The 168,639-nt window shown below is 68.5% G+C and carries 164 protein-coding genes, 2 tRNA genes, 1 pseudogene and 1 riboswitch (1 of these 168 cut by a window edge); of the genes and pseudogenes, 77 read left to right on the forward strand and 90 right to left on the reverse strand.

The window, feature by feature from the left end; translation table 11 throughout:
* From NDR87_RS16135 to NDR87_RS16145, 3 genes are all read right to left on the reverse strand, one after another.
* Positions 1-707 carry the 5' end (the start) of a hypothetical protein gene (locus NDR87_RS16135; RefSeq protein ID WP_251913611.1) on the reverse strand. 4,351 nt of this gene lie to the left of the window's left edge, so only the first 707 of its 5,058 coding nucleotides appear in the window; the start codon lies at positions 705-707; its stop codon lies beyond the left edge, outside the window.
* A 91-nt stretch (positions 708-798) separates the two neighbouring features.
* A complete protein-coding gene (locus NDR87_RS16140; protein WP_251913608.1) occupies positions 799-1,095 on the reverse strand; it encodes a hypothetical protein in 297 nt (98 codons plus the stop codon).
* A 197-nt stretch (positions 1,096-1,292) separates the two neighbouring features.
* Positions 1,293-1,853 (reverse strand): DM13 domain-containing protein, encoded by a 561-nt coding sequence (locus NDR87_RS16145; protein ID WP_251913606.1) that lies wholly within the window; start codon positions 1,851-1,853, stop codon positions 1,293-1,295.
* Positions 1,854-2,082: 229 nt separating this feature from the next.
* Here NDR87_RS16145 and NDR87_RS16150 point away from each other — a divergent pair, with 229 nt between their 5' ends.
* Positions 2,083-2,979: a universal stress protein gene (locus NDR87_RS16150; protein WP_251913604.1), complete on the forward strand. Its 897-nt coding sequence runs from the start codon at positions 2,083-2,085 to the stop codon at positions 2,977-2,979.
* Between the two features lie 6 nt (positions 2,980-2,985).
* Here the strand turns inward: NDR87_RS16150 and NDR87_RS16155 are convergent, their stop codons facing one another.
* The gene (locus NDR87_RS16155; protein WP_251913601.1) at positions 2,986-4,548 is read right to left on the reverse strand and encodes a PQQ-binding-like beta-propeller repeat protein; all 1,563 of its coding nucleotides are present in this window, start codon (positions 4,546-4,548) and stop codon (positions 2,986-2,988) included.
* A gap of 173 nt (positions 4,549-4,721) precedes the next feature.
* Positions 4,722-5,909 carry a lipase family protein gene (locus tag NDR87_RS16160; RefSeq protein WP_251913599.1) on the reverse strand — a complete coding sequence of 396 codons (1,188 nt, stop codon included), beginning with the start codon at positions 5,907-5,909 and terminating at the stop codon, positions 4,722-4,724.
* A gap of 86 nt (positions 5,910-5,995) precedes the next feature.
* Between NDR87_RS16160 and NDR87_RS16165 the strand changes: the two genes are divergently transcribed.
* Positions 5,996-6,619, forward strand: a complete 624-nt coding sequence (locus NDR87_RS16165) for a TetR/AcrR family transcriptional regulator (protein WP_251913597.1) — start codon at positions 5,996-5,998, stop codon at positions 6,617-6,619.
* Between the two features lie 21 nt (positions 6,620-6,640).
* Here the strand turns inward: NDR87_RS16165 and NDR87_RS16170 are convergent, their stop codons facing one another.
* The 5 genes from NDR87_RS16170 to NDR87_RS16190 form a co-directional block, all read right to left on the reverse strand.
* Positions 6,641-7,507, reverse strand: a complete 867-nt coding sequence (locus NDR87_RS16170) for a response regulator transcription factor (RefSeq protein ID WP_251913596.1) — start codon at positions 7,505-7,507, stop codon at positions 6,641-6,643.
* 83 nt (positions 7,508-7,590) lie between these two features.
* A complete protein-coding gene (locus tag NDR87_RS16175; protein WP_251913595.1) occupies positions 7,591-11,250 on the reverse strand; it encodes a hypothetical protein in 3,660 nt (1,219 codons plus the stop codon).
* A gap of 90 nt (positions 11,251-11,340) precedes the next feature.
* A complete protein-coding gene (locus NDR87_RS16180) occupies positions 11,341-12,228 on the reverse strand; it encodes a serine/threonine-protein kinase (protein ID WP_251913594.1) in 888 nt (295 codons plus the stop codon).
* 21 nt (positions 12,229-12,249) lie between these two features.
* Entirely contained in the window at positions 12,250-14,805 is a 2,556-nt protein-coding gene (locus NDR87_RS16185) for a lanthionine synthetase LanC family protein (RefSeq protein WP_251913593.1), read from the reverse strand.
* 21 nt (positions 14,806-14,826) lie between these two features.
* Positions 14,827-15,003, reverse strand: coding sequence for a hypothetical protein (locus NDR87_RS16190; protein WP_251913592.1), 177 nt, complete (start codon positions 15,001-15,003; stop codon positions 14,827-14,829).
* Between the two features lie 223 nt (positions 15,004-15,226).
* Here NDR87_RS16190 and NDR87_RS16195 point away from each other — a divergent pair, with 223 nt between their 5' ends.
* Genes NDR87_RS16195 through NDR87_RS16205 form a run of 3 tightly spaced genes read left to right on the forward strand, consistent with a single transcriptional unit; the run spans position 15,227 to position 18,767 of the window.
* On the forward strand, positions 15,227-15,751 hold the full coding sequence (locus tag NDR87_RS16195) for a PadR family transcriptional regulator (protein WP_251913591.1): 525 nt from the start codon (positions 15,227-15,229) through the stop codon (positions 15,749-15,751).
* The gene (locus NDR87_RS16200) at positions 15,748-16,440 is read left to right on the forward strand and encodes an ABC transporter ATP-binding protein (RefSeq protein WP_251913590.1); all 693 of its coding nucleotides are present in this window, start codon (positions 15,748-15,750) and stop codon (positions 16,438-16,440) included. The genes NDR87_RS16195 and NDR87_RS16200 overlap by 4 nt, the downstream gene beginning before the upstream one ends.
* On the forward strand, positions 16,437-18,767 hold the full coding sequence (locus tag NDR87_RS16205; RefSeq protein ID WP_251913587.1) for an FtsX-like permease family protein: 2,331 nt from the start codon (positions 16,437-16,439) through the stop codon (positions 18,765-18,767). The genes NDR87_RS16200 and NDR87_RS16205 overlap by 4 nt, the downstream gene beginning before the upstream one ends.
* A 5-nt stretch (positions 18,768-18,772) precedes the next feature.
* Here the strand turns inward: NDR87_RS16205 and NDR87_RS16210 are convergent, their stop codons facing one another.
* Positions 18,773-19,255, reverse strand: coding sequence for a hypothetical protein (locus NDR87_RS16210; protein ID WP_251913585.1), 483 nt, complete (start codon positions 19,253-19,255; stop codon positions 18,773-18,775).
* A gap of 436 nt (positions 19,256-19,691) precedes the next feature.
* On the opposite strand from NDR87_RS16210, the gene NDR87_RS16215 reads away from it, so the two are divergent.
* Genes NDR87_RS16215 through NDR87_RS16225 form a run of 3 tightly spaced genes read left to right on the forward strand, consistent with a single transcriptional unit; the run spans position 19,692 to position 23,690 of the window.
* A complete protein-coding gene (locus tag NDR87_RS16215; protein WP_251913583.1) occupies positions 19,692-21,152 on the forward strand; it encodes a Y4yA family PLP-dependent enzyme in 1,461 nt (486 codons plus the stop codon).
* Positions 21,149-22,468, forward strand: a complete 1,320-nt coding sequence (locus NDR87_RS16220; RefSeq protein WP_251913582.1) for a pyridoxal-phosphate dependent enzyme — start codon at positions 21,149-21,151, stop codon at positions 22,466-22,468. Before NDR87_RS16215 ends, NDR87_RS16220 begins: the two co-directional genes overlap by 4 nt.
* 4 nt (positions 22,469-22,472) lie before the next feature.
* On the forward strand, positions 22,473-23,690 hold the full coding sequence (locus tag NDR87_RS16225; RefSeq protein ID WP_251913580.1) for an aminotransferase class V-fold PLP-dependent enzyme: 1,218 nt from the start codon (positions 22,473-22,475) through the stop codon (positions 23,688-23,690).
* Here the strand turns inward: NDR87_RS16225 and NDR87_RS16230 are convergent, their stop codons facing one another.
* Complete coding sequence (locus NDR87_RS16230; RefSeq protein ID WP_251913578.1) at positions 23,691-24,560, reverse strand: class I SAM-dependent methyltransferase; 870 nt, start codon at positions 24,558-24,560, stop codon at positions 23,691-23,693.
* 453 nt (positions 24,561-25,013) lie between these two features.
* On the opposite strand from NDR87_RS16230, the gene NDR87_RS16235 reads away from it, so the two are divergent.
* Positions 25,014-26,009 (forward strand): helix-turn-helix domain-containing protein, encoded by a 996-nt coding sequence (locus NDR87_RS16235; RefSeq protein WP_251913575.1) that lies wholly within the window; start codon positions 25,014-25,016, stop codon positions 26,007-26,009.
* Positions 26,010-26,384: 375 nt separating this feature from the next.
* Here the strand turns inward: NDR87_RS16235 and NDR87_RS16240 are convergent, their stop codons facing one another.
* Positions 26,385-26,783, reverse strand: a complete 399-nt coding sequence (locus tag NDR87_RS16240; protein WP_251913573.1) for a nuclear transport factor 2 family protein — start codon at positions 26,781-26,783, stop codon at positions 26,385-26,387.
* A gap of 409 nt (positions 26,784-27,192) precedes the next feature.
* Between NDR87_RS16240 and NDR87_RS16245 the strand changes: the two genes are divergently transcribed.
* Complete coding sequence (locus NDR87_RS16245) at positions 27,193-27,873, forward strand: NADPH-dependent F420 reductase (RefSeq protein ID WP_251913570.1); 681 nt, start codon at positions 27,193-27,195, stop codon at positions 27,871-27,873.
* A 521-nt stretch (positions 27,874-28,394) separates the two neighbouring features.
* Positions 28,395-28,742, forward strand: a complete 348-nt coding sequence (locus NDR87_RS16250; protein ID WP_251913567.1) for a hypothetical protein — start codon at positions 28,395-28,397, stop codon at positions 28,740-28,742.
* Positions 28,743-28,750: 8 nt separating this feature from the next.
* Here NDR87_RS16250 and NDR87_RS16255 read toward each other — a convergent pair whose 3' ends face one another.
* The 6 genes from NDR87_RS16255 to NDR87_RS16280 form a co-directional block, all read right to left on the reverse strand.
* A complete protein-coding gene (locus tag NDR87_RS16255; protein ID WP_286013589.1) occupies positions 28,751-29,224 on the reverse strand; it encodes a nuclear transport factor 2 family protein in 474 nt (157 codons plus the stop codon).
* Between the two features lie 330 nt (positions 29,225-29,554).
* Positions 29,555-29,875, reverse strand: coding sequence for a hypothetical protein (locus NDR87_RS16260; protein ID WP_251913565.1), 321 nt, complete (start codon positions 29,873-29,875; stop codon positions 29,555-29,557).
* Between the two features lie 72 nt (positions 29,876-29,947).
* The gene (locus NDR87_RS16265) at positions 29,948-31,132 is read right to left on the reverse strand and encodes a Dyp-type peroxidase (protein ID WP_251913564.1); all 1,185 of its coding nucleotides are present in this window, start codon (positions 31,130-31,132) and stop codon (positions 29,948-29,950) included.
* Positions 31,125-31,646 carry a copper chaperone PCu(A)C gene (locus NDR87_RS16270; protein ID WP_251913562.1) on the reverse strand — a complete coding sequence of 174 codons (522 nt, stop codon included), beginning with the start codon at positions 31,644-31,646 and terminating at the stop codon, positions 31,125-31,127. Before NDR87_RS16270 ends, NDR87_RS16265 begins: the two co-directional genes overlap by 8 nt.
* 384 nt (positions 31,647-32,030) lie before the next feature.
* Positions 32,031-32,576: a hypothetical protein gene (locus NDR87_RS16275; protein WP_251913560.1), complete on the reverse strand. Its 546-nt coding sequence runs from the start codon at positions 32,574-32,576 to the stop codon at positions 32,031-32,033.
* A 244-nt stretch (positions 32,577-32,820) separates the two neighbouring features.
* The gene (locus NDR87_RS16280) at positions 32,821-33,702 is read right to left on the reverse strand and encodes an SGNH/GDSL hydrolase family protein (protein WP_251913558.1); all 882 of its coding nucleotides are present in this window, start codon (positions 33,700-33,702) and stop codon (positions 32,821-32,823) included.
* A 59-nt stretch (positions 33,703-33,761) separates the two neighbouring features.
* Between NDR87_RS16280 and NDR87_RS16285 the strand changes: the two genes are divergently transcribed.
* From NDR87_RS16285 to NDR87_RS37745, 3 genes are all read left to right on the forward strand, one after another.
* Positions 33,762-34,454, forward strand: a complete 693-nt coding sequence (locus NDR87_RS16285) for a response regulator transcription factor (RefSeq protein ID WP_251913557.1) — start codon at positions 33,762-33,764, stop codon at positions 34,452-34,454.
* Positions 34,451-35,461 (forward strand): ATP-binding protein, encoded by a 1,011-nt coding sequence (locus tag NDR87_RS16290; protein ID WP_251913555.1) that lies wholly within the window; start codon positions 34,451-34,453, stop codon positions 35,459-35,461. The genes NDR87_RS16285 and NDR87_RS16290 overlap by 4 nt, the downstream gene beginning before the upstream one ends.
* Before the next feature lie 415 nt (positions 35,462-35,876).
* Positions 35,877-37,511 carry a DUF4173 domain-containing protein gene (locus NDR87_RS37745; protein ID WP_251913554.1) on the forward strand — a complete coding sequence of 545 codons (1,635 nt, stop codon included), beginning with the start codon at positions 35,877-35,879 and terminating at the stop codon, positions 37,509-37,511.
* A gap of 4 nt (positions 37,512-37,515) precedes the next feature.
* Here NDR87_RS37745 and NDR87_RS16300 read toward each other — a convergent pair whose 3' ends face one another.
* The 17 genes from NDR87_RS16300 to NDR87_RS16385 form a co-directional block, all read right to left on the reverse strand.
* On the reverse strand, positions 37,516-38,412 hold the full coding sequence (locus NDR87_RS16300) for a TIGR03619 family F420-dependent LLM class oxidoreductase (protein ID WP_251913552.1): 897 nt from the start codon (positions 38,410-38,412) through the stop codon (positions 37,516-37,518).
* Positions 38,413-38,440: 28 nt separating this feature from the next.
* Complete coding sequence (locus tag NDR87_RS16305) at positions 38,441-38,950, reverse strand: GtrA family protein (protein ID WP_251913550.1); 510 nt, start codon at positions 38,948-38,950, stop codon at positions 38,441-38,443.
* A 53-nt stretch (positions 38,951-39,003) separates the two neighbouring features.
* Positions 39,004-39,975 (reverse strand): prolyl aminopeptidase, encoded by a 972-nt coding sequence (gene pip / locus NDR87_RS16310; protein ID WP_251913549.1) that lies wholly within the window; start codon positions 39,973-39,975, stop codon positions 39,004-39,006.
* A gap of 80 nt (positions 39,976-40,055) precedes the next feature.
* Entirely contained in the window at positions 40,056-41,675 is a 1,620-nt protein-coding gene (nuoN, locus tag NDR87_RS16315; protein ID WP_308212100.1) for an NADH-quinone oxidoreductase subunit NuoN, read from the reverse strand.
* Positions 41,672-43,285: an NADH-quinone oxidoreductase subunit M gene (locus NDR87_RS16320; RefSeq protein ID WP_251913548.1), complete on the reverse strand. Its 1,614-nt coding sequence runs from the start codon at positions 43,283-43,285 to the stop codon at positions 41,672-41,674. Before NDR87_RS16320 ends, nuoN begins: the two co-directional genes overlap by 4 nt.
* The gene (nuoL, locus tag NDR87_RS16325) at positions 43,282-45,159 is read right to left on the reverse strand and encodes an NADH-quinone oxidoreductase subunit L (protein WP_251913876.1); all 1,878 of its coding nucleotides are present in this window, start codon (positions 45,157-45,159) and stop codon (positions 43,282-43,284) included. The genes NDR87_RS16320 and nuoL overlap by 4 nt, the downstream gene beginning before the upstream one ends.
* A gap of 16 nt (positions 45,160-45,175) precedes the next feature.
* Positions 45,176-45,475: an NADH-quinone oxidoreductase subunit NuoK gene (gene nuoK / locus NDR87_RS16330; RefSeq protein ID WP_251913546.1), complete on the reverse strand. Its 300-nt coding sequence runs from the start codon at positions 45,473-45,475 to the stop codon at positions 45,176-45,178.
* Positions 45,472-46,263: an NADH-quinone oxidoreductase subunit J gene (locus tag NDR87_RS16335; protein ID WP_251913544.1), complete on the reverse strand. Its 792-nt coding sequence runs from the start codon at positions 46,261-46,263 to the stop codon at positions 45,472-45,474. The genes nuoK and NDR87_RS16335 overlap by 4 nt, the downstream gene beginning before the upstream one ends.
* Positions 46,260-48,068 (reverse strand): NADH-quinone oxidoreductase subunit NuoH, encoded by a 1,809-nt coding sequence (gene nuoH / locus NDR87_RS37895; protein ID WP_372494194.1) that lies wholly within the window; start codon positions 48,066-48,068, stop codon positions 46,260-46,262. Before nuoH ends, NDR87_RS16335 begins: the two co-directional genes overlap by 4 nt.
* 1 nt (position 48,069) lies before the next feature.
* Positions 48,070-50,502: an NADH-quinone oxidoreductase subunit G gene (locus NDR87_RS16350; RefSeq protein WP_251913542.1), complete on the reverse strand. Its 2,433-nt coding sequence runs from the start codon at positions 50,500-50,502 to the stop codon at positions 48,070-48,072.
* Complete coding sequence (nuoF, locus tag NDR87_RS16355; RefSeq protein ID WP_251913540.1) at positions 50,499-51,812, reverse strand: NADH-quinone oxidoreductase subunit NuoF; 1,314 nt, start codon at positions 51,810-51,812, stop codon at positions 50,499-50,501. Before nuoF ends, NDR87_RS16350 begins: the two co-directional genes overlap by 4 nt.
* Entirely contained in the window at positions 51,809-52,696 is an 888-nt protein-coding gene (gene nuoE, locus NDR87_RS16360) for an NADH-quinone oxidoreductase subunit NuoE (RefSeq protein ID WP_251913538.1), read from the reverse strand. Before nuoE ends, nuoF begins: the two co-directional genes overlap by 4 nt.
* Positions 52,693-54,012, reverse strand: coding sequence for an NADH dehydrogenase (quinone) subunit D (nuoD, locus tag NDR87_RS16365; RefSeq protein ID WP_251913536.1), 1,320 nt, complete (start codon positions 54,010-54,012; stop codon positions 52,693-52,695). Before nuoD ends, nuoE begins: the two co-directional genes overlap by 4 nt.
* Positions 54,012-54,743, reverse strand: coding sequence for an NADH-quinone oxidoreductase subunit C (locus NDR87_RS16370; protein WP_251913534.1), 732 nt, complete (start codon positions 54,741-54,743; stop codon positions 54,012-54,014). The genes nuoD and NDR87_RS16370 overlap by 1 nt, the downstream gene beginning before the upstream one ends.
* Entirely contained in the window at positions 54,740-55,294 is a 555-nt protein-coding gene (locus NDR87_RS16375; protein WP_251913533.1) for an NADH-quinone oxidoreductase subunit B family protein, read from the reverse strand. The genes NDR87_RS16370 and NDR87_RS16375 overlap by 4 nt, the downstream gene beginning before the upstream one ends.
* Before the next feature lie 85 nt (positions 55,295-55,379).
* Positions 55,380-55,760 (reverse strand): NADH-quinone oxidoreductase subunit A, encoded by a 381-nt coding sequence (locus tag NDR87_RS16380; protein WP_251913530.1) that lies wholly within the window; start codon positions 55,758-55,760, stop codon positions 55,380-55,382.
* Between the two features lie 287 nt (positions 55,761-56,047).
* Positions 56,048-56,950 (reverse strand): LysR family transcriptional regulator, encoded by a 903-nt coding sequence (locus NDR87_RS16385; protein WP_251913528.1) that lies wholly within the window; start codon positions 56,948-56,950, stop codon positions 56,048-56,050.
* 97 nt (positions 56,951-57,047) lie between these two features.
* Here NDR87_RS16385 and NDR87_RS16390 point away from each other — a divergent pair, with 97 nt between their 5' ends.
* Positions 57,048-58,253 carry an MFS transporter gene (locus NDR87_RS16390; RefSeq protein WP_251913527.1) on the forward strand — a complete coding sequence of 402 codons (1,206 nt, stop codon included), beginning with the start codon at positions 57,048-57,050 and terminating at the stop codon, positions 58,251-58,253.
* Between the two features lie 33 nt (positions 58,254-58,286).
* On the opposite strand, the gene NDR87_RS16395 is transcribed toward NDR87_RS16390, so the two are convergent.
* A complete protein-coding gene (locus NDR87_RS16395) occupies positions 58,287-58,694 on the reverse strand; it encodes a hypothetical protein (protein WP_251913525.1) in 408 nt (135 codons plus the stop codon).
* A 178-nt stretch (positions 58,695-58,872) separates the two neighbouring features.
* On the opposite strand from NDR87_RS16395, the gene NDR87_RS16400 reads away from it, so the two are divergent.
* The 3 genes from NDR87_RS16400 to NDR87_RS16410 all read left to right on the forward strand — a co-directional run bounded on the left by NDR87_RS16400 (position 58,873) and on the right by NDR87_RS16410 (position 61,748).
* A complete protein-coding gene (locus NDR87_RS16400) occupies positions 58,873-59,301 on the forward strand; it encodes a CBS domain-containing protein (RefSeq protein ID WP_251913523.1) in 429 nt (142 codons plus the stop codon).
* 119 nt (positions 59,302-59,420) lie between these two features.
* Positions 59,421-60,131 carry a GAF and ANTAR domain-containing protein gene (locus NDR87_RS37750; RefSeq protein WP_251913521.1) on the forward strand — a complete coding sequence of 237 codons (711 nt, stop codon included), beginning with the start codon at positions 59,421-59,423 and terminating at the stop codon, positions 60,129-60,131.
* Positions 60,132-60,308: 177 nt separating this feature from the next.
* Entirely contained in the window at positions 60,309-61,748 is a 1,440-nt protein-coding gene (locus tag NDR87_RS16410) for a metallophosphoesterase (protein WP_251913519.1), read from the forward strand.
* A gap of 105 nt (positions 61,749-61,853) precedes the next feature.
* Here the strand turns inward: NDR87_RS16410 and NDR87_RS16415 are convergent, their stop codons facing one another.
* Both NDR87_RS16415 and NDR87_RS16420 read right to left on the reverse strand, forming a co-directional pair.
* On the reverse strand, positions 61,854-62,951 hold the full coding sequence (locus tag NDR87_RS16415; RefSeq protein ID WP_251913518.1) for a hypothetical protein: 1,098 nt from the start codon (positions 62,949-62,951) through the stop codon (positions 61,854-61,856).
* Positions 62,952-63,225: 274 nt separating this feature from the next.
* Positions 63,226-63,957 (reverse strand): GAF and ANTAR domain-containing protein, encoded by a 732-nt coding sequence (locus NDR87_RS16420; RefSeq protein ID WP_251913516.1) that lies wholly within the window; start codon positions 63,955-63,957, stop codon positions 63,226-63,228.
* Positions 63,958-64,191: 234 nt separating this feature from the next.
* On the opposite strand from NDR87_RS16420, the gene NDR87_RS16425 reads away from it, so the two are divergent.
* Positions 64,192-64,890, forward strand: a complete 699-nt coding sequence (locus NDR87_RS16425; RefSeq protein WP_251913515.1) for a GAF and ANTAR domain-containing protein — start codon at positions 64,192-64,194, stop codon at positions 64,888-64,890.
* A 122-nt stretch (positions 64,891-65,012) separates the two neighbouring features.
* Complete coding sequence (locus tag NDR87_RS16430) at positions 65,013-65,606, forward strand: sigma-70 family RNA polymerase sigma factor (RefSeq protein WP_251913513.1); 594 nt, start codon at positions 65,013-65,015, stop codon at positions 65,604-65,606.
* Between the two features lie 323 nt (positions 65,607-65,929).
* Here the strand turns inward: NDR87_RS16430 and NDR87_RS16435 are convergent, their stop codons facing one another.
* A complete protein-coding gene (locus NDR87_RS16435) occupies positions 65,930-66,913 on the reverse strand; it encodes a Gfo/Idh/MocA family protein (protein WP_251913511.1) in 984 nt (327 codons plus the stop codon).
* 175 nt (positions 66,914-67,088) lie between these two features.
* Between NDR87_RS16435 and NDR87_RS16440 the strand changes: the two genes are divergently transcribed.
* Positions 67,089-67,496, forward strand: a complete 408-nt coding sequence (locus NDR87_RS16440; protein WP_251913509.1) for a hypothetical protein — start codon at positions 67,089-67,091, stop codon at positions 67,494-67,496.
* A gap of 2 nt (positions 67,497-67,498) precedes the next feature.
* On the opposite strand, the gene NDR87_RS16445 is transcribed toward NDR87_RS16440, so the two are convergent.
* Positions 67,499-68,425 (reverse strand): aldo/keto reductase, encoded by a 927-nt coding sequence (locus NDR87_RS16445; protein ID WP_251913874.1) that lies wholly within the window; start codon positions 68,423-68,425, stop codon positions 67,499-67,501.
* 152 nt (positions 68,426-68,577) lie between these two features.
* Positions 68,578-68,739, reverse strand: coding sequence for a hypothetical protein (locus NDR87_RS16450; protein WP_251913894.1), 162 nt, complete (start codon positions 68,737-68,739; stop codon positions 68,578-68,580).
* 156 nt (positions 68,740-68,895) lie between these two features.
* On the opposite strand from NDR87_RS16450, the gene NDR87_RS16455 reads away from it, so the two are divergent.
* A complete protein-coding gene (locus NDR87_RS16455; RefSeq protein ID WP_251913507.1) occupies positions 68,896-69,210 on the forward strand; it encodes a helix-turn-helix transcriptional regulator in 315 nt (104 codons plus the stop codon).
* Positions 69,211-69,299: 89 nt separating this feature from the next.
* Here NDR87_RS16455 and NDR87_RS16460 read toward each other — a convergent pair whose 3' ends face one another.
* The 6 genes from NDR87_RS16460 to NDR87_RS16485 form a co-directional block, all read right to left on the reverse strand.
* On the reverse strand, positions 69,300-69,509 hold the full coding sequence (locus tag NDR87_RS16460; RefSeq protein ID WP_251913505.1) for a DUF397 domain-containing protein: 210 nt from the start codon (positions 69,507-69,509) through the stop codon (positions 69,300-69,302).
* Positions 69,457-70,404: a helix-turn-helix transcriptional regulator gene (locus NDR87_RS16465; RefSeq protein WP_251913504.1), complete on the reverse strand. Its 948-nt coding sequence runs from the start codon at positions 70,402-70,404 to the stop codon at positions 69,457-69,459. The genes NDR87_RS16460 and NDR87_RS16465 overlap by 53 nt, the downstream gene beginning before the upstream one ends.
* A gap of 190 nt (positions 70,405-70,594) precedes the next feature.
* Complete coding sequence (locus NDR87_RS16470) at positions 70,595-71,413, reverse strand: M48 family metalloprotease (RefSeq protein WP_251913503.1); 819 nt, start codon at positions 71,411-71,413, stop codon at positions 70,595-70,597.
* Positions 71,414-71,752: 339 nt separating this feature from the next.
* Positions 71,753-72,310, reverse strand: a complete 558-nt coding sequence (locus tag NDR87_RS16475) for a hypothetical protein (protein WP_251941162.1) — start codon at positions 72,308-72,310, stop codon at positions 71,753-71,755.
* A 490-nt stretch (positions 72,311-72,800) separates the two neighbouring features.
* Positions 72,801-73,967 (reverse strand): RNA polymerase sigma factor RpoD, encoded by a 1,167-nt coding sequence (gene rpoD / locus NDR87_RS16480; RefSeq protein ID WP_372494190.1) that lies wholly within the window; start codon positions 73,965-73,967, stop codon positions 72,801-72,803.
* Positions 73,964-74,920, reverse strand: a complete 957-nt coding sequence (locus NDR87_RS16485) for a GlxA family transcriptional regulator (protein WP_251913499.1) — start codon at positions 74,918-74,920, stop codon at positions 73,964-73,966. Before NDR87_RS16485 ends, rpoD begins: the two co-directional genes overlap by 4 nt.
* Positions 74,921-75,133: 213 nt before the next feature.
* Between NDR87_RS16485 and NDR87_RS16490 the strand changes: the two genes are divergently transcribed.
* The 6 genes from NDR87_RS16490 to NDR87_RS16515 all read left to right on the forward strand — a co-directional run bounded on the left by NDR87_RS16490 (position 75,134) and on the right by NDR87_RS16515 (position 79,656).
* Positions 75,134-75,556 (forward strand): DUF6010 family protein, encoded by a 423-nt coding sequence (locus tag NDR87_RS16490; RefSeq protein ID WP_251913497.1) that lies wholly within the window; start codon positions 75,134-75,136, stop codon positions 75,554-75,556.
* A gap of 209 nt (positions 75,557-75,765) precedes the next feature.
* Positions 75,766-75,996 (forward strand): hypothetical protein, encoded by a 231-nt coding sequence (locus NDR87_RS16495; RefSeq protein ID WP_251913495.1) that lies wholly within the window; start codon positions 75,766-75,768, stop codon positions 75,994-75,996.
* Positions 75,997-76,134: 138 nt separating this feature from the next.
* Positions 76,135-77,013, forward strand: coding sequence for an ABC transporter ATP-binding protein (locus NDR87_RS16500; RefSeq protein ID WP_251913494.1), 879 nt, complete (start codon positions 76,135-76,137; stop codon positions 77,011-77,013).
* The gene (locus NDR87_RS16505) at positions 77,010-77,828 is read left to right on the forward strand and encodes an ABC transporter permease (protein ID WP_251913491.1); all 819 of its coding nucleotides are present in this window, start codon (positions 77,010-77,012) and stop codon (positions 77,826-77,828) included. Before NDR87_RS16500 ends, NDR87_RS16505 begins: the two co-directional genes overlap by 4 nt.
* Positions 77,829-77,848: 20 nt before the next feature.
* Positions 77,849-79,021, forward strand: a complete 1,173-nt coding sequence (locus NDR87_RS16510; RefSeq protein WP_251913490.1) for a sensor histidine kinase — start codon at positions 77,849-77,851, stop codon at positions 79,019-79,021.
* Positions 79,018-79,656 carry a response regulator transcription factor gene (locus tag NDR87_RS16515; RefSeq protein ID WP_251913489.1) on the forward strand — a complete coding sequence of 213 codons (639 nt, stop codon included), beginning with the start codon at positions 79,018-79,020 and terminating at the stop codon, positions 79,654-79,656. The genes NDR87_RS16510 and NDR87_RS16515 overlap by 4 nt, the downstream gene beginning before the upstream one ends.
* Before the next feature lie 189 nt (positions 79,657-79,845).
* On the opposite strand, the gene NDR87_RS16520 is transcribed toward NDR87_RS16515, so the two are convergent.
* From NDR87_RS16520 to NDR87_RS16540, 5 genes are all read right to left on the reverse strand, one after another.
* Positions 79,846-81,207 carry an L-serine ammonia-lyase gene (locus tag NDR87_RS16520; RefSeq protein ID WP_251913486.1) on the reverse strand — a complete coding sequence of 454 codons (1,362 nt, stop codon included), beginning with the start codon at positions 81,205-81,207 and terminating at the stop codon, positions 79,846-79,848.
* A 17-nt stretch (positions 81,208-81,224) separates the two neighbouring features.
* Positions 81,225-81,596 (reverse strand): glycine cleavage system protein GcvH, encoded by a 372-nt coding sequence (gene gcvH / locus NDR87_RS16525; RefSeq protein WP_251913484.1) that lies wholly within the window; start codon positions 81,594-81,596, stop codon positions 81,225-81,227.
* 15 nt (positions 81,597-81,611) lie between these two features.
* Positions 81,612-82,724 carry a glycine cleavage system aminomethyltransferase GcvT gene (gcvT, locus tag NDR87_RS16530; RefSeq protein WP_251913482.1) on the reverse strand — a complete coding sequence of 371 codons (1,113 nt, stop codon included), beginning with the start codon at positions 82,722-82,724 and terminating at the stop codon, positions 81,612-81,614.
* A gap of 140 nt (positions 82,725-82,864) precedes the next feature.
* Positions 82,865-82,952: riboswitch (glycine riboswitch) on the reverse strand.
* A gap of 92 nt (positions 82,953-83,044) precedes the next feature.
* Positions 83,045-83,917 (reverse strand): proline iminopeptidase-family hydrolase, encoded by an 873-nt coding sequence (locus NDR87_RS16535; RefSeq protein ID WP_251913480.1) that lies wholly within the window; start codon positions 83,915-83,917, stop codon positions 83,045-83,047.
* Positions 83,914-85,038: a lipase family protein gene (locus NDR87_RS16540; RefSeq protein WP_251913478.1), complete on the reverse strand. Its 1,125-nt coding sequence runs from the start codon at positions 85,036-85,038 to the stop codon at positions 83,914-83,916. Before NDR87_RS16540 ends, NDR87_RS16535 begins: the two co-directional genes overlap by 4 nt.
* 121 nt (positions 85,039-85,159) lie before the next feature.
* Here NDR87_RS16540 and NDR87_RS16545 point away from each other — a divergent pair, with 121 nt between their 5' ends.
* Positions 85,160-85,789, forward strand: a complete 630-nt coding sequence (locus NDR87_RS16545; RefSeq protein WP_251913476.1) for a TetR/AcrR family transcriptional regulator — start codon at positions 85,160-85,162, stop codon at positions 85,787-85,789.
* A 10-nt stretch (positions 85,790-85,799) separates the two neighbouring features.
* Entirely contained in the window at positions 85,800-87,449 is a 1,650-nt protein-coding gene (locus tag NDR87_RS16550) for an FUSC family protein (RefSeq protein ID WP_251913473.1), read from the forward strand.
* A 1-nt stretch (position 87,450) separates the two neighbouring features.
* Here the strand turns inward: NDR87_RS16550 and NDR87_RS16555 are convergent, their stop codons facing one another.
* The 7 genes from NDR87_RS16555 to NDR87_RS16585 all read right to left on the reverse strand — a co-directional run bounded on the left by NDR87_RS16555 (position 87,451) and on the right by NDR87_RS16585 (position 94,672).
* On the reverse strand, positions 87,451-88,989 hold the full coding sequence (locus NDR87_RS16555; protein WP_251913471.1) for an alkaline phosphatase: 1,539 nt from the start codon (positions 88,987-88,989) through the stop codon (positions 87,451-87,453).
* A gap of 73 nt (positions 88,990-89,062) precedes the next feature.
* Positions 89,063-89,806, reverse strand: coding sequence for an ESX secretion-associated protein EspG (locus tag NDR87_RS16560; protein WP_251913469.1), 744 nt, complete (start codon positions 89,804-89,806; stop codon positions 89,063-89,065).
* A gap of 27 nt (positions 89,807-89,833) precedes the next feature.
* Complete coding sequence (locus NDR87_RS16565) at positions 89,834-91,255, reverse strand: hypothetical protein (protein WP_251941166.1); 1,422 nt, start codon at positions 91,253-91,255, stop codon at positions 89,834-89,836.
* Entirely contained in the window at positions 91,255-91,668 is a 414-nt protein-coding gene (locus NDR87_RS16570; protein WP_251913467.1) for a hypothetical protein, read from the reverse strand. The genes NDR87_RS16565 and NDR87_RS16570 overlap by 1 nt, the downstream gene beginning before the upstream one ends.
* A 77-nt stretch (positions 91,669-91,745) precedes the next feature.
* The gene (locus NDR87_RS16575) at positions 91,746-92,372 is read right to left on the reverse strand and encodes a DUF3558 domain-containing protein (RefSeq protein ID WP_251913465.1); all 627 of its coding nucleotides are present in this window, start codon (positions 92,370-92,372) and stop codon (positions 91,746-91,748) included.
* Positions 92,373-92,408: 36 nt separating this feature from the next.
* Positions 92,409-92,855 carry a MarR family winged helix-turn-helix transcriptional regulator gene (locus tag NDR87_RS16580; RefSeq protein WP_251913463.1) on the reverse strand — a complete coding sequence of 149 codons (447 nt, stop codon included), beginning with the start codon at positions 92,853-92,855 and terminating at the stop codon, positions 92,409-92,411.
* On the reverse strand, positions 92,852-94,672 hold the full coding sequence (locus NDR87_RS16585) for an MFS transporter (RefSeq protein WP_251913461.1): 1,821 nt from the start codon (positions 94,670-94,672) through the stop codon (positions 92,852-92,854). Before NDR87_RS16585 ends, NDR87_RS16580 begins: the two co-directional genes overlap by 4 nt.
* Positions 94,673-94,904: 232 nt before the next feature.
* On the opposite strand from NDR87_RS16585, the gene NDR87_RS16590 reads away from it, so the two are divergent.
* A complete protein-coding gene (locus NDR87_RS16590; RefSeq protein WP_251913458.1) occupies positions 94,905-95,645 on the forward strand; it encodes a pentapeptide repeat-containing protein in 741 nt (246 codons plus the stop codon).
* Positions 95,646-95,658: 13 nt separating this feature from the next.
* Here NDR87_RS16590 and NDR87_RS16595 read toward each other — a convergent pair whose 3' ends face one another.
* Positions 95,659-96,801 carry a DUF4241 domain-containing protein gene (locus tag NDR87_RS16595; protein WP_251913873.1) on the reverse strand — a complete coding sequence of 381 codons (1,143 nt, stop codon included), beginning with the start codon at positions 96,799-96,801 and terminating at the stop codon, positions 95,659-95,661.
* Between the two features lie 129 nt (positions 96,802-96,930).
* Positions 96,931-97,830, reverse strand: a complete 900-nt coding sequence (locus tag NDR87_RS16600) for a LysR family transcriptional regulator (protein WP_251913456.1) — start codon at positions 97,828-97,830, stop codon at positions 96,931-96,933.
* A gap of 122 nt (positions 97,831-97,952) precedes the next feature.
* Between NDR87_RS16600 and NDR87_RS16605 the strand changes: the two genes are divergently transcribed.
* From NDR87_RS16605 to NDR87_RS16625, 5 genes are read left to right on the forward strand one after another with little or no spacing between them, the layout of a single operon-like run.
* A complete protein-coding gene (locus NDR87_RS16605) occupies positions 97,953-99,395 on the forward strand; it encodes a form I ribulose bisphosphate carboxylase large subunit (RefSeq protein WP_251913454.1) in 1,443 nt (480 codons plus the stop codon).
* Positions 99,396-99,411: 16 nt separating this feature from the next.
* A complete protein-coding gene (locus tag NDR87_RS16610) occupies positions 99,412-99,834 on the forward strand; it encodes a ribulose bisphosphate carboxylase small subunit (protein WP_251913452.1) in 423 nt (140 codons plus the stop codon).
* A 22-nt stretch (positions 99,835-99,856) separates the two neighbouring features.
* Entirely contained in the window at positions 99,857-100,825 is a 969-nt protein-coding gene (locus NDR87_RS16615) for an AAA family ATPase (RefSeq protein WP_251913450.1), read from the forward strand.
* Positions 100,826-100,830: 5 nt separating this feature from the next.
* On the forward strand, positions 100,831-101,907 hold the full coding sequence (locus tag NDR87_RS16620; RefSeq protein WP_251913448.1) for a class 1 fructose-bisphosphatase: 1,077 nt from the start codon (positions 100,831-100,833) through the stop codon (positions 101,905-101,907).
* A gap of 21 nt (positions 101,908-101,928) precedes the next feature.
* The gene (locus NDR87_RS16625) at positions 101,929-102,807 is read left to right on the forward strand and encodes a phosphoribulokinase (protein WP_251913446.1); all 879 of its coding nucleotides are present in this window, start codon (positions 101,929-101,931) and stop codon (positions 102,805-102,807) included.
* Here NDR87_RS16625 and NDR87_RS16630 read toward each other — a convergent pair whose 3' ends face one another.
* The gene (locus NDR87_RS16630; RefSeq protein ID WP_251913444.1) at positions 102,808-103,527 is read right to left on the reverse strand and encodes a YoaK family protein; all 720 of its coding nucleotides are present in this window, start codon (positions 103,525-103,527) and stop codon (positions 102,808-102,810) included.
* 163 nt (positions 103,528-103,690) lie between these two features.
* Here NDR87_RS16630 and NDR87_RS16635 point away from each other — a divergent pair, with 163 nt between their 5' ends.
* Together NDR87_RS16635 and NDR87_RS16640 are read left to right on the forward strand one after the other, a co-directional pair.
* A complete protein-coding gene (locus NDR87_RS16635; RefSeq protein ID WP_251913442.1) occupies positions 103,691-104,830 on the forward strand; it encodes a winged helix DNA-binding domain-containing protein in 1,140 nt (379 codons plus the stop codon).
* Positions 104,831-104,910: 80 nt separating this feature from the next.
* Positions 104,911-105,843 (forward strand): alpha/beta fold hydrolase, encoded by a 933-nt coding sequence (locus tag NDR87_RS16640; protein ID WP_251913440.1) that lies wholly within the window; start codon positions 104,911-104,913, stop codon positions 105,841-105,843.
* Here NDR87_RS16640 and NDR87_RS16645 read toward each other — a convergent pair.
* Positions 105,788-106,762: a patatin family protein gene (locus NDR87_RS16645; protein WP_251913438.1), complete on the reverse strand. Its 975-nt coding sequence runs from the start codon at positions 106,760-106,762 to the stop codon at positions 105,788-105,790. The genes NDR87_RS16640 and NDR87_RS16645 overlap by 56 nt on opposite strands.
* A 150-nt stretch (positions 106,763-106,912) precedes the next feature.
* Here NDR87_RS16645 and NDR87_RS16650 point away from each other — a divergent pair, with 150 nt between their 5' ends.
* Positions 106,913-108,139, forward strand: a complete 1,227-nt coding sequence (locus NDR87_RS16650; protein WP_308212101.1) for an FAD-dependent oxidoreductase — start codon at positions 106,913-106,915, stop codon at positions 108,137-108,139.
* 32 nt (positions 108,140-108,171) lie between these two features.
* Positions 108,172-108,591: an NUDIX domain-containing protein gene (locus tag NDR87_RS16655; RefSeq protein ID WP_251913436.1), complete on the forward strand. Its 420-nt coding sequence runs from the start codon at positions 108,172-108,174 to the stop codon at positions 108,589-108,591.
* Between the two features lie 3 nt (positions 108,592-108,594).
* Here the strand turns inward: NDR87_RS16655 and dinB are convergent, their stop codons facing one another.
* Positions 108,595-109,827, reverse strand: a complete 1,233-nt coding sequence (gene dinB / locus NDR87_RS16660) for a DNA polymerase IV (RefSeq protein WP_251913435.1) — start codon at positions 109,825-109,827, stop codon at positions 108,595-108,597.
* 92 nt (positions 109,828-109,919) lie between these two features.
* On the opposite strand from dinB, the gene NDR87_RS16665 reads away from it, so the two are divergent.
* From NDR87_RS16665 to NDR87_RS16675, 3 genes are all read left to right on the forward strand, one after another.
* Positions 109,920-110,258 (forward strand): helix-turn-helix domain-containing protein, encoded by a 339-nt coding sequence (locus NDR87_RS16665; protein ID WP_251913427.1) that lies wholly within the window; start codon positions 109,920-109,922, stop codon positions 110,256-110,258.
* 206 nt (positions 110,259-110,464) lie between these two features.
* A complete protein-coding gene (locus NDR87_RS16670; RefSeq protein ID WP_251913425.1) occupies positions 110,465-111,196 on the forward strand; it encodes an integrase core domain-containing protein in 732 nt (243 codons plus the stop codon).
* A 223-nt stretch (positions 111,197-111,419) separates the two neighbouring features.
* Entirely contained in the window at positions 111,420-112,100 is a 681-nt protein-coding gene (locus NDR87_RS16675) for an RICIN domain-containing protein (protein ID WP_251913423.1), read from the forward strand.
* 319 nt (positions 112,101-112,419) lie between these two features.
* Here the strand turns inward: NDR87_RS16675 and NDR87_RS16680 are convergent, their stop codons facing one another.
* Positions 112,420-113,313 carry a CAP domain-containing protein gene (locus NDR87_RS16680; protein ID WP_251913421.1) on the reverse strand — a complete coding sequence of 298 codons (894 nt, stop codon included), beginning with the start codon at positions 113,311-113,313 and terminating at the stop codon, positions 112,420-112,422.
* Positions 113,314-113,712: 399 nt separating this feature from the next.
* Here NDR87_RS16680 and NDR87_RS16685 point away from each other — a divergent pair, with 399 nt between their 5' ends.
* On the forward strand, positions 113,713-114,216 hold the full coding sequence (locus NDR87_RS16685) for a hypothetical protein (protein WP_251913418.1): 504 nt from the start codon (positions 113,713-113,715) through the stop codon (positions 114,214-114,216).
* Between the two features lie 931 nt (positions 114,217-115,147).
* On the opposite strand, the gene NDR87_RS16690 is transcribed toward NDR87_RS16685, so the two are convergent.
* Entirely contained in the window at positions 115,148-115,792 is a 645-nt protein-coding gene (locus NDR87_RS16690; protein WP_251913415.1) for a TetR/AcrR family transcriptional regulator, read from the reverse strand.
* A 66-nt stretch (positions 115,793-115,858) separates the two neighbouring features.
* Between NDR87_RS16690 and NDR87_RS16695 the strand changes: the two genes are divergently transcribed.
* The gene (locus NDR87_RS16695) at positions 115,859-116,515 is read left to right on the forward strand and encodes a CcdC protein domain-containing protein (protein ID WP_251913412.1); all 657 of its coding nucleotides are present in this window, start codon (positions 115,859-115,861) and stop codon (positions 116,513-116,515) included.
* Positions 116,516-116,568: 53 nt separating this feature from the next.
* On the opposite strand, the gene NDR87_RS16700 is transcribed toward NDR87_RS16695, so the two are convergent.
* A complete protein-coding gene (locus NDR87_RS16700) occupies positions 116,569-116,766 on the reverse strand; it encodes a hypothetical protein (protein WP_251913409.1) in 198 nt (65 codons plus the stop codon).
* A gap of 429 nt (positions 116,767-117,195) precedes the next feature.
* Between NDR87_RS16700 and NDR87_RS16705 the strand changes: the two genes are divergently transcribed.
* Positions 117,196-117,621 (forward strand): TIGR02611 family protein, encoded by a 426-nt coding sequence (locus NDR87_RS16705; RefSeq protein WP_251913405.1) that lies wholly within the window; start codon positions 117,196-117,198, stop codon positions 117,619-117,621.
* Positions 117,622-117,814: 193 nt separating this feature from the next.
* Positions 117,815-118,648: a helix-turn-helix transcriptional regulator gene (locus NDR87_RS16710; RefSeq protein WP_251913369.1), complete on the forward strand. Its 834-nt coding sequence runs from the start codon at positions 117,815-117,817 to the stop codon at positions 118,646-118,648.
* Positions 118,649-118,660: 12 nt separating this feature from the next.
* Here the strand turns inward: NDR87_RS16710 and NDR87_RS16715 are convergent, their stop codons facing one another.
* Positions 118,661-119,098 carry a hypothetical protein gene (locus NDR87_RS16715; RefSeq protein WP_251913368.1) on the reverse strand — a complete coding sequence of 146 codons (438 nt, stop codon included), beginning with the start codon at positions 119,096-119,098 and terminating at the stop codon, positions 118,661-118,663.
* Here NDR87_RS16715 and NDR87_RS16720 point away from each other — a divergent pair.
* The gene (locus NDR87_RS16720) at positions 119,088-120,149 is read left to right on the forward strand and encodes an aldo/keto reductase (RefSeq protein ID WP_251913366.1); all 1,062 of its coding nucleotides are present in this window, start codon (positions 119,088-119,090) and stop codon (positions 120,147-120,149) included. The two genes, NDR87_RS16715 and NDR87_RS16720, sit on opposite strands and share 11 nt — an antisense overlap.
* Before the next feature lie 47 nt (positions 120,150-120,196).
* A pseudogene (locus NDR87_RS37755) lies at positions 120,197-120,343 on the forward strand (nitroreductase); the annotation flags it as partial.
* 131 nt (positions 120,344-120,474) lie between these two features.
* Here NDR87_RS37755 and NDR87_RS16730 read toward each other — a convergent pair.
* The 3 genes from NDR87_RS16730 to NDR87_RS16740 all read right to left on the reverse strand — a co-directional run bounded on the left by NDR87_RS16730 (position 120,475) and on the right by NDR87_RS16740 (position 123,860).
* The gene (locus NDR87_RS16730) at positions 120,475-122,142 is read right to left on the reverse strand and encodes a heme peroxidase family protein (protein ID WP_251913361.1); all 1,668 of its coding nucleotides are present in this window, start codon (positions 122,140-122,142) and stop codon (positions 120,475-120,477) included.
* A 147-nt stretch (positions 122,143-122,289) separates the two neighbouring features.
* Positions 122,290-123,144, reverse strand: coding sequence for a nucleotidyltransferase domain-containing protein (locus NDR87_RS16735; protein ID WP_251913358.1), 855 nt, complete (start codon positions 123,142-123,144; stop codon positions 122,290-122,292).
* Between the two features lie 293 nt (positions 123,145-123,437).
* Positions 123,438-123,860: a hypothetical protein gene (locus NDR87_RS16740; RefSeq protein WP_251913356.1), complete on the reverse strand. Its 423-nt coding sequence runs from the start codon at positions 123,858-123,860 to the stop codon at positions 123,438-123,440.
* A gap of 165 nt (positions 123,861-124,025) precedes the next feature.
* On the opposite strand from NDR87_RS16740, the gene NDR87_RS16745 reads away from it, so the two are divergent.
* Positions 124,026-124,430, forward strand: coding sequence for a Fur family transcriptional regulator (locus NDR87_RS16745; RefSeq protein ID WP_251913871.1), 405 nt, complete (start codon positions 124,026-124,028; stop codon positions 124,428-124,430).
* Between the two features lie 46 nt (positions 124,431-124,476).
* Positions 124,477-126,702, forward strand: a complete 2,226-nt coding sequence (gene katG / locus NDR87_RS16750; RefSeq protein ID WP_251913353.1) for a catalase/peroxidase HPI — start codon at positions 124,477-124,479, stop codon at positions 126,700-126,702.
* A gap of 60 nt (positions 126,703-126,762) precedes the next feature.
* Here katG and NDR87_RS16755 read toward each other — a convergent pair whose 3' ends face one another.
* Positions 126,763-127,281: a GNAT family N-acetyltransferase gene (locus NDR87_RS16755; protein ID WP_251913352.1), complete on the reverse strand. Its 519-nt coding sequence runs from the start codon at positions 127,279-127,281 to the stop codon at positions 126,763-126,765.
* A gap of 103 nt (positions 127,282-127,384) precedes the next feature.
* Here NDR87_RS16755 and NDR87_RS16760 point away from each other — a divergent pair, with 103 nt between their 5' ends.
* On the forward strand, positions 127,385-128,491 hold the full coding sequence (locus NDR87_RS16760; RefSeq protein WP_251913350.1) for a glycerol dehydrogenase: 1,107 nt from the start codon (positions 127,385-127,387) through the stop codon (positions 128,489-128,491).
* A 6-nt stretch (positions 128,492-128,497) separates the two neighbouring features.
* Here NDR87_RS16760 and NDR87_RS16765 read toward each other — a convergent pair whose 3' ends face one another.
* Positions 128,498-128,938, reverse strand: coding sequence for an SRPBCC domain-containing protein (locus NDR87_RS16765; protein ID WP_251913348.1), 441 nt, complete (start codon positions 128,936-128,938; stop codon positions 128,498-128,500).
* A 173-nt stretch (positions 128,939-129,111) separates the two neighbouring features.
* Between NDR87_RS16765 and NDR87_RS16770 the strand changes: the two genes are divergently transcribed.
* The 5 genes from NDR87_RS16770 to NDR87_RS16790 all read left to right on the forward strand — a co-directional run bounded on the left by NDR87_RS16770 (position 129,112) and on the right by NDR87_RS16790 (position 132,546).
* Positions 129,112-130,233 carry a nitronate monooxygenase family protein gene (locus NDR87_RS16770; RefSeq protein WP_251913346.1) on the forward strand — a complete coding sequence of 374 codons (1,122 nt, stop codon included), beginning with the start codon at positions 129,112-129,114 and terminating at the stop codon, positions 130,231-130,233.
* 19 nt (positions 130,234-130,252) lie between these two features.
* Positions 130,253-130,651 (forward strand): VOC family protein, encoded by a 399-nt coding sequence (locus tag NDR87_RS16775; protein WP_251913344.1) that lies wholly within the window; start codon positions 130,253-130,255, stop codon positions 130,649-130,651.
* A 180-nt stretch (positions 130,652-130,831) separates the two neighbouring features.
* The gene (locus tag NDR87_RS16780; protein ID WP_251913342.1) at positions 130,832-131,335 is read left to right on the forward strand and encodes a hypothetical protein; all 504 of its coding nucleotides are present in this window, start codon (positions 130,832-130,834) and stop codon (positions 131,333-131,335) included.
* A 138-nt stretch (positions 131,336-131,473) separates the two neighbouring features.
* Positions 131,474-132,283 (forward strand): HNH endonuclease family protein, encoded by an 810-nt coding sequence (locus NDR87_RS16785; protein WP_251913340.1) that lies wholly within the window; start codon positions 131,474-131,476, stop codon positions 132,281-132,283.
* A gap of 38 nt (positions 132,284-132,321) precedes the next feature.
* Positions 132,322-132,546, forward strand: a complete 225-nt coding sequence (locus NDR87_RS16790; RefSeq protein ID WP_251913338.1) for a hypothetical protein — start codon at positions 132,322-132,324, stop codon at positions 132,544-132,546.
* A gap of 4 nt (positions 132,547-132,550) precedes the next feature.
* Here the strand turns inward: NDR87_RS16790 and NDR87_RS16795 are convergent, their stop codons facing one another.
* Positions 132,551-132,988, reverse strand: coding sequence for an SRPBCC domain-containing protein (locus tag NDR87_RS16795; RefSeq protein WP_251913337.1), 438 nt, complete (start codon positions 132,986-132,988; stop codon positions 132,551-132,553).
* A 25-nt stretch (positions 132,989-133,013) separates the two neighbouring features.
* On the reverse strand, positions 133,014-133,583 hold the full coding sequence (locus tag NDR87_RS16800; RefSeq protein WP_251913335.1) for a TetR/AcrR family transcriptional regulator: 570 nt from the start codon (positions 133,581-133,583) through the stop codon (positions 133,014-133,016).
* A 39-nt stretch (positions 133,584-133,622) separates the two neighbouring features.
* On the opposite strand from NDR87_RS16800, the gene NDR87_RS16805 reads away from it, so the two are divergent.
* From NDR87_RS16805 to mtnC, 4 genes are all read left to right on the forward strand, one after another.
* On the forward strand, positions 133,623-134,873 hold the full coding sequence (locus NDR87_RS16805; RefSeq protein ID WP_251913333.1) for a KasA/KasB family beta-ketoacyl-ACP synthase: 1,251 nt from the start codon (positions 133,623-133,625) through the stop codon (positions 134,871-134,873).
* Positions 134,874-135,303: 430 nt separating this feature from the next.
* Positions 135,304-137,202, forward strand: a complete 1,899-nt coding sequence (gene mtnA, locus NDR87_RS16810; RefSeq protein WP_251913331.1) for an S-methyl-5-thioribose-1-phosphate isomerase — start codon at positions 135,304-135,306, stop codon at positions 137,200-137,202.
* Positions 137,199-137,777: an acireductone dioxygenase gene (locus NDR87_RS16815; protein ID WP_251913330.1), complete on the forward strand. Its 579-nt coding sequence runs from the start codon at positions 137,199-137,201 to the stop codon at positions 137,775-137,777. The genes mtnA and NDR87_RS16815 overlap by 4 nt, the downstream gene beginning before the upstream one ends.
* A gap of 74 nt (positions 137,778-137,851) precedes the next feature.
* Positions 137,852-138,562: an acireductone synthase gene (gene mtnC / locus NDR87_RS16820; RefSeq protein ID WP_251913329.1), complete on the forward strand. Its 711-nt coding sequence runs from the start codon at positions 137,852-137,854 to the stop codon at positions 138,560-138,562.
* A gap of 22 nt (positions 138,563-138,584) precedes the next feature.
* Here the strand turns inward: mtnC and NDR87_RS16825 are convergent, their stop codons facing one another.
* The 5 genes from NDR87_RS16825 to NDR87_RS16845 form a co-directional block, all read right to left on the reverse strand.
* The gene (locus NDR87_RS16825) at positions 138,585-139,349 is read right to left on the reverse strand and encodes an alpha/beta fold hydrolase (protein WP_251913328.1); all 765 of its coding nucleotides are present in this window, start codon (positions 139,347-139,349) and stop codon (positions 138,585-138,587) included.
* A gap of 106 nt (positions 139,350-139,455) precedes the next feature.
* Positions 139,456-140,037 (reverse strand): ATP/GTP-binding protein, encoded by a 582-nt coding sequence (locus tag NDR87_RS16830; protein ID WP_308212102.1) that lies wholly within the window; start codon positions 140,035-140,037, stop codon positions 139,456-139,458.
* 7 nt (positions 140,038-140,044) lie between these two features.
* Entirely contained in the window at positions 140,045-140,419 is a 375-nt protein-coding gene (locus tag NDR87_RS16835; protein ID WP_251913327.1) for a DUF742 domain-containing protein, read from the reverse strand.
* Positions 140,416-140,859, reverse strand: coding sequence for a roadblock/LC7 domain-containing protein (locus NDR87_RS16840; RefSeq protein ID WP_286013594.1), 444 nt, complete (start codon positions 140,857-140,859; stop codon positions 140,416-140,418). Before NDR87_RS16840 ends, NDR87_RS16835 begins: the two co-directional genes overlap by 4 nt.
* A complete protein-coding gene (locus NDR87_RS16845; protein ID WP_251913325.1) occupies positions 140,819-143,281 on the reverse strand; it encodes a nitrate- and nitrite sensing domain-containing protein in 2,463 nt (820 codons plus the stop codon). The genes NDR87_RS16840 and NDR87_RS16845 overlap by 41 nt, the downstream gene beginning before the upstream one ends.
* Before the next feature lie 128 nt (positions 143,282-143,409).
* Between NDR87_RS16845 and NDR87_RS16850 the strand changes: the two genes are divergently transcribed.
* From NDR87_RS16850 to NDR87_RS16860, 3 genes are all read left to right on the forward strand, one after another.
* On the forward strand, positions 143,410-144,039 hold the full coding sequence (locus tag NDR87_RS16850; protein WP_251913323.1) for a LysE family translocator: 630 nt from the start codon (positions 143,410-143,412) through the stop codon (positions 144,037-144,039).
* A 166-nt stretch (positions 144,040-144,205) separates the two neighbouring features.
* Entirely contained in the window at positions 144,206-144,319 is a 114-nt protein-coding gene (locus tag NDR87_RS37365; RefSeq protein WP_286013595.1) for a hypothetical protein, read from the forward strand.
* A 76-nt stretch (positions 144,320-144,395) separates the two neighbouring features.
* Positions 144,396-145,949, forward strand: a complete 1,554-nt coding sequence (locus tag NDR87_RS16860; protein ID WP_251913321.1) for a succinic semialdehyde dehydrogenase — start codon at positions 144,396-144,398, stop codon at positions 145,947-145,949.
* 10 nt (positions 145,950-145,959) lie between these two features.
* Here the strand turns inward: NDR87_RS16860 and NDR87_RS16865 are convergent, their stop codons facing one another.
* The 5 genes from NDR87_RS16865 to NDR87_RS16885 all read right to left on the reverse strand — a co-directional run bounded on the left by NDR87_RS16865 (position 145,960) and on the right by NDR87_RS16885 (position 151,096).
* A complete protein-coding gene (locus tag NDR87_RS16865) occupies positions 145,960-147,186 on the reverse strand; it encodes a S9 family peptidase (protein WP_251913320.1) in 1,227 nt (408 codons plus the stop codon).
* A gap of 87 nt (positions 147,187-147,273) precedes the next feature.
* Positions 147,274-147,849 (reverse strand): YbhB/YbcL family Raf kinase inhibitor-like protein, encoded by a 576-nt coding sequence (locus NDR87_RS16870; protein WP_251913319.1) that lies wholly within the window; start codon positions 147,847-147,849, stop codon positions 147,274-147,276.
* 46 nt (positions 147,850-147,895) lie between these two features.
* Positions 147,896-148,297, reverse strand: a complete 402-nt coding sequence (locus NDR87_RS16875) for a DUF779 domain-containing protein (protein ID WP_251913318.1) — start codon at positions 148,295-148,297, stop codon at positions 147,896-147,898.
* Entirely contained in the window at positions 148,297-149,814 is a 1,518-nt protein-coding gene (locus NDR87_RS16880) for an aldehyde dehydrogenase family protein (protein WP_251913317.1), read from the reverse strand. The genes NDR87_RS16875 and NDR87_RS16880 overlap by 1 nt, the downstream gene beginning before the upstream one ends.
* A gap of 73 nt (positions 149,815-149,887) precedes the next feature.
* Positions 149,888-151,096, reverse strand: coding sequence for a helix-turn-helix domain-containing protein (locus NDR87_RS16885; protein WP_251913315.1), 1,209 nt, complete (start codon positions 151,094-151,096; stop codon positions 149,888-149,890).
* Between the two features lie 258 nt (positions 151,097-151,354).
* Here NDR87_RS16885 and NDR87_RS16890 point away from each other — a divergent pair, with 258 nt between their 5' ends.
* Positions 151,355-151,630: a hypothetical protein gene (locus NDR87_RS16890; RefSeq protein WP_251913312.1), complete on the forward strand. Its 276-nt coding sequence runs from the start codon at positions 151,355-151,357 to the stop codon at positions 151,628-151,630.
* On the opposite strand, the gene NDR87_RS16895 is transcribed toward NDR87_RS16890, so the two are convergent.
* Positions 151,567-151,878, reverse strand: a complete 312-nt coding sequence (locus tag NDR87_RS16895; RefSeq protein WP_251913310.1) for a hypothetical protein — start codon at positions 151,876-151,878, stop codon at positions 151,567-151,569. The two genes, NDR87_RS16890 and NDR87_RS16895, sit on opposite strands and share 64 nt — an antisense overlap.
* Positions 151,879-152,057: 179 nt before the next feature.
* On the opposite strand from NDR87_RS16895, the gene NDR87_RS16900 reads away from it, so the two are divergent.
* From NDR87_RS16900 to NDR87_RS16910, 3 genes are read left to right on the forward strand one after another with little or no spacing between them, the layout of a single operon-like run.
* A complete protein-coding gene (locus NDR87_RS16900; RefSeq protein WP_251913308.1) occupies positions 152,058-154,331 on the forward strand; it encodes an excinuclease ABC subunit UvrA in 2,274 nt (757 codons plus the stop codon).
* Positions 154,332-154,340: 9 nt separating this feature from the next.
* Positions 154,341-155,372: an aldo/keto reductase gene (locus tag NDR87_RS16905; protein ID WP_251913306.1), complete on the forward strand. Its 1,032-nt coding sequence runs from the start codon at positions 154,341-154,343 to the stop codon at positions 155,370-155,372.
* Positions 155,369-156,100, forward strand: a complete 732-nt coding sequence (locus NDR87_RS16910) for a M50 family metallopeptidase (protein ID WP_251913304.1) — start codon at positions 155,369-155,371, stop codon at positions 156,098-156,100. The genes NDR87_RS16905 and NDR87_RS16910 overlap by 4 nt, the downstream gene beginning before the upstream one ends.
* 2 nt (positions 156,101-156,102) lie before the next feature.
* Here NDR87_RS16910 and NDR87_RS16915 read toward each other — a convergent pair whose 3' ends face one another.
* Entirely contained in the window at positions 156,103-156,918 is an 816-nt protein-coding gene (locus NDR87_RS16915) for a tetratricopeptide repeat protein (protein ID WP_251913302.1), read from the reverse strand.
* An 850-nt stretch (positions 156,919-157,768) separates the two neighbouring features.
* On the opposite strand from NDR87_RS16915, the gene NDR87_RS16920 reads away from it, so the two are divergent.
* From NDR87_RS16920 to NDR87_RS16945, 6 genes are read left to right on the forward strand one after another with little or no spacing between them, the layout of a single operon-like run.
* Entirely contained in the window at positions 157,769-159,193 is a 1,425-nt protein-coding gene (locus NDR87_RS16920; protein WP_251913300.1) for a condensation domain-containing protein, read from the forward strand.
* On the forward strand, positions 159,193-160,614 hold the full coding sequence (locus NDR87_RS16925) for a condensation domain-containing protein (RefSeq protein WP_251913298.1): 1,422 nt from the start codon (positions 159,193-159,195) through the stop codon (positions 160,612-160,614). The genes NDR87_RS16920 and NDR87_RS16925 overlap by 1 nt, the downstream gene beginning before the upstream one ends.
* Positions 160,611-161,861, forward strand: coding sequence for a glycosyltransferase (locus NDR87_RS16930; RefSeq protein WP_251913296.1), 1,251 nt, complete (start codon positions 160,611-160,613; stop codon positions 161,859-161,861). The genes NDR87_RS16925 and NDR87_RS16930 overlap by 4 nt, the downstream gene beginning before the upstream one ends.
* Positions 161,858-162,814, forward strand: coding sequence for an ATP-binding cassette domain-containing protein (locus NDR87_RS16935; protein ID WP_251913293.1), 957 nt, complete (start codon positions 161,858-161,860; stop codon positions 162,812-162,814). The genes NDR87_RS16930 and NDR87_RS16935 overlap by 4 nt, the downstream gene beginning before the upstream one ends.
* Positions 162,814-163,653: an ABC transporter permease gene (locus tag NDR87_RS16940; RefSeq protein ID WP_251913291.1), complete on the forward strand. Its 840-nt coding sequence runs from the start codon at positions 162,814-162,816 to the stop codon at positions 163,651-163,653. The genes NDR87_RS16935 and NDR87_RS16940 overlap by 1 nt, the downstream gene beginning before the upstream one ends.
* A 26-nt stretch (positions 163,654-163,679) precedes the next feature.
* Positions 163,680-165,020, forward strand: coding sequence for a hypothetical protein (locus tag NDR87_RS16945; RefSeq protein WP_251913288.1), 1,341 nt, complete (start codon positions 163,680-163,682; stop codon positions 165,018-165,020).
* On the opposite strand, the gene NDR87_RS16950 is transcribed toward NDR87_RS16945, so the two are convergent.
* Both NDR87_RS16950 and NDR87_RS16955 read right to left on the reverse strand, forming a co-directional pair.
* Entirely contained in the window at positions 165,021-166,046 is a 1,026-nt protein-coding gene (locus NDR87_RS16950; RefSeq protein WP_251913286.1) for an alpha/beta fold hydrolase, read from the reverse strand. It lies immediately after the preceding gene.
* 261 nt (positions 166,047-166,307) lie between these two features.
* The gene (locus tag NDR87_RS16955) at positions 166,308-167,300 is read right to left on the reverse strand and encodes an LLM class F420-dependent oxidoreductase (protein ID WP_251913868.1); all 993 of its coding nucleotides are present in this window, start codon (positions 167,298-167,300) and stop codon (positions 166,308-166,310) included.
* A 285-nt stretch (positions 167,301-167,585) separates the two neighbouring features.
* On the opposite strand from NDR87_RS16955, the gene mihF reads away from it, so the two are divergent.
* The 3 genes from mihF to NDR87_RS16970 all read left to right on the forward strand — a co-directional run bounded on the left by mihF (position 167,586) and on the right by NDR87_RS16970 (position 168,492).
* The gene (gene mihF / locus NDR87_RS16960) at positions 167,586-167,900 is read left to right on the forward strand and encodes an integration host factor, actinobacterial type (protein ID WP_062505765.1); all 315 of its coding nucleotides are present in this window, start codon (positions 167,586-167,588) and stop codon (positions 167,898-167,900) included.
* A gap of 98 nt (positions 167,901-167,998) precedes the next feature.
* Positions 167,999-168,083 (forward strand) — tRNA-Leu (locus NDR87_RS16965).
* A 324-nt stretch (positions 168,084-168,407) separates the two neighbouring features.
* Positions 168,408-168,492, forward strand: a tRNA-Leu gene (locus NDR87_RS16970).
* Positions 168,493-168,639 lie beyond the last annotated feature (147 nt).

The following is a 168,639-nucleotide window of genomic DNA, read 5'->3' on the forward strand; positions in this document are numbered from 1 at the left end:
AGCGGGCCGGAGGGGAATGCTCGATCGGACCATTCCGCGAGTTGCTTCAGGTCCAGTCCGGAGCCCAGCACCTGGGCGGCGATCTGGGCCAGCTCGTTCACCGGAGCCGCGACCGGGCCCACCGGGTTCACGGTGTCGGTGGTGCCCACCGCGTTGTTGCGGAGCTGATCCGCGATGCCGGGAACCGAGATCGGCGCCGGGGCGTCCGGGCGGATCGTTGCGGGCCCGCTGGCCTGAGCCGGATCGGCGGGCGGGACCGGAACACCGAAGGCGTCGAGCGCCTGGCCGATCGCATTGCCCGCCATGGCTCCCAGATCCGGTCCGGCCTGCGGCGCGACGGTCTCGAGGTTCGGCACGGCCTGGGCGAGGTCGGGAATGGCGTTGCCCAGACCGGAGACGACGGCCCCCAGGTCGGGCAGGCCCGGGACGGCACCGGGAGCGCCGACGGCGGGCCGCACCCCGAGATCGGGCAGGGCGCGCAGGGCGCCGGGGGTCCCGACGGCGGGATGCAGGTCGAGATCGCCGGTGGTCTTCACCAGCGGCGTCGGCGGCGGCACATCGGCCTGCGCCTTGGCGCCGGTCGCCAGGGCCCCGGCCATCGACGCGAAGGCGGCGGCGGCGTAGAGACCGCGGCGGTTGCGCTGGACTTCCTTACGATGCTTGCCCCCGCGCCGGGCGGCGTACGAGGGGTTGCTGGGTGCAGACATGGGTGAACCTTTCGATCGAATGGGAACAGCGAGTGCCCAACCGGTATCGGTCGGTTCCGGCCACGAGCCCGCCGGAGGTCAGCGAGAGCGACTAGGCGGGGCCGGTCTCGCCGTCGGCGCAGACCGCCCGGGACACCCCGCCCTCGGTCCCGAGGGTGGTGCCGACGCGGGTGTGCAGCAGGCCGCCGATATCACGGCAGCGAATGAAGGCGTGGGCACCGGCACCGGCGCCGGGCGAGCAGGTGAGAGTGGCCTGATCGGCCACCGAACTGTCGTAGCTGCACCCGTCGGAAATCGGGTTCGCCGTCGCCGAACCGGCGACGACCACCGAGGAAACGAGCGCCAGCACATACGCGGCTAACACAGCGAAGCGGATTTTGAAGTGCATGCGGAGATGTTCTGGTGCCCCGATTGGCCGGTCAATGAGAAGTTGTGGGACATTTCGTATCACCGCAGCTAGAAATGCTGCCGCGGAGTATCCGCTGCGGATTTTTCCTGCGCGATCCTTACGGCTGCGCCTCTTGCGCTCCGCTGCGATATGTGGTCAGGGCGGGGTTGTGCGCAGTCGATTAAGCTAACCGTTGGCTAGCTTTCGGGTCGCAGCTCCGCCGCGCCGAAGGAGACGCGGAACCGTTCACACCAGATGCTGACGCTGGTGTATTCGCTCAGCTCGACCTCGGCGGGGATGGCGTAGTTCTGATTACCCCTGTTGCCTTTCAGGCTGCCCAGATCGGTGTGCTTGCCGTCGTCGAAGACGAACCAGCCGGCTTTGCCCGTGCGTACCGGGGCATCGGTGAGCCAGACGCGCAGCGCGGGCCCGTCGGAGGTATCGAGGTCCGTCAGCCGCAGCACCCGTCCGCCGTCGGGCAGGCGCAGGATCGACGCCGTGCCCGAGGTCCCATGTTCGTGGGAGACGAATTCGCCCCGGGCCAGCACGCGCGGCTCGGGCGCGCCGGTCGGCGCGACGACCGCCGGCACCGCTTCGTCGACGGTCGTGTTCGTGAACAGCCGCCACGGCTGAAACAGCGCCAACCCGACGCCGAGCCCGACCACCAGGACGACGGCGAGCACCCAGCTGATCGGCGAGCGCACCACCCTGCGGGCGAACGATGGACGGCCGCTCCTCGGCATCTCGGTCGACCCCATTTGGTTCTCCTCACGAACTCGTGTCAACCCCTTCGGCAGCCAACGCTGCCAGAACCACCGCGTCGGATCCCGCGAAACCGCCGCCCCCGGCCCGGCCGTCACACAATGTTCAGCAGTCTCCGGTCGGCCCCACCCGCAGTGACCTTCGACCATCCCACCGACTTCCCGGACCATCGATGCTGAAAGGCAACCCGAGCGGTAATGCGAATCGGAAAGCAAGGAGAACCGTATGAACGAGCAGGCAATCGTGGCCGCGGTCGACGGCTCGGCCGTGTCCTGTCACGCGGCCGGGTGGGCGGCGGCCGAGGCCGTGCTACGCGGCTGGCGGCTGGAGTTGGTGACCTCGGTATACGTTCCGACCGGGTGGGGTCCGGGCGCGGTGCTCGTCGACGGTGAAATGGACTGGCTGCGCCAGGACGGCGAGCGGATCCTCGCCGAGGCCGTCCGGATCGTCCGCCTGGCCGTGCCCGAAGTGCCCGAGATCACCACGACGGTAACCTTCGAGCCGATCATTTCCGATCTCATCGCCCGGTCGAAGCGGGCGCACATGGTGGTCGTGGGCAGTCGCGGTCAGGGCGCGCTGCGGCGCGGGCTGCTCGGGTCGGTGAGCACCGCGGTCACCCGGCACGCGTATTGCCCGGTGGCCGTGATTCATTCGTGGTCGGCCGTCGACCCGGTGTCGGCGGAGAAGCCGGTGCTGGTCGGTGTCGATGGCAGCGAGAACAGCGTGCCCGCCCTGGAGCTGGCCTTCGAGGAGGCCGCCCGGCGCGGCGTCGGCGTGACCGCCCTGCATGCCTGGAGCGACGTCGGCATCGGCATGGAGGTGCCGATGATGGGCTGGGACGACACCATCCGGGAACAGGAGCAGACGGCGCTGGCCGAAAGCCTGGCCGGCTACGCGGAGCGTTACCCGGAGGTGCCGGTGCGGCGAATCCTGGTGCAGGACCGCCCCGTTCGCGCCCTGGTCGACGAGTCGGACAATGCCCAACTCGTCGTCGTGGGCAGCCACGGCCGCGGCGGCTTCACCGGAATGCTGCTCGGATCCACCAGCAACGCGGTCCTGCACTCGGTCGAGACCCCGCTCGTGATCGTGCGGCGGCGAGCCGACCAGGAGCAGACCGGATAGCCCGGCTCAGGGCAGGCCGAAGGCCAGCAGGACGTTGCCGGGCATCCCGGTGGTGATCTGGCGGCCGTAACCGGAGTTGGTGAACAGCATGCCGTTGGCGATGACCGCGCCGTGGCCGTTGATGCCGCCGCCGACACCGGGCACGCCGTTGACCGTCTTGAAGTGCCGCGCGGTGTTGTACTCCCACAGGATGGCCCCGGTATCGGCGGAGAAGGCGCGCATCTTGCCGTCCATGCTGCCCTCGTAGACCAGGCCGGGCGTGGTCGAAACCGCATTCGGCATGGCGAGCTGGCACAGCGGTGACATCGGCACCGCCGGGACATTGACCAGGCAGCCGTTGCGCGGATTGGGGGTGCTCCAGATGACCTCGCCCGTGGCGGGATTCAGCGCGTAGAGCGTGCCGGGCTCGGCCTGATAGGTCGCCACGTACAGCCGGTTGCCGTCGTAGCTCGACCCCCACTGGATGCCCTGCAGCGACTCCGAACCCGGGGCGGGCAGCCGCGGTTCGGGCGTGGACAGCCTTGTCTGCCAGATGATGTCGCCGGTGGTGGCGTCGAGCAGGTGGTAGACGCCGCTCTTCTGCCCGGCGCCGACGACCAGGCGGTCACCGATCTTGAAGAGGTTGGGATGCGAGCCGAAGTCGAAGTCGTGCCCGGGATCGGGGCAGTTGCCGCCGGGAACGGGGATCGCGCAGCGACCGTTCCAGGGCGGGTCGCCGGGCGTCATCCGCCGCACCCACTTCGGGGCCCCCGTATCGATGTCCAGTGCGCCGATCGCCTCGGCCCCTTCGGGATATCCGGAATAGGGATTGCCCGAGGTGTAGTACAGCGTGCGCGAGGCGGCGTCGACGGTCTGCGACGACCAGACCGGCGCGCCGCTGGGTTCGAACTCCGGCTTGCTCCCGGTGGGCTGCGGCTGCGGGATCGTGTAGTACTTCCACCGCACGTCGCCGGTCGCGGCGTCGAGTGCGACGACACTGCCCCGGAACGTGCAGCAGTGGTACAGATCGCTGGTGGCCTGCCCCAATTCCTGACTGGACACCCCGACATAGATGTGCCCGTCGAACACCAGCGGCGACCCGGTGATGATCGCGTACCGATGCTCGTCGAGCTGGCGCACCCAGCGCAGTTGACCGGTCTGGGCGTCGAGGGCCCACATCCGGGCCGAGTTGTCCCCGAAGTAGACCAGGCCGTCGGCGACCGCGGGCCCATTGCGCAGACCGAACGTCGGAAGGTTTCCGCCGAGCGGGGTTTCGGCCTGGAACGACCATCGGGTCGCACCGGTCTGGACGTCGAGGGCGTAGAACGTGCCGTTGCGCCCGCCGACGTAGACGGTCCCGTCGACGACCGCGGGCTGGCTGGACGCGGCGATGGTATCGGGAAAACCGAACGCCCACTTCAGTTTCAGATTGCCGACCGTGGCCGGGGTGAGGGCGGTCTCGTTGGGATTGTGGCGGGTGCCCTGGAGGTCGTATTGCCACATCGTCCAGTCGCCCGCGCCGTTTGCGGCCCGACTCAGACCGCCGCCGGATTCCCCGAAACTGGAACCGGCCAGGAGCACGACCGCCATGATCACCAAGAGCGGTATCCGAAGTCGCGATTTGTTCATGGTGCAGAAAGCGTCCCACCACGTCGCCCGGGGATTCGGCGGACACGGAAGGCGACGCCAAACCGTGACCAGGACGTTTCCGGATGCATGCCAGCCGAACCGCCCGGACGACTTCCGCGTTTCGTCGCAGCGGATTACCGCCGCAGATTGCTGTCGGCGAAGGCGATGGCGTCGCTCGCGGCGGCCTCGACGATCTTGACGTGATCGGCCCCGGGGTATTCGCGGTAGGTGATCGGTTGGCCCGCGTCGGTGAGTTCGGTCGCGGTGCGCTTGGTGGCCGGGGGATCGACGGTGTCGTCGGCAAGGCCCTGGGCGATGAGGACCGGGGCCCGGTAGCCGGTGGTGGGTACCTCGAACACCGGAGTGGCCAAGGTGGTGAAATCGCCCTCTCCCAGCGGCTTGGTCAGCAGCGAGGCGAATGGGGTCTCCCCGGCCCGTTCGAACATGTCCGGCAGGCACAACCGGCCCGCCTGGTCGATCACCTCGCGACCCTTGGCATTGAGGTAGGCGCCCGGATCGAACGTCGGCTGGGCCACCGCCAGTCCGCGAATCATGTAGGCCCCCAGCGGGGTGAATCCGGGACCGCCCGCGTCGGCCGGGGCGTCCGGCCGCCCGAAGGTGGTCAACTGCTCGGTGACATGCGTGGGCGGTGCCATGGAAATGGTTGCGCGCAGATCCAGTTCGGGCGCGTAGTCGGCGGCCACCGCGGCGGTGAACAGGGCGGCGTGCGCGCCTTGGGAATGCCCGACGGCGACCCATCGGTTGGCCAGGCCGGGTTCGGCGGAGCGAGCGGCCCGGACGATGTCGATGGCGTTGTGTGCCTCGGTGTGCCCGTCCAGATACGGCGCGACACCGGGGTCACCCAATGTGACGTAGTCGGTGGCCACCACGGCGTATCCGTGCGAGAGCCATTGCGCCAGCAGGGGATTGTTGTCGTCGTCGTAGCCGGTGTTCGACGGGGTGCAGGCGGCGGCGATGCCGACGGTGGGGTGATGCCAGGACACCACCGGCCAACCGCCCGCGGGCGGCTGGCCCTTCGGCAGGAAGAAGCGGCCGGTGACCTTGACCGGCTTGTCCTGCGGTCCGGTGGACCAGTAGGTGAGTTGCTCGGCCCTGGCCGCCCCGTCGGGTGCCTTGGCGCGGGTCAGTTTCCCGGCCTCGATCAGCGTGCCGGGTGTGGCGCCCGCGGCGTCCGGTGCGATGGCCGTCGCGTTGAGCGGCGGCACCGCGACATCGGAGGAGGACGTGTTGCACCCCCCGGCCAGCGCGATGACGAGACTCGCGGTGGCCGCTGTGGTCAGAACTGCCTTGCGACGCTTCATAGGGAGGAAGGTTCCTTTCGGGACGCCGGACGAGCCTCATTCATGACGCATATTGCATACAGAGTGTATGTGATATTCATGAGTGTATGAACGCTGTCAAGCCCCGCCGGGAGATGTACGCCGAGTCCACCCGCGAGGCACTGCTGCAGACCGGACGCGAGATGTTCCTCGAGCGGGGCTATCCGGCGGTGGCGGCCGAGGATCTGGTGCGGGCCGCCGGCCTCAGCCGCGGCGCGCTCTACCACCACTTCGGCGGCAAACAGGGACTGTTCGAGGCGGTCTTCGAGGAGCAGGAACAGCGGGCCGTCCGGCGCATCACCGCCGCCACCGCGGACCACGACGATCCCTGGCAGCAGTTCCTGGCCGCCCTGGACGCCGCGCTGGACATCTGCGCCGAACGCGACTACCGCGAACTCGTCTTCCTGCAGGGCCCCCTCGCGCTCGGCTGGTCCCGATGGCGCGAACTCGATCAGCGGTACTTCGGTGGGCTGCTCGCCGCCCGGATCCGGACGCTGCTGGCGTCGGGCCTCATCCAGAACCATCCCGCCGAACTCCTCGCCGCCGCCGTGGACGGCTGCATCACCGAGCTGTGCCTGCGGGTCGCCGAGTCCGAGGACATCCCCGCCGCCCGCCGCGACGCCGGACGCCTGCTGCGCGCCCTGCTCACCGGCCTCGCCACCACCGCACCGCGCGAGCACCCCTCGGACTGACGCGGGCGGCGGCCGATGTGTTCAGGCGCGGTAGCGTTCTCGGGCCAGGGCCCGACCGCGACGGGGGCCGGCCTCGTCGCTGCCCAGACCCGTTGGCGTGTGGGGACCTTCGCAGACCGGCGGCCTCGGGGGCGAGTCGGCGCGAGCCACCGGGTCGACGTCGGTTCGGTCCTGCCCGAAGCGGTCGAGCCGGGCGCGGTCGGGGGTGACCAGACCGGTCTCGTAGGCGATGACGACGGCCTGGGGACGGCTGCACACGCCCAGTTTGACCATGGCCCGGTGCAGATGGGTCTTGACGGTGCCCTCGCTCAGCGAGAGACGTTCGGCGATGGCGGTATTGGGTAGACCGGTGCCCACCAGTCGCAACACCTCGATCTCCCGCCGGGTCAGATCGTCCAGGGTGGAATCGGGTTTGCGGTCCTCGTCGATCCGTTCGGCGAACCGCGCGGTCAGGTGGCGGGTCACGCTCGGCGCGAACACCGCACAGCCGGTGGCGACGGCGCGGATCGCGGCCAGCACCTGCTCGGGCGAGGCGTCCTTCAGCAGAAATCCGGACGCGCCGACCCGCAGGGCGGCCCACACGTCCTCGGCGCGGCCGGTGTTGGTCAGCATCAGCACCCGCGGCGGGCGCGACCCCGATGCGGCGAGAATTCGCTCGGCGGTGAGGATTCCATCCGTCGCGGGCGTGGCGAGGTCTATCAGGACCACCCGCGGGTGGCGCGTGGCGGCGAGCGCGATCGCCTCGTCGCCGGTGCCGACGGCCCCGACGACGGCCAGCCCGGGGCAGGCTCCGATCAACGCGGCCAGGCCACTCCGGACCAGCGGTTGATCACCCACGACCAATACGTCGATCGTCGCTGCGGTCCATTGCTCACGCAAGGTCGGCAAGTCTCGAACCTCCTGTGCGTCCGGCTCTGCCGCAGAGGCTAGGGGGCGTCGAGTTGATTAGTAATCCCGCGCGATGGTGCTGATCAATTCCGTTCGCCGTCGGTGCAGGTGCGCCGATAGGGCGACGCGGGCAGGAACCGAGCCCATTCCTCCGGGGTGAGATCGGCGGCGAGGGTGCGGCAGATGCTCGTGATGGCCTCGCCGGGATCGGTGTCCCATCGGATGATCGTCTTGTCCGTCCCCGCACTCGCCAAGGTCTTGCCGTCCGGGCCGAATCGGACCGAGGTGATCGGGCCGCTGTGCCCGGCGAGGGTGGCCAGGTGGGTCCGGGAGGCCACCTCCCACAGCTGGATCGTGCCCTCCACCCCGCCCGCGGCCAGCCTGCTGCCGTCGGGGCTGAACGCCACACTGAGCAAAGTCTGGGCCTGCGGCAGCGTGGCCAGCTGGGCGGCGCTGCGCGGGTCCCACAGGATGATGCTGCGGTCGGTGCCGACCGTGGCCAGCACGCGACCGTCGGGGCTGAACGCGAGTTCCCGGGGTAATCCGCTGTGGGTCAAGGTCGCTGTGCGCGTTCGGGTCGCGACGTCGAAGAGCAGCGCGGTGTGGTTGTACGCGGTGAGCGCGGCCAAGGTCCGCCCGTCCGGACTGAATCTGACATCGCGGAGGTAGTCACCGTGGCAGAGCGTGGCCAGCCGGGCCGCGCTGCGGACATCCCACAGCATCATGCCGTCGGAGCCGACGCTGGCCAGCGTCTGTCCGTCGGGACTGAACGCGACTCCCCGCACCTGATCGCGGTGACCGATCAGATCGGCGACCTTGACCGGGGCGGCGGGATCACCGACATCCCAGATGCTGAGGAAATTGTCGTCCACGCCGGTGGCGTGAGCGGGAGACCCACCGCCCAGGACGAGGGTGCGGCCGTCCGGGCTGAACGCGGCGGCATTGACCGGCGCGCGTTGCCCTTCGATCGCGGCGAGCGCCCGCTGCCGACGCCAATCCCACAGCAGTACCCGGCGATCGGTGCTCGTCGAGGCCAGCAGCGCGCCGTCGGGTCCGAACGCGAGCGCGGTGACGGATTCGTCGTGACCGGACAGCGGCACCCGGGTGGGGTCCCACAGCAGGATTCTGCCGTTCTCCTCCGCCGAGGCCAGCAGCGGCAACCGCGGGTGGAACTCGAGGGAGTAGATGTAGTTGGAATGTCCGGTGAGGCGGGCGCGCAGCCGCCGGTGCTCGACATCCCACAGGATGACTGTCAGATCGTGACCGCCGGAGGCGAGCGTGCGACCGTCCGGACTGAAGGCCACGGTCCTGGCCTCGGCCGTATGTCCGCGCAGCGTCGTGACCGCCGCGCGACGGCCGACGTCCCAGAGTCTGACAGTCTGGTCGGGACTGGCCGAGGCCAGCGTGGCGCCGTCGGGGCTGAAGGCGACGGAGTCGACCGACTGCGTATGCCCGGCCAGGGTGGCCAGGCGGGCGCCGCTCTCGCGATCCCACAACCCGATGGTCTGGTCGGCGCTGCCGGTGGCCACGATCCGGGCGTCCGGGCTGAACGCCACCGTCTGCACCGCACCGGCATGTCCGTCCAATCGGACAAGGGGGACTTTGTTTTTCAGATCCCAGACGATGACGGTGCGGTCGGCGCCGGCCGAGGCGAGCACCTGCCCGTCCGCACTGAAGGCGAGCGTCTTGACCCGCCCGGTGTGCCCGGGCAGGTGGGCTACCGGCAGGCCGGTGTCCACATTCCACAGCACGACCAGCTGGTCGTCGCCGCCGGTGGCCAGCGTGTGACCGTCGGGGCTGAAGCTCACCGTTCGCAACCAGGCGGGGTGACCCAGGGTCGCGCGCCGCACGCGCCGCTGCACATCCCACAGGACCACGGTCTGATCGCGGCTGATGCTGGCGATGGTGTTTCCGTCCGGACTGAAGGTCACCTCCGAGACCGCGTCGGAGTGCCCGACGAGCTCGCCCTGATAGGCCCGATGCGCGGCCGAACTGAGTACCGCGCCGCGGGCCTCCGGGGTGGGCGCGGTGCGGAACGCCTCCACGCTCAGCAGCAGTCCGGTGGTCGGCTTGGCGTCGAACATGCTCAGCGACTGCGCCGCCAGCTGCCGCGAGGCCGCGATCTGCCCGGCCGCCCGGGCCTGCTCGCGCTGCCGGAAGACGACCAGCCCGACGACGAGCGTGCCCACCAGCAGCAGCGCCAGGGCGACCGTGAGGTGACGCAGCCGCCGATGGTTGCGCGCCGTGGCGAGCCGCTCGGCGTCCTCGGCATCGACACTGGCCTGGACGAATTCGCGTTCGGAAATGGTGAGGTCCGCCAGCGGTTGTTCCCGGGCCAGCGCCAGTCGCGTCCCGCGGTACAGCACACTGGGATCGCGGCCCAGCTCCTCCCAGGCCCGGGTGGTCTCGGTGAGCCGCCGATGGAATCGCAGGCGTTCGCGGTCCTGTTCGATCCATCCGTTCAGCCGCGGCCACGCCGTGATCAGCGCCTCGTGGCCGAGGTCGACCGTGCTGCCGTCGACGGTGATCAGCCGGGCCCGCGCGAGGGTGTCCAGCACATGGTCGGTGTCCTGCCCTGTCGCACTGTCGAATTCGGTGTGATCGGCGGGGCGGCGGGTGTCCTGCGCCTGCTCACCGGGGGCGATCAGGCGCAGCAGGATCCGGCGGGCGACGACGGCCTGTTCGGCGGAGAGCCGGGAGTAGGCCTCCTCCGCGGTCTTGGCCAGCGCGCCGTGCACCCCGCCCGCGGCCTCGTAGCCCGCGACCGTCAGGGCGCGGCCGGTGCGCCGCCGCCACGTCTCGAGCAGGACGTGGGAGAGCAACGGCAGACCGCCGGGTTGGTCGGCGACCTCGGCGATCAGCCGCTCGGTCAGGGCGCGTTCGACGATCAGGCCCGCCGCCGCGGCCGGTTTGACGATGACCTGGCGCAGCTCCTCGGCACTCATCGGCCCGACCAGCAGCTGGCTCGCCGACACCGCCTCGGCGAGGCCGCGGTGTTCGGCACAGCGACCGTAGAAGTCGGCCCGCAGCGCGACCACCACGCGCAGCCCGCTGCCCGGATCGCGGGCCGCCAGGAGCTGATCGACGAAGGCGGCACGTTCCTCCGCGTCGGTGCAGAGGGTGAAGATCTCCTCGAACTGGTCGACCACGACAAGGGTGTCGCGCTCACCCTCCGACCGCAGCGCCTCGGCATACGTACTCGCCGGGCGATCGCCCGGAGTCAGCACCCGGATCGCGGCCGCGGGTCGCACCCCCGGCGCCGTATCCCGCAACCGCGGGATCAGACCGGCCCGCAGCAGCGAGGTCTTACCCGCGCCGGACGCGCCGACGAGCGCGACGAACCGGTGTGCGCGCACCAACTCGGTCACCTTGTCGGCCAAGTGATCTCGGCCGAAGAATCGGTCCCGGTCCTGCGGCTCGAACCGGGCCAGCCCCAGATACGGCGGCACGCTGTCGTCGTCATCGGACGGCCGGGCCCGCGCCTGCTCCGCCGCCTCGCGCCACCGTCGCTCCCACTCCACCGGATCCCCGCCGCAGGCGCTGACATATGCCAGCGTGACCGCCAGTGATGGCAACCGCTCACCGGCGGCCGCCTGCGACAGCGCGGTGGCCGAGAAGTTCACCCGCTGCGCCATTGCCCGATACGTCAGGTCACCACCGTCCTGCCGCAATTTGCGTAACTCGACGGCGAATCGCTGCACCGGCCCGGCGGCCGGGTCCAGCGGATTCTCCCGACGCCCCATTCCCGCGTCCTCTCGACCCGAGCCGACCACCGCCGGTGGCGGCCCGCAACACCATGAACCAAACCGATTCTGCTGCTTGTTGATCGAGTGTCAAACACGGGTCGTGGGCTTCTTGCCCCGTGAGCGCTGTGGCCGCGGGTTCGTCGGGACCGCGGGAGCCGTCCGCAGTGCCTGCCCGGCCGCGCAGGCGAATTCGCGGCAGGAGCCGAATCGGGGATAGGGTCGCTTGGTCAAGGCCTTGGTCAGCACCGGATCGAGGGTGCGCGGCAGGTCGGCCCGGCGCTGGCTCGGCGGCGGGGGCGGCTGCCGGAGGTGGCCGTCGATGACGGTGTGGCGGTCCTTGGCCGCGAACGGTCCGGACCCGGTCAGCAGCCAGAACAGCGTGCACGCCAGCGAGTACTGGTCGCAGCGGTGATCTCGGGGCAGGCCGGAAAGCCGTTCCGGCGAGGCGCAATTCAGGCTGGCCGGAACCATCGAGGGCGTCGAGTACCCGCAATCCTGCCCCGATCCGGCGATGCCGAAATCGGTCACCACGACGCGTGCACCGGTCGCGGTCCGGGCGAGCACGATATTCGCCGGTTTCACGTCGCCGTGCAGTGCCCCCAGGGCGTGGGCGTAGTCCAATGCGTCGGCCGCGGCATCGACGATCGCGACCGCTCGCTCCGGGGAGAGCCGGCCAACGCTGCTGGACACGGTGCTGCCCGCGACGAATTGCACTGCGATCCACAGCAATCCGTCCTCGTCGCCGTGGTCGTACACCGCGGCGATGCCCGGATGAACCAGCCGCGTGGCCAGGTCCGCCTCGTGGTCGAATCGGGCGCGAATCGCGTTGCCGCAGTAGAACCTCGGGTCGAGGATCTTCAAGGCGACCGGGTGTCGGCGCTGCGGATGGTGAGCCAGGTACACCATGGCGGTGCTGCCCCGCCCCAGATGCCGTTCGATGGTGAAATCGGCGAATTTCCGCCCCGGTCGCAACATCTCGCCTCCTGACGGCTCGAATCAGAACGGCCCGATCACTGGCGGCGGGGCGCCGTGCAGGCGGCGCAGGAAGCCCAGCGTCCCGGCGCGACCGGAGGCCCAGGACGCGAGGGTGGCCGGATTGACCGAACCCGCCGCGTCGATCCTGGGTTTCTCGGTGATCCCGCGGATCACGAGCTGTTCCGCGGCCGAGAACGCGGCCTCGGTGAATCGGTCCGCGCCGGTCGCTTCGGCCAGGCGCAGCAGGAAATCTCCCACACCGCTGATGCCGCAGCACGCCCCGGGATGCGCGAGGTAGGGAATCCATTCGGTGCAGACGGTGCCCGCGGCGACGGCCAGATCCAGCGCCGCATCGTCCCCGCGGGCGTGCGCCGCCTGCACCAGGACCGTCCCGATACCGGCCAGACCGCGACACCACGACACGCACAGCGGCACCGCGCGGGCATGACCGGAGCGGTCGACGAGCGATCGGGTCGCCTCGTACAGCAGGGTGAGTCGGGCCCGCAGGGCGGGATGGTCGCCGGGAACGATCCCGAGCCGGGCCGCATGCAGTAGGAAGGCGACGATCCCCGCCTGCCCGTGCGCGAGGCCGACCGAGGCGTCGAGTCCGGCGGCGGGTGGCAGATCGTCGGGGGGATAGAGGGTTTCGGTGCGGGTGTGTTCGAGCAGCCGGTGCGCGCAGTCACCGGCCACCGCGCGGTGGCGTTCGCGCTCACCTGCGGGTGTGGACGGCTGCTCGGCGAGCAGGCAGTGGCCGAGTCCCACCCCCGCGGCACCGGCGACGATGTCGTCGCCCTCGGGCTGGCGGCTGGGCGAGGGCAGGATCAGATCGTCGGGCAGGCCAGTGGATCGCAGGCCCGCCTCGCGCACGCGCCGCAGGAAGACCTCGACTCCGGTCGCCCCGATGAACAGACCGAGCGGAACTCGGCTCCGCTGTGCCCAGTCGGCCGCCGACGCCGCCAATCGGCGCACCGTCTCGGCGGCGTCGGCATGGTCGAGGTGGTGCAGCAGTTCGAGGCCGACACCGGCGGCGCCCTGATAGGGATTGGCGTCGGGCCAGCCGCCCGGCTCGTCCAGCAGCCGTCCGACGCGATCGATGAGGTCGGCTCGCAGGTGGTCGACGAGTTCGACTGGCTCGCAGTCGATATCGGCCGGGGCGAGGGCGGGGGCGCGGAACATCTCGGGGTGTCCTGCGCACAGCGCGGCCAGGGCGGTCTCGGCGCGATCGGCGTCCAGCAATCCGGCCACGCACCGGATCGAGGGCGGCGGCTGCGCGCCGTAGATGCGCCGCAGGGTCTGCAGCGCGCTGCGGCGACCCGCCTCGGGATCGTCCGCCGAGACCACCGGATCGGCGCCGGTCGCCGCGTACAGCAGGGTCATTCCCAGCGCGTACAGATCGTCGGTGGGTGTCGGGGGCACGCCGGTGAGCTGTGCGTGCGGGGCGTATGCCGGTGTGCCGCCGAGGAATCGGACCTGATCGTGATTGCACAGGCCGAAATCGATGATCGTCGGTCTGCCATTGGATTGGCGGATGACGATGTTCTTCGGCGACAGATCGGCCACCACGAATCCGCGTGCGTGAATGTCGCGGAGAATCCGGGCCAGCCGGGTGGCGAGGCGATCCAGGGTGCGTTCCGTCGAGTCGGACGTTCGCGCCAGTTCCGGCAGGGGGCGATACCGTCCATTGCGCGGAACATCCTGGGCCAGATTGAATTTGCCGTCGAAACTGGTGACCAGATATTCGTCGGCGCCGTGCCGGAAGTGGTCGAGATATCGGGGCACCCCGGCCGTTCCGGTCAGGGCCTCGAGGACATAGCGCTCGTTGCGCAGCCGAATCCGCGCGTCGTGGCCCTCGTCGGTCTCGCAGACATGGGCACGCGCCTGTTTGACGATGACGATCTGCCCGGTGCGAACGTCCTCGGCGCGGTAGACATTGCCGCGCCCGGACACCTGCAGCCCGTCGGTCGGACGATAGCGGCCCCCGAGAATGTCGACCAGGCCACTGTTGTCGTCGGCCCGGAAGGGGTCCACCGCCCACGGCGGTTGCCGGTAGCGAAGCTGCGCCTGCCCGTCGAAGACTTCCCCGTCGGGGCCGGTCATCTGCATATCGAGCTTGCCGTTCGCCTCCGCCACCAGCTGCTGGCGAAACGGCCCGTAGCGGTAGTAGACCGGCGCGTCCGCCGCGACCTGGCGATCGGAGAGCACCCGGGGCGCGGATTCGCCGCGCAGCAATTCGGCCAGCCGCATTCCCAACTGCCGAATCTCCGACAGCGGCGGATACACCGTCCATGCCTTGCCGACCGCCGCCGCGCCGAGCCCGTCGCCGGTGTTCAACGTGCGCAGGACATCCGGTGACCGCGCCATTTTGAAATGGCAGCCCGCCGCCAGCAGCACCGGCACCACGAGCTCCGCCATGCGCGCGAATTGCGCTGGGCGCGCGGAAATATGCAGCTTCCAGCCGTGGTCGGGCAGCGGCAGTTCGGTGTTGTCGACATACAGCCAGGTCGTCGAGAGCCGGACGCGGCGACCGTACTCGGCCGCCGCGTCCGTCACACTCCGCTCGAGATCATCGCTCATCGTGCAGATATCCGGTGCGAACTACTCCATGAAGCGCGACCAGCCGGTGACGAGGCAGTGCTCACTACTGCCACTGCACACACAGCTGACCGGGCAGGCGGAGATATCGTGCAGCGAATCCGGATCATCGAATTCGATATCGGCCTCGACGGTGTCCGCACCGGCGTATCGGGGGTTCAATTCCAGCAGAGCTTCCATAACCGACCTCGTTCTCGTTGGTTGTCCCGGGGCGCACCCACTGCGTGGCAGATATCAAGCTACGGGTTTTCACCGTCCCGGCACATCTGGCAAAAGTTGTCAATCTGACGAAACCGTCTCTGTAGGAAGGGATGTGGAGTCAACCGCAGGAGTAGTCGGCGTGCACGCGATGGGCAGGCGCGCACTATGGACGCTGTGTATACATAGAGTGTATAGTCCTCCCATGTCGATCGGACACACCCTGCTCGGCCTGCTCGAACCGGGCCCGCGGCATGGCTACGACCTGAAGAAGGCATACGACGAACGATTCGGCCACGATCGGCCGCTGCACTACGGACAGGTCTACTCGACGCTGTCGCGGCTGCTGCGCAACGGCCTGGTCGATGTCGCCGGAGTGGAGGCGGGGGAGGGGCCGGATCGTAAGCGCTACACCATCACCGACGCCGGTGTCACCGATGTGGAACAGTGGCTCGCGACCGCGGAAGACCCGCAGCCGTACCTGCAGAACACGCTCTACACCAAGATCGTGCTGGCACTGCTCTCCGGGCGCGACGCCACCGGCGTCCTCGACGCGCAGCGTGCCCGGCACCTGAAGCTGATGCGAACGCTGACCCGGCGAAAGACGAAGGGGGACTTGGCCGATCAGCTCATCTGCGACCATGCGCTGTTTCACCTCGAGGCCGATCTGCGCTGGCTCGAGCTGACCGCGGCCCGGCTGGACGAACTCGCCGCGGCGGTGACCGGATGAGCGGCGACACCAGCGGGCCCTTACTGGCCGCCCGCAATCTGCGCAAGGCATTCGGCAGGACGACGGCACTGGTCGATGCCGGATTCGCGATCCGCGCCGGTGAGATCGTGGCCGTGATGGGGCCGTCGGGGGCGGGGAAGTCGACGCTGCTGCACTGTCTGGCGGGCATCATCCGGCCGGACTCCGGGTCGGTGACCTATCGCGGCGCCGAGGTGACCGCCATGCGTGATCGGGAGCGGAGTGCTTTGCGGCGCAGCGAGTTCGGATTCGTCTTCCAGTTCGGACAGCTGCTGCCGGAGCTGACCTGCCTGGAGAATGTCGCGCTGCCACTGCGTCTGGATCGCCGGCCGCGCCGTGCCGCGGAGGGGACGGCGCGGGAATGGCTGCGGCGCTTGGAGATCGACGACGTCGCCGATCACCGCCCCGGTGACATCTCCGGCGGGCAGGGGCAGCGGGCGGCGCTGGCTCGCGCTCTCGTGACCAATCCACGGGTGGTGTTCGCCGACGAGCCGACCGGTGCGCTGGATTCGCTCAGCGGCGAGAAGGTGATGGGGCTGCTCACCACCGCGGCGCGAGACGGCGGCGCCGCGGTCGTGCTGGTCACCCACGAGCCGAGGGTGGCGGCGTATTCCGATCGTGAAGTGATCATCAGGGACGGCAGAAGTGTCGCGGGGGAGTTGATCCCATGATCGAGGATCTGCTCTTGGGTCTTCGGCTCGCGTTCGCGGGGCGCGGATCCGGTGCGGTGTGGTCGCGGTTGGGCCTCACCACGATCGGCCTCGGTCTGGCCACGGCCGTGCTGCTGGGCGCGGTATCGGTCGCGCACGCGTACAGTGCTCAGCGGGCTCGTGAGGTGGCCAAGTATCCGGATGTGGACCCACGCGCCGGGGTCGCACCGCTGTTCCAGAGCCAGATGCCCGAGGATATCCGGGTGATCCACGGTACCGAGGTGCGGGTGTACCGGATCGCCGCCGCCGGGTCGAACGCGCCTGTGCCGCCGGGGCTTTCGCGGTTGCCCGCACCCGGGGAACTGGTGGTGTCCCCGGCGGTGGCACGGGCCTTCGCCTCGTCGCGGGGGGCTGCCTTCCGGGCACACATCCCCGGCACGGTGATCGGCGAAATCGGCCGAGCGGGCCTGGTGGAGACGGACTCGTTCGAGGTATATGCCGGTGCCCCACTGGCGGAGCTGGCCGCCGAGCCGGGTGTGATGCCGATCTACGGCTTCGGCCTGCCGATCGACGACTCGCAGTGGACTTTTCAGGTGCGCGCGGTGCTCGCGGTCGCTGCCGCCGCGCTGCTGGCATCGCTGTTGATCTTCGTGATCGCGGCCGCGCGCATGGGTGCGGTCCAGCGTGACCGCCGGTTGGCGGCGCTGCGGCTGCTCGGCCTCGAGGCGCACCGGGTCCGGCGGGTGGCCGCAGGGGAGGCGCTGATCGGGGCGGTGGCGGGTTTGATCCTCGGCGCGGGACTGTTCCTCGCCTACCGCCCGGCGATCGCCGACATTCGCGTGCACGGCACCGGGCTGTCCGAGGTCGACCTGATCCCGCCCTTGGCCGCGGTCGGGCCGATCGCGCTGCTGATCCCGGTGCTCGCCGTCGCGGCGACGATCTTCGGCCTGCGGCGCACCGCGATCGAACCGCTCGGTGTGGTACGCCAATCCGAGCCGATGCGACGCCGGACCTGGTGGCGCTTCGCAATTCTCGGTGCGGGCGTCGTGTTGATGCTGTCGACCCTGCGCCAGGAGACCACGCCCAACCCCGCTCTCGCCCTGCTGACGCTGTTCGGCGGCAGTGTGCTGCTGCTGGCAGGTGTGGCGGCTCTGCTGCCGTGGCTGGTCGAGCGGCTGGTGCGCCGGGGCGGGGGCGGGGCACCGTCCTGGCAATTGGCGGTTCGGCGGCTGCAACTGGACAGCGGCACCCCCAGTCGGGTGGTGTCCGGATTGGTCGTCGTGCTGGCCGGTGCGATCCTGGTGCACGTTGTCGCCTCGGTGGACCGTTCCGGAAAACCCGATACCCGGCCCGTGACAACGGCGCCCGCGGCCGTGGTGGTGCGCACGGACGGCACGTCGGCGGACGAGGTCGTGCGCCGACTCGCCATCCCCGAGGTGACCGCGGTCCATGCGGTGCGCTCGACCTTCGTCGGACCCGCAACGGATTCGATCGGACGCGGGATGTCCGCCCTGATCGGCGATTGCGCGGCGTTGGCGGTGCGGGTGGCCATCGGGCACTGCGCCGACGGCGACGTATTCATGATCGATCCACCGACCCCGCAGGACAGCTTCGGCCGACCCTGGTCGATCAGATCCGCCGCGGAGGTGGGAGTCTCCGGCGACCTGAGATTCGGTACCACGGAGGAGACTTCGAAGGGTGGGCCGATCTGGACGCTGCCGTCCGGTGTCCGGCACATTCCGGCGAAACAGGCCGCGCGCCACCTGGACTCCACACTGCTGATCACGCCGGGGGCGCTGCACGGCATCGACCCACGGGCGCGCCAGGTATCGGTTTATGTGAACGGCCCCGGTGCGGTGGACGCACTCGCCGACCGGGTCGCCACCGCCCTGACGCCGCTCACCAGGCGCGCCGCCGTCCTGCCGAGCGAGTACGACTCTCGGCCCCACAGCCCGACCTACCGAGTCCACGGCGTGATACTGGCGGTGTCACTGCTGATGCTGCTCGTCGCGGCGGGAAGCCTGCTGCTGCATGCCGTCGAACAGATCGGCGCGCAACGCCGCGCGCTGGCCGCACTGACAGCCGCGGGCGTTCCACTCTCGGTGCTGGCACGGGTATTCCTGTGGCAGAACGCGATCCCCCTGCTGCTCGGCATCGCGCTCGCGGTCGCGACCGCCATAGGTCTGGCCATACCGACCATGCGCCTGGCCGATTCCTTGGTTGCGCTGGACCCCGGCCTGATCGGCGTTCTGGTCGCCGCGGCGATCCTGGCTTGCGTCGTCGTCACCGCACTGACCGTCCCGCTGCTGCGTGAGGCCACCCGACTCGAGGCCCTGCGCACCGAGTAGTCCGGCTAGCTGATATCGATCGTCCCGTCGAAGACCATGGGCGTCGGGCCCGGCATGCAGTCCCGGAACATGTTGGTCGGCATGGGGATGCCGTAGCCGATCATGTTCGGCGCACCGCGCTGTCCCTTGGTGACGGTGATCTGGATGGCCATGGCGTCGGGCGCGAACACCATGATCGGTTGGGCGGTGGTGATCGGATAGACCAGCGATACGGTGTTGCCCATGGTGCGCAGGCAGGTGACGGGACCGGTGACTCGGACCGGCAACGGCATGTTTCCGAGCCGCCCCTCGGCCAGATAGGTGCCGGTCGCGGGACCGTCGCCCAGGCCCTGCGCCTCGACATGCAGGATGTTCATGCCCAGCACCTGCATATTTCCATTGATCGTCACACGGGCCGGACCCGCGCTCGCCGGTGCTGCCGTCGCGACCGCTGCCGCCCCGGCCATGGCCGCGGCCGCTGCGTAGCGAATGATTCGTCGAGAAGTCATTGCGGAAACCTCCTACGGTGAGATACGTCCGGCGGTTACCCGATCCCGAAACACCCAAGCGGCGCAACGGCGTATCGCTCTCGGCGAGTCGCATTCGATGCCGGTGATTCCGATCGCGGAGCGTCGCATCGTTTATGTATCCCTGCTGCTTCCCTATCTGGCCTGGTCGGCCCTCGCCACGGCGCTCACCTTCGCGGTGTGGACGTTGAATTCCTGACCCTGCTCGACGGCGGGCCCGCTGCCCATTCGCTGCCTCTGCCCGCGCGGAAGCCGGACCGGGATCGGACCGGTCGCTACCCTGGATGCGGAAAGCCGATGCGGCACCACAATGCCCCTTCGTGCGCGCGTCGGACGCTGCGGCCTGCGATTTTGCGGGAGAGGAGTAATCGGGGCATCGTTGTTTCAACGACATTCGTGCACACGCCGGTGCGGTGTCGTGGCTCGGACGGGGATGATGGTGGAGCCGGAGCTGGTGCTGAACCCGCTGGTGAGCGGGCTGCTGGGTGAGGTCCTCGCGACACCGGAGCGACTGTCGGCAATGGTGGAGGCACTGGGCTCTCCGCTGAATGTCGTTGTGCCCGAGCAGATTGCGAAGAACGCGGCCGAGTACCGCGCCGTGTACGACAGCCATCGGCTGAGCGGTGGCATCTACTTCGCGCACAAGGCGAACCGATCCGGCGCGCTGATTCGCGAGCTGGCGGCCGGCCAGTGCGGCGTCGATGTGTCCTCGCTGGGGGAGCTGCGGCATGCGCTGGCGGCCGGGTTCACCGGGGAACGCATCATCGCGACCGGCCCCAAGGACGCCGAATTCCTGTGGCTGGCGGCCCGGGTCGGGGCCGTCGTGAACGCCGACTCCCGCGCGGAGCTGACGGAATTGGCGGCGATCGTGACACGGTTCGGGCTACCGCCGGTGCGGGTGATGATCCGGCTGTCCGCGTTCGACTCGCCGGGGGTGCCGATCCTGAGCAGGCCGAGCCGATTCGGGGTGCACGCGCGGGAATTCCCCACGGTGCTGGACGTTCTCGAGGAGCACCGGGCGGCCCTGCGGTTGCTGGGCGTGGCCTATCACCTGGACACCACCGGCGTCGAGGAGAAGGCGCTGGCGCTCGAGGGCTGTCTGCTGGCCATGCACCAGGCGCTGGAGCGCGGCTTCGCGCCGACCGCGGTCGACATCGGGGGCGGCTTCGGCGTGAACTACCTGGCCGACCGCGGCGAATGGGAGCGCTACACCACGGAACTGGGCGCCGCGGTGCTGGGCGTACGTCCCCCGATCACCTGGCAGAACCACGGGTACGGCCTCCAGGCGAACGCCGGAACCCTGCGCGGCACGCTCGGCGTCTATCCCGCATACCGCGAGATCGCGGGCGCGCGGTATCTGGACGAGCTGCTCAATCGCGAATCCGCCCGTCTGGGTAGGCCGTTGGCCACGTTGCTGCTCGAAAACCTCTACGACCTGCACATCGAACCCGGACGCGGACTGGTCGATCAGTGCGGTCTCACCCTGGCCCGGGTCGCCGAGGTCCGCACCACCCACGGCGGTGACGTGCTCGTCCGGCTGGCGGCCAATTCGCGCGATATCAGCGCCGAAGACCATGCGGTGCTGATGGATCCGGTGCTGCTGCCGAAGCGGCCGGGTGAGCCCACCGGCGTGTATCTGGCGGGCAACCTGTGCCTCGAGGACGACCTGATCACCCGCCGCAAGGTCACGCTGCCGCGCACCCCGGTGCCGGGGGACGTGCTGGCCTTCGTCAACACGGCGGGCTATTTCATGGATTTCGCGGCGGACAACGCGCTGATGCAGCCCATCGCCCGCACGGTCGCGGCCTACCGCGACGCGGACGGATGGTCGTGGTGCCTGGATGAACAGTACTGGCCCGGGAAAGGTAGCCGCTCATGAAGTACGAGAGCATTCTCGACGTCGTCGGGGACACCCCGCTGGTCCGGATCGCGCCGGAGGTTCACCGACTGCGCCACATCGACCTCTACGCCAAGCTGGAGATGCTCAACCCGTTCGGCTCGGTCAAGGATCGGCCCGCGTGGAACATGGTGCGCGAGAAGCTGACCGACGCCGTGGCGCGCGGCGACGCGATCGTCGAACTCTCCAGCGGCAACACCGCCAAGGCGCTCGCGGTGATCGCGGCCATGCACGGGCTGCCGTTCAAGAGCGTGACCAACCGTATGCGGGTGCCCGAGATCAAGGACCTGCTGCTGTTGCTCGGTGCGCAGATCGAGGAATTACCGGGGCAGACCGAATGCCTCGATCCGACCGATACCGAGGATCCGCTCACCCGCATGTATCGGATGCTCACCGAGGAGGGCAGCGGCTACCTGCACACCGATCAGTACTTCAATCCGCGCAACCTGGAGGCGCACCGGGCCGGTACCGCCGCCGAGATCGTGAAGGATCTCGACGGCCAGGGCCCGGACATCTTCATCGCCTGCGTCGGCACCGCGGGCTCGTCGGCGGGCGTGGCGGGCGTACTGCGGGAACACAATCCGGCCGTCTCGGTGATCGGATTGGTCGCCGCCAAGAGCGATTTCATCCCCGGCATTCGCAATATCGACGAGGTCAACGAGGTCGGACTGTTCGATCCGGCCAACTACGACACCCTCGACGCGGTGAGCTCCGGGGAGGCGATCGAGGGCATGCTCGTGCTCAACCGCAAGTGCGGCATCCTCGGCGGCCCGACCTCCGGTGCGGCGTATTTCGGTGCGCTACGGCACCTTTCGGCCCTCGACGCCACGCTGACCGAGCGCCGCACCGCGGTGTTCATCGTATGTGACCGGGTGGAGAGCTATATGAGCTACCTCCGCAAACGTCGACCCGACCTGTTCAAGCAACCGCCGCAGCCGAATTCGGCGGGCATCCTGACCGAGGACGAGGTCGCCGCCGCGGCTCAGGTGGACGTGACCGAGGCACGCGAGTGGATCGCGCGCGAGCGCCCGCTGGTGGTGGACCTGCGCGGCGGGTTCGCCTACACCGCCCTGCATATCGAGAATTCGATCAATATCGTCGACGAGCTCTTCGACGAACTGGTGCGCGGCGGTCTGCCGTTCGGTGCGGGCCGGCCGGTGCTGCTGGTCTGTCCGGTCGGCGAGAAGTCCGCCCGCTATGCGGCGTTGCTGACGAAGATGGGGCATCGGGACGCGCGGAGCCTACGCGGCGGCATCGTGGCCTGGCGCGATGCGGGCGCACCACTGGTCCGGGACTGATGCCATGACCACGATGACCGATCCGGACAAGATTCTCGATCGTCTCGCGCACTGGCAGCGGGGGCTGCGGGAGCAATTTCCCATCATCGCGAACAACCCACGGCTCGCGTATCTGGACAGCGCGTCCACCACGCAGAAACCCGCGGCGGTGCTCGACGCCGTCACCGACTACCTCACCACCGGCAACGCCAATGCCGGGCGCGGCTCCTACCCGTGGGCCACCGCCACCACCGCCCGCATCGAGGCCGCCCGGGACCGCGTACGAAAAGCGCTGGACGACACCGGAACCGAGTCGTCGGTCGAGTTCGTCGGCGGTACCAGCGACGGGCTGCGCGCCGTCGCCCGGGATTGGCTGGCAGATCTGCTGGCCGACGGCGACGAGATCATCGTCCCCTTCGGCGATCACGAGGCCAATCTGCGGCCCTGGCTGGACCTGCGACAGGACCTGGCGCACAAGGGCATCCGAATCACGGTGCTACCCATGCCGGTGGATGCCGCATCCGGGGACTACGACCATCGGGCGCTGCCGTCGATCGTGACCGCCCGGACCCGGTTCGTCGCGGTGACCCACGTGCACCACGTGTTCGGCACGGACCTGAACGTGCATCGGGTGCGCGAGGCGGTCGGCCCGAACGTGCCGATCTGCCTGGACGCCGCGCAGAGCGTCGGGCACCTGCCGGTGTCGGTGACCGACCTCGACGTCGACTTCGTGGTGTTCTCCGGACACAAGATGCTGGCGCTGCCCGGGGTGGGCGCGGTGTGGGCGCGCAACCGGCGCGGTCCGCGTTTCGCGCTGCGCGGCTGGGCGGGCACCCCGAACGTCGTGGGCATCGTGAGTATGACGGCGGCGTTCGACTGGCTCGACGGGGCGGGCCTGGCCGACATCGGCGCTTGGACCACCGCGCTCGGCGTCCGCCTCACCGACGGTCTCGCCCAGCTCGCGGGCGTGCGGGTGCTGGGTTGCCAGAACAGCCTCACCGCCGATTCCCCGGTGCAGCGCCGGCAGGGCATCGTCACCTTCCGGCACACCCGGGTCCGCTCGGACGATCTCGGATTCGTCCTCGCCGACCAGGGGATCATGGTGCGCGCCGACAGCCATTGCCAGGCCGGGCGGAAATCCGACGACCACGCCGTGCGGGTGAGCGCGCACGTCTACAACACCCCGGAGGAGATCGACCGGGTGCTCGACGTCGTGCGGATGTGCGAAGGGGCGATGAGCTGACTACGGCCCGGGCCTGCGACCCCGAAACCCGGTCCGCGCGGTGAGCAGGCCGAGGTCGGCGCGGTGGCCGAGCCACGCGTCGTCCTCCGGATCGAGCAAGCGCGCCCAGGCCGCGGCATCCTCCTCGGACAGGAACCGTTGCGCGCGCCCGACCCGGGCCGCGAGCTCGGCCAGCACCACCCCACGGACCTCGTCGGACAGCGGCGCGGGAATATCGACCAGCGTGCTGAACGTGGTGACATCGGTGAGCCCGGCGCGGACCAGGATCTCGTCCCAGCCCCGGCCCGGTCGTCGCGCACCCGACCTGCCGAAGAACCATTGCCGGAAGTGTCGATCGTGGGCCTCGTCCAACCGGATCTCCAACCCCGGCCGACCGATCCCGGCGTCCCAGGGCAGACACCGGGTGGGCAGCCCACCCTCCGCCAGGCACAGCCTGCCCCCCGGCCGCAACATGCCGACCAGTGCACGCACCGCGGCCTCCCAATCGCGGGTGTGGTGCACACACCACGACGACCACACGGCGTCGGCGGCTTCGGGCACCGGCGGCACACCGTCCTCGACATCGTGCAACACCGGATGAACCCGGTCATCCACGCCGGCCCGCCGAGCCGCCGCCATCGTCGCCTCCAGCAGCACCGGATCCAGATCGACGGCATAGACACGACCATGCTCACCAACGGCAGTCGCCAACGCGACGGCGGCGGTCCCGGCCCCGGGCCCCACATCGACGACCACATCTCCGGCCGCGACGCCGAGCGGCGCGAGCAGACTCAGCGTCGCGTCGAGAAAGACAGCCTCGGCCGCCGCCGGATCATCCGTGGACGTCCCCGTACCCCGCCTACCGGCGCGCTGCTGTTGGCTCGTCGTCACCTCGGCGATATTACTGAACATCGTTTTCATTGCTAGCATGTCGCGGGGTTCGGCGTTTCCCGGCGTGCCGCCGGTCGCGACAGCGGCTGGTTGTGGTCCAGCCGATCCGCAGCAACAAGGACCACCCCGCCGGGGCCGCGCTGGCCGAGGTGGCCACAGCCAGCGCCGAGGATGTGGAGACCTTCCGCGGCAGCATGCGCCGGATCGGGCTCGGGGAGAACCGTCTCGAAACCGTGGCCCGTGGTCGTCGATCTAGGGACCGGGCGGGACTTCGGGCCCTCGGTCTCGCCGACACCGGCACCGCGTGGGTGGCAGGCCGCAACAGCGTCCGGGGCAAGTTATCGGATGCGGAATGCGCACCCGCGCTGCGAGCGACGGCGGGACAATACGCGGTGTGTGGGTCTTGCCATGATGTGCCACACGGGATCCCGACTCTGGTGTGCGGAGGGCGCGATGGCGATCGTTCTGGATACCGAACGGTTCGAACTCGGTGAGCGGGCGGATGTGACCGCGGCTGTGCTGCAGGATGTTTCGGCGCCGTCGTACGTCGAACTCGGTGTCGACAGCGGCTCGGTTCGGGCGTTGTTCGAGGCGTGGCAAGTGGGGGAGGTCGTGGTACAGCAGTCGATCATGTCCGGGTTTCGGGTGGTCCGCACGCCGCGCCAGATTCGGCAGTCGCCCAGTCCAGTCCTGACGTTGAATGTTCAGCGGCGTAATACATCGCATTTGGCGCACGCGCAGACGCAGTACGAGATCCCACCGGGGGAGATGTTCGTGATGGATTTCGACCTACCGTACCAATTCGATTGGCACGGTGGCGAACTGACGACGCTGTTCATTCCGCTGGATCGGCTGGGGCTTTCGACCGATACGATTCGCGCCGCGTTGGCCCGGCCGCGGGGTACTCCCCTGTACCCGGTGGTTGCGAACCAGATCTGTCTCATGGGCGATTCCGGCGAGGCGTTGCAGAACGACGCGGGCGCGCGCGAGCTGGGAATCGCGTGTATCGAGATGGTCCGCGGCTTTCTGAGGTCGGCGGCCGCGCACCGTGACGAGGACGGCATGGCGCTCCCGGCGGACATTCTGCTGACCCAGATTCGCGAGTATGTGCGCCGCCGGCTGTCGGATCCCGATCTGAGTGCGGCTGTAATCGCCCGGGCGCACAACATCTCGGTACGCTCGCTGTACAAACTGTGCGCAGGCGCCGGATTCGGTATCGAGCAGTGGATCATCGCGCAGCGGTTGGAGAAGGCGCGTGCCGCGCTCGTCGATCCAGGCGAGCGACATCGGCCGATCGTAGTGATCGCTCATCAGTGCGGATTTCGGGATGCCTCGCACTTCACCCGCCGTTTTCGAGCGGCGTTCGGGATGACTCCGCGCGACTGGCGAGCGACGGTGCTCGAACCGACCGCCGGTGCGGTGTCGAGCCTTCTGCCCGGGACGAGGTGATCTCATCGCGTCGCACTTGTCGTCCTCCGGTCGGGTGGCGGAATCCGGCTCGATTTGGAAAGTCCGACGCGGCAGGTGCTCGATGATCGGGGCACCGGCGAACGACACCGGGATCGGGCGTTCATGGGCATCTGGACGACACCATGGTGGTCTCCGAAGTCGATATCGACGTTCACGAACCTCACCGGCGGTCACGCAGCCATGTTCGATTTCCCACACAGCCAGGCTCAGGAACGATCACCGGTCGGAATCCGGACAGCGCCGCCGCGGTGGCGCGGGTCGTGTCGAACGGATCGGCGGGAAGAACGCCCCGCGTGGACGTTTGGCACGACAGAGACGAAGTTCCAGCCCGGACGGGAGACAAGCTGTCGTGCGTCAGGAGGAGAACAGGGTAGTCATTGCGAGTTGAGTGTCTGCGTACTCGGTGATTTGTCGCAGCTTCCCATCGATCAGGCGGCAGACCCAGCAGTAGGTGTTGTTGTAGGGGCGTCCTTCTGTGGTTGTGGCATGGCCGTGGAATTGGACGACGACGTACTCGCCCTCGGCAATGAATCGGTCCGCGGTGCTGGTGATACGCCCGGTGAAGCGCCTGTCGACCATTTCCACGAAGTCGTCGATCGCCTGCCTGCCGGCATGGTGTCCGGACCATGGTGTCGTCCCGATCACCGTCCATCGACAGTCATCGGCCATGATCTCGAACAGACGTGCCGGTCTGCCCTGAGCAAGCTCCGCGAAGACCGTTTGCATCAGTTGCTTGTAGTTCTCGGCGCCCATAACGCCTCCGTTGCAGGTCGTGGAGCAGGGATGCGCCTGTTCCAGCGGGCCCGAACCGCTCGTTCGCTAAAAGTCAACTATATGATCGGACTCGGGCGTCGATCGACGCGCCCGAGTGTGAGTATTTGCTAGTATTTCAGGTTTTCGTGCTCTCTCTGATGGAAATGAGTCATTTCGCTAGAAATTCGCTATATGATTGTTCCGCGCTCGCCGGCGCACCGTCTGGAGGGTGATTGGCGATCCTGACCAGGCTCGTCCGCCGTCACGACCGTGGGGGTCACCGGCTACGTCCCGCGTGGCTCCATCGCGGTCCCGGCACATTCGGAGCTGATCGGCCGAATGTCCAGCGTCCCTAAGGGTTTCGCACGATGTCCCCGGTGACTACTGAACCGTGAGGAGGCTCGAGCGGATGACGACGATTGGTTTCATCGGTGCTGGGTTGATCGGCGGAACCGTCGCCCGGCTCGCCGTGGCGGCGGGTTATGACGTGGTGTTGAGCAACTCGCGCGGTCCGGCCACGCTGGCCGACCTGGTGGACGATCTCGGCCCGCGCGCTCGGGCGGCGCTGCCGGCCCAGGCGGCCGAGGCCGGTGACCTTGTAGTGGTGACGATTCCGTTGCGGGCCTACCGCAGCGTGCCCGTCGCGCCGCTCGACGGCAAGGTCGTCATCGACACCAACAACTATTATCCGGGCCGCGACGGTCACTTCAGAGAACTGGACAACGGTTCCACCACGAGCAGTGAGCTGCTGCAGGAGCATCTGCCCAGGTCCAGGGTGGTGAAATGCTTCAACAATATCGTCTGGTGGCATTTGCGGGTCTTGGCCCGGCCGTCGGGTTCGGCCGATCGTAGTGCGTTGCCGATCGCCGGTAACGATACGGCCGCCAAGGCCATGGTTACCGGATTCCTCGACCGAATCGGTTACGACGCGGTCGATCTCGGGTCGTTGGCCGAAGGCCGGCGTTTTCAGCCCGGCACCGCGCTGTATGCCCAGATCTATGGCGGGGGCCGGGCCGACTATTTCGATGCCCCGCCGAAACCGTTGAGCGCCGAGGAGATTCGTCGAGCCGTGACGGCCGCGCTGCGCTGAGTGCCTTGTGCTACCGGCCCCATGGGCCGCCCAGAGATTGCCCGGAGACGGGCCAAGATTGCGTTCGGAAAGGATGTCATGATGGATGCGGACATTCTGTACATCGAGGATCAGCGCACCGACGAAGAACGCCCGGCTACAACACCAGCTTGATCAAACACAAATGGAGCCTGCGGGCCGCAGTCACCTGTGAAATCGACATGGACAACGTGCGCCTGCCGCCCCGCGCGATCCCATAGCGTGCCTCGTGCGTGCATACACCGACGCTGGCCATGCCTTTTGTCGCCCGGGGAGAATCGCGTCGGCCGCTGAGGCCGATATTCTCCGTACAAGCGAAAATTCTGGACGGCTGCCCAGCTTCGCGCGGAGCGTGGGCTGGCGCAAACGCCCTTCCCGAGTCGGGATACCGGCAGCGCGGCCCGGCCGAAGGCCGCTGGGCGGGTAGCGGTGGCCGTGAGGGGAAGATTTTTCTACTACCGAATGTCGTTGATTTCGCCCGTGATCAACTACGCTGTGGGTTCATGACAGTCGTCTACAACCTCCTGGTCGTCGCTCATCTGCTCGGGCTGGCGGCGGTTGTCGGTGGGTATGCGGCCGGGCAGCCGGTGGTGAACGAGGTGATGGTGTGGGGCGCGCGGGCGCAGATCATCACCGGGGTCGTGCTGGTGGGGTTGGCGGAGTCGATCGACTCGCTGGACAAGCACCTGATCATGGCCAAGATCGTGGTGAAGCTGGTGATCGCGGTGGCGGTGGCCGGATTCGCGGAGGTCGGGCGCGCGGATGCCAAGCGGGGCAAGATGATTCCGTGGATGACCCATGCGGCGGGGCTGCTGGCGATCGTCAACGTGTTCGTGGCCGTGCTCTGGTAGCGCGCCGGTCAGTGGATCGGTAGCGGCGCGCCGTACTCGTGCCGCGGGCGCGGGCCGACGATGCGGCGCTCGGCGGCGGAGATCGCGCGGTCGTTGATGCTCGCCTCCCGACGCTGCATGAATCCGCCGTCGTCGAACTCCCACAGCTCATTGCCATAGCTGCGCCACCATCGACCGGTGTGATCGTGCCGTTCGTACTGGAACCGCACCGCCATGCGATGACCGCGGAACCCCCAAAGCTCCTTACGCAGTGCGTAATCCAGTTCACGCTCCCATTTGCGGGTGAGGAATTCGACGATCGCGTCGCGGCCGGTGACGAATTCGTCGCGGTTGCGCCACACCGAATCCGGGGTGTAAGCCAGCGCGACCCGATGCGGGTCGCGGGTATTCCAGGCATCCTCGGCCTGCTGCACCTTGCGACGGGCCTCGGCCTCGTCGGTGAACGGCGGCAGCGGCGGGCGGGCCACATCGATGATCTGCATGTCGGCAAGCATGACCGCACGCACCGGCCCGCCGCCGTGTCTTTTCGGACAGTTACCCCACACATCCGGACATCGTGGCCTGCTACCGTGCCGGGATGGTGACCAGGCAGGTGGCGGTGCTGGCGGTAGGCCGAGGGGGCACCCGGTCCGATGACCCGGGTGGAGTGAATCGGCATGGCGAGATCGCTCGCTCCCGTCGGGGCCCCGGTGCGCGGACCGCATGGCCGGGGTTGGCCGCCGTAACGGGGCGGAGTGCCCGGTGCGGAACCCCGATGCGCGAGAAGGCGTAGTGGTGCGAATTCCGCTGTGTGCGTGGCTCTTTCGCCGTACTCAGTGACCGCCGGACATCCACGCACCGATCGGTGCCGTGGGTAGGACGCGGACCAGCGTCATCAGCGGGCGGCAGTACACGGCGCTGGGCCGGCAGACGATGTGGCCGGTCTTGTCGCGATGCCAGGCGTCGTCGGGCCGGACCCGGGTCGCGTCCTCGGGAGAGGGCGTGGTGGCGCACTCGCGGACCATCTCGCCCGCGCAGGGGCCCCGCCGCCCCCACGGGTCGGACTGATAGGACCCGGCCTGGGGTACGACGATCGCCGCGCCCAGTGCGACACCCACTCCCACCAGCGCCACCTCGAACAGCACGCGCTTCACGGTCGGCTCCTTCCGCGGACGGTCCACGGCCCGAGAAAAGTTAACCATGAGATTGCTATCTGGGGGTGACGATCAGCCGTCGAACAGCGTCTGGCCCAGATATTCCTCCGGTCCCGCGACACCCGGCGGGATGATGAATACGGCCGAACCGACCGGCGTGGTCCAGGTGTTCAGCGCGTCGAATTCGGCGAGGCGACGCTGCACCGGCAGGAATTGGGTGTCGATATCGCGCTGATAGGCGGTGAACAGCAGACCCGAATTGGAGGTGGTGCCGGGGGTGGGGGCGTCGTCGTAGTTGTAGCCGCGGCGCAGGAATCGCTCGGTATCGGTGGTGTGGTGGGCGCGGGCGATATGCGAGGACGGCGGGATGACCGGAATGCCGAAGGCGTCGGTGGCGGTGAAATCGGGCTCGTCGAATTCGTGGTCGCCGGTGAGCGGTGCGCCGGTCGCGACGCGGCGGCCGACGGTCAATTCGCGCCCGTCGGTATCGAGTTCGTCCCAGGTGTCCAGATGCATCGCGATGCGCCGCAGCACCAGCGCGGTGCCGCCCGCCAGCCAGGGGTGGGTACGGCCGTCGTCCCAGACCAGTCGGTCGAAGGCGGCGGTGCCGGGAGTGAGGTTGGCTGTGCCGTCGACCTGGCCCATGAGATTGCGCATGCGCTGTCCGGGCGCCGCGTCGCGGAACCCGCGCTGCACCCAGCGCACCGAGACCAGCGAGGTCACGCTGCGGCACAGCGCCCGCACCGCATGCGAGACGGTGGTGGCCTCGTCGGCGCACACCTGCAGCAACAGATCACCGTCGCAGAACGCCGGATCGAGCCGGTCGATCGCGAATGCGGGCAGCGGCGCCAGCCAGGCGGGCCGCGCCGCCTCCAGACCCGCCACGGCGAACAGCCGCGGCCCGAATCCGACGGTGACGGTGAGCCGGGCCGGACGCTGGGCCAGTTCGGGCTCGGTATCGGCGAGCGCGGGACGGCCCTGGGTCAGACGCGCGGCATCACCGGTCCAGATCTTCAGCACCCCGGCGATATCCGCGCGCCCCACACCGGATTTGACGTCGAGGCCGACGAATGCCGCATGCTGCTGCGGCGGCGTGGCGATCCCGCTCTGATGCCGCCCGTAGAACGGCTCAACCGCCGCGGGCGCCTGGTGCTGGGTGAGCCGGTCGGCACCCCAGGCAATTCCGGCCACCCCGGCGGCCCCGGCGACGGCCGCGCCGCCGCCGAGCAACCGCCGCCGCGTCAGGCGCTCAGCCACCGTGGGCAGGGGAGTCGGCGGGAACGTAGTTCTCCTTGTTACCGGGGAAATCCCGCACTTGCGCGGTGAAGGCGCGCACCGACCCGTCGGCGAACTTCACCGTAACCGGAGTCTGCGCACCGGTCCGGAGCGGCCCTTCGAGATCCAGGAACATCAAATGATCGCTCCCGGCTTTCAGCGCCACGCTCCCGTGCGCGGGCACCACCAGCCCACCGGCCTTGGGCCGCATGGTCTTCGCCCCGTTCGCATCCACGGTCTCGTGAATCTCCATCCGCCCGGCAGCCGGACTGGTGGCATCGACAATGCGCGCCTCCCGATCACCGTTGTTGGTGAAGGTGGCGAATGCGGCCGACATTCCGGAATCGGCAGCCTTGATCCACTGGTCACTGATCTCGACCGCATCGGCCTGCGATCCGGCCGTGCTACCGGAATCGGATGAGCATCCGGCCAGCAGCATCGGCACGGCCAGGGCCGCGGCCGCGAATCCGGCGGCGCGAGAGGTCGGGGTGGGCATGGGTAGCTCCTTGTCGAATCGAGTTGGGGGACAGGCGTTATCGTTCGGGCTTCGGCGCGCGGCAGCGCTGGTGGCACCTCGAGGCGCGTGCCGAGCTGTACCGCTGGTAGGCGTGGGTCGCACCGGCGCAACGACGACCAGAGCCTGCGAGACCCTCGGAGGACAGGCTCCGCGAGTCGCCATCGGCCCCAGCGGGTGTCGTATGCGCCTCGCTCCGAACGTTGGAGCGCATCGAGTGCCTGCGCTGCGATCGCGCCCAACGAGTTGCGGCACAGCCGATCCCGCTCCCGCGTTGAGGTCGCTTGCCTCGATCATCGCCGCACCGACAGGTCCCGCGCGGCGTACGCCGCACCCGGACACCGACCATCCGCCGACTGAAACCGCCTACACCAGAACCGGATGCACCGAACCGATTTCCCCGCACGGCGGCCCACGCCACCGTAAATCCGAACAATGCACCCACTGCACCACCGCGGCCGACTCCACCGGTCGCACCACGCACATCACCGAATCGGCCGTGCACCACCGCACCAGCGCCACCGCGACCTGCCGCACCCGCGCCGACACCCGTCCCAACGCCACCTCGGCCCCGCGAATCAGCAACGCCGCCACCGGAATCGCGACCAGATGCGCCCCGAGCATCAGGGAACCGACCCCGACCCCGTGCCGATGCGCCCCCGCCATCCCCAGCATCACATGCCCGATGGCCTGCCCGCCCGCCAGCAACAGCATCAGCCGCACCAGCCCGCCCCGCACGGCCGCCACCACCACCCCCGTCGTCGCGCACGCCGCCACCAGCAGCGCGATCGACGCCGACCCCACCGCTACCGCCCCACCGCCGAGCGCATGCGCCGCGATACTCACGGCCCCCGACGCCGTACCGACGGACGCCCCGCGCAGCCGCGCCGCAGAATCCGCCGATGATCGCACCGGCTCATCGTACTGATCACAAATCGTGGACAAACGTCCAGGTGCGCCGGGTCTCCTGGCCTCCGACGTCCCCAACGTCATGTGGCTTCGACGGCTTCATCCGCGATCACGACCGCGGGAGCCACGCTCCCGGCCGCCGACACCGCCGTCCTCGGCGCCGGCGGCATCAGTGGCCTGCGCACCGTCGTGGCAGTTGCCGCTCGAGGATCTATCGGTCCACACCCCGGGCTGGCTGGCCCCCCGTTCAGTCGGTCCCCGACACCACCGGCAGCAGCCCCGGCCGTTTCGCGGTCACACCGTCCCCGCGCGAGATCCCCCGCGCCCGTCGCACCATCCACGGCACCATATGCAATGCCGCCCAGCGCAATTCGGCCGCCACCGCATCGGCCATCGTGCGCTGATGGGGCGGCAGCGGCAGCCGCCACGCCCCATCGGCGCCGGGCAGTCGCAAGGTCTCGGCGGTGGCGCGGGCCACCAGGTCGTGGCCGAGAGGATTGAGATGCAGCCGGTCCTCGGCCCACACCCGCCGATCGGTCGCCGCGCGCACCGGCTCGAAATCCACCAGCACCACTCCGGGGCGTCGCGCCAGCTCCCGGATGCGCTCGTTCATCGCCCGCACCCGGGCCGAGAGCGGGCGCACGACGGGGGCGATGCCGCCGATATCGGGGAAGGTGAAGGTGATCACCCGCGCACCCGCCGCGGTCAGGGCGGTGATCATCGCCTCGATCTCGGCCAGCACCGATTCCTGGTCGTAGCGCGGGCGGATCAGATCGTTCATCCCCGCCACGACCGCGGCCAGATCCGGGGCCAGTGCCAGCGCCGGGCCCAGCTGCTCCTCGCGTATCTGCCCGGCACGCCGCCCCCGGATCGCCAGGTTCGCATAGCCCAGCCGCGGGTTCACCCCGGCCAGGCGCAGGGCGAGCCGATCGGCCCAGCCCACATGCCCGCCATGACCGTCCGGATCGCCGATGCCCTCGGTCTGGCTGTCACCGAGCGCGACGAAACGGGTGAACGACTGTGCGGCATCGGTATCGCGCATCACATTCGCCTCCTGCGGATCTGCTCCGGCGAGCACATCGTATTCGCTCGGGCGGAATCCGCATCCCGAGCGGGAACGTCGGCCCACACAGGATCTCCACAACTGTCGCCAACCATCTTCACCGGTGTTGCCTAAGGTCAGTGGGCATGGAACCGATCCAGCAGCCGACCCGGACGCGCCGCATCCTGGTCGTCGAGGACGAGCCGACGATCGCGGAATCGGTCGCGGCCCGGTTGCGCGCCGAGGGCTTCGCGGTCACCATCGCATGCGACGGTCCGGCCGCGGTGGCCGCCGCCGAGACCGAGGCGCCGGATCTGGTGGTGCTCGATGTCATGCTGCCCGGCTTCGATGGACTCGAGGTGTGCCGACGCGTGCAGGCCCAGCGGCCGGTGCCGGTGCTGATGCTCACCGCCCGCGCCGACGAGACCGACATGCTGGTCGGGCTCGGCGTCGGTGCCGACGACTATCTGACCAAGCCGTTCTCCATGCGGGTGCTCGCCGCCCGCGTGCACGCGTTGCTGCGCCGCGTGGACCGCAGCGCCGAACCCGCCGCCACCGTCGTGGTGGGGGAGCTGCGCATCGATCTCGAACAGCGGCGGGTGTGGCGGTCCGACCGCGAAACTCAGCTCACCCCCTTGGAATTCGAGCTGCTGGTCTGCCTGGCCCGGCGCCCGCGCGCGGTGCATCCGCGCGAACGGCTGCTCGAGCAGGTGTGGGGCTGGTCCGACGCCTCGGGCACTCGCGCGGTCGACAGTCATGTAAAGGCATTGCGCCGCAAGCTCGGAGCCGATTTGATCCGTACCGTGCACGGTGTCGGCTACGCGCTGGAGGTCCGGTGAGCGCCGCATGGCTCGCGAAATCGCTACCGCGGCCACTGGATCCGGTGCGCTCGATCAAGTTGAAATTGGCCATCCTGATGGTGTGCTCGGGCGGGCTGGCCTTCGGCTTCTTCAGCCTGCAGATCGGCTGGCTGCCGCCGCTCACCACCTTGGCCGCGCTGCTGATCGCGCTCATCACCTCCCAGTTCCTGGCCCACGGCATCACCAGCCCGCTGCGCGAGATGACCGCCGCCGCCCAGCGCATGGCCCACGGCGACTACTCCCAGCGGGTGCGGGCCAGCTCGCGCGACGAGGTGGGCCGGCTGGCAGAGGCGTTCAATCGGATGGCCGCCGATCTGGCTGCCGCCGATCAGCAGCGACGCGATTTCATCGCCAATGTCTCCCATGAGCTGCGCACTCCGATCGCCGCGCTGACCGGGCTGCTGGAAAACCTCGTCGACGGGGTATCGCGGCCGGACCCGGCGGCGCTGCGCACCGCCCTCTCCCAGACCGAACGGCTGGGTCTGCTGGTATCGGAGCTGCTCGAGCTGTCCAGTATCGAAGCGGGTGCGGTCGTACTGGACCGCGAACCCGTGCCCGTCGCCGACCTGATCGCCGACGTCGTCGCCGAGGCCGAGGTCGCCGCCACCGCCCTGGGCCGCGGCGTCACCTTCACCACCGCCGTACGCCCCGATCTGATCGTCTTCGGCGACCGCGCCCGCCTGCACCAGGTGCTGCTCAACCTCCTCGACAACGCCGCCCGTCACGGCCCCACCGGCGGCACCGTCACCATCCACGCCGACCGCGCCCCCGGCCACACCGTCCTCGAGGTCCACGACCAGGGCCCCGGCATACCCCCCGCCGAACGCCCGCACATCTTCGAACGCTTCACCCGCGGCGGCCGCACCGACAACGGCGGCACCGGCCTCGGCCTGGCCATAGCCCGCTGGATAGTCGACCTCCACGGCGGCACCATCGCCGTCACCGACCCCGGCTCCCGCATTCGAATCACCCTGCCGGACCACTGAATCTCTTCACCCCACCACCCGGACCGCCACCGGCCCGGGCCGACCCCCCACACCCCAAGGAGCCCATCCCATGCCCACCGACCCCCTCCAACCGAACCCCAAACCCCCCGCTCCCGACCCCACCGCCGCCGACGGATCGCTACCCGACCCCGGCCCGCGTGCGCCCGAATCGGCGAGCGCCCCGGCTGCCGTGTCCTCGTCCGATCCCGCCCAGCCGCCCGCGGAGCCAACTCCTGCCGCGGCCGCGTCCTCGTCGCGTCCCGCCCCACTCGCGCCCGAATCGCCCAACGCCGTGGCCGCCGCGTCCCCGTCCGAAGCATCTTCGCCCCACCCGGCAAGGCCCGCCTCCGATCAGGCAGGCACCTCGGCGGAGGCGGGGACGGGCCATGATGATCCTGCCGTCGACGTGGCACGCGTGGCCGTAGCCGCCCCACCCGAACCCGGTGCGGCGCAATCGGATACCGCCAAGGCGTCGCAGCCACCCGTCTCCGGCGGGACCCCGTGGGCCGACCCCAGCACCCCTACTCGCGTCCCGCCCCCGGCCGTCCCCCCGATGACACCCGTTGCGCGACAGCTGCCGCCGCCACGTTGGACCCGGATCAGCTACCCGTCGGGGGTTCCGTTGGCGATGGCGGTCAGTGCGGTCGCCGGTGCGATTCTGATCCCGCTCGACCGTCCGGGTATCGGCTGGGTGCTGGCCGCGGCGATCATGGCCGCGAGTATCGCGGTGGTGGATCGGCGGGCACGCCGTCGTGGGGCGGTCGCGGGTGAGCAGGGGCCTTCGGCGGAGGGGGAAGGATCGCAAGGCGCAGGACCGAAAGTCGCGCCGGCCCAGCCTTATCGGGCGCGCTGGTGGTGGGCCGCGCTGACCGTCGCGCTGTTGTCGGTGGGATTCGTGCGTGCCTCGGGTTGGTTGTTCGCATGGTGTCTGCTCGCCGTCTTCGCCACCGCTTCGCTGACCCTGGTGGGACGCCGATCGGCCGTGGGGTTCTGGTTCGACGCGTTCGCCATTCCGCTGTCGGCGCTGGCCATGCCGCCCTGGTTGGTGCGCGGTATTCGCAACCGGGCGAGCGGGGGAGCGGGGGCCCGGACGCGCATCGTGATATCGGTGGTCGTCACCGTCGCGCTGCTGGTGATCTTCGTGCCGCTGTTGTCGGGAGCCGATGCGCTGTTCGCTGGACTGCTGCGCGCGGTCGTGCCCGAGGTCGACGGCCCGTCGGTGACCCGGTGGATCTTCGTCGGACTCGTCCTCGCCGCCCTCACCGCGGGAGCGCTGTATCTGCTCGCCGGACCGCCCACCCCGGCCGATCCCGCCGCGCCCGAACGTCGCGGAATGCGCTGGCGCGTCACGGAATGGGCGCTGCCGGTCGGCGCGCTCACCGGTCTGTTCGCGCTGTTCGTCGCCGTCCAGCTGACCGCCCTGTTCGGTGGTGACGGCTATGTGCAGCGCACCGCCGGGCTCACCTACGCCGAGTACGCCCGCAGCGGCTTCTGGCAGCTGTCGGCAGTGAGCATCCTGACCCTCGCCGTCATCGCCGCGGTGCTGCGCTGGGCCGCGAAAGACGATCCCGCCCAGCGGATCTGGCTGCGCGGACTGCTGACCGCGCTGAGCGTGCTCACCCTCGTCATCGTGGCCTCCGCACTCCAGCGCATGTGGACCTATCAGCAGGCCTACGGCTTCACCGTGCTGCGGCTGCTGGTCTCGGCCTGTGAGATCTGGATCGCCCTGCTGTATTTGATGGTGCTGGCCGCCCTGATCCGGTTGCGCCTCGCCTGGCTGCCCCGCGCCGCGGTCGGCGCGGCCGCCCTCACCCTGGTGGTGCTCGCCGTCGTCGACCCCGAACGCCTGATCGCCGAACGCAATATCGACCGCTGGCGGGCGGGTAAGGAACTCGACGTCGCCTACCTGAGCGGGCTGTCCGCCGACATCGTCCCCGCCACCGACCGCCTCCCCGCACAGTTGCGCGCCCAGATCCTCGACGATATCCGCGACCGCACCGCCGACGACCGCTGGCAGAGCTGGACCCTGGCCCGCACCAGGCTCCAATGACCGCTCAGCGCAACCGATCCAGCACGTGCACCGCGGTCTCCAACGCCGCGTCCACGGTGTCCACCACATACAGCAGATCGACGAAGAAATGCTCGAATCCGGTCTCTTCGGCCACCTGCTCGATGGCCGCCGCGATCTCCGGCGCCCCCGACCCGCGCGCCACATTCACGCGCACCACCGTCTCGATCACCCCCGGATCACGTCCAGCCTCCTCGGCGGCCGCATCCACCACCGCCCGCGCCTGCCGCAACCGGGCCCCTTGGCCCTCCGGACCGGGCACCCGCAGCACCGGCAGCCAGCCGTCGGCGCGCCGCCCCACCCGCGCGATCGCGGCCGCGGTGAAACCGGGCAGATGAATCGGCGGATGGGGCCGCTGCACCGGCTTCAACTCGCTGTGATGCTCCGGAAGCGAGACGAACCGCCCCGAGAACCCGACCGGATCGCGGGTCCAAATCGCCTGCAGCGCATCGAGAGTCTCCTCCAACCGCGCCCCCCGCGACGCGAACGGCACTCCCGCCGCCGCATACTCCTCCGGCGACCACCCGATACCCAATCCGGCGATCAACCGCCCACCCGAGAGCACATCGATCGACGTCAGCGACCGAGCCAGCGCCACCGCCCGATACAGCGGGGCCACCAGCACATTCGAGCCCAACCGCACCCGCTCGGTGACCACCGCCGCCGCACTCAGCAGCACGAACGGATCGAGGACCGACCCGAATTCCCGTGGCATCGCCGCGGTTCCCGCATACCCCACACTCGGCTCGGTCGCCGCCAGCCACCGATCACCCACCCACAAACTGTCCGCCCCCGCGAACTCCACCTCCCGCGCGAACCGCGCCACCTCCGCACCCTGATGCGCCTGCGGCCCCAACTGAGGCAGCGAAAATCCGATCTGCATCCACCCGTACTACCAGACCGGTCCCCGCTCACAGGATTTCGAGCTGGGCCTCCCGCAGATCCTGCGGAAATACGAACCGCCGCAACGCCCAGAACCGGAACACCATCGCCAGCAGCACCCCCAGAATCTGTCCCGTCACGAAGTTCGCGATCGCCTGTGTCGGCGCACTCACATTCGGCACCCGAATATCGAATACATACAGCGACACCGCCTGCGGAATCACCGTCACCACGATCGCCAGCCCGCTCACCGCGAAGAACAGCGCCGCCTCATGATGACGCTGCCGCCCACCCCGCGCATTGAACGACCACTCCCGATTCAGGATGTAGGACACGATCGTCGCGATCAGCACCCCGAACGCCCGTGCCGTCAACGGCTTGTCCTGCAAGACCGTCAACTTCAGCGCGTACACGATCCCGGTATCCACGAACCAGGTGATCCCACCCACCATCGCGAACTTCAACATCTCCCGATGCCGAAGCAGCACGACCCGATACCGCTCCGGCACTCGCTCCAACCCCTGCTGCACCAAAGACACGTACGTCACCATAGCCCCGCCCTCCGTCTCCGGCACGCCGATGACCTCCCCGATCAGCCCCGCCCGTACTCCGCCACCGCCGCCAGCACCGCATCCCGCATCGCGGGACTGCCGGTATGTCCGGAATCCTCGATGATCCGCAGCCGCGCCGACGGCCACGCCTTGGCCAACTCCCAGGCCGTGCGCAACGGAGCGGACAGGTCCAGGCGCCCGTGGATCAACGTCGCCGGAATTCCGTCCAGCCGATGCGCCCCCGCCAGCAGCTGCCCATCGGACAACCACGCCCGGTGCGCGAAATAGTGCGTGCAGATCCGCACGAACGCCATCAGATCCGCATCCAGCTTCGCGCTGTACTGGCCCGGCGTTCCCGCCGACTCGTGGGCGATCACCGCATCCTCCCACTCGCACCACATCCGCGCCGCGCGCTCGCGCACCGCCGGATCCGGATCGTTCACCAATCGCGCATACGCGGCCACCAAATCCCCGTCCCGCTCCGCCTCCGGCACCCCCGCGCGGAACCGCTCCCACGCATCCGGCAGCAACAACCCCACCCCGCGATAGAGCCAATCGATCTCCGCGGGCGTCGTCGTGGTCACCCCGATCAGCACGATCTCACCCACCCGCTGCGGATACGCCTGCGCATACACCAGAATCAGCGTCGACCCCCACGATCCGCCCAGCAGCGACCACCGCTCGAACCCCAGATGCTCGCGCAGCCGCTCCATATCCGCGATCAGATGCCCGGTCGTGTTGTGCTCCAACGACACCGACGGATGCGGCAGACTCGCCCCGCACCCGCGCTGATCGAACATCACCACCCGATACCGCGCCGGATCGAACGACCGCCGCAATCCCCGCCGCCCGCCCCCGCCCGGCCCGCCGTGCACCACCAGCACCGGCTTCCCCGCCGGATCACCGGCGGCCTCCCAATAGATCCGCTGCCCATCGCCCACATCCAGCAACCCGGACGAATCTGGCTCGACCTCCGGAAACATCTGCGGCGCTGAGGAAGTCGTATCCGACATGCCCGCGATTGTGCCACCCCCCACCGACACCACTGTGCCCGGACGCGATCCGCGTCCGGGCACAGTGCGAGACAAGCCGATCAGCGCACGAACACCGCCGCCCGCTCCGCCAGATCCAGTAGCGGCTGCGGGACGATGCCCAGCACCAGCGTCGCCGCCGCAGTGACCGCGACGACCGTGCTCGTCAGCGGCGGCCCCACGATCTGCGGCGCGTCGCCGGGCGGGTCGGTGAAGAACATCAGCACGATCACCCGGATGTAGAAGAACGCGGCCACCGCACTGCAGATCACACCGATGATCACCAGGGAGGCGAATCCGCCCGAACTCGCGGCGGTGAACACCGCGAACTTGCTGACGAACCCGCTGGTGAGCGGAATCCCGGCGAACGAAAGCAGATACAGCGCGAAAACCGTTGCCAGCCAGGGCGCGCGGCGGCCCAGCCCCGCCCACGACGACAGCGCCGTCGCCTCGTCGCCGTCCCGGTCGCGCACCAGCGTGACCACCGCGAACGCCCCGATGGTGCCGAGCCCATAGGCGGCCAGATAGAACAGCACCGACGACACCCCGTCGGCATTCGCCGCCGCCAGCGCGGTCAGGATGAATCCGGCATGGGCCACCGACGAATACGCCAGCATCCGCTTCACATCGGTCTGCGTCACCGCCAATACCGCGCCCACCGCCATGGTCGCGATGGCGATCGCGGCCACGATCGGCCGCCAGTCGTCGCGCAGCCCCGGCACCGCGATCTGCAGAACGCGCAGCAGCGCACCGACGGCCGCGATCTTGGTCCCGGCGGCCATGAACGCCGTCACCGGCGTCGGCGCACCCTGATACACATCGGGCACCCAGGACTGGAACGGCACCGCGCCGATCTTGAACAGCAACCCCACCGCCAGCATGGCCAACCCGAGCACCGCCAGCGTCTTGGAATTCCCGTCCCGGCTCAGCGCATCGGCGATCCCGGCGAACCGCACGGTCCCCGCGTACCCGTACAGCAGCGCCATGCCGTAGAGGAAGAACGCCGACGAGAACGCGCCCAGCAGAAAGTATTTCAGCGCCGACTCCTGCGACAGCAGCCGCTGCCGCCGCGCCAGCCCGCACAGCAGATACAGCGGCAGCGACAGCACCTCGAGCGCCACGAACATGGTCAGCAGATCGTTGGACGCCGGGAACAGCAGCAGACCGCCGACCGCGAACAGCGCCAGCGGGAACACCTCGGTCGTGGTGACACCCGCCCGGGTGGCGGCGATCTCGTCGGGACTGCCGGGCATGGCCGCCGCCTGCGGGGTAAACGCGTCGATCGGAACCGCCCCGGCCGAGGTCGCCGCGGCCCGGCTCCAGGTGCCCGGCCCCTCCTTGCGCCCCAACCGGGTTTCGATACCGCGCTCGGCCATCAGCGCCAACCCGAGGATCGCGGTCACCAGGATGGTGCCCTGCAGAAACAGCGTCACCCCGTCGACGGCGACCGCGTCCACGATCGCCGTCGCATTGGTCCCGGCCAGCGAGATCACCCACGCCAGCGCCGCACCGCAGCCACCGATGCCGAGCACCAGCTGCACCGGATAACGCCACGAGCGCGGCGCGAACGCCTCCACCAGCACGCCGACCACCGCCGCGCCGAACACGATGAGCATCGGTGCCAGCAACCGGTATTCGACCGACGGCGCGGGAACCGTCGCCGCCGCGAGAAGCTGATTCACTTGTGCGCACCTCCACTCGGAGTGGCAGCCTCCGGCTGCACCGTGGGCCCGGGATCGTGTTTACCGATGGTGGTCAGGGTGCCCGCCACCGCCGGATTGATCCGATCCAGCACCGGTTTCGGATAGGCGCCCAGGAACAGCAGCGCCGCGATCAACGGCGCCACCACCACCAGCTCCCGCGGCACCAGATCGGTCAGCCGCTCGTTGCCCTCCTTCACCGGACCGGTCATCATCCGCTGATACAGCCACAGCACATACACCGCCGCCAGCACCAGCGCGCTGGTGGCGATGATAGCCGCGACCGGGTACCGGGTGAAGGTGCCGACCAGGACCAGGAATTCGCTGATGAACGGCGCGAGCCCCGGCAGCGACAGCGTGGCCAGCCCCGCGATCAGGAAGGTGCCCGCCAGCACCGGCGCGACCTTCTGCACCCCGCCGAATTCCGCGATCACCCGGGTCCCGCGCCGCGACACCAGGAATCCGGCGATCAAGAACAGCGCCGCGGTGGAGATGCCGTGGTTGACCATGTAGAGCGTCGCCCCGGCCCCACCCTGGGTGGTCATGGCGAAGATGCCGAGAATGATGAACCCGAAGTGCGAGATCGAGGTGTAGGCGATCAGCCGCATCACATCGGTCTGCCCGATCGCCAGCAGCGCCCCGTACACGATCCCGATCACCGCCAGCACGCTGATCAGCGGCGCGTAATCGCTGGAGGCCGAGGGGAACAGCAGCAGGCAGTAGCGCAGCATGCCGAACGTCCCGACCTTGTCGACCACCGCCATCATCAGCACCGCGCTGGCCGGAGTCGCCGACACCGCCGCATCGGGCAGCCAGGTGTGCAGCGGCCACAGCGGCGCCTTCACCGCGAAGGCGAACATGAAGCCGAGGAACAGCGCGTTCAACACCACCGGTCCCGCCCCGAGCTGCCCGGAGTTGGCCGCCTCCAGCACCACTCGGAAATCGAAGGTGCCGCCGCCGATGGGCCCGAGGTTCTCCCGCGCGGTGAGCACATACAGCCCGATCACCGCGGCCAGCATGATCAACCCGCCGAACAGGTTGTACAGCAGGAACTTCACCGCGGCCCGCGATCGCTGCTGCCGATGCGCCAGATCATCGGTGCGCGGCCCGAATCCGCCGATGAGGAAGTACATCGGGATCAGCATGACCTCGAAGAACACGTAGAACAGCAGGATGTCGAGCGAGGTGAACGAGATCAGCACCATCGCCTCGACCACCAGCGTCAACGCCACGTAGATGTGCGCGACCCGCCGCCCGGTCCCGACCTCGCGTTCGTCACGCCATCCCGCCAGGATCAGCAGCGGCACCAATGCGGCGGTCAGCATCACCAGCACCAGCGAGATCCCGTCGATCCCGAGGGTGTATCCGGCCCCGAAAGCCGGTATCCACTCATGCGATTCGACGAACTGATACCGCTGCCCACCCGGCTCGAATCGCACCGCGACCACGACGCCGACCGCCAGCGTGGCCACCGCGACCGCCAATCCGAGCGAGCGGGCGAGCATGCGCTGGGCGGCCGGAACCACCATCACCAGTGCGGCACCGGCCAGCGGCAGCACCCACAGCGTTGTCAGCCAAGGAAACTCGTTCACAGCAGCCTCACCGCGAGCAGGGCGGCGACCACCAGGGCCGCGCCGGTGAACATGGACAGGGCGTAGGAGCGCACGAATCCGGTTTGGACGCGGCGGATTCGGGCCGACAGACCGCCGATCAGCGCGGCGGTGGAGTTGACGATGCCGTCGATGCCGCGGTTGTCGAGGAAGACCAGCGAGCGGGTCAGATACGCGCCCGGGCGCATGAACAGCGCCTCGTTGACCGCGTCACCGTACAGATCGCGTCGGGCGGCCGCGGTCAGCGCGGTCACCTCGGTCGGCGCGGCCTCGGGCACCTGCTGCAACTGGTACTGCCGCACCGCGATCCAGACACCGATGGCGACCACGGCCAGCACACCCGCCGAGATCACCCAGGCCGGGACGCCGCCCGCGGCATGATGTCCGGCGCCGACCACCGGTTCCAACCAGTGCTGCAGCGAATTGCCGAACCAGAATGCCGCACCCGAGGCCACCGACCCGATGGCCAGCAGGACCATCGGCCCGGTCATGATCGCGGGAGCCTCGTGCGGATGCGCGTCCTCGTGCCAGCGCTGTTCACCGAAGAAGGTCAGCAGCACGACGCGGGTCATATAAAAGGCGGTGATGCCCGCACCCAGCAGTGCGGCCGTGCCGAGGGTGAATCCCATTGCGCCACCGTGCCCGAACGCCGTCTCGATGATGCGGTCCTTGGAAAAGAAGCCCGCGAACGGCGGCACCCCGATGATCGCCAGATAGCCGAGCCCGAAGGTGACGAAGGTGACCGGCATGACCTTGCGCAGCGCGCCGTAGCGGCGCATATCGGTCTCCTCGTTCATGGCGTGCATGACCGATCCCGCGCCGAGGAACAGCCCGGCCTTGAAGAAGCCGTGGGTCAGCAGATGCATGATCGCCACCGCGTACCCGGCCGGGCCCAGGCCCGCCGCGAGCACCATGTAGCCGATCTGACTCATGGTCGAGGCGGCCAGTGCCTTCTTGATGTCGTCCTTGGCGCAGCCGATGATCGCACCGAACAGCAGCGTCACCGCGCCCACGACTACCACCGCGGTCTGCGCGCCCGGCGCGAGATCGTAGATCGGATTGGAGCGCGCGATCAGGTAGACGCCCGCGGTCACCATGGTGGCGGCGTGGATGAGTGCCGACACCGGGGTCGGACCCTCCATCGCGTCCCCGAGCCAGGACTGCAGCGGCACCTGCGCCGACTTACCGCACGCGCCCAGCAGGAGCAGCAGCCCGATGACGGTGAGCATGGTCTCCGAGGCCTGTCCCGCGCCCGCGAAGACGGTCCCGTAGTCGACCGATCCGAAGGTGGCGAACATGGCGAACAGCGCGATCGCCAGGCCCATATCGCCGACCCGGTTCACCACGAACGCCTTCTTGGCCGCCGTTGCGGCCGAGGGCTTCTGATACCAGAACCCGATCAGCAGATACGAGGCCAGGCCCACGCCCTCCCACCCGAGATACAGCACCAGGTAGTTGTTCGCCAGGACCAGCACCAGCATGGCCGCCAGGAACAGGTTGAGGTAGGCGAAGAATCGCCGCCGGTCGGGATCGTGGCTCATATAGCCGACCGAGTAGATGTGGATCAGCGAGCCAACCCCGGTGATCAACAGCGCGAAACACATCGACAGCTGATCGAGCCCGAGCGCGAAATCGACGTTCAGCCCGGCGACCGGCGTCCAGCTGAAGAAGTTGTAGTGGTAGGCCCGTTCGTCGGTGGCCTTGCCGAGCATGTCGACGAACGCCCACACCGCCACGCCGAACGAGGCGAGCGCGGTGAGGCAGCCCAGCCAGTGCCCCCACCGGTCGCTGATCCGGCCCGCCAGCAACAGAATCACCGCTCCCGCCAAGGGCAGGGCCGGGAGCATCCAGAGCATATCTGCGGTACCCACGTCAGTACTTCAGCAGGTTGGCGTCGTCGACCGAGGTCGAGCGGCGGGCGCGGAAGATGGTCATGATGATGGCCAGGCCGACCACGACCTCGGCGGCGGCCACCACCATGGTGAAGAACGCGAAGACCTGTCCGTCGAGGTTGGCGTGCTCACGCGCGAAGGTGACGAAGGCCAGGTTCACCGCGTTGAGCATGAGCTCGATGCACATGAACACCACGATCGCGTTGCGCCGCACCAGCACTCCGGCCGCACCGATGGTGAACAGCAGCGCGGACAGGTACAGGTAGTTGTCCGGATTCACCCCTGAGCCTTTCTCTCGTTGTGGCCGTTGCCGACTCCGATCTCGGCCGCCTCGGTATTGGCGCGATTGCGGCGGTGACGCAGAATCGTGCTGACCGACAGTTCGGCGAACGAGCCGTCGGGCAGCCGAGCCGGGACGTCGACGGCGTTGTGCCGCGCGTACACACCGGGCGTCGGCAGCGGGGTGACCCGACGACCCTCGCGCACCCGCCGCCGCGACAGCTCCCGCTGATCGGTGCGCGGCCCGAACCGCTCCCGATGCGCCAGCACCATCGCGCCGATGGTCGCGGTGATCAGCAGGGCGCCGGTGAGCTCGAACGCCCACACGTACTTGACGAACAGCAATTCCGCCAGCGCCGCAATGGGATTCGGCCCGAATCCAGCTCCGGTGACGGCGGGACTGTCGCCCACCCCGCGCCCGATGGCCCCGATCAACAGCACCCCGAACCCGATGCCCACGATCACCACCGCGACCCGATGTCCGCGCAGCGTCTCCCGCAGCGATTCCGCCGAATCGACGCCGACGAGCATGAGCACGAACAGGAACAGCATCATGACCGCACCGGTATAGACCACGATCTGCACGACCCCGAGGAACAGCGCGTCCTGGGCGATGTAGAACACCGACAGCGTGATCATCGTCGCCGCCAGGCACAGCGCCGAATGCACGGCCTTGCGCGCGCACACCATGCCCAGCGCGCCCGCCACCGCGATCACGCCGAGCACCCAGAACAGCACCGTCTCACCCGTCGAGGTCCGGATGGCCGTCTCCGCCAGCAGCGAATTCATCGCGCACCGCCTTCCGCTACCGCCGCGGCCGGTTGCGGCTCGGCGGTATGGCCGGGACCGCCGGGCACGTCGACCGTCGGCTCCGGACCGGGCACCTTGCCGAGGTAGTAGTCCTCGTCGGTGGATCCGGGATACATCGGATGCGGCGGGGCGAGCATGCCCGACCGCAGCGGGGCCAGCAGATCCTGCTTCTCGAAGATCAGCTTGGCCCGGCTGTCGTCGGCCATCTCGTATTCGTTGGTCATGGTCAGCGCCCGGGTCGGGCACGCCTCGATGCACAGCCCGCAGCCGATGCAGCGCAGGTAGTTGATCTGATAGACCTGCCCGTAACGTTCGCCGGGGGAGTAGCGCTCGGCGTCGGTGTTGTCCGCGCCCTCGACGTAGATGGCGTCCGCCGGGCAGGCCCACGCGCACAGCTCGCAGCCGATGCACTTCTCCAACCCGTCCGGATGCCGATTGAGCTGGTGGCGACCGTGATAGCGCGGCGCGGTCGGCACCTTCTCTTCCGGATACTGCTCGGTGTTCTTCTTCTTGAACATCGTGACGAAGGTGACCCAGAACCCGGCCAGCGGTTCGAACAGCCCCGGCTTGGGTCCCTGGCGCACCGGTTGTTCCGGCATCGGCGGAGTGGGGAAGCCCGCATACGCCTGTGCCCCAGCGGGTTCGGCGTGGGTGCGATCGTCCCCGCGATGTCCGGCCCGCAGCGCCGCCCAGATCAGCAGCAGCGACACCGCGATCCCGCCGCCCACCAGCCCGGCGGTCTGCACCTGGTAACCGTTGTTCTGCAACACCTTCAGCGTCGCGACCACCATCACCCACAGCAGCGACACCGGGATCAACAGCTTCCAGCCCAGATTCATGAACTGGTCGTAGCGCAGCCGCGGCAGCGTGCCGCGCAGCCAGATGAACACGAACAGGAAGATCCACACCTTGGCGGAGAACCACAGCACCGGCCACCAGCCGGAATTCGCGCCGTCCCACAGGTTCAGCGGGAACGGCGCGTGCCAGCCGCCGAAGAACAGCGTGGTCGCCAGCGCCGACACCGTCGCCATATTGATGTACTCGGCCATCATGAACATGGCGAACTTCAGCGAGGAGTACTCGGTGTGGAACCCGCCGACCAGCTCACCCTCGGCCTCGGGCAGATCGAACGGCGCGCGGTTGGTCTCGCCGACCATCGACACCGCGTAGATCAGGAACGACGGCAGCAGCAGCCACACATTCCAGGTGCCCCACTGGCTTTCGACGATGCCGGAGGTGGACATGGTGCCGCTCAGCAGGAACACCGCCGCGAAACAGGCCGCCATCGCGATCTCGTAGGAGATCACCTGCGCGGTCGAGCGCAGCCCGCCCAGCAGCGGATAGGTCGATCCCGACGCCCATCCGGCCAGCACGATGCCGTACACCCCGACCGAGGCCATGGCCAGGATGTAGAGCACGCCGACCGGCATATCGGTGAGCTGCACCGGCGACTGGGTGCCGAACCAGGAGACCGACGGCCCCAGCGGGATCACCGCGAAGGCCATCACCGCCGGAATCAGCGAAATCACCGGGGCGAGAATGTAAATGGGCTTGTCCACCATCGCCGGGACGATGTCCTCCTTGAGGAGCATCTTCACCCCGTCGGCGATGGACTGCAGATATCCGCGCGGACCGACCCGGTTGGGGCCGATCCGCATCTGCATCCACGCCACCACCTTGCGCTCGATGATCACCGCGAACAGCGGGATCATGAGCAGGTAGACGAAGATCAGCACCGATTTCAGTACGACCAGCCACCACGGATCGTGGCCGAACAGGCTCATATCACTCACGGTGGTCCTCCCGTCGGATACGCACGAGATGGCCGGGGGTGGTCGCGAGCTGTTCGGACACCACCGAACCGGGGGAATTCAACGGCAGCCACACCACCCGATCGGGCATCGTGGTCACCGCCAGGGGCAGCACGATATGGCCGTGGTCGGTGCTCACCCGCACCGGATCGCCGGTGGTGGCGCCGATTTCGGCCGCGGTGACCGCCGACATCCGCACCACCGGCGGGCGGGCGGTGGCGGCGAGATTCGGTTCGCCGTCCTGCAGACGGCCGCGATCGAGCAGCATCCGCCACCCGGCCAGCACGGCCGTCCCGGGTCCGGGCTGCGCGGTCGGCCGGGCCGGATGCTCCGACACGGTGGCCGGGGGGCCGTCCCACGCCCCGAGCTCGGCCAATTCCGTTGCCGCCGAGGCGCTGTCGGGCAGGCCGAGCCGGATGCCCATCTCGTCGGCGATGGCGTGCAGCACGCGGTGGTCGGCCAGCGGCGCGGCCTCGCGGCGCACGGTGGCATCGCGCAGCGCGGCCTCGAACGGGCGCGGCCGCCCCTCCCAGGTCAGGAAGGTGCCCGACTTCTCCATCGCGGCGGCGACCGGGAACACCACATCCGCGCGCTCGGTGATCGCGCTGCGGCGCAGTTCCAGGCTGACCACGAACCGCGCCGCGTCCACGGCCGCCAACGCGGCCGCCGGATCGGGCAGATCGGCGACATCGACCCCGCCCACGACCAGCGCACCCAGGGTGGCGGCCGCGGACAGGATCGCGGCGGTGTCGCGGCCCGGCTCGACCGGCAGATCGTCGACGTTCCAGATCTCCTTGATCTGTTGGCGCGCACGCGGATCCACCACCGGGCGACCACCCGGCAGCAGCGTCGGCAGCGCACCGGCCTCGAGCGCGCCGCGTTCACCGGCGCGCCGCGGCACCCAGGCCAGCCCCGCGCCGGTGGCGTCGGCCAGCCGCGCGGCGGCCGACAGCGCGCCGGGCGCATCGGCCAGTCGCTCACCGACCATGATCACCGCACCGGAGCGTCGCAGCAGCTCGGCCAGTTCCCGTTGCTCGGTGAGCAATCCGTCGAGCACCCGCGCCTCGTCACCGGGCACCGTCGCGAGCAGCCGCCCCGACATGCGTTCGAGACCGCGGCTGGCGAACGGCGCCACGGCGTACACCGCGAGCCCGCGCTTGCGGGCGGCCTTGCGCAGCCGCAGATAGACGATCGGCGATTCCTCCTCCGGCTCGAAGCCGACCAGCAGCACCACCGGCGCGGCCTCGAGCGCGGCGTAGTCGACGGTGACGCCCTGCCCCGCGACCCGGGCGGCCAGGAATTCGGCCTCCTCCGCCGAATGCGGGCGGGCCCGGAAGTCGATGTCATTGGTGCCCAGGGCGATTCGAGCGAATTTGGCGTAGGCGTAGGCGTCCTCCACGGTGACCCGGCCGCCGACCAGCACACCAGCATTGCCGCGCGCGGCGGCCAGCCCCTCGGCCGCCCGGGCCAGCGCCTCCGACCACGACGCCGGGGCGAGGGTGCCGTCCCAGCCGCGGATCAGCGGGGTGGTGAGCCGGTCGGATTCGGTGGCGTAGGTGAAGGCCCAGCGGCCCTTGTCGCAGTTCCACTCCTCATTGACCTGCGGATCGTCACCGGCCAAGCGCCGCAGCACCTTTCCGCGCCGATGGTCGGTGCGCTGCGCGCAGCCCGAGGCGCAGTGCTCGCACACCGCCGGGCTGGAGACCAGGTCGAACGGGCGGGCCCGGAACCGGTAGGTGGTGCCGGTGAGCGCGCCGACCGGGCAGATCTGCACGGTATTGCCGGAGAAATAGGACTCCAGCGGTTCGCCGTCGGCGATGCCGACCTGTTCCAGCGCACCGCGCTCCATCAGCTCGATGAACGGATCACCGGCGACCTGCTGGGAGAAGCGGGTGCAGCGGGCGCACAGCACGCAGCGCTCCCGATCCAGCAGCACTGCGGGGGACAGCGGAATCGGTTTGGGGTAGGTGCGTTTGGTGCCCTCGAACCGGGATTCGGCGCGGCCGTTGGACATGGCCTGGTTCTGCAGGGGGCATTCGCCGCCCTTGTCGCAGACCGGGCAGTCCAGCGGATGGTTGATCAGCAGCAGTTCCATCACGCCCTCCTGCGCCTTGGCGGCGGCGGGGGAGCTCAGTTGCGTGCTGATGACCATGCCGTCGGTGACCGGCATCGTGCACGAGGCCACCGGTTTGCGCTGGCCCTCCACCTCGACCATGCACTGGCGGCACGCGCCCACCGGATCGAGCAGGGGATGGTCGCAGAAGCGCGGCACCTGGATGCCGATCAGCTCGGCGGCCCGGATGATCAGCGTCCCGGCCGGGACGCTGACGGTGGTGCCGTCGATGGTGACGCTCACCAGATCCTGCGGGACCACATCGCTGGAATTGCTGCTCACGGTCCTGGTCATCGCACGCCCCCTACGGAGTCGGAATCGGCCCACGCGGTGGACCTCGCGGGATCGAACGGGCAGCCGCCGCGGCGCAGATGCTCCTGGTACTCCTCGCGGAAGTACTGCAGCGAGGAGAAGATCGGGCTGGCCGCGCCGTCGCCCAGCGCGCAGAACGACTTGCCGTTGATGTTGTCGGCGATATCGGCCAGCTTGTCCAGATCGGCCGCGGTGCCCTGTCCGGCCTCGAGCCGTTCGAGCAGCTGGACCAGCCAGTAGGTGCCCTCGCGACACGGCGTGCACTTACCGCAGGATTCGTGGGCGTAGAACTCGGTCCAGCGCAGTACCGCGCGCACCACACAGGTGGTCTCGTCGAAGATCTGCAATGCCTTGGTGCCCAACATGGATCCGGCCGCGCCCACGTGCTCGTAGTCCAGCGGGACGTCGAGATGTTCGGCGGTCAGAATTGGCGTCGACGAGCCGCCGGGCGTCCAGAACTTCAGCGTGTGCCCCTTGCGCACCCCGCCCGCGTAGCCCAGCAGTTCGCGCAGCGTGATACCCAGCGGCGCCTCGTATTGCCCGGGCCGGGTCACATGCCCCGACAGGGAATACAGCGTGAAGCCGGGCGACTTCTCGGTGCCCAGCGACCGGAACCAGTCGATGCCGTTGGCGAGGATCGCGGGCACGCTGGCAATGGATTCCACATTGTTGACCACGGTCGGGCAGGCGTAGAGCCCGGCGACCGCGGGGAACGGCGGCCGCAGCCGGGGCTGACCGCGGCGGCCCTCCAGCGAATCCAGCAGGGCGGTCTCCTCACCGCAGATATAGGCGCCCGCGCCCGCGTGCACGATCAGCTCCAGATCGAATCCGGAGCCGAGGATGTCGCGCCCCAGCAGGCCCGCCTCGTACGCCTCGGCCACCGCGGTCTGCAGCCGCCGCAGCACCGGCAGCACCTCCCCGCGCACGTAGATGAACGCGTGCGAGGCCCGAATCGCGTACGCCGCGATGATGATTCCCTCGATCAGCACATGCGGCGTGGCCAGCATGAGCGGAATGTCCTTGCAGGTCCCCGGCTCGGACTCGTCGGCGTTGACCACCAGATAGTGCGGCTTGCCGTCCCCCTGCGGAATGAACCCCCACTTCATCCCCGTCGGAAACCCCGCACCGCCGCGCCCGCGCAGCCCGGCGTCCTTGACGGTCGCGATCACCTCGTCGGGATCCATCCGCAGCGCCTTGGGCAGCGCCAGATAGCCGTCGTGGCGGCGATAGGTCTCCAGCGTCCAGGACCGCGGTTCGTCCCAGTAGCGGGTGAGGACCGGTGCGAGAGTCATTGCGCCCCTCCCTCGCTCGCGCCGCCCCCCGATTCCCTGGCCTCGCCACCTCTCGATCCCCTGGCCTCGCCACCTCTCGATTCCCTGGACTCGCCGCCTCTCGATTCCCTGGACTCGCCACCTCTCGATTCCCTGGACTCGTCACCTCTCGATTCCCTGGACTCGCCACGCTTTTCGGCGAGTCCAGGGTGCAACGGCTGCTCTGGGACCGCCGTACTGCGGGCGACGCGCAACCCGGCCAACGTCGCCTCCCCGGGCTCGCCCTCGTTGGCACGCGGCCGCTCGTCCGGGAACCCCGCGAGGATGCGCGCCGTCTCCCGGAACGTGCACAGCGGTGCCCCACTGCGTGTCCCGGTCACCTGCTCGCCTCGCCGCAGCGAATCCACGAGCGCCCGAGCCGATTCCGGCGTCTGATTGTCGAAGAACTCCCAATTGACCATCAGCACCGGCGCGTAATCGCAGGCGGCATTGCATTCGATGTGCTCGAGCGTGACCGCCCCATCGGGCGTCGTCTCACCGTGCCCGATCCCCAGATGCTCCTTCAGCTCCGCCAGGATCTGATCCCCGCCCATGACCGCGCACAGCGTATTGGTGCACACCCCGACGTGATAATCCCCGGTCGGGGTGCGCCGGTACATGGAGTAGAAGGTGGCCACCGCGGTCACCTCGGCATCGGTCAAACCCAGCTGCTCGGCACAGAATCCGATGCCGGTGCCGGAGACATAACCCTCCACCCCCTGCACCAGGTGCAGCAGCGGCAGCAGCGCCGAGCGCGGTTGCGGATAGCGCTCGATGATCTCCTTCGCCTCGAGCTGTAGCCGGTCCCGCACCTCCTGCGGATACGGAATCGGCCGGGTGCCCAGCTTCAACAGGATTTCCGTCATCGGTCCACACCACCCATCACCGGGTCGATCGAGGCCACCGCGGCGATCACGTCGGCGACCATGCCGCCCTCGCATGCCGCCGCCACCGCCTGCAGATTCGTGAACGAGGGATCGCGATAGTGCACCCGGTACGGCCGGGTGCCGCCGTCGGAGACCATATGCACACCCAGCTCGCCGCGCGGCGACTCCACCGCCGAGTACACCTGCCCGGCGGGCACCCGCATCCCCTCGGTGACCAGCTTGAAGTGGTGGATCAGCGCCTCCATGGAGGTGCCCATGATCTTGCCGATGTGCTGGGGGGAGTTGCCCAGACCGTCCGGTCCCAGCTGCAGATCGGCGGGCCAGGCGATCTTCTTGTCGTCGATCATCACCGGCCCCGGCCGCAACCGGTCCAGGCACTGCTCGACGATCTTGAGCGATTCCTTCATCTCGTTGACACGAATCAGGTAGCGGCCGTAGGCATCACAGCCGGTATCGGTCATCACGTCGAATTCGTAGTTCTCGTAGCCGCAGTAGGGCTGGGCCTTGCGCAGATCGTGCGGCAGCCCGGTCGAGCGCAGACAGGGGCCGGTGACGCCCAGGGCCATACACGCGGTCAGATCCAGATAGCCGATACCGCGGGTGCGGGCCTTCCAGATCGGATTCTCGTTGAGCAGCAGTTCGAGATCCCGCAGCCGAGACGGCATGAGCGCCAACAGCTCTCGGATCTTCGGCACGCCGTCCTCGGGCAGGTCCTGGGCCAGCCCGCCCGGGCGGATGTAGGCGTGGTTCATCCGCAGCCCGGTGATCAGCTCGAAGATGTCCAGCACCAGCTCGCGCTCGCGGAAGCCGAACAGCATCGGCGTGAGCGCGCCCAGCTCCATGCCGCCGGTGGCCAGCGCGACCAGATGGGAGGAGATTCGGTTGAGCTCCATGAGCAGTACCCGAATCACGTTGGCGCGCTCGGGAATCTCCTCGGTGATGTCGAGCAGCTTCTCCACGCCCAGGCAGTACGCCGTCTCGTTGTAGAACGGCGACAGATAGTCCATCCGGGTGACGAAGGTGACGCCCTGCACCCAGTTGCGGAACTCGAGATTCTTCTCGATCCCGGTGTGCAGATATCCGATGCCGCAGCGGGCCTCGGTGACGGTCTCGCCCTCGATCTCCAGGATCAGCCGCAGCACGCCGTGTGTGGACGGATGCTGCGGGCCCATATTGACGACGATGCGTTCCTCGGCGGCCCCGCCCAGGGATTCGCGCACGTCGTCCCAGTCCTGGCCGACGACGGTGACCGTCTTCTCCTGCGGCGCGGACTCTTTGGTATCGATGTCGTTCATCAGCTGTACGCCCTCCGCTGATCGGGCGGCGGGATGCGCGCGCCCTTGTATTCGACCGGAATGCCGCCGAGCGGATAGTCCTTGCGCTGCGGATGCCCGCGCCAGTCGTCGGGCATGAGGATGCGGGTCAGCGAGGGATGTCCGTCGAACAGGATGCCGAAGAAGTCGTAGGTCTCCCGCTCGTGCCAATCCGTGGTCGGATACACCGAATACAGCGAGGGGATATGCGGATCGGCGTCCGGCGCGGACACCTCCAGCCGCAGCCTGCGGCCGTGGGTGATCGAGGCGAGGTGGTAGACCGCATGCAGTTCCCGGCCGGTGTCGTCGGGATAGTGCACCCCGCTCACGCCCAGGCACAGCTCGAACCGCAGTGCCTCGTCGTCGCGCAGTGCCCGCGCCACCGCGGGCAGCCGTTCGCGGCGCACGTGCAGGGTCAGCTCGCCGCGGAACACCACGATCTTTTCGATCGCCGCGTCGAAGCCGTTGTCGGGCAGCACCTCTCGCAGCCGGTCGACCAGTTCGTCGAAGTAGCCGCCGTACGGGGGCGGGGTGCTGCCGGGCAGGCTGACGGTGCGTACCAGGCCGCCGTAGCCGGAGGTGTCCCCGGTGCCGCTGACGCCGAACATGCCGTGGCGCACCCCGATGACCTCGTCGCCGGGCTGGGCACGCTGATCCTGCTCGGCTCGCTGGGCCTCGTCCTGTCCCGGTGCGACGCTCGAATCCTCTTTCATCGCAACAGACCTGTCATCCGGACGGTCGGTGTGACCGCGAGTGCGGCCGCTTCGGCCGCGCGCACCGCTTCCTCGCGGTCGACGCCGAGCGGCATCTCCTGAATCTTCTCGTGCAGCTTCAGGATCGCGTGCAGCAGCATCTCCGGCCGCGGCGGGCAGCCGGGCAGGTAGATGTCAACGGGCACAACGTGATCGACGCCCTGCACGATGGCGTAGTTGTTGAACATGCCGCCCGACGAGGCGCAGACGCCCATGGCCAGCACCCATTTCGGCTCGGTCATCTGGTCGTAGACCTGCCGCAGCACCGGCGCCATCTTCTGACTGACCCGGCCCGCCACGATCATCAGATCGGCCTGCCGCGGCGAGGCGCGGAACGCCTCCATACCGAAGCGCGCCAGGTCGAAACGCCCGGCGCCGGTGGCCATCATCTCGATCGCGCAGCAGGCCAGGCCGAAGGTGGCAGGCCACAGCGAGCCCTTGCGCAGATATCCCGCGAACTGTTCGACCGTGCTCAGCAGAAATCCGCTGGGCAACTTCTCCTCGAGACCCATTTCCCTCTTCCCCTATTGGTTCAATGTCCCCGTACCCTGCGGCTGGCTCGACGCTCCCATGCCCTGCGGCGAAGCCGTCAGGGCCTCAGTCCCAGCTCAGGCCGCCGCGCTTCCACTCGTAGGCGTAAGCCACCGAGACGTTGAAGATGAACAGCGCCATCGCGGCCAGTCCGAACACACCCAGCGCATCGAAGTGGATCGCCCAGGGGTACAGGAACACGATCTCGATGTCGAAGATGATGAACAGCATCGCGGTGAGGTAGTACTTCACCGGAAAGCGTTGTCCGGCAGCGTTTCCAGGACCTCCGGCCACCGAATGCGGTGTCGGCTCGATGCCGCATTCGTAGGCCTCGAGTTTGGCCCGGTTGTAGCGCTTCGGGCCGATGAGGGCCGCAAGCAACAGCGAAACGAGCGCGAACGCCGCAGCGATCGCGCCGAGAACGAGGGTCGGCACCTCGGTATTCACAACTGCAACCCCTCCTCGAGACCTGGACGCGGACAGCAGCTGCCGAGGCGGGGCTGACATCGTCGTCCGCCGGGCCAGTCTCGCCCCAGGCCCGCTCGACATCGGCGCGGGCGAAAGGGGGCTGACCTGACGGAGGTGTCATGGCAACGCCCGCACTCGTGTGAGCTACGGCACAGCCTACAACCGTTCCTTCTGAATGCGCACCGAATGAGTGCGGTCTTTGATCGAATTCCGTACTGCGATTTATGACCGAATCGGGGTAATCGAGGGTTTCGGGGGCGCGGTGGTCACATGACGGCACGCAGTGCGCGGTCGGGAACCGCCGCCAGGACGCGAGCGAATTCCGCGACGCGCAGACTCTCGTGATCGCGCGCCCAGATCAGCCCGAGCTGGGAATCCGGGACCCCGTGCACGGGAACGAAACTCACGTCGGGGCGGCGGTGGTACTCGGCCGTGGTGCAGCACAGCAGGAGCCCGCCGCGGCCCGCCGCGACGGCGGCGATCGCCTCCTGGACGGTCCGCACCAGCGGGCCCGCCGGGATGGGCCGGCCGTCGGGGGTGCGGCTAGGGGCTTGTGCCTCGCACCAGTAACGCGGTGCGGTGCGGGCGATTCCGATGAGCGGGCAGTCGGCGAGATCGCCCGCGTCGAGGGCCGCACGCCGGGCGAGCCGATGTCCGGCGGGCAACGCCAGCACCTGCGGGCGCGGCGGCAGGACCTGGCCGACGACGAGATCGTCCTCGGCCACCGGCAGCAGCACCAGCGCGGCGTCGGTCTCCTGCCTGCGCACCGGACCGAAGGGGTCGGACCAGGGAATCTCCACCAGCTCGACGGTGACGTCGGGAAATTCGTCGTGAAAGGTGGTGACCGCGTTGAGGATCTGCTCGTCGGCGCTGCCCTGGAAACCGATGCGCAGCACCCCGCGCCGACCGCGCGCGATCGCGCAGGCGTTGTCCACGGCCGCGCGCAGCCCGCGATAGGCCGCGGTGAGTTCGGGATAGAGCTCCTGGCCCAGCGGTGTCAGCCGCACCCGGCGGCTGGTGCGCTCCACCAGCCGCGCCCCGATGCGCCGCTCGAGCGAGCGCAGCAGCTGCGAGATCCGGCTCTGCGAGACGTACAGTCGCGCGGCCGCCTTCCCGAAATGCAACTCCTCGGCAACGGCCAGGAACGCCTCGAGCTCCCGCAGTTCCATCTCCGCACCCGCCTGTTCCTCGGTCGATAAGTCCCACTCATAGAAGGATGAGGACTTCGCCGTTGTTCCCGCCGATCGCCGCCGGTTGGCTGAAATCATGACAAATGTTGATGCAATCACCACCGAATCCGTTGTGGTTCAGCGGCTTCCGGGTGGCGGCTGGCCCGCGGTGGTGGTCGTGGGGCTGGGCACCTTCACCGTGGTGACCTCGGAGATGTTGCCGGTGGGCCTGCTCACCTCGATCAGCGCATCGCTGGGTGTCTCCGAGGGAGTGGCCGGTCTGGCTCTGACGACGACCGGCATGTTGGCGATGACCGCGCCGTTTCTGATGTCGCTGCTCGGCCGCCTCGATCGGCGGCGCCTGCTGTGTGCGCTGCTGCTGGTGGTCGCGCTCGGCAACCTGCTGTCGGGACTTGCCCCGAACTTCGCCGTACTGGCCATCGGGCGGATCCTCATCGGCGCGGGAATGGGTGGGGTGTGGGCGATCTCGGGCAGCCTCGGGGTTCGACTGGTCGCACCGGCGTCGGTGGGGCGAGCGACCTCGCTGATCTTCAGCGGCGTCGCGGTGGCTTCGGTGCTCGGCGTTCCGGCGGGCACCTACCTGGGCTCGATACTCGGCTGGCGTTCGGCGTTCGTCACGGCCGCGGCACTGGCCGTGGTGATCTCGGCAGCCGCGGCGCTGGTGGTGCCGTCGTTGCCCGCGGCGCGATCGGTGTCGCTGCGCGAACTGCCCGCGCTGCTGGCGCATCCGCCGTTGCGCACCGGAATGATCGTGGTCCTGCTGCTGGTGAGTGGACACTTCGCCGCCTACACCTACGTCCCGCCATTCCTCGAGCAGATCACCGGTATCGGCGCGACCGCCGTAAGCCTCTTCCTGCTCTGCTACGGAATCGCCGGTGTGGCGGGCACCTTCGGCTTCGGCAGCGTCGCCGCCCGCGCACCCCGCCGCGCGATCCTGATCATCGGCGTGGGCATCGGCGCATCGGTAGCCCTGCTGGCAATCCTCGGCGCCACTGTGGCAGCTGCCGCGATCCTGCTCGTGCTGTGGGGAGTGTCCTACGGCGGCGTCTCGGTGAGCACTCAGAACTGGACGCTCGCCGCGGCCCCCGGAGCCCGAGAGGCGGCTTCGGCCATCCTCGTCGCGGTGTTCAACGGCGCGATCGCCCTGGGCGCGTTGGTCGGCGGGCGCGCGGTCGACGGGATCGGGGTGCGCGCGGCGCTGTGGGTCGGTGTCGGCCTCGCGCTGGCGGCGGTCGCGGTGGCCGTGCTGGGGCGGGGCCCTGGCCTTCGGCCAGGGAAATAGAGAGTTGGCCAGGGAAGTGCGGTTCGGTATCCGCTACGCCGCCGACCTACCCCGCAGTGCCCCCACCACCGCCTCCGTCAGCTGGAACGGATCGATCGGATGCGACGCCACCGCCTCGGCGCGCGACCAATTCGCCAGCCAGGCATCGTCGGCGCGGCCGGCGAGGACCACGATGGGTGGGCAGTCGGCGATTTCGTCCTTGAGCTGTTTGGCCAGGCCCATGCCGCCGGTGGGGGCGGCCTCGCCGTCGAGGATGGCCAGATCGATGCCGCCCGCGTCGAGTTGTTCGATGACGATCGGGCCGGTGGCGACCTCGAGGTAGTCGAAGGGCGGCAGGTCGGGGCGCGGGTGCTTGCCCAGCGCCAGCATCACCTGGCTGCGGGTGTCGGAATCGCTGCTGTACACGAGAACCCGCACGGCGGGACGGTTCGCATCGGCCACGTCCGCATGCTACGTCCGCGGGTGCGGCCGCGGTGGCAGGTTCGCGCACTCGATCCGCGCGCCGGTGCGCTGACTTCACCGCCGGGTTGATCGTTCCCGCCGGAATCGTTGCTGGTCACCGCGGCGAAATCGCGAGATCCTGGGAGGCAGCAAGGGCACCGACGGGTAAGGCGGCACAATGCGAATTTCGGAGGTTCTGCGCAAGAAGGGCGCCGAGGTGGTCACGATCGCCCCCGACGCCGACGTCCGCGCGCTGCTGGCGACACTGGCCGAACACAATGTCGGCGCGGTCGTGGTGTCGGCGGACGGAATCGGCATCGACGGCATCGTGTCCGAACGCGACATCGTGCGTCGACTGCATCGTTTCGGAGCGGATCTGCTGGACCGCCCGGTCGCGGAGATCATGACCGCGGTCGTGCACACCTGTTCCCCCGACGATCGGGTGGACAGCCTCCGCGCCACCATGACCGACCACCGCATTCGGCACCTGCCGGTGGTCCAGGACGAGCGCATGGTCGGCATCGTCAGCATCGGCGACGTGGTCAAGAGCGCGATCTCCGAATTGCAGGACGAACGCGAACATCTGGTCCAATATCTGCACGGTTGAGTAGGCTGCGCGCGCACCGGTCGCGCCGCGCGGCCGGATGTGGCAAGGTATGAAACGCTGATACGTTCTCCCGCAAAGGGTTTCGCTCGACGAATGCGGGCAGTTCGTTGGGGACAGGCGTGACACGGTTCGAGCAGCTGAGCGACCGATTCCTGACGGCCCTGAAGGCCGGCAGGGGTGGAGTCGCGGGCGCATGCCATGCCTGCGTGCACGTGCTGCCCGTGCAGCGCGCCGCGATCGTGATCGATGAACACCACGCGGGCGTGCAGCCGTGGTACTCCAGTGACGCGATGGCCGCCGGGGTCGAGGCCGTGCAGGCGACGGTGGGGGAGGGCCCGGCGGTGGACGCGGTGGCGACCGGCCGTCCCGTCCCGGTCTCGGATCTGGCCGGTCCCGGCGACCGCTGGCCCGGTTTCGCCGACGCCCTCGCCGACACCGACGCCTCCGGCGCGATGTTCGCAATCCCCCTGCAGCTCGGCGCGATCCGCTTCGGCGCGCTGGACCTCTACCGCGACACCCCGGGTGAACCTGACGCATCGATCATGTCCGCGAGCCTGCACATCGCCGATCTGATCACCGACCAGCTCATCCGCGCCCGCACCCGCCGTAGCACCCCCGCCGCCATCCACCCCGACGATCTGCTCTGGCTCGAACAACCCCTGGCCAGCCGCGCCATCCACCAGGCCGCGGGAATGGTGGTGGCGCAATCCAATATCGCCGTCCCCGATGCCTACGCCCGCCTGCGCGCCTACGCGTTCGGCCACGGCATGTCGCTCGCCGAGGTCTCCCGCGCGGTGATCGCCCGCCGAATTCGCTTCGAAGCGGATTGAATTCGAGCGGCAGGCGAAATCTCGGCGAGCCCGATCGAATGCCCCGTGAACTGCGGTCGACGGATGGTGCGGCCGATTCAGGGAACCGGTGGCCAACCGACGAACGCCGTTCACAAGGTGGCACGGTTGTCCCAATAGCGTGGTGACGCGTCGGCCAGTGCTACGTCAGGGGTTGCGATGGGCCACCACCTTTCCCGCCGGACCGTGCTCACCGCGATGACCGCCACGGCGGCCGCGCTACCCATGGACGGCCTCGCACTGCTTGCCGCCCAGCCGCATTCGATGGTCCCCCGCGATCTGGAGCTGATCACGGTGAGCGATCGGTCGGTGGCGGTGAGCTGGACGACCGTCGCGACCGATCCGCTCGGCCTGCGGCGGCCGGTCGCGGCGGATACCGAACTCGCCCTCGGGCCGGCGGATTCGCGCAAACCGCTGCCGGTCGTGCACTTCGACGCCACCCCGACCCCCTACCACTACGTCGAGATCACCGGCCTGGAACCCGGCCGCCGCTACCGCCTCGAGGCCCGCTCGCGTGGCGTGCGCGCGGTGGCCGGAATGGCGCCGCGCTGGTGGAACGACGAGCAGAAATACGAATTCCAAACGCTCACACCACCACCCGGCCGACTGCTGCGCACCATCGCGCTGGCCAACGATCTGCATTTCGGCGAGGAGATCAGCGGCCAGATCGTGCCCGCACTGCCCACCGGCGTGCGGCAGGAGCGCGGACTGCCCCCGTATCCGGAGGTGATGTTGGACGCGCTGCTGTCCGATGTGCGCCAGCCCGATCGCGGCGTCGATCACCTGATCCTGGCGGGCGATCTCACCAACGCGGGCACCCCCGGCGAATCGCGCGAGGTGCGACGCCGTCTCGACCGTTGGGGCGGGCTGGGCCGAGATGTGTTGGTGTGCCGCGGAAATCACGACCGGCCCCGGGTCGGCGCGCAGTGGCGAGCCGGACCGCGACTGCCCGGCACCGCCCACCACGACTGCTGGGGCGAGCACTTCCTGCCGCGCCAGCGCCTGGTCGAATACGACCTCGACGGCCTGCGCGTGATCGGCCTCGACACCACCGACCTCGACGGCGCGGGCGGCCGCATCGACCCCGACCAGATGTCGCGGCTGCGCGGCCTTCTGTGCGACGAACCCGGCCGTCCCACACTGGTTTTCGGCCACCACCCCGTCACCCGGCAATCGGCCCTGACCAACCTCGGCGGCCCCGGCTTCGTCCTCGACCGCCACGACGCCGCCACCCTGCACCGACTCTACGAACGCGCCCCCGGCGTCTTCCTGCATCACAGCGGCCACACCCACCGCACCCGCCGTACCCGCCCCGACACCCCCATCCCCGTGGAATTCCTCGAGGTCGCCGCCATCAAGGAATACCCCACCGGCTACGCCCTGCTCCGCCTCTACGAGGGCGGCTACATGCTCACCTTCCACACCACCCGCACCGCCGCCGCTCGCCGCTGGAGCGCCCGCACCCGAACCCAATCGTTCGGCCTCCAAGCCTCTTACAGCCTGGGCTCCCGCACCGACCGCAACCACGTCGTCCACCGCGACCTGTCCGGCATCGCCCGGGCGACCCAGACCGAACTACGCACCGTCGCCCAGCGCTAGCGCCGCCGTTCGAGCCACCCCGCCGCGCTGTGCTGGGAGAGCAGAACGACGAGCACGACCGATACGATGAGCCCGCCCACCGGCCCTCGTCGAGCCAGGTCGATTTCACGCCGAGGGGATCAAACCGTCACCCATCGCGGACGGGCTGCCGCACCACACCGCGCCGTGCCGCCAAATCGCCCGGATGCCGAGCGACTCGAGCAGGCCGACGAACGCGTCACCTATCGGCTCGTTGAATACGGCGACCAGTTCCACATCGGCATCCCGGGCATAGAGGAAGTACCGGTACTGCTGGAGCTGACCTATCGTCGCCCGGACGGCTTCGGTGGCGTTGCCGCCGTATACGACCTTGACCTCCACCAGCCAGTGCCGACCACCACGGGTCAGCGTCAGATCTCGTGGATGCACATTGGTGGCCGCAGTGAAGCCGCACGCACCGATGGCACTGCCGTAATCCCGCACCAAGGTCTCGTGGGGGCGCTGCTTCGCCTGAACCTGGGCCCGCACCGCGGCGACATATGCGGCATCGCTCTTGGGCTTGAATTGCGCGAACTCACCCCCGGCTCCGGCCCGCCCGCTGCGGAGTTCGACCGCACGTTCGTGCATCTGCTCCGGCCGATCGAGAAACGCCTCGACCACCGCACGGTCGAGCACACTCCCATTGCTGCTCTTACGGGACGAATCCGGATGACAATGCGCAAGGTTCGTCATCTTCCGGCGCACCGATCCCACGCTTCGGAAATTGCCACCTCGAAGGTGCTCCGGATGGATCGGCAGCCGCCGCAGTAGCTCGGACAATTCCACTACCCGAGGGTCGTTGACGTCGAGCTCGTGCCAGCCGTTGCTGGCCGTGAGGTCACAGGCGAGGACCAACTCGTCCCACACCCATGTCGGCGGCCTTCTCCCATCCTCATCCGCGGAGGTGATGCCGTTCGATACCTCGAAACCGAGTGCTCGCAGCTGCCGCGCCACGGTGGCATCACCACCGCTGAAATCGCTCGGCCGCAGCGCTTCTCGGCCTGTCAGGAACCCGTGCGCGGCACCTGCAATGGCCTTCGAGTCGTAGCGCTTACCGTCGACGACGACGAAGTACGTCTGGGCGCGACCGAATCCGTACTTGGCCAGAAATTCATCGCGCCCAAGCTCATCGAACTCCTGGATCGCCGCCAACACTGCCGATCTAGACAAATCGCCAAGGCTCACAGCGCACACCTTAACCTCGGGTAATCGGCTCCCTCGGACAGGGACACAACGCCCGTCACGTCGGCGGTACGGGATCAGCTGTCCGTCAGCTGCTCGCGAAACTCCCGCCGCCAATGGGGGTCTCGACGCGAACCCACGACCGAGCCCAGGGCTTTCCCGAACCATGGCGCGGTCCTGCCAGACATACGGGTCGTTGGCGACCGGCGCGTATCAGCCGGCACTCTGCGTGCACGCTGCGCAGCCGCAGACCAAGGGCGGAATCCCCACCGCCCCCTCACGCGAGGATCTGGTCGGTGTCCTCCGTCCCGTCCACCACCGCCGCGGCCAGTTCTGCCAGCCGCCTACCGGTCTTGTGCGCGTACCTACGCAATCGCCGATACGCCTCGGCCATGTCGAGGCGGCCGCGTTCGGCCAGCACGCCCTTGGCCTGTTCGATGACGATGCGGGAATGCAGGGCCGCGGGCAGGCGGGCGGTCATGGCCTCGAGGCGGGGCAGCGCGATCTGGGCGGTGAGGCCGATGCCCGCCAGGTCGGCCAGGACCTGGCCCGCGCGCAGGTCGGCGTTGTCGAGGGCGGCGGGGGAGGCGGCCAGGATGGTGAGCGCGCCGACGGTGCCGCCGCGGCAGCGCAGGGGGAGGGCGAAGGCCGAGCGGTAGCCGAAATCCAGTGCGCGCTGGCAGAATTCGGGCCAGCGGTGATTCGTGCTGCGGAGATCGGGCACCGCGGTCGGCCGACCGCTGCGGAAGGTGTGCCGGGTCGGGCCGTCGAGCGCCTCGACCAGCAACAGCTCCAACAGATCCGGCTCCTCGCTGGTGGAGGCCATCAGCTGCAGATCGCGGCGGTGGTCGGCCAGGAACAGACCGGCGTCCGCGCCGCCGGTGACCCCGGGGCACGCGTCGACCAGCTGCTGGGACAGGTCCACCACGTCGAAATCGTGTGCGAGCAGGTCGATGGCGGCGACCAGCGCCCCCAGCAGGGGATGCTCGTCGTCGGGCGCGGGCCCCATGGCGCCTCCCGGGGGCTGGACGGAGCGAGTCACGCGAATTCGGCACTTCATGGTGGCATCCCGGCGGCATTCCTGTCGAGCGCCGTTGACACCGCAACCGTTTCGAAACATCCAGGGAGGTCTGTTGTTTCGTCAACGGGATCTTCGGCCATACCATCAAATGGTTCGGCTCAGCGCGGTGCCCGATCGATGCCGCGGACGTTCGCGTCCGCACGGGACGGGGGTGACTCGACGATGGCGGACAACGAGCAGCTGATGTCGGCGGTGGCGCGGCTGGTTCTGCTTCCCGACGCCTACGGCAGATCGGGGGTTCTGCTCCAACTCATGGGTACCGCCACCGAGGTGCTGGGACTGTCCGGCGCGGCGGTCACCCTGATCGAGGACGGGCACTGCGAGGTCGCCGGGGCCACCCCCGACGGTTTCCGCGAAGTCGAAGCGGCCCAGCGCGACTGCGAACGCGGCCCCGGCATGGAGGCGCTGCGCCGCGGCGAATCCGTCGCGGTCGAGGACGTGCGCGAGCACCGCGGCCGCTGGCCGGAATACGCCACCGCCGCCGCGCGCCACGGCATTTCGGCCGTGGCCGAGATCCCCATGCAGCTCGGCGACATCCAGGTGGGCGCGCTGGGGCTGTTCGCCCCGCGGCCGCGCCACTGGACCGAGGGCGAGCTGTCGGTCGGGAGGCTGCTGGCGGGCATGGCAGCGGGCCATTTGCTCACCGCCGACAAACTGCAACGCCAGCAACGCCTCACCGACCAACTCCAGCACGCCCTCACCTCCCGCATCGTTGTCGAACAGGCCAAGGGCGTCATCGCGGGCGCACAGCGCATCACCCCCGAGGCGGCCTACGAACTGATCCGCGGCCATGCCCGCCGCCGCCGCGTCGGGGTGCACGAGGTGGCCCGGGCGATCGTCGAACTCGGTCTGCGCTTGTGACGGACCCGGTAAAATCGCATATCGGATCCTGAAACCCCTGCCCCCGGACAGGATCTCGTACCGGCATGCGTCCCTGAACTCGACGGCTGGTTCCCGACGTCGTCTCATGTCTGGGGGCTCTCGTGGCCGTACTCGCACCCGCCCGTCCCGCCCCGTACCGCCGCACCACCTGTTCGGATGCCGAACTGGTGCGCCGCGTCGGCCGCGGAGATCGCGAGGCATTCGCTCAGCTCTACGACCGCACCCGCGGCCTGGTCTTCCGCCGGGTCCTGGCCGTGGTCCGCGATCGGGGCTATGCCGAGGAAACCTGTCAGGACGTGTACATCCAAGTCTGGCGCAGCGCGGCCGGTTTCGACGAGCGCCGCGGCTCGGCGACGACCTGGCTGCGCACCCTGGCCCACCGCCAAGCCGTCGATCGGGTGCGCCACGAGCGGGCCAGCTCCGACCACGACCACGCCTGGGGCGTCAACGACTACCGCCCGCCGATCGATTCGGTGGTCGAGGAGACCCTGCGCCGCCACGACCTGCGCAGCGTGCGAACCGGTCTGACCGTCCTCACCCCGTTACAACGCGAATCGGTCGTCCTGGCCTACTACCGCGGCCTGACCTACCCGCAGGTCGCCGCCCATCTCGGGGTGCAGGTCTCGACGGTCAAGTCCCGCATCCGCGCCGCCCTGGCCCGTCTGGAAACCGCCCTCGCCGAACTGGATTCGTGACCGAATTGCCCGATTGGCGAAACATGCCGATATTCTATTTTCATCAGTTCGTAACTGCGAAAACCCCTCCCGGGTGGAATTTTCCGGTGCACAATTTGCAGTGGGCGGATCGTTCGATCCACACACTCGCGGTACGGCACCGCTGATCGGGTGGGGTTCGGGATGTGCTTGGGCCCCCGGACCTCCCCCTCGAGTCAGCGCCCGCCGCGCCGAACCATCCGCCATCCAACGTAATGCGGCCGGGCCTGGAGCCCGGCCGCCGCAATTTCATCGTCGCCCCGGTGAATCGATCGAAAAATTCCCAGAACGCACGCCGAAAACGGTCACGGCGGGTATGCCACCCCAATCCCAGCCCGGATCTCGTCCATGGTGCGCAGCACACCGAGGGTCTCGGCCAAGGGGACCAGCGGGCTCTCGGTCAGACCCTTGCGCAGGCACTGATGCACCTCCAGCGCCTCGTGCGCCATTCCGCGCCCGATGAGCGGTGTCTCGACGCACTCGACCCGCTCGCCGCCGCGCCAGATGTGAAATCCGGACGGCGCGAAGAAATCTCGCCCCAGCTCGATGCGGCCCTCGGTGCCCGAGACGGTCGCCGAACAGGGCCCGTCGACGGCGATGGAGCTGGTGACCACGGCCACGCCGCCGCCGGGATGGCCGAGGGTGATCGCGCTGGTCTCGTCCACCCCCTCCGGGGTCAGGGTCGCGCGGGCGGTGATCGAATCCGGCGCGCCGAAGACCAGCCGGGCGATGGTCAGGGCATAGATGCCGACATCGAGCAGGCTGCCCCCGCCCAACTTCGGATCGCGTACGCGGTGGCCCGGACCGGCGCCGAAGTCGACGCTGAAATCGGCATGCACCAGCCTGGGCTCACCGATCACACCCGCGGCGAGCGACTCACGCAACGCGAGGATCGCCGGAACACACCGAGTCCACATCGCTTCCATGAGAAACACACCCGCATCCCGCGCGATGCGGACCAGATCCGCGCCGCGCTCGGCATCGAGCGTCAGCGGCTTCTCACACAGCACGGCCTTGCCCGCCTCGAGGCACAGCGCGCTCGCGGCATGATGGGCCGGATGCGGTGTCGCCACATACACCACGTCGACATCTGGATCGCCCGCCAGCCCGCTCCACGCACCGTAGGCCCGCGCGATCCCGTGCTCGGCCGCGAAGGCGTGCGCCGCCTCCTCGGTCCGCGACGCCACCGCGACGACCTCCGCATCCGGCAGCAGCCGCAGATCCTTGACGAACGCGTGCGCGATGCTCCCGGTCGCGAGAATCCCCCAGCGAATCTTCCGTTCCGTCACCGCCCCACAGTAATCGGCAGATGGCTGGGATCGGTTGCCGTTCGTCGCCGCTCGCGGAAAGCCGATGATCACATCCCGGGCCGTGCGCAACCCGGCCGGGCATCGGTTGCCGGGGCCTATTAGGGTTCGGACCGCAGCAGTTGCCGTCATCGAACCAGAACCGTAGAGGAAACGTATGCGCCGCACCGCGATCGCCGTCTCGCTGCTCGTCGTCGCCGTAGCCGTCGGCGGCTGCGGCGGGTCCGATGGGTCCGACGGGGGACATGGGCAGCATCCCACCACGACGGCCACGATTCCGGCCGCCGCCGCGGGTGGGCAGACGGCGGCCGGAAAGTGCGAGAGTCAGCAGTGGCCACAGCCGCTGCCCGATTTCCGCGGCAAACGGCTGGCGGACACCGTGGTCGGTCCGGCGCTGTGCTACGACATCACCGAGGTCGCCGCCCCCGACGGCAGCGACGTCCGGCAGGATCCCAAGGCGCTCACTACCCCGTGGACCATTACCGACCAGTCGCCCGCGCCGGGCACGCAGGTCACCGGCAGCACCCCGGTCACGCTGAAAGTCGAAGCGGCACAGCGTAACTGATCCTACTTGCCGGTGGCGCGCTGCATCTCCTCCGGATAGCGCGCCCCGGCGACGGCCTCGACGGGCGCGGCGGTCTCGATGCGCGCCAGATCCTGCTCCGAGAGCTCGATCTCGGCCGCGGCCACATTCTCCTCCAGGTAGGTGCGGCGCTTGGTTCCCGGAATCGGCACCACATCCGCACCCTGATGCTGCACCCAGGCCAGCGCCAACTGCCCTGCGGTGACGCCCTTCTCGGCGGCCAGCTTGCGCAGCTCCTCGACCAGGGTGAGATTGCGATCCAGGTTGTCCTCGCTGAAGCGCGGCAGTCGACGGCGGAAATCGTCGGCGGGCAGATCCGCGGCCGAGGCGATCGCGCCGGTCAGCATGCCACGACCCAGCGGTGAGAACGGCACGATGCCGATGCCGAGCTCGCGGCAGGTGGGCAGCACCTCGGCCTCGATGTCGCGGGTCCACAGCGACCATTCGCTCTGCAGCGCGGTGACCGGATGCACCGTATGCGCCCGACGGATGGTGTCCGCGGACGCCTCGGAAATGCCGAGGTAACGCACCTTTCCGGCCTGCACCAGCTCCGACAGCGCACCCCAGGTCTCCTCGACCGGAACGTTCGGATCCACCCGGTGCTGATAGAACAGATCAATGTGGTCGACGCCGAGCCGCGCGAGCGAGGCGTCCACGCACTGCCGCACATAGGCCGCGTCCCCGCGCGCCTCCGCCGGACCCCGGTCGCTCCACACGATCCCGAACTTCGTCGCCAGCACCACCTGATCGCGACGTCCGGCAATGGCACGCCCGACCAGTTCCTCGTTCTCCCCGTTGCCGTAGACGTCGGCGGTATCGAGCAGCGTGACACCCAGATCCAGCGCGCGATGAATGGTCGCGATGGACTCCTGGTCGTCACCGCGCACTCCATAGGCGTGACTCATGCCCATGCAGCCGAGCCCCTGCGCGCCGACGGTGAGCTCGCCCAACTTCCTGGTTCCGATCGTGGACACCAGTCCTCCTTCGTAGTGCCGAATCCGTGAGCCGCGCTCACGGATTCGACGCTACGACTTGGAGTGCTCTCCAGGTCAAGCCGATTGCGTCAGGCCTTGCCCGAACCTGCTCGGCGTTCGCTGGGAGCCTGCATCACCTGCGCCCACCAGGAGGCGAGTGGACTCGGATCGGGCCAGACGACGGCATCGTCGATGGCTTCGGCCTCCTCACGCGGCGACACGGGAGCGGCCTGCGGACGGACAATCATCACGAATCTCCTCCGGAAACTCTTCGCCTCCGGCTCACAAGGGGTGAGCGACTCAGATCTATGTCTTAAGAGGTAGATTTTGTATAGCAGATGAACAAGGTGGGCTCAAGGGTCGTGGTCCCTATAATTCCGTTGTCGGATAGGAGGTGAGCCGTGGAAATGGGTCGTGACCAGGGGGAGCAGCCGGATCCCGCCGCGGGTGTGTACGCGATCTCGGTGGCGGCCGATCTCTCCGGTATAGGGGTGCAGACCCTGCGCCTCTACGAGCGCCACGGTCTGCTCAGCCCCGCCCGCAGTGCGGGCGGCACCCGGCGCTACAGCAGCAACGACCTGGCCCGGCTGCGCCGCATCGTGGCGCTGGTCCAGGACGGAGTCAACCTGGCGGGCGTCCGCCGCATCCTCGAATTGGAAGACGACAATGCCGCGCTGCGGGCAGCCAACCGCAACGGCGTTGCGTCCCAGGCCGATTCGTAGCTGTGTCTTGATTGTCCGATTATATATCAAGAGCCCGAAAAGCGCTGTAATACAGTGATTTTCGGGCTCCCGTATGTGGTTGTTCGAGGCTACTGATTGAAGTAGCCGGTCTTCAGGCTCGAAGTGAAGGCGTCCCATTCGGCCGGGGTGAAGACAAGAGCGGGACCGGTCGGGTTTTTGGAGTCACGCACGCCGACCATATCCCCGTCGAGAAACGCGACCTCGACGCAGTCCTTGCCGCCTGCGCTACGGCTGCTCTTGAACCACGAGGCCTCCGACACGTCGACGATTCCCACCACGGTCATACTCCTTAGCTACCTGCCGCAGCAGGTGTTTGCTCTCTGCCACGCTCAAAGCTACTCGTTGCACCCCTCCGAATGCTTCGCGATACCTCTCGACGCTGGTCGGTCGCTCGAGATACAGATCCCCGGCGAAGCATTCGATGTAAACGACCGATGGTTGGATAGGTTGCCCATCATGGCCCACGCCGAAGTCCAGGATCGTGAACGGCCCGGTCGCGATACCGAGAGGGAATCCTACTGAGTCCGGCAATATTCGAAGTGTCACGTTCATCGGCAGATCAGCGAGATGACGACACTGTGCGGCCATGACCTTCGGCCCACCGACATTCTTGTACAGCACTCCTTCGTCGATGATCAGTTCCACATCGATGGGTGAGTGTCGACGAGTGATTCGCTTCTGTCGCATCCGGCGTACTTCGACGCGGCGCTGGAGCGCTTCTGGGGTGTCCTCTGTGAAGTACAACCGATCCAACGCACGCGCGTAGTTGGCCGTCTGGAAGAGTCCCGAAATCATGTCTGTGCGGTAGATGCGCAACTTGTGCGCGTTGGCTTCGAGCCCGAGGCCTATGTCGAACGAGCCGAGGATGACATCCCCGAACTGCTGCCACCAGTTGGGCTCTCGGCTTTGGGCCGCGAGCATTTTCAGCACAGGAAGGAGGTCGTCGCGACTGTACAGCCCGCACAGCTTCTCGAGGTCTTCGTCATGAATCTTCTTCGCCTCGCCGGTCTCGAGTCGCTGGAGCGTGCCGTCTCCGCGTCCGATGAGCCGGGCTGCCGTATGTATGGTCAGCCCGGTAGCTGAACGCATGTCCCGGAGCAGGTGCCCGAGTTGTCGGTGTGGTACGCCCACAGCCTCTTTCGGCCCCGCCTGCTCCTGCTTCCCATTACTCATGACTGATGCTCCCCGTCTGGATGATGGACCGTGCCATTCGTGGATCGTCCGCTGGGCAAACGCTCGAATCCCCCTCGATCAACCCAGCGGCTCATCCACTTTCGCTGTCGTTGTGATTCAGTCGCGATGTACCGACGACCACCGATCCGCTCCAACCTCCCCACAAGGCGAGCAGATCCAACTTTACACATCAATTAGAAGGAGATCTCGAAATCGGCTCTCGAGCAACATCGGCCAAAGCATGCATCCGGTCACGAATCCTGCGGACTCGCTGTGCTGCCGACGGGTGCGTAAGGGAGGCTGGCAGGCATTCGGCAGGGAGCTCGGATAGGTATCGCGCAAGCCCGAAGCCATATCCAAGCTCCACGGCCACTCGATCGGCGAAGAATTCCTGGCTCCAATGCAATTGCATCTGCACCAGTTGGTGTAGTAGACAAGCCGCTGCCAGGCCGGTCGCTGTCGGCATTCCTACCGCAGGCGCCATCGCGGCCACGAAAGCCGCGAATGCCGCGGGTACGAGGCCCGCCAGCGCTACGGCCCATGGCAGCGACATCCTGGCTCTGGCGGAGAGGTCGAGAAGAACGTCGACGGGCCCACCGAAAACGGCGCGAACAGGCATGGCAGTCAACGTATCCAGGCTTCGGTAGAGGATTCCACCCAGCAAATGGTGGCCGAGTTCGTGGGCCAGCACGGCCCGGAGGCAGACCGAGTCGCCCCGCACCACTCCCGCCGATACGGCGATGACGCGGCGTGGCATAGCCCCGGCGCGCCGTTCGAGCGAGTACCGCAGCAACATCCGGTACGCGGATGGGCGCAGCGCGGCCACACGCTCGACCTCACGCCACGCCGACATCAGGATGTCACTCGCCTCGGCTTGCTCCGGTGGATGCCGAGCTGCAGAAAGGCCTTTCTCGTCGACCAACCACGCCCGCTTCTCCTCGTGCACGACGTTCGCCCGCACAAACAGCACGAACAGCCAGGGCAGTACTCGCAGCGCGATCACGACCATCGTCGGCCACCATCCGAGCCAAAGATGAATCGAACCCACAATCGCGGCGGTGGCTGCCGACCATGGCAAGAGCAGCAGCAACCGTGCACTACCGAACCCACCCGCAGCCACCACGACGCCCGGATCGGCGCGCCCGGAGCCGGTGGAACGAAACTCATGGCCGCGCTCGCCTTCAAACCATTGACCGATATGTCACGGCCCAAGGTACGTACGGCGAAAGGCCGGGGCATCGGATGAAAGTCGCATTCACGCGCAACCTGGGTCGCACGGCGCGACCGATGGGTCAACCAGGGGGTTGGATGCGTTACCGCTCGGATGTTTTCGTGTTCGGAAAACCCATCACGGCGGGGAGAACCGCCAAGCGGTGTGCCGTGGACGCGGATCACCATGGCCGACCGTCCGGGTAACCAGCACCCGGTCCAATCCGAGACGGAACAGATGCGCGTCGTCCTCGGGAGCCGCGACATCGAACGTGGACCGTTCGGCGACGTACAGATCCGCCACGGCTCGCCGTACACCCACGTCCACAACGTTCTCGGCTCGCCCCGTGCAGTAGAAGGCATCCTCGTTGTCATCACACGGGAACGAGTGCAATGAGTACCGCCCATCCCGATGCAGATCATCCCGTTTCGGCCCCGGCACGATGAACGCATACAGCTCATCCGGCGCGCCCCGCGCGCCGCCCTCGGGGAACAGCAGCGGGCATATCGGATGAATGCGCGGCCCTCCATCACGGCGAACGGTAGCCAGAAACCCCAGCCCGACACCGACTTGGTACAGCAAGGCCCGCCCAGCATCGGCAAGATCGGGACGACTCCGCTGAAATTCACTCCAATTCACCACGGCCACAAGTGTTTCAGAGCCGACGATCCGACATCGAAGATTCATGCCAACCACTCGAGGACCAGACGCCGAGCCGCTGCGCGGCCCGCGGCATTGTCGAGAACCACCTGACTGTCGGCCGGGGCCGCACACCACACCCGACGGGCGGGAAACTATATGGGCTGCAATCGATGTCGGGTAACCCCGCGCCCCCGCAGCGTGCCGGGGACGGCGAGCAGGCGGCGCGCCCGTGACCGATACACCTAGTCCTGGCCCGGAACTGGGACGAGCTGTGATGGCGTAGAGTCGAGGCAACGAGGTCGTCGAGACCTTCCAAACAAAGGACCAACCAGTTGTCCGATAAATCTCCGCGTAGCAAGATGTCCAAGGCTCAGGGCAAATCCCTGAAAGAGAAACGAGCGGAGAAGAAGGCCAAGTCGGCCACCCCGCAACCTGGAATCGAAGGCTCCGAGAAGAAGATCAAGAAGCGCGGATAACCTGCCCTGCCCGCGCCGAGGATGGTCTGGACTGGGGGGCCAAGTCGGTCCATCCTCGCCGCGGTCGACTACTCGAGGTAGTCGTGCAGTAATCGCGAACGGGATGGGTGACGCAGTTTCGACATCGTCTTCGATTCGATCTGCCGGATCCGCTCCCGAGTGACGCCGTAGACCTTCCCGACGTCGTCGAGGGTTCGAGGCTGCCCATCACCCAGGCCGTAACGCAGGCGCATGATACCGGCTTCGCGCTCGCTGAGCGTGTCGAGCACCACCTGCAGTTGCTCCTGCAGCAGGGTGAACCCCACCGCCTCGACCGCGACGACGGCCTCGGAGTCTTCGATGAAGTCGCCGATCTGGCCGGCGCCCTCGTCACCGATCGGCTGATCCAACGATATCGGCTCCCGTGCGATCTGCCGGATCTCCAGCACTCTCGCGGGGGTGATACCCAATTCCCCGGCCAGCTCTACCGCGGTGGCCTCGCGGCCCAGCTGCTGAAACAGATCGCGCTGCACACGTCCGAGTCTGTTGACGATCTCCACCATGTGCACGGGGATGCGGATCGTGCGAGCCTGGTCGGCCATCGCGCGAGAAATCGCCTGACGAATCCACCACGTGGCATAGGTCGAGAACTTGAACCCCCTACTGTAGTCGAACTTTTCGACCGCCCGCAGCAGGCCCAGATTGCCCTCCTGGATCAAGTCGAGAAACGCCATCCCCCGCCCGGTGTACCGCTTGGCGATCGATACCACCAAGCGCAGATTCGCCTCGAGCAGATGATCCTTCGCACGGACACCATCCAGCACGATCCAGGACAGATCTCGGCACTGTGCCGCATCGAGACCCGATGGCACCTCGGACTCGACCCGCAGCTTCTCCGCCGCATACAGTCCGACCTCGATCCGAACCGCCAGATCGACCTCTTCGGCCGCGGAGAGCAGCGGAACTCGCCCGATCTGCTTCAGATATACCCGTATCGAGTCCCCACCAGCGGTGAGCTCTGCTTCCTTCCGAGCCCGACGCAGTGTCGGGGACTCGTCCTCGTCCCACACATCGTCGCCGGCGTCAGTTTGTTCGGCAAGAGCGCCGGTAGGATCTCGGTCGTCCGTGTCGCTTGCGGTCGTCGCCACATTCGCCTCTCCGGGAGATTCGGGTGGCATCGCGATTCGACAAACAGGACCGCAGAGGCCTCGAGCAGCTCGGCAATCACCGGAACCACCAACCAGCCTACTCGTCAACAGACGGTAGGGCGCGCGACCATCGCATGGCGGTACGCGTTGGGGGTCACGCCGACGGTGCGCTTGAAGTTGTCTCGGAACGCGGTCGGTGAGCCGAAGCCCACTTGGGCGCCGATGCGGTCGACGGTGTGGTCGGTCGTTTCCAGCAGGTGCTGGGCACGGCGGATGCGGGCGCGATGCAGCCAGCGCAGTGGCGTGGTACCGACCTGGGAGCGAAACTGGCGCAACAGAGTTCGCGTGCTGGTGCCCGCCTCGGCCGCGATATCGGCGATGGTGAGGTCGCGGGACAGGTTGTCCTGTAACCACAGCAGCAGCGGCTCCAGGGTGGCGCCGTGCGGTGCGGGCGGGTGCGGCTGGACGATGAACTGTGCCTGGCCGCCCTCGCGTTCGAGCGGCATCACCGACAGCCGGGCGGCGTCGGCCGCTACGGCCGAGCCGTAGTCGCGACGGATCAGGTGTAGGCACAGGTCCAATCCGGCGGAGGCGCCGGCGGAGGTGAGAATCTGGCCGTTGTCCACATAAAGCACCCCCGGATCGACCTCGACCCGCGGGTAGCTGGCCGCCAGCAGATCGGTCACGGCCCAGTGCGTTGTCGCTCGCAGCCCGTCCAGCAGGCCGGTGGCTGCCAGGGGGAATGTCCCGGTGCAGATGGAGGCGATCCTCGTGCCCGTTGCCGCGGCAGCCAGGATCGCGTCTCGCACGGTGGGCGACAGCGGCGCGATCGGGTCGGCGACCCCCGGGACGATCACGGTATCCGCCTCGGCCACCGCGTCGAGGCCCCACGGCGCGCGCAGGACGAACGCGCCCGCATCCACCTCCGGCCGCTCGGCGCAGATGCGGACGCGATAGGCGCGGCGGCCGTCCGGTAGGCGAGTGCGGTCGAAAACCTCGACCGGAGTGGACAAATCGAACGGGATCACGCCGTCCAGAGCCAGGACTGCGACAGTGTGCATGGCGTGAAACTACCCCATCGCCGGGTCCGCGCCATGACTGCGAATGTGCATGTAAGGGCCGGGCTAGGCTACGAAAACCGTGGCGCGACCGGTTGATTCGCCCTGGCGTTTTTCCGTGGGGATATGACAGAAATGCCACTGGGGCGCGCCCCGGCGGGGAGATACCTTCGTGACCGATCCAGCCCCGAGCGCACCACGAGGAGTCACCCGACCATGAATTCCGCCGTCACCAATGTCGTTGCGCCGCTTCTGATCGGCGTCTTGTATGCCCTGTTGATGTCGCTGATCCGGGAACCACATCGGCGCACTTTCAACGCGATCATGGTCGCCGGAGCGGGGGCGGCCTATCTCAGTGGCGGCGGCCTCGGGGGATGGGAGTACCTGCTCACCGCCGTCATCACCTACTGCGCGTTCCGCGGCCTCCAGTCGTGGCGGTTCATCGGAATCGCTTGGCTGCTGCACAGCGCGGTCGATGTGTGGCACCACCTCGAGGGCCATCCGATTGTGCCCTTCGCCCACGATTCTTCGCTCGGCTGCGCGGTCTGCGACCCTGTGATCGCGCTCTGGTGCCTGCGCGGTGGTCCCGATCTGCTCGCCTCGGCCCGCGGTCGTAGCCGCTCATCCGGCCGGGTATAAGGGCGCGGCAATCACGTCAGAACCACCTCTAGGTGGGCTCGACGGGGGTTTCGTTCTTGGTAGTCCGCACTGTGGAGCAGGTCGTTGGTCATCTGGACGCCGGATGCTGTGACCTGCGGTTAATTTTCCGCAAATCCGGGAAATACCCCGATGCACGTGTACCAGGTAACGAGCAAAGCTCCACGACTGCGATTCGAAGGAGGATTCTCATGCGATTCGCCAAGGTAGGTGCTTTGGCTGTGGCGCTGGCGGGTGCGTTCCTGGCCGGGACCGGCGTCGCACAGGCCGAGGAATCCGTTGTGGTGACCAGCGAATTGCTGGGCTGCGCGGCCAAAGCCTCGATGGACACATCCATCCTGCATACGGTCCAGCCCGGCCAGTCGGTGACCATTTCCGACGAGTTGGCCGCTGAACTGCGCCAAATGAATTGTCCGATGTGACCTGGGATCCGGTTGTCCTGGCCCGCGGGCCAGGACAACCGGTCATCTCGTGGCAGTTTCACGCTCCACCATCCGGTGGATGCGCTACCGGCCGCGCGGTGGTTCCGCCGAACACCGTGCCTCGGCGAGGCTCGGAGTATGGAATCGGTTGTCCACGCACGAGGTTTGCGCAAGGCGTATCGGGGAGTCGCGGCGGTCGACGGGGTCGATCTGACGGTCGAGCGCGGCGAGGTGTTCGCGCTGCTCGGGCCCAATGGCGCGGGTAAGACGACGACCATCGAAATACTCGAGGGCTACCGCCGCCGGGACGCGGGGGAGCTGCGGGTGCTCGGAGTCGACCCCGGCCGGGCCGACGCGCGCTGGCGGGCCCGGATCGGAGTGGTCGTGCAGCAGGCCGGTGATGCGGGGGAGCTGACCGTGCGGGAGGTGATCGAACACTTCGCGCTGTACTACCCGGACGCTCGCGATCCATGGGATGTTGCCCGGCTCGTCGGCCTCACCGACCGGTGGCGTACGCGGGTGCACAAACTGTCCGGTGGGCAACGGCGGCGGCTCGATGTGGCGCTCGGCATCATCGGCAGGCCCGAACTGCTCTTTCTGGACGAGCCGACCACCGGATTCGATCCGGCCGCGCGGCGGCGGTTCTGGGAGGTGGTGCGCATGCTGGCCGCCGAGGGCGGCACCGTCCTGCTCACCACGCACTATCTCGAGGAGGCCGAGGCGCTCGCCGATCGGGTGGCGGTGATCGTCGACGGCCGGATCATCGCCGTGGGGCGGCCGGACGAACTGGGCGGCCGTCGCCGAAATCTGGCGTCCGTGCACTGGCGGGAGAACGGCACCGAGCGCGTCGCGCGGACCGGTGAACCGACACGAGCCGTGCTGGACCTCCACGCCCGAGTCGGCGGCGAGATCCCCGCCCTACAGGTTCGGCGTCCTACCTTGGAGGACATCTACCTCGAACTCATCGGCGCCCCAGGCGATGTCGCCCGTGCTGACCGCGAGGAGGCCGCGGTATGACCACGACGGCACGACTGCCCTCGCCGTGGCGGGTGGGCCTCGCGCGGGGCGGGCTCGAGCTGAAACAGTTCTTCCGCGAGCGAGATTCCGTCGTCTTCACCTTCGCACTGCCCATCGTGCTGTTCGTCTTGTTCAGTGCGGTTTTCGGGGAAACGGACATCGGCGGGACGGTGCCCTACACCCAGGCCCTGCTGCCCGCGATGATCACCGCCGGACTCGCCTCCACCACACTGGTGAATCTCGCGATCTGGATCGCGGTCGATCGCGACAACAACACCCTGCGGCGGCTGGTCACCACGCCGATGTCCCGGCTCTCCTATTTCCTCGGCAAGATCATCATGGTGATCGTCGTCGGCGCGTTGGAAACCCTTGCGCTGGTGGGGATCGGCGTGGTCGGTTACGGGGTGGAGCTGCCGTCGACTCCGCAGCGATGGTTCACCTTCGCCTGGGTCGGCGTGCTCGCGTTGGCGACCTTCGGCGTGCTCGGTGTCGCACTGTCGAGCCTGCCCCGCAGTGCACGGTCGGCCGCCGCCGTGGTGAATGTGCCGGTGCTGCTGTTGCTGTTCGTCTCCGGCATCTATGTGCCGCTGACGATGCTGCCCGACTGGCTGCAGGACGCGTCCGGGATCTTTCCGCTGCGCTGGGTGGGGCAGGGGCTGCGCTCGGCGTTTCTCCCGGATGCCGTGGCCGCGCGGACCGAGGCCGGAAACGGCTGGGAGCATGCGCGGGTGCTGACGATGTTGGTGGCCTGGTTCATGATCGGGCTGGTGGCGTGCCTGACCACGTTCCGGTGGAAGCGCCGGGGCGACGGCTGAAACCTCGTAGGCTGCCGGTGATGGCTGTGCGCGACCACGGAGCGGAGCGCTCGTTCTTCGAGCGCTCGATCTCGTGGTGGCACGGGATGTGCGCGGCCGTCCTGACCGCGACCGCGTTCGCATTCCTCATCTCGCCCGACGAACTCGTGCGCCATCGTGCACTCGGTATCGGGCTGACGGCACTCATGGGCCTCGCGTATCTCGTTGTGGGACATCGCTTGCTCTATACCGATGACGTCCGGGCCGCCGTGGTCTACGCCGCGTTCTCGAGTGCGGCCGCCCTGGCCCTCCTGAGCGTGGGGCCTGCGGGATATCTGGCGTTGCTCACGGTCTTCACCCAGCTGTGGGCGATGCTGCCGGTGCGCTGGGCGATCGCGCTCACCACCGCGCTCGGCCTCTGCCTCTGCCTGATCATCGTCGGCCGCATCGGCTGGACGACGAACGCGGTGCTGCTCGCGGCGCTGACCGGGGTGCTCGTCCTCGGTAGCAATGTGTTCCTGGGACTGTGGATCCATGGCATCGAAAAAGAGAGCGAGCGTCGTAAGGAGCTGATAGCCCAACTGCGGCAAGCGCATTCGGATCTCGCCGAGGCGCATCGCCGCGAGGGCGTGCTGGCCGAACGCGAACGGCTGGCCGCCGAAATCCACGACACGCTCGCCCAGGCGTTCCTCAGCATCCTCGTGCAGGCGCAGGCCGCCGATGCGGTGGCCGACAACGATGTCGTCCGCGAACGGCTGGCTCTCATCGAACGCACCGCGCGCGAAAACCTCGCCGAGGCAAGGGCACTCGTCGCCGCGCTCGCCCCGGCCGATCTGCGCGGGCGGACGCTTGCCGACGCACTGCAGCGGATTGTCGAACGGTTGGGCGACGACGGCTTGGCGACTCGTTTCACGATCGACGGTGAGCCGCGCAGACTGCCCGCCAACTCCGAGGTGGTGCTGCTGCGCGGCGCCCAGGAGGCATTGACGAACGTGCGCAAGCACGCCGACGCCTCCCGGGTCGACGTCCGATTGCGCTATGGCGTAGCCAGCGCCACCCTCGAGGTCCGTGACGATGGCTGCGGCTTCGACCCCACGCACGCAACAGGTTTCGGGCTGCGCGGCATGCGCGCCCGGATCGAGCAGGTCGGCGGAACCTTAGCGGTCGAGACCGAACCCGGGGCCGGGACGACGATCAGGCTGGAGGTCCCATGATTCGCGTACTCCTCGCCGACGACCATCCCGTGGTCCGCGGCGGCCTGGCCGCCCTGCTCGCGGCCGAGCCGGATGTCGAGGTGGCGGGCGAGGCCGGTGACGGCGAGCAGGCGGTGGCCCTCGCCCTCACCCTGCGCCCCGACGTCGTGCTCATGGACCTGCGCATGCCCCGCCTGCACGGCGCGGCCGCCACCGCCCGAATCCTCGCCCAGCTCCCCGAAACCCGCGTCCTCGTCCTGACCACCTACGACACCGACGCCGACATCGTCCGCGCGGTGGAAGCCGGAGCCGCGGGTTACCTCCTGAAGGACACCCCCCGCCCCGAACTCGCGGCAGCCGTCCGAGCGGCCGCCCGCGGCGAAACCGTCCTCGCACCCCCGATAGCCGCAAAACTGATCACCCGCCTCCGCACCCCACCGCCCAACACCCTGACCCCACGCGAACTGGAGGTCCTCACCGCCGTCTCCCGCGGCCTCACCAACGCCGAAATCGCCCGCGAACTGTTCATCGGCGAATCGACGGTGAAAACGCACCTGCTGAAGATCTTCGCGAAACTCGGCGTCGACGACCGCACCCGAGCCGTCACCCTGGCTTGGGAACGCGGCCTGCTACCGCCGCCGGGGCAGCAGGGGTGAGTGGCCGGGCCTCGGTCACGGCGCGCGGAACTGCGGACGGTGGCGCCGCCCGCAGTTCGGATCAGTTCACGCCGGGGCGATCACTGCGGCTCGAACGAGCGAATCTGGTGGTCGCCCACCAGGTTTCCGCCATTGTTGCCGGTCGTGGAGCCGAACTCGTCGGGTGAGCAGATCGGCGGTGGTTGCGCCTCAACACTCGATCACATTCACCGCCAACCCGCCCCGGCTGGTCTCCTTGTACTTGTCGCTCATATCCGCCCCGGTCGCCCGCATCGTCCGAATCGCCTTGTCGAGCGAAACCACGTGAACCCCGTTGCCCCGCAACGCGATCCGGGACGCGTTGATCGCCTTGACCGCCGCCACGGCATTGCGTTCGATGCACGGGATCTGGACCAGGCCGCCGATCGGGTCGCAGGTCAGGCCGAGGTGGTGTTCCAGACCGATCTCCGCGGCGTTCTCAACCTGTTCGGGGGTGCCGCCCAGGACCTCGGTGAGGGCGGCGGCGGCCATGGCGCAGGCGGAGCCCACCTCGCCCTGGCAGCCGACCTCGGCGCCGGAGATCGAGCCGGTTTCCTTGAGTACCACGCCGATCGCGCCCGCGGTGAGCAGGAAGCGGATGATGCCGGGGTCGTCGGCGCCGGGGACGAAGTTGCGGTAGTAGTGCAGGACGGCGGGGACGATGCCCGCCGCGCCGTTGGTGGGAGCGGTGACCACGCGGCCGCCTGCGGCGTTCTCCTCGTTGACCGCCATCGCGTACAGGCTCACCCAGTCCATGGCCACCAGCGGGTCGCCGGGTTCCTCGGCGGTCAGCTTGTCGTGCAAGGTTTTCGCGCGGCGCGGGACGAGCAGTCCGCCGGGGAGGATGCCGTCGCGTTCGCAGCCGCGGCGCACACAGTCGGCCATCACCTGCCAGATGCGCAGCAGGCCCGCATCGATCTCGGCGTCGTCGCGCCGGGCGCGCTCGTTGGCGCGCATGACCGCGCTCACCGGAAGGCCGTTGTCGCGGCAATGGGTGAGCAGATCGTCGGCGGTGCGGAACGGGAAGGGGACGGCCTGTTCGGTGGCGGGTGCGGGCGGAGCGGCGTCGTCGAGGACGAAGCCGCCGCCGATGGAGTAGTAGACGCGTTCCGACAGTAGGGAATTCGCGGCGTCGAAGGCGCGAAAGCGCATGCCGTTCGGATGGCCGGGAAGCGATTCCCGGCCGTTGAGCACCAGATCGGTGGTCTCGTCGAAGACGATCTCGGGTCCGCCGGGCAGGCGCAGACGGCGATCCGAGCGCACGGCGTCGACCGTCTTGGGGGCCAGGTCGGTGTCGACGGACTCGGGGCGTTCACCGCACAGCCCGAGGATCACCGCCTGATCGCTGCCGTGGCCACGCCCGGTCGCGCCGAGCGAACCGTACAGCTCGGCCACCACCCGGGCCGTGCGGTTCAGATCGCCCTGTGCGGCAAGCGATTCGACGAAGGTCAGGGCCGCGCGCATCGGCCCGACGGTATGCGAACTCGACGGTCCGACGCCGATGCTGAACATGTCGAACACGCTCAGAGCCATGGCCGTGTCACCCCTTCTCAGGCGTTGGTCAGCGCCGCGTAGGCGGCGGCATCGAGGAGTTCGCCGACCTCCTCGACCCGGACCCGGAAGAGCCAGCCCTTGCCGTAGGGGTCGGTGTTGACGACCTCGGGACCGTCCAGGACCGCGTCGTTGACCTCGACGACCGCGCCGGAGACGGGGGAGTACAGGTCGCTGACGGATTTGGTCGATTCGATCTCGCCGCAGGTCTCGCCGCGGGCGACGGTGTCACCGACCGCGGGCAGCTGAACGAAGACGATGTCGCCGAGCGAGGACGCGGCGTATTCGGTCACGCCGATGGTGGCGATGTCGCCCTCGGTGTCGAGCCACTCGTGCTCTTCGGTGTAGCGCAGGTGTTCGGGAAAGCTCATGGGGTACAGCGCCTTTCAGGAACGAGAGTAGAAGGGGAGGGCGGTGGTCTCGACCGGTTCGCGGCGGCCGCGGATATCGACGGTCAGCGCGGCGCCGGGCTCGGCATGTTTGAGATCGACCATGGCCATGGCGATCGGCCTGCCCAGGGTGGGGGAGAGTGCGCCACTGGTGACGACGCCGATCTCGGTGTCGCCGTAGAAGATCGGATAGCCGTGGCGGGGCGCGCGGCGGCCCGCGCCGACCAGCCCGACCAGGGTCCGATCCCAGCCCGCCTGCTCTCGCGCGGCCAGCGCCTTGCGGCCGACGAAGGGGCCGGGCTTGTCGAACTTCACCACCCGGCCCAGGCCGACCTCGAACGGTGTGACACCGACGTGAAGTTCGTTGCCGTACAACGGCATTCCGGCCTCGAGTCGCAGCGTGTCGCGGCAGGCCAGGCCGGCCGGCCGCAGTCCGTGCGGGCCACCGGCCTCGACCAGCGCCCCCCAGATCTCGGCGGACCGATCGGGTGCGCAGTACACCTCGAAACCGTCCTCACCGGTGTAGCCGGTGCGGGCCAGCAGCACATCGACACCGGTGAGGCGGGCGGGGGTGCTGGCGTAGTACTTCAGCGCGGGCAGGTCGGCGTCGGTGACCGCGCCGACGATCGCGGCCGAGCGGGGACCCTGCACCGCGATGAGCGCGTAGTCCGCGGAGCGGTTGGTCACCTCGGCGGCGAATCCGTGCGCCCGATCACGCAGCAGGACGTAGATCACGTGCGCGTTGGCGGCATTGGCCACCACCAGGAACCGCTCGGCGGCGAGCCGATAGACCACCAGGTCGTCCAGGACGCCGCCGTTGTCGTGGCACAGCATCGTGTAGCGGGCCCGGCCCACCGGAACCTTGGACAGGTGGCCCACCAGCGCGAAGTCCAGCATGCGTGCGGCCTCCGGTCCGGACACCTCGAGTTCGCCCATATGGGACAGGTCGAAGATGCCCGCGGCCTCGCGCACCGCGCGATGTTCGGCGAGCTCGCTGCTGTAGCGCACGGGCATGCGCCACCCGGCGAAGTCGATGAACGAGGCGCCCGATGCGGCGTGCACGGCATCCAACGGTGACGGCGTATTCGCCGACGGCCCAGCGACAGTCATGGGAAAGTCCTCGGTTCGACCTGGGCTTTCGCCCGGTAACGGAACTCCCCCTCTGTCATGGGACCTGAGAGCTTCACCGCCCGCGCGGGGCGGTTTGCACCGTGGGTGAGGCGCTCGGTGCGCCTGCTTTCCAGAGTGGCCTGATCGAAGCGGTACCTGTACCTGAGAGATTCCGGGGAGGTTGCTCCTTCGGCGCCCCGTGACCGGGGGCTCTCCCGCTCCAATTCGTAGCGGCCCGATATTCGATTGTGTCGCACAGCATAGGCGACGATGGCCGCACCGGCACAGTGGGGCAGTAGGGGTGCCGCTGAGCTGCGCGGTCAACCTTCGTCGAGCGGGCCGAGGAAATCGACCAGCTCGGCGCGGAACGCGTCCCACTGCTCGGCGAAGCACAGATGCGAGGCGTCCTCAATGATCGCCAGCCGCGAGCCCGGGATGCGGCGGTGCATATCCTCGAGGTGCGCCGGGCGGCATTCGTCGTGGCGGCCCCCGATGAGCAGGGTCGGGACGGTGATCTCACCCAAGCGCTCGGTGACGTCCCAATCCTTCAACGTGCCGGTGACGGTGAACTCGCTCGGCCCGTTCATGGTGTGGTACACCTGCTCGCCGAGCCCGGCGAAGGACCGTTCCAGTCCGGCGGGCCACGGCCGCATCCGGCAGACGTGTTCGCGGTAGAAGCCGAGGATCGCGGCCTGGTATTCGGGGCATGCTGTGCAGCCGCTGTTTTCGTGCTCGCGGATGGTGCGCTGGACCTCGGCGGGCTGGCCCGCCAGCAGCTCCGCGCACTCGCGGGACCAACGCGGCATGCTGGCCGGGCTGCCGACCAGCACGAGGCTGTCCGGCGCCGGGCCGCGGTCGAGCACGTACTGCAGGGCCAGCATGCCGCCCCAGGAGCTGCCGAGCAGATGGACGCGGTCCAGCCCGAGCGCGTCGCGCACGACGGCCAGTTCGTCCACGAACCGCTCGACCGTCCACAGCGAAATATCGTCCGGCCGTTCGGAATTGCCGCAGCCGAGCTGGTCGTAGAAGATCACCCGGCGCTCGTCGGCGAGGCGGCCCAGCACCTCCATATAGTTGTGGGTGAAGCCGGGTCCGCCGTGCAGGCACAGCAGCGGCACGTCACCCTCGCCGAGCGACCGATACCAGACCCGTCCGCCCGGGACCGGGAGGTAGCCCTCCTCGCCGTGGCTCATGCGAACACCCGGGCGACGAACGGCAGGCTGTCGGGCAGCGAGCCCATCACGGTGGCGAGATGGTCCTTGCCCGGGTAGAAGTGCACCTCCGGGCGCACACCGTGGGCCTCGAGGTCGGCGACCAGTTTCGCGGTCATCTCCGGGAATTCGTCGGTGTCGTCGAGTCCCTGGCCGATGAACAGCGGGCGGTCGTATCCGGTCAGGGGAAGATCCATCACCTCGTGCGCGACGGCCGAAAATTCACCCTCCGACAGTGGTCGGGCGATGAGCTGCTTGGGCTCGATGCCCTGGGAGCGCGCGACCATATCGTCGAAGCAGAGGGTCTGCGCCGCGGTGGCCAGCTCCTTGCCCAGGGGAGTGAGGTAGCTGTCGAGATCGAATCCGGGACGGGCGGCCTGGATTCCGTTGATGATGTAGGTGGCGTAGGCGGTGACATTGGCGTTGTGCAGATCCGGCATCATCGGATTGCTCAGCACGATCGCGGCGTCCTGCAGGCTGGAGGCGGGGCCGGTCGCCACCGCGCCGCGGTAGTCCAGTTCGGGCGCGTAGCTGGTGGCCAGCGCCGCGGTGGCGACCGCCGCGCCGCCGCCCTGGGACTGACCGACGGCGACCCAGGTGGTCGACAGCGAATCGTCGGCCGCGTGCGCGGCGCGCACCATATCGATACCGGCATGCGCCTCGGCGCGGGCGTCGAGGAAGGCATGCCCGCCCGGGGTGCCCAGGCCGATGTAGTCGGTGGCGACGACGGCATAGCCCTGCCGCATCCAGGTGGCCAGATACCGGTTCTCCAGGTCGATGCGGCCCAGGGTCGAGGGGGCGCAGGCGTCGCCGACGCCGGTGGTGCCGTGCTCCCAGGACACCACCCGCCAGCCGCCCGGCGGCGGCGTCCCGGCCGGGACGAAGATCACGCCCGTGGACAGCGCGGGCTTGCCTTCCGAGGTTTGCGACCAGTAGGTCAGGCGGCGGGCCCCGCCGGTTCCCTCGATCCAAAGACTCTGCGGCAGTGGTTCATTGGCCACCAGGGTGCCGGGCGCCTGGCCCTCGGGTTCGGCGGAGGCGATCGTGGCGGGCGGCCCGATCAGAAGTACCGCCGCGGCCAGGGTGACGATCGTGCGTCGCATGGGAACCACTCCTCTCTCCGACTCTGTTCGGGGTGTCTCAATGGGACATCACTGTCAGACTATGCTTGTAATGTCACTTTGAGACATCACTTTGTTGTGATCTGGACGACGGAGAGCGGTCATGAGCGAGGTCGGCCGACGACAGGCCCGGGAGAAGGCACGCGTACGGCGTGATCTGATCGCCACGGCCCTGCGGTTGTTCGAGCAGCAGGGTGTCGAGCAGACCACGGTCCAGCAGATCGCCGACGCCGCGGGTGTGACGCGCCGCACCTTTCATCGGCATTTCCTGTCCAAGTGGGCGGTCGTCGGAGCCGAGGAGGACGATGTGCTGACCTGGCTGCTGGCGGCGGTGGAATCCCGCCCGCCCGCCGAATCCGTGCTCACGGCAATGCGTTCGGCGCTGCGTGCCCTGCTGCTGGAGCAGCTGTCGCCCGAGCAGGTCGAGGCCGCCTTCCGCGCTCGTCATCTGCTGAACAGCAATGCGCAGCTGCGGCAACGAAGTTTCCTCGGTGCTCAGCAGCGCCAGCTGCTGCTCGCTCGCGCCTTCGCGGCCCGCTCCGGCTGCCCCGAGGAGGATCTGGGCCCGCAACTCGCCGCCGGAGCATGCCTGGCCGCCATCAATGTCTCCCTGGATCGCTGGGCACGACTCGGCGATCGCAGCGCGATCGCCCTGCACGAGATCATGGATGGCGCCTTGGCGACCCTCGGCAGTGGCATCGACCTACCCGCTGACCAGCGAAGACGGTTATAAGGTTGCTCCGATGCCTCGCGCCTTCGGACGACGCCCCGAACGCCCGCGCCGCAGCCTTCGCCGGGCGCTGACGCTGCGCGGGCTGCTGCGTTTGCGGCCGGCGGGCGATATCTGGCGGTTGTCGGCGCTGAGCGCGGTGATCGCGGTCGGCGTGCCGGAGGTGGTGGTGCTGCTGCTGGCAGGTCACCTCGAGCTCGCCCTCTACACCAGCGCCGGGGGTCTGTGCGCGCTCTACGGTCACGGATTGCCCTACGCGGCCCGGGCTCGGGCCGTGGCCTGGGTGGTGATGGGCATGACCGCGGGGATGGCGGTGGCCTCGACGACCGCCGCGCTCACCGGTGTCGCGGCCGTCCGAGTGGCCGTCATCGCCCTGCTGGCGGCGGCATTCAAGATGGGCTGCGACGCCACGCGGATCGGGCCGCCCGGCATGGTGGTGCCGACCTTCATCACCTCCAGCGCGGCGTTCGTGCCGACTCGACCGGCCGATCTGCCCGTTGATCTGGCGCTGGTACTGCTCGGTGGCGTGCTGTCGTGGCTGGTGTGTATGGCGCCCGCCCTGTTTCGACCGCATCGACCCGAAAGAGCCGCGGTGGCAAGGGCTTTGGAGGCCACGGCGCGACTGCTGCGCACGGCCGAGGACGATCCCGCCGTGGGGCAGGTGCGCCATGAGGCGGCCGCGGCCGTGCACGCCGCGTGGCATACCCTGGGCTCGATTCGCTCCACCACGAGCGAGGTCACGGCGCTGAACAGGTTGGTGGCACAGGCCGGAGCGCTCACCGTGCACCATCGCGGCGAGCAGGCCGATCGGCTCGACGCATGGGCGCGGGAGCTGCGAAAGAGTGGTCCCATACCGGTGATTCGCGTGTCCGCGGCGGAGTCCGCGGAGCTTCGCGGCATAGCGGTGGCGCAGGCCGCGGACGCGCGCACCGGCGGCTGGCAGCGCATTCGCGCCGCCCTCGTGCCGGGATCGCCCCTGTATCCGATCGGCATGCGGGTGGCGCTGGGTGGGGCGGCGGCAGGATGGACCTCGATGGCTCTGGGGGTCGAACGCCCCAACTGGGCGGTGCTGACCGCCGCCGCGACCTTCGTCGCCAATACCGCCGTATCGTGGCAGCGCGCGGTGCTGCGGGTGCTCGGCAGTCTCGGCGGCGTGCTGCTGTTCACCGCCCTCGTACCGGTCACCCGCGGCCCGACGGCGCTGGTCGTCGCAACGGTGGTGCTGATGGTGCCCGTGGAGGCGGCCTTCGCCCGGAACTACGGGCTGGGAATGCTTTTCGTGACGCCGCTGGCCCTCCTGATGTCCGAGTTCGCGGGCGGCCAGTCGGCGCACCGATTGGTCGTCGACCGCTGGCTCGACACCTGCGTGGGCGCCGCGGTGGGCGTGCTGGTCTGCTTCCTCGTGCCCAATCGCCGGGTCGCCGGTCGGGTCGAGGCGGCGCTGCGCGCCCTGGAGGAGATCACCGCGACCGCTCCGGCCGATCCCGACCGCCGCGCGGCCCGAGCCCGGCTGGCCGGAGCCCTGATCGAGGTGCGGGAGGCGGCCGACACGGCGGACGGGGAGTGGTGGAGCGCGCCGCTGCCTGAGCAACGGATCGTCGCGGCGGAGCGTGCCGGGCATCGGGCGCTCGCGCGGATCGCGGTCCCGGTGGACGTCAGCTGACCTAGCTCGGCGGCGCGAGGCGCTGGGTGAACAGCACCGATCCCGTTGAGTCGCAGAGATTTACGGTCAGCTCGCGAGTTTTTCCGTCGATCAGCACCTCACCGAAATGCTGGAACGCGCCGTCCAGCGGTGAGGTGTTCTGCGCGGGCGGGGCGTGCACGAAGACCGCCTCGGGGCCGAAGGTCGGGTCCAGCGGATTTGGACCGAACGCCCCGGCATGCAGTGGCCCGGAGACGAATTCCCAGAACTCGTCGAAGTCGGCGAACGCCGCGCGCTCGGGGGAGTAGCGGTGCGCGGCGCTGTAGTGCACATCGGCGGTCAGCCAGACCACGCCGGTCACGCGATTGGCCTTGATGGCCGAAAGCACCTGGGCGATTTCGGATTCCCGGCCCGAGGGTGCGCCTCGATCGCCGTTGGCGGGGCCCTCGAAGGCGGTCTTGCCGTCGGGCACGACCAGGCCGAGGGGCAGGTCGTTGGCGATGATCTTCCAGGTGGCGCGCGACTCGCGCAGGCCGTCGATGAGCCAGCGGGTCTGGGCGGGGCCGAAGATGCGGCCGTCGGGGGCGGTGTTGGCGCCGTTGGTGTCCTTGTAGGTGCGCATGTCCAGGACGAAGACGTCCAGCAGCGGGCCGTAGGAGATCTTGCGGTGCAGCCGACCATCGACCGCCTCGCGCGGGTCCAACGGCATCCACTCGTGGAACGCCTGCCAGGCGCGGGTGGCCAGCGCGTCCATATCGCGTTCGGTGTAGCCCTTGTCGGCGGCGACGGTGCCGCCGGGGGACCAGTTGTTGGTGGTCTCGTGGTCGTCCCACTGAACCAGTTGCGCCACAGCGGCATTGAAGCGGCGGTAGTGTTCGTCGCCGAGGTTGTAGGCGTATTGGCCGCGGAACTGGTCCAGGGTTTCGGCGGGGGCGTTCTTGGCCTCGGAGACGACGTTGCGCCACACGCGGCCGTCGGGCAGCGTCACCGATTCCTGCAGCGGGTTGTCGGCGTAGACGACGTCGCCGGAGTGCAGGAACAGGTGCGGATCGCGGGCGGCCATGGCCGAGAAGATCCGCATGCCGCCCAGATCCGGATTGCGGCCGAAGCCCTGGCCCGCGACATCGCCGGACCACTGGAGTTTGATATCCGACGGGGCCGTGGGCGCGGTGCGGAACATGCCGGTGAGTGGTTCGGAGGTGGCGCCGTCCTCGCCCTCGAGGGTCACCCGGTAGTGCACCTGCTGGCCCGCGGGAAGTCCCGTAACGCGCACCCGGCCGGTGCCATCGGAATCGGGGGTGAGCATTGGGCCGGTGAAACGCTTTGCGTCGGTGAAGGATTCGGTGGCGGCCGCCTCCACGACCAGCCGTGCCGGTCGATCCGAGCGGGCCCAGATCAGCGCGCCGTCGCTGCGCGGGTCGCCCACGGCGACACCGTGGGTGAGGTTCGGCCGCGCCCGCACCAGGCCCGGACCATCGTTCGAGCAGGCGGCCGGGGCCGGGACCGCGACGAGACCGAGGGCGGAGCCGCGCAGCAGGGTGCGCCGGGAGACAGCAAACATGGCCTCACCCTGCTGCAGCGAACCCAACGAAATGTGAACGCTCCGGGAACAATCGCCTGAAGCTTCGCTCGTTTCAGCGGCCGACGACCGCGTTGCGGGTGCCGAGGAGTAGGTCGTGCAGGTGGCGGGTGAGGGTGTCGGGTGAGCCCGGGGTGAGGGTGAAGTCCTCGGGGCCGTGATGGAGCAGGAGGTAGCGGCCGTCGCGGGGCTGATAGTCCATCCAGTGGAAGCCGCGGCCGTCGGTGGTGGGGCGGGCGTCGAGGGCCGGGCCGGGGAAGACGCCGACCTCGCCGATACTGGAGCGTTTGCGGCGGACGATGCGGTTCAGTTTTTCGTTGTGCGACAGGTGGATCGGGTCGCGGGCGTATTCCGCGGTTTCCAGATCGCTGCGACGGGCGGTGATCGGCGGCCGGGTGCCGGGCGGGCATTTGGGCAGGTTCGCGGCCAGGTGGCCGGGCAGCTCGGCGGCGGCGCAGGCGAGCAGGATGATGTCGCCGCCGTATTCGCGGGTCGAGCCGGGCAGTTGGACCGCCAGGGCCGCGATGCGGCCAACCATGCCCGCGTGCACCCGGACGACGCGGCCGAGGTCCGGCCCGTAGAACCCGTGCATCTCCACGCGGACCTGCGGATTCAGCAGCACCTCGAGCGCACGGTAGAGCCGCTCGCTCGCGGTCTCGGCCAGCCGCTGCGCCGACTCCGCGCGGGCGCGCTGGTAGTCGTCGAGGGCGTCGAACCCCTCGGGCAGATAGCGCAGCGGATACGGCAGGCGGTCGCGGCCGAACGCCTCCAGCGCGATGGTGAAGGTCAATCCGTCCATGCGCCAACGGTTGTCGTTCACGATCGTCTACGCGCCGATCACCCCGCCCGGCGGCAACGCCGGTGGCAGCTCGCCCAGCAGTTCGGACCCGCGATCGTAGATCAGGTAGTCCTTGGTCTTGACCTCGCGCTCGTCGTCGTCATTACCGCGCGCCCCGGGCGCACCCATACCCGGCGCACCCGGCATCCCGGCCTGAGCGGCACGTACCCCCGCCGCTCGCGCCGCGGCCGCGCCACCGGGGGCTTGACCACCGGGGCCGCCCTGTCCACCGGGCAGACCGGGACGCACGGCACCCGAATTCGCCCCGCCGCCAACGCCTCCACCGCTTCGGCCCGGTACGAATCCCGCTCCGCCGCCGACACCGGAGGTACCGCCTTGGCTGGAACCGGATGGCGAACCGGACGACGTACCGCCCCCGCCCGGTGTACCCGAGCCCGCGCCCGCGTTCGGGTTGCCGGAGGCCATTCCGGCCGGATCGGTAGCACTCGCCGGGTTGGTGGTTGCATCCTGACCACTACCGGTGTGCGTCGAATCCTGTTGCGAGCCAGCGCCTTCCGGCCGTACGCGACCGTCGGTACCGCCAGTCCCGCCATCGCTGGGCCCCGACTGCCCGCCGTCTCCACCCGGCGACACCCCGCCCCCAGTACGGCCATCCGACTGCCCACCCGGGCCGACCCTCGAATCGTTGCCACCGGGTCCGTTCACCGGGCTGCTGGGTGTGGGCAGGACGGGCCGCGCGGGGTCGACATCCCGGACGACGTTCTGCTGATACACGGTGGTCATGATGCGCTGCGCGTCCCGCTCGGCCTCCTCGGCGCGGTATTGCGAGCCCTTGAAGTAGTTCTGAGCGGGCACCGGCATCTTGTCGACCACCCAGTCCAGCAGCGCCGACGGCCCATGGCCGGGCTGCGGAATCGAATCCTTGGCCTGCCCAAGGTAATCGGCCTGCAACCCCATCGCTCGGCTGACCAATCGCTGGGCGACGGTGAGCTTGCCGAGATCGTTGCTGAAAGCCTTCATGGAGTCGATGAACGCTCCGGCGGTCTGGCCCTGCATCTTGTCTCGCACGCTCTTGTCGATAGCATTCGCGAAAGCGTCCCGCGCCGCATTGGTGTCCGTTGCGAGCGTTTGCCACATGTTGGCCGAGTCGACGATCCGCCCAGCCTTGACCGATTCGATAGCGTCCCAAATCCTCTGGTGTGACCACGCATCGAATGGTTCAAGCTTGTCACCTACCAGCACCGCCGGGTCATACCCGCCCCCGTGCTGCGTACGCAGACCGTCGTACCCAGCATTGGCCGAATTACGGGCATCCTCCCAGGTCTGCGTGGCCCGATCCTGCATGTCCTGCCGCCTGCGACTCTGCTCGTCCGCTGCACTGGACGACCGGATGATGCCGCCACCGGCGACGACCTGCACCACGTTCGCAATCCATTGCGGATAACCCATCACAGACCCCCGGCTGCCCGGCCAATCGAGCCTGCGGCTGCGGCGTCTTGGCTGGTGAGCTTTTGGATCGATAGGTCGTAGGTGTCGCGCATCAGAGTGACGACCTCAATCGCCTTGCCGTACTGATTGATCAGGGAATCCGGACTGCCGTTGGCCTTTTGCTCGAAAGCGTTCTTCAGCGCCGTCGATGAGGGAAGACTGCCGAATCCGTCGAGCGCGCCCAACCGGTTGGCCTGATTCAGCAACTCGGCGAGTCGCACGCGCATTTCTTCGGCGTGTTTACGAAGCTCCGTGGCCAGGTCGGGATCCAGTCGGAACGTACCGGCTTCTGCTTGTTGCTTCATGTTGCGCCAGTAGCCCAGTTGGTCATCAGACTGCGGTCCACCTGAGCTATGACTCGCCGTGTCTGCCATCGTTTCCCCTCCTTCTCCTTGGTAGTATCACTGACCCCTGAGATGACTGTCCGCCCGCCTCGCGGCCTCCTCGCTAGTCACTTGGGGAGGCTCGGCTCCAGATTGGTCGCGTGAGCAATGGCAATGTCGCAGGGTGGCAATTGCGTCGCCTTCGATTCCTCTCCGTACGTCCAGTACACGTACACCTGGACAGCGCCTTGCGCGAACGGCAGGGTTACGTAGCAGTTGCGCTGGCTGCCACCGGCGTCGAGCGTGTCGAGATGACGTAGGCCCTTCCGGGAACCGATCTGGACGTCCCGAAAGTCCCGGAACTTGTTATTCGTCTTGATCTCATCCAGTGTGGCGCGATAGGTCGCAACACCAACCGAGTAAGGACCTTCCGTGGAGCGCCAGAAGCAGTCTTTGGTGAACGCCTCGACGGGCTGGCCCGAATCAGCCGAAACTTTCTTCGAAGCCGGATCGACGCGTGTTCCTTGCAGCACGTTGTCTGGCAGCTGAGTGCACGGATTCCACAACGGCTCCTTCTGCCCGCTCAGTGTGGTGGCAGTGCTCTGAGATATCGTCGGCCCCCCATCCCCACCACTCCCACACCCCGCCACCGCAACCCCCACCAAGGCCACAGCCACCCCAGCCCTGACTCCCGATGTACCCCATGAGCGGATCAACGATTTCTCCCCTGCGTCGCACTGGCGGTTGTCGCTCATAGGTTATGACGTACCAGCCCCCCGCTCGGTTCCACCCTACTCGTCGAGCAGATCCACCAGCCGAGTCAGCGCGTGGTTCAACACCTTTCGTTCCGCCGCGTCGATGCCGTCCAGGGCGTCGGCGAAGCGTTGGATGCGGGCGGAGGTGAGGCCGTTGACCAGGTCGCGGGCGTCGTCGGTGGGGACCAGGAGTTGGGCGCGGCCGTCCACGGGGTCGGCGGTGCGTTCGAGGTAGCCGACCTTTTCCAGACCCGTGACGATGCGGGACATGGTGGGGGCGGTGACGCGTTCGGCGGCGGCCAGGTCGCCCAGGCGCATGGGGCCGCCGCGGACGAGTGTGGCCAGGGCCGAGGCGGAGCCGGGGCTCAATGATCCGAGGTCGCCGGAGCGGCGCAGCAGCCGGAAGATTCGGCCGAGTGCCAGGTAGAGATCGGCGGCCTCGGCCAGCTCCTCGGCGCTGCGCGTGCGCTCCTGCTGGATCATGTCCCGATGGCTCCTACCCGAGTCGTGGTCGCGGTATCCGTTCCAGCAAGTATGCCTTCTCGATCGGCCTCGGCCAGCTCCTCGGTCTCGTCCACGACATAGCTGCCGCCCGCGAACCAGGACGCCACGGCCCCGATGAGCATCATGATCGCCGCGGCCAGGAAGACGACCACCAGGCCCGAGTGGAACGGTCCGGAGATCAGATGCGGGAAGAACTCCTGTCCGGTCAGGACATCGGCGTGCACACCGGGCTGGTCCAGGGTGCCGCGGGGGCCGAGCAGTTCCTGGAACGGGTTGTAGCCGAGGAAGGTCGCGAACAGGCTGCCCACCGGCGGCATATCGGCGATCTGCCCGGCGACGTCGGCGGGGACACCCTGTTCGCGCAGGCCGGAGTTCATAGCGCCGGGCAGCGTGCCGGACAGGCCGACGATCATCAGCGAAAAGAAGATGCCGATCGACAGCGCCATGCCCCCGTTCATGAGGGTCGCGCGCATGCCGGAGGCGACGCCGCGCTGCGAGGCGGGCACGGCCGACATGATCTCGGCGGTGTTGGGCGAGGTGAAGATGCCGGTGCCCAGGCCGTTGAGCAGGATGATCAGGGCGAACAACCAGTAGTCGAAGTTCACCGGCAGCACCACCAGCAGCACGAAGGTCACCGCGGCCAGGGCCAAACCGCCCGTGGCGAACAGTCGCGGTCCGTACCGGTCGCTGAGCCAGCCCGAAACCGGCCCGGCCACCAGGAATCCCACCGTCAACGGGAGCATGTAGATTCCGGCCCACAGCGGGGTGGACTCGAAGTCGTAGCCGTGCAATGGCAACCAGATGCCCTGCAGCCAGATGATCAGCATGAACTGCATGCCGCCGCGTCCGACCGAGGCCATCAGCCCGGCGAGGTTACCCAGCCCGAACGCGCGGTTGCGCAGCAGCGACAGCTGGAACATGGGCTGGCGCACCCGGGTCTCGACGACACAGAACACCGCCAGCAGCGCGATGCCGCCGAAGACCGCGGCCAGCACCCACGGATTGGTCCAGCCGGTCTTCGAATCACCATGCGGCTGAATGCCATAGGTGATGCCGGTGAGCAGCGCGGTGAGCCCCAGCGCGAAGGTGAGGGTGCCGGGCAGATCCAGCGAACCGGGGCTGCGGGTGCCGAAGTCGTGCAGCGACCGATAGGACCACACGGTGCCGAGGATGCCGAAGGGCACGCTGACCCAGAAGACGGCCTTCCAGTCCCATTCGGCGAGCAGACCGCCGATCAGCAGGCCCAGGAACGAACCGGCCACGGCCGCAACCTGATTGATGCCCAGCGCCACGCCGCGCTGATTGGCCGGGAAGGCGTCGGTGAGGATGGCCGCGGAGTTGGCCATGAGCATGGCTCCGCCCACGCCCTGCACCACCCGCCACGCGATCAACCACAGCGCGCCGCCGCCGTGGGTGAACGGGTCGAACGACAGCGCGACCGCCGCGATGGTGAACACCACGAATCCGTAGTTGTAGATCCGCACCCGCCCGTACATGTCGCCGAGGCGGCCGAACATCACCACCAGTACCGCGGAGGTGAGCAGGAAGCCCATCAGCAGCCACAGCAGATAGCTGACATTGCCGGGGGAGAGCGGGTTGAGATCGATGCCGCGGAAGATCGCGGGCAGCGAGATGATCACGATCGAGGAGTTGATGGTCACCATCAGCATGCCGAGCGTCGTATTCGACAGCGCGACCCACTTGTAGTGCGGATGGTCGCGGTCCACGCGCAGTCTGCGGCGGATGGTCTGAACGTCGCCGATGTCGAGATCGCCGGTCGAAGGTGCGGAAGCCAAGAGTGTCTCCCCTGGAAGGAAGCGGATAGGTCCTCCAGTCAATATAGTTGCATAACGCTAACTAAAGGAATGGGGAATGTGTCACACCTGGCCCGGGTGGTGTCGTGGGTGGCGCACCACCGCAGGGAGTCCGTGCGCCGGAGGAAGCACGAGGTGGCGGCCGCCTGATCTGTCATCATGGATGGGCGGTGCTGAATGCTTGCAACGGATTTCCGAGTAGGCAGGACGGGCGATGGGGGACAGGGCGGCGGGTGCGCGGCGGGTCGCCGGACGGAGTCGGTCGCTGCGGAAGCCGGTGCGCCGTCGGCGGGTGGCGGAGCTGGTGCAGCGGGCGCTGGTGTGGAAGGGGTGGGCCAATCTCGTCGCGATGACGACGACGGTGGCCGCGCTCGCCGCGTTGTGGTTCACCAACCAGTCGCTGCGGGCGACCAAGGATCAATACGCGTTGTCACAGCAGACCGTGGTCACCGACCGCTTCCACAAGGCGGTGGAGCATTTGACCATCGACAAGATGGAGGCCCGGCTGTCGGCGGTGTTCCTGCTGGAGCGGCTCGCGCACGACTCGCCCGCCGATCACTCGACCATCTACTCGGTGCTCGCGTCGTTCGTCCATACCCAGTCGCCGGTGTGGGGCTGTCGGCTGACGGGCAAGCCCGGTCCGTCCGCGCGCCTGGAGAACGACGTGCAGGCCGTGCTGACGGTGATCGGCCGGCGCGACGTCGCGCACGAAAAGCCTGGGACCGTGATCGATCTCAGCGAGAACTGCCTGATCGGCGTGCGTGCGCGGGGAGCGAATCTGCGGCGGGCCGACTTCACGGGCACCAACCTCGACGGCGCGGATCTGCGCGGTGCCGACCTGCGCGAGGCCGACCTGCAACGGGCGAATCTGGCGAACGCTCGGCTCGACGGCGCGAATCTCACCGGCGCGAACCTGCGCGGAACCACGCTGCCCGGGCCGCGCCCGGGCGGCTGATCGGACCGAACCGTCAGAGCGCGGGAACCGGTTGGAGCGGGCGGGCCTGACGGACGATCAGGAAGTCCGCGACCACCGCGCAGATCTGGTGGTCGGCGTCGCGGCCCACCCACACCGGATACGTGCCGTCGCCCGTGCCGCTGGGAAAGCAGATCAGGCCCGGGATGCCCAGATCGGCCGGGTCGGATCGGCCTGCGTCGAGGGCGGTTTCGAGGGCGGCGCGGATGGTCGGGGCGGTGTCGGTGTCGAGGAAGGCGGCGATACCGGTGTCGATGCCGACGCCGAAGAACTCGTGGTCGTCGAGCAGGGCGGGGTCCTCGTCCTCGCGCAGGGCCATCTCCCAGGTGCGAGGCATAGCGGGGGATACGACGAGTTTGGCGGCGGCCACGCGGGTGGGGGCGTCGGCGAAGTGCAGCACCGACAGTTCCACCGGGTAGCTGCCGGGTGGCAGGGTGAGGCGGGGGTCGCAGTCGTGCAGCCGGGCGGGGTCGGTGACGGTGAGGCGGCCGGTGCTCAGGAACAGCTCGCCCGCGGCATGCAGTCCCGTTGTCGCGCGGAGGTTCTCGGCGAGCTCGAAACACGTTCCGGGAGTGAACAACTCGGTGAGAGCGTGCGGCCGCAACGGCCGGGTCGGATGCCAGGGCGGCGGCGCGGTTACGGTGTGGTCGGGATCGGGGAGTTCCCGCAGCTCGGCATCGTCGAGCAGGCACAGGGCGGCCCAGTCGCCGAAGCGCCGCTCGACCGGGACCCGCGGCTCGCGATCATGGAGCTCGCCACGGCTGAATCGCCAGCAGCGATGGCCCTCGGAACGATCGAACTCGGGCTGGTCGGAACGCGGGTAGTCCCACTCCTCGGCGGCCGTGACGACCAGGCGCCCGTCGGCGAGTTCGCGATAGTCGACGCGCTGGTAGCGCCGCCCGCGCCCGTCGATTCGCCAGCAGCGGGCAAACCGTGCCGCCCAGGCGATTTCCAGGCATGCGACCACACGCTCACCCGACAGCACGGCGACCGCGTACTGCGCGCCCGCGGCGTCGCGGGTACGGGCCAGTTCCCGGTCGAGACGGCCGATCACGGTCCCGTCCGCGAAGCCCTCGCAGTACCGGACGTCGAGGGATGCACGGTCGTCGGCCGACGTCGTGCGCAGGAACTCGCGCATGTTTGTCACGGCGTTCATCGTTGCCGACCAGGCCCTTTCGCGGATGCCGCCAGTTTCCGGGGCAATCAGCGCGGACACTCCGGATAGCCCTCGCCGAGAAGGTGCGCGGCCGGTTGCCGCCGGCGGAGTTCAGCCGATGTGGTCGGACGGTGCCGGACACGGTGTGAAAGCCTCGCATCCGACGGCTCCCCGATCGGTGATATGGCCGAGAAACAAGCGCGCGGCGGGGGTGGGAGTGCGGGTGGTGACCGCATGCCAGGGCCGATCCAGCGGGGTGCCCTCGATCTCGACGAGTTCCAGGCGGCCCTCCGCCACATCGTTTTCCACCGCGTCGCTGTGAATCAGCGTGACGCCCAGCCCTTCTCGCGCCGCCGCCAGTACCGCGCCGTGGGTGCCCAGCGTCAGCGTGGGCGGGCGGACCTGCAGCTGGTCCAGCAGCGCGAGCGTGGTCTCCAGCGTTCCCGACCCCTGTCCGCGCAGCAGCCAGGTGGTGGTGAGGGGGTCGCGGCAGCGGCCGGGGGAGCCGACCACCACCAGTCGGCTCGGTCGCCGGGCCCGCACCACCAGTCCGGCGTCACGCGGCGGGCGGCCCGCGATCACGAGATCGGTTTCGTGATGCTGCAATTCGATGAACAGCAGATCCCGAGGATGGATCGACAAGCCCACTTCGATCTCTGGATAACGATCCCGGAACGACGCCAGCAGCCGCAGCAGCACATACTCCCCGGCGGTGGCGACCACGCCGATGCGCAGCCGCCCGGTCTCGGCGCGTCGCACCGCGGCCTGGGCCTCCTTCATCAGTCCCAGGATGCTGCGGCAGTATTCGGCGTAGACCCGTCCGGCCTCGGTGAGGGTGATGCCGCGGCCGGATTTCGCGATCAGTTTGGCGCCCAGCTGTTTTTCGATGTGCGCGACCGCGGCGGAGGCGGCGGCCTCGGTGATGTGCAGTTGGGCGGCGGCGCGGCGGATGCTGCCCTGGCGGGCGACGGCGAGAAATGTTTCCATTCGGACCGCGCTGACCGTTCCCATCTTCAGACGGTAGCAAACTCAACGATTCGGTTGAGCGAGACGAGGAACAATCGAATTGTTCGGTGGCATCGGCCCCCTCATTCTGATTCTGCACGGTGACCGACCCGCGAACGGAGGCGACGATGGCCGAGGAGAGTACGCGAGATCGGTGGGATCCGGGCGTCCAATCCTATGCCTCCATGGGGTACTACGACGCCGACTACCAGCCCAGGGACACCGACGTCCTCGCGGTGTTCCGGGTGACCCCGCAGCAGGGCGTCGACCCGATCGAGGCCGCGGCCGCCGTGGCGGGCGAATCCTCCACCGCCACATGGACTGTCGTGTGGACCGACCGGCTCACCGCACACGATCGCTACCGCGCCAAGTGCTATCGGGTGGACGAGGTGCCCGGGCGGGCGGGTGAATACTTCGCCTATGTCGCCTACGATCTCGATCTTTTCGAGGAGGGTTCGATCACCAATCTGACCTCCTCGGTGATCGGCAACGTGTTCGGCTTCAAACCGCTCGCGGCGCTGCGCCTGGAGGACATGCGGATTCCGGTGGCCTACGTCAAGACCTTTCAGGGGCCGCCGCACGGAATCGTCATGGAGCGGGAATATCTCAACAAGTACGGGCGGCCGCTGCTGGGCGCGACGGTGAAACCGAAACTCGGTCTGTCGGCACGCAACTACGGGCGCGTGGTGTACGAGGCGTGCAAGGGGGGCCTCGATTTCACCAAGGACGACGAGAACATCAACTCCCAGCCGTTCATGCGCTGGCGCGATCGCTATCTGTTCGCCATGGAGGGTGTCAACAAGGCCACCGCGGAAACCGGTGAGCTGAAGGGCCATTACCTCAATGTCACCGCGGCCAGCATGGAGGACATGTACGAGCGCGCCGAGTTCGCCAAATCACTCGGCAGCGTGATCATCATGATGGACCTCACCGTCGGCTACACCGCCATGCAGTCGATGTCGACGTGGGCGCGGCGCAACGGCATGCTGCTGCATCTGCATCGCGCGGGCCATTCGACCTTCACCCGGCAGAAGACGCACGGGGTGAGCTTCCGGGTGCTCGCGAAATGGTGTCGGCTGATCGGTGTCGACCATCTGCACGCCGGAACCGTGATCGGCAAGCTGGAGGGTGACCCGCACACCGTCCGGGGTTTCTACGACACGTTGCGCGACAACCACATTCCGGCGAATCCGCGCAACGGCATCTTCTTCGATCAGGACTGGGCGAGCCTGCCCGGGGTGATGCCGGTGGCCTCCGGCGGCATTCACGCCGGGCAGATGCATCAGCTGCTGGATCTGTTCGGCGACGATGTCATTCTGCAGTTCGGTGGCGGCACCATCGGCCATCCGATGGGTATCGCCGCGGGCGCGCAGGCCAATCGGGTGGCGCTCGAGGCGGTGGTCAAGGCCCGCAACGAGGGTCGCGATCTGCTGCGGGAGGGCCCGGACGTGCTGCGCAAGGCGGCGGCCTGGTGCCAGCCGCTCGATGTCGCGCTGGCCACCTGGGGTGATGTCACCTTCGACTACACCTCCACCGATGCCCCCGACGCCGTGCCCACGGCCAGTCGCTGAAATGTCAGGAGCCGCAATGTATCTGCGTCAGGGCACCTTCTCGCACCTGCCCGAGCTCGGCGACGAGGAGATCGCCGCCCAGGTGCGCTACGCGCTGCTCAACAGCTGGCCGGTGTCGATCGAGTACACCGACGATCCGCATCCGCGCAATGTGTACTGGGAGATGTGGGGGCTGCCGCTGTTCGATCTGGACGAGCCCGACGGTGTGCTCGCCGAGATCAACGCGTGCCGGGCCACGTTCCCGCGCCACTACATCCGCGTCAACGCCTACGACGCGAGCTACGGTCGCCAGACCACGGCGCTGAGCTTCCTGGTGCAGCGCCCGGCCGACGAACCCGGATTCCGGTTGGTGCGTACCGAATCCGACGATCGCCGCCAGCGCTATGGACTGCACTCCTATGCCACCGACGCCCGCGCCGGTGAACGGTACAGCGGCTGAACCTCTTTCGAGCGGAGCGATCGTGACAGCGGACAGGGGCAACGGTTTTCGGATGTATCGGCCCGGCGCCGCGGGTCCGCCCAGCGCGCCCGAGCCGCAGGCGGAGCCGGTGCTGGCCGACGATGCGCTGCTGGACCTGTCCGCCGATCCGGCCGCCACCCACGTCGAAGAGACGCTGGCGCGGCTGGATGCCGAGCTGGTGGGCCTGGCCACGGTGAAGCGGCGGGTCCGGGAGATCGCGGCACTGCTGATGATCGAGCGGGCCCGTGCGCGGTTCGGGCTGGAGTCGAGTCGCCCGACCATGCACATGAGCTTCACCGGCGGTCCGGGGACCGGCAAGACGACGGTGGCACTGCGCATGGCCGAGATGCTGCACGCGCTGGGCTATATCCGCAAACCCAAGGTGCACACCGTGACTCGCGACGATCTGGTGGGTCAGTTCATCGGGCACACCGCCCCCAAGACCAAGGAGGCGCTGGCCAAGGCCGCCGGGGGCGTGCTGTTCATCGATGAGGCCTACTACCTGTTCCGGCCGGAGAACGAGCGCGACTACGGGCAGGAGGTGATCGAGATCCTGCTGCAGGAGATGGAGACCGAGCGCACCAGCCTGGTGGTGATCTTCGCCGGATATCCCGATCGGATGGAGACCTTCTTCTCCGCCAATCCCGGATTGTCCTCGCGGGTGGCCCATCACATCGAATTCCCGGACTACACCCACGAGGAACTGATGGCCATCGCGCGGTTGATGGTCGGGGAGCAGAATTTTCGCTTCGACGAGGCCGGAACCGCCGCCTTCGCCGACTATCTCCGATTGCGCATGGCGCGGCCGCGGTTCGCCAACGGCCGCAGCGTGCGCAATGCCCTGGATCGGTGCCGGTTGCGGCAGGCCAAGCGGCTCATCGAACTGCACCGGCCGCTGAGCAAGGCCGATCTGATCACGCTGTGCGCCGAGGATGTCTACGGCAGTAGCGTTTTCGCGAATACCGAGTGATCGACATGCCCGAGGGACTCAAGACGCTGACCCGCTACACCATCGAGCAGGAGCACCGCCATCCCGGCTCGTCGGGGGAGTTCTCGGCGCTGCTGAACGTGCTGGCAACGGCGACGAAGATCGTCGCCAATCGGGTGACCCGGGGGCGGATCGTCGGGTCGATGGGCGCGCAGTCGGCGGAGAATCTGCCGCCGACCGTGCACCGGAGGATGGATGCCATCGCCAACGATGTCATGGTCGCCGAATCGCAGTGGACCGGACTGCTGTCGGCACTGCTGTCGGAGCAGATGGACGGATTCCACCCGGTGCCCGCCGAATATCAGCGGGGTCGATATCTGCTGGCGTTCGATGCGCTGGACGGGTCGTCGAATATCGATGTGAATCTGCCCGTGGGCACGATTTTCAGCGTGCTGCGCGCCGCCGAGGAGGCGCGCGAGCCGTGCGCGACGGATTTCCTGCAACCGGGCGTGCGGCAGGTGTGCGCCGGATTCACCCTCTACGGCCCGGCGACGATGCTGGTGCTCACCACCGGCAGCGGCGTGGACGGATTCACCCTCGATCGCGAGATCGGGGCGTTCGTACTCACCCACCCGCGCATGCGCATTCCCGAGGACACCTCCGGATTCGCGATCAATGCCGCCAACGAACGGTTCTGGGAGCGGCCCGTGCGGCGGTATGTGCACGAATGCCTGCAGGGCGTGGACGGGCCGCGCGGGCGCGATTTCAATATGCGTTGGGTGGCCTCGCTGGTGGCCGACGTCTTTCACATACTCACCCGCGGCGGTGTGTACCTGTATCCCTACGACACCCGGTTTCCGGCGCGCCCGGGTCGGGTGTCGCTGCTGTACGGGGCCAATCCGATCGCGCTGGTCGTCGAGCAGGCCGGGGGTGCGGCCAGCACGGGGCACGAACGGGTGCTCGAGGTGAGCCCCGCCGAACTGCACGAGCGGGTGCCGTTGATCTTCGGTTCCCGCAACGAGGTCGAGCGCATCGCGCGGTATCACGCCGAGCCCGAGGAGGGGCCCAGCTTCGACGCCTCGCTGTTCGGGACCCGGTCGCTGTTCCGGCCCGCGCCGCACTGAGTTTCACACCGTGGAGATGCCATGTCGCTCAAACATCCCGTGGTCGCCATTACCGGTTCCTCCGGCGCGGGCACCACCAGTGTCACGCGCACCTTTCAGGAGATCTTCCGCCGCGAGGGCATCAATGCGGCCATCGTGGAGGGTGATTCGTTCCACCGCTACGACCGCAACGAGATGCGGCTGGCGATGGCCGAGGCCGAGCAGAATCGCAATCTGCACTTCTCGCATTTCGGCCCGGAGGCGAATCTGCTGGCCGAACTCGAGACGCTGTTCCGCGATTACGGTGAAACCGGGGTGGGGATGGTGCGGCGATATCTGCACGACGAGTTCGAGGCCAAACCCTATGGGCAGCAACCGGGTACGTTCACGCCCTGGGAGGAGTTGGCGCCCGGCAGCGATCTGCTGTTCTACGAGGGGCTGCACGGGGCGGCGGTGTGCGAGGCGGTGGATGTCGCGCGGTATGCCGATCTGCTGGTCGGGGTCGTGCCGATCATCAATCTGGAGTGGATTCAGAAGGTGATCCGGGACAAGACCGAGCGCGGCTATTCCAGTGAGGCGGTGATCGACACCATCCTGCGGCGCATGCCCGATTACGTGAAGTACATCTGCCCGCAGTTCTCCCGGACCTATGTGAATTTTCAGCGGGTTCCGACCGTGGACACCTCGAATCCGTTCATCGCCCGCACCATTCCCACCGCCGACGAGAGCTTCGTGGTGATCCGGTTCGCCGATCCGAAGGTAATCGACTTTCCGTATCTGCTGTCGATGCTGCACGACTCGTTCATGTCGCGGCCCAACTGCATCGTGGTGCCGGGCGGGAAGATGGAGCTGGCGATGCAGCTCATCTTCACACCCCTGATCCTGCGGTTGATGGACAAGCGGCCCAAGCGGCCGCGGTGATCAGACCTGCTGAGTCTCGCGTTCCTGGCAGCGCACCCAGCGCAGATCGGCCAACCAGGTGTAGACCGACACGATGGTCGAGCCGACGACGGCGGCGAAGAGCATGTCGCGGCCGTCGACGACGAGGCTGACCAGACCGCCGATGAAACCGCCCAGCACGAACGAGCACCACTGCACCGCGTAGCCGAGCCAGTCGCGGTGGGTGCCGCCGGCCATATGCCGTTCGATGCCCTGGGCCAGTTTGACCAGGGTGCCGGTGACGTAGGTGACCGGGATCGCGGTCTCGCCGTTCTTGACGAACGAGGTGTTGAGCGAGCCCATACCGAAGGCGACGAACAGGATCGGGGTCAGGCCGAGGTCCCGGTCGTGCCAGTACAGCAGGGCGTCGACGGCGGCGGCGATGCTCAGCGCGAGGGTGGTCAGCATGGTGGCCCCGTGCGGGTGGTTGCGCCACCAGTACCTGCGGCAGATCGAGGCGACGACGACACCGGCCAGGAAGCAGACGATGAGCCCGGCCGCGCCGAGGGCCAGCTCGCGGTCGCCGAGGAAGCCGCCGAGAACGGCGCGCTCGCTGTTGCCGGTCATGAAGGTGACGAAGTAGCCCTGGGAGTGGGTGTAGGCGGCGGCGCCGATGAATCCGGCCAGGATCAGCAGCGCCGACGCGAGCCGGGTCTCCAGATTCCAGAACGGCTCGGGGGAGTCGGTGGTTTTCGGAGTCACAGCGACAGGCTAGCAACATATGCATGATCGCGCATGATTGCCCACTGTGGTGGTGCTGAGGTTTTCCTGAGGAAATTCCCGAGTGGGTGCCTCGATGCTAACCGATAACTGCATGGTGTGCAGGAATGCGGGGTGTGCCGATTTGTCGGTGTCGGATCGTAGGGTGACCGGCAATCGGGTACAGGAGGTCGGGGTGCGGGTCACGTGGGATCAGGTGTTCGCGTGGCGGCTGCGGCAGCAGTTCGTCGCCCCGCGCGGCGAGGGTGACGCGGTGACGGTCGCCGAGCGGCTGTGCGGGGTGCAGGCGCAGGTGAGCTCGGCGGCGGAAACGGCCGTGGCACTGCGGCATTCGTCGGCCGGTCCGGGTGCGGTGGCGGCGGCGCTGGCGGACGGTCGGCTGATCAAGACCTGGGCCATGCGCGGGACCCTGCACGCGCTCACCCCCGAGTTCGCCGCCGCGGCGCTGTCGCTGCTCGCCGCGGCGCGCACCTGGGAGAAGCCGTCCTGGCAGAAGAACTTCGGCGCGAGCCCGGCCGAGGTGGCCGCGCTGGGCGAGGCGATCGGCGAGGTGCTCGACGGCCGGGTGCTCACCCGCGCCGAACTGGTCGAGGCCCTGCTGCGCGAGCCGCGCTTCCACCGGATGGGCGAGGAGCTGCGGTCGGGCTGGGGTGCGCTGCTCAAACCGCTGGCCTGGCAGGGCATCCTGTGTCACGGCCCGGTCCGGGGCGCCAATATCACCTTCGCCGCGCCCGCCCGGCTGTTGCCCGGCTGGCCCGGACTCGCCGATCCCGAGACCGCGGGTCCCCGCGTGGTCTCGGCCTATCTGCGCGCCTTCGGCCCGGCGACCCCCGAGGCCTTCGGGGCTTGGCTGATGCGCGGGGCGCATCGGAAATCGCTACTGCGCCAATGGTTCTCCGACCTCGGCGGCGACCTCATCGAGGTCGATGTGGACGGCCGCGCCGCCTACCTGCACGCCGCCGACGCCGACGCGCTGGCCGCCACCGCGCCCACCGGATCGGTCCGTCTGCTCGGTCCGTTCGATCAGTACATCCTCGCCCCCGGCACCAACGACACCGCCCTGCTGCCCGCCGCGCACCGGGCGAAGGTGAGTCGCACGGCGGGATGGATTTCGCCGCTGGTGCTGACCGGCGGCCGCATCACCGGGACGTGGGAGCTGGCGGACGGGGTGCTGACGGTCGCGATGTTCGACGGCGGGGCCGTCGACGAGGACGCACTGCGGGCCGAGGCCGCCCACGTCGCGCGCGCCACGGGCCGATCGGTGCTCGAAGTCGTGGTGCAGTGAGGAATTGGGCTATTCTTCGGTTATCTATTTGAGCTGTCGATCTGTTCGGTATTTCCGTCGCTGTGAAGGAGCGTGTGCCGATGACAGTCGCGCGCTGTTACCGAACGGCGGCGCTCAACCCGCCGGGGATTCGCCCCGAGGTCGTGCCGGTTACCACGGGCGACGGGGCGCGATTGCGGGTGCATGCCTACGGTCCTGCGGACGGTGCTCCGATCGTGCTCGTGCACGGCTGGACATGTCGGCTCGAGTACTGGAATCCACAGCTCAATGCATTTGCTGGCAAATATCGAGTGATCGCCTGGGATTTGCGCGGACACGGCGAAAGCGAGATGGGGAGCGCACCGCTCACCACCGATCTGTTGGCCGATGATCTGGAGGATGTGCTGCATGCGGCGCTGCGGCCGGGGCAGCGGGCGGTGCTCGTGGGACACAGTCTGGGTGGAATGACAGTGCAGGCATGGGCCGGGCGGTATCGGGAGGAGGTCGCGCGGCGTGCGGCCGCGGTGGTGCTGGCCAATACCGCGGCCGATGATTTGGTCGGCCAGACGACCGTGCTGCCGGTGTTCAATCGGGGGCGGTTACGGGTGCCGCGCTGGTTGGCGCGCGCGGTGCTCTCCGCGCCGCTGCCGTTGTGCAAGAGGTCGGAACAGCTGTTCCGTTCGGTCACCATGGGCCCGAACGCGAGCGGGGACATCGTGGATTTCGCATTCGCTATGGTCCGGTCGTGTCCCACGGCGGTGCGCGCGAAATTCGGGCTGTTGTTTCCCGATCTGGCCCTCGGCCGCGCGGCACTGCACCTCACCGTGCCGACGACGGTGATCTGCGGTACCTACGACGCCCTGACGCCGCCGGTGCACGCGCGGCGAATTGCCGACATGCTCAGGGAGGCGGGCGGTTTCCGCAAACTCGTCGAACTGCCGACCGGACATTTCGGCACCCTGGAGCAAATCGAGAGGTTCAATGTGGAACTGGCCGAGGTCCTGGTGCAGGCCCGGGGGGAGCGGGCGGGGTGAGGTGGTGGGCGAGCGTTTCTCGGACCGCGTCGCGGCCGAGGTCCAAGGCCCGCATGAGGATCGCCTCGTCGCGGCCGACGCGGCCGATGGTGGGGGAGCCGAGGGGCGGGCGGATCTGGAGGATGCCGGGGTGGGTGGTGAGGGTGTGTTCGTCTTCGGCGAGGCGGGTGGTGCGGGTCAGCCAGGTGTCGACGACGCCGGGGGCGTGGCGGGTGAGGAAGCGGGTGACGGCTCGAACTTCGAGTTGCGAAGGGGTGGTGCGGGGTTCGTCGAGGCGGCGGGTGCGCAGGACCAGGGCGTGGGTGGCACCCTGGGCGAGGGCGGTGCGGATGGGGACGCCCTCGGACAGGCCCGCGTCGACATAGTGTCGACCGCCCAGCGAGACGGGGCGACCGGCGAGGATCGGCAGGCAGGTGGAGGCGCGCAGGGCGCGCTGGAGCGCGGGGACGTCGGTGAGGTGGGGGTGCAGGTCGACCGCGGAGCCGTCGGTGGTCGCGGTGGCGATGGGGTGGAAGGTGACCGGGTTGGCCAGGATCGCGGGGAAGTCCATCGGAACGATGTGTTGGTAGACCGCGTGCACCAGGTAGCGGGTGTCGACCACGCGGCCGCCGCGCAGTGCGCGCGCGGGTGAGATCACCCGCCGCACGACATCGGCTGCCCAGGCGCGGCGGGCCGCGGCCGCGCGGCCGCACAGCAGCCACGCGCCGTTGAGCGCTCCGGCCGAGGAGCCGTAGACCGCGTCGAAACAGGACAGCAGGCCGAGTTCCTCGAGAGCCATCACCATGCCGTGCGAATATGCCCCGCGCGCCGAGCCGCCCTCGATCACCAGGGCCAGGCGGGCGTCGTCGGCGCGGCTGCCGGGTGTGCTGCCCGCGGCGTGGCGGCTCGCGATCACTTCGCCGACGCTCGAGCCAGACACGCAACGACCTCCAGGACGACAACGACGAATCAACCCTGTCTAACACAGGCCGGACATCTCGGCGGTGACCGCGGACACATCGAATCGACGCGCACGCGGCAGGCCCTTACGATCCCCACGAATAGTTTCGTTCGGAAGTGTGGTGCGTTGGTGAAGGACACACGACACACACAGTGCTGTGTGGTCGGCGGGGGACCGGCGGGCATGATGGCGGGATTGTTACTGGCGCGAGCGGGAATTCGCGTCACCGTCCTGGAAAAGCACACCGACTTCCTGCGCGATTTCCGCGGCGATACCGTGCACCCGTCCACGCTGCGCCTGCTCGACGAGCTGGGACTGGCCGAACAGTTCGCTCGGCTGCCGCATACCAGGCTCGAGCGCAGGAGCCTGCGGATCAACGAGAAGACGGTGCTCGCGGCCGATTTCGGGCGTATCCCCGGGCCGTACAAATACATGGCCATGGTGCCGCAGTGGGAGTTTCTCGATCTGCTGGCGCGAGCGGCCGCGGCGGAGCCGAGTTTCGAATTGCGGCTGGGCACCGAATTCGTCGGGCTCACGAACGATTCCGGCCGAGTCGACGGCGTGCGTATCCGGGGTGCCGACGGTGCCGAGGAGACGCTGTCGGCGGACCTCGTCCTGGCCTGCGACGGTCGCGGATCGGCGGCGCGGGCGGCGGCCGGGCTGCGGGCGCGCTCGATGGAGGTGCCGATGGACGTGTGGTGGGTGCGGGTGCCCGTGGCCGCGGACGCCCGCCACAACGGTGCGGTCTCGGGCCGGTTCGAGGCCGGGCGGGCGGCGGTGTGCATGGACCGCGGTGATTATTATCAGACCTCCTTCCTGATTCCGAAGGGCGCCGACGCTCGGCTGCGGAAGAACGAAATACAGTGGCTGCGTACCCATTTGGCCGAATTGTTCGGCTGGGATGCGGAGGTGCTCGCAGCGATCGGCGGCTGGGAGGACGTGAAGCTGCTCGAGGTCACGATGGGACGGCTGCCGCGCTGGCATGTTCCCGGTCTGCTCTGCCTCGGCGACGCCGCGCATCCGATGTCGCCGGTGGGCGGGGTCGGGGTGAACCTCGCGATCCAGGATGCCGTCGCCGCCGCCCGCCTGCTCGCCGGGCCGCTGCGACGCGGTCGGACCACCACGGCCGATCTGGATCGGGTGCAGCGGCGGCGGATGCTGCCGACGGCATTCACCCAGCGCATCCAGCAGCGCGAACACGCGACGCTGCTGCGGCCCGCCCTGGACGGCACGCTGTCGAAACCGCCCGCTCATCTCGCCCTCATCGATCGCTTCCCGCCGCTGGCCGGGGTCGCCGCCTATCTCGGCGGGGTCGGGATCAGGCCCGAGCGCGCCCCGGCCTTCGCCCGCCGCTGAGGCGAGTCGCCGGGTGCGGTTAGGCTGCCCGGATGCGGACCGAACCGACTCAGCGGCTGATCGACACCGTGGCGTGGGTGCTGATCGAACAGGGGCGGATTCTGTGTGCCCGGCCGCGTGGCAAGGACGTCTTCTACATTCCCGGCGGGAAGCGGGAGGGGGAGGAGAGCGATCTGCAGACGCTGCTGCGGGAGATCGATGAGGAGCTGTCGGTGGCGCTGATTCCGGAGACCGTCCGCCATGTCGGGACCTATGAGGCCGACCTGCCGGGCGGCGCGGCCGTGGTGCGGATGGGCTGCTATACGGCGGAGTATGCCGGGATCATCACTCCCAGTAGCGAAATCGAGGAGATCGCCTGGTTCGGCTATGCCGATCGGGGGCTGGTGCCGCCGGTGGATCAGGTGCTGTTCGACGATCTGGTGGCGCGCGGGCTGCTGCCGGCGGTCGGCTGAGGTTCAGTCGGGCAGCAGGGGTACCGACAGCCCCTCACCACGGCCGAGAAGTGCTGCGCGCGTGACGGTTCCGGCGCCGAAGCGGTCGCGCAGGCGGTCCAAGGTCGCGTCCAGGGTGGCCTCGGGGCGCGGGTCGAGGGGGAGGGTGAGCTGGACGGTGTCGGCGTTGTCGAGGTTGGTCAGGGCCAGGCCGATCAGGGTCAGGCCGCGTTCGTGGATGAGCGGCAGGACCGAGGTGAGCAGCCCGCGGGCGGTGTCGAGGATGACCGTGCCGTGGTCGGTCGCCTCCATCAGAGTGTGCGAGCGGGTGGCGCGGGTGAAATCGTCGAAACGCAAGCGCAGCACCACGGTTCGGCATACCCGCCGAGCGGTGCGCAGCCGGTGGCCGAGCCGGTCGGCCAGGCCGTGCAGATAGGCGTCGATCTCCTCGTCCGAGCGCGGGCGGCGGCCGAGGGCGCGCTGGGCGCCGATGGATCGGCGGCGACGTGCGGTCTCGACCCGGCGCGGATCGCGCGCCCACGCCAGCGCGTGCAGATGCCGGGCCGCGGCCGGGCCCAGCAACGGGCGCAGCCCCCGCTCTCCCAGCTCGGCCAGCTGCCCGATTCGAGTGATGCCGTGCTCGTGCAGTTTGCGCGCGGTGACCTCGCCGACGCCCCAGAGCCGTTCCACCGGCAGCGGATGCAGGAACTCCAGCTCCCGATCCGGCGAAACCACCAGCAGCCCATCGGGTTTGGCGACCGCGCTGGCGACCTTGGCGAGAAATTTCGTCCGCGCCACCCCCACCGAAATCGGCAGCCCCGCCCGCTCCCGCACCGCCGCCCGCAGCCGCCCCGCGATATCCCCCGGTTCCCCCGCGATCCGCCGCAACCCTCCCACATCCAAAAACGCCTCATCGATCGAGATCCCCTCCACCTCGGGGGTCACATCCCGAAAGATCTCGAACACCGCCTGACTCGCCCTCGCATATGCCGACATCCGCGGCGGCACCACCACCGCATGCGGACACAACCGCAGCGCCTGCCGAGCATTCATGGGCGTACGCACCCCATACGCCTTGGCCTCATAACTGGCCGCCAACACCACCCCGGCCCCCACGATCACCGGCCGCCCGCGCAACGCCGGATCGTCACGCTGTTCGACCGAGGCGTAGAAGGAGTCGAGATCGGCGTGCAGGATGGACGCCTCGGACCGCGCGGGGATGCGGGGCGGGGGTGAGGCGGGGCGGGACACGAACATATGTTCGCATAGATCGGTTTCTAGTGCGTCAAGATTCCTGGCAGGGTCCCCAGGTTTACAGTCCAGGACCCATGAGCCAGGAAGGAGCCGTGGTGGCAAGAACGGCGAAGGCGAGGATCCCGGTCGAGGACAAGGTCCGGATCGTGCTCGCGGTACTCAAGGGCGAGATAAGCGTGTCGGAAGCGGCCCGGCGACGCGGGGTGTCGGCTATGGCGGTGTCGAAGTGGAAGCAGGCATTCGTCGACGCCGGAGCCAAGGCTCTCGAACCACGCCCCAGCGGACCAGCCGGAGCCCAGGGCGGTCCCGAGCAGCGGCGATTGCGGATCGAGAACGAGCAATTGAAGCTCGCTCTCGCCGAGGCCACGGTGCAGCTGCGGATCCAGCGCCACGGTGATTCCGGACGTGTCCCTTCACCGACCTCGAAGCCCTGAGAGCGGCAGAAGGTTTGCCGGTTTCGAGGTTCGCTCGCCTGGCCGGGATTCCCGAACGCACCTACCGGCGACGGCTGGCCCGATCCCGGGCCGGGGAACCCGAGCGTGGGCCGTGGCCATCACCGAAGGTCGAGAAGTTCGAGCCGATCGCGGCGAAATACGCCGAGGCGTGGCCGGCGTGGGGACATCGCAAGATCGCCGCCCTCATGCGCGCCGACGGGTATGAGGTGTCCACCTCCACAGCGCAGCGGGCACTACGCCGCCGGGGCCTGTTGCTGCCGCGCGGGTATCGCGCCGACCGGAAATCGTGGGCAATCCTGCGGCGCCAAGTGTTCCACGACCCGCCGACGCGGCGAAATATGGTGTGGCAAACGGACTTCAGCGAGTTCGAGACCACTGGCGGTGGGATTTGGCGGATCTGCGCGGTGATCGATTACGCCACCAAATATTGTCTTGCGGTCACGGTCACTCCGACCGCTCGCGGCGTCGATGCGCTGGCCTGTCTGAAATGCACGGTCGCTGAAGCCGAACGCGTGCTCGGCGTGGACGACCTGCGGACCGACCGCGGCCTGGCCGATGTCATCGGCGCTGGCGGAGAACCGGTCGGCGCGGCACCGGCTGCGATCGCGGTGGTGTCGGACAATGGGCCGTGTTTTCGCGGCGAGGTGTTCGCGACCGCGTTCGCCGGTGCCGATCCGCTGCTGCGGCATGTGCGGACCAGGGTGCGGTCGCCGCAGACCAACGGGGTGATCGAGCGGTTTTTCGGCACGTTGAAATATGAGCACCTGTACCGAGGTGTCATCGCCGACGGCGATGCTTTGGACATGGAAGTCCATCGATTCCGCATTCTGTACAACACGATCCGCCCACATCAAGCCCTCGACGACCGGACACCCAAGACGGCCTACCTCCAGCGCGCTCGAGCTGAAAACGCGTGATGGGCGGCAACTCCTGGATGCGCGGCGTGGCGGGCAGCCATGATCTGGGAACGACCCATCCATACTTCCGTCCGGTACGAATCTCCTTCAGCGCCAACGCGTATCCCGCCCATGGAAATGGAGTGTGATCCTGCCTGATGTGGTTCCCACGTATACCCGAACGTTCCCCGTCAACCGAAACAGCCTTCGCCGATCGTCCGGCCAACCGGTGCCGCGGTCGGTCATGGCTTCCAGCGAAGCAGAGGTCCTGGCCATCGAGGCGCTGGTGCCGACGATCGGCCCCGCCGGGGCAGTGTCCCGACCGGCATCGCGGAACCGGATCCGCTTACGGGTTCCGGCCGTCGTCAACCGTCTTGGGCGTCGAACGGACACGATGTTTCCTCGTAAGTCTGTGCTGCGCAGCCGCGTGCGGCGTGCGCTGGTCCTGCTTCCGGTCGTAGCAGCCGGACTCGTCGTGGCCAGTCCAGCAGCGCAGGCCGAATTCCCGGAAGGAACCTTCCAAATCGCCAGCCTCGATCCCGACCACAAGGGCCGGTGCCTGAACATGCAGGGGGACTCCACTCTACAAACGGTCCCTTGTAAGTCGGAGGCGAAGCGACAGCATTGGAAACTCTCAGACACCTACGACAGTGGGTCCGGTCGCGCAGGCATGCTGATGAATGTCCTCAAGAAATTGTGTGTAGGTCGCAATCCCTCAGGGGCTCCGGTTGGAGCGAACTGCCACTACAATCCTGCCCTGGCTTGGTGGCATCAATCAGACAAAATGTGGATCGCTTCGCGGCCGGACGCCCACACTGACATGTGCCTGGCGGCTGGAGCAAAGGTCGGCGAACCGGTGCGGCTTATCTCGTGCCGCTCCACCAACCAGTCGAAGTTGCAGTGGGAGATCCGCCCGCTCGACTGAACCACCAAAAGGGCGATACACCCCTTCGAAACAGCCAGCCGACGACCGACGGCAGACGCACAACAATCGGCTACATCAGGGGACGTCACACGGCCAGGCCCAGGGGCCTGGCCGTGAACCCAACTGCCTCCCGCAGCCTGCCAAGAGGTTGACTCAAGACAGGTTTCTGGGGCGTCAGATCTGTGGCAGGGCGGGTGTGACGAAGCGGCCTATCTGTCCCTTCAGCAGCGCTTCTGTCGCAGAGCGTGTGGTGGGGGGCCGAGGACGGTCAGGGGAGCGGAAATGGCGCGCCGCGTCGGGGCCTGGATTCGGGTGAAGGTCAGCGGGCGCCGAACATCGCGGTCCACCATGGGCCCTGGTCGAGTAGGGAATTGCCACGGCGGGGGTTGCCTTTCAGGGCGCCGATTCCGGTTGACTTCCAGGAGCAGTTGAGGAGGTTTTCTCGGTGGCCGGGGCTGCTCATCCAGCCGTTCATGATCTCTCGGGGGTCGGGTGCGCCCATGCCGATGTTTTCCGAGACCTCGCCCTGGTAGCCCTGGGCCCTCGCGCGCTGTTCCCAGTCACGGCCATCAGGGCTGAAGTGGTCGAAGAAGCGTCGGTCTCGCATATCTTTGTTGTGCAGCCGTGCGGCCCGGGTCAAGCGTTCGTCCACTCGTAGCGGCTGACAGCCCTTCTTGCGTCGCTCGGCATTGAAGAGGTCGAGGACCTGCTTCTCCCACGCGGCCTCCCCCTCGACCGCGCCCGGGGCCGGGGCCGGTTCATCGGGTTTCGTCGGCTGGTCGGGTTTCTGCGGCTCACTCGGTTTCGGCGGCTTGGTATCGCCGCCTCCGCAATCGGGTGCCGCGGGCTCGTTGGTTCCGGTGTCGACGAAGGCGTCACTGATCCACCGGCCGCTGTCGAGCTTGTCCCATATGTCGGTGGCGCCCCATCTGCTCTCGACGCGTTCGCCGCGAGTCGTGCACACGATCGTCACCCGGTCGCGGTGGCGAGCCCTGCCGACCTTCGCACTCCGCAGGCTCGGACCGGACCGCAGATTCACCGGCCAACGCCCGTTCGGCGACTCGACGGTCCCCGTCCCGGGCTTGTCCGGTGCGGCGACGGCCGGGCCGGACATCGCACCGCCGGTGACAACAACCATCACGCATACCGCCCCCAGCGCGGCCCGCGACCGCCGACCGGTGAACTCGTGCAACGCATTCCAGATCTTCGACACCGAATTCATTCGATACTGCCTCTTCCCCTGATAACGAATCAGTTACGAAGCGTAGGGTTCGATGACCCGAGGGCCGAGTGACGTTAGATCCAGCTTAAAAGCGCCTGCGATCCGACATCCGGATAACGCTGTAGCTGTTGAATGTGTTGTATATCAATGCAATCCGTCGCGCGCCGCGATCGCGAGAGGCGTCGACACCCCAGCGTCGTCGCGAAAACGGCTCCACCCCAACCGATTCGATGGTGTGTCGCTCAGGTGTCCGGCGGTCGCAGGCGAAGCGGCGCCGGGGTCAAGTCCGACCGACCCGTGCCTCTGGCGCACATTTCGTGATCGACTCAGGATCGCCAGACGTAGAGGATGTCCGGCACGCCGACTTGCGCGGAACTGTCATGATTGGTCATGGAAGTCGCAGCGCAGTGGGTCCACACCTGGTGGACCAAAGAGTCCCGCAGCGGTTCCGCCGCGGCACGACGCAACCGGCTCCCGGTGGCCTTCCCGCTGCCCGAGGTCGCGACGCCTTTGACGCATACGATCGTCATGAAGGAGTGGGACGACGACTTCCAGCCGCGATCCTCGGTCCTGCACGCCCCGCCCGAGCGGAGCGAGGTGGCGATCGAAGAAGAAGATTCGGCACTGCGGGTCATGTTGGTGAGCGCGCAACCCAAAAACGTTATTCGGCGGCGTCATCCAGCGATCCGGCTACGGCACGGCGAGTGGTTGCGTTGGCAGATCACCTACCGCCACGCGAGCCTGCTCGGTCTCGGCCCGTGGTACTACCGATTGGATACTCTCAACCTCGCCTACGGACCGGTGACGGCAGACAGCTTCCTGGGAACACCGACCCGCCTCGTCGATGAGCGCGTGCAATTGACGACCTATCGCAGGCAGGGACAATCCACGTGACCTTCGCGCGTTCCGCGCGGCCCGCAGTCGACTTTGCCGCAGATCGCCCCAACGGCGTGTCGAACGGTTATATGGTCGAGACAGCAAGCTGGAGGATTTACGGTCAGCACTCTCGTGCGTTTTCGACAAGCTCGGCGCCGAGAGCCTCACCGAGCCCGACCGGATCGTGTTGCAGCGTATGCCGGGCACTGCTCGATCTGCTCTACGCCGCCTGCCCTGGCGGGATGCCCAGGGCATTGTGCCGGATACGTTCAACTAGGCGAGGCGGCTCGACGCGGCCGGTGCTCCGGTCGTAACGACCCTGCGACTGCGTCCGATGAGGGGATGACCTTTTGGGGAGGATTTAATGAGAAGAACGACCATCGCCGCCGCACGAGTCACGGTCGCCGCCGTATCGGTTCTGGGCTGTGCCACCGTAATCGGCTCGGGTACAGCCCAAGCCGCACCACAGGACTGCGTCGTCACGCGGGACCTGTTCGGCGCGACAGCGACATGCCACGACACCGATGCACCTGCCGGCAGGGAATACACCCTCGTCGTCGAGTGCGTCGGTCTGCACGGAATACCGAACGCCTGGCCGCTCATGGCCATCGGTCCCTACCGGGGTTCGTGGAGTGGTTCCTTCGCTCCGTCCGGTCAGGGCACGGCCACGTGCTTGGGCCCCGCGAGTATCGGAACAGCCACCAACGCTTACGTAGCGATATACCGTGACTGATTCCGCTCCGTCTCCACCATCAATGCCGCGCTGCACCTGCTCGGCATCACCCGCCGCATCAGAATTGGACGAGTTCGCCGAGATCGGGATGATCTCTGCGCGTTGATCTTCCGGCGGACCGCGCGGCTGTGCCGGGTCGCTCGGAATGCGGCAATGCGGGACGTTCGCAACACCGGTTTGGTCGGCCCCTCGGCGTGGATGACCGGGCGCGGTGGTTCACCCTGCGTCCGCCTCCGGCCGTGGGCCCACCAGACTGGCCAAATGCAGCCGCAGCACCGCTCGCATCGCGTTCGGGTCGCGCCGCGCTGGATCGACTACCGCCGCCAGCGCCAGCCCGTCCAGCAGCGCGGCGAGCCGATCGGTCTCGAGCTCCAGATCGACCACGATCCGGCGCAGCACCCCCGCCTCCGACATGGCCGACAGTACTCGGTGCACCAGCGAACGCGCGCCGGCCACCGGCTGGGCGGCCAGCTCCGCCAGTTCCGGCCGCGACCGCGCCGCGGTGGTGAAGGCCAGCCACACCGCCGACTCCTCGAAGCGCGCCTCGTCCAGTGGCAATAACTCGACCAGAATCCGCTCGGCATAGCTGCCCGGCACCTCCGGCGCCACCATGCCCTCGGCAAACAGCTCGGCCAGATGTCCCAGCACCCGATCGGTGACGCGCCGATTGAGCTCGGCCAGCGTGAAACTCAGCAGTTCGGCATGACTGCCGAAGTAGTGGCGCACCGACCCGACGACCAGTCCGGCTTCCTCGGCCACTCTGCGCAGCGAGGCGTTCTCCACCCCTTCCCGCGCGACCACGCGAAACACCGCGTCGGCCACCGCCTTTCGACGCTCGGTCGGATCCACGATCTTCGGCACATTGCCTTTATAGCACAAGCGAGCTATTTTAAATAGCATGCTTGAGCTATATAGAAGACGGGCATCATGAGCACTCCGCTGATCGTGGCCGTCGTCGCCGCCGTTGTGCTGTTCGTGATCATCAGGCGCTTCCGCGGCGAGCCCCTCAACGCGAAAGACCTACTGATTCCGCCCATTCCGTTGCTGGTCATCGGCGTGCAGAGCCTGCTGAAACATCACCCGACGGCGCTGGACTGGGCCTGGACCGGCGTGGCGCTGTGCATCGGTTTCGCCTTGGGTGTCTGGCGCGGCACCACGACCCGACTGCTCACCCGCGACGGCGTCCTATGGCAGCGCTACACCGCGTCAACCCTCGGAGTCTGGGCGGTTTCGCTGGTGGTGAGTGTGAGCGTCGGCCTCATCGGCACCGAGTTGGGTGCGCACACGGATGCCCGACCGATCCAGCTATCGATCGGCGTGAGCCTGCTCGGCGAGGCGCTCGCGCTCGGACTGCGCGGCCTGGCAACGGGTTTCCCGTTCGCCCCCGAGCGTGTCCGCAAGACCGGCTCCCCGCTCGAGCCGATCCCTGTCGAACGCCAACGACTCCGCGCCGCGATCAGCGCGGGCCGAATCCGGTCGGCCACCGCCGAGTGGCAGCGCACGGGCACCGTCGAAGCGGCAGTGACGGGCTGGCGAATCGGCGTCCCGACCGTCGAGGCTGAGCGGCGGCCGCGCGGGGAGTAGCTCCTACACCTCGACCGCCGAGGCACCTCCCGGTCGCAGCCCCGCTGGATGTACTACTCCAGGTGGCCGTCGACGCTCAGGAATAAGCGTCGATCGGATGGATCCGGGCACAGGCTGAACACCGTCCGCATGTTGCCGTCGATCCACATCTCGTACTCCACTCCATCGACCGTAGTCGGCATGCGGCGACGACGCGGCAATGGCGGACATTCGGTGCCGCAGACGATCTCGTGCTGCCGCGCAGTCTTCAAGTGCTGCCTCCTTGGCGCAGGACAGATTTCCGGTGCCGGAACTCCGCCTGCCGCTAGTCTGCCGGTGTGGTTGCGACGGGGGCCGAAGCGCAGTTGGTCGAGGACGGCTTCGAGCGCGTGGGAGTTCGAGCAGTGGCTGATCTTCGTCAGGTGGTACCAACGTTACGAGTCCGGCGAGGTCGGCACCGAAAGCCATCCGGGTCACGGCGGGATCGACTCCCGCTACGACGAACTCACCCTTTGCTCGCGCCGCATCGTCGACCGCCGGGCGACGCGCGAAAGTTGGTGGGAGAGGTGCGGTTCGACGAAGGTGATCGTTACCGACCGGGGGACCGATGTCTGGTTCCGGTGGCGGTCGAGCGGCCCGCGTTGAGGTTTGTACGCATTCCTGTGCTCGACCGGAGCGTGGTCTCTCGTACGCTGGCGTAGGTGAGTGCGGAGTTGGAAACCGGATCGACGTCGAAGGGGTGGCGCGCCTTCCGGGCAAGGATCTCGGCGCGACCGACGCTGAACCTCGCCTACCGGATCGGGGTCGCGGTGGTCGGCACCGGAGTGCTCGCCCTTGGAATCCTGGCGATTCCCTACCCCGGACCCGGTTGGGCGATCGTGTTCGCCGGACTCGGCCTGCTCGCCACCGAATTCGCCTGGGCGCACCGGGCGCTCGGCTGGCTGCGCGACAGGTACCGACAGGGAATGGCCTGGTTCTCCGCCAGGGGCGCCGTCGTCCGCGTGTTCGCGGCGACCGCCACCTTCGTGCTGGTCGTCGCGACGCTATGGGTCTTGGACACATTCGGGTTGGTCGGCAACTTGTTCGGAGTCGAATGGCCATGGCTACGCAGCCCCCTGAGGTCGTGAGCATCGTCCAGGGTGGAGCGGTTGGCGGCGATGGGGAGCTCCATCCGGTTCGCCCGGGACCGGGCCATACCGAGCGATAGGCAGGACAAGATGATCGCCGAGGCCAACGCCCTCGTGCCGGACAACCCCTCACCGGTAAAGGAGAGTTTTTCCTGGTGAATGCCGGTGCCAGGCTCCGCCGTATGATGGAACGATGACGAGCGGTACGACGGCCGCGACCCAGGAACTGGCTGCGTTCCTGCGGACCCGTCGCGAACAGCTCGACCCCGCGGACTTCGATCTGCGACGGCAGCGACGGTCGCGGCGCACCCCGGGCCTGCGCCGCGAGGAGGTCGCCGTGCTGGCGGGGGTCAGCACCGAGTACATCGTGCGACTCGAACAGGGCCGCGCGGTGCGGCCGTCGGCCGAGGTACTGGAGGCGCTGGCCAGGACCCTACGGCTGGACCCCGACGAACGGGCCTACCTGTTCGATCTGGCCCAGAAGCGGCTCCCGAGTACCGACAAGCCCAGCACTACCGCCGCGCCCGGGTTGGCTCGACTGGTAGCAGACCTGTCGCCGCTGCCGACGATGCTGGTGAACCACCGCTACGACATTCTGGCCTGGAACCGAGAGATGGCGCGGTTGCTGGTGGATTTCGACACCCTGCCGCCACGCCAGCGCAACTCCATGTGGCTGTGCCTGAACCATGCCGAAATACGCGAACTCTACGTCGACCACGAACAATCCCTCCGGGAAGCGATCGCCGACCTTCGCACCGCCTGGGCCGCCCACCCGGAGGATGAGGAACTGGCCGAGCGCATTGCCGAATTCACCCGCCACGAGGAGTTCGCGCGGCTGTGGGCGATGCGCGACGTCCGGATCTACGGGAGCGGCCGCAAACTGATCCGCCGACCCGAGGTCGGCACGATCGCCGTGGAACTCGAGGTGCTGATGCCGATGCGGGATCCCGACCTGCGGTTGGTGATCTTCCGGGCCGCCGACGACAACAGTCGGGCCGCCCTCGACCGACTGTGCACCTCGGCATGACCGCGGCGTCGATCAGTCGACCAGTGCCGTCGTCCGGGTGAGGGGGCCTTGGCAGATCATGGACAGCACCGCGCCTTTGTCGTGCAAGATATTGAGCATCGCGCCGAGATACGGATTGTCACCGAAGTCGACCGCCTGGGCGTGACCGCCGGGCAGGTGGATGAAGGCGAAGTCGCCCAGGTCGAACGGATTGGCCGGGTCCCGGTCCCCGGTCGATGAGGTCCCTGGCCGACATCCACTCGTGAACCGGCTGCGATCGGAATGTCTCGGCGACCTCGCCATCGGCCGCTCGAATGTGTCGTCAACCAGTCTGTCGCCGGCTGGGGGTAGTACCGCCATTACCAGGAAAAACGCTCCCTTACCAGAGCCGTGACGCCGCCGCAGACTGGTCCTGAACACAGCGAATACGACCATGGCCGGACCGCACAAGGAGGACACGATGTCGCTCACTCTCGATACTTATCGGTTGCTGGGTCGTTCCGGGTTGCGGGTCTCGCCGCTGGCGTTGGGCGCCATGACCTTCGGCGCGGACTGGGGCTGGGGCGCCGATACCGACGACGCCCGCAAGCTGTTCGACATCTATGTCGAGCGCGGCGGCAATTTCATCGACACCGCCAGTATGTACACCGATGGCAGCTCCGAGAAACTACTGGGCGATTTCACCCGCGACAACCGCGAAAGCCTGGTGCTGGCCACGAAATACACCAGCGTGCGCAGGCCGGGCGATCCGAATTCCGGTGGGAATCATCGCAAAAGCATGATGGCCTCGGTGGAATCCAGTCTGCGACATCTGAATACCGGCTACATCGATCTGCTGTATCTGCACGTGTGGGACTTTCTGACCCCGGTGGAGGAGATCCTGCGCGGTATGGACGACCTGGTCCGGCAGGGCAAGGTGCTGTACGTGGGGATCTCCGATACCCCGGCATGGCAGGTGTCGCGCATGCAGACCATCGCCGACCTACGCGGTTGGTCGCCGCTGGTGGCGCTGCAGATCGAGTACAGCCTCATCCAGCGGACCGTGGAGCGCGACCTGATCCCGATGGCGCGCGAGATGGGGCTGGGGGTGATCCCGTGGTCGCCGCTGGCCGGCGGGGTGCTCACCGGCAAATACAGCCGCGCCGACCTGACCGAGCAGCAGGCCGTCGTCTCCCGCGTGGGCACCCGCAAGAGCCTGGCCCTGGACAGCGGTACGCTCTCCGAGCGCGGCCTCGCGATCGCCGATGTGGTGAAACAGGTTGCGGCAGAGCTGGGTAGGACACCCTCGCAGGTGGCGCTGGCCTGGACGCTGCGGAATCCGGGTGTCACGGCGCCGATCGTCGGCGCCCGCACGCCGGCCCAGCTCGAGGACAATCTCGCCGCCCTGGACGTCGAATTCGACCCCGCCCACCTCGCCCGCCTGGACGAAGCCAGCGCCATCGACCTCGGCTTCCCCCACGAATTTCTGGCCCGCAACCGGATCGCCCACCGCGCCGGCATGAAGGTCGAATTACGCCACTGAGCCACCCGCACCCGGGACCGCGCTTCGACCGACGACCCGGCGGTGTGCCATTCGTCTGGAGCATCCTGCTGGCCGCGCGCAGCGAAGGCTACGGGGGCACCATCACGACGCTGGTGGTGGCCGAGGAGCCGCGGGTCAAAGAACTTCTGGGGGTGCCGGAGTCGTTCGCGCTCGCCGCGGTACTGCCGCTGGGTATGAGCTCGGGCCGGGGGATCGCGGCGGAATGCTTTGTCCACCAACAGGTTCGACAGCTCGCTCGACGCGAATCGGCAATCCACCTCGAGCTTGAACGCCGTTCAAGTGCGGTGCTCACATGGGGTTTCGACTAGTCTCCGAGCGGGTTGAGCAGGTCGGCCTTGCCCTCGAAGGCGAACAGCAGCAGGTCGGTCATGCGGAAGGTGTGAGTGTCGGGGCCGAGGGTGGGGCGCCAGGCCGGTTCCCGGACGATCGAGGTGCGGCTGCCCTCGATGGCGCGGTGGAAGACCTCGGCGACGATGCGGCCGCCGACGGCGCCGAGCAGTCCGTTGTTGAATTCCGCTTCGCGCAGGATGTAGAACCACAGCGGGGTGTCGGCGGCGACAGCGGAGCGCTGACCGTCGGTGAGCGCGTCGAGGTTCGCGCCCTGGTTACCCAGCAGGATCTGCTCGCGGGTCAGCGGTTCGACGCCGAAGAACTCCGCCATCTGCTGCCCGCTGGCGAGCCGGACCATATGCGCCCTGGTGAGATTGCGGAAGGCCAGGTTGCGGTGGATGTCCGGTACCGTGGTGCCCCGTCCGCCGAAAGCGCCTGCGGGCAACATGTTCAACGGGTTCACCAGCAGGGTGTCGATGCGTTTGGTCACGTTGCCGCCGCCGGTCGCGACCGGCGGTACCAGGTCGGGCCGAGCGGCCTCGGTGAAGTCGTAGAGCCTGCGGAAGTCCGCGATCCAGTTGGTCGGCAGCCTGTCCACGGTTCCAGAATTCGGATTGTCCAGGTCGGGAATCTGGGAACCGGCCTGGAAATTGCCGCTGACGCCGCTGAAGGTGAACAACAGCAGCAGGCTGGCGCTCGGGCCCGGACCGGTGCTGTTGAACACCCGATTCCACTCGTAGGCGCCACGAATCATACTGTGGCCGAGCCGATATGCCGCCACGGAGAATTCGATCGGCATCGTCGGCCGCAGGCCGTGCCCCGTGCATCCCTGGCCCGGCGCCTCGAAGAACCGGCGGCCGTGCCGGAATACGTCGGTGACGATTGCCGGGTCGATGATGCGCGGTAGGAAATCGGTGATCAGCATCCACTGGTAGTGCCGCACGACCAGCTCGCGGGCCGCGCGGAACAACCGGTGCCCGGACAGTCCGGTCATGGCGAGTGTCTCGGCCACGCGGTTGTGGAACCGCATGAATGCCAGGTGGGTCTGTGCCACCGCGAGGTTCTCGTCGTTGCGGATATCCGGAATGAGCGGGCGCCGCCGGTCCGCGGCCGTGCCACCGGCCGCGCCCAGCCGCGGCAGGTCGAAACCCTCCATCTCGACGTTCACCCGCTCGTCCGGAAAATTCGTGGGGGAGGTCGTGCCGACCTTGAGTGTCACGCCGTCGGCGTTGTAGAAGACCCGGTCACCGGGGTCCTGCGGCCCCCGCCCGTACAGCGAGTCCAGATCGAGAGCGGGTGAGCGGCCCTGCAACAACTCCTCGACGGTGACGTCTTCACCGAGCTGGGTCGCGGTCCGGTCCATGGTCAGGTCGTGGTCGACGAACTGGCCGAGGTAGGTGAACCCGGCCGGAATCGGCGGTCCGGCCGAATCCGGTTGCGGGACATCGGCGGTGATGGCGGCCGCCAAGGCGATCCTGATCGCCTCGTCGGTCTGCCCACCCACCGGGCCGAGTCGCGAGAATCGAAATCGCCGCAGCTCCTCGATGGTCGAAGGCTGCCGCCTCGCGAGATTACCGTCTCGGTCGAATTCGAACACACCCTCGCCGACGACGAAGAAGCTCTCGGTACCGTGCCGTTTCATGTCAACCTCCGGCCGGGTTTTGGACTAACTATGTGTTAGCTATTCGGCCGGACGTCAACTCCCATTACGATAGGGCAGATAACAGAAAGAAATCGTTTCCGATTGATCCCCGCCAACCGCGCGCTGCGTGAACGGATCCGATTCGGGTCAGGGCTCGGCGGGCAACGCGAGCGCTGCCTCGATGGTGGTGTCGAGGAAGGCGAGAGTGTCGCGGCGGCGGGCCAGCGGGTTGCGGTAGCCAAGGCGGCCCTCGGCGTTGTCGGTGCGCAGTGCCAGGCTTTCGTCGATGATGCGCCGCCAGCGTGGGGCGAACGCGTTTTGGGCATATCTGCCCGCCCCGCATTTGGAGGTCATCGTTGCGGTGGCGAGGAAATGGTGTAGTCGGCTCACCCCGAGAACCGCCCATACCGGGAACCACGCGCTGAGTCCGATGAGCAGAGGTAGCGGGCGCGGCTGCCGGTGGCGGTGCCACCACGGCCGCCAATAGGAGCGCAGGTTGTCGATCGTGAACGCGCGCAAGGCATCCGAGTCGGCCCACAGGTCGATCTCGGACGGCTGGGGTCCGCGCAGTGCGATCCCGTGCCAGGCCAGCTCGCAGAACGTCACGGGGTTGAGCCCGGCCCGGCCGGCCGGAGTGAACCGGCTCTCCTGCGCGCAGGGCACGGCGGGGCAGCCGTCCGGCCCCGCCGCGAGATCGGCCCAGCAGAGCATCGAGCCGTCGAAGTGCGGTCGCGGATAACAGGCCACGGTGCGGGCGTGCGCCTCGGCCAATGCCGTGAGCTCCCGCGAACCGGGCTCCGGACGGCGATCGGTCACCGCGATGAAATCGATGTCGCTGGCCGTGCTGAGCCGTCCACGTCCGGCGCCGCCGGCATGAAAATCGCCGAGGGCGATCGATCCAACCAGGTAGAAGCCGGTAACCAAGCCGGGTGCCAACTCGTCCACGGTGGTCAGAAAGAGCTTCACACTCCGGCTCACCTCGGCCGGAAGATCGCTGGGCATACCCGACAACCTACCGACCACCGCCACACCTGCCGTGGAGATAGCCCGGCCAATTCGCTTGCGTCACCGGCCAACCGGGAAGATCGACCGCGCCCGAGCGACCCCTCCATGTCACCCGTAGCCGATGTTTACCTCCGGCTACCGCTACGGTTGGCCCCTATGTCCTGGTACTGAATCAGTCCAGCGAAAACACCATGCCGGGGCATTGATGGCGGCCCCCGAACGGTGCTGAAGATCGGATCGTCGAACGCTTGACGAAGATACTGGCAACCCGATCGACCCCCGGCGGAAAGCTAGTGGGGCAGAAGCAGAATCGCCGCCGCCCCCAGCACATCCACCACCCCGCACCATTCCGACCACGCGCGCGGCACCACGCGGTTGCGGCGGTGGTGGATCAGATCCCATATGCCGTGGGCCAGCCAGCCCGCGGCGAGGACGGGGCGGGCCAGGGGCTCGGCGAGGGCCAGGACCAGGGCGGCGATGCCTGCGAAGGCGACGAGGGCGGTGAGCTGGAGGGTCAGTTCGCGGCCGGGGGTCAGATCACGGCGAGCCGCGCCGAAGATCAGATAGATGATGGCCATGATCGGCAGCAGGGCGGCGAAGGGGGTCAGTTCGGAGGTGCCGTCGGCGAAGAAGAGGACGGACGCGAGGATGGCCAGCAGGGTCGGCCAGCGGTGTCGCAGGGTGGTGGTCGCGCTGGCGAGGGAGATGCGCACGCCGTTCAGGGTGGCCGATTGGGGGCGGGGGCGCGAGCCGGGGAATTCGCGGCCTCGAAATCGGCCGGGCCGCACGCGGTTAGACCGGATTCAGACAAACCCTTGACTCATTCCAGAAAACGGACGAGACTCCTCGGTGTGCCCACGGTCACAGAGTTCCGGCAGATGCTGCGGTGTGCGTCGCTTCGCGTGACGGCTCCGCGGATCGCGGTACTCGGTGCGGTGTACGAGCATCCGCACGCCGATACGGACTCGATCATCCGGGCCGTGCGCGAGCAGCTGTCGGCGGTTTCGCATCAGACGGTGTACGACTCACTGCGCGCGCTCACCGCCGCGGGACTCATCCGATGCATTCAGCCGTCGGGTTCGGTCGCGCGGTACGAGTCGCGCGTCGGCGACAACCACCATCACGTGGTCTGCCGGTCGTGTGGGCGGATCGCCGATGTCGACTGTGCCGTCGGCGATGCCCCGTGTCTGATCGCGTCCGACGACCAGGGCTTCTCGATCGACGAGGCCGAGGTCGTCTACTGGGGTCTGTGCCCCGAATGCGCGGCGGCCCCTGCCCATTGAACGTTCCACTTCGCAGCCCGCACCACCCATCCCAGGAAGGAAAGTCGTGACATCCGATAGCCGTCCACCCGCTCCGGACACCGCAACCGCAAGTGCCAGTGAGAGCGAGAACCCGGCCATCCCGTCCCCGACGCCGAAGACCGATCATCGCCCACGTACCAACAAGGACTGGTGGCCCGAGCAGATCGATGTCTCGGTGCTGCACGCCCATTCGTCGAAATCCAATCCGCTGGGCGAGGATTTCGACTACGCCAAGGAATTCGCCAAGCTCGACGTCGAGGCGCTCAAGGCCGACGTCGCCGCGGTGCTGACCGATTCGCAGGACTGGTGGCCCGCCGACTACGGCAACTACGGCGGCCTGTTCATCCGAATGAGCTGGCATGCCGCGGGCACCTACCGCATCGCCGACGGCCGCGGCGGCGGCGGGCAGGGCGCCCAGCGCTTCGCGCCGCTGAACAGCTGGCCCGACAACGCCAATCTGGACAAGGCGCGCCGACTGCTGTGGCCGGTCAAGCAGAAGTACGGCAACAAGATCTCCTGGGCCGACCTGCTGGTGTTCGCCGGTAACGTCGCTCTGGAGTCGATGGGCTTCAAGACCTTCGGTTTCGGCTTCGGCCGCCCGGATATCTGGGAGACCGAAGAGGTCTACTGGGGTCCGGAGGACACCTGGCTCGGCGACGAGCGCTACAGCGGCGACCGCGAGCTGTCGGGCCCGCTGGGCGCGGTCCAGATGGGCCTGATCTACGTCAATCCCGAAGGGCCCAACGGCCGTCCGGATCCGGTGGCCGCCGCACGCGATATCCGCGAGACCTTCGGCCGCATGGCGATGAACGACGAGGAGACCGCCGCGCTGATCGTCGGCGGGCACAGCTTCGGCAAGACCCACGGCGCGGGCGACGCGGGCCTGGTCGGCCCCGAGCCCGAGGCCGCTCCGCTCGAGCAGCAGGGCCTGGGCTGGAAGAGCGCGCACGGAACCGGCAAGGGCAAGGACGCCATCACCAGCGGTCTGGAGGTGGTGTGGACCTCCACTCCGACCAAGTGGGGCAACGGTTTCCTGCAGAACCTGTACGGCTTCGAGTGGGAGTTGACCAAGAGCCCCGCCGGAGCGTGGCAGTGGAAGGCCAAGGACGCCGAGAACACCATCCCCGATCCGTTCGGCGGGCCCGCGCGCACGCCGACCATGCTGACCACCGACCTCGCCCTGCGCGAGGATCCGATCTACCGCGAGATCACCAGCCGCTGGCTCGAGCACCCCGAGGAGCTGGCCGAGGCGTTCGCCAAGGCCTGGTACAAGCTGCTGCACCGCGATATGGGCCCGGTCAGCCGCTACCTCGGCCCGTGGGTGCCCGAGCCGCAGCTGTGGCAGGACCCGGTGCCCACGGTCGATCACGAGCTGATCGACGAGCAGGACATCGCCGCGCTCAAGCGCAAGGTGCTCGACTCCGGCCTGTCCACCGCGCAGCTGGTCAAGACCGCGTGGGCGTCGGCGGCGAGCTTCCGCAGCACCGACAAGCGCGGCGGCGCCAACGGTGCGCGCATCCGGCTCGAGCCCCAGAAGAACTGGGAGGTCAACGAACCCGCCGAGCTGTCGAAGGTGCTGCCGGTGCTCGAGCAGATCCAGCAGGAGTTCAACGGCTCGGCCACCGGCGGTAAGAAGGTGTCGCTGGCCGATCTGATCATCCTGGCCGGATCGGCGGCCGTCGAGCAGGCGGCCAGGGAGGCGGGCCACGACCTCACGGTGCCGTTCGCGCCGGGCCGCACCGACGCCTCGCAGGAGAACACCGATGTGGAATCGTTCGCGGTGCTCGAGCCCCGCGCCGACGGCTTCCGCAACTACGTGCGCACCGGCGAGAAGGCTCCGCTGGAGCGGCTGCTGCTGGATCGGGCGTACATGCTCGATCTGACGGCTCCGGAGATGACCGTCCTGATCGGCGGCCTGCGCGCGCTGGGCGCGAACTACAACGGCAGCAAGCACGGCGTGCTGACCGAGCGTCCGGGTGTGCTGTCCAACGACTTCTTCGTCAACCTGCTCGATATGCGCACCGAGTGGAAGCCGTCGGAGTCGGCGGAGAACGTCTACGAGGGCGTCGACCGGGCCACCGGCGAGCCCAAGTGGACCGCGACCGCCAACGACCTGGTCTTCGGCTCGCATTCGGTGCTGCGCGCGGTGGCCGAGGTCTACGCCCAGGCCGACGCCGGGGAGAAGTTCGTCACCGACTTCGTCGCGGCGTGGGTGAAGGTGGCCAACAACGATCGGTTCGATCTGGCCTGATCTTCACTGTCCGAGCCCCGTCCGCGACGCCGGACGGGGCTCGGCTCCGTTGGCCCCGAATCAGTTCAGCGGCAGGTGCAGGATGTCGATCACGCGGTCGCCGAGCACGCGGCGGCCCGCGGGCCGCCAGCCCCAGCGCAGATACATCGCATGGGCCGGAGCCGCCGCATTGACGCACAGGGCCGCGAACGGTTCGGAACGCCCGTGCAGCAGTTCCCGCAGCAGCGCGCGGCCAAGACCGCGGCCGCGGTGGTCCGGATGCACGGCGAATTCCATGACGGCGAATTTGGGGGCATCGAGAAGCGCTGGGGCCGGGGGTGTTTCGGCATCGACCCACCAGTCGCCCGGCGGTTTGCGGAAACCGTAGGCCATGCCGATCAGTGCCTCGCCGTCGAGTGCCCGCACCATCGTGAAGCCGGGCAGCTCGACTTCCTCGCGAAGCAGCTGCCGGAACCGCTCGATGTCCTCGGGACCCTCGTGATACGGGGGTTCGGCGAAGACCAGCCCGTACAGCCGGACCAGCGCCTCGATTTGGGCGAGCGCGGCTTCGCGTGCGCCGCGCACGATTGTCGTTCGCATCGCGAATTACTTCACCATCCGGATCGCCGCGCCCGCAACGGTGGTCAGCCGGCGTAGCGTTGTCCCGGACGCGATTGTGGACGATTCGCCGGGAGGGTGGCCGATGCTGAGTGTGTTTTCGTCGCCGGGGCATTACGTGCAGGGCCGGAACGCGACCGCGGCGCTGGGGGCGGAGATGGCGCGGCTCGGGATCGGGGGACCGGTGCTGATCGTGGCGGGCGCCAGTGCGCGGCGGCTGCTGGAGCAGACCTGGGAGCGGTCGCTGGGGGATGCGAAAATCGGGTACTCCGTTCATGATTCGGGCGGGGAGTGCAGTGGTGCGGAGATCGCCCGGATCACCGACGCGGTGCGCGAGAGCGGCGGTACGGTCGTGCTGGGCGCGGGCGGGGGCAAGGTGCTCGACTCGGCGCGGGCCGTGGCCGACGACCTCGAGTTGCCGATGATCAGCTGCCCGACCGCCGCGTCCAGCGACGCGCCGTGCAGCGCGCTGTCGGTGATCTACCGGGAGACGGGCGATTTCGAGGCGTATCAACTGGTTCGGCGCAATCCGGCGCTCGTGCTGGTCGACACCTCGGTCATCGCGCGGGCGCCGGCGCGGCTGCTCACCGCGGGTATGGGGGATGCGCTGGCCACATGGTTCGAGGCGCGCACGTGTTCGGCGGCGCGGGTGCGCAATATGCGGGGCGGCGCGTCCACGAGCAGCGCGACCGCGCTGGCCCGGCTGTGTTACGACACGCTGCTGGCCGATGGGTCGCAGGCGCTGGCGGCGGTGCGCGAGCATGCGGTGACCCCGGCGCTGGAGCGCGTCGTCGAGGCCAATACCCTGCTGTCGGGGCTGGGTTTCGAATCCTCCGGGCTGGCCGCCGCGCATGCGGTGCACAACGGGCTCACCGCCGCGCCGGGTACCCATTCGTTCCTGCACGGGGAGAAGGTCGCCTTCGGGGTGCTCACCCAATTGGTGCTCGAGGGCGCACCGGCCGCCGAGGTCGAGACCGTGCTCGGCTTCTGCACGGCGGTGGGCCTGCCCACCACCCTCGCCGACCTCGGCCTGGCCGACGCCGATGCGGAAACCCTGTCCGCCATCGCGATCCGCGCCACGGCACCGGGCGAGACGATCCACAACGAACCGTTCGACGTCGACGTGGCGATGACGGTGGACGCCCTGCGCGCCGCCGATGCCCTCGGCCGCGGGTGGCGGCGGCCCGGCTGATCCGGCTCACGCCTCGGTTCGGTCGAGCTCCTCACGCAGCCGCGCCAGCAGCACCCGCCAGCCGCGTTCCATGGCGTGGCGGGCCATCTGCTGACGGCGGTCCTCGAGGTCGAATCCGGTCTGGGTCAACAGCAGCCGGGTGCCGCGGCCCTGGCGGCGCACGGTCCAGTCGACCACCCAGCGGGCGGGGTGGCGGGCGCGCAGATCGATCCAGCTGAAGGTCAGTCGCTCGATCGGCCGTACGGTGAGGACCTCACAGGCGATTTCGCCCTTGGGGGCGGTGAGGATGAAATGCGTTCCGACCGAGGGCTCGAAGCCGGTGGAGGGCATCAGCCAGCGGCCGTGTACGTCCGGCTCGGTCAGCGCGCGCCAGACCGCGTCGGGTAGCTGCGGGAAGAAACTTCCGATCTCGACCGCGGCGGGATTCAGCTCGGCATCGGGCATCATCGGCGCACCTCCTCGACGAAGTCGATCATGCCGTTCAGCATTTCACGGTCGATTGCCGACACGCGGAAAAGACGACGCCCCGATTGCTGGGGGCGTTGCGAGCAAAGTTGTAACGTGTTCTAGTGGTGGGAAGCGAGCCTTCCCGCGCCGGAACACGAGGAGACGACCACGTCATGCGTACCGAGATCTGCGAACGACTGGGGATCGACGTCCCGATCTTCGCCTTCACCCACTGCCGCGATGTGGCCGCGGCGGTGAGCAATGCGGGCGGGCTCGGGGTGCTGGGCGCGGTCGGCTTCACCGCCGAACAGCTCGAGGTCGAACTGGCGTGGCTGGACGAGCATGTGCACGGCGTGTATGGGGTGGATCTGGTCATTCCGTCCAAATACGAGGGCAAGGGCATCGAGGGGTTGTCGCCGCGGGAGCTGGAAGCCGAACTGGCCAAACTGGTTCCCCAAGGTCATCGCGATTTCGCGGAGAAGATTCTCGCCGACCACGGGGTGCCGCGGCTGCCCGACGGGGAACAGCACAATCAGCTGCTGGGCTGGACCGCCACCACCGCCGCCCCGCAGGTGGAGGTGATCCTGCGCCACCCCAAGGCGAAACTGGTGGCCAATGCGCTGGGCACCCCGCCCGACGAGGTGATCAAGCAGGTGCAGGAGTCGGGGCGGTTGATCGGCGCGCTGTGTGGATCGGTCAAACACGCGCTCGACCACAAGCGCGCCGGACTGGATTTCGTTGTCTGCCAGGGCACCGAGGGCGGCGGGCACTGCGGGGAGATCTCCTCGCTGGTGCTGTGGCCGCAGGTCGTCGACGCGGTGGGCGAGCTGCCGGTGCTGGCGGCCGGTGGCATCGGCAACGGACGTCAGGTCGCGGCCGCGCTCGCGATGGGTGCGGCGGGCGCGTGGACGGGGTCGATCTGGCTGACGGTCGAGGAGGCGAACGTCCCGCCCGCGCAGATGCAGACCTATATCGACGCGAGCAGCCACGACACCGTCCGGTCGCGGTCGTGGACCGGTAAGCCGTGCCGGATGCTGCGCAACGACTGGACCGATGCCTGGGAGAGCGCCGACACACCCGACCCGCTGCCCATGCCGCTGCAGATGATGGTCGCCCTGGACGGGGTCAAGCGCGGCCACCGGTATCCCGAGGCGGCCAAGGACGTCAACTTCAATCCGGTCGGTCAGGTGGTCGGCATGATGACCAGGGTCGAGCGCACCGCCGATGTCATGCGGCGGTTGATCGAGGAGTATCTGAGCGCCTGCGAGCGGCTGAACAAGCTCAACGACGCCTGATCTCGCGTAGCATCGGGCGGTGAGTTTCGCACGGCTGGCGCTGATCTCGCTCGACTGTGCCGACGAGGAGGAGCTCGCGTCGTTCTGGGCGCGGCTGCTCGGCGGTGAAATCGTCTATCGCACCGACAATGTCGCGCTGGTGCACGCCGAGCGCGCCGCGCTGACGGCCATCCGGGTGCCCGATTACCGCCCGCCGAGCTGGCCGGACGGGCCGAGGCCCAAACATATTCACCTCGATCTGGTGGTGGACGATCTGGACGCCGGTCAGCGGGAGGCGGTGCGGCTGGGCGCGCGGGTCGCGGCCGTGCAACCGGGGCCGGAACGCTGGCGGGTGCTGTTCGACCCGGCCGGGCATCCGTTCTGCCTGACGACGCACCTGCCGTTGTTGCCGCTGAGTGGCCCGGCGGGCCGGAAGTAGAGTCGCCGCCGTTGCCGCTGGGTGGCCGGACGACGCCGCGGAGTGGCCGGGCGAGTCCGAAGCGAGGTCGCCGCGACTGCTGCCGCGCCGCCGGATGCGCGGGAAATAAGGGCGCCGCCACGGAAATTGGGGGCCGTGGCCTGTGCGACGAGCGTGGATCGCGCGGCTAGGGTTGCGAGCATGACCGAATCTCTGCGAGGGGCGCTGGGGTTTGCGGGTTATGGGCTCGTGGCGGTGCTGTCGGGTTTCGGCGGTGCGGGGTTGCGGGCGTGGGCGGCGCGGCGGCTGCTCGGGCGCGAACCGTTCGCGGAGCGGGCCGGAGTGGGCGGGCGGGCACTGCATCTGGTGCTGTCGGTCGTGGTCGGACTGGTCGCGTGGTTTGTACTGTTTCTGATCTGTATCGCGCTGGTGCGTGGGATCGCGTACCCGTCGGTCGGTGGGGGCGACTACGAAAACTCCTGGGGCGGACCGACGCTGGCGGGGGCGTGGGCGGTGCATGCGCTGCTGGCGATCGCGGTGGTGCTGCCGATCGGAACGCTGCTGATCGCGGCGCTGGGGGTGCTGCAATTCGCCTTCGCCCGGCGGCTGCTCGTGCGGGCGGGGGCGTGGTGGCCGCTGCCGGTCGCCGTGCTGGTGACGATGGCGGGGGCGCTGTTCTTCGTGGCGTGGACGCACCAGGCCTAGCAACCGCGACACTCCGTAGGGCGCAGTGAGATTAGCTACAGTTGCAGGAGTCGTCCGTTCCACGGTGTGACTCCGGCAACTGAAGGCGTTGTCCCGCTTGCCGATTGTCGGCACCGGTTGCCAGTGTGGTTGCCCGAGATGAGAAGTGCATATCGCCGGTCGCAGCGCGGCCCCAGAATCGTCCTGCCATTCGGCGTCGCGGCCCTGCTGCTGGCGCTCATCATTGGAATCGCGGTGCTCACGCTGCGCTCCGAACAGCAAGGCTCCCAGCCGGGTTCTCCGGGGCCGACGGCCGCGCCGGAGGAACCCGGGCCGGGAATCGAGAATCCGCAGGAGATCTCGGATCTGCTGACGAAATTGGTGGTGGCGCCGGAGGCTCCGATGACCGGCTACAGCCGCGACCAGTTTCCGCACTGGGATACCAATATTCCGGCCCACGGCTTCGGCCCGGAATTCGCGCAATACAGCAAGTGCACCACCCGCGAGGTCATGATGCTGCGCGATGCGGAGGGTGCGGTGCGGCTCGACCCCAAGACCTGCGATCTGACCGTCGGCAAGGGCGGGGGTTGGCGCGATCGGTACGGCGTGATCGACCGCAAGACCGGCAAACTCGCCCCCTACAAATTCATCACCGACCCCAAGGGTGTGGACGCCGAGCACATCGTCCCGCTCGCCGAGGCCTGGCGCTCCGGAGCCGCGGCCCGCGACGAGAACACCCGCCGCGATATTGCCAACGACGCGCTGAACCTCGTCGCCTCCGACCCGTCGGCCAACCGCTCCAAGGGCGATCAGGACGCCGCCAATTATCTGCCCCCCGGAAAGTTCCGGTGTGCCTACGTCGCTCATTACATCAAGGTCAAAGTAAAATACGCACTGACAGTGGATCCGGCCGAGCAGACCGCATTGCGCGCCGCAGTCGACGACTGCGCCCGTCGAGGAGGCTTCTGATCATCGAAATCGTCGAGATCGCCGCCAAGGCCGCCGTCATGACCGAAGAAGAGGGCACCATCTCCGGCGATCTCGACGTCGCCGTCGACGAATCCGGCAGGGCCCTGGTCCGCTACCGCGACACCGACACCTGGTACACCATCGGCAATCTGGAGGGCAGCGAACCCCTGCGCTGGTCCTCGGCCACCGAACTGGCCAAGGCCATCGAATCCGAGATCGGCCAGCGCGACCCCGCGGGCAACACCATCCCCTTCGAGGCGTGAGGGTTCAGGCCAGTTGTTCGGCGCGGGTTTTCAGGGCGGCGGTCATGGCGGTGAAGCCGGACTGCAGGGCCTTGCCCATCGGGACGGTGACGAGCGGGCGTAGCCAGCCGTCCAGTTCGAAGTGGGAGGTGTAGCGGGTGATGGTGGGGGTGAGCGGGGTCAGGGTGTGGGAGCGGAGGCTGCGCAACGCGCCCAGGGGCAGGGGCTTCATGGCGTAGCTGAATTCGGTGCCGGGGGTGTGGGAGCGGATCCATTCACGTTGGGCGCGTTGGCGGGGACCGAGCTGGACCCGCATATCGATGGGGGAGCCGGGCTCGAGGGTGGTGGCGCAGGCCGAGACGAAGGGGTTCCATTCGCCGTAGCGCTCGAAATCGGTGAGCACCTTCCACACCACCTCGGCGGATGCCGCGATCTCCACGCTGTCATCGATCACAAAAGCCATGCCCGGAACAATACTGAAACCGGTTTCAACGCGCTGGCGGGAGGGCCAGGTTGATCAGGCGGCGGGCGGCCTTGGACACGCGGGTGTTGTCGCCGGTGACCAGGCGGTCCTGCAGCAGGCCGCGGATGCCCGAGATCAGCAGGGTGGCAGTGGTTTGCGGGTCCGGGAAGGCGGGGTCGAGCTCGGTGAGGACCCGGGTCAGGGCTTCGACGAGCCCGTGCACGGCCTCCTCGGCGTAGGCGGCGTAGGGGCTGCCGGGGACCGAGGCGATGCCGAGCACCTGGAACAGCACCCGCGTGCTGGTGGCCCAGTCGCTGGTGGTGTTGACCACGAACGATTCGATCAGGCGTCGGCGCAGGGTGTCGATATCGGGCACGTCGGCGAACAGACCCGCGATATCCGGACGCTGGGTCTCGAGCGCCGCGACCAGCATCTGCTCCTTGGTGCCGAAGTAGTGGATCAGCATGCGCGAACTCGTGCCCAGATAGTCGGCGAGCGGGCGCAGCGACAGTTCGGTCAGTCCGCGTTCGCCGATATAGGCGATGACACCGGAGAGCAGTTCGGCTCGGCGAGCCTGGTCTAGGGGTCTGGGCACGAGTTGACTGTAGCGGGCGCTACAGGTATCCATGACCGCATGACTGTAACGACTGCTTCACTTACGCCTGCCCGACGCGCGGTCGTCGTCACCGGCATGACCACCACCACCTGCCTCGCGCCCGATCTGGACGGCACCTGGGACGCCCTGCTGCGCGGCGAGAGCGGAATCGGCCCACTGGCCGACGATTTCGTCACCGAGTACGACCTCCCGGTTCGCATCGGCGGCAAGTTGAAGCAGCAGCCGGGCGAGCATCTGACCCGCATCGAGCAGCGGCGACACTCCTATGTGCAGCAGATGGCTCTGGTACTGGGTCGCCAGGTGTGGGGCGAGGCGGGTAAGCCCGACGTGGACGGCGAGCGGCTCGGCGTGGCGGTCGGCACCGGACTCGGCGGCGGCGACGCCTTCCTCACCGCGGTCGACGCCATGCGCGCGGGCGGATATCGCAAGGTGCCGCCGCTGACCGTCCCGATGGTGATGCCCAACGGCTCGGCCGCCCGGGTGGGTCTCGAATTCGGCGCGAAGGCAGGCGTTTACGCGCCGACCTCGGCCTGCTCGTCGGGCGCGGAGGCCATCGCGCACGCCTGGCGGCTGATCGCGACGGGCGAGGCGGATGTGGTGATCGCCGGGGGCGTGGAGGGCTACATCGAGGCGGTGCCGATCGCCAGCTTCGCGATGATGCGCGCGATGAGCACCCGCAACGACGAACCCGCCCGCGCCTCACGACCTTTCGACCGCGATCGCGACGGGTTCGTCTTCGGCGAGGCCGGTGCGATGCTGGTGCTGGAATCGGAGGAGTTCGCGACGGCGCGGCGGGCGAAGATCCTCGGGCGTGTCCTGGGCGCGGGCATCACCTCCGACGGCTATCACATCACCGGCACCGAACCCGAGGGTGCGGGCGCCGCGCGGGCCATGCGCAAGGCAATCGAGGCGGCGGGACTGACCGGCGCCGACATCGAGCATGTCAACGCGCACGCCACCTCGACGCCGGTCGGCGACGCCTCGGAGGCGAATGCCATTGCGGCGGTGGCCCGCGACGCCTCGGTGTACGCGCCCAAGGGCGCGCTGGGGCATTCCATCGGCGCGGTCGGTGCACTGGAGGCGATCCTGACGCTGCGCACCCTCGAGGAGCAGATCGTGCCGCCGACACTGAATTTCGAGCAGCCGGACCCGGGGGTCGAGTTGGACATCGTGCACGGGCAGGCGCGCCGCCAGACGATGTCCTATGCGCTGAGCAACTCCTTCGGATTCGGCGGGCACAACGTCACTCTCGCCTTCGGCCGGGCCTGATCGGTTCGTCCCCAGGTTTGTCCCACGCATGTGGAATTGACGCTGTTCACGCTTATCCACCGAAAGCTGTGGATGAGAGTGAGGGTTCGCGGTTGCTGTGGATAAGCTCGGCGCGGCGACACGGACCGTATGGTCCTTTCCCGCGTTACGGGTGGAAGATCCCAAGTGGCAGTAACTAATTGGTACTTCTAGACTGTGTATCGCCACTAATTGTCACCCCGCCTGTGGATGAATCACCTTGGCGACCAGGGCAATTCGGGCATCGATGCGGGGTGTGCAGCGTGGCGCGCCCCGCTCTCCGACATCGGTGAGCGAACCCCCTCCCGACCGGTGCCGATTCGCGATCACGGCGACGGCAAACCTGGTGCGCGGGCGTTCACCCGGGTTGGGTAGTTTGGATTTGCTGTCGGGTCGAGGTGAAGGTTGCGGGATGAGTGAGGTTTCGATCGCGTGGGTCGATGGGGCGCTGGTCACCATCGATCAGCGCGCGCTGCCGCGGGAACTGCGGGAGTTGCGGATCACGACGGTCGACGAGGTCATCGACGCGATCAAGACGCTGGCCATCCGGGGCGCGCCCGCGATCGGCGTGTCCGGGGCGTTCGGCGTGGTGCTGGCCGCCCGCGCGCACCCCGGCGATCCGGCGACGGTGACCGCCGAGGCCGAGCGCATCGCCGCCGCCCGCCCGACCGCGGTGAACCTGGCCTGGGGTGTGCGGCGCGCGCTGGCGAAGCTGCCGGCCGGTCCGCAGGCCGTGCTCGACGAGGCGCTGGCGATGCTGGCCGAGGACGGCCGGGTCAATCGCGCCGCGGCGACCCACGCCGCCGATCTGCTGCAGCGACTGTGTCCGGACCGGCCGCTGCGCGTCCTCACCCATTGCAATACCGGCCGGTTGGCCACCACCGCCTTCGGCACCGCACTGGGCGCGCTGCGGGTGCTGCACGAGCGCGGCGCGATCGAGAACGTCCTGGTCGACGAGACCCGCCCGCTGCTGCAGGGCGCCCGGCTGACCGCGTGGGAGCTCGCGGAGGCCGCGATCCCGCATCGGCTGACGATCGACTCCGCGGCCGCGTGGGCGATGGCCACCGGCCGGGTGGACGCGGTGATCGTCGGCGCGGACCGCATCACCGCCGACGGTTCGGTCGCCAATAAGATCGGTACGTATTCCCTGGCGCTGGCCGCGAATCATCACGGCATCCCCTTCATCGTGGTCGCCCCCGAATCCACCCGCGATCTCGACACCGCCACCGGCGACCGGATCGTGGTCGAGGAACGGGCCGCGCTCGAGATCACCCACGTCGGGGGAGTCGCCACCGCGCCCGAGGGGACCGAGGTCTTCAATCCGGCCTTCGACGTCACCCCGCCGGATCTGGTGACCGCGGTGGTCACCGAAAACGGCGTGCTGCCATCCACATCCGCGCGGTGGGCGACGGCCGTGGCCGCGGCCTCGGGCGAGACCGTCGCGCGGCGGGCGGCCACACCGGACGCCGGAGCACGCGACGGCGCGGCCCATCACCCCCGCGGCGAGAACCCGGCCGCGCCGCAGGGCGCCACGGGCCGGGCGGGCGAGCGGTCGGATTCGGTTGGGGCACCGGCCGACGGCGACATCGTGCGCACATTGGCACAGCGTGCCGATCAGTACGTCGAGACGGTCGTGGAGAAGACCCGCAAATTCCTCGCCGACCAGCTCGACGGCCCGCGGGCCGACGACGCCGCCGAGCGGCGGATCGCCGAGATCGCCAGGGGCCTCTACACGCGCGGCTGGATGCCCGGCACCGCGGGGAACATCTCGGTGCGCGCGGGGCAGACGGCGATCGTCACCGGCAGCGGGCTGTCCAAGGGTGAGCTCGCCGCCGGTGACATGGTGACGGTGAATATCGCCGATTCCCAGCCGATTTCCGGCTCCCGGCGCCCCTCGGCGGAGACCACCATCCACACCGCCGTCTATCGGGCCACCGATGCCGCCGCCGTGGTGCACGTGCATCCGCCGCATGCCACCGCCCAGTCGATCGACGCACCCGCGGCACTGCGCTTCGCCGGCTACGAGCTCATCAAGGGACTCGGGGCGACGGAAACCATTGACATACCGGTGTTTTCCAACCACGCTGACGTTCCGCGCATCGGTGCCGATATCGAGCGCCATCTGATCGAGCACCCGGATGCGCCGCCGGTCCTGTTCATCGCCGGGCACGGCATCACCGCCTGGGGAGCGACCCTCGCGCAGGCTCGCGACCGCGCCGAATGCCTGGAGGCGATGTGCGAGCTGGTGACGCTCACCGGCCGTCGTGCGATCGGAGCGAACCACCGCGGGTCCGAGGAGGAATCGAAATGACCCTGCTGCAGATCATGGCCGACAGCGATGCCGCCGAGGTGCGGCTGCGCACGTCCGATCCGGAGGTGATCGCGGCCGAATTGCGCAAGCGCGGCATCGTTTTCGACCGCTGGCCCACCCCGGCGGCGCTCGATGCGAGCACCTCCACCGACGCCCTGCTCGCCGAATACGCCGACCGCATCGGCGAGCTCAACGCCGACGGCCGCTACAAGCACATCGACGTGGCCCGCATCCACCCCGACGACGACGATCCGGAATGGCCCGCCAAGGCCCGCGGCGCGCGGGAGAAGTTCCTCTCCGAGCACCGCCACGCCGAGGACGAGGTGCGCTTCTTCGCCGGTGGGCGCGGCTGCTTCTATCTGCATCTGGACGGCGAGGTGCTGGCGACGGTGTGCGAGGCGGGGGATCTGGTGTCGGTGCCCGCGGGCACGCTGCACTGGTTCGACATGGGCACCCGGCCCGACTTCGTCGCCGTGCGGTTCTTCGAGGAGGAGGACGGCTGGATCGGCGACTTCACCGGCAACACCATCGGTGAGCGCTTCCCGACCCTCGACGAATTGCTCGCGACCGCATGAGCGGTCAGGGCCCGGAGGCGGCAGCGGAGCGTAACCACGCAGGGCCCAGAGCTCATGCCGAAAGAGAACACAGCATGAGCGTCCGGCCCGGAGGCGGCATTCGCGCGATCGTCGTCGATATCGAGGGCACCACCAGCCCGACCAGTGCGGTGCGGGAGGACCTCTACGGATACACCCGTGCGCGGCTGCCGCAGTGGTTGCGCGACAACCGCGGCGGCGCGGCCGATGCGGTCCTCGCGCAGGCCCGTGAGCTGGCCGCTCGCCCCGATGCCGACGAGGCCGAGGTGGCCGAGATCCTGCGCGGCTGGCTGAATTCGGATGTGAAGGCCCAGCCGCTCAAGACCGCGCAGGGACTGATCTGCGCCGAGGGCTTCCGCGACGGCGCGTTGCACGGGGAATTCTTCCCGGACGCGCCGCCCGCCCTGCGGGCCTGGCATGCGGCGGGGATCGCGCTGTTTGTGTACTCCTCGGGTTCGGTGCGCAACCAACAGGATTGGTTCGCCCACGCCCGCGGCGGTGAGCTGGCCTCGCTGATCGGCGACTGGTTCGACCTGAACAATGCCGGGCCCAAGCGCGAGGCCGCCTCCTACGAGAAGATCGCCGGAGCCATCGGCGTGCCGGGCGAGCGGATCCTGTTCCTGTCCGACCACCCCGACGAACTCGACGCCGCGGTGGCAGAGGGCTGGCAGGCCGTCGGCGTGACCCGGCCGGGGGAGCCGAATTCGCCGCGGCCGCCGCATCGCTGGATCGGATCGTTCGCCGAGCTCGACCCCGAGCGGCTGTAGCGGCCGTTCGTCTCGGTGCCGGTCAGCGGATCGGGTCGGCGAGGAATTCCGCGACGGCCCGGCGCAGCCGCGGATCGTACAGGGCGGTGATGTGACCGCGGCCGTGCAGCATGACCAGGCGCGCGCCCGAAATGCCGACCACGGTCGCATGAACGAGCGTGGGCGGTACCAGCCGATCGCGGGTGGCGGCGACGATCAGCACCGGTATCTCGAGCTCGCCGAGCCGGTCGGTGACATTCCAGCTCCGCAGCGCCTGCACCAGCGCCGTCTCGCCGGGCGCCGGCGGTCTGCGGCGGGCCAGCAGTGCAAGCGTCATGACCAGGCGCAGCGGTCCGTGCGCGATCAGGCCGCTGCCGATCCAGGCGGCGGAGCGTCCCGCCCGCTCCAGTTCCATCATCCGTGCCAGATCCCGCAGGCCCCGCTCGTCCACCCGACTCGCGGCGACGCAGAGCGCCAAGCGCCGCACGGTCTTCGGATGATCCAGCGCGAGTTGCAGCGCGATCAGGCCCCCGGCCGAGACGCCCATGACGTCCACCGGCTCGTCGAACCGGTCGCGCAGCGCGTCGGCATGCCAGCCCGCCAGATCGGCGATGGTCATATCCACCGGCGGGCGCACCGGGCGGTGGATCAGATGGATCGTGCGCCCGAGTCCCGCGGCCAGCGTGCCGGTCGAGCGGGCCACCCGCCACGGCACGCGCTCGGAAAGGTCGGCGCCCGGACCCAGTCCGGGCAGCACCACCAGCGGCGGGCCCGTGCCCATGGTCACCGCCGACAAGCCGTCGTTCAACGGCTCGCCGCGGACGCTTCCCCGTTCCCAGCGCGTACCGGCCGCCATATCCGGTGAACGGCCGTGCGCGGGGAAAGTTCCGCGCTTTATCGAATCGTGTTGCGGCTCAGGCCACCGAGGTGGTGGCGCGCACGATCAGATGTTCCACCAGGGTCATCAGCACGTTCTTGCACGACGAACGGTCGCGCGCGTCGCACAGCACGACCGGTGCGTGCGGATCCAGATCGAGCGCGTCGCGGACCTCCTCGGTGGTGTACACCGGGGCGTTCTCGAAACAGTTGACCGCGACCGCGAACGACAGGCCGCGGCGCTCGAAGAAATCGATGGCCGCGAAGGAGTTCTCGAGACGACGGGTATCGGCGATGACCACCGCCCCCAGCGCGCCGCGGGCCAATTCGTCCCACAGGAACCAGAATCGGTCCTGGCCGGGGGTGCCGAACAGGTACAGCACCAGGTTCTCATCGATGGTGATGCGGCCGAAATCCAGCGCCACGGTGGTGGTGGTCTTGCCCTCGACGCCGGACAGATCGTCGACGCCGGTGGACAATTCGGTGATCAGTTCCTCGGTGCGCAGCGGCGCGATCTCACTGATCGAGGACACCATCGTGGTCTTGCCGACACCGAACCCGCCGGCGATGAGAATCTTGACCGAGGCGGCCAGGGGTGCCGCAGACGTCGTATCAGACACGGGTGTTCTACAGCTTTCGGATTCCGTCGAGCACAGCTCGCAACAAGTTCAGGTCGCTGGGGCCGGAATCGGTGTGCACCGGCGCCCGGAAGATCAGGTGCCCCTCGCTGATCAGATCACCGACGAGGATCTTCGTCACGGCGAGGGGCAGTCTCAGGGTGGCCGACACCTCGGCCACCGATTGCGGGACCCGGCACAGATGCACGATTTCCGCGTATTCCGGCTCCACGCGCCGCAATCTCGGGGCCGGATGAGATGTCACCACGAGGGTGAGCATGTCCAGGTCGTGTCCCGCACCCATCGTGCGGCCACCCGTCACGGCGTACGGGCGAACCAGCGGGCCCGCCTGATCGTCGAACCACGGTTGACCGAAGCGAGTCATGACAATCGGTGCTCCACCTGCGTCGCTAGCCCGTGCCGCGGATCGGTCGACAGGTAGTTGCCCATCCGCTGCACGGTCAGATTCATTTCGTAGGCCACCATACCGAGGTTTGCGTTTTCGTTCGCCTGCAACGCAATACAAGCGTTGTCTCCGGCGGCGGTGACGAACAGGACCGCGCGATCCAGCTCGATCACCGCCTGCCGCACGCCGCCGCCGTCGAAACGGCTACCGGCGCTGCGCGCCAACCCGTACAGCGTCGCCGACATGGCGCCGAAGTGCTCGGCGTCCTCGCGGCTCATGGTGGTGGACCGGCCCAGCAGCAGCCCGTCGGTGGAGTGCACCACGGCATAGCGCACTCCCGCCAGGCGATCGACGAGATCGTCGAGCAGCCAGTTGAGATCACCTGCGTTGGAAGAGGTCACCTTCGCCTTCCTGTTCATCCGGATTGTTGGCGGTATGGGGGTCGGGATGGGCCCGACGCCCCTGCCGGGTGCCATTCTCGATGGCGGACATCAGATCTCGCGCCTGTTCGGCCGAACGCGGGCGCTGCGGCGTGTCCTGCGCGGCGGCCTGCTGGTCGGTCGCCAGCTCCGGTGCCAGGCTGGCCTGGCGCCGACGACGCGGCAGCGGCGGCCGGGAATCGTTGCCGGTGTAGGACGGCCGCTGCTCGGTGGCGCGGTGGCGCGGCTCCGGATTGCGGGGTTCCGGGATGTAGCGCGGCGGTTCCGGTTGCGGCTGCGGGGGTTCCGGCTCCGGCTCGGGCTCGCGCGGCGGCAGCGTCGCCAGCGCCGTCGGCGCGGGCAGCGACTGGGGGACCGGGACGGCCGGAATCTGACCGGTGGCCGGGGGTTCCGGACGCCGGGCCGGGGTGCGCTCGGGCAGATGATCGGCCAGCGGCGCGTCGTTGGTGATGAGCGCGCTGGGGATCAGCACGATCGCGCGGATGCCGCCGTAATCGGATTCCGACAGCCGCACCGAGATGCCGTGCTTGACGCCCAGCTGGGCGACGACGAACAGGCCCAGGCGCGAATCGGCCGACAGCGTCGCGACACCGAAATCCGGTGGGTCGCGCAGCAATTCGTTGGCGCGCTCGAGATCGGCGGCGGGCATGCCCATGCCCTGGTCGCTGATCTCCACGACCACGCCCTTGCCGACGATATTGCCGGTGACCTCCACCCGCGACTGCGGCGGGGAGAAGGTGGTGGCGTTGTCGACCAGCTCGGCGAGCAGGTGGATGAGGTCGGCGACCACGCTGCCGACCACGAACACCTGCGGCATCCGCGCCGTGCGCACCCGCGCGTAGTCCAGGGTCTCACCGACGGAGCTGCGCACCAGCTCCACCAGCGGCACCGGCCGCCGCCACTGGCGGCCCGGCTGGCCGCCGCCGAGAATGATCAGGTTCTCGGCGTTGCGGCGCTCGCGGGTGGCCAGGTGGTCGAGTTTGAAGAAGGTCTCCAGCAGCGCCGGATCCTCCTGCTTCTGCTCGGCCTCGTCGAGGATCTCGAGCTGGCGGTGCACCACCATCTGGCTGCGGTGGGCGATGTTGAGGAATACCGCGCGCACACCCTCGCGGGTGCGGGCCTCGGTAACCGCGGCCGCCACGGCCGCGGTGTGCGCCTGGTTGAAGGCCTTTGCGACGGAACCGATCTCGTCGTGGCCGAAGTCCAGGTGCGCGGCCTCGGTCTCGGGATCGATGTCCTCGCCCTCGCCGAGGCGGCGCATGGTGTCGGGCAGCCGGACCTCGGCCAGGGCCAGGGTCTCGGTGCGCAGTCGCTTGAGCCTGCCGATGAGCCGGTTCGCCAGCCACAGCGACAGGACGAACGCCAGCACCGACAGCGCCAGGATGCCCGCGCCCGCCAGCAGCGCGTTGCGCGCGGTGCGGTCGCCGTCGACGACGGCGGTGTGGTTGGCGTGGTCGTTCTGGGCCTGCCAGACCTCGAGCATCTGGCGGTTGAATTGGTCGGAGGCGGCCCGCCATTCGGGGATGCCGATCGGCGGCTGCGGGGGCGCGGTGTTCGTGGCGGTGCCGGAGGTGCCCGTCGTTCCCGTGCCCGTTCCCGTCCCGTTGCTCGTGCTGGGCTTGGCGGGCGGATGGATGATGAAGTCCTCCATCGTCGCCAGCTGCTGCCACGCCGAGGAATCGATCACGGCCTGGATGCGCTGGCCCTGCTCACCGCCGATGTCCTTGACCAGCAACGGCAATTCGGTGCGGTAGTAGCCGACCAGGTTGCGGTATTCGGCCTGCAGCGGCGCGGGCAGGCCCGCGGGGCTGAGCGCGGCCGCGGTCAGCGCGGCGACGCGGGAGTTGGCGTCCATGGCGCGCAGCTGGCGCAGGGAGTGGCCGAGCTCGTTGGCCACCGCGGCGTCGGGTGCGGTCCGGGCGGTGATGTCGGTGCCGAGTTCGACGCCGGTGAGGATCGCGGTGTACGCGCCGTAGGTGTCGGGAACCGGCAGCACGCCCGCGTCGACGGCCCCGCGCAGCTGTGGCAGCTGCTTCTTGAGGGTGTCGAAGCCGCCGAGGTCGGGGCCCATCTTCTCGGCGTCGCTCTCGAGAATCGCGCTTTCGATGCTCTGCATATCCCGCAGGGCGTTGTCGAGCCGCTGCCGCGCCGCACCCAGTGCCACGGGATCGGGTTCACCGGACAGTGCCCAGAGCGACTGCAGTCGCTCCTGCTCCACCGACGCGATCAGTTCGCGGGTGTGTTTGTTGGCGCCTTCCAGGATGGACGCCCAATGCCTGGCATGCTGTCCTTCCCGTACCAAGTAGCCCGCCGCGCCCACACCGATCACGAGCAGGGCGAGGCTCGGGACGAGTGCGATCGCGAGAATGCGGGCCCTAATACCTAGCCTCGCTCTCAGCATCGGCACAAAATATCCTTTCCGGGTGGACACTGCCACTCGGTCCCATTGAGCGAGATTGGATTTGACAACCGCCCGGCAATCCTGCGCGCACGCAGTTTCGTGTCGGTGCGGTCTTCTAGACTGGCGCGATGATGTCTACCGCGCAGGTGCTGGGTGTGAGTGGGGCGATGCTGCTGGGCGCGATGGCGCCCGGGCCGGATTTCGTTATCGTGGCGCGTAATTCGATGCTGTCGGGCCGCCGCGCGGGGATGGCCTCGGCCGCCGGAATCGCACTCGGGGTGTTCGCGTGGGCGGCACTGTCCGGGCTGGGTGTCGCGGGTTTGCTGGCGGCCTCGGCCATCGCCTTCACTGTGGTGAAGTTGGCAGGCGCCGCATATCTGCTATTTCTCGGAATTCGGGCATTGCTCGCCGCGCGCCGGGGCGGTTACGAGATGACGGCCGAACTAGATGGCCAGGGCGTCGGCCCGCGCACGGCCTTCCGGCAGGGCCTGCTCAACAATCTGCTCAATCCCAAGGCCGCGGTCTTCTTCCTGGCCCTGCTCCCGCAGTTCCTGCCCGCCGCCCCCGCCCTCGTCGACACCGCCGAACTGGCCCTGACCGCCACAGCGGTCACCCTCGCCTGGTTCCTGATCCTCGCCCTCGGCATCGCCAGCCTGCGCCACGTCTTCACCCGCGCCCGAGTCCGCCGCGCCATCGACGCTGCCATGGGCACCCTGCTGGTCGCGCTCGGCGTCCGGATCGCGGTGCAGACCAGCTGAATTCGGCCCCGCAATCGGGCCCCGCTGTCGTGGCCGCATCCCGGGTTGATGCCGAGCCTGGACTTTCCCATTCGGGCCGATTCGGGGGAGTTCTGCGCCGACCTCGATCGCCGAGTACTCGACGCAGGTGGTCGCCTCTACTTCGCCGAGGGAGACGATCCGGGCGATGTATCCCCGGCTCGACGAGTGGCGGCGGGTTCGCGATGGCGTGGACCCGGGGCGGGTGTTCGTCTCCGACCTGGCGCGGCGGTTGCGGCTGGTCGACGACCCTGTGGGGTGATTTGTGCCGTTCTGTCCGGGGCGGGGGCGGAGTAGATTGTGTGTATCTTACGGTTACTCACAGGTAGGAGGCGACGATGCCGGTGCCGGAAGCCGCGGTGTTCGAGAGGCTGCGGGGGTTCGCCGCGGTCGATCAGGGCCAGGAGCATGCCGTCCGCGCGATCAACGAGGTCTTCACCGGGCGGGCGCTGGGTGAGGTGCCGGTCGGGACGGCCGCCGATGTCGAGATCGCCTTCGTGAAGGCCCGTGCGGCGCAGGCGGATTGGGCCGCCCGCTCGCCGAAGGAGCGCGCCGAGGTGTTCGATCGCTATCGGGCGCTGATCGTGGACAACCGCGAGTATTTGATGGATGTCATCCAGGCCGAGACCGGGAAGGCGCGCTGGGCGGCGCAGGAGGAGATCATGGGCCTGATCTTCGCCGCCCGGTACTTCTCGCGGGTCGCGCCGCAGCTGCTCGCCTCGCACAAGGTGGCGGGCGCGTTCCCGATTCTGAACCGGGCCGCCGTGCGCACTCAGCCCAAGGGCGTGGTCGGGGTGATCGCGCCGTGGAACTATCCGATGCTGTTATCGATCGGCGATTCGATTCCGGCGCTGCTGGCCGGTAATGCCGTGGTGGTCAAGCCGGACAGCCAGACGCCGTATTCGTCCCTGGCGAATGTGGAGCTGCTGTGGCAGGCCGGACTGCCCAAGGATCTGCTGCAGGTCGTGCCCGGTCCGGGCGGGGTGGTCGGCACCGCCATCGTGGACGCGTGCGATTACCTGATGTTCACCGGCTCCTCGGCGACCGGGCGCACCCTGGCCGCTCAGTGCGGGCAGCGGTTGATCGGATTCTCTGCCGAACTGGGCGGCAAGAATCCGATGATCGTGACCCGCGGCGCGAATCTGGACAAGGCCGCCAAGGCCGCTGTGCGCGCGTGTTTTTCCAATGCCGGGCAGCTGTGCATCTCGATCGAGCGGCTGTATGTGGAGCGGGCCGTGGCCGACGCGTTCACCGAGAAGTTCGTGGCGGCGGTGCGGGCGGCGAAACTCGGTGCGGCCTATGACTATTCGGTTGATATCGGCAGCCTGATCTCCGAGGCGCAGCTCGAGACCGTCACCAAACATGTCGCCGACGCCACCTCCAAGGGAGCGAAGGTGCTGGCCGGAGGTAATGCCCGTCCCGATATCGGCCCGCTGTTCTTCGAGCCGACCGTGCTGTCGGAGGTCACCGACGAGATGGCGTGCGGGCGCGAGGAGACCTTCGGCCCGCTGGTGTCGATCTATCCGGTCACCAATGTCGAGGAGGCCATCGAGCGGGCCAACGACACCGAATACGGCCTGAACGCCAGCGTCTGGGCGGCGAGCAAGGCCGACGGCGAGCGGATCGCCGAGCGCCTGCACGCCGGAACCGTCTGTGTCGACGAGGGTTACGCCCCCGCCTGGGGCAGCACGGGCGCGCCGATGGGCGGTATGGGGATCTCCGGCGTCGGCCGCCGCCACGGTCCCGACGGCCTGCTGAAGTTCACCGAACCGCAGACCGTCGTCGTCACCCGCTTCCTGAATCTCGATGCGCCGTGGGGCATTCCGCAGAGCAGGTGGCAGCCGTTCCTGATGGGCGTCGCCCGGGCGATCCGGTTCCTGCCGGGCCGCTGAGCGCGGTGGGTCAGCGGCCGAAGCGGGCGTCGACCCAGGGCAGGGCGTCGTCGAAGGAGACGTCGAGCACGCCGCGGTGATCGGCGCCGGGGTAGTTGCGGTAGGCGACGGGCTGGCCGGTCAGTTTCTGCTGGGCGACCATGGCGTCGGTGGCGGGCGGGGTGACCACGGTGTCGGCGCGCCCCTGGGCGACCAGCAGGGGGACCGGCAGCCGGAGCGGACTGGGATCATTGTCGTCCAGGACGCCGATCAGAGCGGAGGCATCGGCGTCGCTACGGAATACCTCGCCGCCGGGCAGCCCGCCCCAGGAGTCGCGCTCGCGCAGCCCGCCGATGCACCGCTCGTCGGCCTGCGGCAGCAGTGCCAGCGCCGCCGGGGTGAGGAAGCGGGCGGGATCGATATCGGCGACGGTCTGCGCACCGCGAACCAGCAACGGTACGAACGCGATTCCGCTGCCCGCCGCGCTGGCCAGCTCCGAGCTGCCCGCATTGGCGGCGAGCGTGCCCGCGCGGATGGTCAGGCCGACATGGGAGGCCGGAGCCAGCGCCACCGCGCCGAGCAGGCGCAGTTGCGGGGCCCAGCCCTGGGCCCGGGCGGCGGTGAAGATCGCGGCCTGCCCGCCCTGGGAGTGACCCATCGCGACCCAGCGCGTGCCGATGCCCGGCTCGATCTCCCGCGCGGCCAGCGCCATATCGGCGACCGCGCGCTGTTCCATCTCGCCGATCAGATAGCCATGCCCACCGGCGGTCCCCAGACCCTGATAGTCGGTCTGCGCCACGGCGTATCCGGCGGCTACCCAGCGCGCCTGAACCGCGCGCACCTGCGCGGTGTAGTCGTGGGCGGGGTAGTCCGGACCGGTGTCGCGCGAGGGCGCGCAGCCGTCGGCCACCCCGGTGGTCCCGTGCGCCCACGAGATCAGCGGCCAACCCCCTTGCGGCGCATCGCCTTCGGGTACGGCCACCGTTCCCGAGACCGCCACCGCGCGGCCCTGCGCGTCCACCGAGCGATACAGCACGAGGTAGTTGCGCGCGCCCGGGACCGCGGGATCGCCGGTCAACGGCCGAGACCAGATCACCGAACCGTGCGCGCCGGATATGAGATCGGCTGGTGCGGAATAGAATTCGAGCCCGTCGGGGGCTCCTCCCGCCGCCTGCGCCGCCGGATCCGGAACCGCCGCCAGCGCCAATACCGCCGCGATTCCCGCCACCAACCCTCGAACCCGCGCCCTCGTTGCCACGCGCACACCTCCGCCGTCACTGAACCGTCTCCCGACGTTACAAGAACGTTGTTCGCCCCGGGGACCACTGTTCGAGGGGCGTGGCGATCAGCGCGAATACGTGGCGGTGAGGGAGCCCTGTGCGATGGAGGCCTGTTCGATCGATGTTCTCGCCTGGTCCGGCGGGGTTTCCCAGGGCAGTGACAGGCGGTTGGGCAGGGCGTGGACGGTGAAGCGGTAGTGATGGATTCCGGTGTCCGGCGGCGGACAGGGAACGGCGTAGTCGGCGCGGCCCGCGCTGTTGGTCAGAACCGTTCCGTCGACCAGGGTGCCGCTGCCGGAGATCTCGGTGATCGTGGCGGGGATATCGATGATCACCCAGTGGGTGAACCCGCCGTCCGCAGCGTCGGGATCGTCGACGATGAGGGCGAAGCGCGCGGTCTCCGGCGGCGTCGTCCAGGACAGCGGCAGCACCCGGCCGCCTTTGGCGCAGGTGTACTCGTCCGGCAGCGCGGCGCCATCGACGACGGCGCTGCTGGTCACCCGAATCTGGTGGGTCGCGGGCGGATCGGCCGCGGTCGTGGTGGTGGTCGACGGCGGTGTGGAACCGGAATCGGAACACCCGGCCGTCGCGGCGAGGGTCAGCACCGCGGCGGCGACCAGGCGAACCCGGCGGCTGGACATGGTTCGAGCCTAGAGCCCGCGCCGCCGGGTGTTCGCGGGAACGGGCTCAATCCCCTAGGTCCGCACCCGTTCGCGGCGGATCCGCCGCGAACTGTTCGGCCTCGGCGTCGGTGAGCAGCCGGGAACGGATCAAAAAGCGCATGCCCTCGGGCGCCTCCAGCGAGAATCCGCTGCCGCGCCCGGGAACCACGTCCACGGTGAGATGGGTGTGCCGCCAGTATTCGAATTGATCGGCGCTCATCCAGAACTCGGTGTTCCCGGGCAGCTCGCCGAGCAGCACATCGGCCGCGCCGACCCGGAATTCACCGCGCGGGTAGCACATGGGTGAGCTGCCGTCGCAGCAGCCGCCGGACTGGTGGAACATCACCGGCCCGTACCGCTCGACGAGATCGCCGAGCAGCCGGGCCGCGTCCTCGGTGATGTCTATGCGCGAGAGGGGTTGCGCCATCAGAAGAATCCGAGCTTGTGCGGCGAATAGCTGACCAGCAGATTCTTGGTCTGCTGATAGTGATCGAGCATCATCGCGTGGTTCTCGCGCCCGATTCCGGACTTCTTGTACCCGCCGAAGGCGGCATGCGCGGGATAGGCGTGATAGCAATTCGTCCACACCCGACCGGCCTTGATCGCCCGGCCCATCCGGTAGGCGGTGTTCATATCGCGCGTCCACACGCCCGCGCCGAGCCCGTAGAGCGTGTCGTTGGCGATCCGCAGCGCCTCGTCGGTGGTGTCGAATCGCGTCACCGACACCACCGGACCGAAGATCTCCTCCTGGAAGACGCGCATATCGTTGCGGCCCTCGAAGATCGTCGGTTCGATGTAGTAGCCGTTGGGATATTCGTCGACCTTGCGCATCCCGCCGCCGGTGAGCACCTTCGCGCCCTCTTTGCGGCCGATGTCGATATAGGACATGATCTTCTCGTACTGATCGTTGCTGGCCTGCGCGCCGATCATGGTGGTGTCGTCGAGCGGATCACCGCCGGTGATCGCCCGGGTGCGCTCGATGCAGCGGGCCATGAAATCGTCGTAGATGGCCGAATGCACCAGCGCGCGCGACGGACACGTGCACACCTCGCCCTGATTCAGCGCGAACATCACGAAACCCTCCACCGCCTTGTCGAGGAATTCGTCGTCGGCGGCGGTCACATCGGGCAGGAAGATGTTGGGGCTCTTGCCGCCCAGCTCCAGCGTGACCGGAATGATGTTCTCGCTGGCGTACTGCATGATGAGCCGTCCGGTGGTGGTTTCGCCGGTGAAGGCGACCTTGGCCACCCGCGGGCTGGACGCCAGCGGTTTCCCTGCCTCCACGCCGAATCCGTTGACCACGTTGACGACTCCGGCCGGGAGCAGATCGGCGATCAGCTCGATCACCAGCAGCAGCGAGGCGGGCGTCTGCTCGGCGGGCTTGATGACCACGCAGTTGCCCGCCGCCAGCGCGGGCGCGAGCTTCCAGGCCGCCATGAGAATCGGGAAATTCCACGGAATGATCTGCCCGACCACGCCCAGCGGTTCGTGGAAGTGATAGGCGATGGTGTCGGCATCGATCTCGGAGATGCCGCCCTCCTGCGCCCGGATCGCACCGGCGAAATAGCGGAAATGGTCGACCGCCAGCGGAATATCGGCGGCCAGGGTCTCGCGCACCGGCTTGCCGTTCTCCCAAGTTTCGGCGACGGCGAGGCGTTCCAGATTCGCCTCGATCCGGTCGGCGATCCGGTTGAGGATATTCGCGCGCGCGGCGGCCGGGGTCGCGCCCCAGGCGTCGGCGGCCCCGTGCGCGGCATCCAGCGCCAGATCGATATCGGCGGCGGTGGATCGGGCCACCTCGCAGAAGGTCTCGCCGTCGACGGGGGAGGGATTCTCGAAATATCGGCCCTCGACCGGAGCCTTCCACTCGCCGCCGATGAAATTGTCGTAGCGCCGGGCGAATTCGACGATGCTGCCGTCGGCACCGGGTTTGGTGTAGATCATGGTGCTCGCTCCTCGATGATCCGTGGTGACGGGCGTCACTATGGATCGATCGGGTTGGCGAACGGTTGGCGGCTCAGCGCAGCGCGTTGTGCAGTCGCGCGGCCACCAGCGCCCGGCGCGGATCGTCGGCGGCCAGCAGGCGCAGCGCGCGCTCGTGCACCTCGGCATCGGCGGGGCAGCGGGCCCCGAATTCCACCAGATGCGTGGGATTTCGGCTGCTCAGCACGGCGGTGCGCAGCCCGACCAGCAGATATTCCCGCCACTCCACGATGCCCGGGGTATCCGAATCCGGCAGCAGCGGACCGCGATACAGCCGCAGCGCGGTCGCGACGTCACCGGCCGCGATGGCCGCCAGCAGTTCCACCGCGTCGCAGGAGATCGGCCGGGTGAGCAGATAGCGGCGGCTGGAGATGTCGCCGCCGGTCGCGCGGCGCAGATGCGAGACATCGGCCTTGAGGGTGGCCGCGGCGACCGGGCGGTCGCCATAGACCGCGGCCTGCAGCCGCTGCGGGGTGTAGCCGTCGGGTTCGAGCGCGAGCAGGGTCAGGATCTCGAGTTGCCTGGGGCGCAGGCGAATCGGTGCGCCCGAGCGGGTCAGGATGGCGGTGCCGAGGCAGTCCAGGCGCAGTTCGCAGCCGCGGGCGGGCGGTTGGGCGGGCAGCCGCGATTCGATCGCCGAGACCAGCGCCCGCACCGTCGACATGGCCAGCGGGTGGGACCGGTCCCAGGTGGTCGACAAATCCAGCACACCCAACTGCCGTCCGTCGGGGGCGTGGATGGGCGCGCAGTAGCACACCCAGCCGTGCAGGGCGGCGACCAGATGTTCGGCGGAGAACACCGTGCTCGGCTGCCCGGTGCGCAGGGCGAGCGACAGGGCGTTGGTGCCCATATGCGTTTCGTCCCAGCGGCCGCCGGGGGCGAAGTTGACCGCCTCGGCGCGGCGGCGCATCACCCGGCCGCCGCACGACCACAGGATGGTGCCGCGCTCATCGGTGACCGCGGCGACGAAGCCGGAATCGTCGGTGATGGAACGTAATTCGTCGGCCAGCTCGGTGACCGGCCCACGCAGCGGCGAATGCGCCCAGCGTGCGCCGATCTCGGCGTCGTCGGCGGGGGCGGCGGCACAGCCCGGATCCACGGTCGGCAGCGAGCGCTGCCAGGACTGCACGACCTCGGTGCGCAGCAGGGTGTCGCCCGGCACCGCGGCACGGGTGGCCGCCCACCGGGCCCATTCCTGTTCCAGCGCGGCACGGCGCTGGGACAGGGTGCGGTTCTGTGGCATCGCGAACAACCTCATGGTCCGAAAAGTCCCTGAGCTCCCCATCATTGCCTACCCACGACGGCCGCGGGGCCGATTCCCGCGTGCCGGGCGGCGGGGGGAGCGGTCGGCGCGGACTGGTCCCTTGACCGGACACGCCGCAAATACCTTGCGACACGCCGGGCGGATTGCCGAGCTTCGGGAGCGGGCGGTGGTTGTCTGCTAACCGCTGCGCGCAGATGGTCACTCGATCACCACATCCCCTTCCGAAGGAGACGGGTCTTGACGCGTGTCCGCCTATCGCTGGCCGCCCTCGCGCTGGCCGCCGCCGTCGCGGCAACCGCTCCCGCGGCATTGGCCGTGGATCCGAGCGTGCCTCCGACGCGCCCCGAACAACCGAGCGATCCGTCGCCCCGTGGCCGCGTCGAGGAGCCCGCCCGGCCGCTGAACCTCGAACCGCTGAACAAGCAGATGCGCGAGCACGCTCCCGCGGATCACTTGTTGAAGAAGATGCCCGCGAGATCGGCGTTCTTGATCGGCGTCTCGGCATTGCGCTGAGTACCGCACAGGAAGTCCACCGCGACCATGGTGGCGTCGACCGTGGTGCCCGCGGGCTCGTGCTCGTCCCCGGTCTGCTGTTTGACGAATTTGGTGACCGTCATCCGCTTGGTGTCCTGGTCCTGCTTCACATATTCGCTGCACGGGGTGTCACCGCCCTTGTTGAGCGCGCGCTGGACGTCGGTGCAGCCACCGAGAAGCGTTGCGGCGACGGCCAATCCGGCGGCGGTCCAGCGCGTGGGGGTCATCAAGCGGTCTCCTGGTGTGTTCGGGCAGCGGGCCGATCCCGGCTGTCGGCAGCCCAGCCTAGAGGGTGGACGGGGCGCACCACCTCCGGGAGATCCCGGAAATAGCGAAGTTGAAAATATGTGATCTGCATCACAATACGTCGGGCATTTTGTCGGTCCGCTCTGGCAAGGTGATCGCCATGCCCGACGCTTTCGCCGATCCGATCCGCATCCGTGGTGCCCGCGAGCACAACCTGCGCAACGTCTCACTCGACATCCCCAAGAACAAGATCACCGTATTCACCGGGGTGTCCGGTTCCGGCAAGTCCTCGATCGTCTTCGACACCATCGCCGTGGAGGCGCAGCGTCAGCTCTACGCCACGCTGCCGCCGTTCGTGGTGAACTTTCTGCCCCGTTACGAGCGCCCGCACGCCGAGGCGATCGACAATCTCGCCGCGCCGGTCATCATCGATCAGCAGCCCGTGGGCGGCGGTCCGCGCTCCACCGTCGGCACCATGACCGACATCTACTCGATGATCCGGGGGCTGTTCGCCCGCTTCGGTTCCCCCTCGACCGGATTGGTCTACGACTATTCGTTCAACACCCCGCAGGGCATGTGCCCTGAGTGCGACGGCCTCGGCGTGACATTGCGGGTGGACGAGGAAAGGCTGCTGGACCGCTCGAAAACACTGAACGAGGGCGCGATCCTGCTGCCCGGTCACGCCGTCGGCAGCCCGGACTGGCAGATGTACGGCAGTTCGGGGCGGTTCGATCCGGACAAGAGGCTGGCCGACTACTCCGCCGAGGAATGGCACGACCTGCTGCACGGCAGCGGCGGCAAGGTGGAAATGACCTTCGCCAAGGGCAGTTTCAAGGCCGACTACGAGGGGCTGGCCGACAAGTTCACTCGCACCAAGATCAAGCGCGACACCAGCGGCCTGTCGGAGAAGTCGCGCGAGCAGATCCAGCGCTTCCTGTCCGAGGGCATCTGCCCGGCGTGCGCGGGCGCGCGCCTCAAGCCCGAGGCGCTGGCGACCCGCATCGGCGGGCGCAATATCGCCGAGTGGACGCGGCTGCAGATCACCGATCTGATCGCGGTCGTCGCCGAGATCGAGGATTCGGCCGCGCGCGGGCTGGCCGAGGCCACCCGCACCGCCCTGCAGCGGGTGGCCGATATCGGGCTCGGCTATCTGAGCCTGGACCGCCCGACCTCGACGCTGTCGGGCGGTGAGGGCCAGCGGCTGAAGATGATCACGCATCTGGGCTCGACGCTGGTCGGGATGACCTACATCTTCGACGAGCCGAGCGTCGGACTGCATCCGCGCGATGTCGGGCGGCTCAATCGGATGCTGACGGCCCTGCGCGACAAGGGCAATACCGTACTGGTCGTCGAGCACGATCCCGATGTCATCCAGATCGCCGATCACATCGTCGATGTCGGGCCACGCGCGGGCACGCACGGCGGGCAGATCGTGTTCACCGGGACATTCGCCGAATTGCGCGCCGCCGACACGCCGACCGGGGCCGGGCTGCGCCGGCCGTTTCGGGTGAAGGAGCACTTCCGTACGGCCACCGGCGAATTGGTGATCGACGGGGCCACCGCGCACAACCTGAAGAACGTCACCGTCGCGATCCCGACGGGTGTGCTGACCGCGATCACCGGCGTGGCCGGGTCGGGTAAGTCCAGCCTCATCCGCGACGAATTCGTGCCGCGCCATCCCGAGGCGATCGTTGTCGATCAATCGGCCATCGCCGCGTCGTCGCGCTCGACTCCAGCCACCTATCTGGGGTTGATGGATACGATTCGCAAGCTGTTCGCCAAGGAGACCGGGCAGCCCGCCGGGCTGTTCAGTTTCAATTCCGCGGGCGCGTGCCCGGCCTGCGAGGGACGCGGGGTGATCATCACCGAAATCGCCTATATGGATCCGGTGACCACGCACTGCGAGGCATGTGCGGGGCGGCGTTTCTCCGAGGCGGTGCTCGCCCATCGGCTGCGCGGCAAATCGATCGCCGATGTGCTCGAACTGCCCGCCGAGCAGGCCGTGGAGTTCTTCCCCGAAAGGGCACTCAATGCCAAGTTGCGCACCATGATCGAGGTCGGGCTGCCGTATCTGACGCTGGGCCAGGCCATGAGCACGCTGTCCGGCGGCGAGCGCCAGCGCATCAAGCTCGCCACTCAGCTGCACCGCACCGGCTCGGTCTACGTCCTCGACGAGCCGACCACCGGCCTGCACATGTCGGATGTGGATACCCTGCTGGCACTGCTGGATTCGCTGGTCGAGCGGGGCAATACCGTGCTCGTCATCGAGCACAACCTGGATGTGGTGGCGCATGCCGACTGGGTGATCGATCTGGGTCCCGACGGCGGTAAGAACGGCGGTGAGGTCGTCTTTACCGGTACCCCCGCCGAACTGCTCGCCCATCCGAGTTCGCTGACGGGTCTGCACCTGCGCAAGTACAAGGTGGCCGGATAGGGTCGGCGCATGCAGTACAGCACGCTCGGCAATACCGGCCTCATCGTCTCCCGGCTCGCCTTCGGCGCCATGACCTTCACCGCGGGCAACCGTGACCTCGGCGCGGTGTACAAGGTCGGCGCCGATCTGGCGCACGAACTGGTCGGACGCGCACTGGCCGCGGGGATCAACTTCTTCGACACCGCCGACGGCTATGCCGACGGGGAGTCGGAAACCCTGCTGGGGCAGGCGCTTGCGCCGCATCGCGACGATGTCGTCATCGCGACCAAGGTCGGGTTCCGCACCGGCACGCCGCTGACCCGGTCGGGCCTGTCGCGGCGGCACATCCTGTGGTCGATCGATCAGAGCCTGCGGCGGCTGGGTACCGACTGGGTCGATGTGTACATCGCGCACCGCGAGGATCCGTTCACGCCGCTGGAGGAGACGCTGGCGGCGCTCGACGAGGTGGTGCGGTCGGGACGGGCCCGGTATCTGGGCTTCTCGAACTGGTCGGCGTGGAAGGTGGCCGCCGCCATGGAGATTCAGCGCGCCAACGGGTGGGCGCCGTTCACCCACGGGCAGATGAACTATTCGCTGGTGGGCCGCGACGTGGAGCGCGACGTGCTGCCGATGCTGGAGCGCTACGGGCTCGGGCTGACGGTGTGGAGCCCGCTGGCCAGCGGCTTCCTGTCCGGTAAGTACACCCGCGAATCGCTGACCGATCCGGACAACCGGCTGGCGGGCTTCGACATCCTGCCCTTCGACAAGGAGCGGGGATTCGGGCTCATCGAGCGCCTGCGCGTCCTCGCCGACAAGCATCAGGCCAGCGTCGCGCAGGTGGCGCTGGCGTGGTTGCTGGCCAAGCCCGCCGTCACCAGTGTGCTGTTGGGTGCGACCAAACTGCCGCAGCTCGAGGACAATCTGGGCGCGGCCGAGCTGCGGCTGGACCCCGAGGAGGTGGCCGAGCTGGACGCCGCCATGCCGCCCGCGCCGGTGTATCCGAACTGGTTCATCGAGAATATGCGCGATCAGCCCGCGACCGAGGCGCTCGCCGGGCGATGACGGTCGCGGAGTCGGTGTCGTCGGTGGCCGAGCGGCTGACCCTGGTGTCACCGCATCCGCCGCTGTGGGTGGTGCTCGCCACGGCCGGGGCGGCGCTGCTGGCCGTGGTGTATCCGCCGCTGTGGCGGATCCTGCGGACCGCGGTGACGATCGCCCACGAGCTCGGGCATGCGGTGGTGGCCGTGCTGACCGGGCGCACGCTGCGCAGCATTCGGTTGCATTCGGATACCTCGGGGGTGACGGTCTCGCGCGGAAAGCCCTACGGGCTGGGCATGATTCTGACCACCATGGCCGGGTATCCGGCGCCCTCGGCGCTCGGGCTGGGCTGCGCGGCGCTGCTGGCCGAGGGGCGGCTGACGCTGATGCTGTGGCTGGTGGTGGCCGCGCTCGCGGTGTTGCTGGTGATGATCCGCAACCTGTTCGGTCTGCTGGCGGTGTTGTGCGCCGGGGCGGTGGTGTTCGCGGTGTCCTGGTACGGAACCGTCGTGCAGCAGGGCGTTTTCGGCTATGCGGTCGCCTGGTTTCTGCTGTTCGGTGGAATGCGCACGATTGCCGAATTGCAGCGCGTGCATATGCGCGGCGACGGCTCCGATGCCGACCAGCTGGCCTATCTCACCCGGATTCCCGGCCTGTTCTGGGTGTTGCTGTTCGGTGCGGGGGCGTTGGCGGCGTTGATCTTCGGCGGGCGGTTGTTGCTGGGCTACTGGCCCTCGATGGGCAGCGCCTGAATTCAGCCGCGCCGCATACTTCCGGCGCAGGCCCGCCAGACGCGGGCCTCGCTCGGATTGCCCTGGCGGTCCAATATTTCCGCGAGACCGGCCATGGCGCGGATGTCGCCGCTGTCGGCGGCGGCGCGCCACCAGCGTTCGGCCTCGGCGAGTTCGCCGCGGCGGTAGCGCACGACGCCGAGGTCGTAGGCCGCGCCCGCGTGGCCGAAATCGGCGGCCTGGGTCCACAGGGCGCACGCCTGCTCCAGGTCGCCGCGGCCGTGCATGGCGACGCCGAGGTCGTAGAGCGCACCGCGGTAACGGCTTTCGTCGGTGGGGGCGGCGGTGACATCGACCTCGACGACCAGTTCGGTGAAGTCCGGATCGCCGACGCCCGCGCTGCAGTACAGCAGCGGGCGACCCTCGGCGGTGCGCTCGAGGAGGATGCCGTAGTTGCCGGTCCAGGATTCGGTGACGCCCGCGGTGTCCATCCACACCGGGGTCAGGGTGAACGAGGCCTCCGGACCGGCCGCCTGCACCTCCAGTTCGATGCCCGCTGCCATGGCATCGATCCACACGTCGACCCCGCGCAGCCGCCGTCCCTCCAGCGCGACGTGCCCGCCGAGCATCGACAGCCCGAGACCCAGGCCCAGCAACCCCTCCGGCGGCGCGGCCGAGCGCAGCCGCAGCGAGACCGTGGTCGGATCCGGCCCGAGCTCGGCACAGTACATGGGATAGACGGACTCCCCGTGCCAGTCGACCGGTTCGGCGCTGACATAGCGCTCGGCCAGTGACACCACCGCCTCGTCCTGCTCGCCGTACAGGGACGGCCCGGTCATCGTGCCCACCTTTCGCCGCGGCTTGTCGGGAAGGATTCGGCCATACGCTAGTACTCGCGGCGCGGAAAAATCGCTGAACGAACAGGTATTTGCCAGGAACTGCGGACAGCAAACCCGCACACCGGAATTCGACCGACCGATTTGCACCCAATGCCAGATTGCGCGGGCGGCGGGGCGGCGGAAGGTGGGGCACCGGGCGTGCGAGCGCCTACCCGCACGGCCGAAGCCATGCCCGGTACGGTCGATGTGGTGGTGGCCGGGGCCACGGCGGTCGGGCCTGGTTCGGGGCGGCGGCGTAACGTCGGCGTTGCCTGCATTCGCGCGTGTCGTGCCTCGATGATCCGGGACGAACGAGGATGAATCCGGGCATATCGCCCCGGGGCAAATGATTTCGATTTCCCGGATCCTAAAAAGACGGCTTTTTTTCTACGTCGGTTCCGGCCCATCCTGCAACAGGGTGCACAGTGCTGACCAGGCTGGTTGATGCTACAACACAAATGTGAGTTGTTTCGTCAACAGATGCCTCCGGTGGTTTTGTGCCGATGCGAGCGATATCCTTGACTCGCGAGTTTCTGAAAAGTGTCGTTCACCTCCGCTTTACATGATCGACAGATACTTCCGCGCGGAAGTACTGTGATGGTGAACACGCTTTTCAGCCCTTCCTTAACTGTCGTACAGTGACTCCGACGCCACCAGGCTCTCGAGGTCGCCCCCGACCAAACCCTCGAAGCCGGGCGTTCCGCCGGTCAGCGCTGACTCGCAATCTCCCGACAAAATCTTTCAACGCAAAATCTTGCGTTCTCGTTTCATCGCGTGGCGCGCAGGCATTGCAAGGTCCAATGAGGGAACAATGGAATACACGATCCTTTCGCATTTCGATATCCGGCCCGGAACCCTCACGCTGTGGAGCGCGGTCCGCGCACCCGGCACCGAATGGAAAGTCGACGAACGCCCGCTGACGTGCGTACACGAGAAGTACCATCGCGATTTCGACGCCACCGATCCGCGCCCCGGTCGCGGCCGCTGGATCGGCACCATCTTCGAGATGGACGCCCCCTTCGACGCCCGTGCTGTCCGTGATCTGGTGTGGGCCTGGCACGCCCGGCACGAGGGGTTGCGCACCACCGTCGCCGCCGCCGACTGCGGCGCGGGTCGGCTGACCTGCGACGCGCTCGACGTCGACATCGTGCACGAGCGGATTCCCGAGGTGAGCGCCTCGGCCGAACTCAACGACTATCTGCGCGAGATGCTGGAAGAGCGGCTCTCGCCGCTGGTGTGGCCGCACGTGGTGATCGCCACGGTCGAGCACCGCGACACCGGCAACTTCACCGTGCTGGTCGGCGCCGACCACTCGGTCATGGACGCCTACAGCCAGGTGCTCATCGTCACCGAACTGCGCGCGCTCTACCGCGCGCTGCTCGACGGCACCAGCCTGCCGCATTCCGACACCTTCGCCAGCCCGGCCGACTACGCGCTGGTGGAACGGCAGGCCGCCGCCGCGCTGACCGCCGAATGCACCCCCACCGAGGTATGGCGAAACTTCTTGTCGGCCTCCGACGGCCGGTTCCCGCGCTTCGCGCCCCCGGTCGCGGCCGTCGAGGACACCGCCGAGCAGCCGCAGACCAGCGTCTCGCGCTGGTTGCTCACCGATCCGGAGATCGCGGCGACCGAGGAGGCCGCCGCCGCACTGGGTCACCGCCCGACCACGGCGATCTTCGCCGCGCTGGCCCTGGCGTCGTGCCGGTTGTCGGGCAAACCCGAATTCCGCACGATCATGCCGGTGGCCACCCGCCCGCACAAGCGCTGGGCCGAGTCGATGGGCTGGTTCGTCAACATCGTCCCGCTGGCCATCCCGGTCCCCGGCGGCGCGAACTATCAGGACGCGCTGGTGGCCACCGACGGTGCGCTGCGGCACGCCAAGGCCGCGACCCTCGCCCCGGCCGAGCGCATCTTCGAACTGCTCGACGTGCGGGATCGGCCGCGCTTCGCGGTGTCCTACGTCGACATCCGCCGCCTGCCCGACAACGAGCTCATCACTCGCCTGCGCGGCCGGGCGCTGCGGGCCGACTCCTACTCCAGCGACGAGGTCTACTTCTGGGTCGTGCGCGCGGCCGAGGGCCTCAACATCTCCGCGCGGTTCCCCGCGGCCTACTCCCCGGCCGTGCTGCAGCGCTTCATCGACGAATTCACCGCGATCTTGCGGGAATTCGGCGAGGCCGCGACGGCCGCGCCCGAGCCCATGCTGGCGGTGGTGGCCGGACAAGGGGCGGCCTGATGCGCACCGGGGGACTGGACGAGTCGCTGCGGGTGACCGCGCGGCCGATCGTGGTGCGGCCCACCGCCGCGGCGCGCGCGGCCGCCGCCACCGCGGCGATCTCCCCGGCGCCGCCGGGCTTCCTGCAGCTGGATCATCTGCGCGCCGCCGTCGCCGATCCGGCGCATCCGCCGTATCTCGGTGTGGTGACCCATATTCCGGGTCTGCTGGACAGCACCGCCCTGGTGGACGCGATCACCGCGTTCGTGCGGACGCACGACGGCCTGCGGACCTGGTTCGAGCCCATCGAGGACGGTTTCGCCCGCCACGTCGTCGATCCGGCGGCGATCGAATTCGAGGCGGCCGAACTCGACGGCACGGCCGAGGGCGAGCAGTGGACGGCCGAATTGCAGCGGTACTTCGAGGCCGCGGCCTCGCCGCTGGCCTGGCCGCCCGCGGCCTTCGCGGCGGCACCGGCCGGTGACGGGTTCGACCTCGTCTTCGTCGCCGATCACGCGCTGAGCGACGGCATGTCGCAGGCGCTGGCGGCGCTGGAGCTGACCGAGCGGTACCGGGCCACGGTCGAGGATCGCGAAACGCGCTGGCGCGCACCGGTCGGCGGCAACGCCGACTACGCCGCCGACGAACACGGCCGCGCCGCCGACGCACTCGCCGACGAGCTGTTCGGTCAGTGGGATCGGGCGCTGGCCGAGACCGGCTACCGGCTGCCGGTGTCGGTGCTGGACCTGGGCACCGAACCGGGGGAGCGGTATCGGCGACAGATCCGCACCTTCACGCTGCTCGACGGCGAGCAGGCCCGCTCCTTCGACGCGGTGCTGAATGATTCGGGGGCGTCGCTGTCGGCGGCGCTGTTCGGCGCGCTCGCGCTGACCGATTACGAGCTGACCGGACGCGACCGGTACTGGACGCTCAATGTGCTGGGCACCCGCTTCGGCGAGCGGTTCGCCACCGGACAGGGCTGGTATTGCAATTTCGTGCCGGTGTCGTTCGCGCTGCCCGCCACCCCCGATCTCGCCGGTGTGCTGCCCGCGGTCCGGGCGGGGCTGGAGCGGGCGCGGCGGATGTCGCGGCTGCCCGTGCACGGCGCGATCGCGCGGGTGCTGCGGGCCGGTCGGGGCGCCGAATTGGTCACGCGGGAACCAAGTTTCGTGACCATCCTGGATCTGCGGCAGGCCGCCGCGCTGCAGGCCCCGGACGCCGATACCCGCATCTTCACCGCCGACGGCACCACCTCGACGCTGTCGATCTGGCTGGGCCGCAACGCCACCGAATACTTCGTGAGCATCGGTGCTCCGGACGTCCCGGTGGCCTGGGAGCGGCTGACCGGCTATGCGGAGCGGCTGCGCGCCACCCTGGTGGAGATCGCCACGACCGGTAACTATCGCCCCGGCCGCGCCCTGACGCGCGGAGTGGGCGTATGAGGGCCCTGCTGGCCTTCGGCGGCAGTCGCGGCGACGCCCAACCGGGCGTGCTGCTCGCCCGCGAACTGACCCGGCGCGGCCACGACGTCACCCTGGCGGTGTCGCCGAATCTGGTCGGCTTCGCCACCGAATACGGCGTCCCCGCACGGCCGTTCGGCCTGGACACCGACGAACTGCTGCGGGCTCAGCTCGGCAACCGCGGCCGGGGCGGCCCGCGCGCTCGGCTGCGGCACCTGCGCGAGCTCAACCGGCAGGGCTTCACCGAGGCGGCCGAGGATCTGCTGCCGCTGGCCGAGGGCGCGGATGTGGTCGTCGGCGCGATGGCCAACGAGGAGGTCGCCGAGGGCGTGGCCGCCTATGCGCGAGCCCCGTTCGCGGCGGTGCACTACTTCCCGATTCGGCCCAGCGGTTCGGTGCCGATCGTGCCCGCGCCGTTCGGGGGACGGGTGCCCGGCGTGGTGAACCGGCTGGGCTGGCGTGCGGTCGCCCGCGCCCGCGCCTGGGCGGTGGCGCCCGATGTCACCGAATTGCGCAGGCGCGCATTGGGTCTCGGGTGCCCGGGTCGGATCGATATCCAGGCCTACGACGAACGGTTGTTCGCGGGGCTGGCGAAGGAGTGGGGTGCGAACCGGCCGTTCGTCGGCTTCCTGGTGCCGCCCCCGGTGACCGATCGCATCGATGCCGCGCTGTCGGACTGGCTGGCCACCGGCGGTGCGCCGGTCTATGCGGGATTCGGTTCGATGCCGGTCGGCGATGCCCGGGCGACCATCGACATGGTGCGCGCCGCATGCCGTCGGCTGGGGCGGCGACTGCTGTTCGTGACCGGATCCAATGCCGTCGAACCGCGTTTCACCGACGATCTCGCGATCGTGCGCGCGGTCGACCATTCGACCGTGCTGCCGCGCTGCGCGGTGGCGATCCACCACGGCGGCGCGGGCACCACCGCGGCGGCGCTGCGGGCCGGGGTGCCCTCGGTGGTGTGTTCGTTCCTGGCCGATCAGCCCTACTGGGGCCAGCGGCTGCAACAGTTGGGAGTCGGTGCGACACTGCCGTTTTCGCGGCTGACCCCGGCGCGGCTGGAGCGATCGCTGCGGCATGCCGACAGCGATCCCGTCGTGCGCCGGGCGGCGGCCTTCGCCGCCCGCTTCCGCCACGACGGAGTGGCCCGGACCGCCGATGTGGTCGAGCTGTTCGGCGCCGGACGGCGTCCGGCCACGCTGCCCACCGTGGAGAGGAGGTTCTCGTGACCACCGAAACAGCCATCGAGGCAACGGGTTTGGGTAAATCCTACGGTTCCTTCACCGCCGTCGACGGCATCGATCTGCGGGTGCCGAGCGGGACGGTGTTCGCGCTGCTCGGCCCCAACGGCGCGGGTAAGACCACCACGGTGCGGATGCTGGCCACGCTGCTGCGGCCCACCCGTGGCAGCGCCCGGGTGTTCGGCTACGACGTGGTCCGCGAGGCAACGGCGGTGCGCTCGATGATCGGGCTGACCGGGCAGTACGCCTCGGTCGACGAGAACCTCTCCGCCGAGGAGAACCTGCGCGTCTTCGGGCGAATCCTGGGGCTGCGGCGGCGCGCGGCCTTCCGACGCGCCGCCGAACTGCTCGAGCAGTTCGAGCTGACCTCGGCCGCGCAGCGCCCGGCGGGTGCGCTGTCCGGCGGTATGCGGCGGCGGCTGGATCTGGCCGCGACCCTGATCACGTTGCCGCCGTTGATCTTTCTGGACGAGCCGACGACCGGGCTGGACCCGCACACCCGCATGCAGATGTGGGAGATGGTCCGCTCGTTGGTCGCCGGTGGCGTGACCATCCTGCTCACCACGCAGTATCTGGAGGAGGCCGACGTGCTGGCCGACCGTATCGCCGTGGTCGACCGGGGCACGATCGTCGCCGAGGGCACCGCCGACGAGCTGAAGACCTCCGTTGGCGAGGAGGTGCTGCGGCTGGAACTCGCCGATCCGGCGCGTCTGGCCGCGGCCGTCGCGCTCGCCGAACGGATCTCCGGTGCGACCGCGCGGATCGCGCCCGAGGGCGGATCGCTGTCGGTGCCGCTGCCCGATATCGACACCGCCACCCAGGTCCTTGTCGAGTTCGGTCGATCGGGAATCCGATTGCGCGGCTTCGGGGTCGATCGCCCCGATCTCAACGAGGTGTTCCTGGCCCTGACCGGGCATGCCGAGCGGCAGGGGGCGGCGTGATGGCCACCCTGACCGTGGCGCAGACCGCCGACGAACGGCCCCGCGCGCAGCGGATCGACCGCCGCCCCCGGGTCACCCGGATCGGGGTGGTCACGACCGTGCGGCAGTCGCTGATCATGGCGCTGCGCGGGTTGCTGACCTTCAAGCGCAGCCCGCAGCTGCTCTACGACGCGGCGTTGCTGCCGATCGTGGGGCCGGTGCTGTTCGGCAACATCTTCGGCACCGCCATCGCGGGCAGCGTGCACGCCTATCTGCCGACCCTGATCCCGGGCGTGCTGGTGCAGATCGTGCTCACCGCGTCGGTGGCGACCGGCGTGCAGCTGTGCGAGGACATCCGCTCCGGGGTGCAGGACCGGTTCGCCTCGATGCCGATGGCGCGGCTGGCGCCGATCATCGGCGCGCTCACCGCCGGGGTCACCCGCTACGCCATCGCCGCGACGACCGTCGTGATCGTCGGGTTCGCGATGGGGTATCGGCCCGCGCATCCATGGGGGCTCATCGGTAGCGCGCTGCTGGTGGTGGGCGTGACGGCGGCGTTGAGCTGGATCTTCGCGGCGGTGGGCGTCACCATGTCGAAACCGACCGCGGTGCAGGGCATTTCGGCGCTGATCCTGATGCTGTTCACCTTCGCCTCCAATGCCCTGGTGCCCACCGCGGCCATGCCGAACTGGCTGCGCCACGTCTCCGACGTCAACCCGGTCTCGCATCTGGTGTCGGCGGTGCGCACGCTGGCCGACGACGGCCGCTTCGGCTCGGACGCGGTCTGGTCGGTGGTGGGGGCGCTGGTGGTGCTGCTGGTGTTCGCGCCGGTCACGATGCGGGCGCTGCGTCCCCGCTAGAAACTGTTCGAAAGGTATGTGGGGCAATGGCAGTCAATCGACTCACCGCTGACGACGATCTGTTCTGGAAGGTGCACCGGCTGTTCGGGTCGGTGCTGGTGAACCAGCTGGCCTGGCGGTTCGACGCACCGCTGGAGCGGGCCGTGGTGGAGGCGTTGCACGCCCAGCTGACCCAGGGCTTCCTGGCCCGGCGGGTGGTGCCGACCCGGATGCCGTTCGCGCGGCCGTACTGGGCGCCCGCCATCGCCTCGAATCCGTTGGACTGGCAGGCGGATCCGGTGCCCGCGGACGGGGTGGTGGATTGGCTGTCGGCGCAGACCGACGCCGATCTGGATCCGGCCAGCGGGCGGTTGTGGCGGTTGTCGGCCGCGCCGTTCGCGGGCGGGACGCTGCTGTCGCTGGTCACCTCGCACGTGGGGGCCGACGGCGGTGCGGTGATCTTCGCGGTGCAGGACGCGCTGGCCCGGGTGGCGCGGGGGCTGCCCGCCGAGCGCGCCGACGGCAGCGGACGGCTGGTCGGCGAGGTCCCGGCACGCGGGCGATTGCGGTCGGATCTCGCCGATGCGGCGGGGCAGGTGCGCGCCATCGTGTCCGGCATCGGCAAGGCGTACCGGGCCCGGCACGTCACCGAGCCCGGACGGCGGCCGCGCCCGCAGGAGCCGCGGCTGGATCTGCCCGAGCGTCATCAGCCCGCCGAGCTGGTGCTGAATGTGCCACTGGAGCAATGGAATTCGGTGGCGGCGGCCCATGCGGGCACCGCGAACGGGCTGATGCTCGGCACCGCGGTCGGGGTGCTGGGGCGCTGCGGGCGCATCGAGGACGGCGAGCAGGTGCGCGTCGACATCCCGCGCTCGCTGCGCGTGCCCGACGATCCGCGCGGCAATGCCACCACCGGCGTGCCGATCAGCGTGCCCTATCGCAAGGGTGATCTCGCCGATCTGACCCACATCCGGGCCGCGACGAAGCAGGCCATCTCCTCCTACGGCGACCCGGCGACCACCCCGGCGCTACAGCATCTGCAGCCGGTGCAGATGGTGATCCCCGATTTCGTCGCGCGCCGGTTCGTGCGTACCTCCAAGGCGCCGATCTGCCTGTGCACCAATCTCGGTGAGACCGCGCAGACGGTGGCCACCCTGGGCGCGGCGACCGCGGCCGCGGTCCTGATGCGGCCGGTGATCCGGGCCACCGAGACCGAATTCCTGCGCCGCACCGAGGTCGGGGTGAACATGTCGTGGTCCAGCGACGGGCAGACGGTGACCCTGTCGGTGATCGCCGCCGATCCCGACCGCTTCCCGACCCGCGAGGCATTGCGCGGGTATGTGGAGGAGGAGTTCGCGGCGTGGGGGCTCACGCCGACGTTCTGGTAGTCAGCAGGTCGCGGGCGGTGCGGGGCGTCCGGCGAGGCGCTCGGCCAACCAGGGCTTCCAGCGGTCGCCGCCCTCGGTGAAGCCGCCGTGGTCGCCGGGAAGGATATTGTCCTGCACCGGAATTCCCAGGCGGCACATATCGGCGACGGCCGCGGTGGACCAGGCGGTGTTCACCAGCACGTCTCGGTCGGCGCGCAGGATCAGGGTCGGGATACCGCTGGCCGCCCGGGGCAGATTGGTACCCGTGACGTAGTCGGTGAACTCCTTGCGCGCGGTGTCGTCGGCGAAGCGGACCTCCTGCGGCCCCGCCGACGCGGCGACATCGACATCCGCCTTGGTCATCTCGCCGGTGCAGGCGCTGGCCAGGCGCGGTGCGGCGGTGAGCAGATCACCGCGTAGCAACCGGTCGAATCCGTAGTCCGGGTGGTGGTAACGGACGCCGGTGATCACGTAAGGGAGCACGAGGTATTGGTCGGTGCTCAGCGTGCCAGCCTCGACCGAGGCGGCCACCTCCACCCGCAGGGCCGGATTGATCAGCACATTGCCGACGATATCCAGTTCGGGCGCATAGTCTTTCGCACTCTCGGCCGCCGCCTCCGCGGCCCGCCCGCCCTGCGACACCCCGTACAGCACCGTCTTCCGCGCCAAGGGCAAGTTCGTCCGATGCGCCGCCCGCACCGCATCGAGCACGTTGTACCCCAGCGCCGGGGTCTCCAGATACGACGAGGCCCCCTGCCCATCGAGCCCCTGGTAGTTGGTCATGACAACCGCGACCCGCTCCCCGAGCAATTTGGCAACGGTATCGGCGCTGCCATACAAATCGGGCGAGTCCGTCGGCGCACACCGCTCGGCCACCCCCGAGGTCCCATGCGCGAAAGCCACCACAGGCCACCCGTTTTCCGGCGCCTGCCCCTTGGGTAGAAACACCGCCCCGGAAACCTCCACGGTCGACTTGTCCGGTGCGGTGGACAGATACCGAATATAGGTCCCCGACGCGGCCGCACCCGACAGCTCGGAATCGGACACGCTGAGCGTCCGCTGTGAAACCAGCCCCCCAACCTGCTTCACCCCCTCCGAACCGGAACCACCCCCCGAGGCCCCACACCCAGCCACAACCCCGACAACCACCGCCACCACCCCGACCAGCCTGCCCGCAACCCGCACCACGGCTCCTTTTCGTCGCATGATCGGCTTCGATTGTTCCATTCGAGCAACGGGCACGCCGTACCCCCGCGCCTTCGGCACGGGGGAGTCGAGGGTGGGGCTGCGGGGGCCGAAGGCGCGGGGTCAGCGCAGTGCCGGGACCACCTCGCGTTCGAACAGCTCGATGCCCGTGGTGTCGTAGGCGGACTCGGGGAAATTGACGATGGTGTAGCCGAGGCCGAGATCGCGTAGGCGGGTGAGGTTTTCGATGACCTTGTCGGGGGTGCCGGTGGCCTGGGAGGTGCGGAACATGCTGTCCACCCAGCCCTTGGCCTGGTCGGCGCCCGCGGCGGGGGTGAGGCGGTCGACGAGGGCGGCCAGGCGATCCTCGACCTCGGCCTCGGTGGCGCCGATGACGACGTTGAAATTGGCGCTGCGGGTGATCGCGTCGAAATCGGTGCCGACCGCGGCGCAGTGCTCGCGCAGGATGTCCGACTTGCGGGCGAACTCCTCCGGATCTCCGCTGAAATTGGTGTACTGCGCGTACTGCGCGGCGATACGCAACGTCTTCTTTTCCCCGCCTCCGGCCACCCAGATCGGAATGCCGCCCCGCTGCAACGGAAGTGGGCGCACGATGGCCTTGTCGACCCGGTAGTACTTGCCGTCGAGGGTGGCCTCGCCGGTGCTCCACGCCTGCCGGAAGATCTGCACGCCCTCATCGAGCCGACCCAGACGCTCACCCGCCGAGGGGAATCCGTAGCCGTAGGCCCGCCACTCGTGCTCGTACCAGCCCGCGCCGATGCCCATCTCGACCCGGCCGCCGGAGATCAGATCCGTGGTGGCGGCGACCTTCGCGAGATAGGCGGGGTTGCGGTAGGCCATCGCGCTACACATCTGCCCCAGCCGCACCCGCGAGGTGACCGCCGCGAACGCCGCCATGAGCGTCCACGCCTCGTGGGTGGCCTCCTCGGTCGGCACCGGCACGGTGTGGAAGTGGTCGTAGACCCACACCGACTCCCACGCCTCGTCCGCATCGGCTCGCTGCGCCAGATCGCGCATCACCCGCCACTGCGCCGCGGGGTCGATGCCGACCAGGTCGAGTCGCCAACCCTGCGGGATGAAAATGCCGAAGCGCAACTGCTTCTCCTTCTTCGTCTTCGAATCGGACCGCGGCGCGATCTCACCGTGGCACCGGCACCCACTGTCGCGGCCGATCGCCCGGTCGGCAACCGTTCCGGGCACCAAGATCGAGTGTCCAGTCCGCGGGAAAGCCCGGCAAATCGCCCGCATACCAAGCGGCCGCGCGGGTTCTCGCGGTCGCGACCTCGATTTTCCTCGCGGTGTGTCGGACCACCACCCGCGCTCCGGTGATGTTCAATCGGTGCCGTTGAGGTTCCAGCGAACGAGTGAAAGGTTGCAAACATGGCACTTCCCACCATGACCGCCGAGCAACGCTCAGCAGCGCTGGCCAAGGCGGCCGCGGTCCGCAAGGCCCGGTCGGAACTGATCGAACAGGTCCGCAAGGGCAAGGTCTCCATGGCCGAGGTGCTCAAGCGCGCCGACAAGGAGGACCTGGTCAAGAAGACGAAGGTCGCGGCCGTCATCAAGGCGCTCCCGGGCATCGGGCCGGTCAAGGCGGCGAAGCTCATGGACGAGGCCGACATCCCCGCCGACCGTCGCATCGGTGGCCTGGGCTCCCGGCAGCGGGCCGCGCTGCTCGAGGCCCTGAAGAACTGACGCAGTGCTGGCGGCGCTCAGCAAACCCCGCAGACCAGCACGTAACCCCGTGATTTGGACCTCGCGGATGTATCCGATAACCTTGCTGAGCACCACCGGTCCGGGTGGCGGAATGGCAGACGCGCTAGCTTGAGGTGCTAGTGCCCGATTAAGGGCGTGGGGGTTCAAGTCCCCCTCCGGACACAGAGTATATGTAACTCGGAGTTACAGTAACAGCCTCCAGGCCCAGCCTGGAGGCTGATTTCTTTTCAGCGCCCACGACAGCCAACGTGCGCACCGCGGTGGCCGGCGCCGATGGACCGCCTGCCTCGAGGTCGCGAAGCGGTGGGCCACCATGTTCGGTGTCTGCCGAACCACGACTTCACGATGGCGACAGCTTCCCCTCCGATCGATACGCCGACTGTTTGCGGTGATGCGCGCGAGCCCGGCCATGTGTCCGGAATCATCCCGCGACCAACGGATTTCGTCCTCCCGCCCACCATCGGCTAAGCTTGCCCAGCACCACCGGTCCGGGTGGCGGAATGGCAGACGCGCTAGCTTGAGGTGCTAGTGCCCGATTAAGGGCGTGGGGGTTCAAGTCCCCCTCCGGACACCTACTTCAACCACACGGATGCTGACGGCTGCGGCCTGCTCGAATGGCTCGTAGCGGAGCTCCAGGTCCAGGGCTTCGTAGAGGGCGGCCCGGTCCTGTGGGGTGCCTGCGTCGAGGACGGCGGCCATGTCGCCGAAGGACTCGATC

It is taken from the genome of Nocardia sp. CDC159 (genome assembly GCF_023740735.1).
In the GTDB taxonomy this organism is placed as follows: domain Bacteria; phylum Actinomycetota; class Actinomycetes; order Mycobacteriales; family Mycobacteriaceae; genus Nocardia; species Nocardia pulmonis.

What these genes read in the sequence shown, in the direction of transcription:
- NDR87_RS16140 (WP_251913608.1), bottom strand. Translation starts at nt 1,095, where the DNA reads ATGCACTTCAAAATCCGCTTCGCTGTGTTAGCCGCGTATGTGCTGGCG.
- NDR87_RS16145 (WP_251913606.1), bottom strand. Translation starts at nt 1,853, where the DNA reads ATGGGGTCGACCGAGATGCCGAGGAGCGGCCGTCCATCGTTCGCCCGC.
- NDR87_RS16150 (WP_251913604.1), top strand. Translation starts at nt 2,083, where the DNA reads ATGAACGAGCAGGCAATCGTGGCCGCGGTCGACGGCTCGGCCGTGTCC.
- NDR87_RS16155 (WP_251913601.1), bottom strand. Translation starts at nt 4,548, where the DNA reads ATGGCGGTCGTGCTCCTGGCCGGTTCCAGTTTCGGGGAATCCGGCGGC.
- NDR87_RS16160 (WP_251913599.1), bottom strand. Translation starts at nt 5,909, where the DNA reads ATGAAGCGTCGCAAGGCAGTTCTGACCACAGCGGCCACCGCGAGTCTC.
- NDR87_RS16165 (WP_251913597.1), top strand. Translation starts at nt 5,996, where the DNA reads ATGAACGCTGTCAAGCCCCGCCGGGAGATGTACGCCGAGTCCACCCGC.
- NDR87_RS16175 (WP_251913595.1), bottom strand. Translation starts at nt 11,250, where the DNA reads ATGGGGCGTCGGGAGAATCCGCTGGACCCGGCCGCCGGGCCGGTGCAG.
- NDR87_RS16180 (WP_251913594.1), bottom strand. Translation starts at nt 12,228, where the DNA reads ATGTTGCGACCGGGGCGGAAATTCGCCGATTTCACCATCGAACGGCAT.
- NDR87_RS16185 (WP_251913593.1), bottom strand. Translation starts at nt 14,805, where the DNA reads ATGAGCGATGATCTCGAGCGGAGTGTGACGGACGCGGCGGCCGAGTAC.
- NDR87_RS16190 (WP_251913592.1), bottom strand. Translation starts at nt 15,003, where the DNA reads ATGGAAGCTCTGCTGGAATTGAACCCCCGATACGCCGGTGCGGACACC.
- NDR87_RS16195 (WP_251913591.1), top strand. Translation starts at nt 15,227, where the DNA reads ATGTCGATCGGACACACCCTGCTCGGCCTGCTCGAACCGGGCCCGCGG.
- NDR87_RS16200 (WP_251913590.1), top strand. Translation starts at nt 15,748, where the DNA reads ATGAGCGGCGACACCAGCGGGCCCTTACTGGCCGCCCGCAATCTGCGC.
- NDR87_RS16205 (WP_251913587.1), top strand. Translation starts at nt 16,437, where the DNA reads ATGATCGAGGATCTGCTCTTGGGTCTTCGGCTCGCGTTCGCGGGGCGC.
- NDR87_RS16210 (WP_251913585.1), bottom strand. Translation starts at nt 19,255, where the DNA reads ATGACTTCTCGACGAATCATTCGCTACGCAGCGGCCGCGGCCATGGCC.
- NDR87_RS16220 (WP_251913582.1), top strand. Translation starts at nt 21,149, where the DNA reads ATGAAGTACGAGAGCATTCTCGACGTCGTCGGGGACACCCCGCTGGTC.
- NDR87_RS16225 (WP_251913580.1), top strand. Translation starts at nt 22,473, where the DNA reads ATGACCACGATGACCGATCCGGACAAGATTCTCGATCGTCTCGCGCAC.
- NDR87_RS16235 (WP_251913575.1), top strand. Translation starts at nt 25,014, where the DNA reads ATGGCGATCGTTCTGGATACCGAACGGTTCGAACTCGGTGAGCGGGCG.
- NDR87_RS16240 (WP_251913573.1), bottom strand. Translation starts at nt 26,783, where the DNA reads ATGGGCGCCGAGAACTACAAGCAACTGATGCAAACGGTCTTCGCGGAG.
- NDR87_RS16245 (WP_251913570.1), top strand. Translation starts at nt 27,193, where the DNA reads ATGACGACGATTGGTTTCATCGGTGCTGGGTTGATCGGCGGAACCGTC.
- NDR87_RS16250 (WP_251913567.1), top strand. Translation starts at nt 28,395, where the DNA reads ATGACAGTCGTCTACAACCTCCTGGTCGTCGCTCATCTGCTCGGGCTG.
- NDR87_RS16255 (WP_286013589.1), bottom strand. Translation starts at nt 29,224, where the DNA reads ATGCAGATCATCGATGTGGCCCGCCCGCCGCTGCCGCCGTTCACCGAC.
- NDR87_RS16270 (WP_251913562.1), bottom strand. Translation starts at nt 31,646, where the DNA reads ATGCCCACCCCGACCTCTCGCGCCGCCGGATTCGCGGCCGCGGCCCTG.
- NDR87_RS16285 (WP_251913557.1), top strand. Translation starts at nt 33,762, where the DNA reads ATGGAACCGATCCAGCAGCCGACCCGGACGCGCCGCATCCTGGTCGTC.
- NDR87_RS16300 (WP_251913552.1), bottom strand. Translation starts at nt 38,412, where the DNA reads ATGCAGATCGGATTTTCGCTGCCTCAGTTGGGGCCGCAGGCGCATCAG.
- pip (WP_251913549.1), bottom strand. Translation starts at nt 39,975, where the DNA reads ATGTCGGATACGACTTCCTCAGCGCCGCAGATGTTTCCGGAGGTCGAG.
- nuoL (WP_251913876.1), bottom strand. Translation starts at nt 45,159, where the DNA reads ATGCTCTGGATGCTCCCGGCCCTGCCCTTGGCGGGAGCGGTGATTCTG.
- NDR87_RS16335 (WP_251913544.1), bottom strand. Translation starts at nt 46,263, where the DNA reads ATGAATTCGCTGCTGGCGGAGACGGCCATCCGGACCTCGACGGGTGAG.
- nuoH (WP_372494194.1), bottom strand. Translation starts at nt 48,068, where the DNA reads ATGAGCCTGTTCGGCCACGATCCGTGGTGGCTGGTCGTACTGAAATCG.
- NDR87_RS16350 (WP_251913542.1), bottom strand. Translation starts at nt 50,502, where the DNA reads ATGACCAGGACCGTGAGCAGCAATTCCAGCGATGTGGTCCCGCAGGAT.
- nuoF (WP_251913540.1), bottom strand. Translation starts at nt 51,812, where the DNA reads ATGACTCTCGCACCGGTCCTCACCCGCTACTGGGACGAACCGCGGTCC.
- nuoE (WP_251913538.1), bottom strand. Translation starts at nt 52,696, where the DNA reads ATGACGGAAATCCTGTTGAAGCTGGGCACCCGGCCGATTCCGTATCCG.
- nuoD (WP_251913536.1), bottom strand. Translation starts at nt 54,012, where the DNA reads ATGAACGACATCGATACCAAAGAGTCCGCGCCGCAGGAGAAGACGGTC.
- NDR87_RS16370 (WP_251913534.1), bottom strand. Translation starts at nt 54,743, where the DNA reads ATGAAAGAGGATTCGAGCGTCGCACCGGGACAGGACGAGGCCCAGCGA.
- NDR87_RS16375 (WP_251913533.1), bottom strand. Translation starts at nt 55,294, where the DNA reads ATGGGTCTCGAGGAGAAGTTGCCCAGCGGATTTCTGCTGAGCACGGTC.
- NDR87_RS16385 (WP_251913528.1), bottom strand. Translation starts at nt 56,950, where the DNA reads ATGGAACTGCGGGAGCTCGAGGCGTTCCTGGCCGTTGCCGAGGAGTTG.
- NDR87_RS16390 (WP_251913527.1), top strand. Translation starts at nt 57,048, where the DNA reads ATGACAAATGTTGATGCAATCACCACCGAATCCGTTGTGGTTCAGCGG.
- NDR87_RS16400 (WP_251913523.1), top strand. Translation starts at nt 58,873, where the DNA reads ATGCGAATTTCGGAGGTTCTGCGCAAGAAGGGCGCCGAGGTGGTCACG.
- NDR87_RS16410 (WP_251913519.1), top strand. Translation starts at nt 60,309, where the DNA reads ATGGGCCACCACCTTTCCCGCCGGACCGTGCTCACCGCGATGACCGCC.
- NDR87_RS16420 (WP_251913516.1), bottom strand. Translation starts at nt 63,957, where the DNA reads ATGGGGCCCGCGCCCGACGACGAGCATCCCCTGCTGGGGGCGCTGGTC.
- NDR87_RS16425 (WP_251913515.1), top strand. Translation starts at nt 64,192, where the DNA reads ATGGCGGACAACGAGCAGCTGATGTCGGCGGTGGCGCGGCTGGTTCTG.
- NDR87_RS16440 (WP_251913509.1), top strand. Translation starts at nt 67,089, where the DNA reads ATGCGCCGCACCGCGATCGCCGTCTCGCTGCTCGTCGTCGCCGTAGCC.
- NDR87_RS16445 (WP_251913874.1), bottom strand. Translation starts at nt 68,425, where the DNA reads ATGGGCATGAGTCACGCCTATGGAGTGCGCGGTGACGACCAGGAGTCC.
- NDR87_RS16455 (WP_251913507.1), top strand. Translation starts at nt 68,896, where the DNA reads ATGGGTCGTGACCAGGGGGAGCAGCCGGATCCCGCCGCGGGTGTGTAC.
- NDR87_RS16465 (WP_251913504.1), bottom strand. Translation starts at nt 70,404, where the DNA reads ATGAGTAATGGGAAGCAGGAGCAGGCGGGGCCGAAAGAGGCTGTGGGC.
- NDR87_RS16470 (WP_251913503.1), bottom strand. Translation starts at nt 71,413, where the DNA reads ATGGTCGTGATCGCGCTGCGAGTACTGCCCTGGCTGTTCGTGCTGTTT.
- NDR87_RS16485 (WP_251913499.1), bottom strand. Translation starts at nt 74,920, where the DNA reads ATGCACACTGTCGCAGTCCTGGCTCTGGACGGCGTGATCCCGTTCGAT.
- NDR87_RS16490 (WP_251913497.1), top strand. Translation starts at nt 75,134, where the DNA reads ATGAATTCCGCCGTCACCAATGTCGTTGCGCCGCTTCTGATCGGCGTC.
- NDR87_RS16495 (WP_251913495.1), top strand. Translation starts at nt 75,766, where the DNA reads ATGCGATTCGCCAAGGTAGGTGCTTTGGCTGTGGCGCTGGCGGGTGCG.
- NDR87_RS16500 (WP_251913494.1), top strand. Translation starts at nt 76,135, where the DNA reads ATGGAATCGGTTGTCCACGCACGAGGTTTGCGCAAGGCGTATCGGGGA.
- NDR87_RS16505 (WP_251913491.1), top strand. Translation starts at nt 77,010, where the DNA reads ATGACCACGACGGCACGACTGCCCTCGCCGTGGCGGGTGGGCCTCGCG.
- NDR87_RS16510 (WP_251913490.1), top strand. Translation starts at nt 77,849, where the DNA reads ATGGCTGTGCGCGACCACGGAGCGGAGCGCTCGTTCTTCGAGCGCTCG.
- NDR87_RS16515 (WP_251913489.1), top strand. Translation starts at nt 79,018, where the DNA reads ATGATTCGCGTACTCCTCGCCGACGACCATCCCGTGGTCCGCGGCGGC.
- NDR87_RS16520 (WP_251913486.1), bottom strand. Translation starts at nt 81,207, where the DNA reads ATGGCTCTGAGCGTGTTCGACATGTTCAGCATCGGCGTCGGACCGTCG.
- gcvH (WP_251913484.1), bottom strand. Translation starts at nt 81,596, where the DNA reads ATGAGCTTTCCCGAACACCTGCGCTACACCGAAGAGCACGAGTGGCTC.
- gcvT (WP_251913482.1), bottom strand. Translation starts at nt 82,724, where the DNA reads ATGACTGTCGCTGGGCCGTCGGCGAATACGCCGTCACCGTTGGATGCC.
- NDR87_RS16535 (WP_251913480.1), bottom strand. Translation starts at nt 83,917, where the DNA reads ATGAGCCACGGCGAGGAGGGCTACCTCCCGGTCCCGGGCGGACGGGTC.
- NDR87_RS16540 (WP_251913478.1), bottom strand. Translation starts at nt 85,038, where the DNA reads ATGCGACGCACGATCGTCACCCTGGCCGCGGCGGTACTTCTGATCGGG.
- NDR87_RS16545 (WP_251913476.1), top strand. Translation starts at nt 85,160, where the DNA reads ATGAGCGAGGTCGGCCGACGACAGGCCCGGGAGAAGGCACGCGTACGG.
- NDR87_RS16550 (WP_251913473.1), top strand. Translation starts at nt 85,800, where the DNA reads ATGCCTCGCGCCTTCGGACGACGCCCCGAACGCCCGCGCCGCAGCCTT.
- NDR87_RS16555 (WP_251913471.1), bottom strand. Translation starts at nt 88,989, where the DNA reads ATGTTTGCTGTCTCCCGGCGCACCCTGCTGCGCGGCTCCGCCCTCGGT.
- NDR87_RS16560 (WP_251913469.1), bottom strand. Translation starts at nt 89,806, where the DNA reads ATGGACGGATTGACCTTCACCATCGCGCTGGAGGCGTTCGGCCGCGAC.
- NDR87_RS16565 (WP_251941166.1), bottom strand. Translation starts at nt 91,255, where the DNA reads ATGGGTTATCCGCAATGGATTGCGAACGTGGTGCAGGTCGTCGCCGGT.
- NDR87_RS16570 (WP_251913467.1), bottom strand. Translation starts at nt 91,668, where the DNA reads ATGGCAGACACGGCGAGTCATAGCTCAGGTGGACCGCAGTCTGATGAC.
- NDR87_RS16575 (WP_251913465.1), bottom strand. Translation starts at nt 92,372, where the DNA reads ATGAGCGACAACCGCCAGTGCGACGCAGGGGAGAAATCGTTGATCCGC.
- NDR87_RS16580 (WP_251913463.1), bottom strand. Translation starts at nt 92,855, where the DNA reads ATGATCCAGCAGGAGCGCACGCGCAGCGCCGAGGAGCTGGCCGAGGCC.
- NDR87_RS16590 (WP_251913458.1), top strand. Translation starts at nt 94,905, where the DNA reads ATGGGGGACAGGGCGGCGGGTGCGCGGCGGGTCGCCGGACGGAGTCGG.
- NDR87_RS16595 (WP_251913873.1), bottom strand. Translation starts at nt 96,801, where the DNA reads ATGCGCGAGTTCCTGCGCACGACGTCGGCCGACGACCGTGCATCCCTC.
- NDR87_RS16600 (WP_251913456.1), bottom strand. Translation starts at nt 97,830, where the DNA reads ATGGGAACGGTCAGCGCGGTCCGAATGGAAACATTTCTCGCCGTCGCC.
- NDR87_RS16605 (WP_251913454.1), top strand. Translation starts at nt 97,953, where the DNA reads ATGGCCGAGGAGAGTACGCGAGATCGGTGGGATCCGGGCGTCCAATCC.
- NDR87_RS16610 (WP_251913452.1), top strand. Translation starts at nt 99,412, where the DNA reads ATGTATCTGCGTCAGGGCACCTTCTCGCACCTGCCCGAGCTCGGCGAC.
- NDR87_RS16620 (WP_251913448.1), top strand. Translation starts at nt 100,831, where the DNA reads ATGCCCGAGGGACTCAAGACGCTGACCCGCTACACCATCGAGCAGGAG.
- NDR87_RS16625 (WP_251913446.1), top strand. Translation starts at nt 101,929, where the DNA reads ATGTCGCTCAAACATCCCGTGGTCGCCATTACCGGTTCCTCCGGCGCG.
- NDR87_RS16640 (WP_251913440.1), top strand. Translation starts at nt 104,911, where the DNA reads ATGACAGTCGCGCGCTGTTACCGAACGGCGGCGCTCAACCCGCCGGGG.
- NDR87_RS16655 (WP_251913436.1), top strand. Translation starts at nt 108,172, where the DNA reads ATGCGGACCGAACCGACTCAGCGGCTGATCGACACCGTGGCGTGGGTG.
- dinB (WP_251913435.1), bottom strand. Translation starts at nt 109,827, where the DNA reads ATGTTCGTGTCCCGCCCCGCCTCACCCCCGCCCCGCATCCCCGCGCGG.
- NDR87_RS16670 (WP_251913425.1), top strand. Translation starts at nt 110,465, where the DNA reads ATGCGCGCCGACGGGTATGAGGTGTCCACCTCCACAGCGCAGCGGGCA.
- NDR87_RS16675 (WP_251913423.1), top strand. Translation starts at nt 111,420, where the DNA reads ATGGCTTCCAGCGAAGCAGAGGTCCTGGCCATCGAGGCGCTGGTGCCG.
- NDR87_RS16685 (WP_251913418.1), top strand. Translation starts at nt 113,713, where the DNA reads ATGGAAGTCGCAGCGCAGTGGGTCCACACCTGGTGGACCAAAGAGTCC.
- NDR87_RS16695 (WP_251913412.1), top strand. Translation starts at nt 115,859, where the DNA reads ATGAGCACTCCGCTGATCGTGGCCGTCGTCGCCGCCGTTGTGCTGTTC.
- NDR87_RS16710 (WP_251913369.1), top strand. Translation starts at nt 117,815, where the DNA reads ATGACGAGCGGTACGACGGCCGCGACCCAGGAACTGGCTGCGTTCCTG.
- NDR87_RS16720 (WP_251913366.1), top strand. Translation starts at nt 119,088, where the DNA reads ATGTCGCTCACTCTCGATACTTATCGGTTGCTGGGTCGTTCCGGGTTG.
- NDR87_RS16730 (WP_251913361.1), bottom strand. Translation starts at nt 122,142, where the DNA reads ATGAAACGGCACGGTACCGAGAGCTTCTTCGTCGTCGGCGAGGGTGTG.
- NDR87_RS16735 (WP_251913358.1), bottom strand. Translation starts at nt 123,144, where the DNA reads ATGCCCAGCGATCTTCCGGCCGAGGTGAGCCGGAGTGTGAAGCTCTTT.
- NDR87_RS16745 (WP_251913871.1), top strand. Translation starts at nt 124,026, where the DNA reads ATGCTGCGGTGTGCGTCGCTTCGCGTGACGGCTCCGCGGATCGCGGTA.
- NDR87_RS16755 (WP_251913352.1), bottom strand. Translation starts at nt 127,281, where the DNA reads ATGCGAACGACAATCGTGCGCGGCGCACGCGAAGCCGCGCTCGCCCAA.
- NDR87_RS16760 (WP_251913350.1), top strand. Translation starts at nt 127,385, where the DNA reads ATGCTGAGTGTGTTTTCGTCGCCGGGGCATTACGTGCAGGGCCGGAAC.
- NDR87_RS16765 (WP_251913348.1), bottom strand. Translation starts at nt 128,938, where the DNA reads ATGATGCCCGATGCCGAGCTGAATCCCGCCGCGGTCGAGATCGGAAGT.
- NDR87_RS16770 (WP_251913346.1), top strand. Translation starts at nt 129,112, where the DNA reads ATGCGTACCGAGATCTGCGAACGACTGGGGATCGACGTCCCGATCTTC.
- NDR87_RS16780 (WP_251913342.1), top strand. Translation starts at nt 130,832, where the DNA reads ATGACCGAATCTCTGCGAGGGGCGCTGGGGTTTGCGGGTTATGGGCTC.
- NDR87_RS16785 (WP_251913340.1), top strand. Translation starts at nt 131,474, where the DNA reads ATGAGAAGTGCATATCGCCGGTCGCAGCGCGGCCCCAGAATCGTCCTG.
- NDR87_RS16790 (WP_251913338.1), top strand. Translation starts at nt 132,322, where the DNA reads ATGACCGAAGAAGAGGGCACCATCTCCGGCGATCTCGACGTCGCCGTC.
- NDR87_RS16795 (WP_251913337.1), bottom strand. Translation starts at nt 132,988, where the DNA reads ATGGCTTTTGTGATCGATGACAGCGTGGAGATCGCGGCATCCGCCGAG.
- NDR87_RS16805 (WP_251913333.1), top strand. Translation starts at nt 133,623, where the DNA reads ATGACTGTAACGACTGCTTCACTTACGCCTGCCCGACGCGCGGTCGTC.
- mtnA (WP_251913331.1), top strand. Translation starts at nt 135,304, where the DNA reads ATGAGTGAGGTTTCGATCGCGTGGGTCGATGGGGCGCTGGTCACCATC.
- NDR87_RS16815 (WP_251913330.1), top strand. Translation starts at nt 137,199, where the DNA reads ATGACCCTGCTGCAGATCATGGCCGACAGCGATGCCGCCGAGGTGCGG.
- mtnC (WP_251913329.1), top strand. Translation starts at nt 137,852, where the DNA reads ATGAGCGTCCGGCCCGGAGGCGGCATTCGCGCGATCGTCGTCGATATC.
- NDR87_RS16835 (WP_251913327.1), bottom strand. Translation starts at nt 140,419, where the DNA reads ATGACTCGCTTCGGTCAACCGTGGTTCGACGATCAGGCGGGCCCGCTG.
- NDR87_RS16840 (WP_286013594.1), bottom strand. Translation starts at nt 140,859, where the DNA reads ATGAACAGGAAGGCGAAGGTGACCTCTTCCAACGCAGGTGATCTCAAC.
- NDR87_RS16845 (WP_251913325.1), bottom strand. Translation starts at nt 143,281, where the DNA reads ATGCTGAGAGCGAGGCTAGGTATTAGGGCCCGCATTCTCGCGATCGCA.
- NDR87_RS16850 (WP_251913323.1), top strand. Translation starts at nt 143,410, where the DNA reads ATGATGTCTACCGCGCAGGTGCTGGGTGTGAGTGGGGCGATGCTGCTG.
- NDR87_RS37365 (WP_286013595.1), top strand. Translation starts at nt 144,206, where the DNA reads ATGTATCCCCGGCTCGACGAGTGGCGGCGGGTTCGCGATGGCGTGGAC.
- NDR87_RS16860 (WP_251913321.1), top strand. Translation starts at nt 144,396, where the DNA reads ATGCCGGTGCCGGAAGCCGCGGTGTTCGAGAGGCTGCGGGGGTTCGCC.
- NDR87_RS16870 (WP_251913319.1), bottom strand. Translation starts at nt 147,849, where the DNA reads ATGTCCAGCCGCCGGGTTCGCCTGGTCGCCGCCGCGGTGCTGACCCTC.
- NDR87_RS16875 (WP_251913318.1), bottom strand. Translation starts at nt 148,297, where the DNA reads ATGGCGCAACCCCTCTCGCGCATAGACATCACCGAGGACGCGGCCCGG.
- NDR87_RS16880 (WP_251913317.1), bottom strand. Translation starts at nt 149,814, where the DNA reads ATGATCTACACCAAACCCGGTGCCGACGGCAGCATCGTCGAATTCGCC.
- NDR87_RS16885 (WP_251913315.1), bottom strand. Translation starts at nt 151,096, where the DNA reads ATGCCACAGAACCGCACCCTGTCCCAGCGCCGTGCCGCGCTGGAACAG.
- NDR87_RS16895 (WP_251913310.1), bottom strand. Translation starts at nt 151,878, where the DNA reads ATGACCCCCACGCGCTGGACCGCCGCCGGATTGGCCGTCGCCGCAACG.
- NDR87_RS16900 (WP_251913308.1), top strand. Translation starts at nt 152,058, where the DNA reads ATGCCCGACGCTTTCGCCGATCCGATCCGCATCCGTGGTGCCCGCGAG.
- NDR87_RS16905 (WP_251913306.1), top strand. Translation starts at nt 154,341, where the DNA reads ATGCAGTACAGCACGCTCGGCAATACCGGCCTCATCGTCTCCCGGCTC.
- NDR87_RS16910 (WP_251913304.1), top strand. Translation starts at nt 155,369, where the DNA reads ATGACGGTCGCGGAGTCGGTGTCGTCGGTGGCCGAGCGGCTGACCCTG.
- NDR87_RS16915 (WP_251913302.1), bottom strand. Translation starts at nt 156,918, where the DNA reads ATGACCGGGCCGTCCCTGTACGGCGAGCAGGACGAGGCGGTGGTGTCA.
- NDR87_RS16920 (WP_251913300.1), top strand. Translation starts at nt 157,769, where the DNA reads ATGGAATACACGATCCTTTCGCATTTCGATATCCGGCCCGGAACCCTC.
- NDR87_RS16925 (WP_251913298.1), top strand. Translation starts at nt 159,193, where the DNA reads ATGCGCACCGGGGGACTGGACGAGTCGCTGCGGGTGACCGCGCGGCCG.
- NDR87_RS16930 (WP_251913296.1), top strand. Translation starts at nt 160,611, where the DNA reads ATGAGGGCCCTGCTGGCCTTCGGCGGCAGTCGCGGCGACGCCCAACCG.
- NDR87_RS16940 (WP_251913291.1), top strand. Translation starts at nt 162,814, where the DNA reads ATGGCCACCCTGACCGTGGCGCAGACCGCCGACGAACGGCCCCGCGCG.
- NDR87_RS16945 (WP_251913288.1), top strand. Translation starts at nt 163,680, where the DNA reads ATGGCAGTCAATCGACTCACCGCTGACGACGATCTGTTCTGGAAGGTG.
- mihF (WP_062505765.1), top strand. Translation starts at nt 167,586, where the DNA reads ATGGCACTTCCCACCATGACCGCCGAGCAACGCTCAGCAGCGCTGGCC.